The following is a 229,203-nucleotide window of genomic DNA, read 5'->3' on the forward strand; positions in this document are numbered from 1 at the left end:
CTTTCGCGATGGCACAGGTCAGGTTGCAGCAGGCTGCGGCGCACGCGTTCGGTGAGCGTGACCGGGCCGGGGTTCAGCAGCAGCATCAATGGGCTCCTTCAACGTGGGCTTCGGTCTGCGCGGCGCCGATGTGCCGCATCAGACGGGTCTTGACCTCGACCGGTGTGACGGTCGGGCGGGGCAGGCCGTCGGGCACGCCGGTGCGGATCGCCAGGCGCACGAACTGCGCACCGTCGCTCGATCCGGCCAGCGCCGTATCGAGCACGTCGAGCGTGTCGCCTTCGACCGCCGACGCGTAGCCGCATGCCGCCGCGACACCCGCGAACGACACGTGCTGCGACACCGTTGCCTGGCCGCCCGTCGATTCGTGCGCGCCGTTGTCGAGCAGCACGTGCGTGAGGTTCGCCGGGCCGTAGGTGCCGAGCGTCGCGAACGCGCCCATGCGCATCAGCGCGGCACCGTCGCCGTCGACCGCAACGACCTTCAGGTCGGGGCGTGCGAGCGCGAGGCCGAGCGCGAGCGGCGTCACGCAGCCCATCGAACCGACCATGTACAACTGGTTCGGGCGATCGTCGATTGCGTAGAGTTCGCGGCCGCAGAAGCCGGTCGATGCGAGCACGACGGTCGAATCGACCGGCGTGTGCGCGATCACGCGCTGCAGCGCGTCCTGGCGGGTCGGCCACGCGTCGGCCGACGCGGCGCGCGTCGACGATTGCGCGGCGACATGCGCGCGCGGCCTGGCCGCCGGGTTTGCCTTCAGCTCATACGGCGCGACGCTGCCTTTCTGCATCACGAGCGCGTACGGGCGGCCCGTCGCGTCCATGTGCGCGATCGCGCGGTCGAGTGCCGGGCCGACCTGTTCGGGGTCGGTCGGGAACGTCTCCCACGGGATCTCCATCGTGTCGAGCATCGCGGGCGTGATCGGGCCCATCAGCGCGTGCTGGGGCTCGTCGGATACGCCCGGCTGGCCGCGCCACGTGACGATCAGCAGCTGCGGCAGGCGGAACGTCCAGGTCAGCGACGTGAGCGGGCTCACCGCGTTGCCGAGCCCCGAGTTCTGCATCATCGCGATGCCGCGCTTGCCGCCGAGCGTCGCGCCCGCGATCAGCGCGACCGCGTCGCCTTCGTTCGCGGCCGACACGTAATTCAGCGTCGGGTCCTGCAGCACGTAATTGATGAACGGCGTCAGGTACGAGCAGGGCACCCCCGCGTACCAGTCGAAACCGCGCTCGCGCGCGGCCTCGACGAACTGTGCCGCTTCGATCATTGCGCGCCCCCGTTGCCGGTGCCCGGTTCGGACAGCGGCGTCTGGCCGTGCGCGAAGTCACCCGCGCGGCGGAAGTCTTCGAGGTCGTTCACACCGCGCCAGTGGCCGTGCACGTACTGCACCTCGATCTTCTCGCCGGCGGCGATCAGTTCGTTGAGCAGCGACGGGATGTCGAGCGTGTCGAAATCGTCGCGCGCCTGCAGCGTCGCGAGCATCGCCTTCAGGCGCTCGACACCGGCACCGCGCACGTTCAGCAGGCCGATCCAGCGGCCGTGCGGCGTGCCCGTGGCGACGTCGCTCGATACACGTTGCAGGTAGGTCTTCTGGCCGAACAGGCCGCGATCGTCGGCCGCCGAGCACAGCGCGAAATCGCGCACGCTCTGGTTGGTTTCCGTCAGCGACGAATCGACCACCACGCTGAACTCGGCCTCGCTCTCCGCGAGGTCGCGCACGATGTAGCTGCGGAACAGCAGGTCGCCGTACGAGATCACGGTGTCGCCGGTCAGGCGTTCGGCCGCGCATGCGAGCGACGCGAGTTCGCCCGTCTGCGCATGGCGCTCGTTGACGACGAGCTTGATGCCCGACGTGTCGATCGCGTCGGCGCGATAACCGCCGACCACGGTGATGTCGTTCACGCCGTGCGTCTTGAAGCCGTCGACGAGCCAGCGCAGCAGCGGCTTGCCGGCGACCGGCAGCATGACCTTCGGCTTGTCTTCGGTCACGGCTTCGAGGCCCTTGCCGCGGCTCGCGGCGAGCACGATCGCCGCGTTCGACGCGCGCGACGACGACGACAGGTAGATGCGCTCGGCCGCCGAGTATTCGTCGGCGTCCTGCAGGCGGAAGATCTCGTTGACCGATGCCACGCGGTCCTCGACGTTGATCAGCGTTTCGCTCTCGTGGATCTCGCGCGCGGTCGCCTGCATCGCGGATGCCGACGCGCGGATCAGGTGGTTCGCCCAGATCACGGTGCTGATGCCGGCCTGGCGGAACACGTCGGTCGGCGTGCTGTAGTACTTGGTCGGCACGATCACGAGCGGCGCCTTGCCGCTCCATTCGCGTGCGAACTGCAGGATCTCGTCCGGGCGCGACAGCTTGCTGTGGATCAGGATCGCGTCGGCGCCGGCTTCCGCGTACGCGTTCGCGCGACGCAGCGCCTCGTCCATCCCCCAGCCTGCGATCAGCGCTTCGACACGCGCGACGATCGAGAAGTCGGGATCGGTCTGCGAATCCTTGCCGGCCTTGATCTTGCCGCAGAATTCGTCGATTTCCGCGAGCGGCTGGCGCTCGCCGCCGATGAAGCTGTTGGTCTTCGGGAACTGCTTGTCCTCGATACAGACGCCCGCGATGCCGCGCTGTTCGAGCTTCTTCACGAGGCGGCGCACGTTGTTGAAGTTGCCGTAGCCGGTGTCGCCGTCGAGCAGGATCGGCAGGTCGCTTGCGTCGGCCATGAATTCGAGCACGTCGACGACCTGCGTCCAGCTCGCTTCGTTGTTGTCGCGCACGCCGAACTGCGCGGAGATCGCGAGGCCCGATGCCCAGATGCCCTTGAAGCCGGCCTCGCGGACGATCCGCGCGGACAGGCCGTTGTGCGCTTCCATCAGGAATTCGAGATCGCTGCTGACGAGCATTCGGCGCAGGCGGGCGCTGCGCGATTCGGTGAAGTTGGGTTCGCGTGCGTTCATCGTGCGACTCCTGCGGTGGTGCGTTGAATCAGGGGGAGGATTTCTTGGGTGGCGCGGGCGACGTCGTTCGGGAAGTCGATCTCGATCCACGGCGAGCCGGTGACGTCGGCGACGTCGAACGAATGACCGCCTTCGAGCAGCAGGTCGCGCACGGCTTCCTCGTGCGGCATGTTCGCGCGGCCGCTGTCGACGTAGCCCGCGACGATCGTCGCGAGGCGGCGCGCGGTACCTTCGGTGAAGCGGAAGAAGCCGACCGATTCGCCGATCGTGTCGTATTCGAGGTCGACCGCGAGTTGCTTGCGCAGCTCGACCGGCACGCCGTTCTTCAGGCACAGCTTGACGGGTTCGTCGCCGGCCTCGAAGTCGCGGTCGATCAACAGGCGATCGACCGCCTTGTCGGCATCGGCCACCAGCGCGTGCAGGATGTTCTCGTCATACAGCACGTCGGCGTCCATCAGCAGCACGTCGCCGCCGCGCGTCATCGCGTCGGCGACGGTATGCACGGTCAGCACGCTGCCGAGGTCGTAGCGTTCGTTGACCACGATCTCGGCCTGGCGGCCGAGGCGCTTCAATTCCTGCTCGACCTTCTCGGCCTGGAAGCCGAGCCCGAGCACGATTTCGTCGACGCCCGCGGCATCGAGCACGCGCAGATGGCGCTCGAGCAGCGACACGTCGTCGAAGCGCAGCAGGCACTTCGGGAACTGTGCCTCGGGCGGTTGTTGCAGGCGCAAGCCGAGGCCTGCCGCAAGAATGATGGCTCGCATGGGTTCTCCAACCAAAAAGCCGGCGGATCTGAACGATCAGTCGGCGAGCGGCTGCGGCGCACGGCGCCGCTGCCAGTTTCTTTCACTGAAATGCAGATAGAGCAGGCCGGGCAGGCCGAGCGCGAGTTCGCGCGCGCGCTTCGCGAGCGACAGCGCGAGCGCCGCGTCGGGCGGCAGTCCGACCAGCGGCGCGAGCAGCAGGTAGCCGCCTTCCTGCGCGCCGAGCGAGCCCGGGATCGCGAAGGCCGCGCCACGAATGGCCTGGCCGACGCTCTCGAGCAGCAGCGCGTCGAGCCAGCTCACCGGGTGCCCGAGGAAGTGCAGCGCGAGCCACACTTCCGCGGTGCCGACGATCCAGCCGACGAGACTCAGTGCGAACGTCTTTGCGACCTTCGCACGATCGCGGTACAGCGCGCCGACCGCGTCGTCGATCGCGTCGGCGCGGGTCGCCAGCGACGACCAGTCGCGCGGGCCGAGCAGCTTCGACGCGAGGCGCAGGCCGCGGCCGAACAGCCCGCGCCGCTGCGCGACGTAGAACAGCGCGGCGAGGGCGCCGAGCACGCCGGTCGCGATCAACGCGGGCGTGCGCAGGTGCGCGACCGATTCGTGCGTGGCGTACAGGCTGAACGCGGCGATGCCGATCAGCGCGAACGCCATTTGCGAGAGCGCCTGCATCGTCGTGCTGACGGTGACGGCGGCCGCCGCGTCGGCCATCCGCGTGCCGCGTTGCGCGAGGTGGCGCACCATCAGCACGGGGCCGCCGATCTGCCCGGCGGGCAGCAGGCTGTTCACCGATTCGCCGACCCAGCGCGCGCGCAGCGCATTGCCGAGTTCGGCGCCGGGCTGGCCGTGGCGGAACATCACGGAGATCGCCATCGCGTCGATCACGAGCGGCACGACGTGGAACGCCGCGACGAGCGCGAGCCCCCAGCCGGCCGCGAGGAACGTGGACGCGACCGCGCCGACGCCCTGCCAGGCCAGGAGCGCGACGAAGAGTGCGGTCCCGAGGGACAGCAGAATCAGGCCGGCGCGTGTCATGACCCGGTCGGGCGTCGCGTCGCCAGTTGCTTGAACACCTGGCGGAAGCCGAAATACGCGATCGCGTCCTTCATGTTCGAGATGAAGCGCTTCCACGGGCGCATGCCGGGGTTCGTCACGTATTCGAAGGTGAGCGACACGCGCATCTCGTTCTGGCCCAGCGGCGTGATGCGGTGGCGCAGCTTGTCGCCGTCGAACAGCACGATGCCGCCGTCGGCGATCTGGACGGAGCCCGGTTCGTCGGCCACATCCGGATTGCGCGTGTGCAGTTCGTAGTCGAGACGGCACGACGATTCGTCGATCACGCCGATCAGCAGCGTATAGCGGCGGCCGTCGTAGTACGACGTGTCGTAGTGCCAGCCGATGTGGTCGCCGGGCTTCGTGTAGTAATACAGCGCATACGCGTGCGGATCGTCGTCCGGCGACAGCATCAGCTTGTCGCCCGTGACCTTCTCCAGGAAGGAGATGAGTGCCTTCGAGCGATACAGCTCGGCGATGTACGGCGCCTGCTCGTCGATCGTATGGCGGCTGACGCTGCCGCCCTGCTTGTGGCCGGGCAGGTAATTGCGGTTCAGGCCGGCCTGCATCGCGCGGGCGGCCGCCGCGAGCTTCGCGTGCGCGTCGGCCGGCAGGAAGGCGTCGAGGTACAGGAACGAGCCCTGGCGCGTGTAGTCGCCGCGCAGGCGGTCGAGGTCGAGCGAACCGACGCAGTCGGCCACGGTGCGATCGGGATCGGCGGCGGCCGCGCGCGCAGGCGCGGGGCGTGCCGGGCTCAGCACGGAGTCGTCGCGCGTGCTAGGAGTCATTTGGAAGCCTGGATTTCAGTTGGATTCTGCGCGACGTTGCCGCGCCGGACGATGCGCCACCAGTCGATCACGACCCATGCGGCGAAGAGCGGGGCGCCGATCGACGCCGCGAGCAGGAACGGCTCGACGCCGTCGAAGAGCGTCACGAGCGGCAGCAGGTACAGCACGTCTTCGGTTTCGAAGCCGCCGGCGAACGCCTGCTTGGTGCCGGCCTTGCCGGCGATCGATTCGATCCGCATGCGCAGGAAGAAGATCAGCGCGACGGCGGCGCCGGCCACCGCGCCGAGCAGCACCGGCGACGCGGCCATCTGGCCGCCCTGGGCGACGATGCCGAGGCCCATGCTGACGAACAGCGCGATCGTGACGAGCGCGTCCGCCGCGAGGTCGTAAAAATGACCGATCTTGCTGGATTTCCCGCTGATGCGGGCGAGCTCACCGTCGGTGTGGTCGACGAAGTTCGACAGCACGATCAGGAACGCGCCTGCGTTGCTCCAGCCGAAGCCGCCGTGCGCGAGGCACCAGGCGCCGGCGAGGCCGATCAGCAGACGAACGGTGGTGAGGTGATTCGGGGTGACGGGCGTGTCGACGAGCGGTCGGACAAGCGAGCGCGCGAGCCGCGCATCCCAGGTGCGTGGCAGGGGCGGTTCGGAACGTGTGGCGGTTTTTCTTTGGTCCATCGGCGAAATATATACGGAATTGTAATTTGTTGCTTTTTATTCGATCAATGTCCTGACATGAGCGAGTGTTACCGCGTCTTGCGACGATCGGCCGACCGAAAAACGCGTGCGCGAAAGGGCGGCCGAACGGGGCTGCGGGATCCGTATTCCAGTGTGGTTCGCATGGCGTGCCTGTCAAGGACGGACGGGCCTCGGAGGCCGGTGCGGCGGTGTTTTTCGCGCATCCCGGCGGGGGATGCGCGGCGCGTGCGGGCTTGACGTGCGTCAGTCCGGCACAACCGGCATCAGGTGACAATTGGCCGCGCCGGATACGGCATCGACCATTGCCGATCGACAGGCGATGAATCGCAGTGGAAATCCGTCGATTGACGTGTGCGGATTGGTGATCGTCGACCGGTCGTTATGTCCGATGCTTTCGTGCACCTTTCATGTGCATTCGAATTGAACGGGGCGCCTGTCACAGAACGGCCGTTCGATACGCGGCAAATCCGGCAACGATCTTTTTCATACGGTGGACATTTCGCGGCGACCGCCTCTGAGATACTCCGACCATGCCTGTGGTGCCGGCCGCCCGTCGCGGCCACAAGGGCTTCATGTCGCTCAGGAGACACCCCCAGCGACGTCAACGACAGACCAGAGCATCAGAAATCCAGCCATGTCTTCATCACGCATCCTCGCTCCCGCCCTGCGTTCGCTCGTCCGCACCGCCGACGAAGCCGCCGCGCTGATCCGTCCCGGCATGACCGTCGCCATGAGCGGCTTCACGGGGTCGGGCTATCCGAAGGCCGTTCCGGCCGCGCTCGCCGCCCACATCGACGCGGCCCACGCGCGCGGCGAGGACTTCCGGATCAACGTGCTGACGGGCGCGTCGACCGCACCGGAACTCGACGGCGCGCTTGCCCGCACCAACGGCATCTCGATGCGCCTGCCGTACCAGTCCGACCCGACGCTGCGCGACAAGATCAACGGCGGCGAAGTCGACTACCAGGACGTCCACCTGAGCCACGTCGCGCAATACGCATGGTTCGGGCTGTACGGCGATCTCGATGTCGCGATCGTCGAAGTCGCGGGCATCCGCGAGGACGGCCTGCTGATTCCGTCCGCCTCGATCGGCAACAACAAGACGTGGCTCGAACGCGCGAAGCACGTGATCCTCGAAGTCAACTCGCGCCAGCCGCTCGGCCTCGACGGGATGCACGACGTCTATTACGGCACCGCGCTGCCGCCGCACCGCAAGCCGATTCCGCTGACGAAGAGCGACGACCGGATCGGCGAGCCGTATCTGCGCTGCCCGGCCGAGAAGATCGTCGCGATCGTCGAGACCGACGCACCGGATCGCAGCAACGCGTTCTCCGCGCCGGACGCGACGTCGAAGCAGATCGCGCACCAGCTGATCGATTTCCTGCGCCACGAAGTGAAGCGCGGCCGCCTGCCGGAAAACCTGCTGCCGCTGCAGTCGGGCGTCGGCAACATCACGAACGCGGTGCTCGCAGAGCTCAGCTCGGCCGGCTTCTCGAACCTGACCGCGTACACCGAGGTGATCCAGGACGGCATGCTCGACCTGCTCCAGGACGGTACGCTGAGCTTCGCGTCGGCCACCGCGCTGTCGCTGAGCCCGGCCGCCGTGCAGCGCTTCGCCGACGAAATCGCGACGTTCCGCGAGAAGATCGTGCTGCGCCCGCAGGAGATCAGCAACCATCCGGAACTCGTGCGCCGTCTCGGCTGCATCGCGATGAACGGGATGATCGAGGCCGACATCTACGGCAACGTGAACTCGACGCACGTGATGGGCACGAAGATCCAGAACGGCATCGGCGGCTCGGGCGACTTCGCGCGCAACGGCTACCTGTCGTGCTTCATGTCGGCGAGTACCGCGAAGGGCGGCGCGATCTCGCGGATCGTGCCGATGGCGAGCCACGTCGACCATACCGAGCACGACGTCGCGGTGGTCGTCACCGAGCAGGGCCTCGCCGACCTGCGCGGCCTGTCGCCGAAGCAGCGTGCACGCAAGGTCATCGCGACCTGCGCGCATCCCGACTACCGGCCGATGCTCGAGGATTACTTCGAGCGTGCGTCGCGCGAGAGCTTCGGCAAGCACACGCCGCACCTGCTCGCCGAGGCGCTGTCTTGGCACGAGCGTTACGTGCGTACCGGGACGATGAAGGCCTGACGGTTCGGCCTGCGACGGGCGCGCGCCCGTCGCATCGTCAATCCATCGCCGCGTGCGCGATCTCCACGTTCGCCGTTTTCTGCGGCGGGCGGATCAGCAGCAACAGCGGAATCATCAGCAGCGTCGCGACGAACATCAGCTTGAAGTCGTTCAGGTAGGCGATCATCGAAGCCTGCTGGTTGATCGTGCGGTCGAGCAGCGCGATGTCGAGACGGCTGCCGGCCATCGCCTGCACGGCCGGGTTGAACGGCGTGATCTGCGCGGCGAGATCGGCGTGCGACACCTGCGTGTTGCGCGTCATCAGCGTCTGCACGATCGAGATGCCGATACTGCTGCCGATGTTGCGCATCAGGCTGTAGGTGGCCGTGCCGTCCGCACGCAGGTCGGGCGGCAACGTCGAGAACGACAGCGCGCTGAGCGGCACGAACACGAGCCCCAGCCCGAAGCCCTGCACCACGCCCGGCCACACGATGTCCGCTTCGGACAGCACGACCGTGTACTGCATCATCTGCCATAGCGCGAGCGCGGAAATCGACAGCCCCGCGAGCAGCAGCATCCGCGCATCCACGTATTTCAGCAGCCTGCCGACGAACAGCATCGCGATCATCGTGCCGGCGCCGCTCGGCGCGGTGACGAGGCCCGTCGTCGCGACCGGGTAGCCCATCAGGTTCTGCAGCATCGGCGGCAGCAGCGCGCGCGTCGCGTACAGCACCGCGCCGACCACGAAGATGAACAGCGTGCCCGTCGCGAAGTTCGGGTCGCGCAGCAGTTCCGACTTGAAGAACGACGCCTTGCCGACGGTCGCGGTATGCACGAGGAAGAACGCGAAGCTGAGCGCCGCGACGATCGCCTCGATGCGGATCTCGTACGAGCCGAACCAGTCGAGCTGTTCGCCGCGGTCGAGCATCGCCTGGAACGCGCCGATCGCGAGCGCCAGCGTCGCGAAGCCGAACGCGTCGAATTTCACGTGCGGGCGCGGCGCGCGGGCGGGCAGGAAGGTCATCACGCCGGCCAGCGCAAATGCGCCGATCGGCACGTTGATGAAGAACACCCAGCGCCAGTTGTAGCTGTCGGTGAGCCAGCCGCCGAGCGTCGGGCCGAGGATCGGGCCGACCATCACGCCCATCCCCCAGATCGCCATCGCCTGGCCTTGCTTCTCGCGCGGGTTGATGTCGAGCAGGATCGACTGCGACAGCGGCACCAGCGCGGCGCCGAACACGCCCTGCAGCAGGCGGGCGCCGACGATCTGCACGAGTGTCTCGGACAGCCCGCACAGCGCGGATGCGACCGTGAAGCCCGCGATCGACACGATCAGCAGCCGCTTCACGCTGAGCCGGTCGGACAGCCAGCCGGTGAGCGGTGTCGCGATCGCCGCCGCGACGATGTAGGAGGTCAGCACCCACGTGATCTCGTCCTGCGACGCGGACAGCGTGCCTTGCATGTGCGGCAGCGCGACGTTCGCGATCGTGCTGTCGAGGGTCTGGATCAGCGTGGCGAGCATGATCGACAGGGTCAGCATCGGCCGGTTCAGGGCGGGCGAGGCGGGGGCGTCGGCGGCGGGGTTCAAGCGGGTGTCTCCGTGGGGCGGTCGCCGTGGGCGGCGATCCGGTATCGCTGGAATTATAAGCACGCTTATTATAGATCCGCTTATCGCCGGGCCGCGAGCGATGGGCGGCTGTCGGCTTGACCCTATAATCCCCGCATGGACAAGACCTACGAGAACCGGATCGGCTACCTGATTTCCGACGTGGCCCGCCTGAACGGGCGCCTGTTCGACCGGCGCGCGAAGCGCATCGGGCTGACGCGCGCGCAAAGCCGCGTGATCGCATACCTGACGTGGAAGGGGGAGATGAATCAGGCGCGGCTCGCCGAATGGCTCGAGATCGCGCCGATCTCGCTGACCCGGTTGCTCGACCGGATGGAAAGTTATGGCTGGATCGAGCGCGTCGCGAACGACGACGATCGCCGTGCATTCGTGATCCGGCTGACCGACAAGTCGCGCGAGATCTTTCCGCAGATGCTCGAGGTGGGTGACACCGTCGTCGACGACGGTTTGCGCGGCTTCACGCCCGACGAGCGCGATACGCTGGTGCGGCTGCTCGGGCGCGTGCGCCACAACCTGATCGACTGCGGCGGGGAGTGATGGGTGGCGTCATCCGGGCCGGCCGGATGCACGCTTTGACCGCAACGGGAAGACCGGGTGGCCGTGCGCAAGCGTGCCACGTTGGCCCGTATGACGGCATGGGCGTGGACATTGCCTCGCCGTTGCGCGGCGGCCCGACGCGGCCATCGCTCGGCTCGCGCGGGACAAAGCGCCCGGCACACTTCGACGAAGCGCTTGTGCGGGCGTCGACGTCGGCTCCGTGGAGCCGACGCTACCCGTCACGGCTTCGGCAAGACGGCGTGCTCAACGGGGCAGTGCTGCCAGCGTGAACGCCGCCAGGTAAAGTCCCACGCCGTACGACAGATGCGCGATGACACTGCGCCGGCGCGCGACGCCCGGGTGCGGCGTGCGTGACGCCGCGATGCCGAGGCCGAACGCGGGCTGCATCACGAAGAACGGCGCGACCACGCTGGCGAGGCCGGCGACGAGCGCGGGGAGCGGTGTCGGAGTGCCGATCCATGCGGTGCCCGCGATCGCGACGGGCAGCGCCGCGAACGCGATGCCGATCGCGTAATGCGCGATCCAGCCGAGCGTGCGTTCACCCGGCACGGGCGGCGCGGCGGCGATCGACGCGTGCCGGAACCGGCCTTGCGTCATGTGACCGATCCAGCGGCCGACCAGCGCATGGTCGAGCGACGGAATGCCGAATGCACGCCGGCGAAACAGCGCCCACAGATCCATCACGAGCGTGGCGCCCGTGCCGATCGGCAACAGGTTGAGCACGACGTCGGGCAGGCTCATCGCGGACCACCGGCGCGGAGGGTGACGGCCGCGCGGCGCAGCGGGATACAGCGTGGTTTCGGCGGTTTCATGGCAGTCAGGGCTTGTCTTTGTGGAGTCGAGCGCCTATCTTGCAACTTCAAGTTCACTTGAGGTCAAGCATGAGTCGGCTGGACATTGCGGATGTGGCGCGGCGCTCGGGATTGCCCGCGTCGACGCTGCGCTACTACGAGGAAAAGGGGCTGATCGTCCCGATCGGCCGCCACGGGCTGCGGCGGCAATACGACGAGTCGGTGCTGGAGCGGCTGGCCCTGATCGCGCTGGGCCGCGAGGCCGGTTTTTCGCTCGACGACATCCTCGCGATGGTGGACACGGACGGCCTGCCTGCGATCGATCGCGCGAAGCTCGACAGCAAGGCCGACGAACTCGACCGCACGATCCGCCGTCTCGGCGCCGTGCGCGATGCGCTGCGGCACGCGGCCGTGTGCCCGGCGGCGAACCATCTCGAATGCCCGTCGTTCCAGAAGCTGCTGCGCATTGCCGCGCATCGCAATCCGGCGCGTCGCGCGAAGGCGGACGGCGCATAGGTGTAGCGCGCCCTCGCGATGTGCGGGTGGTATCAGCAGTCCGGCGGCAGGGTGGCGGCGCCGCCATTCCCGGCCGGAATTCGAAAACGAAAGCAGGAACAACGGGGTTGACGCGTGTCGTTATTGCTTGCGCCATTGCTGGTGCTTTATGTGCTTCCGGCCGCATATGCGGCATCGAAGGTCGGGCCGCACTACGGGTTTCTCGCGGGGTGCGCGACGATGGCGGCCGTGCTGGCGGCGCAGACTGCCCTGCTGACATGGGGAAGTGCCTGGGTGAAGCGACGGCGCGGGGGCACCGGGCAGCCCGAGACGACCGCGCAGGCCGTACCGGCCGACAGTCCCGACGACGAACCGGCTGACGACGCCGAAGACGCCGGCGATGCGCCCGACGTACCGCTTCGATACGGCGAGCATGCACGATTCAAGCAAGTGCTTCCGATGGCTGGCAACACGCGGCCCGACGTCGCGCGCTATTTCTACGACAACGCGAAGCGGACGATCGAATCGTATGTGGACGTCGAGACGGGGCACGGCGATTCGGGCGCGTCGATGGTGTCGATGGCTGAACTTGCCGTCGAGGATCGCGTGCCGGCCGCGCCACCTGACCAAACGCTGACCGTGTTCGTGTCGAACGACGGCGCATGGTCGGGGTTCCGCGTGGGCGACGACAGCTTCCGCTTCCGTCACGGCGCGATCACGAGATTGCGCCTCACGCGGGTGATACCGATACGCTGGAAGGGCGGCTACACGGTGACGTTGTGGTTCGACGTGCCGAACCGGAAAAGCGGCGCCGATTACGTGTCGTATTCGACCTGGTTCGATCTCGAGGTGGAATATTCCGGTCGCCGCACACGCGCGCTCACTCATGCCTGTCGCGAGATCGCGTCCGTGCTCGGCGTGGCGTTCGACGTCGACGAAACCTCCGACGACTGACTGACTCAGCCCGCGTAGTACACGCGGCATTCCTGCTCGCGCCCGCGCACGATGCGCTTGCCGACGAGCGAGCCGACCGTTTCGGTGAAGACGGTGCGCTGGTGTTCGCGCTGCCCGGCGTCGTAGAAATAGAGCGAGACCCAGTCGGTCGGGCGGGAGGCCTCCGGCGTGCGCATCGCGGCAAGCAGGCACAGCGCCGTGAAATGCCAGCCGCCCTTGGTCATGTGCATCACGGGCGACGGCACGTAACCGTCCACGTTCAGGCGCCGGTGCGCGAGCGTCGGCAACACGCCGGCGGCGGCCTTGTTGCGGTACAGGCGGTCGATGTAGAGCAGCAGTTCGACAGGAGGCTCGGTGCCGGGGCCGGCGTCCTGCACGTGGCCCTGCCAGCGCCGGCGGCGGCTCAGCACGTCGTCGAGCGCGGTGCGGATGCCGGCTGCGCGCCGCGGGCCGACGCCCGAGATCGTTTCGAGCTGGCCGTTGCGGGCCGCGCGTTCGAGCTCCTCGAGCGTATCGATGTGAAGCAGGTCGTGAATGCGTAACGCGAGCGCGTGGCCGATACCCGGTACCGCTTCGAATGCGGAGGTGCGTACGGCGTCGCCGCACAGCCGGTCGAGCTGCCGCCAGCGCCCGGTCACCAGCAGCTCGGCAATCGCCTGGGCGACGCCCGTGCCGATCTCGGGCAACGTACCGAGCGCATCGACGCCGCCGGACTCGAACAGCGTGCGGATGTCGAGGTCGAGCGCTTCGACCGTCCCGGCCGACGCGCGGTACGCGGCGACCCGGTAAGGATTCGCACCCTGGTCAGCCAGCCGTTGCGCCGCCTCGCGCAGGCAGGCCGCGATATGCCGGTTTTCCTCGTACGTTTGGCTGGCGCTCGTCTGCATCGCGAGGGACCCGGGGAAGCACAAACGGAATGGACACGGCGAACGATGCGCCGGTCGGCGTTTCATCATTGTCGCGACACGCGTTGAAGAAAACTTGACGCACGTCAATAGCAAACGTAGCACAGGTGCGAGGCGCACGGTCGTGCCGATCGGGGCACGACCGTGCGTCGCGCGATGCGGTCACGCGTCGAGAAACGACTGCGCGTTCTCGGCCTCGGCAGCCGTGCGCAACGCGGCGAGCGCCCGTTTCTCGATCTGGCGCACGCGTTCGCGCGACATGCCGGCATCGTGCGCGATCGCATCGTAGGTATCGGGCTCGGCGCCGCCGAGGCCGAACCGCCGGCGCAGCACGTCGGCCTCGGCCGGCGTGACCGACCGGAGCAGCGACCGCACACACTCGCGCATGCGCGTGTCGGCCAGTTGCTCGAACGGGCTGGCCGACGCCTGGTCCTCGATCAGCTCCACGAGGCCGGTGTCCGCGTCGGGCAGCGGCGCATCGAGCGACACGGGCTCGGCAGGCAGCGCGAGCACCGCGCGCAGCTTGTCCTCGTCGAGGCCGGTTTCGGCCGCGAGTTCGGCCGGCGTCGCCCGGCGCCCCGTGCGCTGGTGAAAACGCAGTGCATGCCGTCGCACACGCTGGTACTGGTCGCCCACGTGCACGGGCACGCGGATCGTGCGAGCGCGATCCGCGACCGCGCGCGCGATCGCCTGGCGGATCCACCAGGTCGCATAGGTCGAGAACTTGAAGCCGCGGCGGTATTCGAATTTCTCGATCGCGCGCATCAGGCCGAGGCTGCCGTCCTGCACGAGATCGGGCAGGTCGACGCCGCGGTTCATGTACTTGCGCGCGATCGACAGCACGAGCCGCAGGTTCGCCTCGAGCATCGCGCGCGTGGCGTCGCGCACTTTCTGCTGGCCGTCGGCGAGCGCTGCGGCGAGTGCCCGCCGCGCGACCGCGTCGAAGCAGGCGGCTTCGCCTGCTTCGGTGCCGTGCGGCGCGGACGCGAGCGTGCCCACGACGCGGCTCGCGTCGTCGACCGCCGGTGCGAGCCACGCGATCGAGCCGAGCAGGGCCGCCATGCGGTTACGCGCGTCGCGGTATTCGTCCGAACGGACGCCATGCGCGTGCAACGCGCCGCGCAGGGCCGCGACGGCCGCCTGCAGTGCGTCGTAGCTGGCCGGCGCGGGCGTGTCGGGGGCGTCGCCGTCGCTGTCGGAAGACCCGGCGCCGCCGGTCGTCGCCGTCGCGCGGTGACGCGCAAGCAGCGAGTCGACCGCCGCCGGATAGCCGGCGATCGCATGCAGGATCTGGTGACGGCCCGTCTCGAGTTCGCGGGCAAGCACGATTTCGCCTTCGCGCGTGAGCAGCGGCACCGCCTGCATGCGCCGCATGTAGAGCGCGAGCGGGTCGGTCGACGCGCTCGTGCCGCGTGCGAGGTCGCCGAGCATCGCGCGGCCTTCGTCGAGCGCATCGCGATCGACGTCGACCGGCGACGAACCGGCGAACGGCGCAGGCGCGGCCGGCTCGTCGAGCACGGCGATGCCGATGTCGGCGAGTGCGGCGCGCACGACGTCGAGCGCGTCGGGGCTGTCGCTTTCGGGCGGCAGCGCGTCGACGAGGTCGGCGTGGGTCAGATAACCCTGTTCGCCGGCGAGCGCCAGCAACTGGATGATCGGATCGAGCGGCGTGTCCGCCCGGGGAGTGGGGCGTGGCGTAGTCATGTCGATGGCGGCGTGAGCCGCGCTCCTGTCTGGGCGGGCCGAAGTCCGCCGGTTTCGGGCCGCCGGTTGCTCGCGAACCCCGTCCGCGCCGGCCAGCCTGACATCGTTCAAGTTGAGGGCATTTGCGCGAACTTCAACGCGAGCGCGGCAGACTCGCCAGCACGCGGCGTGCCTGCGCGCGCATAGGGTGCCGGAAACAAACAGTAACCGATCATACCGGGCGGAAATCTGCAGGGGACGTAAGCTAGAGTCAGGCGCGCAGCCTGGCTGCGCAGCGCAGATTCCGCCGGAGCAAGAAATGACCCCGATTCCTGCCGCGAGGTGTGCGGTATTCGCGTTGACCACGCTGGCCCTCGGCGGCTGTTATTACACGAGTCCGTACGGTTATGCGCCGTATTACGCGCCGGCGCCAGCCACGCTGACGCAGCGCGAGATACCCGTCACGCCGGCTGCACCGGGTACCGCCGCACCGAGCCAGGGCTCGACGGCGGTCGCGCCGCCCGTGGCCGACCCGGCTCCCGTCTACGTCGCGCCGGCCTATCCGCCGCCGTATCCCTATCCGTATCCGTATCCGTACTATGCCCCCGCGTATTACCCGGGCTGGTACGGCTGGGGAGCGCCGGCGATCTCGGTCGGCTTCTGGGGCGGCTGGGGCGGTGGCCACTGGCGCGGACGCGGCGGGGACTGGCATCGTCCGTGGGGCGGCGGCCACTGGGGTGGCGGCTGGGGCGGGCATCGGCACTGACCGGCGCGCGGCGGCACCGCGCGGGAGAGCATCATGAGGAATACGATTGTCCGAAGTCTGTACGTCGTCCTGCTCGGCCTCGCGGCCGCGCCGGGCGTCGCCGATGCGCAGAGCAGCGCCTACACGAACTCGCCGGCCGAACTGTTTGCGGGGCCGGCGCCCGACTATCCGGTGGTGGCGCAGATTCCGCCCGATACGGCGCTGGACGTCTTCGGCTGCCTGAGCGACTACTCGTGGTGCGACGTCGCGCTGCCGGGCGTGCGCGGCTGGATCGATGCGCAGTTGCTCGAGTATCCGTACCAGGGCAGCTACGTGCCGTTGCTCGAATACGGCGCGATCATCGGGGTTCCGGTGACGGGGTTCGCGATCGCCGCGTACTGGGATCGTTATTACCGGCACCGTCCGTGGTATCACGACCGCGATCGCTGGGCGCATCGTCCGGAACCGCGGCTCGGCCCCGGAGGCATGCCGCCGGGACAAGGCCGTCCGCAACCGGGCGGGCCGATGCAGGTTGCACCGGGCGGCCCGCCGCCCGTGCACGACGCGCGGCCGTCGGCTGCACGCGGCGGCTGGAACGGCGCAATCCGCACACCGCCGCCGGCAGCACCGGCGCCTTCACCGATGCCGGGCGGGGCGGGCAACGCGCGTCCGGCCAGCCCGCCGCCGGCCGTGCTGCGCCCGCCGCCGGCGCCGGGTGGCGACGCGCGTCCGATGCCGCCGGCGGTGCACCAGGGAGGCGACGCGCGTCCGATGCCGCCGCCGGTGCGTCAGGGAGGCGGGGGCGGCGGCGGTTATGCGCGGCCGCAAGGTGGTGGAAACGGTGGCGGTAACCACGGTGGTGGCGGAGGCGGTGGCCCCGAGGATTTCCGTCACTAATGTCGCCGGCGCCGGGGATTCCCGGGCGCCGGACGAAAAAAAGCCGCTCCGGAGAGCGGCTTCCACAGCGGCGCGGGCGGATTGTCCTGCCCCCAGCCCGACCGGCTGCGCGTGGCCGGCAGCCGGCGGTGCTGCTCGCGTCAGTCGTCGAGCAACGACAGGTCGCGCACGGCACCCTTGTCGGCGGACATGACCAGCTTCGCGTAGGCCTTCAGCGCGGCGGACACCTTGCGCGGACGCGGCTGCGCAGGCTTCCAGCCCTTCGCGTTCTGCTCTTCGCGGCGGCGCGCCAGCTCTTCGTCGGACACGAGCACGTTGATCGTGCGGTTCGGGATGTCGATGCGGATCTTGTCGCCGTCGCGCACGAGGCCGATCGCGCCGCCCGCCGCGGCTTCCGGCGAGCAATGGCCGATCGACAGGCCCGACGTGCCGCCCGAGAAACGGCCGTCCGTCAGCAGCGCGCATGCCTTGCCGAGCCCCTTCGACTTGATGTAGCTGGTCGGGTAGAGCATCTCCTGCATGCCGGGGCCGCCTTTCGGGCCTTCGTAGCGGACGATCACGATATCGCCGGCCTTGACCTTGTCGTTGAGGATGTTCTCGACCGCTTCATCCTGCGATTCGGTCACGTGAGCCGAGCCTTCGAACACGTGGATGCTCTCGTCGACGCCGGCCGTCTTCACCACGCAACCGTCGAGCGCGATGTTGCCCGTCAGCACGGCGAGGCCGCCTTCCTTCGAGAACGCATGCTCGTACGAGCGGATGCAGCCTTCCGCGCGGTCGAGGTCGAGGCTCGGCCAGCGCGTGTCCTGGCTGAACGCGACCTGCGTCGGGATGCCGGCCGGGCCGGCCAGGTAGAACGTGCGGACCGCATCGTCCTGCGTGCGGACGATGTCCCACTGGTCGAGCGCATCCTTCAGCGACGGCGCGTGCACGGTCGGCACGTCGGTGTGCAGCTTGCCGGCGCGGTCGAGCTCGCCCAGGATCGCCATGATGCCGCCTGCGCGGTGCACGTCCTCAATGTGGTACTTGTTCGTGTTCGGCGCGACCTTGCACAGCTGCGGCACGACGCGCGACAGGCGGTCGATGTCCTTCATCGTGAAGTCGATGCCGGCTTCCTGCGCGATCGCCAGCAGATGCAGGATCGTGTTGGTCGAACCGCCCATCGCGATGTCGAGCGTCATGGCGTTCTCGAACGCCTTGAAACCCACCGAGCGCGGCAGCACGCGTTCGTCGTCCTGCTCGTAGTGCTGGCGGGTGAGCTCGACGATCCGGCGGCCGGCGCGCTTGAACAGCTGCTCGCGATCGGCGTGCGTGGCCACCACCGTGCCGTTGCCGGGCAGCGACAGGCCGAGCGCTTCGGTCAGGCAGTTCATCGAGTTCGCGGTGAACATGCCCGAGCACGAACCGCAGGTCGGGCAGGCCGAGCGTTCGACTTCGGCGACGTCGGCGTCCGAATACGACGGGTCGGCCGCGATCACCATCGCGTCGACGAGGTCGAGCTTCTTCAGTTCGACGGTCTTGGTGACCGGGTTCGCGAGGCGCGTCTTGCCGGCTTCCATCGGGCCGCCCGACACGAAGATCACCGGGATGTTCAGGCGCATCGCGGCCATCAGCATCCCCGGCGTGATCTTGTCGCAGTTCGAGATGCAGACCATCGCGTCCGCGCAGTGCGCGTTCACCATGTATTCGACCGAATCCGCGATGATGTCGCGGCTCGGCAGCGAATACAGCATGCCGTCATGGCCCATTGCGATGCCGTCGTCGACCGCGATCGTGTTGAATTCCTTCGCGACGCCGCCGGCAGCCTCGATCTCCCGCGCGACGAGCTGGCCGAGATCCTTCAGGTGCACGTGCCCGGGCACGAACTGGGTGAACGAGTTGACGACCGCGATGATCGGCTTCGAGAAATCGTCGTCTTTCATGCCGGTGGCGCGCCAGAGCGAGCGCGCACCCGCCATGTTGCGGCCGGCGGTGGAAGTTTTGGAACGGTAAGTGGGCATTGTCGTTGCTGAAGAAATATCGCGGGAAAAGGGTGGAGGCACGGGGAATAAGGGCCTCTCTCGCGCCCGTGCGAACAACCTCTTGAGCTGCGCCCTGGGCAAACCCGGCGATTATCCCACAGCCGCCGCGGGCGTGGCGCCCGCGGGGCCGGCAACCGGCGCCGCAGGCATGCCCGGCGCAAAACGTGCCGAAGGCCGCGGAACGGCCGCGCGACCGGGCGGGGAGGTGCCGGGCCGCGCATCGATCGGTGATCGCCGCGCGATTCGGCCCCGTGCGCGGGCGATCAGTCGAGCAGCGTCAGGATCTCGTCGTACAGCGCCTTCGGAATCCGCACGCCGTTCGCGATGCTGCGCGCGCGGGCGTCGAAGCGCCGTTGCGACGGCAGCCGCGCGCCCTGCGCGACGATCGATTCGAACATCCGCTCGCCGCGCGCGAGCCCCGTGTCGAGATCGTCGCCGAGGAACACCTTCGGGTCGAAGGCGATCACGAGTTCGCCATGGCACGGCGTCGCGCCGACGCCTTCGTCGAAGTCCATCGACTCGCGGCTCGTCATGTCGCCGATCAGCGCGCCGCCGAGCAACTCGACCATCGCCGCGAGCGCCGACCCCTTGTGACCGCCGAACGTGCGCATCGCGCCCTGCAGCGCGGCTTTCGGATCGGTGGTCGGCCGGCCATCGGCGTCGATCGCCCATTCCGGGGGGATCGCCTTGCCTTGCTTCGCATGCAGCTCGATGTCCCCGCGTGCGATCGCGCTCGTCGCGAAGTCGAACACGAACGGCACGCCGCCCGGGCGCGGCCACGCGAACGCGATCGGGTTCGTGCCGAACACGGGCTCCCTGCCGCCTTCCGGCGCGACCCAGCTATGGCTCGGATTCATCGCGATGCCGACCAGCCCCTCGGCCGCGATCGCCTCGACTTCCGGCCACAGCGCGGAGAAGTGGTAGCAATGGTTGATCGTCATCGCGGCGATGCCGTGCTGTTTCGCCATCTCGACGAGCACGGGCAGGCCCGTTTCGAAGCTCAGCAGCGAGAAGCCGCGATGCGCGTCGACCGCGACGATCGACGACGACAGCCGGCGCAGCGTCGGCACGGCTTGCGGATCGACCTTGCCCTTCTTCAACGAACGCACGCAGACGAGCAGCCGGTACACGCCGTGCGAATGGCATTCGTCGCGCTGGCCTTGCGTGATCACGTGGGCGATGGCCCGGGCATGGGCGTCGGACATGCCGTGGTGCGTCAGCACGCGCAGCGCGAGCGCGTGGACTTCATCGAGCGACAGGACGACTTCGGCGGTTTGCTCAGACATGGTTCACCTCGCGCGGCGCGGGCACGCCGTCGATGCGTTGCGGCACGTTCAGCGGATTGCCGTTGCGGATCGCGTCCGGCAGCAACGCATCCGGCAGGTCCTGATACGACACGGGGCGCAGGAAGCGCTCGATCGCACGCGCGCCGACGGACGTCGTGCGCGTGTCGGACGTCGCCGGGAACGGGCCGCCGTGCACCATCGCATGGCCGACCTCGACGCCCGTGCCGAAGCCGTTGACGAGAATGCGGCCGGCCTTGCGCTCGAGCGTCGGGCGCAGCGCGGCGAACAGCGCTGCGTCGCCATCGGCGAGATGCGCGGCGATCGTCAGCTGGCCTTCGAGCGACTTCAGCACGCGATGCAGCGTGTCGGCGTCCGGGCATCGCACGATCAGCGAAGCGGGGCCGAACACTTCTTCGCGTAGTTCGGGGCGTGCGATGAACGCGTCGGCCGAGGTCGCGAACAGTGCCGCGCGGGCCTGGTAGCGACCGCCCTCGACGCCTTCCGCCAGTAGTTCGACCGCATCGTGCCCGCGCAGCGCCGCGACGCCTTGCGCGTAGCTCGCGTGGATGTGCAGTGTCAGCATCGTTTGCGCGGCTGCCGCGCGCACGGCATCGGCCGCCGCAGCTTCGAACGCGCGCAGCGCGGGCCCGTCGACCGCGAGCACGAGGCCCGGATTCGTGCAGAACTGGCCGGCGCCGAGCGTGAGCGATGCGACGAACTGCGGCGCGATCGTGTCGTGGCGCGCGTCGAGCGCGGCGGGAAACAGCAGCACGGGATTGATCGAGCTCATTTCCGCGTAGACGGGAATCGGCTCGGGGCGCGCGGCCGCGATGTGCATCAGCGCGACGCCGCCGCGGCGCGAGCCGGTGAAACCGACGGCCTTGATGCGCGGATCGGCGACGAGCGCCTGGCCGATCTCGCGCGATGCGTCGAACAGCAGCGAGAACACGCCGGCCGGCATCCCGCATTCGCGCGCGGCCTGCTGGATCGCGCGGCCGACGAGTTCCGACGTGCCGGGGTGCGCCGAATGCGCCTTGACGATCACCGGGCAGCCGGCCGCGAGCGCCGACGCCGTATCGCCCCCGGCGACCGAGAACGCGAGCGGGAAATTCGACGCGCCGAACACGGCGACGGGCCCGACCGCGACGTTGCGCAGGCGCAGGTCGACGCGCGGCAGCGGCTTGCGCTCGGGGCGTGCCGGATCGATCCGCGCGTCGAGAAAGCCGCCGTCGCGCACGAGCGACGCGAACAGCGCGAGCTGGCCGACCGTGCGGCCGCGCTCGCCTTCGATGCGCGCGCGCGGCAGGCCCGTTTCGACGACGCAGCGCTCGATCAGGTCGTCGCCGAGCGCCATGATGTGGCGGCCGATCGCGTCGAGAAACGCGGCCCGTGCTTCGAGCGACGTTTCGCGATAGATGTCGAACGCGTCGTCGGCGAGCGCGCAGGCCGTCTCCAGGTCGTGCAGGCTCGCGCCGCCGAAGGCGGGCTCGAGCCGTTCGCCGGTGGCGGCGGCGATCGCGTGGAGGGTGCCGTTCTGTCCGGCGACGGCGGACTGGCCGATCAGGAGCTGACCTGTGAGTTGCATGGTTTTCCTCGGAAAAAAACAGGGGCCGGGCGTGGGGCGCCCGGCCGAAGGGATCATGGGAAACGGCGTGGGCGCGTCAGTCCTCGTCGTCGTCGAGCTGCAGCTTGTCGGAACGGACGCCGGTATTCGCCCCCCAGTAGTAGATGAAGAGCGCGACGGCCGCGACGACGACCGTGTCGTACGGATGGGCGAGCCGGCCCGTGCCGCCGAAGCCGCCGAGATACGACAGCACGATCATCGCGGCATAAAACGCGATCAGCCACGCGGACGAGCGCACCTGCTCGGCGAGGCTCAGGTGCGCGGTCGGCACCCAGCGGCGGCACGCGAGATAGATGACGAACATCACGATCTGCAGGCCGAGCAGCCAGGACACCGTGCTCCAGCCCGACCAGTAGACGATCAGCGCGGCGATCACGAACGATGCGGGGCCGGTGATGCCGAACGCGCTCGCGCGGAACGGCCGCGGCAGGTCGGGCGCGGTGCGGCGCAGTGCGGCAACCGAGACCGGCGCAACCGCATAACTCAGCACCAGCGCGGCGGACACGATGTTGATCAGCGCTTCCCACGACGGAAACGGCATCGTCCAGAAGATCGCGAGGCCGAACGTGAGCCACAGGCCCGCGCGCGGGATGCCCGACGCTTCGTCGACGCGCGTGAACACCTTGAAGAAGGTGCCCGTCTTCGCCCAGCCGTAGACGACGCGCGGCGTCGCGTTCATGTAGATGTTGCCGCAGCCGCTCGGCGAGATCATCGCGTCGGCGACGACCATCACCGCGAGCCAGCCGACGCCGAGTGCCAGCGCGATGTCGCGGTACGGCAGCGTGAACGCCTTGCTGATGTCGTGCCAGCCGCCGGCGAGCATCGCGGTGGGGATGCTGCCGATGAACGCGAGCTGCAGCAGCACGTAGATCAGCGTCGACAGCAGGATCGACAGGATCAGCGCGATCGGGATCGTGCGCTGCGGATTGCGCACCTCGCTCGCGACGGACACGATCGGCGTGAGCCCGAGGTACGCGAAGATGATGCCGCCGGCGGACACGGCCATCTCGATGCCCGGCATGCCGAACGGCGCGAAGCCGTGCACGGTCAGGTTCGCGGGCTTGAAGAACGTGAACAGCACGCCGATCACCGCGAGCGGCACGATGAACTTGAAGACGCTGATGATGTTGTTCGCCTTCGCGAACGTCTTCACGCTCGAATAGTTCAGGTAAAAGAAGAAGCACAGCAGCGCGGCCTGCACGAGCCAGCCGAGCGTGGTCGGGTCGCTCGATCCTTCGACCGTCAGGCCCGGAAACCACGCGGCCGCGTACTGGCGCGCGGCGACGACCTCGATCGCGATCAGGCTCGAAAAGGCGATCAACGTGATGAAGCCCATCAGGTAGCCGAGCAGCGGGCCGTGCGAGAACACCGGGTAGCGGACCACGCCGCCCGCGCGCGGCAGCGCGGCGCCGAGTTCACAGTAGACGATGCCGAGCAGCAGCACCGCGAAGCCGCCGAGCAGCCACGAGAAGATGCCGGCCGGGCCCGCGATCGTCGAGACGTGACTCGCGGCGAACAGCCACCCCGAACCGAAAATGGCGCCGAGACCGATGAACGTGAGATCGGTCAGCGACAGCTGTTTCTTGAACTTGCCGTGACCCGCGTCGGGGTGCGCGGAACGGGAAAGCGGGACAGACGGGTGTGCGTTGCCTTGGCCTGGCATGGGCTTGTCTCCTGGGGGAATGGCGGTGCAGGCGTCGAATGCGCCGCGCTCCGACGGAGCAGCGGCGCACGCCTGCCGGCCGGCGTCGCCCGGTTCGAACGACCGGGGCGGGCCGCGGGCCGTTCACGCGCGGCGCAGGCGGGCGCCGGGGCGAACGGGCCCGCAGGCCATGCCGGACCGGAGACGGCGGCGCGCAGGGGGAAAGCCTGCAAGCCGCCGCTGGGGAAGTCGATCAGAGACCGACGTCGGGCAGCGCCGGGCGCGTTTCGAGCGCCTTCGCGACGATGGCCTTCACTTCCGCGAGCGTGTCGCCCTGCAACGCGAGGCGCGGCGGGCGCGTGATCGCGCTGCCGCGGCCGACCAGCTCTTCGCACAGCTTGATGCACTGCACGAGGTCGGGGCGCGCGTCGAGGTGCAGCAGCGGCATGAACCAGCGGTACAGCGCGAGCGCTTCGTCGAAACGCTTTTGCTTGGCGAGGCGGAACAGCGTCTCGCCTTCCTTCGGGAACGCATTCGACATGCCCGACACCCAGCCTTCGGCGCCGACCGCGATGCTCTCGACCACGACGTCGTCGAGGCCCGCGAACAGCACGAAGCGATCGCCGACCGCGTTGCGCAGGTCGATGAAGCGACGCGTATCGCCCGACGAATCCTTGAAGCAGACGATGTTCTCGCAATCCTGCAGCGCGATCAGCACGTCGGGCGTCACGTCGTTCTTGTAGATCGGTGGGTTGTTGTAGACCATCACCGGCAGGTCGGTGCTCGTCGCGACCGCCCGGAAGTGCGCGGCGGTTTCGTGCGGCTTCGCCGAATAGACGAGCGCGGGCATCACCATCACGCCGTCGACGCCGACGCGCTGCGCTTCACGCACCGTGTTGCGCGCGAATTCGGTCGTGAATTCGGCGATGCCGGCGATCACCGGAATCTTGCCGCCTGCCGCGTCGCGGGCGGCCTCGATCACCTGGAGTTTCTCGCTCGTCGACAGCGACGTGTTCTCGCCGACCGTGCCGCAGACCACGAGTCCCGACACGCCGTCGTTCACCAGATTCTTCACCACGCGGTGGGTGGCGTCGATGTCGAGGGAAAAGTCCGGCTTGAACTGGGTGCTGACGGCCGGGAAAACCCCGGTCCATTGAATGGCTTTGCGGCTCACTGAAATCTCCTACGTTCGTATCGGTCGGCCGACGGGTGTGTCGGTGTGGCAACCAGTATCGCCGCGCAAATGCCCATCACGCTTGAGTCGTATCGCGGAGCAAAATGACGAAATCGGCACAGCGGCCGGCAGGGGCGCGAAGAGCGCCTCGCACTATGCCGATTTCGTCGTCGTCCTCATCGAAAAGCCACAAGCGGACGGACGCGCGACGGAGGAAGCTATGCTCCTTTCCCCACTTCGGACGGCTCATGATGAAGCGCATCCAGATCATCGATTCGCACACGGGCGGCGAACCCACTCGGCTCGTCGTGTCCGGCTTCCCCGCGCTCGGCAGCGGCACGATGGCCGAGCGCCGCGACCTGCTCGCGCGCGAGCACGACCGTTACCGCACCGCATGCATCCTCGAGCCGCGCGGCAGCGACGTGCTGGTCGGCGCGCTGCTGTGCGAGCCCGTGTCGCCCGATGCGGCGGCCGGCGTGATCTTCTTCAACAATAGCGGCTATCTCGGGATGTGCGGACACGGCACGATCGGCGTCGTGCGCACGCTCCACCATATGGGACGCATCGCGCCCGGCGTGCACCGGATCGAAACGCCGGTCGGTACCGTCGAGGCGACGCTGCACGACGACCTGTCGGTCAGCGTGCGCAACGTGCCCGCGTATCGCCATGCGAAGGGCGTCGCGCTCGACGTGCCGGGTTACGGCCCCGTGAAGGGCGACATCGCGTGGGGCGGCAACTGGTTCTTCCTGATCAGCGACCACGGGCAGCGCGTCGCCGGCGACAACGTCGCGGCGCTCACCGCGTATGCGTCGGCCGTGCGCGAAGGGCTCGAACGCGCGGGCATCACCGGCGCGAACGGCGGCGAGATCGACCACATCGAGCTGTTCGCCGACGATCCCGAGCACGACAGCCGCAGCTTCGTGCTGTGCCCGGGCCTCGCGTACGACCGTTCGCCGTGCGGCACCGGCACGAGCGCGAAGCTCGCGTGCCTCGCGGCCGACGGCAAGCTCGCGCCGGGCGTCGTGTGGCGGCAGGCGAGCGTGATCGGCAGCGTGTTCCACGCGAGCTACGAAGAAACCGACGGCGGGATCGTGCCGACGATCCGCGGCAGTGCGCACCTGAGCGCGGAAGCGACGCTCCTGATCGAGGAAGACGATCCGTTCGGCTGGGGTATCGCGCCGTGAGCGACGCGAAGACGGATGTCGTCGTGATCGGCGCCGGCATCGTCGGCGCCGCGTGCGCGCACGAACTCGCGCAGCGCGGGCTGCGCGTGCTCGTCGTCGACGACGCGAGCGGCGGGGCGACCGGCGCGGGCATGGGGCACCTCGTCGCGATGGACGACAACGCGGCCGAACTCGCGCTCAGCCATTACTCGATTGAACTATGGCGCGCGCTGAGCGGCGAGATGCCCGAAGGCTGCGCGTACCGCAACTGCGGCACGCTGTGGCTCGCGGCCGATGCGCACGAGATGGATCTCGCGCGCGCGAAGCAGGCGGCGCTCGCCGCGCACGGCGTGGCGGGCGAACTGATCGACGCGGCGGCGCTCGCGCAACTGGAGCCGATGTTGCGCGCGGGCCTCGGCGGTGCGCTGAAGATTCCAGGCGACGCGATCCTCTATGCGCCCGTCACCGCGAACTGGCTGCTGCAGCGCGCGCCGCGCATCACGCTGCGGCGCGACCGCGCCGTCGCGGTCGACGGCGCGAGCGTGACGCTCGCCAGCGGCGACACGCTGCGCGCGGAGCGGGTGGTCGTGGCGAACGGTGTTGCGGCGCGCACGCTGCTGCCCGAACTGCCGCTGCGCCCGAAAAAGGGCCATCTGCTGATTACCGACCGCTATCCGGGCCAGATGTCGCACCAGCTCGTCGAGCTGGGTTATGCGGCGAGCGCGCATGCGAGCGACGGCACGTCGGTCGCGGTCAACGTGCAGCCGCGGCCGACCGGCCAGTTGCTGATCGGCTCGTCGCGCCAGTTCGACACCGAGGACGCGCAAGTCGAGCCGCCCGTGCTCGCGCGCATGCTGCGCCGCGCGGTGGGCTATCTGCCGGACCTGGCCGACCTGAACGGCATCCGTGCATGGACGGGGTTCCGTTCCGCGAGCCCCGACGGCCTGCCGCTGCTCGGCGAGCACCCGGCACGGCCGGGCGTGTGGCTCGCGGTCGGGCACGAAGGGCTCGGCGTGACGACCGCGCCGGGCAGCGCGCGGCTCGTCGCCTCGTTGATGGCCGGCGAGCGGCCGCCCATCGATATCGAACCGTATTTGCCGGGACGCTTTCTGAGCGCGTCCCTCGTAGCTGGAGCGCTGACATGAAACGACCCCCACGCTCACTTCGTTCGCTGCCCCCAGAGGGGGGCGGTGAGCCTTCTTGGGGCGACCCGGCGGAGGCTGACATGAAACGACGACCCCCACGCTCACTTCGTTCGCTGCCCCCCGAGGGGGCCGTCAGCCTCCTTGGGGCGGCCCCGCGGAGGCCGACATGATCATTCATCTGGACGGCCGCGCGCTGACGGTGGCCGACGGCGCGACCGTCGCGGCCGCCGTCGCGGCGAGCGGCGACGACACGACCCGCGTGTCGTGCACGGGCGCGGCGCGCGCGCCGTTTTGCGGGATGGGCATCTGCCAGGAGTGCCGGATGACAATCGACGGGCGGCGCCGGCTGGCTTGCCAGACGTTGTGCCGTGAAGGGATGCAGGTGGAGCGCACGCGATGAAACAGGAACGACTGAGCGTCGACATCGCGATCGTCGGCGCGGGCCCGGCCGGGTTGTCGGCCGCGCGGGCCGCCGCACGAAGCGGTGCGACGGTGGCGATCGTCGACGACAACCCGCGCGCGGGCGGGCAGATCTGGCGACAGGGCGCAGCGGCCACGCCCGCGCCGGTCGCCACCGAGCGGCTCGCCGTATTGCGGCAGCCGAACGTCACGCATCTCGCGGCGACGCGCATCGTCGCCGAAACGCAGCCGGGCACGCTGCTGCTCGAAGACGACGAACGCGGGCTGCTGCTCGATTTCCGGACGCTGATTCTCTGCTGCGGCGCACGCGAACTGCTGCTGCCGTTTCCGGGCTGGACGCTGCCGGGCGTCACCGGTGCGGGCGGCCTGCAGGCGCTGGTCAAGTACGGCCTCGACGTGCGCGGGCAGCGCACGGTGATCGCGGGCAGCGGGCCGCTGCTGCTGGCGAGCGCGGCGACGGCCCGCCAGGCCGGTGCGCGCGTGTCGCACGTGCTCGAACAGGCAGGCTGGGGCGATGTGGCCGGCTTCGGCGCCGGGCTGTGGCGCTGGCCGTCGAAGCTCGCGCAGGCCGCGAAGCTCGTCACGGCTGCGTACCGGGCCGATGCGCACGTCGTCGAGGCGTTCGGCGACAAGCGGCTCGAGCGCGTGCGGATCCGGCACGGCGACCGCGAGTTCGACGTCGACTGCGACCGGCTCGCGTGCGGTTTCGGCCTCGTGCCGAATACGGTGCTGCCGAGCCATCTCGGTTGCCGGATCGACAACGGCGCGGTCGCGGTCGATGCGCACCAGCGTACGAGCCGCGACGGGGTGTTGGCGGCCGGCGAGTGCACGGGTGTCGGCGGCAGCGAACTGGCGATGGTCGAAGGCGAGATTGCCGGCCACGCGGCAACCGGGCAGACGGCGCCGCTGGCGGCGCTCGTCGAGCGGCGCGCGCACTGGCAGGCGTTCGCGGACGCCGTGCGCGAACGGTTTGCGATCCGCGAGCCGGTCCGCCGGCTGGCGCGGCCCGATACGCTGCTGTGTCGCTGCGAAGACGTGCGTTTCGAGGCAGTCGCGCAAGCGCCGGGCTGGACGGCCGCGAAACTGCAGTCGCGTTGCGGGATGGGCGCATGCCAGGGCCGCGTGTGCGGTGCGGCTGCGCAGGCACTGTTCGGCTGGACGCCGCCGGTACCGCGCACGCCGCTCGTGCCCGCGCGGGTCAGTACGCTGATGCTGGACGGCACGGCGTCCTGCGACGGCGCGTGACGCATCGCGGAATTACGGAATCGCAACATCGCAACATCGCAACATCGCAACATCGCGGCCCGGTTGACACCGGGCCGCGTCATTCATTCCGCCGTCACTTTCTCCCATCCGCCGACCTGCGGCGCGGCACAGGCGCGCAGGCACTCGATCGTCGCGGCCACCGCCGCGCGATTCGCACTGTCGGGGTGCCAGTACATCGACACCGCGCCCTGGCCTTCGAGCTGCATCGGCAGGATCCGGATCGCGTTCAATTGCGCGAAGCGCTGCGCGGCACGATACGACGCGACACCGAGCAGGTCGGTGTTGTTCAGCAGCGTGAGGTTGAGGATCGACGAATTCGATTCGACACAGTGGGGCGGCCGTACGCGGCCGGCGGCCGTCAGCGCGGTCTCGAGCGCGTTGTGCACGGGCGTGCCCGGCGGCCACACGATCCACGAACAGGCGAGCACGTCGTCCCAGCCGACCGACGGCGCACCGGCGAGCGCGTGACCGGGCCGCGCGACGAACACGACCGGATCGACATACAGCGCTTCGGCATGCAGCAGCGGATCGACGGATGTCGACCCCGAGCGGCCCACGACGATGTCCAGTTCGCTGCGCGCGAGCTGCGGCATCAGCTGGTTCATCGTGCTCTCGGTGAGCCGCACCTGCGCGCGCGGCATCCGTTTGAGCAGTTGCGACACCGCGAGCGGCACCGTGTCGGCCGCCGCGACGCCTGACGTGCCGATCGTCACGAGGCCGCTGCCGCCTTCCCGCAGCGCGGCCATGTCGTCGCGCGCGACGTCGAGCTGGGCTTCGACGCGGCGCGCATGCTCGATCAGCGCTTCGCCGTAGGAGGTCGGCCGCAGCCCGCGCGCATGCCGTTCGAACAGCGGCAGCCCGACGTCCTCTTCCAGTTCCTTCAGCCATTTCGACAGCGCGGGCTGCGTGGTCGCGAGCGCCACCGCCGACTGGCTCAGGTTGCCGGTGCCGGCAAGGCTCAACAGTACCTGCAGATGCCGCAGTCGCAGCCGGTGGGTCCAGTCCATCGCATGCCTCGTCGCGAGAAGGTATATCCAGAATTATATGGATTAGATGATTTGATCATTTTACCGGGTATGTCTGGGTCGAATATAAATCTGCTGACGGACTGCAGCACGGTCCCCGACCCGACATAGCGCCGACGCCGATCGGCCGACTCCAGGAGACATCATGACGACCCATCCGGACGCGTCGCGCGCCGCCTACTACGCACGGATCGCCGAGCAACGCCTGGCACCGCTGTGGGAATCGCTGCACAACCTCGTGCCGAAATCCCCGCAGCCGGCCGCGCAGGCCGCGATCTGGAAGTACGCGCAGGTGCGCGATCTCGTGATGCAGGCCGGCAGCGTGATCAGCGCGGAAGAAGCCGTGCGCCGCGTGCTGGTGCTGGAGAACCCCGGGCTGCCCGGCAAGTCGAGCATGACGCCGAGCCTGTACGCGGGGCTGCAGCTGATCCTGCCCGGCGAGATCGCGCCGAGCCACCGGCATACGCAGTCGGCGCTGCGTTTCATCGTCGAAGGGCGCGGCGCGTGGACGGCCGTGAACGGCGAGCGCACGACGATGCATCCGGGCGACTTCATCATCACGCCGTCGTGGGCGTGGCACGACCACGGCAACCCGTCGGAGGAAGCGGGCGGCGAGGCGGTCGTGTGGCTCGACGGGCTCGACATTCCGCTCGTCGCGCACCTCGACGCGGGCTTCGCGGAGAACTACCCGGAAGCCGTGCAGCCCGTGAATCGCCCGGAAGGCGACAGCCTCGCCCGCTTCGGTCACAACATGGTGCCGGTGCGGCATCGCGCGAGCGATCCGACGTCGCCGGTGTTCAGTTATCCGTACGCACGCACCCGCGAGGCGCTCGACGTGCTGTACCGGAACGGCGAACTCGATGCGTGGGACGGCGTGAAGCTGCGTTATGTGAATCCCGCGACGGGCGGCTGGCCGATGCCGACGATCGCCACCTTCATGCAGTTCCTGCCCGCCGGTTTCGACGGCCGCACGTACCGCAGCACCGACGCGACGATCTACTGCGTCGTCGAGGGCAGCGGCACCGCGTTCATCGGCGGCAACGCATTCGAATTCGAGCCGCACGACATCTTCGTCGTGCCGTCGTGGGCGCCGGTGCGGCTGTCGGCGTCGTCCGACAGCGTGCTGTTCAGCTATTCCGACCGGCCCGTGCTGTCCGCGCTGAACCTGCTGCGCGAAGCGCGTGACTGACGCCGGCAGCGTTCAAGGATTCCGTTTTCCGCGCGCCGCCGGCGCGGCGCGACCCCTTCATTCACGTTCTGGCTGGAGCCATTGATGACTTTCGTTTTTCCGCCCGAAGCGCCCCTGTCGCTCCCCGTCGCCGGCAGCGATGCCCGGTTCGCGGTACGCCGCGTCTATTGTGTCGGCCGCAACTACGCGGCCCATGCGCGTGAAATGGGCTTCGATCCCGATCGCGAGCCGCCGTTCTTCTTCTGCAAGCCGGCCGATTCGATCGTGCCGGTCGCGTACGGCGAAACGCTCGATCTCGCGTATCCGTCGCAGACGCAGAACTATCACTACGAAGCCGAACTCGTCGCGGTGATCGGCAAGGGCGGGTCGGACATTCCGCTCGAACGCGCGCTCGAACACGTGTGGGGTTACGCGGTCGGCCTCGACATGACGCGTCGCGACCTGCAGATGAAGATGCGCGAAATGGGCCGGCCGTGGGAGATCGGCAAGGCGTTCGACCGCTCGGCGCCGATCGGCCCCGTGCATCCGGCGAGCGACGTCGGCCATTTCGAACAGGGCGGCCTGTGGCTGACCGTCAACGGCACGACGAAGCAGAAAAGCGACGTGTCGCACCTGATCTGGTCGGTCGCGGAAACGGTGGCCGACCTGTCGAAGTTCTTCCGCCTCGAACCGGGCGACGTGATCTTCACGGGCACGCCGGAAGGTGTCGGCGCGGTGGTCGCGGGCGACGTGATGAAGGTCGGCGTCGAGCGGCTCGGCGAACTGGCCGTGCGCGTGGTCTGACGCATCTTCCCCAAAAGGCGACATCGTGCAACTGCATAGCTTCTTCAACAGTTCGACCTCCTACCGGGTGCGCATCGCGCTCGCGCTGAAAGGGCTGCCCTACGACACGCTGCCGGTGAACATCCGCACCGGCGAGCATCGCGACGCGGCCTACGTCGCGAACGTGAACCCGTCCGCAGCGGTGCCGGCGCTGGTCGACGGCGATTTCGGTCTCGGCCAGTCGCTCGCGATCGTCGATTACCTCGACCAGATCCAGCCGACGCCGCGACTGATTCCGCTCGAACTGCGACATCGTGCGCGCGTGCTGGAACTCGCGGCGCTGATCGCCTGCGACATTCATCCGGTCAACAACCTGCGCGTGCTGCGCTATCTCGACAGCGAGCTGAAGGTCACGCCGCAGCAGAAGACCGCTTGGTACCGGCACTGGGTCGCTGAAGGGATGGCCGGCGTCGAGCGGCTGCTCGCGCGCGCGGACGAGGGCCCGTGGTGCTTCGGCGACGCGCCGACGCTGGCCGACGTGTGCCTCGTGCCGCAGGTCGCGAACGCGCTGCGGATGGACTGCGACCTGAGCGCGTATCCCCGCAGCCTCGCGGTGTACGAATACGCACGGCACGAGCCGGCGTTCGACGCGGCGCAGCCGCAGCGGCAACCGGATTACGTCGCGTAACACGAAGCAGGAGACAAAGATGGGCGAGACACAAGACAACGGCCGGCGCGTGCTGGTGATCGGCGGCGGCATCGGCGGGCTCGCGGCAGCGCTCGCGCTCGCACGCCAGGGCATCCGCGTGAAGCTGCTCGAACAGGCGGAGCAGATCGGCGAGATCGGCGCGGGGATTCAGCTCGCGGCGAACGCGTTCAACGCGCTCGATGCGCTGGGTGTCGGCGAGGCCGCGCGCAGCCGGGCCGTGTTCACCGACTGGCTGCAACTGATGGATGCGGTCGATGCGCGCGAGGTTGCACGCATCGATACGGGCGCCGCGTACCGCGAGCGCTTCGGCAATCCGTATGCGGTGATTCATCGAGCGGACATTCACCTGTCGATCTACGAGGCGGTCAAGGACCATCCGCTGATCGTGTTCCGGACGAGCACGCAGGTGTGCGGGTTCGAGCAGGACGGCAACGGCGTGACCGTGACCGACCAGCACGGCGAACGTTATCGCGCCGATGCGGTGATCGGCTGCGACGGCGTGAAATCCGCGATCCGCCACGCGCTGATCGGCGATGCGCATCGCGTGACGGGCCACGTCGTGTATCGGGCGGTGGTCGACGTCGACAACATGCCGAAGGATCTGCAGATCAATGCGCCGGTCGTGTGGGCGGGCCCGCATTGCCATCTCGTCCACTATCCGCTGCGCGGCGGGCGGCAGTACAACCTCGTCGTCACATTCCACAGCCGCGAGCAGGAAACCTGGGGCGTGCGCGAGGGCAGCAAGGAAGAGGTGCTGTCGTACTTCGACGGCATTCATCCGCTGCCGAAGCAGATGCTCGACCGGCCGACGTCGTGGAAGCGCTGGGCGACCGCGGACCGCGATCCGGTCGAGCGCTGGAGCGAGGGCCGCGCGACGGTGCTCGGCGATGCCGCGCATCCGATGACGCAATACATTGCGCAGGGCGCGTGCCAGGCGCTCGAGGACGCGGTGACGCTCGGCGCGGCCGTTGCGCGGGCCGACGGCGATTTCCATGCCGCGTTCGCGCTGTACGAACGCGTGCGGATTCCGCGCACCGCGCGCGTGCTGTATTCGGCGCGCGAGATGGGGCGGATCTATCACGCGAAGGGCGTCGAGCGGCTGGTGCGCAACGGGCTCTGGGTCGGCCGTACGCAGGCGCAGTTCTACGACGCGCTCGACTGGCTGCACGGCTGGCGCGCGGAGGACTGCCTGACGCCGGCCGCGTGACGCAGCTCGGCGAGCCCGATTCCGGCGGCGCGCAATTCAACGACACGACGCGCGACCGCCTTCCTGGAGGAGACATCACCATGACCGATACGCTGTCCATCGACGTCAGCGAATGGATCGACCGGCATCGCGTTGCGCCGTTTCAGGCCGCGATCGTCGTCCTGTGCTTCCTGATCGTCGCGATCGACGGTTTCGATACCGCTTCGATCGGTTTCATCGCCCCCGTCATCCGCGCGGAATGGGGCCTGTCGCCCGCGCAGCTCGCCCCGGTGTTCGGCGCGGGGCTCGCGGGGCTGATGGCCGGCGCGCTCGTGTTCGGGCCGTTCGGCGACCGGTTCGGCCGCAAGCGCCTGCTGCTCGCATGCGTCGCGTGCTTCGGCATCGCGAGTGCCGCGTCGGCGAGCGCGGGCGGCCTGACCGAGCTGATCGCGTGGCGTTTCGTGACCGGGCTCGGGCTCGGCGGCGCGATGCCCAATGCGATCACGCTGACGTCCGAGTACTGCCCGGCACGGCGCCGTTCGCTGCTGGTGACGACGATGTTCTGCGGCTTCACGATCGGCTCCGCGCTCGGCGGGCTCGCGGCCGCTGCGCTGATCGAGCACCACGGCTGGCGCGCGGTGCTCGTCGTCGGCGGCGCGGCGCCGCTGCTGCTCCTGCCGGTGCTCGCGTGGCGGCTGCCGGAATCGGTGCGCTATCTCGTCAATCGGCACGCGCCTTCCGCGCGGATCGCGGCGATGCTGGGCCGCATCGCGCCGGATCCCCGGCTTGCGAACGCGTCGTTCACCGCGCCCGCCGGCAAGCCGGCCGGATCGCCGCTTGGCCGCCTGTTCGGCCCCGACCTATTGCGCGGCACGCTGCTGCTGTGGCTCACGTTCTTCATGAGCCTGCTGGTCATCTACCTGCTGGTCATCTACCTGCTGTCCAGCTGGCTGCCGACGCTGCTGCGCACGACCGGCGCGACGCTGCGGACGGCCGCGCACGTGACCGCGATGTTCCAGGTCGGCGGCACGCTCGGCGCGATCGTCCTCGGCTGGCTGATGGACCGTTTCGACCCGCATCGCGTCCTGGCCTGCAGCTACGCGGCGGCCGGCGTGTTCGTCGCCGTGATCGGCGTGGTTGCCGCGTCGCCGTGGGGCGCCGCGCTCGCCGTGTTCGCGGCCGGTTTCTGCGTGTCGGGTTCACAGGTCGGCGCGAATGCGCTGTCGGCCGCGTTCTATCCGACCGAGTGCCGCACCACCGGTGTGAGTTGGGCGAACGGGATCGGCCGTGGCGGCTCGGTCGTCGGATCGATGGCGGGCGGTGCGATGCTGGCGATGGGCGTGCCGTTGTCGACCGCGTTTGCGGTCGTCGCGGCGCCGTGCGTGATCGCGGCGATCGCGGTGCTCGCGCTCGGCGCGGTTCGTGCCGGTGCGGCGCGCGTGCCCGCCGCGAAGACGATGGCGGGCGAGCGCGCCTGAGCAAAGGAGGGCGCAAGGCCGCTCGTCGGCAGACAGGGAGATGCAACATTATATAAATCAATATAATATTGATTTTTTAATTGTCTCCCAGTGCCGATGAACGACGATCTTTCCGCCGGGTTTCCGGAACCCGACCAGATGCGCGCGGCCGCCGAATCGGCCTGCGCGCTGCTCAAGGTGCTGTCGAATCCCGACCGGTTGATGCTGCTCTGCGAGCTGTCCCAGGGTGAGCGCTGCGTGAGCGATCTCGAGGCAGCGCTGGACATCCGTCAGCCGACGCTGTCCCAGCAGCTCGGCGTGTTGCGCGACAACGCGCTGGTCCGCACGCGCCGCGACGGCAAGAACATCCACTACTCGCTCGACAGCCCCGCCGCGATCGCGGTGATGGGCGTGCTGTACGAACAGTTCTGCGGCCCGGCCGCGAAGGGGCGGCGCGATGCAGCTTGATGCGCTTCATTTCACGCCGTGGCTGTCGCTGGCCGGCGGCGTGCTGATCGGGCTCGCCGCCGCGTGGCTCGTCGCGTTCAACGGCCGGATTGCGGGCATCAGCGGCATCGTCGGCGGCTTGCTCACGGCACGCGCCGGCGAGCGCGGCTGGCGCGCCGCGTTCGTCGCCGGGCTGGTCGCGGCGCCGCTTGCGATGCGCGTCGCAGGGAACAGCCTGACGCCGCAGGTCGATGCGGGCTGGTTCGAACTGGTGGCGGCCGGGCTGCTGGTCGGAATCGGCACGCGGTACGCGGGAGGCTGCACGAGCGGCCACGGCGTGTGCGGGATGTCGCGCGGCGCGCTGCGTTCGGTGGTCGCGACGGCGGTCTTCATGGTCGCGGGCTTCGCGACCGTATTCGTGCGACGGCACGTGCTGGGAGGCTGACATGCAGGCAGGATTCGCGTTTCTGGCGGGGCTGCTGTTCGGCGTCGGCCTCATCGTGTCGGGCATGGCCAATCCGCAGAAGGTGCTCGGCTTTCTCGACCTGGCGGGCCGCTGGGATCCATCGCTCGCGTTCGTGATGGCCGGCGCGACCGGGGTGGCCGTGTTCGCGTTCGCATGGGCGAAGCGCCGGACGCGGTCATGGCTCGGCCTGCCGATGCAGTTGCCGGCCCTGCGGGCGATCACCGTGCGCCTGGTTGCCGGAAGTGCCGTGTTCGGCATCGGCTGGGGGATCGCCGGGTTCTGCCCGGGGCCCGCGATCGTGTCGATCGGCTTCGGGTCGGCGAAGGGGATCGCGTTCGTCGTCGCGATGCTGGCCGGGATGGCGATATTCGAGTGGTTCGAACGGCGCAGAAGCGTGCGGTGATGCGGTGACCGCCGCATGCGAGAGGCGCGCTGCGGCGGTTGCGCAGGTGGTCAAGGTCGGTCGATCCGCATGAGCACGGCCCTACCGGGTCGCGCCGGATTTCCATCGGCTGATGCGGCGCGGCGTGACGCTCCTCCGTGACACGACGGCAGGTTTCCATTTCACGAGTGCTCGTGTACACGATGGCCGCCGCGCATCCTCCCGGACAACCGGCGCAGGATCGCGCGCCATGCCACGAGCCAGCCGCTCCGGCTTGCCGGTTCCACGACGGCCATGCTGACCGCACCCGCGCCGCCGGCCGACAGCGCCACGTGGCCGGCTGTCTCGAGCGTCAGGCATTCCCCTTCGCCGAGCAAGCGGCGGACGTGCTGTGGCGCGTCGGGCAGCCAGTCGAGCCCGCCGTGGCGCAGCGTGACCGCAAGCGCGCCGTCCAGCACGATCACCTGACTGCCCTTGTCGAACCACGCAAAGTGGCTTTGCCCGGCGTCGAGCCGGATGTGATGCGTTCGCATGGCGATTCCCTTTCGCTATTGCGCGGCCTCGCGACGGCGAGGCGACAGCGTGCAGTCAGGTTAGGGAAACGGGCACCGGCACGACAGATTCAGGGGACGGGAATCTGTTGCGGTGCAGACGACGATTTTGCGCCGCTGTATCGGTGGGTTTCCCAGGAATCTGTATCTGGCGTGCCATCGGCCGCGCGGGCACGATCGCCTGCATGACGCCTTTCACCGATTCATCCCGCCCACCGTTGCCGATGGACGGCGAGCCGCTTTACGAACGGCTCGCCGAGCATTACCGCCGCATCATCTCGGCCGGCACGCTGTCGCCCGGCGACCGGATGCCGTCGGTGCGGGCGTTCATGGCACAGCACGGCGTGAGTCTGTCGACCGCGATTCAGGCGTTCCGGCGGCTCGAGGATACGGGCTGGTGCGAGGCGAAGCCGCGCTCCGGCTACTTCGTGCGGCGCCGCGCGGCAGTCGCGCTCGAAACGCTGCCGGAAAGCGACGGGCCGCCGCTGAGCGTCGAGCCGCCGTTCGCGGGCCTGCACGAGCGCGTGTCGCGTGTGATCGACCGCGCCAACGCGACGCCCGATGCGCTGAATCTCGGCGGCGCGTCCGCGCTGGCCACGCTGTATCCGGCCGAGCGCCTGCAGGCGCTCGCGATCCGGTTGTTGCGGCGCAAGCCCACCTTGCTGACCGATGCGGGGCCCGTCGGCGGTTCGCCCGAGTTCCGGCAGACGATGGCCAAGCGCGCGTTGTCTTATGGCGTGACGTTGACGCCGGACGACGTGATGTCGACGAGCGGCGGCGTCGATGCCGTGAATCTCGCGTTGCGTGCGGTCGCGCGCCCCGGCGACACGATCGCGATCGAATCGCCAGCGTTCTTCGGCCTGATTCAGTTGCTCGAAAGCCTCGGCTTGCGCGCACTCGAAATCCCGGCCAGCCCGACGACCGGCCTGTCGATCGAGGCGCTCGAAGTGGCGCTGACCGCGTATCCGGACATTCGCGCCGTGGTGGTCGTGCCGAACCTGCAGAACCCGCTCGGCTGCGTGATGCCCGACGGGCGCAAGGCCGCGCTCGTCTCGCTCTGTTCGCGCCACGGCGTGGCCGTGATCGAGGACGAGCCTTATCGCGAACTCGTCGAGGCGCCCCAATCGGTCAAGCCGGTCAAGGCATGGGATCGCGACGGCACGGTGATCTACTGCCCGTCGTTCAACAAGGTGCTGGCCCCCGGGATGCGGCTCGGCTGGATAAGCGCGGGGCGCTGGCACGCGCGCGTGAAGATGCTGAAATTCGCGCACAGCCGGCACAACGCCGCGTTGCTGCAGGCCGTTGCGGCCGAATTCGTCGGTTCGGGCGCGTTCGATCGCCATCTGCGCCGGTTCCGCGAACAGTTGCGCGTGCAGCGCGACGTGACGATCGACGCGATCGCACGGCATTTCCCGGCCGGAACCCGGATGAACCGGCCGCCGGGCGGGATGCTGCTGTGGATCGCGTTGCCGGACGGCGTGCGCTCCGAGGCGCTGTTCGATGCCGCACTGGCGCACGGGGTCAGGATCGCGCCCGGGGCGATCTTCTCGAATTCCGACCGCTTCGACGGCTATATCCGGCTTGCTTGCACGCGCGTGTTCGATGCAGCGCACGAAGCGGCGTTCGAAACGCTCGGCCGCCTCGTACGGGAAGCCATGGCGGCCAGATAAGCGCGGTGGCCGCCGGCCGGGCTTGCGAAACCGCAATTGCACTGGCCTTCCGGGCCATCGACGCGGCCAGCCGCCGCCATTTCATCGGCTGGCCGAGTGTGTGGCGAGGTGCTGGCGGATCAGCGACAGGTAACGATCGCCGACCGAGAAATCGCGCGCGGCGCGCGGCCGTTCGGCCTGGCGCAGCGTGGCCGGTGCGCTCATGCCCAGATAACGGCAAACGGCGGACGGGAAGGGCTTGCGCGTATGCCCGAGCTGGCGAGCCGCGCGCTCGACGCGGGCGTCGCCGACCTGGGCGCGGAGCCATGCCAGCACTTGGCGATCGGCGTCGTTGACGATGCGGACCAGATGTTCCACTTTAAACAGGGACCCTTGTTGCATAAGGCTCTCCGGGTGTTTTCGTCGATAAATCAGGTCTGGCTACCACCCTGGCTACCATGAAAGGCTGTGCTGGACCTGGAGCCACCAACCGGTGCTGTCGACGGGAGCGCCGAGCTTCTGCCGCTGCCGGAATACTGGTTGGTTGTACAGCTGGTTATCCATACAGTATTTTGGGCGAAGCGGGTTGTCAAGCGCAAAACGGCCAATGAGGGAACAAAGAAGGAAGATGAGACGGGAGGGGCGGCGCTCGGGGCTGAGCGCCAGAGGGAGGGTTAGGCGGCGTCCGGGCCGGCCATGATCGCTTCGACGCTTTCGGCGGTGATGCCGCTGGAGCGCTCGCCGATCTTGACCAGTTTCAGCTTCCCCTTGTCGACGAGGCGGTAGACGGTGGTTCGGGAGATGCTGGTCATATCCATGACCGCCTTGATGCGATACAGCTTCTTCGGAGTCCTGGTGGTTTCCATGTTTCGACCTAGTGTGGTGGTGGCCAGAGCGCGTATGTTATGGAGCGCTCTGGCGCGTCGCAACACAATCCAGGTGTCTATCGTATAGTCCGCGGCGTCAGCCGAAGAGGCCCAACGCAGGCACAGCGTAGGTGGCCAAATAGAACAACACGACGAGAAGCGTCGCAACGGCAAAGACGGTGCCCCATTTCCGATTCGACCACCGCTTATACGCGACCGCATTCAGAACGCAGAATACGATGGCGGGCCAAATCAGCAGTCCCAGCGTTACCAGGAAAAAGGCTGCGTGAGAGCCACAATGCTCAAGATCGTTGCAGCCCGTGGAATGTGAGGGAGGCGTGGGCCAGTGCATATGGCTGAATGTGTAGCCTGATGCCCATGTGACCAGCAAACCCCACACGAACCCCAACAACGCAAGCCCTGTACGCTTCATTTCACTTCCCAAAATAGGATTTCTTTCGAATTGGCCAGATCGGAGAACGCGTTGTCTCTTCGACCTCGCAACCATGACAACGGGTTCGGCATCGAGGACATCCCAACGCGGAACCGCAGGAACGATGCCCAGTTGGGAGTCAACGTGTCCTTGTTCCACAGGTCGATGTGCCCGCCTGTAAGGGTGCTGTCCGAGGAATCACCTTCTTGTCGCCAGTATCCGAAAAAGTAGATGATGCCCGTCCGACCTTTTACCTTGCTCTGCCAATCCGCGCCAGTGATGTTCTCGGGTTTGCCGAGTCCCAAGAACGGTTGCAGTTTCAACCACTCTGCAAGTTCATAAGCACGAGTTGCCGTTGGCTTGTTGTTTAGCATCAGACGGCCCAGCTCTTTCTTTCCAGGCATGGGTTTCACGACCTTCTGCGAAAACGACTTCATATCGCTTCCGATATTGTGAAAGGTGACGCTCATGCGGATGGCACACTGGTTCTCGTATTGACCTGTCTTATCGTCGTACGGGTCCTTGCTTGGATAGGCGTTCCAAAGCTCTTGAAACGTGATCGATTTCAGCTGGACCGGCTTGACTGAATCACGCGTATTGTTCGAGCGAACCGTGAGCGGTTTGTTCGGCATTGTTAAGCCTCGTTTTGCTTAGCGATTGCGTCGTCTCCCCAATAGACCGTGTAGTCGTCGGGGTTATGGCCGGTATGGATGCGCGGTAGCATGCCGCTTGCATCGAGTTTTCCCTGGAACACCCGACCATCCGTTGTTTCGACGTAGTACGGGTATCCCTCCGGACCATCAGCGGTCACCTTCACTTGCTCGTCGTAGGCCTTGGTCAAAGTTGACGCGACAGCCCCGGCAGCGGCAACGCCGGCAGCGGCGAAACCAGACGAGCTTTGCTGGCCGCTACCGCCCAAGTTATCGTCGCACCATGACTCGCCGCTAAGCGTCGCAATTATGCGCGGTGGTCGCGGGCATTTGCACATGACGATGTCGCCATCCAGGGCGATCTCCGCTACGAACTGTATGCGGTAGGGTCCCCCGGACTTAGCAATGACGCCGTTGCTCTTACATGCTGTACAAAATGCCTGACCACCAACCAGGGCGACTTGGTGGCCCATGAAGGTCATTGGCGGCCCGCCCGTTGGTAGAACGGTGCCTCCACTGGATAGAGTATCGCCCACAGACGCGATTCTTCTTTTCATTGTTTGGCCCTCTCAGAGAACCCAATCTTATTCGCGTGGCTGCGTAATTTATCTCAATTTTACCGAGGGGCGCTATATCATCCTTTTCGAGAATCGGTTGATCTTGCAGCGGGGCCAAGGAATCTCATGCAACCGAGGATATCTTCCAGACACCGGTAGTTGAGAGCTTCAGAGTGTCGCCGGCCTTCGCACCAGTCGACGTCTGCGCAATCCCCGAGTGAGAGCTGCAAGTTGCCTTGCGACCACGGGATGAATCCAGTCGGCGAAGCTGCTGCGAATGGTCCCGTGAAATTCGCGGTCCAGACCGACGCAACATCGGAACAGATGGCGGGGAAGAGCGGGAACGTGCCGCCGATGGGGTATGCGGCTCGCTTGATTGACGTGTTGAGCGAGCAAATCGCAGAGCAACGCGCCGGTAAAAAGTGGGCGGATATGGGCGCGGCCGATCGTGTTAGCGCCACGCGTGCCGCGTTTCCGACCGCGAAGCGTTACGCGGAAAAATCGGTTGGCATCGCGAAGCAAGCAGCCGACAAGGGCGCGCCCGTGACTGAAATTGCGAACGCAGAGAAAGACGAGGATGCGGCCGGTATCGTGCGCGCGTGGCTGCTCGGCATGGGCTGCACGTCGCAAGACGCGTTGTTTGCCGCGTTCGGGTTCGCTAAAGCGGCGGGTAAGCGCGAGCCGAAAGGCGCAACCGCAAAAACGCCGTCCGAAGTGACAAGCGCGACGCCTGAAGCGCCCGCGAGTGACGCGCAACCGGCACAAGCGCCCGCCGCTGAGGTGAAAGAAGCGGATAACCGCAGCGTTGCGGACGTATCGCACGAAAACGCGGCGCGTTTCGCTGAATCCGTGCGCGCCGTTATGGCGGGTATGACCGACGCGGATCGGCAGTTCTTCGCAAAAACGATTCTCGCCGATGTTCAGGCAGCAGCCTATGAGCACTGGATCGTCTCTGGCTGGCTCGCAGGAAAGCTTGAAGATCAGGGTGAGATGGTGAATCGCGACATTTGCGGTCTCATCGTGTGGGGACGCTGCACGACTGGGCAGGCCATCTACATGGATGGTGTCATTCAAGAGATAGCGCGAGACCTTCTCAACTGAGGTAGGGCATACTTCTAGTCCTTTTATAGACAGAGAGGGCGGAAGTGAACAAGGTGATTCTCTGCATTGCTCTTACGGGGTGTTTGACGGCGTGTGCGTCTAGAACTCTTCCATTTGAGCAGGCAAAGGACGTTCCTGCGGACAGGGTTTATTCGACTAAGTATGCGCAACCAGTGGAAGGTGCGCAGAAGATCACGGTTATACGCACTGGAGGCTCGTTTATCTCGGGTGGGGGTGCGCGCTACGAACTGTCGGCCGATGGTGTGAAGATCGCATCAATGGCTACCGATGAGCGCGTCGAACTATACCTTCCCGCTGGCGAGCACATGCTTTCAGCACGTAATGGCGTGTGGACCAGCGTTGAGCCACAGTCCATCGTGATCAACGTTCCAAGTCGATACAGAACATACCGCCTCGATTCAGCGAGCGGGGTGTTGTTGCAACCTGCCCTTGAATGAGCGACATCTAATCGCGAAACCATGTTCAAAGCCCACCGATCGGTGGGCTTTTTTATTTTCTCAATTCAGCACAAAAGGATCTGCACATGTTCATGTCTGATACGCAAGTTTTGCGGACGTACCTCGTAGCGGCGACTGTCGAGCAAGCACGCAAGGTGGGTTTCGAGGAATCGTTTCGTTCCCTCGTCACGCAGCGGTTTCATGACATGTCGGATGCAGACGTCCGCGCAATGGCAAGGATCATCGTTTGACGTCAATGAAATTACACCAGACCTATGAGGTCGTCACGGACGAGAGTGCTGAACAGGGTGATGCCGACGAGACGGGCTTCGACTGGCAGGACGTTTCATACACGTTCAAGGAGCTGGTTCACCTGCTCAGTTTCGAATACGCCGGTGCTGAACCGAGTGACTACAGGGATGGACAGTCCGAACTAGTTGTTCCATCACGCACCTCACTGTTCATAAATACAGTACTGTAAATATAACCAGTGTTTGGGGCGACCGCAAGCGGGTGCGTATGCGGCTGGCCGTTCGGCCAGGATCAGCGAGCCGGCGCGGCGATGCGCGTGACCCGGGCAACAGCGGCCGCAGCGGCCGCAGGGGCGACCCGGGCAGCGGACGCCGCGGCGGCGGTGCCCCCCGTATAGCGCGCGTCGGTCAGCGTGCCGAGGAACGCGACGATGTCGTCGATCTCCGCGTCGGTCAGCGCGGGCGGCGTGCCGGGCCGGCGGTTCATCGGCGTCGAGTTGACGTTGATGTTGCCGCGATAGGCGGCCGGCACATCGTCGAACGTTTCGGCCCCGTGATACCAGAAGCCCGGGTCGGTCGAGCGCGTGTTGTAGAACGCGACCGCGTCGCGCAGCGTCGTGAACACGCCGTTGTGCATGAACGTCTGCTTGAGCGCGACGTTGCGCAGCCCCGGTGTGCGCAGGTAGCCGCACCATTGCGTCGGCTCGGGCCAGCGCAGCCGCCGGGCGGTGTCGCACAGCCCGTTGTCGAAATGACGCGGATCGCGGTTCGCCGGCAGCGCGCGGTTGCGCGGCACCGCGATCGCGTCGTAGCCGAAATCGGTGAAGAGCGAACGTTCCGGTCGGCTCGACGTCTCCGACAGCGTGTGGCAGCTCATGCAGTTGCCCTTGTCCGGATTCCGGAACAGCGCGAGGCCGCGCATCTCGGCCGGCGCGAGCGGCTTGCGCGTGCGCAGGAACGCGTCGAAACGCGACGTGAACGGCGCCATCTCGTCGCTCTGCAGATAGGCCTCGACGGCCAGGCCCAGCGCCCGCACCAGTTGCCCGGGATCGCGCCGCACCGACGCGCCGAAGCGCGCGGCGAGATCGGGCGCGAGTTCGGTCGCGTCGACCTTGCGCAGCAGCGCGGCCGGCGACCGGTTGTTCATCTCGTTCGGATCGAACAGCGGCCCGCGGATCTGCTCGGCGAGCGTATCCGCGCGACCGTCGCTGAACAGGCCGCCGAACGGCGACGGTGCGGGCGCGTCGTCGTCCTGGTAGAAGTGGCGGCGCGGCACGTAACGCACATAGAGCAGCGACGGCGCGTTGCGCCGGCTGAAACGCCCGGGACGGCTGCCGTCCGGCACACCGGGCCCCGCGAGCGAGGCGGCCGACAGCGTCGGCGCAAACGCGCGGCCCGGGTCGTGGCAGCCCGCGCACGACATGCCGCGCGGCTCGGACAGCCGTGAATCGAAGAAGATCCGGCGGCCAAGCGCGACGAGTGTCGGGTCGGGGGCGAAGCGCGCGGTCGCCGCATCGATCTTGCCCGTCACCTGCGGCGTGCCGTTGCCGATCGTGTCGACGACTCGCGATGGCGGCGCACCGGGAAGCAGGACGGTTTCGGCCGGCGCGGCGTGCGCCGCGAGCGTCAGGCCCGCGAGCACGGCAGCGGCCAGCGTGCGCAGCGTTTGCCGGCCGCGCGCATGGCGGCCGTCACATCGAACTCCTTCACTCACGGCGCGATGAACCCCGTCTTGTCGCAGGCGAGCGTCGTGCCCGACTGGTTGCACGACGCGAGCAGCTTGCCGGCCGCCGAATACGCGTGGAAGACCCAGCCGGTCGCCGGGGCGGCCCGGCGTTCCATGATCAGGAAGCCGAAGCTGTTGTTGTGCGACAGCCGCTCGATCACGGCGCCCGGTGCCGGTGTCAGGCCGGCCGGGAATGGGTCGGGTAGCGCGACGTCGAGATTGTCGCCGCCGTTGCCGGACACGATCGTCGCCGGGTGCCCGGACGAGAAGTTGATCGCCTGGAAATCGTGCACGTGCCCGTGCAGCGCCACGTGCACGCCGGGCGGGTAGTACGCCTGGGCGTTGAGGCTCGCCATCACCGACTGCAGCGCGAGGTTGCCCGGCGCGGGCGTGCTGCCGGCGATCGGCGCGAACGCGAGGATCGGATGGTGGTTCGTGAAGATCGTCGTCGTCATGCCGGCCTTCGACGCGAGCGCGGCGACCGTCTGGAACTGCTTCTGGTAGATGCCGAACTGCGCGTCGGTCGTCTTGAGCGGCGTGCGGCCGACCTTCGCGGTGTCGAACACGATCACCTGCGAGCCGCCGCCGAGCGATACCGCATAGGGTTCCGAGTAGTTCGCGTTGTTGTCGTTGGCCGGATCGTCGCACGAGCGCGCGGCCGAATACGGGCGCGGATCGAGGAAGCGGAACCAGCCCTGGCCCGCGCGCGCGCATTCCTCGTGGTTGCCGCGCACGACGACCCACGGGGCCTTCGCGAGCAACGGCGCGGCCGGGCGGAACAGGTCGGCCTGCCACGTATCCCAGCCGTAGCCCCACGGGCTGTCCTTGCAGCCGGCGATGTCCGGCGGGCATGCGTTTTCGCGGTAGTGGTAGTCGCCGATGTGCATCACCAGGTCGGGCGACAGCTTCGCGACACTGGCCGCGATCGTGTCGAGCGGCCAGACCGTCGCGTCGTTGCACGCCTGCCATGCGTTGTCGGCTTTCTTCATGCGGCAGCCGGTGTCGGCGATGATCGCGATGCGTTGCGGCTGCGCCTTCGGCAGCGGCAGCGTGCGGCCCGCGACGCTCGCCGCCTGCGCACCGGCCGGCAGCGTCGCCTCGCAGACGGACACCGGAAAGCTCGACGGCTTCGAATCGGACGGATCGCTGGCGGTCGGCCGCTGGGCGATGGTCGCGGCGCCCGCGCGCAGGGACATGCGCGACAGCTTGCCGTCGACGCTCAGTTGCGGGCACAACGGATCGCCGGTGGAAGCGGGGGTGTAGTTCGTGATGACGCGCGCGATCGCCTGGTTCGTATCGCCGATCTCGACCCATGCGGCCTGGACGTTGACCGACGCACTCGCCGGATCGTCCGGCGAATCGATGTGGTTCGAGCACGCGGACAGCGCGGCGAAAGCAACAAGGGGAGCGCAGCGGACGAGCAGCGCGCGCGGGAGGAGTCGTCGCATGGGAGGCACCGTGGGAAAGTCGTCAACGATACGCAGCGCGAATGTAAGAAATGTGAAAACTACGGCGCGTAACGGGAACTCGCACGCCGGCAGGGCGTCGCCGTTGCGGCGGCAGGTCGCAGCCGGGAGGGGCTTGACTTCAAGCCGGCTTGAAGCAGCAGAGTGCGAGGCACGATCAATGAACCAGAAGGGGAATCGACGATGGAAACCAGACGGCCCAATGACGAACAATCCGCGCTTTGGAACGGCCCGTCGGGCCGCGCCTGGGTCGAGACACAGGCGCTGATCGACCGGATGTTCGAGCCGTTGGAGCGGTTGCTCGTGGAGGCGGTTGCCACGTCGTCCGCGCGCAGCGTGCTCGACGTCGGCTGCGGGACGGGCGCGGTCACGGTTGCGATCGCGCGGCGGCTCGGCGCGCATGCGCAATGCACGGGCATCGATATCTCGGCGCGGATGATCGACGCTGCGCAGGCGCGTGCCGAACGCAGCGGCGTCCACGCCCGCTTCGTGCGTGCCGATGTGCAGACGCACGCGTTCGAGCCCGCGAGTGTCGACCTGATCGTGTCGCGCCTCGGCGTGATGTTCTTCGACGATCCGGTTCGCGCGTTCGCGAATCTGCGCCATGCGGCGCGGCCGGATGCGCGGATGCGGTTCGTCGCATGGCGCAGCGCGGCAGACAATCCGTTCATGACGATCGCCGAGCGGGCCGCGGCGCCGTTGCTGCCGAACCTGCCCGCACGGCGGCCCGGCGCGCCGGGGCAGTTCGGCTTCGGCGACCGGCAGCGGATCGCGTCGGTGCTGGCGGACAGCGGTTGGGCGGACGTGGCGATCGAGCCGGTCGAACTGGAATGCGCGCTACCCGCGTCCGCGCTGGACGACTACATCACCCGGCTGGGCCCGGTCGGGCTGGCGTTGCTGGAAGTGGACGACGCAACGCGGCGGCGCGTGGTCGACACGATGCGTGCCGCGTTCGAGCCATACGTCGACGGCGCGGATGTGCGCTTCGACGCGGCTTGCTGGCTCGTGACGGCGCGTGCACCGTCCGCGTGACGCGCTGCGGCAAGGAAGCGGATCGGGGAAGGGGCGGCCGCTTCGCCCTGCGCGTCGTCGTTCGCGCGGGACGTGGCCGGGCCGCACGACATACCCGCGTCAGCGTCGCCGCGCGCGCAGCATCAGCCACGCGCAACCGCCGGCGACCAATGCGAGACCGAGCAGGACGGCCTCGACGCCGAGCGCGAACCCGGGCGGCATGTCCCCGGTGTCCGGCATCGGCGACAGGTTGATGCCCATCGCGACGGCGCCGCCGGCGAGCAGCGCCGCGCAGACGATCCAGTAGACCTTGCCGCGCGGCGCCGCGGCGCGGATCCGCCACAGCGCGATGCCGGCTCCGCCGAGATAGAGCACGGCGAGCGTGCCGAGCGCGATGACGTCGGAGGCGCGGCTTTGCAGGAGCCCGGTCATCGTGCGGCTCCGTCGGATGTGGCAGGCCGCCGCGGCGCAGTAAAGACGGCGGGCAGGTTCATTCGGCCTCCGGCGCATGCCCCGGCGCGCGGCTCAGCAGATGCGTGCGCTTGTCGGCCGCGAGCGACACGTAGCGTTCGTACTGGCGCAACACGTCGGCAATCACTTCGTCGCCGCGCAGGTATTCGACGTCGTAGCCGAGCCGCCCGTCCTCGAAGAACGTGACGATCCCGTACACGTGGGCCCGAGCCGCTTCCGGCCCGGCCCTCTCGCGCACGAGGAACGCGGCCGCGGATTTCACCGTCACGCGCACGCCGTACACGAAATCGCGGTGGTCGGCGGTCGGCACGGTGAGGCGCACGGCGTCGTCGCTGTCGCGCTGCACGTGCGCATCGACGCCGCCCGCGCGCAGCTCGTCGGCGACTTTGCGCAACGCCGGCTCGACCGTTTCGGCGACGAACTGGCGTGCTTCGGCTTCGGTCGTCTGCCGCAGGATGTGCGTCAGGCGGTGGCGCCAGTGCTGGCCGGTCCAGAAGCTCGTCGCGGGCGCGACGTCCTGCGAATAGTGCACGCGGTCGGCCGCGAGCCCGCGCCACAGCCCGTAGCAGAGCGCGATCATGATGATCGCGACCGGCAGCGCGGCGATCAGCGTCATCGCCTGCAATGCGCCGAGCCCGCCTGCGACGAGCAACACCGCGGCCGTCACGCCGAGCAGCAACGCCCAGAACAGCCGTTGCCAGACGGGCGAGTGCGCGTGGCCGCGCGTCGCGATCTGGTCGATCACGAACGCGCCCGAATCGGCGGACGTGACGAAGAACACCGCGATCAGCACGATCGCGGCGATCGACAGCAGTTGCGACAGCGGCAGGAAATCGAAGAAGCGGAACAGCAGCGCGTCGACATTGGTGGCCGTCTGCGCGAGCGCGCCGGCCGCGCCATGCGTATCGAGCCAGATCGCGCTGTTGCCGAACACGGTCATCCACACGAGGTTGAACGCGGTCGGCACGAGCAGCACGCCGATCACGAACTGGCGGATCGTGCGGCCGCGCGAGATGCGTGCGATGAACATGCCGACGAACGGCGACCACGACACCCACCATGCCCAGTAGAGGATCGTCCAGCCGCCGAACCAGCCTTCCTCGCGCGGCGACGCATACGCGTACGTGCGGAACGACAGGTCGACGAGGCTCGACAGGTACTGGCCGATGTTGTCGCCGAGCGCGCGCAACAGGAACGCCGTCGGGCCCGTGACGGCGACGAACGCGAGCAGCAGAAACGCGAGCAGCAGGTTCAGTTCGGACAGCCGACGCACACCCTTGTCGAGGCCGCTCGCGGCCGACAGCCCCGCGAGGATCACGACGAGCGCGACGAGCCCGATGCGAAACGCATTGCTGCCCGTATCCCAGCCGGCGACCGTATGCAGGCCCGCGCTGATCTGCATGACTCCGTAGCCGAGCGTCGTCGCGATGCCGGCGACCGTGCCGACCAGCGCGAACGCGTCGACCGTGTGGCCGATCCAGCCGTTGATACGCTCGCGCAGCACCGGATACAGCCCCGAGCGGAGCGTCAGCGGCAGGTTGTAGCGGAAGCCGAAGTACGCGAGCACGAGCCCCATCAGCCCGTAGATCGCCCACGCGTGGAAGCCCCAGTGGAAGAAGGTCATCAGCATCGCCTCGCGGGCAGCGGCGGGCGTGCCGGGGTCGACGGTCGGCGGCTTCAGGAAGTGCTGCATCGGCTCGCCGACGCCGAAGTACATGAGGCCGATGCCCATGCCGGCCGCGAACAGCATCGCCGTCCACGACACGAAGCTGAATTCGGGTTCGGCATCGTCGGGGCCGAGCCGGATGTTGCCGAAATCGCTCGCGGCGATCAGCACGAGAAACACGAGGAAGCCGGTGACGGCGAGCACGTAGAACCAGTCGAAGCGCGCGACGACCCATTGCTGGCCGGCGGAGAACAGCGCGCCGGCTTCGCTCGGGAGCAGCGCACACACGACGAGCAGTGCGCCGATGACTGCGAGCGCGGGCAGGACGACCTGCGGCTTGAATGTCGTGCGGGGCGAGGGGCGGGAATCTGGCATGGCTGGCATCCAGTTGTGGGCGCAACGAGGCGCGACGCCGCCCGGCGCGCGTGTCGCGCGTCGGACCCTGATACGGCGTGCGCCGAGTGTACCGCGGTGTCAGGACTGCAAGAAGGGGTATGCAGGATGGGTGAACCTGACGAATTGTAAGGTATAGAGAGGATCGAGAAAACCCGTGCAGTTTGCGCGGTGCGCGGACGGGGTGCTGAAAACGCCCCGCGGCGGCCGCGTATCGGATGCTCGGGCAGCACGCGGGGCATCGGCGAAATACGTGTCGCCCGGGGCAGGGGCAGCGCGCCGAAGGCGCTGCCGCGATGGCTCAGAACGTGACGGCGATGCCGGCCATGCCGACGAACTGGCCGTGCGTCGTCGAAGGCGTGAGCTGCTGCGAATCGCCGACGATCGGCGCCGCGTCGATCACGTGGCCGGCACCTTGCGCACCGAGCGTCCGGCCGCTCGAATGCGTGTACGCCTGCAGCGCATAGAGCGTCGTGCGCTTCGACAGGCTGTACGACTCCTTCAGCGAATACTGCTGGTAGCGGGCCGCGCTGTCGATGCCGTTCGCCTTCGACGCGAGCGTGTACGCGAACGCGCCGGCCACCGAGAATGCCGGCGTGAAACGGTATGCGGCGAGCGCGCCGTAGGTGTTGAACACGGCGGTGTCCGTGAACGCGGAGCCGTTGCCGGGCAGATACTTCACGTTCGAATAGTTGACGCCCATCGTCAGGTTGCCGAGCGTATAGTTGCCGGCCGCCGCGACCTGCTCGACGGCCTTCGCGGTCAGGTAGCCCTGGTTCAGCACGGACACCGCGAAGCTGCCCGACGCGGCGGTCGCCGGATTCAGGAAGCCTGCCGACGAGCCCGAGCTGTTGATGCGCAGGTAGCCGGCCGCGACGCCGATCGGCCCGTTCGCATAACGCAGTGCGGCGCTGAACGTGTTGCCCTTGCCGGTCGCGCCGGCAATGCCGCCGAATGCGTACATCGCGCTCGCGGTCAGTCCGGCGAAGGTCGGCGACGTATAGGTAACCGAATTGTTCACGCGGATCGTCGTGTCGAGGCCGTCGATGTCGCCCGGGTGCGCGCCCGTCGCACCGGTCAGCCAACTGCTCGATGCATACGGGCCGACGAACAGGAAGTAGGGCGTGTACTGGCGGCCGGCCGTCATCGTGCCGTAGCGATCGTTGCGCAGGCCGACGAAGGCCTGGCGATTGAATATCAGGCCGGCCGCGGATTGCGCGCCGTTGTTCAAGTTGAAACCGGACTGCAGGTCGAAGATCGCATGCGTGCCGCCGCCCAGGTCCTCGTCGCCGCGCAGCCCGAACTTCGACGCATACAGGTTGCCGTCGCGCATGTAGAGGTTCGAATGGCCCTGCTGGTTGTTCACGTACGCGAGCGAATCGTCGACGACGCCGTACAGCGTCACGCTGCTCTGCGCATGGGCAGCGGTCGCGCCGAGCGACGCGGTCGACAAAATCAGGATTGCATAGCAGTTGACGGGTGCTTTCATTGTCGATCTCCAGGTCTCTTCATCTTTTCAAGGTGGGCGGGAGGCTCGGTCGCCTCCTCTGCAGCGGACGGCGGGCCGCATGAACGGCCCGCCCGATCGGGTTTGCTTCAGTGGTCGAAGGCGACGACGATGCGGCGCCATGTACCGCTCTGCGCATCCTGTTCGACGCGTGCGCCGCGCACGGCGACCGCGCCTTGCACCGACGCGGGCAGCAGGATCTCGACGCGGTCGGCCGGGCGTGCCGGGCGGCCGTCCCAGCGCACCGACACGCCGAGCACGCCCGACGCCTCGCGGCCGGTTTCGACGCGCCACAGCCCGTATTCGCCGTCGCGCCATGCTTCCGTCTCGCCGTCGTCCTCGATGCATTCGCCGTACGCGACGCCGTCCTCGATACGCGGCGCGACGACGAAGCCGCGCGCGTCGGCACGTGCGCCGAAATGCTGTTCCGCGACGTTCAGCGGCAGCACGCGGCCCTCGCGCAGCAGCATCACCGGCGTGTCGAGCGGGGCGGGCAGCGTCACGCTCGCGCCGCCGTCGAACGACCGCGCGCTCGCACAGCACATCCAGCGCGCGCCCGACGGCAGGTAGACGGTGCGCTCCGTCAGGCCCGGATCGACGACCGGCGCGACGAGCAGCGCGTCGCCGAGCATCATGTCGTCGCATGCGTCGTAGCAGCGCGCATCGCCGGGGAAATCGGCGAAGGTCGGCCGCAGCACGGGCTCGTAGCGCGTCGTCGAAAGCCACAGCAGGTGATAGAGGTACGGCAGCAGCCGGTAGCGCTGCTTGATCAGCGAAGCGACCTGTGCGGTGATCTCCGGGTACATCCACGGTTCGTTGACGGTGCCGTCGTCGTTCCACGAATGGATGCTGAAGCGCGGCATGAAGATGCCGAACTGCACCCAGCGCAGCAGCAGTTCGGGCGACGGCGCGGGCCCGGAGAAGCCGCCGATGTCGTGGCCGATGTTCGACACGCCCGACAGCGCGAGACCGAGGCCCATCTTCAGGTTGTAGCGCAGCGTTTCCCACGACGTGTAGTTGTCGCCGGACCAGGTCTGCACATAACGCTGCATGCCGGCACCGCCGGAGCGCGACACGAGGAACGGGCGCTGCGCCGGTGCATGCGCGCGCTGCGCTTCGCGCGACGCGCGCATCATCAGCATCGTCTGCAGCACCTTCGCCTCGCGCGCGGGAAACGGCTGGCCGAAGCCGTGCGCGATCGCGTCGGGCGACCAGATCTCGTATTCGTTGTTGTCGTTCCAGGTCGACTCGATCCCGTATTCGAGCAGCGCCGACGTGACCTGCTCGCGCCACCAGCGGTACGCGTCCGGCTGCGTGAAGTCGAGATACGCGCCGACCTCGTCCCAGAACTGCACCCAGGCCGGCTCGCCGGACGCCGAGCGGATCAGCAGCCCGCGCGTTGCGGCGTCCTCGAAGGCGGGATGGTCGCGCAGCAGGCATGGCTTGATGTTCGCGCACAGGCGGATGCCGTGGTCGCGGTAATGCTGCACGAAGCCCTTCGCGTCGGGAAACTTGTCGCGGTTCCAGTTGAACACGTAGCGCTTCGCGCCGATCGACGTATAGCCCGACGACAGGTGGAACGAGTCGCACAGGATGTCGTGCGTGTCGCACTGTTCGACGAACTGGTTCATCTGCTGCTGCGCGTCCGGCGCATCGGTGTAGCTCATCGTCGAGCCCGAGTAGCCGAGCCCCCATTTCGGGCTGCGCGCGGGGCGCCCCGTGAGCCACGTGAAGCGCCGCGCGGCCGCGAGCGGCGTGTCGGGCGACGCGATGAAGTAGTAGTCGAGATCGCCATGCTCGGCGACGAAGTAGCGGTACGGGCCGTGATAGTTATCGAGCTCGCGGCCCATGTCGAACGTGCAATCCGACAGCGTGTCGTAGAACAGCCCGAACCCCTGGCACGCATCGGGCGACCACGTGATGTAGAACGGGATGTGCTTGTACAGCGGGTCCGTGCTTTTCGCGCTGTAGCCCATCGCGTCGATGTTGCGCATCTCGAAGCGCGCGCCGGTGCGGTCGAGCTCGCCCGCGCGTTCGCCGAGGCCGAATACCTTGTCGCCGCGCTCGCGGGCGACATAGTGATAGGCGCGGTCGTCCCACCAGCCGAAGTTGTACGCCTGCGTCGCGCGGTCGGCGAGTGCGACGCGCCACGCGCCGTCCGCGCCGCGCATCGACCACGTGCAGTGGCCGCCTTGCCGGCGCACGGCGAGCCGGATCTGCTCGGTTTCGATGTGCAGGCCGTCGTCGTCTTCGGTGAGCGAAAAGGCGGGCAGTGCGAAGCCATCGAGGTCGAGGCGGTCGCGCCCTTCGAGCGGCACGTCGTCGAGGCCCGGTGCGATCGTCCACGTGCGCGGGTTGCGCGCCGTCGCGTCGGGCAGCACGCGTACCCGCACGATGTCGTCCTCGAGCACGAAGATCTCGAGGGTCGCGCCCGTATCGGACGCGAGCAGCACACGGTTCGCGTGCTGGCCGGCGACGCGGAACACGGGCGGATGAAGAAGCGAAGTCATGAGTGCGATTCCTGTTAAGGGCGAAGGTCAGGCGTGCCGTGCGAGCAGGCGTTCCTGCTTCGACTGCCCGCGGATCAGCACCGCGAGCAGCGTGACGCCGATGATGTCGAACAGGCCGAGGCACGCGAACAGCGGCGCATAGCCGATCTTGTCGGCGAGCGCGCCGACCAGCAGCGAGAAACCGAGCCCGCCGATCCACGCGGCCATTCCGGCGAAGCCGCTCGCGGTGCCGACTTCCTCGGAATCGAACACGTCGGCCGACAGCGTGTTGACGAGCGCGGAGATCATCTGGTGCGCGAAGCCGCCGACGCAGAACAGCGCGATGGCCGTGTACGGCGACGACACGAGCCCGATCATCGCGGGCCCGAGCATCAGCACCGCGCCGAGCGCGACGCCGGCGACGCGCGACCACACGAGCGGCAGCCTGAACCGCTTCGCGAGATACGGCGACAGGTAACCGCCCGCGATGCCGCCGGCGTCGGCCGCGAGAAACGGCATCCACGCGAAGATCGCGATCTGCGTGAGCGGCATGTGGCGCTCGGTCGCGAGGTACAGCGGAATCCAGAAGCTGAAGGTCTGCCACGCAGGCTCGGCGAAGAAACGCGGCAGCGCGATGGCCCAGAAGCGCCGCGCGGTGACGACGTCGCGAATGCGGCGCTTCGACACGGGCGGCATCGTCGCCTGGCCGTCGCGGATCAGCGCGCGCTCCTGCGGCGTGATGCGCGGATGGTCGGCGGGCGACCGGTATTGCGTGTACCAGAGCGCCGCCCACAGGAAACCGAGCGCGCCGGTGGCCATGAACGCGGCCTGCCAGCCGAACCGCATCGACAGGAACACGACGAGCGGCGGCGCGATCGCGGCGCCGAGCGACGTGCCCGCGTTGAAATAGCCGACCGCGACGGATTTTTCGCGATCGGGAAACCATTCCGCAACCGCCTTCATCCCCGACGGAATCGCGGCGGCTTCGAACAGGCCCAGGAGGCCGCGCAGGATGCCGAGCGACAGCCAGCCCGATGCGAAGCCGTGCGCGACGCCGACCACCGACCACAGCATCGCGAACAGCGCGAACCCGAGCCGCAGGCCGATCAGGTCGACGATGAAACCGCACACGGGCTGCATGATCGTGTAACCGATCTGGAACGCGCCGACGATGTACGAATACTGCTGCGTCGAGATCGCGAACACGTGCTTCAGCTCGGGGGCGAGCACCGCGAGAGAATTCCGTGCGAGGTAGTTGAGGATCGTGCCGAGACATACGAGCACGATGATCCACCAGCGCAACGCCTTGACTGTCTTCACTGCTGTCTCCTGTCGGGCAGGGCCGGCGCGCGGCGCCGGGCCGATCCATGACGACCATCCGTTGGGGATGGCCTGTTTCGCTTTATTTGTACGATGTCCGATCTTGAGGGGCGCCAGCTTTCCCGGTTTGACGCGGAATGATGGCGTTCAAGCGAACACTTCGCCGTCATCGAAGTTCGAAGTTATCTGACGACTGATCATTTTCGAACATCCTATGTTCGAATTCGAATCCGGTCAACGCGAAATTGCATTCGAACGAACTTGCTCGGGGTTTTCCCGATGGGCGGGCGCAGGCGACGCACGCGCAGACCTGCGGCGATCACATGCCAAAGGCCCGTGCGGCGGGGCTGTGCGGGCGTCGGGCGATCGCAGGGCGCGGGAACGGGACGCGACAACGCCGATGAAAATTTATTTCTTTTCGCGACATGGATTGTGTAAATTCATTTCCATCATTCTTTCAACAACCCTTCGCATGACGTCTCTCGCTCCGCACGATGCCAGTCACGACGAACCCGCGATCGCCGAACGGATCGCGTCGGCGATGCCGTTGATGACGCCGATCCACCGGCGCATGGGCGAGTTCGTGCTCGCGAATCCGTTCCGCGCGGCGACGATGCGCATCGACGAACTCGCGCAAGCCGTGAATGCGTCGATCGCGACCGCGAACCGTTTCGCGAAGGCGCTCGGTTTCGACGGCTATCCGGCGATGCGCGCGGCGCTCGTGCGCGGCTTCGAGGCGACGCTCGGGCCGGTCGAACGACTGCGTTCCGCGCAGGAGCAGGAGTCCGGGGTACGCGGTGCCGCATGGATCGACGCGGTATTCGACCAGGCCGTCGCGAACATCGAGAACACGCGCGCGCAACTGGACGCGGCCGATGTCGAGGCCGCGGTCGAGGCGATCGTCGGCGCGCGGCGCGTGCTGATCCTCGGCGCGGGGTCGAGCGCGTTCCTCACCGGGCTGATGGAGCACGGGCTGTCCGTCTGCCACGACAACGTGCAGTCGCTCGCGCTGCTCGGCGGCCCGTCGCACGCGGCCCGGCGGCTCTATACGGCCGACTCGCGCGATCTCGTGATCGCGCTCGCGTTTCCGCGCTACGTGAAGGACACGATCGAACTGGCCCGCCGCGCGGCGGCGCGCGGCGCACGCGTGCTCGGTATCTCCGACGGTCCGCAATCGCCGCTGGCGCCGATCGCGACCCTGAACCTGTACGTCAAGGCCGAACGGCGCTTCGCGGCCACGTCGGAAGCAGCCGTGCTCACGATGATCGAGGCGCTGATCGACGCGGTCGCGCTGCGCACGCACCGGTCCGCGAAATCCGCCGCCGAGATGACCGAATTCCTGCTGCCGTGGCTCATGCAGCCGCAAGCGACGCAGCCGGCCGCCAACCCTTCTTCCCACCGTCCGAAAAAAACATGACTTCAACCGCGATCGTTGCGATTCACGGCGGCGCAGGCACGATCCTGCGCGATGCGATGGATTCCGACACCGAACGTCAGTACCGTGCCGAGCTGACCGCGATCCTGACGGCCGCCCAGCAGGTGCTGGCCGACGGCGGCAGCGCGCTCGACGCCGTCACCGTCGCGGTGCGGATGCTCGAGGACTGTCCGTTGTTCAACGCCGGGCGCGGTGCCGTCTATACGGCCGAAGGCAAGCACGAACTCGACGCGGCGGTCATGGATGGCGCGACGCTCGGCGCGGGTGCGATCTGCTGCGCGACGCGCGTGCGCAATCCGGTGCTCGCCGCGCGGCGCGTGATGGAGGCGAGCGAACACGTGCTGTTCGCCGGCGCGGGGGCCGATGCGTTCGCGGCCGCACAGGGGCTCGAACTCGCGGAGCCCGGCTATTTCGACACCGAAGCGCGTCACTCGCAGTGGGTCAAGGCGCGCACGGCAGCCGGCGCGATGCTCGACCATGACGCGGCGACGTTCGCGTTCGGCAAATCGCCGTCGCAGCCGCTGCCGGCCGAGCCGCTCGATCCGGACCGCAAGCACGGCACGGTCGGCGCGGTCGCGTGCGACCGGCACGGCCACATCGCGGCGGCGACGTCGACGGGCGGCATCACGAACAAGCAGCCGGGGCGTGTCGGCGATTCGCCGATCATCGGCGCCGGCTGCTATGCGGACGATGCGACCTGCGCGGTGTCGGCGACGGGCACCGGCGAGATGTTCATCCGGCTCGCGACCGCGCATGACGTTGCCGCGCAGATCGCGTATCGCGGCGCGTCGCTCGCCGATGCCGCGCACGACGTCGTGATGAACAAGCTGCCGCGCCTTGCGGGCCGCGGCGGGATCATCGCGGTCGACGCGCAGGGCAACGTCGCGATGCCGTTCAACACCGAAGGGATGTACCGCGGTTACGCGCGCGTCGGTGAAGCGCCGGTGGTCGGCATCTATCGCGACGACGACACGGCCTGACCCCGGCCAGCACGAAGAGGAGAGCCACGATGACTTCGAGCCGTAACCCGTCCGGCCTGGTGCTGCCCGAGCAGCGCGTGGTGGCCGTCGACGACCTGTCGGTCACGTTCCGCCGCGAAGGCGCGACGTTCGACGCGGTGCGCAACGTGTCGTTTCACGTCGATCGCGGCGAGACGCTCGCGATCGTCGGCGAATCGGGCTCGGGCAAGTCGGTCACGTCGCTCGCGCTGATGCGGCTCGTCGAACACGGCGGCGGCGCGATCACGAACGGCCGGATCGCGTTCCGCCGGCGCGGCGGCGCGCTCGTCGATCTTGCGCAGGCAAGCGGTGCGACGATGCGCGGCATTCGCGGCGCGGACATCGCGATGATCTTCCAGGAGCCGATGACGTCGCTGAACCCGGTGTTTACGGTCGGCGACCAGATCAGCGAGGCGATCGCGCTGCATCAGTCGAAGAGTGCATCGGAAGCGCGCGCGGAGACGCTGCGGCTGCTCGAACTCGTGCGCATTCCGGAGGCGCGCCGCGTGTTCGCGCGTTATCCGCACCAGTTGTCGGGCGGGATGCGGCAGCGCGTGATGATCGCGATGGCGCTGTCGTGCCGGCCCGCGCTGCTGATCGCCGACGAGCCGACGACCGCGCTCGACGTGACGATCCAGGCGCAGATCCTGCAGCTGGTGCGCGGGCTGCAGGACGAAATGAACATGGGCGTGATCTTCATCACGCACGACATGGGCGTGGTGGCCGAAGTGGCCGACCGCGTGCTCGTGATGTATCGCGGCGAGAAGGTCGAGGAGGGCGAGTCGGATCGCATCTTCGCGGCGCCCGCGCATCGCTACACGCGTGCGTTGCTCGCGGCCGTGCCGAAGCTCGGCTCGATGCAGGGCACCGACGCGCCCGAGAAATTCCCGCTGCTGAAGGTGGAGGGCGCAAACACGACAGCACCGGCGGCATCGCCGGTGCCCGCATCGGCGCCCGCACCGGCGGCGAACGACGATGCGCAGCCGGGCTTCGATCGATCCGCGTCGCCGATCCTGCGCGTGCGCGATCTCGTGACGCGCTTCCCGGTGAAGAGCGGCGTGTTCGGCCGCGTATCGCAATACGTGCATGCGGTCGAGCGTGTGAGCTTCGAGTTGCGCGCGGGCGAGACGCTCGCGCTGGTCGGCGAATCGGGCTGCGGCAAGTCGACCACCGGCCGCTCGCTGCTGCGCCTCGTCGAATCGCAGAGCGGCTCGATCGAGTTCGACGGCCGCGACATCAGTGCGCTGAAAGGCCCCGACCTGCAGGCGCTGCGCCGGAACATCCAGTTCATCTTCCAGGACCCGTTCGCATCGCTGAACCCGCGCCTGACCGTGGGTTTCTCGATCATGGAGCCGCTGCTCGTGCACGGTGTCGCGAGCGGCCGCGAGGCGCAGGCGCGGGTCGACTGGCTGCTCGACAAGGTCGGCCTGCCGCCCGAGGCCGCGCGTCGTTATCCGCATGAATTCTCGGGCGGCCAGCGCCAGCGGATCGCGATCGCGCGCGCGCTCGCGCTGAACCCGAAGGTCGTGATCGCCGACGAATCGGTGTCGGCGCTCGACGTGTCGGTGCAGGCGCAGATCGTCAACCTGATGCTCGACCTGCAGCGCGAACTCGGCGTCGCATACCTGTTCATCTCGCACGACATGGCCGTCGTCGAGCGCATCAGCCATCGCGTCGCGGTGATGTATCTCGGCCAGATCGTCGAGATCGGCCCGCGCCGCGCGGTGTTCGAGGCGCCGCAGCATCCGTACACGAAAAAGCTGATGAGCGCGGTGCCGGTGGCCGACCCCGCGCGCCGGCACGCCCCGCGCCAGCTCGCAGCGGACGAAATCCCGAGCCCGATCCGCGCGGCCGGCGACGAGCCGGTCGTCGCGCCGCTCGTCGCGGTCGGCCCCGATCACTACGTCGCGACGCACCGCGTCGGCGGCGCGTACTGAACACGCGCAGGTTGCCATGGACCGCAGCTGCGCACGAGCGAGGCAACGACGCATTTTCCCCGAGCGGGCGCCGTCCCGCCGCGACTCTCACCACGCGTTATCGAATCACCCACAGGAGCCCAGCAAGATGAACAAGCCGTATTCGTTCCCGATGTTCCGTCCACGCGCACTGCTCGCAGCGGGTGCCGGCGCGCTCGCGCTGTCGGCCGCGGTGCCCGCGTTCGCGCAGCAGACCGCGGTGATGGCGGTGGATTCGACGTTCACGACGATGGACCCGTACGACGCGAACGACACGGTGTCGCAGGCCGTCGTCAAGTCGTTCTACCAGGGGCTGTTCGGCTTCGACAAGGACATGAAGCTCGTCAACGTGCTGGCAACCGGCTACGACGCGAGCCCGGATGCGAAGACCTACACGATCAAGCTGCGCCAGGGCGTGAAGTTCCATGACGGCACCGATTTCAACGCGGCGGCCGTGAAGGCGAACTTCGACCGCGTGACCGATCCCGCGAACCACCTGAAGCGCTACAACATGTTCCGCGTGATCGAGAAGACCGAAGTGGTCGATCCGTACACGGTGAAGATCACGCTGCGCGAGCCGTTCTCCGCGCTGATCAACACGCTCGCGCACCCGTCGGCCGTGATGATCTCGCCGGCCGCGCTGAAGAAGTGGGGCCGCGACATCGCGCTGCATCCGGTCGGCACGGGGCCGTTCGAGTTCGTCGAATGGAAGCAGACCGACGACCTGAAGGTGAAGAAGTTCGCCGGCTACTGGAAGAAGGGTTACCCGAAGATCGACGCGATCGACTGGAAGCCGGTGGTCGACAACAACACGCGCGCGGCGCTGATCAAGACGGTCGAGGCCGATTTCGCGTTCCGCATTCCGTTCGAGCAGGCTGCCGACCTGAAGGGCAACCCGAAGGTCGACGTCGTGGAGCGGCCGTCGATCGTGCAGCGCTACGTGTCGCTGAACCTGCAGCAGAAACCGTTCGACAACCCGAAGGTGCGCCAGGCGCTGAACTACGCGGTGAACAAGGAAGCGCTCGCGAAGGTCGCGTTCGCCGGCTTCGCGACGCCGTCCACCGGCGTGGTGCCGCAGGGCGTCGACTACGCGACGAAGCCGGGCCCGTGGCCGTACGACCCGGCGAAGGCGCGCGCGCTGCTGAAGGAGGCCGGTTACCCGAACGGCTTCGAGACGACGCTGTGGTCCGCCTATAACAACTCGACGTCGCAGAAGGCGATCCAGTTCGTGCAGCAGCAGCTCGCGCAGGTCGGCGTGAAGGTGCAGGTGCAGGCGCTGGAAGCCGGCGAGCGCGTCGCGAAGGTCGAGAGCGCGCCGGATCCGGCGAAGGCGCCGGTGCGGATGTACTACATCGGCTGGTCGTCGTCGACCGGCGAGGCGAACTGGGCGATCACGCCGCTGCTCGCCGGCGCGTCGGCGCCGCCGAAGCTCCTGAATACCGCGTACTACAAGAACGACACGGTCGACGGCGATCTCTCGAAGGCACTGGAGACGGTCGACCGCTCGAAGAAGGCCGAGCTCTACGCCGATGCGCAGAAGCAGATCTGGGCCGATGCGCCGTGGATCTTCCTCGTGCAGGAGAAGATCGTGTATGCGCGCAGCAAGCGGCTTCAGGGTGCGTACGTGATGCCGGACGGCTCGTTCAACTTCGACGAAATCTCGCTGAAATGACAGTGGTGATGACGGCGGTTCGTCCGCCACGCGGTGCCGGCCGCGCAAGCCGCCGGCACGCTGACTCGATCGGTGCCCCATGCTGAATTTTCTCGTCAAACGCCTGTTCGGCCTGCTGCCCACGCTCGCGATCGTCGCGGTGCTGGTGTTCCTGTTCGTCCACCTGCTGCCGGGCGACCCGGCGCGGCTCGCGGCCGGGCCCGAAGCCGACGACGCGACGGTCGCGCTGGTGCGCACCGATCTCGGCCTCGACCAGCCGCTGCCCGCGCAGTTCGTGAACTTCTTCGTGAAGATCGCGCACGGCGATTTCGGCCTGTCGACCCGCAGCAAGCGGCCGGTATCGACCGAGATCGGCGAGCGCTTCATGCCGACGCTGATGCTGACGCTCGTCAGCATGGCGTGGGCGACGGCCTTCGGCATGGCGATCGGCATCGCGTCGGCGGTGTGGCGCAACCGCTGGCCGGACCGCCTCGGCATGACGCTCGCGGTGTCGGGCATCTCGTTTCCCGCGTTCGCGCTCGGCATGCTGCTGATGGAAATTTTCTCGGTGAAGCTCGGCTGGCTGCCCGTCGTGCCGGACGGTTCGTGGCGGAGCTACGTGCTGCCGTCGCTGACGCTCGGCGCCGCGGTCGCGGCCGTGATGGCGCGCTTCACGCGTGCGTCGTTCGTCGAGGTGCTGAACGAGGATTTCGTGCGCACCGCGCGCGCGAAAGGCGTGCACGAGCCGATGGTGGTGCTCAAGCACTGCCTGCGCAACGCGATGATCCCGGTCGTCACGATGATGGGGCTGCAGTTCGGCTTCCTGTTGGGCGGCTCGATCGTCGTCGAGGTCGTGTTCAACTGGCCGGGGCTCGGGCGCCTGCTCGTCGATGCCGTGACGATGCGCGACTACCCCGTGATCCAGGCGATCGTGTTGCTGTTTTCGCTCGAATTCATCCTGATCAACCTGACCGTCGACGTGCTGTACGCGGTCATCAACCCGACCATCCGGTTCAAGTGAGGCGCGCATGAACGCGACTGTCCAGACCGCGGCGCCGGCCGCACCCACCGCGATCCGCACGCCGTGGCGCGAATTCTGGCGCAAGTTTCGCAAGCAGACCGTCGCGCTCGTCGCGGGCGGCTTCGTGCTGGCGCTCGTCGTGCTGGCGTTCGTCGGCCCGCACGTCGTGCCGTTCGATCCGGAGAACTATTTCGACTACGACGCACTGAACGCGGGGCCGTCGGCCGTGCACTGGTTCGGCGTCGATTCGCTCGGCCGCGACATCTTCAGCCGGATCATCACGGGCACGCGCATCTCGCTCGCGGCCGGCTTCTTCTCCGTCGCGCTCGGCGCGGTGATCGGCACGTTCTTCGGGCTGCTCGCCGGCTACTACGAAGGCTGGTGGGACCGCATCACGATGCGCGTGGCCGACGTGCTGTTCGCGTTCCCGGGCATCCTGCTCGCGATCGGCGTGGTCGCGATCCTCGGCAACGGGATGGTCAACGTGATCTGCGCAGTCGCGATCTTCAGCATCCCGGCGTTCGCGCGGCTCGTGCGCGGCAACACGCTGATGCTCAAGCACATGACCTATGTCGAGGCCGCGCGCAGCATCGGCGCGTCGGACTGGACGATCATCATGCGGCACATCCTGCCCGGCACCGTGTCGTCGGTCGTCGTCTACTTCACGATGCGGATCGGCACGTCGATCATCACGGCCGCGAGCCTGTCGTTCCTCGGGCTCGGCGCGCAGCCGCCGACGCCGGAGTGGGGCGCGATGCTCAACGAGGCGCGCGCGGACATGGTGACGGCGCCGCACATCGCGATCTTCCCGAGCCTCGCGATCTTCCTGACCGTGCTCGCGTTCAACCTGCTCGGCGACGGGCTGCGCGACGCGCTCGATCCGAAGCTGGAGCGCCGCTGATGCGCATCGCACCGATGTGGACGGCAGCGTTGCCGGCCGGGCCGCGCGGCACGATCGCCGACGTGCCGGGCGTGACGGTCGGCCATTGCACGCTCGATGCCGGCAACGTGCAGACGGGCGTGACCGTCGTGAAGCCGCATCCGGGCGACGTGTACCGCAGCAAGGTGCCGGCCGGGGCCGCCGTGATCAACGGCTTCGGCAAGAGCGTCGGGCTTGTGCAGGTCGACGAGCTCGGCACGCTCGAGACGCCGATCGCGCTGACCAATACGTTCGGCGTCGGCGCGCTCGCGCACGCGCAGATCCGCGCGGCGATCGCGGCGAATCCGCAGATCGGCCGCGACTGGCCGACCGTCAACCCGCTCGTGTTCGAGTGCAACGACGGTTATCTGAACGATATCCAGGCGTTCGCGGTCACGGCCGCGCATTACGACGACGCGTGCCGCGCGGCGTCGCGTGACGTCGCGCGCGGCGCGGTGGGGGCCGGGCGCGGGATGTCATGCTTCGACCTGAAGGGCGGGATCGGTTCGGCGTCGCGCGTTGCGGTCGCGGCCGGCCGGCCCTATACGGTCGGCGCACTCGTGCTCGCGAATTTCGGCCGGCTGCCGATGCTGACGCTCGGCGGCGTGCCGCTCGGGCGCATCGTCGCGCAACGGCGGGCGGCCGAGGCCGCGCACGCGGCGCCACCCGAGCAGGGCTCGATCATCCTGTTGCTGGCCACCGATGCGCCGCTCGACGCGCGGCAACTGTCGCGGCTCGCGCGCCGTGCGGGCGCGGGGCTGGCCCGCACGGGTTCGGTGTACGGGCACGGCAGCGGCGACATCGCGCTCGCCTTCTCCACCGCCTACACGATCGCGCACGACGCGTCGACCATCGCGCTGCCGGCCCTCGTCGCCGATGCGGCGCTCGATCCGCTGTTCATGGCGGCCGCCGAAAGCGTCGAGCACGCCATCGTCGATGCGTTGCTGCAGGCCGTGACGGTGGCCGGGCGCGACGGTCACGTGCGGCAATCGCTGCGCGACGCGGTGCCCGATCTCGATCGCCTGTTCAACGAAGGCCACGAAGGACGTCTTATCCAGTCATGAAGATCCTGATTTCGACCGACATCGAAGGCGTCGCCGGCGTGTTCGCCACCGAGCAGACACGTGCCGGCAATCCGGAATACGAACGCGCGCGGCGCTGGATGACCGCCGAGGCGAATGCGGCGATCGAAGGCGCGTTCATGGGCGGTGCGCAGGCCGTGTGGGTCAACGATTCGCACGGCGGTTTCCGCAACCTGCTGCCCGACGGGCTCGATGCGCGTGCGCGTGTCGTGCTCGGCAAGCCGCGCACGCTCGGGATGATGGCGGGCCTCGAACAGCAGCCCGACCTCGTGTTCATGATCGGCTATCACGCGAAATCGCAGACGCGCGGCATCCTCGCGCACACGATCAACAGCTTCGCGTTCACGCAGGTGTGGCTGGACGGCGTCGAGCTCGGCGAAGCCGGGCTGTACGGCGCGCTGGCCCGCGAATACGGCGCGCACGTCGCGCTGGCCTCCGGCGACGACGTGTTCGCGGAAGAAACGCAGCCGCTGTTTCCGGATGCGCATGTCGAGACGGTCAAGACGGCCGGCGGCGCATCGAGCGGCGATACGCTCACGCCGGCCGCGTCGTGTGCGCGGATCGCAGCCGCTGCGCGCGCGACGGTCGCGCAGGCACTGTCGGCAGGCGTGCGCGCCGGTGCCCGCCGCCCCGCGCCGGCCGCCTGCACGTTGCGCGTGCAGACGGCGGCGCTGGCCGACCTGTTCTGCGTGCTGCCGTCGCTGGAGCGCGTCGATGCGGTGACGCTGCGCTTCGACGGGCCTTCGGTCGAGCACGTGGTGCGCACGTTGAACAGCCTGTCTGCGATGTCGTTCATGCTGCGGTGATGCGTGCCGCGGCGATGTCGCCGGCGTGCGACCGGTCAATGGGCGGCTGCAGGGCTCGCTGTCACGGCAAGCAGGAACGATTCCATGGCCGCGACCAGCGCGAGCGGTGTCTCGTTCATCGGATAGTGGCCCGCATTGCGCAACACGTCGACGGTGGCGAGCGGGTAGCGCCGCAGGTAAGTGCGGGCCATCAGCGCCGCGTCGAACGCCGGATCGTGCTCGCCGATCAGCACTTTCACCGGATGGGTGCCGGCGATCTCGTGGCTGAAATCCGTATCGGCCCACGCGCGGAAGTACGCGCCGAACGCCGGCGGCGACGAACGGGCTGCCGAATACGCGGCTTTCCACGCGACCCAGGCGGCGGGCAGCCGGCCGCCGGTGCTGCGATCGATGATGGTTTGGCGATCGGTGACGTGGTCGGCGGCCCGCTCGAATAGCGCGCGTTTCTCTGCGTCGAACGGCAGGCCGCCGCAAGGCACGGGCGTGACCGGCACGAGCGCGCGGACCCGGTCGGGCGCGATGACGGCGATTTTCTCGGCCGCCATCGCACCCATCGAGTGGCCGACGACGCTGAAGGTCGGGAATTCGAGTGCGTCGGCAAGCGCGAGCGCGTCGGCGGCGATCTCGTCGATCGTGTAGTCGCCGGCTGTGTCGCGCATGCGGCCGTAACCTCGGTAGTCCATGAACACATAGCTGAAACGCTCACGCGACAACCACGCTTCGACGGGTTCGAACGCGTGGGCGTCGCCGAACCAGCCGGGCAGTACAAGAACAGGGTGGGGGCCGTCCCCCACGCGATGAAACGTATTCGGCATGTCCGCTCCGATGCAGTGGTAATCCGGCCGATCAGGCCGACGGGTCTTGCGGCCGCGAGGTCGCGCAAGGGGTGGAGCGGATCGTAGATCGCGCGAAGGAGACCCGCCTTCGATATCGGGTCATTGATGATGGAATTCGGGCCGTGAGAAATACGCTGCTAGATCCCTACGAACACATTCCGCGAAGCGTGGTCGTGACCGCGAACGACTACGCGGCGGGTACGACGTTTCCGGAACACGCGCACGTGCGCGGGCAATTCGCGTTCGCGTCGCGCGGCACGATCAGCGTGTCGACGCCGCACGGGCGCTGGCTGGTGCCGCCGCAGCGCGCGTGCTGGGTGCCGGCCGGCGTGCGGCACGAAATGACGATGACCGGGCCGGTCACGATGCTCAACACGTTCGTGTCCGGCGACGCCGCGCTCGAGGCGGGCCTGCCCGAGCAATGCGGCGTCTATGGCGTATCGGCGCTGCTGCGGCAACTGATCGACGATGCGATCGACCTGCCGGCCCTGTACGACGTCGACGGGCGCGCGGGCAAGCTGATGGCGCTGCTGGTCGCGGAAATCGCGACGATGCCGCGCCTGTCGCTGCATGCGCCGCTGCCGGCCGACGCGAGGCTGGCGAAGGTGTGCCGGCACCTGCTCGCGTCGCCGTCGATCGCGGCCGATCTCGACCAGGTAGCCGCCGATGCCGGCGTGAGCCGGCGCACGTTCACGCGGCAGTTTCGCGCGCAGACGGGCGTGAGTTTTGCCGCATGGCGTCAGCAGGTGTGCATGCTCGCGGCGATCGCCCGCCTGAGCGACGGGCAGCCGGTCACGCGCGTCGCGCTCGATCTCGGGTACGCGAGCGCCAGCGCGTTCACGTCGGCGTTTCGCCGCATTCTGGGCGATACGCCGAGCCGCTATCTGGAGATTCGGCGCTGACCGGAAGGCATCCGCGGCACCACGCCGATGTGCCGGTCTCCGAAAAAAATACGCGTCTGCCAACTTCGGTCAGACGCGCTTAAAGGCACCCGGTCAGAAAAAATGCGCGCATGGCCCGGTGGGCCGATGTCGCGCATGGCATGCGTATTTATTGCCGATCCTGATTTAATTCCGTTTGAGTGTTGCGGATAACGCAGCATACGCCGCATAACGCGCAAACGATATCCTGCCGGGGCGACGATTCATGTGCAGTCGCAGCATGCGTTTCAATCGCGCGTTCGATACGGGGGCGGCAGGCCCTGACGCCGGGCATCGATGCCCGTGGCCCAGCGCGCTGCGCCGCAGCATCGAATGATGGCGCCTGAACACGAAAAACGCCGCGTGGCGCGACGCCTGTCGGTATCGGGCCACGCGGCGTTGCGGTAGCGGGCGAAGCCGGCGTGCGCCGGCCCGCGTCACACGTCGAAGAACACCGTTTCGTCGGGCCCCTGCATGCGGATGTCGAAGCGGTAGACGACCGGGCGGCCCGGTTGCGCGTCGCGTTTCGCGACGAGCGTCGCGCGACGCTCGGCGGGCACCGCGTTCAGCACCGGGTCGGCTGCGTTCGCGGCGGCTTCGTCGTCGAAATACACGCGTGTGAACGCATGGGTGAGGATCCCGCGCATCATCACGGTCACGTTGATGTGCGGCGCCTCGCCGGCGGTGAGGCGGCCCGGCTTCACCGTCTCGACGACGAAGCGCTGCTGCGCATCGGTGCCGGTGCCGACCCGCGCGAAGCCCGTGAAGCCGGATTTCGCGATGTCGTCGCGCGACGCGGGGTAGCGGCCCGCGCTGTCCACCTGCGTGAATTCGAGCACCGCGTCGCCAACGACGTTGCCGTCGCCGTCGAACACCTGGCCGACCAGCAGCACGTGCTCGCCTTCGGCGTGTGCCGCGGCGATCGTCGGCGTGAACAGGCTTTTCAGGTCGTAGCCGTATTGCTGCGGGCACAGGCCGTATGCGAAGTACGGGCCGACCGTCTGCGAAGGGGTTTGCTTCAGCGTCGTCATGGTTCAGCGCTCCATCGGGGTAGCGTCGCGGCCGCGCAGCACGATGTCGAATTCGTAGCCGAGCGCATAGCCTTCTTCGGTGATGTCCATCGAGAAGCGCGAGATCAGGCGATCGCGCGCGGCCTCGGGCGTGCCCTGGAAGATCGGGTCGTACGCGAGCAGCGGGTCGCCGGGGAAGTACATCTGCGTGACGAGACGCGAGCCGAAGTAATCGCCGAACAGCGAGAAATGGATGTGATTCGGGCGCCACGCGTTCGGATGGTTGCCCCACGGATATGCGCCGGGCTTGATCGTCAGGAAGCGGTAGCGGCCTTCGTTGTCGGTCAGGCAGCGGCCCGCGCCGAGGAAGTTCGGGTCGAGCGGCGCGTCGTGCTGGTCGACCTTGTGCACGTAGCGGCCGGCGGCGTTCGCCTGCCACACCTCGACGAGCGTGTTGCGCACGGGCTTGCCGCCTTCGTCGAGCACGCGGCCCGTGACGACCATGCGCTCACCGAGCGGCTCGCCGTTCTTCACGGCGTTCTTCGTCAGGTCGTGGTCGAGCGCGCCGAGATCCTCGGCGCCGTAGACGGGCGCGTACTGGTCGCGCAGTTTCTCCTTCAGCGGGATCAGCGGGCGGGTCGGGCCGCGCTTCACGGACGAACGGTACTCGGGGTGGATATAGGCCGGATGCGACGGCCAGTCGCGCGGCGTGAGGATCGTGGGGGAATCCATCGGGCGTCTCCTGATAGGTACTTCGCGAAGTGGATGGCAGGACTTTAGCCAATCCGGAAAGTTATGCAAAATGACCTTTTTTCGCGAATCGCATAACCGTTCGTTATGTTCGGCGCGCCAATGAAAATTCCGCCGGACAGGATGCCTGTCCGGCGGAAAAAGCGATCGGGCTTCGCGTCGTCGGTGACGACCCCGTGCACGGCCCTCCAGCCAGCCCGTCGCTGATTTTTGTGTTTTCGTTCTTGTTGTTATCTGGTCTCCCTGAGCGCGCCCTTCATGACTGGCGGCCGGGATCGAACACGATCCCGTCGAATTCGAGTGACAGCGTGCCGCCGCGCAGCAGTGCCGCCGGTGTCGCGTCCCGGTCGGCGCCGAGCACGTCGCTCACGTAGTCCGCGCAGAACGCGCGCCGCGTCCGCAGGTTGAAGCGGTTGCGGAGCAGCGCGTCGATCCGCTGTTCCGCCGTTGCATGCACCCGGCGTTGCGCGTCGGCGGTCGGTGCCGCGACGCGGCGTGCCAGCGCGATGCGCCCGCCGTCGGTACGGGCGACGAAGCGCGACAGCGGCGTGAGCTTCGTCCACGCAAACCCGGATTCGGCGATCACGGGCTCGTCGCCCGACGTATCGACGACGATGCCGAAGCGATTGGCCCACGTGCCCGTCGTGCCTGTCGTGCCCGCCGCGTCGCGCGGCGCGCTCGCCGGCACGCGGACGAACACGAGATCCCCGACGTGCGCGCTGGCGGCCAGCGTGCGGATCGTGGCGAGCGGCATCGTGCGATCCGTGTCGCGTGCATCACGCGGGGCGGTGTGGCGCGATTCGTAGGCGGCGGTTTCGGTTCGGGTGGTCATTTCGGCTCCGTCGTTCAGTGACAGCACGGAGCGGATTATGCAGACAAGTATCCGAAAGTGTTCATTTGCGTGCGCAGGTAGCCTAATATCTGACCTTGAGCATCATTTTTCGATACCAAAATGACCGAAACCGCCCAACTCATCGAAATGCTGAAGCGCCAGTTGAAGGCGCAGGGCATGACCTACCGCGACGTCGCGCGGGCGCTCGACGTCTCCGAGACGAGCGTGAAGCGGCTGTTCGCCAGCGGCCGCTTCACGCTGGAGCGTGTCGTGGAGATCGCCCAATTGCTCGGCTATACGCTCGCCGAGCTCGTGCAGGAGGCTTCCGCGTCGGCGCCGAGGCTGCGTGTGCTGACCGAGCAGCAGGAGGCGCTGCTCGTGTCGGACGACAAACTGCTGCTCGTTGCCGTCTGCGCGATCAACTACTGGACCGTGCAGGACATCGTGTCGACCTATCAGGTGACCCAGGCCGAGTGCGTGAAATACCTGCTGATGCTCGACCGGATGAACGTCGTCGCGCTGCTGCCCGGCGACCGGATTCGCGTGCGCGTCGCGCGCGATTTCGACTGGCTGCCCGGCGGCCCGATCCGCCGTTATTTCCATGCGCACGCGCTCGGCGATTTTCTCGACAGCCGCTTCGACGGCGAGGGCGAGACGATGACGTTCTCGCAGGGGATGCTGACGGAGGCCGCCGCCGCGGAGCTCGAACTGGAGTTGCGCCGGCTGCGCAGCAAGGCGGCCGCGCTGCATGCGGAATCGTCGTCCGCGCCGCTCGCGCAGAAGCACGGGACGAGCTTGCTGATCGCGAAGCGGATGTGGGAGCCGGCCGGTTTCCAGGCTCTGCGGCGTCGCGCGTGATGCGTCGTCGAACGCTTGGGGCGATCCGGAAAGTTATGCAAAATGGCGTTTCATCGTTAATCGCATAACCACTCGTTATGAATAACCGTATCGCCGACGGCCGCGTCAAGTTCCGGCACCTGCAGTGCTTTCTCGCGGTCGCGCAGTTGGGCGGCGTGCAGAAGGCGGCGGAAAGCCTGTCGATCACGCAGCCGGCCGTCTCGAAGACGATCGCCGAACTGGAGGCGATCCTCGGCGTGAAGCTGTTCGAGCGCGGCCGGCAGGGCGCGCAGCCGACCCGCGAGGCGCAGCTGTTCATGCCGCATGCGAACGCGTGCGTGCTGGCGCTGCGCCAGGGGGTCGGGCTGCTTGCGCGCGAGGGCGGAGCCGCCGCGGCGACGCTGGAAATCGGCATGCTGCCGACCGTCGCGGCGTCGCTCGCGCCTGCGTTGATGAAGGCGCTCGCCGAGCGTTGGCCGCGCGTCGTCGTGCGGATCGCGACGGCCGCGAACGCCGACCTGCTCGAGCGCCTGAAGTCGGGCGCGATCGAGTGCGCGATCGGGCGGCTGTCGGAGCCGGAGCGGATGATCGGGCTCGCGTTCGAGCAGCTGTACAACGAGCCGCTCGTCGCCGTCGTGCGTGCCGGGCATCCGCTGCTGTCAAGCGCGGCGCCGGCGGCCGAGCTCGCACGCCATCCGGTCGTGCTGCCGCCGTTCGGCACGCTGATCCGCCAGTCGGCCGAGCAGTTGCTCGGCGCCTGCGGCGCGCCGCCGCTGGATTCGTTCATCGAGGTGCTGTCGGTATCGGTCGCGCGCGCGCTGACGCTCGAAAACGATGCGGTCTGGTTCGTGCCGCTCTATGCGGCCGAATACGACCTGTCGGCCGGGGCGCTGGCACGCCTGCCGCTGCCGTCCGCGGGCACCGACGAGCCGGTCGGGCTCATCCTGCGCACCGATGCGCAGCCGTCGCCGGTCGCGCGGACGCTGATCGATGCCGTGCGCGACATCGCGCGGTCGCGGTTCGGCGATGCGCGAGCGCACCAGTCGCCACGCGCGACGCGCAAGCGGGCTCGGCGCGACGAATAACCCGGGGCGGATCGCGCGGCAAGCGCGGATCGACCATCCCCGGCTATCGAATTGGCCGTCCGGCCAGTAGCCGTCCCGGTCGTGCTTGGCATATCGTACCGATTTTGGTACGATGGGTGTCAAGACGATGACGAGACAGCAGATCCAGGTCACGCTCGGCGTGCGGTTCTTTCAGACGGCCCGTGGCAACGAGCCGGTGCGCGAATGGTTGAAGGCGCTCGGGCAAGCGGAGCGCAGGGTGATCGGCGAAGAGATCAAGACCGTTCAACTCGGCTGGCCGCTCGGCATGCCGCTGGTCCGGAAGATGGCACCGGATCTGTGGGAGATCCGCGTGGCGCTGCCGGGGCGGAGCGCCCGTGTGCTGTTTACGGTCGTCGGCGACACGATGGTCCTGCTGCACGGTTTCTTCAAGCAGTCGCGGGCCACGCCGTCGGACGATCTCGATGTCACCGTCGCGCGTCTCAAAGCGTTGACGCATGCCATCTGAATTTCCCGGTTGCGCCGGAACGCACCGTCTTCGACGGGCAGGCAGCCGGCAACGCCATGCATTGGAGTACCTCATGACGACCACGAACCATCCGCATATCGGCAGCGATTTCGATACCTTCCTCGAGGAAGACGGCAATCTCGAAGCGGCCACCGCCACCGCGATCAAGCGCGTGATCGCGTGGCAGATCGGGCAGGAAATGAAGGCGCAGCACATCACGAAAACCGCGATGGCCGCGCGGATGAAAACCAGCCGCGCCGCGCTCAACCGTCTGCTCGACGAAACCGACACGAGCCTCACGCTGGCGACGCTCGCGAGCGCGGCCGCCGCGCTCGGCAAGCGCCTCAGCTTCGCGCTGGTGCCGGCCTGACGAGCATGAAACGGCGGCATATGGCCGGGTTCGCGACCGATGCGCACGGCGCAGTGGCCGGCGCTCCGGCCAGCGGGTCGGCCATGATTCGCCGGCGTGTCGCCGCAAGCCGGCGAATGTCGGCCCGCGCGCAACTGCCGGGTTACTGGCGCGGTCCGGTCACCCGCAGATAAAGCAGCGCACCGCCCGCGAGCAGCAGCGGGCACAGGATGGCCCAGCCCGTCGTCAGGAACAGCCCGGCAACCGCGACCAGCGAAACCCACGCACAACGGTAAGCGATGCCGCCGCGCGGCAGCAACTTCAGCGCGGCGGCCGCACCGAGCCCATACACCATCACGAAACACCCGGACGTCACGAGCACGAGCGGTTTCGGTCCGACGTCCGAGATCGCCGTCGCGGCCAGCGCGACGGCCGCGAGCACGGCGATCACGCCGAGGCTGCGGCGCGGGACGCCGCCGACCTGGCTGCCTTGCGCGAGCCACGCGGGCAACGCGCCGTCGCGCCCGAGCGCCGCACCGAGCTTGGCCGCACCCGCGAAATACGCGTTCATCGTGCCGAGCGTGAGCAGCAGCGCGGCCGCGGCGGCGAGCACCTGTGCGTGACCGCCGATGCCGCCTGCGATCAGTTCGGCGAGCGGCGCGCCCGATGCGCCCGCGGAAGGCCCGAGCACCGTCACGCTCGCGGCGGCGACCGACAGATACAGGAACCCGACCACCACGACGGCGATCCCGGCCGAGCGCGGCATGTCGTGCGCGGGCCGTTGGAACTCGGCCGCGAGGTGCGTGATTGCTTCCCAGCCCGCGAAACTCCACACGAGCAACGCGGCGGCCTGGCCGACCGCGAGCCACCCGTGCGGGGCGAACGGATGCAGGTTCGCCGTGCGCGCATGCGGCGCGGAGGCGAGCACCGCCGCGAGCAGCAGCGTGACGAGCAACGCCGACAATACGAGCTGCATGCGGCCTGAAACGGTGACACCGAATGCATTCGCAGCCGATACGGTCGCGATCAGCGCGGCAGCCGTGACGACGACCGTCGTGTGCCCGCCGCCCGTGACGGCCGCGACGTACGCGCCGCCAAACATCGCGGCAGCCGGCGCGCCGGCCGGGACCGCGAAGTAGAAGCACCATCCGACGACCGCCGCGGCTTTCGGTCCGAATGCGCGCCGGGCGTAGGTCGAGACCCCGCCTGCATCGGGATAGCGCGCGCCGAGTGCAGCGAAGGTGGCCGCGAGCGGCCCGGACAACACGACCAGCGCGGCCCACGCGAGCAGCGACGCCGGGCCCGCGACCTCGGCGGCCAGCGCGGGCAGCGCGATCACGCCGGTGCCGAGCACCGCGCCGATATAGAGCGCGGCGCCCTGGAAAATGGTCAGCGAGCCCGCGTGATGAGCGGCGGGCGAGTCGGCGTGCGAGGGCATGGACAGCAGTCTCCGTAAATCTTGTTGTGCTGGAGCGCGGGCACCCGCGCGGAAAGTCGTTCGATGCTACCCGAAGGCAGGCGGTCGCGCGGCCCCGCGATCAGTAGTCGGTGTGGTGCCGCGTGTCAGCCGATGTCAGTGGCGGCGCGCGAGCCGCAGGCGCGCATCCTCGCGCGCGGCGGGCGATAGTTCGGGGGCGTAGTGGAACGCCCCCGAAACCAGCGAGGCGACGGGCACGCCGTCACGGAACAGCACGCGATTTCCAGCGAGGGCCGGCACCTTGTCGCCGGGCAGCAGCGTGCCGGCAAGATTCAGCGGATCGGCGCCCGTCACGCAAACGTACTGTCCGTCGCCCGGTTGCCGCCGCAGTTCGCGCAGGACCGGGATCGCTTCAGGCAGCGCGAACTGTTCGCCCGCGAGCCCGGCGACGAAGCGTCCGCCGCGAATCTCGCCGCGCGCTTCGAGGCGTTGCAGCACGCGCACGAGCTCGCGCCAGTTCGGCAGCCAGTCGGCTTCGCGTTCGAGCAACCGCCAGAACACGACGCCATAGCGGCGCAGCAGCGTCCAGACGATGTGTTCGAGTGCGTCGGGATCGGTCGCGGGCGCACCGCGCTTCGGTGCCGGCGTTGGCGTGTCAGCCGGTGCCGAAGCGCGTTGCACGAGCGCCCAGCGGCCGGCGTCGTCCATTCCGCCGATCAGCGCACCGCCGCGCCGCGTGCGCGGCACATAGGTCGCGCTGCGCTTGACGGCAGGCTTCAGCAGTGCGCGGAGGCCCGCGTAGCTGTCCGCATTCACGAGGCCGGCCGAAACGAGTTCACCGAGCGCCTGCTCGAGTTCGACGGGCAGCATGTGCAGGTCGTCGAGCAGCGCATCGAAGAACATCGCGCCATGCGCGGCGAGGGTGTCGCGCACCTGCGTGGCCCGTGCGGACAGCGCCGGTTGTGCGTCGGGATCGCGCAGCGCCTGCCAGGCGGAGAGGTGGCGGCGCGGCAGCAGCACGATCGGCGTCGTCTTCACCGGCGTGCCGGCCGCACGTGCCGGCGCGCCGATGCGCGTCCACACGAGCTTGCCCGAGCGGCACAGCTCGTCGAGCCCGCCCGCCGTGTAGTCGCTGAGCCGCGCGGGCAGCAGTGCGTCTTCCCATGCGCTCGCCGCGGCCTCGAAGCCTTCGAGTTGTTCGACCACGGCCGCGAGCGCGTCGCGGCCCGTGCCGCGCGTGTCGGGTGTCAGGTGTTGCCAGTGGAACAGGAAGCGCATGAAGTCGGCGCGCTCCACCGGCTCGATTTCGCGGCGCAGCCGTTTCACCGTGTAGCGATGAATGCGCGCAAGCAGATGGCGTTCGCACCATTCGTCGGTCGTCGTGCCCGGTGTGAACCGGCCGCGCATCACATAACCTTCGCGCTCCAGCGCCGCGAGCGCCGTCGCGACCGACGCCGGCGGCAGGCCGAGCGGTGTCGCGATCGCGTCGAGTGCAAGCGGGCCGAAACCGGTGAGCCGCGCGCGGATCACGTCGACGAGTGCGGCATCCGCTTCCCACGGCTGCGCGCAGGCAGCCGGTACCTTGAGCGCCGGCGCGATGCGGGCCTCGGGATGCAGCGCACGCAGGCACACGAGCCGTTCGACCGGCACCCACAGCGCGGCGCCGCCGGGCGTCACGAGTTTCGTCGCGCGGCGGCGTTCGGCAAGTTCCGCGAGCCGCTCGGGCCAGCCTTCGTGCGCGTGCGCTTCGCTGTCGGCGATGCATGCGAGCGTGAGCATCGCGTCGTGCATTTCGTCGGCGTCGCGCACGAGCGGCCAGGCTTCGTCGCGCACCGCATCGATCGCGTCGGCGTCGAGCGCGCCGAGATCGTCGGCCGATTCGGGATCGCTCCAGCGACGCGACTGCACGGCCTGCGTGCGGCGCTCTTCCAGCGGTGCGTCGTCGAGGAACGCATACGGTTTCGCGTTCAGGATCTCGGCCGCGAGCGGCGACGGCGTGGGCAGGTCGCGCGCGATCAGCTCGATCGCACCGCTCTCGATCCGGCGCAGCAGCGCGAGCCAGCCATCGGTGTCCATCGCGTCGTGCAGGCAGTCGTCGAGCGTCTGGTCGACGAGCGGGTGATGCGGTATCTCGCGTTCGCCGACGATGTTCTCGAGGCACGCGACCTGATCGGGAAACACGGTCGCGAGCAGATCCTCGCTCTTCATCCGCTGCAGTTGCGGCGCGGTGCGCTTGCCGCCGGTGAAGCGCGGCAGCGCGAGCGCCGTCGTCGCGTTCCAGCGCCAGCGCACGCCGAACATCGGCGCGTCGAGGAGTGCCTGAACGAGGACGTGTTCGGCGCTGGCCGAACGCAGGTAACGCCACACTTCGTCGAGCGCGAAGCTGTGCGCGAGCGACAGCGACAGGATGATCGCGTCGTCGGTCGCGGCCGCCTGCAGCTCGAAGTTGAAACTGCGGCAGAAGCGCTTGCGCAGTGCGAGCCCCCAGGCGCGGTTGATGCGGCTGCCGAACGGCGAATGGATCACGAGCTGCGTGCCGCCCGATTCGTCGAAGAAACGCTCCATCACGAGCGTGTCCTGCGTCGGCAGCGCGCCGAGCGCGGCGCGGGTGCGGGCGAGGTAGTCGACGATCTGGCGGGCGGCGTCGGGCGACAGGCGGAGATCGTCGACGAGCCAGCGCAACGCCGGCGCGAGGCGGCTCTCGGCGGTGGCGGCGACAACGGTGTCGTGCCGCACGTCGAGCGAGGCATCGGTATCGGCCTTGATCCCGGCCTTCGATTTCGCCTTCGCGCCCGCTTTGGCGTCGGTCCTCGGCGTGGGCTTCCCGCCAGTCCCAGTCCCTTCACCGACGCGTTCACGATTCTTGCCATGTGCGAGCCGGTCGCCTTCCGCGAACAGCCCGTCGAGCCGTGCGCGCAGCCGGCCGACCGCCGCCGACAGCTCGTCGCTGCGCCCCGGCGCCTCGCCGAGCCAGAACGGAATGCTCGGCGATTGGCCCTGCGCGTCCTCGACACGCACGCGGCCCGTTTCCACGCGAATGATCCGGTACGACTGGTTGCCGAGCTGGAACACGTCGCCCGCGAGGCTCTCGATCGCGAAATCCTCGTTGACCGTGCCGACCTGGATGCCCTGCGGTTCGAGCAGCACCGCGTAGTCGGCCATGTCGGGGATCGTGCCGCCCGACGTGGTCGCGGTCATCATCGCGTTGCGGCGCCCGCGCACGGTGCCGCCGACCACGTCGCGATGCAGATACGCGCCGCGCACGCCGCGGCGGCTCGTGAAGCCTTCGGCGAGCATCTTCATCACTTCGTCGAAGCGTTCGCGTGTCAGCCGCGCGTACGGCGCCGCGCGCGTGAAGCTCGCATACAGCGCGTCTTCCTGCCATTCCGCGCACGCCACTTCGGCGACGATCTGCTGCGCGAGCACGTCGAGCGGCGCTTCGGGAATCCGCAACGCGTCGAGCTCGCCGCGTTGCACGCAATCGAGCAGGGCCGCGCATTCGACGAGCTCGTCGCGCGACAGCGGGAACAGGCGCCCCTTCGGCACGCCGCCGACATGGTGCCCGGAACGGCCGACGCGCTGCAGGAACGGCGCGATGCCGCGCGGCGAGCCGACCTGGCAGACCAGATCGACGTCGCCGATATCGATGCCGAGTTCGAGCGATGCGGTGGCGACGAGCAGCTTCAGTTCGCCGCGCTTCAGGCGTTGTTCGGCGTCGAAGCGGTGCTCCTTCGCGAGACTGCCGTGATGCGCGGCGATCGCGTCCTTGCCGAGCCGGTCGGCGAGATGGCGCGCCATGCGCTCGGCGGTGCGCCGCGTGTTGACGAACACCAGCGTCGTGCGGTGCGCGGCCGCGAGCCCGGCGATGCGGTCGTACACCTGTTCCCACACGTCGGTGGCCATCACGGGTTCGAGCGGCACGTTCGGCAGTTCGAGCGCGAGGTCGCGCTCGCGTGTGTGGCCCGTGTCGACGATCGTGCAATCGCGCGGCGCGTCGGCCGGGCCGCCGACGAGGAAGCGCGCGACCGCGTCGATCGGTTTTTGCGTGGCGGAGAGCCCGATACGCGGCAGCGCACGGCCGGCTAGCGCGTCGAGACGTTCGAGCGACAGCGCGAGATGGCTGCCGCGCTTGGACGATGCGAGCGCGTGGATTTCGTCGACGATGACCGAGCGCACGTTCGACAGCATCTGCCGCCCCGACGTGGACGACAGCAGCACGTACAGCGACTCGGGTGTCGTGACGAGGATGTGCGGCGCGCGCTTGCGCAGCGCCGCGCGCTCGGCCTGCGTCGTGTCGCCGGTGCGCACGGCGGTGCGGATCGCCGGCACCGGCAGGCCGAGTTGCGCGAGCGATTCGGCGATGCCGGCGAGCGGCGCGTCGAGGTTCACGTGGATGTCGTTCGACAGCGCCTTCAGCGGCGACACGTACACGACGAGCGTCGCGTCGGGCAGCGTGCCGTCATGCGCGAGCGCATCGCGCACCAGATCGTCGAGCGCGCACAGGAACGCGGTGAGCGTCTTGCCGGAGCCGGTGGGCGCGGCGACGAGCGTCGAACGGCCGGCCTTGATGTGCGGCCACGCGAGCGCCTGCGCGCCGGTGGGCGCGGCGAACGTGCGCCGGAACCACGCGGCGACGGCCGGGTGGAACACGTCGAGCGCACGGGCGGCAGGGCGGGTAGCGGTGACGTCCATCGGAGCGTTGAAATAGGGTGCAAGCAGGGCGCAAAGCGTGCGCGAGGCGCGCACGAATCGAATCGCCAGTGTGCCAGACGTCGCGCGTGCGTGCCGGGTGCGCGTGTCGGCGCTCCGGACTCAAATGGGGGCCTGCACCGTACTTTCAATGGACGGAAAGTTGCGTGTGCGCCGGCGTATCGATAGCACGCCGAATCGCGTCGAATTGCGCCGAATTGCAACTAGACGCGATGCAGCCAGCCGAGCCAGTGTTCGAGCAGCGGCGCACGCGAGCACAACGATTGCGCGAGCCACAGCGTGCCGCCCCATGCGGCGCCCACGACGATCAGGTCGCAACGCCCGCTGTTCCACAGGTTGAGCGAATGACGCCGCCAGATCCACGGTACACCGAGCGGGTTCGGCCAGTCGGCGAGCAGGTGCATCACGCCGCCGCATGCGAAGCCGAACAGCGGCGCGGCCCACAGCGGATGCGGATGATGGATGAGCCCGTGCCAGCCGAGCGCGAGCAGCGCGATCCAGCCGATGCCCCAGTGCGTGATGGTTCGATGCGTGACCCACAGGCGGCGCTTGCGGCGCCACCATGCGACTTCGAGCCAGTCGGGCGCGGTACCGCCCGCGACGCCCGCCGCGAATGCGGCGAACATGCCCGAATGCCACGGGCCCGTGGCGCCGGTTTGTGCGACGAGGGCGGCGGCGGCGACACCGGCCGCGAAGCCGGACGCATGATGCGCGTTGTGTGATGCCATAGGAAGCGAGACGAAGAAACGTGAGGCGGCGCGTGAACGAACCGATGATGCGGTGCGAAAGCGGGGCGCTATCTTCGCAGATCGGATCGTGCAGCGGGACGGTCGTTTGCAGATTTTTTTTTCACGTGTCACGGGGCCTGTCGCGCAGTTCGCAACTTTCGGTTTTGTGCGCTGCGTGAGGACGTGAACCGGTGCGAACTGCGGCTGCGCGCCCGGTGCAAATTCGACCTGTCCGCATCCGTGTCGAGAAGCGGCGGCATGACGAGGCGCGCACAGCGAATGCGCTTTCATTGAATGTCACGTGTTCGACCCTTTTTGTCCCCCTATACTACGAAACCGGATATGGCCGTCGGTGCGCCGGCGGCCATGCGCGGGACAGGTGCTTTTCCTGCCTGAAGGAGATCCATATGGGGGACATGCAATGACTACGCTGAATCGCTTCAAATCATCCGCTGTCGTGCTCGCGACGGTGGCCGGCATCGGTTTCCTGCCGAACGCACCCGTCTATGCGAAGGGGCCGCAGCCGGCCGTCCTGACGAGCTCGGCAGTCGCGGTGGCCGACAAGTACAGCGCGGATGCCGCGGAGCGGATCTTCAAGGAAGGCGGCAACGCGATCGACGCAGCGGTCGCCATCGCCTTCACGCTCGCCGTCACGTATCCGGAAGCCGGCAACATCGGCGGCGGCGGCTTCATGACGATCTACAAGGACGGCAAGCCGTACTTCATCGACTACCGCGAGCGTGCGCCGCTCGCCGCGACGAAGGACATGTATCTCGACAAGGACGGCAACGTCGTCAAGGGCATGAGCCTGTACGGCCCGCGTGCGGTCGGTGTACCTGGCACGGTCGCGGGCATGTGGGAAGCGCAGAAGCGCTTCGGCAAGCTGAAGTGGAAGCAGGTGCTCGCGCCGGCGATCCACTATGCGCGCGATGGTTTCGTCGTCGACGAGCAGCTCGCGCAGCGCGGCGTCGACGCGTCGAAGGAGTTCGGCGGCAAGACCAACTTCGACAAGTATTTCTCCGGGCTGAAGGTGGGCGTGAACTTCAAGCAGCCCGATCTCGCCGACGTGCTCACGCGCATCGCGAACGGCGGCGCGGAAGGTTTCTACAAGGGCAAGACGGCCGAGCTGATCGCCGCATCGATGAAGACCGGCGACGGCAACGGGCTCATCACCACCGAGGATCTCGCACAGTACCGCGCGGTGTGGCGCCAGCCGGTGCAGGCGAAGTGGAACGGTTATGACGTGATCACCGCGCCGCCGCCGAGCTCGGGCGGCATCGGCCTCGTGCAGTTGCTGAAGATGAAGGCCGACCTCAAGCAGGACTTCGAGGGCGTGAAGCTCAACTCGCCGCAGTACATCCACCTCGTCGCGGAAATCGAGAAGCGCGTGTTCGCCGATCGGGCGCAGTATCTCGGCGATCCCGATTTCTACAAGGTGCCGATCGCGCAGCTGACCGACGACGCCTACATCGCGAAGCGGGCGGCCGAAGTCAACCCGAAGGAGCCGTCGGATACGAAGAGCGTGCAGCCGGGCCTCGGCACGACGATGCCGGAGAAGGCTGAAACGACGCACTTCTCGGTGGTCGACAAGTGGGGCAACGCGGTGTCGAACACCTACACGGTCAACGGCTATTTCGGTTCGGGCGTGATCGCCGACGGCACGGGCATCGTGCTGAACGACGAGATGGACGACTTCTCCGCGAAGCCGGGCGTGGCGAACATGTTCGGCGTGGTCGGCAGCGACGCGAACGCGATCGAACCGAAGAAGCGCCCGCTGTCGTCGATGTCGCCGACGATCATGACGAAGGACGGCAAGGTGTCGCTCGTGATCGGCACGCCGGGCGGCTCGCGCATCTTCACGTCGATCTTCCAGGTGATCAACAACATCTACGACTTCAAGATGCCGTTGAAGGAGGCCGTCGGCGCGATGCGCTTCCATCATCAGCTGCTGCCGCCGAACACGATCTTCTGGGAGCCGTACCACCCGATCGAAGGCGAACTCGCGAAGCAGATCGAGGCGCGCGGTTACACGCTGAAGGGGCAGGATTTCAGCGGCGACATCCAGGTGATCAAGATCGACGGCAAGACGCCGGAGGCGATGGCCGACCCGCGCGGGCGTGGCGTGACGCGGATCATTCGCTGACGTGAAGCGGTGCGCGCGCGGTTGCGAAGGCGGCCGCGCACGCCGTGTTCCGCAGCGGGGCGCCGGATGCCCGCTGCGGAACGCACTCAGCCGGTCGTCCGGATGAATCCGGCGATCCGCGCCGCGATGGCGTCGGGCGCATCCTCGAAACAGTAATGCCCGACACCCGCCAGCCGCTCGACGGGCGCGGACGGAAACAGCGCGGTGAAAAGCGGCAGGAAGTGTTCCGCGCCGAGCGTCCGGTCGGCGTCTCCCCAGATCGCGAGCGCGGGTTTCTCGCGTATCGCGCGCAATGCCGCTGCATTGGGCACCTCGAACCGGTGCGCGCCCTCGGCAAACCCGCGGGCCCATCCGATCGCGCCGAGACAGTCCGCCGGTTGCGCGAACGGCGCACCGTATGCGGCGATCCACGTGTCGGTGATGACTGCGTGGTTCTCGAAACCGTTCAGTTTCAGCGTGCTCAGGATGTTGAAGCCGAGCTGACCGAGCACGGTTTCGAGCGTGTCGTCGGCCGCCGCGCGCATGATCCACTGGAACCACGGCGCATCGCGACCGTTCGCGTTCAGGCGCTCGACGAGATCGGGCTGGCCGAACGGCGTCGGCCCGTTCGCGGACACGATCCGCCGGATCCGGCCGGGATGCCGCGCGGCGAGCCCCATGCCGACCGGGCCGCCGAAATCGTGCATCACGAGCGTGATGCGATCGAGGTCGAGCGCGAGCACGAAGCGCTCGAGGTTGTCGATATGGTCCTGCAGCCAGTAGCTGCGATCCTGCGGCGTCGCGCTTTTGCCGAAGCCCATGTGATCGGGCACGACGACGCGATGCGTAGGACGCAGCGCCGTCACCAGATGGCGGAACAGGTAACCCCACGTAGGTTCGCCATGCAGGCACAGAACGGTTTCGCCGTCGCGCGGGCCTTCATCCACGTAGTGCATCCGGAAGCCGGACGCATCGTCGAAATGCGGGGCGAAAGGAAAGGTGCCGTCGAACGTGGCATCGGGCCGGATCATCGAACGCTCCTTCGGTAGTCGGATAGTTTGGTTTCAAGTTGAAACTGAATCGAAGCGTAGGACATCGGGTTTCAAGTTGCAACCAGAAAGGAGGGCGGCCGCGATCGACGGATGCTTGGCCCGTAGGTGCGGGATGATGAGCCCGAACGAGGAAATGCCGGAATTTATACGCCGGATGTACGAACTGAAGTGCCAATGAGGCCCGAATCGGTCATGGCGTTCGTTGATCGCGAACAGTCGAGCCTCGCGCGATTGATCTTTCGTGTGACGAGTTTTATATTGCAACCATTCATTTCAACGAGCGTAACCGCCGTTCCAGCCGCATGCCCGGAACGGCATCGCCTCATGCATCGATGAACAGACGAACCACGCACGAAGATTCCCTTTGCGGGGTTGCCCGCCCGCTGGACGCGATCGGCGACTGGTGGTCGCTGCTGATCGTCCGCGACGCGTTCGACGGGTTGCGCCGCTTCGGCGAATTCCAGAAGAACCTCGGGCTGGCCAAGAACATCCTGGCCGCGCGTCTGCGCAACCTGGTCGCGCACGGAATCATGGACATCGTGCCGGCCGCGGACGGCGGCGCGCATCACGAATACGTGCTGACCGAGAAAGGGCGCGGCCTGTTTCCGCTGCTCGTCGCATTGCGGCAGTGGGGCGAGGATTTCTTCTTCGAACCCGACGAGGCGCACGTGCTGCTCGTCGACCGGAAGACCGGGCTGCCCGTCAGGAAGCTCGAGCTGCGTTCGCAGGACGGGCGCGTGCTCGGGCCGGAGGACACGGTCGTGTTGCCGCCGCCGGACTGACGCGCCTGACGCACCTGACGCGCGGCGATCGGCGATCGCGTCCGCGTTACCGCTTCAACAGCGCATGTGCGTGCACGATCTGCTCGGCGAGCTGGTTGATCGAGATGCGCCGCTCCATCGCCTGCGAGCGGATCTGCTGATAGGCCTCTTCCTCGCTGATCGCGTTGTGCTGCATCAGCAGCGTCTTCGCTTCCTGCAGCGTGCGCGCGGACATCACGCGCTGTTCCAGCTGCGCGATGCGGCGCCGGTATTCGTCGTGCCGCCGGCTCTGGTGACACGCGAGCGCCATCGCGCTCAACAGGCCGAACGAACGCACCGGCGTCGTCACCGCGCTCTGCGCATCGATGCGCAGCATCAGTTCGAGGATCGTCGGGCTTTCGTAGGTCGTGACGGCGATGAGCGGCGGCCGCGCATCGTCCTCGAGCCACGGGATCGACAGGTGCAGCAGGTCGGGCCGGACCGCGAGGATCACGAGGTCGACACTCTCCGGCAGCGCGGCGGGCGGCGGCCAGTGCTGCTCGCTCGGGCAACCGATGCGCGAGAGCTGCTCGACGAGCAGCAGGCCGTTGTCGTCATCCGGGTAGTACACCATCACGCGCAGCGAGCGCAGTTCGGCGAGCAGGCGCGGCGTCGAGCGGATCGGGGTGCGGGCGCGCATCGTCGGTTACGCCTTCTGTTCGTCGGGCGCGTGCACGCGGTCGCCGAGCGAATGCGTGACGAGGTACGGATCGGGATGCACGCGCCGCGTCGCTTCGCGCACGATCGTGAAATTGCCGTCGGCCGTCGCGCAGCCGATGCGCGGGTACAGGCACGTGTGCTGCGTGAGGCGGTCGATCTTCACGCGGCCCTGTGGCGCGTCGAATTCCGCGTCCGCGAGATGCTCGACGAGCCGGTCGCGCTGGTCGGTGCCGGCGCGCGCGAGCGCATTGGCGAACAGGTGTACCTGGAAATACGCGGCTTCCCACGGCGCGGAGGCGTTCGCGTCGTCGCCGAAGCGCGCCTTGAGCTGCGCGATGCAGCGCCGGTTCACGTCCGAATCGATGGTCTGGAAGTAGGGCGACGACGTGTAGTGGCCGGCCGCGGCCGCGCCCATCTGGCCCAGCTCGATCTCGGACGTCGTCAGGCTCGCGATCGGCATCCTGCGTGCATCGAGGCCGGCTTGCGCATACGCACGATAGAACGCGGCCGTGCTGTCGCCGACGAGCGTGCTGAACACGAAGTCGGGCGCTTTCGCGCGGATGTCCTCGACGACCGCCGCGAAATCCTGCTCGGACGCGACGAGCGGCATGTAGACCTCGCCGAGGATCTGGCCTTCCGGATGCTGCGTGACGAGGTCGATCATGATGCGGTTCGACTCGTACGGGTAGATGTAGTCGGACCCGACGAGATACACGCGCGCACCGAACTGCGCGGTCATGAACGCGGCGAGCTGCACGCTGTTCTGGTTCGGGGCCGCACCCGTGTAGATCACGTTCGGCGAGAACTCGAAGCCTTCGTAGAGCGTCGGGTAGAACAGCAGCTTGTCCCACTTCTCGACGATCGGAATCAGCGCCTTGCGGCTGCTCGACATGTATCCGCCGAACAGCACGTTCACGCGCTCGGTGGCGATCAGTTCCTCGGCGAGCCGCGCATAAACGGCCGGGTCCGAACAGGCATCGCGCACGACGGGCACGATCTCGCAGCCGTTCGCGCCGCCCGCTTCGTTGATCTCGGCGATCGCCTGCAGCGTGCCGCGCAACTGGCTCCGGCCAAGGTGCGACGTGCATCCGCTCTGCGAGAACAATACGCCAACCTTCACACTGTTCATTCGGTCGTTCCTGTCTCTTTCGGGTAGAGCCGTCACGCGGTCAGTCGCCCGGCCGCGTGCGCGACGACGGCCGGCAATGCGTCGCCGTTCGCCGCGTGCACGCAGCGCGGGCCGACGCCAAGTATTGTAGACAACCCGGGCGGCTCACCGAACGACAGACCGGCAATCGCGACACCTCGCCGCCGGCCCTGGCGTGCCGCGTGACGCGCATCCTCGACGAGGTAGCGCGGGTCGAACACGTCGATGTCGGCGGCTTCGCCGTCGCCGATCATCAGCACGGCGGCTCGCGCGCTCGCGGTTTCGCGGCGCAGCAAGGCCAGCGCATGCCGCAGTGCCGCGCCCGTGCGCGTGCTCATCCCGCTGTCGGCCGCGAGCAGCGCCGCGCGGCGGCCGGCGTCGAACGTTTCGCCGAAATCCTTGAAGCGCGCGTAGTACACGCGATGCCGTCCGTCCGACGTGTAGCCGTGCACGGCCCAGCGGCGCCGCTGCCGGTCGAACAGGTCGCCGAGCACGAACGCCGCGCGTTTCTCGAGCGTCGCGACCTGCGCGGCCGTCGACGCCGACAGGTCGAGCAGGATCAGCACGGGCCCGCGCGCGTCGTGCGGCACGCGGCGACGGAACACGCGCGGATCGGGCGCGTGCCCGGCGCGCCGGGCGATGCGTGCGGCGATCGCTGCGTCGACGTCGAGCGCATCGCCGTCGAGCTGGCGGCCCACGCGCCGCGGCAGCTCCGATGCGCGCGCGGCCGGCATTCGTTTTGCCGCGCGCCGGTCGGCGTCGATCAGGGCGGAAAGCGACGGCGGCGGCGCCGACGTGGCGGGCGCGCATTCGACGATCGTCGTCCAGTCGCGTCGTTCGCGCTGCGTGTGGCAATTCCACTCGGGATAGCGCGGCGCGTCGGGTGCGGACGGCGGTGCGTCGTCGCGCTCGTCGCTGTGGCCGCCGGTCGAGGCCGAGATCTCGACGCCGTCGTTGCCCGCCTGTTCGGCCGCCGCGGTGGCCGGCTGGGCCCACAGCCACGCATTGTCGTCGCGATAGGGCAGCCATGCGCCGTCGTCGGGTTCGAAGCGCACGCGCATCTGGCCGAGATCGTTCGCGAGCCTCGACGCAATAGTGCGAAATGCACGGTAATCGTCGAACGTGTCGCGCCGCTCGGCGAACAGCTGCGCGCCCTTGTCGACCCACGGGTTGCCGTCGCGATACGACGGATCGAACAGCGCTTTCGCGAGCCGCGCGCACAGGCAGCCGAACGTGAGCCCTTCGCGGCCGATCGGCGCGAACGCCGGCGCCCAGAACGTCGCGAGCCCCGGCCATTCACGGGCCAGCAGCGCCTCGACGCGCGCATCCTCGATCACGCCGGCGACGGCCGAACCGATCTGCGTCAGCGTGTCGGCCGGCTCGCCGGACGGCGAGTGGCGCCAGTGGGCCAGCGCGTGCGCGGCCGCCGCGATGCGCGCATCGGGCGGCAACGCACGGGGCACCCGCAGCGCGGCATGGCCGAGCGTCGCGCGCATCGCCGCATCGTCGAGGCGCACGTCGGTCTCGTGCGCGGTCATCCCGTGCAGGAAGCGGGCGAGTGGCAGTGCGCTCATGTCGCGAAGTGCGCGGCGGCCATCGTCTGCAACGCGACACGCGTGTCGGCATCGTCGGTCGCCGCGTCGCTGATCGCGATCCGGCAGGCATCGAGCGGCGCGAGCCCGGCGACGATCAGCCGGGCCGCGTGCACGAGCAGGCGCGTCGACGCGCCTTCGTCGAGCCCGTTGCCCGCCTGTGCCAGTGCACGCGTGCGCTGCGCGAGGTCGACGAGCCGGCGCGCGGTTTCGCGATCGGCGCCGCTTTCGCGCACGACGACGTCGGCCTCGTGCGCGGCATCCGGATAGCCGAAGTCGATTGCGATGAAACGTTGCCGCGTCGACGGCTTCAGCCGCCGGTGCTCGCCGTGATAACCGGGGTTGTACGAGATCACCAGATGGAAATCCGGATGCGCATGTACGACTTCGCCGAGCCGGTCGAGCGGCAGCACGCGCCGAGAATCGGTCAGCGGGTGGATCACGACCGCCGCGTCGGGGCGTGCCTCGACGATCTCGTCGAGATAGCAGATCGCGCCATGCCGCGCCGCGAGCGTGAGCGGCCCGTCGGCCCAGTAGGTGCCGTCGGCGTCGAGCAGGTGGCGGCCGGTCAGGTCGGCCGCCGACGTGTCGTCGTTGCACGCGACCTGGATCAGCGGCAAGCCCATGCGCCACGCCATGTATTCGACGAAACGCGTCTTGCCGCACCCGGTCGGCCCTTTCAGCAGGACCGGCAGGTGATGGCGGCAGGCCGTCTCGAACCAGTCGGCCTCGGCACCGGCCGGCTGGTAGAACGGCACTTCGGCGATGCGGTGCCCGGCGAGCGGATCGGTGGCCAGCGGCGTATCGCGTGCGCTCATTACCACCTCCCCGTCATCATCAGCATGCCGGGCAGCCAGCAGGTGCCGACGCCGATCGCGATCGTGTAGCTCGGCAGGAAGCGCACGGTCCGCTTCAGCCCGAGCGCGACGAAGAACAGGAACCACAGGCTCGACCACAGCAGCCACATCGCCCCGAAACGCGCGTCGCTCGACGTGCCCGCATAGACGAGTGCGCTGATCGCGACGAACAGGCAATACCAGCCGAGGCCGGCGCCTTGCAGCCCGCGCCACTGGACGGCGGCGAGATACAGGTACGTGAACGCGAACAGCAGCCCGCCCGCGCTCGAGAAAAACTGCGGCGGCGCCGACGCCTGCACGAGGCCGGCGAGGTTGATCAGCAGCGCGAGCAGCCCGACGAGCAGGTTCAGGCCGGCCGCGTCGCGCGGTTCGATGCGGCCGGTGAGCGCGACGCCGTTGACGACCAGCACCGCGCCGATGAAAAAGAGAGCGACACCGAGCATGATGAAGGCTCCAGAGTGAGACGGCGCCGTTCGCGCAGGCAGCGCGAACGGCCGGGCGGGGCGCGGGTTCAGCGATGCGCGGGCGCTTCGGACGGAATGCCTTCGATCGGGCATTCGGGCGTGCCGGGTGTCGCGCGTGTCAGGCGTTCGACGGCCTGGCGCGTGCCGTCCGGGTCGTTCACCCAGTTCGCATAGAACTCGAACGGGCATTGCGCGACGCCGTTCGGCGATTCGCCGGAACCGATCTTGCCCGTGTAGCCGCGGTGCAGCAGCTTGTACAAGTGGTTCTGCGACTGCATGTTGCGTCGCGCGTCGCGGATCAGGCTCACCGACAGCTCCGCGTACTGCACGCCGTTCTCTTCCTCGCCGCATTCGCCGAGCGTGCGGCCGTCGAAGCCGACGATCGCCGAGTGGCCGAAATACGAGTACACGCCGTCGAATCCGGACGCATTCGCGACTGCCACGTAGCAGTTGTTCATGAACGCCATCGCTTTCGACACGAGCACCTGCTGGTCCTTCGCCGGGTACATGTAGCCCTGGCAGCGCACGACGAGTTCTGCGCCGCGCATCACGCAGTCGCGCCAGATCTCCGGGTAGTTGCCGTCGTCGCAGATGATCAGGCTGATCTTCAGGCCCTTCGGCCCTTCGGCGACGTACGTGCAGTCGCCCGGATACCAGCCTTCGACCGGCACCCACGGCATGATCTTGCGGTACTTCTGCACGATCTCGCCCTGGTTGTTGATCAGCACGAGCGTGTTGTACGGCGCCTTGTCCGGGTGTTCCTCGTGGCGCTCGCCGGTCAGCGAGAACACGCCCCACACGTTCGCCTTGCGGCACGCGGCCGCGAAGATGTCGGTTTCCTCGCCGGGGATCGTCGATGCGGTGTCGTACATCTCCTTCGCGTCGTACATGATCCCGTGCGTCGAATACTCGGGAAACACGATGAGATCCATGCCGGGCAGGCCGCGCTTGATGCCGACCACGCGCTCCGCGATTTCGCGGGCGTTCGCGATCACGTCGGCGCGCGTGTGCAGGCGCGGCATCTTGTACTGGACGACGGCGACGCCGACGGCGTCGTTGCTGCTGGAAATATCGCCATGACGCATGGTGTGCTCCTGGTTCGGGTGAAGACGTGCGTTTTCGAAAGACAAAAAAAAGCCCTTGCCTCGACGAGCGAGGCAAGGGCTTCTTTGCCGGTCCGTTCATCCGACAACGCTGTCGGATAACGGGAATGCGGATGGGCGGCCCGAAACGGGGCCGGCGAAGCGCGGGCTAGCGGGCGCGCGCTGCGCACGATCGTGGGACGTCTTTGTCCGCCGGATCGATGGGATGCACTCTAGGCAAAGTTTTTTTTGGACGCAACATCGCGTATACCCCTGCACGCGGTGAGGGCGCGGCGTGCGTCCGGGATCGTGTATTGCGCCGCGCGATCGAGCGGGGTCGGACGCACGCTTGCGTGAACGACGGCGCGTTGTCGTGCCGCGCCGGCTTCGATGGATCGACCGGCCGGCGCGTCGGCATCGGTCATAAAGGTTGCGTGTGCAACCGTTTTGCGTGAAGCGCGATGCGCGCCGACCCACGCTCAACCACGCTTAACCACGGTCGCTCACCGCGTTGCTTTCGAGAAAGCTGTCCACCGCGATCAACGACTGTTCGTCGAGCGTGCCGAGCACGCTTTTCAGCTTCAGCTGCAGCTTCAGCGCATCGAGATAACTGTCGAACAGCTTCTGCCGGATGCCCGAGATGTCGCGCCGCAGGTTCAGCGTTTCGTACGTCGTGCTGTAGCCGACCTGGTGCGCCTTCATCGACGAATCGTATGCGAGCCGCGCGGCTTGCAGCGACTGCTGCAGCGCGCGGATGCGCTTGCCGACCGATTCGAGCGCGGACAGCGCCTCGCGATGATCGGTGCCCAGTTGCTCCTCGACTTCGCGCAGCCGGTTGCGGTACTGCTCGGTCACGTGCTCGGCTTCCACCTGCCGGTAGTACACGCTGCCGCCGGAGAAGATCGGGATCGTCACCTGCACGCCGACCGCGCTCTGATGGAAGTCGGAGCGATCGGTCAGGCCGCGCAGGTTCGGGTTGAGCCCGCGCGAATACGACGCGAACAGGTCGACGGTCGGCAAGTGCTCGGCGCTGACGCGCTTCGCGGCGAGCCGCGCGACCTGGACGTCGCGGTACGCCTGCCGGTACGCGGGGTTGTCCTGCGGCGCGTAGTCGCCCGACGGAATGCGCGGCGACGAGCCGCGCATCGCGAGCCGCGGCCAGCGCGAGAAATCGATCGTCGACCCGAGCAGCGTCTCGTAGCGCGCACGGCGCGCATCCACGTCGGTTTGCGCGAGGGCTTCGTCGGATTGCGCAAGACTGCGGCGCGCCTCGACTTCGGCCGTGTCGCCGATCGTCTTCATGCCGAGCTGTGCCATGCGTCGCGTATCGCTTTCGAGCCGGGTGAGCGCGTTCACCTCGTCGTCGGCCGACTGCAGTTTCTCGCGCGCGCTCAGCAGGTCGAAACACGCGTTCGCGACGCGCAGGATCAGGTCCTGCTTCGCGACCTCGAGCTTCTGTTTTGCCGATTCCTCGTACTCGGTCGCGCGCCGCATGTCGTACAGGTAGGGCACGTTGAACAGCGCCTGCGTGACCTGCGCGGAACCGTATGCGGCATTGCTCGATCCGCTGACGTCGATGCCGAACAGGTTCGCGTGCGTACCGTAGCGTCCCCATTCGAGCTGCGCGGCGGCCTGCGGCAACATTTGCGCGCGTGCTTCGGGGAATTTCTGGCGGGCCGCATCGTATTCGCTGCGCGCCTGCAGGTAGCGCGGATCGTGCACGACCGCGTACTGGTAGGCGGTGTCGAGGCAGAACGCATGCGCGTTCGCCGATACGCCGGCTATCGTTACAGCGAACAATGTCACGGTTGCAAGTCGGGGATTCCACCTAGTCGTAAAACTTGATAGGGAATTACCCGAATTCCGCGTCGCCGATCCGCCATTCGCGCGCCTCGTTTCAAACATGGCCGTCTCCGTCTCCTGCCCGTGCCGCAATGCATTGCGCCGGGATTTAAACGTATTGAAATTGAAATTCAAACAGCGTGAATGCCTGCCATCCGTGGCGCATCGGAAAACGCGCCTGTAAGAGTGTGTCCTCCATTGAATTCCGATGCGCCCGCATGATAGCCTGATTTCGGCTCGTAATCGCAGTGATTATTAGATTAACAAGTCGCTAGGGATTAAAAGCCGTTTGTCTTTCTATGAAGGTTCTTTGCATCATCTTTATTTTTTACGAGGAGAGAATGATGAAGGTCATGACGACGGAACAGGTCAGGAATGTGCATGGCGGCGGTGCGATCAGCTCGCTGGGTAGCCTCGCCGTTGACGCCGCGCCGGTGGTGACCGCGCTCGGCCAGTTCCTGCCGAGCCTCGGCAATTACCTGCAGAACCCGAAGACGTTCAATAACACCGGCAAGTAACCGCCGTGCGCGGGGAGGCGCCCCCCGCGCGAAATGCCGCGAAACAGAAGGAAAAGAATCGATCGCCGAAGTGGCAATAAAGCGAATCCGGAATGCATTATTTCCGGTTCGGGCGATTATCAGGAGGCGGGAGTGCCGGATTATCCCCGTAATAAAGTAAACGGCCATTGAGATTGCAATTGGCTGACGGTGGCGGGCATTCCGACAATATAAAGGCCACAACAAATGCGAGACATCACGGAAGAACAGGCCCGCCAGATTCGCGGCGGCGCGTCGCTTTACTCCAATTCGGCCGCCTATACGGTCGATCTCGTCAACCAGTCGATCGGGACCACGCTGCAGGGCCTGATGACCCAGTACCAGGCCCGCGCCGTCGAACAGTTCCGGATGTCGCTCGGCTCGTCGCGCTGAGCGGCCCGCCAGGCGGCCGGTAACACCGGTCTTCCGTCGCAGCCGGCAGCGTGCCGGCTGTGCCCTTGCGTATCGCGCACGACCCGCCACGGGCCCGCACCGGCAGGCCCGGGCGGCGTGTCGTCGCGCCCCGGGTGCCCGACCATGCTCTTCAATACGCGTAAAGTCCGTCCGGTCCTGCAGGACGAGGTGACGGAGTGCGGCCTGGCCTGCCTCGCGATGATCGCGTCGTGGCACGGGCGCGAAACGACGTTGCGCGCGCTGCGCAACCGCTATCCGGTCCGGATCGATTCCGGGCTGTCGTTCTTCGACCTGATGGAGATCTCGAACGATCTCGGCCTGCGCGCACGCGGGCTGCAGTTCGACGCGGGCGAACTCGACGCGCTCAAGACGCCGTGCATCCTGCACTGGGGGATGAACCACTATGTCGTGCTGACGAAGGTCGGCTACGGCAGCGTGCACATCGTCGATCCCGCGCTCGGCGAAACGAAGCTGCCGCTCGCGCAGGCGCTCACGCACATCACGGGCTACGCGCTCGAACTGAATCCCGATATCGGCTTCACGCGGGCGGGGCGGGCCGACCGGATCCGGCTGCGCGACTACCTCGAAGGGCTGACCGGCATTCGCAAGAGCCTCGCGATCGGCATCGCGGGCGGCGTCGCCGCGCAGCTCCTGCTGCTGCTTGGCCCGTCGTACGTGCAATTGACGATCGACGAGGCGCTGAAGAAGACCGACGTCGACATCCTGTACCTGCTGACGATCCTGTTCGCGATCGTGTTCCTGTTCGACACGCTTTATGCGAACCTCGTCGGCAACATCAAGAGCTACCTGCGCAACATCGTGTCGCAGCAGTTGTCGGCGAACATGGTCGGGCATCTCGCGCGGCTGCCGATCGGTTATTTCCTGTTCCACAACACCGGCGATTCGATCTCGCGCGTGTCGTCGGTGTCGGAGGTCGGGCGGTTTCTCGTCGACGGGCTGGTCGGCGGGCTGCTCAATGTCGTCACCTGCACGCTGACGCTCGTGCTGATGCTGTACTACAGCCCGGTGCTGGCCGGCATCAGCCTGGCCGGGATGGTGCTGTTCGCGCTCAGCCGGCTCGCGATCCAGCCGCAGCTGCAGGACGCGATGTCGCAGATCCTCACGCGCGGCGCGGAAGCCGACGCACTGCTGATCGAGAACATCCGCTCCGCGCACTCGATCAAGCTGCTGTCGGCCGAAACCGCGCGCAGCAGCCTGTGGGTCAACGCGTTCACGCAGAAGCTGCAGGCGATGCGCCAGCAGGAGCGGCTGCAACTGCTGTTCGATGCGGTGTCGAAGGGGATCGTGCACGTCGAGCAGCTCGTGATCGTCACATACGGCGCGTGGCTCGTCATGCACGGGCAGAGCACGATCGGCGTGATCTACGCGTTCATCCAGTACAAGAACCTGTTCGCGGACAAGTTCATCGATTCGATCCAGCTCTACGTGCGCCGCAAGGTGTTGCAGGTGCACATGGACCGCGTCGCCGACGTGTTGCAGACCGAGACCGAGGAACCCGCGCCGGACGCGGTCGTGCGGCCCGTCGACGGTTTCGACGGCACGCTTTCCATCCGCGCGCTGTCGTACACGCCGAAGGGCGGCAACCGCCCGATCCTGCGCGACATCGCGCTCGACGTGCCGGCCGGCAGCAAGATCGCGATCGTCGGCCGCACCGGCAGCGGCAAGACGACGCTGCTGAACCTGATCTGCGGGCTCGTGCGGCCCGAGCCCGGCACGCTGTTCGTCGGCGGCGTCGATCTCGCGGAAGTGAACCTGCGGCAGTACCGCAAGCATCTCGCGGCCGTCACGCAGTCCGACCAGCTGTTTCGCGGCACGATCCGCGACAACATCACGAACTTCGCGCCAGCACCGCGCATCGGCGCGATGTTCGACGCGGCGAAGCTCGCGTGCATCCACGACGAGATCGAGCGGCTCGACCATCGCTACGACACGCCGCTCGGCGATACGCAGAAATTCCTGTCGGCCGGGCAGATGCAGCGGCTCCTGATCGCGCGGGCGCTGTATTGCGAGCCGCGCCTGCTGATCCTCGACGAATTCTCGTCGAACCTCGATCAGGCGACGACCCACGAGATCTGCCGCAACGTGCTGACGCTGCCGTGCACGATCGTGCTCGTCACGCACGACGCGTCGATCCTGTCGATGGTCGACCGGATCTACCAGATGCACGACGGCGTATTGACCGACGCGACCGATGCGTGGCGTGCGGCCGAGGAGACACGGTGATGCTCGGGCGACTCTTCCTGCTCAATCCTTTCTCGTATGCGTTCCTGGTGCGGCGCGCGGTGCGGGCCGTCGCGCTGCGCACGTCTCCGGCGCGCGGGCTGCGGCTGATGCGCTGGTGCTCGGGCGCGTGCCTGCGCTGCTTTCCGTGCATTCGCGAGTCGATCGAGCGCGCGGTCGCATACATGCTGAGCGCGCACCTGAACGACGATCCGCGACGCGTGCGGGATGTGTCGGCGGCGATCGTGCGCGAACTGTTCGAAGCGGAATTCGCGGGGCTCAAGCTGCGCACGCACAGCCTCGAATCGATGAAGTCGATGATCGACGGGATGGCGTGCGAAGGCGACGCGCAGCTGCGGGCGGCACTCGCGCGCGGCGGCCCGCTGATGCTCGCGGGGCTGCACTTCGGCAACCTGATGCTGTTCGTCACGAAGCTGCGCTTCATGATTCCCGACGACCGCAAGCTGATGGTGATCCTGCACCGGGATGCGCCCGGTGCGTTCTTCGACGATGCGCTGCGGCTCGTCGCCGAATACGGCGCCGGCGAAGTCGAGTTCATCGACATCGAGGAGCGCGTGCACCTGCGGCGGCTGATCACGAGCCTGCGGCGCGAGGCGCCCGTGTTCCTGCTGTTCTCCGACCTGCACGGCAAGTTCGGCAAGACCAACCGCTGCCGGCTCGGCGGCCGCTGGGTGCGGATGGCCGGCGGCGGCGTGAAGCTCGCGGTCGAGCAGGGGATTCCGCTGCTCGTCGCGTATGCGACGGGCGTGCCGTTCCGCGATCGCTGCGCGGTCCATTTCACCGAGCTCGCGGACAGCCCGCTCGTGCCGATGCTCGGCGCGGACGACGACGCGTCGCCGGTGCGCGCCACGCACCAGCGCATCGTCGACCGTCTCGAACAGGCGCTCGTGCGCCAGCCCGAGCAGTGGCATTTCTGGGAACACTTCACGCCTTACCTGATGCCGACGCCGCTGCTCGATGCGGCCGCGCGGCGTCGCTCCTGACGAGCCCGCCCCATGCCGACCTGGAACTCCGCCCTTCGAGAACAGAAGCCGTCGCGCAAGCTCGCGCGCGGCACGACTTTCGGCACCGTGATCCACGGCGTCGTCGACGTGCCGGTGTCGATGCGCTTCTTCTGCTACCTGTCGCTCGCGATGTTCGCGATGTTCGTGACCGCGCTCGTCGAACTGAGCTACGCGAATACCGAGAGCGTGTCGGGGATGCTGACGCCGCGTTCGGGGCTGATCGGTGTCAGTGCGCCGCCGGGCTGGGCCGTGCGCGACGTCTACGTCGGCAAGGACCAGCACGTGAAGGCCGGACAGCGGCTGCTGGCGGTGACGCGCGACACGAGCTTCGTGAGCCAGGCGAACAACGTGCAGGGGATGCGTGCGGCGCTCGACCGGCAGCGCGTCGAGGTCACGCAGCAGATCGACGCGGCACGCCTCGAATACCGGTCGTCGGTACAGCAGATCAACCAGCAGATCGCCGCGCAGGGCGAGAGCCGCGGGCTGATCGACCGGCAGATCCAGGACCAGAAGCGCATCGTCGACGAGTACGGCGAACGGCGCGCACGCGTGAAGCAGCTGCTCGACGAACAGGTCGTGACGCTCGAGCAGTACAACCAGGTGAACACGCAGTACCTGCAGGCCGGGCAGGCGTACCAGGACCTGCTGCTGCGCCGCGCCGAGCTCGCGAAGAACGCGATGAAGCTGCGCGGCGACCTCGACACGATGCAGAGCAAGTACGACGGGGCGAACGCGGAGCTGAAGATCAAGCAGGAGGAGCTGAACGCGAAGGAATACAACATCGACGAGAACGTGAACCAGGTGCTGTACGCGCCGGCCGACGGGCAGATCGTGCGGCTCGACGTCGTGCAGGGCGGCGTGATCGACCCGCCGGGTACGCGCGTCGTCGAGATCCTGCCCGCGAAGGCGGACGGGCTGATCGCCGAGGTCTACATTCCGTCGTCGAAGGCCGGCTTCGTGAAGAAGGGGCAGGAGGTGAAGGTTGCGTACGCAAGCTATCCGGTCGAGAAGTTCGGCACCTATCGCGGCAAGGTGCTGTCGATCTCGCCCGTCGCGTTTTCCGCGAAGGAGCTGAACCTGCCGGGCGATGCCGCCACGCCGCAGACCTACTTCAAGACCTGGGTCGAGCTGGCCGACCGCACGCCGGCGTTCGAAGGGCGGCCACTGTCGCTGCGGGCCGGGATGATGCTGAAGGCCGACATCGTGCTGGAGCGGCGCAGCCTGCTCGAATGGCTGTTCGAGCCGTTGTACCGGATCCGTCAACGCCTGTTCGGCGTGCCGGCCTGAGCCGATGGCGAGCCGGGACACGTACCGCCGCCGTGCGCGGCCGGGCGCCGTGCGTCCGCTGTCGCGCTGGCTCGGCGCGACGCTGTTCGCGTGCGCGGCCGCCGCGCATGGCGCGCCGCAGCCGGACGCGGACGCCGAACCACGCTGGCAGGCCGGCGCCGACGGGATCGGCTTCTGGCCGGGCGGCGACGCGGACGGGTTCGACGCGAGCGCATGGGCGACCGATGCGGGGCCGGCACGCGACGGGCGCGGCAGTCACGGAGAAGGGGCCGATGGGCCGCAACCCGACGCCGTCCCGTTGACGGCGCGCAAGATCACGCTCGGCCAGCGAACCGGCGGGGCGGGGCGCGCATGCGCGGCAGCACCCGACGACGGCGCGGACGGCATCGGCTTCGACGACGGTGGCGCCAGTGGCTCCGGTGGCGGCTGCGATCCGGCCGCGCCGCGCGACGCGGCGGCGGGCGACATGCCGGCGCCCGGCGTCGTCCACGCCGACCGGATGCCGTACGAACTGCATCCGGTCGATCCGTCGCGGCTGCCCGATCTGCCGGCCGCCCAGGCGCCGCCGTTGCTGACGCAACTGATGGGCGACGACCGCAACATGGTCGGCCTCGGCTGGCACTTCGTCGGCACGACCGGCCGGTCGACGCCGGTCACGACGCACACGGACGCACTCGGGCTGAACAGCTTCCAGAACCAGGGGTCGCAGCTGTCGCTCGGCAACACGAACACGCTGGCGTTCACGCTGACGCATTTTTTCTCGGAGAACTGGGCGGCCGAACTCGGCGCGGGCATTCCGCCGGTGCTGACGCTGCGCGGGCACGGCAGCATCGCGCTGCCGCTCGACCGGATCTTTTCAGGCGTCCAGGGGCGCTTTCCGCTGATCGATCTCGCGAACACGCAAAGCAACCCGCTCGCGACCACGCGCGCGTGGCTCGGGTCCGTCGTATTCAAGTATTACCTCGGCGAGCGCGACGACCGTTTCCGCCCGTTCGCGGGCATCGGCGTCAGCTATACGCGCTTCACGAACACGAACCTGAATCCCGTGTTCCAGCGCAAGCTCGCGTCGCTCGGCGGGCTGCTCGCGGCGGGCGCGGACATCGGCAGCCTGCAGTCGCTGCTGCTCGACCCGGCGCTGTTCCAGCGGATCTGGGATGCCGGCGGCGACCTGCTGCTGTCGGGCAAGACCAACGTGTCGGCGAAGGTGAAGAGCGTGTGGGAGCCGGTGTTCACCGTCGGCGCGAGCTACCAGATCACGCGCCGGTTCTGGATCACCGGCATGGTGACCTATATCCCGTTACGTACGAAGATTACGCTGGATATCGACCAGCCGAACCGGCAGCTCGCGTCGAACACGTTCGACATTGCCGCGAACCCCGTGCTGGCGAGCGTGCTGCTCGCGTTCCGCTTCTGACCGGTGCGCCGGCCCATTTTCATGAATTTGACGCGCGACGCTGGGATAATGTCGGCGTTTGGCTGCGTCAACGATGGAAGGAGGCCCCATGGGCGACAACGATAACCGCACCGAGACCGACAACCGCGCCGATCTCGAATCGATGGAAGCGCGCCAGCGCCGCTTCGAGGAAGACCTGGTCGACGCTTACGACGAAGAACTCGAGATGGAGCTCGACGATCGCCGCTTCGACGACAGCGACGACCTGCTGTTTTCGCAGGAGCGGCGCGAAGCGCGCAAGCAGTATTTCCGCGAGCTGTTCCGCCTGCAGGGCGAACTCGTGAAGCTGCAGGACTGGGTCGTGAGCACGGGGCACCGGCTCGTCGTCATTTTCGAGGGGCGCGACGCGGCCGGCAAGGGCGGCGCGATCAAGCGCATCACGCAGCGACTGAACCCGCGCGTATGCCGCGTGGCGGCGCTGCCGGCGCCGAACAACCGCGAACGCACGCAGTGGTATTTCCAGCGCTATGTCGCGCATCTGCCGGCCGGCGGCGAAATCGTGCTGTTCGACCGCAGCTGGTACAACCGCGCGGGTGTCGAGCGTGTGATGAACTTCTGTACCGACGACGAATACGAGGAGTTTTTCCGTTCGGTGCCCGAGTTCGAGAAGATGCTCGTGCGCAGCGGGATCCAGATCGTCAAGTACTGGTTCTCGATCACCGACCACGAGCAGGAAGTGCGGTTCCAGAGCCGGATCGAGGATCCGCTCAAGCAATGGAAGCTGAGCCCGATGGATCTCGAGAGCCGCCGCCGCTGGGAAGCCTACACGGCCGCAAAGGAAGAGATGCTGCTTCGCACGCACATTCCGGAAGCGCCGTGGTGGGTCGTGCAGGCGGTCGACAAGAAGCGCGCGCGGCTGAACTGCATTCACCATCTGCTGCAGCAGGTGCCGTATCACGAGGTGCCGCACGCGCCGATCGACCTCCCGCCGCGCGAGCATCACGAGGACTACATCCGCCGGCCGGTGCCGGACGACATGATCGTCCCGGACACTTACTGACCGACCGACTGACCGGCGCCGGGATTCGTCCGGCCACGCGGGGAGCGCGGACGCGTTGCCCGCGCGTCACGTCGCCGGAAATCCCGAGCGCCCTTGCGTCAGGTCGAACAGTTCGGTTCTTGCCGCGGCTTCGGCGTTTTCCGGCAGCTTGATCGAGAGCTTCACCGTCATCCCGTACGCGCTGTCCACGAGCGTGTATCCGGCCTGTTCGATCCAGCGGCGCACGCGTGCCTCGTCCGGGTAGCCGATCTCGATCGCGAGCCGCGTGTAGCGGACACGTTCGACGCGCTCGGCGTCGAGCAGCGCCGATGCGATCGCATCCGTATAGGCCCGCACCAGTCCGCCCGCGCCGAGCTTCACGCCGCCGTAGTAGCGCACGACCACGCCGAGCACGCCGTCGAGATCGTGATGGCGCAGCACTTCGAGGATCGGCCGGCCCGCGGTGCCCGACGGCTCGCCGTCATCCGACATGCCCGACTGCCCACCCGCCAGCAACGCCCAGCATACGTGGGTGGCCGCAGGATGCTCGTCGCGCAGGCGCTGCAGCGCGTGCATCGCGGCGTCGCGATCGTCGACGGGGATCGCGAACCCGATGAAGCGGCTCTTGCGGATCTCGAGTTCGCGGATGCAGGTGGTGGCGAGCGAGTAACTCATGCGTCGCGAGATGAAAGGTGTAGGGAAATCAAGATGATGACGGCCGGGCGATGCGTTGGATATCGACCCGCGCAGGCCTCGGGCGGCGGCACGAGCGGGCGGGATGAAACAGGAATTTTACCGTGGCGCGCATCGACGCCTTTCGAAGCCGTCAAAACGCGATGCCGATGTGAATGCTCAGGTGCGGCCAAGCGCACCGGCTTGGCCACGCGACTCGACGTCCCGGATTCGAAGGCAGGTCCACCGGATCACGGTTGTCTTGACGTCTTGGCGCCGGCGCCGATCTGGAGCGCATACAGCTCGGCAACGTCGACCGCCCGACGGCTGCTGCGTTCGACCGATCCTTCTTTCGTCCACAGGAATGGATAGAAGCTGAAGCATTGATCCGTCGTCAGGCGCTGGACATCGGCCTGCCAGCCAGGCCAGCGCATGCTCGCGTAGAAGTCGCTCAACGTGTCGCCGAGCGACCATCGCACGAAGTCGCCGTACCCGATCCCGAGGGGCTCCCATTCCAGCGTGTCGGGTGCAAAGTAGTACACGGAGCCCGTGTCCTCCCCGAGTGCGCCGCCATTCAAGGCGAAGAATCCGCCGACGGCATCATCCGCGACCAACAGAAAGCCGGAGGAGCGTCCCTGATTCCAGCCGACGATGTCCCGGGGCAACGCGGGATGGCCCGAGCCGAGCAGACGAAGGTAGCCGCCGTCCACGAGCAGGCCGCCGGTCGAATAGGCGATGGCCCCCAGGAGCGATCGCGTGGTGACCTGAAGGGTCGACAGGATTTCGCCATTCCGGCCCGATGGCGGCAATATCTCGCAACGATCACGCGCTGCCGCCGACCACTCGATCAATGACGGCAGGGCGGATTCACGCTCGTTGACCAGTTCGTCCAGCGGACGCATGTGTCTTCTCTCCGGGTGGTTCGGTTTGGCATGGGCCGAGCCGGGACGATACGGCCTGCACCGGCTCGTGCGGCATCAACGCGCCCCGACCGACGAGCGCAGTGCCGCGCCGAGCGTGCGCAGTGCCTGCCGGGCGCGCGCATCGGTCAGGCTCGAGTGGAGCACCACGTCGCGCGTCGGCAATGGCGGCAGCCCGTATCGCGCACCGACGTCGACCGTGCCGGCGGGCGCCACGCGATGCCCGAGCGCCGCGACGGCCAGCCCCGCGGACACCGCCGCGCCGATCGTCGCGACGCCGCCGCCGACGAACACCTCCGTCCAGGCGACACCGGCCTGGTCGAGCGCGCCGATCGCCATGCGGCGCACGCTGCAGGGCTCGGCTTGCGTGGCCAGCCGCAGCGGTTGCGGCGGATGGTACTCGAAATCCGTCGCGGCCATCCAGCCGAACGACTCCGACAGGATGGTTTCGCCGTCGAGCCGCCGGCTGTCGTGCTGCAGCGCGACGGCCGCGTCGAGCTGGCCGCGGTCGAATGCATCGAGCACGTCGCGCGACGCGGCGACGCGGATCTCCAGCACGAGCGTCGGCTCCGCCTCGCTCATGCGCCGCAGCAGCATCGGGAGATCGGCGCCGACGACATGGTGGCTGACGCCGATCACCAGCCGCCGCCGGCCGGTGCCGAACGCGCCGATCGCACCGTGGTGGGCGGCCACCAGTTCGCGCGCCGGTTCCAGGAATGCGGTGCCATCGGCCGACAGGCGAACCTGCCGCGGCGTGCGTTCCAGCAGGCGGCGGCCGAGGCCGCTTTCGAGCCGCTTGATCTTCAGGCTCACCGCGGACTGCGTCGTGTCCATCGCCTCGGCGGCCCGCGTGAAGCTCTTGAGGTCGGCGGTCAGCACGAACGCCTGCACGGCTTCGATGTCGAGCGTTTTCATCGCACACTCATTCATTAAGAAATCGAATCATTGAAATATTCTGCCATCGTATTTTCAAATGATTCAAGGTCTTCTACGCTGTTCTCGAGCCATTCGGAATCTCCGTTTCCCTTCAGGAGTCGATCATGCTGACCGCGTACTACGTGCACCGCCTGCCGGCGGACTACGACCTCGACATCATCCGCCATCGCGTGCGCGAGCGCGGCAAGTTCTGGGACGACACGCCGGACCTGGTGTTCAAGGGGTTCCTGCTGCGCGAGGCGGGCCGCTACGGTGCGACGGAAAACGGCTATGCGTCGTTCTATCTGTGGCGTAACGAGCAGGCGTTCGCCGGGTTCGTCACGGGCGGCCGCTACCGGGTCGTGACGGACAGCTTCGGCCGCGCGCCGATCGACGTGCAGGTCGCGCTCGATGCGCGCAAGGGCAGTGCGTCGACGGGGCGCTTCGTTCGTCTGGAAGCCGTCGATATTCCGGCGGATGCCGACCTCGAGGCGACGCTGGCGCGGGAGGTGGCGCGCAATCGCGAAGTGGCGGCGCGGCAGGGTGTGGTGGCGGCCGCGGTCAGCCTGGACTCGCTACGCTGGCGGCTCACGCGTGCCGTCGTCACCGAACACGAGCCGGACGACGGCGGCGCAGGCACGGTGTATCAGGTGCTGCATCTGGCGAAGCCGTTGCTCGATACGCTGGAAGGGAGCGGAGCATGACGACGGGTGTCGCGTCGCGATCGCGAGCCGGGCCGCCGGGTGGGGCGAGCGGCCCGGCATCCGTGCGATTGCCGGCCGGCCTCGTGGTCGCCGCGCATCTGGCCGGGATCGCGGCGGGGATCGCCGCGATTGCCGCGCTCGCGACGCTGCTGGCGCTACTGTTCCGGTGAGGATCGCCGGTGCGGACGGCGGAAGACGGAGGAGCCGGGCGCGACACGCGCGGCTCCTCCGCTGGGTTGGCGCCGCTCAGTGCCCCTGCAACCGGATATCCCGCGACGACGCACCGACGTACACGGTGCCGCCCGGCACGAACCGCCAGCCGTTACGCGACGTATCCCACACGCTCTGCATGCGCGGCGACACGGTCACGCGTACACGCCGCGCCTCGCCCGGATTCAGCCGGATCTTCTCCCAGCCGACCAGCCGCTTCGGCGGTTCGTCCTTGTACGGCACGCCGAGATAGACCTGCGGGATCTCCGCACCGGCGACGCGCCCGTCGTTGCGTACCGTGAACGCGACGCTCAGCGACCCGTCCCACTGCTTCGACACCGACAGCCCCGAATACGCGAAGTGTGTGTACGACAGCCCGTAGCCGAACTCGAACATCGGCTTGATGTTGCGCGCGTCATACCAGCGATAGCCCATGTTCAGCTTTTCCGCGTAGACCGGGTCGTTGTCGAACGTGCCGTTTTGCCCCCAGGCCGGCGAATCCTGATCGCGCGCGGGGAAGGTGACGGGCAGTTTGCCGGACGGATTGACCGCGCCGAACAGCACGTTCGCGATCGCCTTGCCGCCGGCTTCGCCCGGATACCACGCCTCGACGATCGCCGATACGTTGTCCTTCCACGGCATCAGCACCGGATTGCCGCTCTGGACGACGACGATCGTATGCGGATTCGCGCGCGCGACGGCTTCGACGAGCGCGTCCTGGTTCGACGGGTTCGCGAGGCTCAGGCTCTGCAGGTCACCGAAATCCTCGCCGGCCGGCTGGGCCACCACGACGATCGCGACGTCCGAGCGGCCCGCGAGTGCCGCGGCCTGGTCGATTTCCTGCTGCGTATACGCACGGAACGGCGACTGCTGGTCGCTGTTGCCCGCATACGTGACCTGCGCGGCCGGCGCAAGCGCGCGGATGGCCGCGACGATCGGCACGTCGACCTTCAGCCACGGATTGCGCCACCAGCTGCACCCGGTCGACGCGCCGAACGTCAGGCCGCCGCAACCCGCGAACGAACCCGACACCGGGTCGCGCGTGTTGCCCGAGCCGCCGCCGGACAGCACGGCCGCGTCCGCATGGCCGCCGATCACGGCAATGCGCGACAGCGCCGAAGCCGCCAGCGGCAACTGATTGCCGTCGTTCTTCAGGAGCACGATCGACTGCTCGGAAGCTGCCTGAGCGAACCGGTTCGCGGCCGCGAAATCGATCGTGCCGCCGCCGGTGGCCGGATCGTCCATCACGCCGACGCGGATCATCACGGCGAGCTTGCGCCGCACCATGTCGTCGAGCCGTGCGGTCGACACCGAGCCGTTCGCGATCGCCTGCTTGACGGCCGTCGGCGTCAGGTACACGCTCGGCCCGACGTCCTCTTCCTCGTCGAGCCCGGCGTTGATCGCGGCGGCCGTGCTGTGCGTGGCGCCCCAGTCGGACTGCACCTGGCCCTGGAAGCCCCATTCGTTCTTCAGCACGTCGTTCAGCAGGTGAGTGTTTTCGCACGCGTATGTGCCGTTCAGCCGGTTGTAGCTGCACATCACGCTGCCGGGGCGACCGCGCTTCGCGGCGATCTCGAACGGCAGCAGGTAAAGCTCGCGCAGCGTGCGTTCGTCGATCTGCGTGTTGCCGCCCATCCGGCCGTGCTCCTGCTCGTTGCCCGCGTAGTGCTTGATCGTGGCGATGACCTTTTGCCGCTGCGTGGCGAGCGTGCGTTCGGCGAGCAGGTCGCCCGCGAGCAACGGATCTTCGCCGAGATACTCGAACAGCCGGCCACCGCGCGGCTCGCGCGCGAGATTGGTGCCGCCGCCGAGGCCCATGCCGAATCCTTGCGCGCGCAACTGGATCGCGACCTGCTTGCCGTAGTCGTACGACAGCCGGCGATCCCAGCTCGCGGCGACGGCGATCGTCGCGGGGAACGTCGTGCTGGCCTGCGACGTGCTGCCGGAGCCGGTCGCCGAGTCGACCATGTTGAGATCGGGAATGCCGAGCCGCGGCACGCCCTGGATATAGCCGGCGCCGCCGCCCGGCACCTTGGACATTTCGTATTGCGAATGGATGAACTGGAGTTTCTCGTCGAGTGTCATCTTGCGGACGAGCAGGTCGGCGCGTCGTTGCGCGGCGGCCGACGCGAACGCATCGGTCGCATCGCCTTGCGCGTTGAAGTCGGCATCGCCTGCGTAGGCGGTGGTGCAGAGGGTCGCTGCCAGCACGACGGCCGGCCAGAGTGTGTCCCGCATGTTGCTCTCCTGATCGTATTGCCGATTGTTCGGATGATGTCTGGAGCTGCGCTCGTCCGGTGGATTCGCACCGGACGCATTCGGCTGGCGATGCAGGGTGGTTGCGCGTCGGCATGCCAGGCCGGGCGGGGAATCGTTACGGCCGGTTGGGCTCGACCGGTCAACGCGGGCGGCGACGCGCAGGCCGCCCGGCACTGCCGAATCGGATGTAGCGATTCTCTGCAGCGACTAATGGTATGAATGTAGTTTGACTACAGCATCGGTGTTTCTACCGATACGTACGATCTTTATCGGGCAGGGCCGCGCGGCGGGGTGGAAAAGCGGTCATCGTTCCCGACGGCGTGTGTGTGATCGGGTAAGAAGTACCCGGGGCAAGCGCGTGTGCGAGTCATGCTGCGGCGCGTGTGCGCCGGTTCGTTGCGTATGCATCGAACCGGGATTCGGTCATGTCACGCACTGTTCGTCGGGTATGCCGCTTCTATTCTGGAGTAGGGGCGCACGAACGATCGTGCACGGGTGTTCCCTTCGGATTCCCCCGTTTTCTTGACGTTTTTTCATCGAGATTGAATTGCGACGATACGGAGCGCGTGAATGACAGCAGAATTTCCGGCTACATATGTTGTGGGTAATGCAACGGGCCTGACCGCCCGACCGCTTCTGCAGGAACTGGTCGATCTCCCGATGAGCGTGAGGCGGTTCGGGGTGATGGGAGACGGCGTGACCGACGATACGGCGGCACTCCAGGTTGCGCTCGACGCCGGGATCCCGCTGTACTTTCCGCCGGGAACTTACCTGTACAGCAATACGCTGACTGCAACGGCGTCGATCATGGGAGCCGGGTGGGATTCGATCCTGCAGTGCACGACACCGCAAGGCGAAAATTCGGTGATTTACTGGCGCAACGCCAGTCGTTTCAAAATCCGGGATCTGCAATTCTTTTCGAAGAATTCGACCGCGTACTATCCGGACGAGAACGCAGGTTCACTCAACCTGCTGGATTGCAGCCAGTTCGAGATTTCGGGATGCAAGTTCAACAACTCGGCCGGCGGTGGCGCGATCATGCGCAGTTGCGTCAACGGCAAGGTGTTCGGCAATACCCTGCTCGACGTCTGGCATGACGGCATCCATGTCACGAAGGCCAGTTCGGACATCACCATCACGAACAATGAAGTGATCAACGGCGGTGACGACGCGTTTGCGGTGGTGGGCTATTTCAACGAGGGTGTCCGGCCCTGCCGCGTCACGATCGCAAACAACCGGGTTGTTGGAACCAAATACGCGCGGGGCATAGCGATTGTCGGGGCGCAAGACGTCACGGTGACCGATAACCAGATCTATAACCCGATGGCAGCCGGTATTTATGTCGCGTCGGAGTTGACGAGCGTCTACCAGTCTTACGGCAACGACAATGTGACGGTCGCCAACAACGTTCTGGATACGTGCGGCGTGCAATCCAATATCGGTGCAATCGTCAATTCGCCAAACGGGCCGCTCGGTTATGGGGCATTGGTCGTGACCGCGACGGCCGGATTCAATAACTCGAACATCACGATCGTCAACAACACGATCAAGAACGCTGCGGGAACGCCGATCGGACTGTGGCAGCCGGCCGGAAGCAACATCCACGTCAACATTTCGCAGAATACGATCACAAATGCGTGGGACCCGAACAACAAGAACGGTTTTCCGTTGACGACGATCGGTGCGACGTCCGCATCGACGACGCTGAACTTTGCCAATACCCCCGGCGTCGCTGTCGGCATGATGGCCTGGTATTTCGACGGGTCGACAAGCGTACCGATCGGCACGGTCGTATCGGCAGGCGTATCGACTGTGACGCTGAACCGCAGTGCGACCGTGCCGAGTGGAGGGAGCGTGATCTTTTCCGGTGTCGGCCTGTTCGGTGCGACGATTCGGACCACCGCGGCGGCCCTGAACGGTGCGACATCGTTGACGTTCGCCACGACGACAGGTGTCGCCTGCAACGACAACTACGGTTTCGGGTCGCCCGGAAACGAAACGACAGGTGTGTCGATCGGGCAGGGTGTCAGCGGGGCCAACATCGCGGTCGGAACCTTCGTGACCGGCGTGACGGCGAATTCCGTCACGCTGAGCAAGGCGACGACCGGCACCGTGGCGAGCGGTGCTTCCATCGTCTTTACCCCGATGGTCTGCATGACGACTCAGACGATCAAGACCTCGGCCGCGGCGGCGGCTGGAACCAACACGCTGACGTTTACGCCGTACCCGTCGGCACGCGGCTGTGCCGTGGGGCAAGGTGTATCCGGAACGAATATCCCGGTCGGCACTTACGTGACGTCGGTTTCCGGTAACGGAAATGGCCCGACCGTGACACTGTCCAGCAATTTCACGGGTAGCGGAATCGCCAGTGGCGCGTCAATCACGTTCACCGGAACCGGCGGACTCAGCGCCGTTTCCGGAATCACGCTGTACAACACGCGAGGGTGCATCGTCTCGAAGAACCAATTGTCCGGCATCTCGAAGGACGGAATCTACGTGGATGGATCGTGCGCGTCGTTCACGGAGATCAGCGGCAATACTGGCGAGAATATCGGCTGCTGCAACGGCTTTGCCCGCCTCATCACGGTCGGGGCGCTCGCGGCCGGGGCGTCGCTCAAGTTGCGGGGAAACTATATGGCCCAGCCGGTCAATTATCCCCGTGCAATCGACGCGCTGATCTCGTCGAACTCGTGGGCCTACACGTCGTGGAGCGAAGACAACATCGCGCAAAACGGTTTTGTCGGTTTCGGCGTGCAGTTGATACCGGTTCCGCAGGTGGTGGGTGCGTCACCGTGGACGTTCGCGAACAGTTACCCGAGCGCGGTCAGCCTGTCGGTCACCGGCGGCACCGTGTCGTCGATCGGCGTGTCCCGAAACGGGCAAGCGTCCTATGCGTGCGGATTGACGAACGGGTTGATCGATCTCAAGCCTGGCGATGCGATGACGGTCACCTTTAGCGTGGCGCCGAGCGTCACGATGATTCCGAGACTGGGGCAGTAACGCGCGTCTTCGCGTCGAAATCCGGGCGGGGACGGCAAGCCGGGATCATGCCGATCCGACGGATCGGTGGGACGGCTTCAGGACGCGCCTGAGACAGCTTTGAGAGGTTCGAAACAAATGCGCCGCTCGGTGGGCCGCATTCAACGTTTTCGTCAACCTTCATCAAGCGTATTCATCAACCGCATGTCGAGGATCGATATGGCATTCCAGCTTCAGGATCGTGTTCAGGAAACGACGACGACCACCGGTACGGGGGCGCTCTCTCTGGCGGGTGCAATGACCGGATTCCGTTCGTTTTCGTCTGTTTGTGCAAATGCCGATACCTTCTATTACGGGTTGCAGGCCGTGACCGGTGCCGGTGCACCGAGTGGCAACTGGGAGATCGGAATCGGCACATACAACGCGAGCGGAAACACGCTGTCGCGTACCACCGTGCTGGCCTCGAGCAACGGCGGGATCGCCGTGAATCTTGCAGCAGGTACCACGCAGGTATGGATTGCTCAGCCGGCGGCACTGCCTGCCAATTTGCCGGTCAGCGCCAAATACTTTGGCGCGAAGGGAAATACGAGGATCGTCAACGATGGTGTGACGACGTCAGGGTCGACGGCGATTTCGTCGGCATCGGCCGCGTTCACGGTGTCGGACGTCGGCAAGCGTATCGATATTGCGACGACCAATGCAAGTGGCGTCGCGACGCTTGTGGTCTCCACGACGATTGCGGCATTCGTCAGCGCAACACAAGTGACGCTCGCGAAAGCAGCCGGTGCTTCCGCCACGGCGGCGAATGTGGTCTACGGCAGCGACGACGGCCCGGCCCTGACGGCTTGGTTGAACTACCTGATGACCATCTGGCCCGTCAAAGGCGATCTTCCTGCCGGGGTCTACTATTCGGGTACCGCGCTGCCCGCGATCACGAAGCCGATCGCCTTGTTCGGGCATTCGGCGCGTACCTCGATCATCCAGTTTGGCGCCGGGGTCACCGGTCAATGCCTGACAGTACTGAACGCGGGTTTCAATAACGAAGCAACGGACCTCCCGCAAACAGGCAACGTATCCTGGACATCCACCACGGCCGTCCTGGCCGGTTGCGTGCTGCGTGACTTTACCCTTCAGGGCAATCGCGCGTGCACGTCGCTTCAACATGGATTGGTATTGCAAGGCAACGTGGACTGGCTCGACGTCGCGCACGTGAACTGCCTGTATTTCCGGGGCGGCGGTGTGCTGTGGATGGATACCGGAAGCGGATCGACGCAAGCGCGCGCCAACGTACGCGAAGTCAATCTGGATACGATGAAGATCAGGCATTGCGGCGACGTGTCGACGAACACGCCCAGCCTTGGCATCTATCTTGACGACAGTCCGGCCGCCGCCGGATCCGATTCGTCGAACCTGTTCAACCTGAACAATATCGACATCATCTTCAGTTATGGCACGGCGTTCGCCGTGCAGGACCGGCGCACGTCGAATACCGGCTTTCCACTGTACGGCATCCAGGCGCGCAACATCGTGCTGCATGATCGCATGACGACGATGGGCCTGAGCGGAGGGCGCATGTTCAGCGTCATCGGACAGGTCACCAACTGCCTGTTCGACATCAACTTCCCGTTGAGTGCGCGCAACGACTATGCGGCCGAGATTCTGCCAAACCCGAATTTCAATGTTTATCCGACCGACAACGAATTCACCTTTGCATTCCCGAAGACGGTCAAGGGCGTGATTGTCGGGAACGTCGGCTATAACGCGATCAGGTTCAGGAATTACTTCGGATGTGCTGAAGCGGTCTATATCGCCACCGAGAGCCCATACAATCTGAGAATCGATTGCGAGACTGACAGCGTGTTCCAGCAGATCACCACGGCCCTGGTGCTGACCGGTACGGGTGCCGTGCCGATTCCGGGCTGGTCGTTCGGCACGACGCCGAACCTGTCGATCTTCATGCCGGTGAATGCCGTCAACGGGACCGGCGACACGACACTGGCGACGATCTTCGGGATCACCGGCACCATTACGCGTTCCGGAAGCGTGACGGCAGGAACGGACAGTTATACGTTTACGCCGTCTTCATCCAATACCTCGTATATCCCGGCCGGCGAATACTTCTCGAAGATCTGCGTCGACGCTTCGCAAGGCAACGGTGTCGCCGGTCGCTACAAATATATTCCTGAAGACCGCTACGGGCGCGCAGTCAATAGCGCATGGGCAAGCGGACGCCTTCTGCAAATGTGGCCCTGGCAGTTTCACATCGAGAATGCAACCGGGCTCGTTCGGTACAGCTATGGTGCGCCGACGGCCGACAGCGCCGGCAATGCGATGGCGGTCTGGGCCAATGGCTTCGTCGGCACCAGTTCGACGCCGAGTGTGACCGGAATCAGCAAGCTGACGGCGAACTATGCGCTGCCGACGACGCTGACGAACCTTGTCGGCGGGATTGACGGTCAGTCGATCAAGATCGTTGCGACCAACGGGAACTGCACGATTGCGAACAACGCGAACATCCAGACGGCAACCGGGACCAACGTCGTCATGGCGACCGGTCAGGTTCTGACCTTGACTTTCGACGCAACCCTGAACAAATGGTGTAGCGGCTGACAAGACCGTCATGGAGACTTCGTGACTCGGCCTTCCACGGCAACGCGCACCGATCGGTGCGCTTTTTTTTGCAACGACGGATCCGGCGACCGCGCTTGCGGTAGCCGGGCGACGGTTTCCGGTGGTGGGGTCAGCGTAGCGGGGCGTGAGCGTCTGGGGCGATCGGATGCTTGTATGAAGATTGGCTTTCGGTGAGGTTGCTCACATACACGCGGTGCCGGACAGTGTTCAATCAGGTATCAGCGCGTGAGCACCCCGGCCGGAGCACGACCGGCCAGGCGGTGTCGGCGCGTGGTGCGCGGGGTCGTATCGGGCGACGATTGACGCTGCGATGCAGGTGGCATGGGGTGCGCCGGCCGACCGGCTGCAGACGAGCGCGACAGGGTACCGCTCATGACGACCTGTACGGATCGACGTGCGATGCAAGGGCCGCGCGGCTATGCAACGCGAGTCGTGCCGGCAAGCGTAATGCGGCAATCCGTCATGTCGGCGGGTTCCAGCACAGTTTGGAAAGACGCGATGTCAACTACTACACAAACCAGATCGAGGATCGGTTCACCGCGACTGCTCGCGGCGGCGGTGACCGTGTGTGCGCTGAGCGCATGTGCATTTGCGCCCGGCATGACGTACCGCGCGCCGGCGGAACGCGACGCGAATGCACGCGTGGGCGTCGCCGCGTCGGGTGCGGGCGGCCTCGACGGCGTACAGAACGTGTCGAGCGCGGACCTGATCGAAATCACGCCGGCATTCGTCGAGCAGCAGCACGCCACGCGTTCCGCCAGCGTCGACGCCGAAGTCCGGCACCTGTTCGGCACGCCGAAGGCGTACGTCATCGGTCCCGGCGACGTGCTGAACATCGTCGTATGGGATCACCCCGAACTGAACCTGCCGACGGCCCAGGCGACGAATGGCGACAACGTCGGTACCAACTCGGTCGCGGCGGGCTACACGGTCGACGCGAGCGGTAACGTGCAATTCGCGTATGCCGGCCTCGTGCACGTCGCCGGGATGACCGAAGCGGAGGCGCGCACGGCACTGACCAGACGACTCGGCGAATATGTGCGCAAGCCGCAGATTGCACTGCGCATCCAGGCATATCGCAGCAAGCGCGTGTATCTCGACGGCGAAGTTCGTACGCCCGGGTTGCAGATCGTCAACGACATGCCGATGACGCTGCCCGAGGCGATCGATCGCGCAGGCGGATTCACGACCGCGGCCGATCGGTCGCAAGTCACGGTGACACGCAGCGGCAAGACGGTAAATGTGAGCCTGCCGGCGATGATTGCGGCCGGTGTGAATCCGTCGAACATCCTGCTGCGCGACGGCGACCTGGTGCGCGTGCGTGCGACGAGCGAAGCGAAGGTGTTCGTGCTTGGCGAGGTGTCGCGCCCGGCGACGCTGACATTGACCGACGGGCGAATGAGCCTGGGCGAAGCGCTCGGCGACACGGGCGGCGTGAGCCAATACACGTCGGACGCGCGGCAGATTTACGTGGTGCGCCGCGGGCCCGACAACCGGCCGCTGGTCTATCACCTGGACGGGAGTGCGCCGGCATCCTACGCGCTCGCCGACCAGTTCGCGCTCGAGCGTCGCGATGTCGTATTCGTCGACGCGTCATCGCTGGTGCGCTGGAGCCGTGTCGTGAACCTGCTGATTCCGTCTGCGGCGCAGGGAGCGCTGACCGCCCGCGCCGTTACACCGTGAAGCGCGTTTCGGATGCCGCTGTCGCGATGTTCCGGCCCGCTTCGAGCGCAGTGCGGCGGAACGTATTGAAAATGTAATGTGACGTACGCAATACGTCAGAAATGGATGGTCTACTACCCGTAGACATTCGAGCGGGGCCGTCTGCCCGACGCATCGAGGTCATCCGGCGTGAAAAATGGCGATATGACGGAATGCGAATGAAGGACATTCTCGGAAGCAGTCTCAACGACGAAGCGCAGGCGGATCGGGGTGGTCCGCGGCGAACGCTCGCACGTCAGGCGTGCGCGTCTCTTCGTTCAGGCGAGTAGCGATCGACCACTTGCCCCATGGCCTGCGGCAAGCACGCATTGAAATCCGGCCTGTCAGACACTTAAAACAAGGACCAAACCATGACACCCATCCAGTTCGATGGATGCGTCGGCTGGCTTCACGAGGGTAATCGATCCCATGGCATCGTGATTTGCGAACCGCTCGGCCACGAGGCGCTCTGGCTTCATAAACTGGTACGCTCACTCGCCGAGCATCTCGCGGATCGTGGCTTTCCGGTGCTGCGTTTTCACTATCCTGCAAGCGGTGATTCGCTCGGCGACGAACAGGACTCGGATCGCTTCGAGCGGATGCTCGAGGGCATCAGGCAGTCCGTTCTCACGCTGCACGAGCGCGTAGCGCCAGACAGCCTGACGCTCGTCGGCATACGCGCCGGCGCGGCGCTGGCGCTCCTCGCAGCCGAGGGTATGCCGCGGCTCACGCGTTTCGTCGCAATTGCGCCGGTCGTGCGCGGCCGCGGCTACGTACGCGAGCTTTCCCTCGTTGCACAACGTTGGCTCGATAACGTGCCGCCGACCGTACGGGATGCGGTGCGCGACGAACGGCCGTTCAATGTACTCGGTCACGCGTATCCCGACGATCTCGTCGATGCACTCCGGCGCATCGACCTGTGCCATGCTGCGGCGAACATGCGCACGTTGCCGGCACGCGCGTTGCTCGTCGATGCGCCGTATGGCGACAGTGCCGCATTGTCGGACGCGCTGCAGGCGCGCGGTGTCGCGGCGAGCGTTCATACGTGTCAGGATTGGTCGGTCGCGATGCGCGAACCGCTCTGGTCGCGGTTGCCCGATGCGCTTCCCGATACGATCGCGAACTGGATCGAGGACGGTGCGGATACGGTCGCACGCGTCCCCCGTGCGCCACGCCCGGTATCCGACGTCGTACTGGCGGGTAAGGGCAGCATCGAACACTTGATACGTGTCGGCCCGCAACAACTGGTCGGCGTGTTGAGCGAACCGGCCGGTGACAGGCTATGCATCGGTGCGCCCACACTGCTGATCGCCAATACGGCCGCCAATCCGCGCATCGCCGACGGACGGCTTGCCGTTCGGCTGGCGCGGTCGCTCGCGGCGCTGGGCATCCGCAGCCTGCGGTTCGATTCGAGCGGCATCGGCGACAGCAGTGAGCGTGCGCGTGACGACCAGACGGACATTCCGTACTCGGACCAGGCGGTTGGCGACATGGTTGCCGCTGCGCGCTGGCTGAAAGAAGCGGGACACCACAAGATCGTTGCGTTCGGGATCTGCTCCGGGGCGTACGCATCGCTTCACGCGGCCGCGCGGGCGCCCCTGGCCGGCGTGATCGCGGTCAATCTCCCGGTTTTCATCTGGCCGCGCGGGCAGACGCTCACGAATGCCGTCAATAACCAGACCAATTCGATGCGTGGCTATGCCGCATCGTTGCGCAATCTCGACAAGTGGCGCCGCCTGCTCGCCGAGGGGCGCGACCTGCGTCCCGTATTGCGCGCGCTTGTCCGCTTCGTTTCGGATGTCATGACCGTACCGGTCAGGCGCTTCATGGAGCGTGTTGGCCGGGGGGGCGGCAAGGACACGCCCCGTGGCTTGCTGCGTGACATGTCTGCGCGCGGCATCCAGACGCATCTGATCTACGGTACGTTCGACGCGGGTGTCGACGTCGTAGTCCGGAATTTCGGCTCGGCGTCCAGCGGTGCGTTCGCGCACTTGCCGAATGTATCGGTCGACACTCAGGATGCACTCGATCACTCGCTGCGCGGCACGGCTGCCGCGCAATACGTGATCGATCGATGCACTGCGTTGCTGACCGACTGGCATGCGCCGGCAGTGTCCGCCGTCAGCGCCGGCGCCGTCGCGAAACCGAAAGCGGAAACGAAGACGGAACGCGCGATCCAATAGCACGTCGGCGTGCGCCGAACCGACGCAAACGCGGTGGAGTCGGCCATTTGCGGAGGGCTGAACGTCTGGCATAGGAGCGGCGCCCGGGACGTAACACGACCCGATGCGTCGGGACGCCCGTTTGAAACCGCCCGTAAGTAATCGTGCGAACAGATCCCGGACTTCCGAAACACTATCGTGGCGGTATCCATTTCTCCTGTCGTCGCGCCTGTGAGGGGGGCGGCGCCACGAGGCCGTTCAGGAATACCGATGCAACGAAATCGCCACGAATGCCGAAACACGAGCACATGCTGCGGTCTGCAGGCCGAGCATGCAGGAGGAGGGCCTGGTACGGGCTCGCGGAAAGGGCGAACCGCGCCGCCTCCCGCGTACGCGGGCCGTGACGACGCGTCGCGTTCACGGTACGACGTCCGTTGAGGCCCGTCGTGACGCGCGTGTTGATCATCAACGACTTCGTTCGCAGGGGCGGGGCCGAAGAGGTATATCGGGTATCGGTCGACGTGCTGCGCGCCCGCGACGGCGTCGTGGTCGAAACCTTCGACGAGCACACGCTCCCCGATGTCGAAGACAGCCGGCGTTCGCGCGCGTGGTCGCCAGCCGCTGCACGTGCGCTGGTCACGCTGCTCGAGCGATTTCGTCCGCAACGGATCCTCGTGCACAACTATCACAACCTGTTGTCGAGCGCGATCCTGCCCGTGCTGGCGCGCTACAAGCGGCGGTCGGGATGTGGCTTGTACCTGACCGCGCACGACTACCATCTGTTGTTCTACAACCCGAGCCTGATGGTCTATTCCCGGGGAACGGCGCGGCCGTTGTCTCCGGACGAGCTGCGTCGCGTCCGGCGTCTTGCGCTCACGGCCAGTCCGCACGGTTTTCTTCACGACCTCGGGAAGAAGTTGCACTGGCATGCGGTCAAGGCGCTGTTCGACCCGATCAGCCTGTTCGACGAGATCCTCTGTCCGAGCCCCTTCATGCGCGACCTGATTGCGCGGTCCGGTCGAACGCCTGCCACGCTGGTGCCGAACCCGATCGACGCCACGCTGGTGCCGCGCGCGCCGAAGCCGGCGAAGGGCGATCGTCTCGATCTCGCGTTTGTCGGTCGCGTGGAACCGGACAAGGGCCTTGCGCAGTTCCTTGCACGGATGACCGAATCGGCAGGCGATGCGATTGCGTCGCTCACTGTCTACGGTGACGGATCGGAGCGCGGCAACCTGGAACAACGGTACGCGGCACTCGTCGAATCGGGGCGGTTGCGTTTCGCAGGACGTCTCGATCACGACACATTGTTCGCCGCACTGCCCATGCACGATGCGCTCGTGTTGCCGTCAATCTGGGTGGAGAACGCGCCCCTCGTCATTGTCGAAGCCGCAGTGCTCGGCCTGCCGGCGCTCGTCCACGACATCGGGAGCCTGTCGACCTTCGGCGACGAGATCGGCAACAAGATTCGCTACCGGGATACGCCTGACGGCTTCGCGCGCGCACTGGCCGAACTGCGTGCGCACCTCGACAGCGAAAAACGACGCTACGACTGGACGCGTTACTCGGTCGACTGCTATGCGTCGTCGCTGTACGCCGTACTCGGTATCGGTAGGGACAGCCCGCGCACGTGGGCACATTGACGGTCGGTGCACTGTTCATATTCAGCCCGGAAAGCACGATGACCGCCGTCCGAAAAAACTTTGCGTTGTTGTTTTCGCTGCAAATCTCGACCTATGTCATCCCTCTCGTCACGTTGCCGCTGCTGACGCGCGTGCTCGGCCCGCAACAATACGGAACGCTGTCGTTCGTGCTTGCGGTTGCAACGTACTTCATCAACCTCGCGAATTACAGTTTCGACCTGACTGCAACGCCGCGTGTTGCGCTCGCGAAGGACAGGGGGGAGCGATCACGCATCTTCTGGACGACGGTTTGCGCCCAGTGGCTGATTACCGTTGCCGGCTTCGCCGTGCTCATCGCGCTGACGATGCTGATTCCGCATTTCGCGGCGGAGCGCACGGCACTGCTCATCGGATTCGGTATGGCGATCGGTGCCGCGTTGACACCAGGCTGGTATTTCCAGGGAATCCAGCGGTTGAGCGTGTACAGCGTCACGGTAGTCGCATACCGTGCGCTCAGTGTCGCCGCCTTCTTCATGTGGGTTCGCACGCCTGACGATCTCCTGCCTGCCGTCGCGATCAACGCGGCGGTACCGTTGCTGTGCGGGATCACGTTGCTGGCCTATCTCTTCCTTCAGCGCGAGATCGAAGGGGTGCGCGTGCGGTTTGCCGATATCGTGATTGCGCTGCAAGGCGGTTTTCAGGTGTTCCTCGCGTCGACGTCGATCTCGTTCTACGCGTCGACCAATACCGTGCTGCTGAGTATCGTCTCGGGTAACGTCGCCGCCGGCTATTTCGCTGCGGGTGACAAATTGATCCGGGCAGCGGTCGGCCTGTTGCAGCCGCTGCGGGCCTCGACCTATCCACACATTACCTATCTGATGCATCACGCGCGCGACGAGGCATTCGCGTTCCTGCGCAAGCTGATCGTCGTGCAGGGTGCGCTCGTCCTGGCCATGTCGGCCGTCATCTACGCGTGCGCGCCGATCGCTGTCCGGATTCTGTACGGCAGCTCATTCGCGCCGACGATCGGCGTGCTGCATTGCCTGGCGCTCGTGCCGTTCATGGCATGCATGACGGATCTGTTCGGCGTTCAAACGATGCTGCCGCTCGGCATGAAGCGCGCCTTCAGCATCATCCTGATTTCCTCCGGCATGTTGAATGTGACGTTGCTGCCGCCGCTTGCCATGCTGTTTGCCGAGCGGGGTGCGGCTATCGCGGTGTTGATCACGGAAACGGCCGTCGCTGTCGCGCTTGCGTATGTCCTCCGTCGCGAACGGGTCGGCGTCGTCGATATATCGGTGCGTTCGGGTTGACGCGATTCGCGCCATGAATACACGACGCAGGGGGCAGGATCGTGGCGAGATCCGGTCGCGCCGCAGGCACGGAAAGTGTGAGGTGTCGAACGTTTCGCCGGATTGCGCCCGCCTATACTGGCCTGACATGAGCGCAGGCCGGCGACGCTTCGCCGCGCCTGATCGGCGCGATTCGCACGGGGCGGCTTGCGCGAACCGTGTCGCGTGCCACGCCTTCGCGTCGCTCCGCTCGAAAACAGGTGTATCCAGCATCATGAACGGAAACCGATCGATTAACCGGCTCTGGGCCGCCACTTTCATGATCGCGATCGCGAGCGAGGTCTTTTCCGGCGCGATTCGCTATTACACGTCGCTCGCCGGCATTTCGATGCTTGGTTATCTGCCCAAGGCGATGATGGTCGGCTGCATCGTGCTTGGCCTCGCGATTCGACCGCGTATCGATATGCTGCTCGTCGGAAGTTACCTGGCCGTACAACTGTGCGTTTCGCTCGCGAACGGCGTCAGTCTCGTCGCCGCGTGTTTCTGGGTCTGGACGGTCGCGCCGTTGCTGTTCGTGCTTCTCATGCCGCCCGGCACGCTTGACATGCTCGAGTCGAATTCGATCCGGTTCGCGTTCGTCGTGTTGACGACGGCATGCTGCGCCGGCGTCATGCTCAACGGGTTGGTGCACCTGCCGTGGGTGGGCGGGAGCATCGACGTCGACGGCGTCAATGTGCAGCTTGCTTCGTCCAATTACGTCGGTACCGTTCCGCGCCTTCCCGGTTTCGGTAGAAGCAGCGCGACGACCGGCCTCGTGATCGGCTTGCTGACCACGTGGCTCGTCCCGCGCCTGCGCCATGCGATGGCGGTCGTGGTGCTGCTCGCCATGTCGGCGGCCGCCATCTGGGCCACGACCAACAAGACGACACTCATTGCACTCTCGCTCGTATTGCTCTGTTTCGTCACGCTGAAAACGACAGGCCTGAGGCGCGCCTGTATCGTCCTGACCGCACTGGTGATCGTATTGCCTGTCGCGGGATGGGTGATCGCCGCGACGACCAACGTCGGTGTTCCCGATACGGGATCGCTCGCTTCGATGCAGGACCGGTTGTTGAACACCTGGCCGAAGCTGCTCGACGGCATGGCGAGCGCAAACCTGCTCTGGTTCGGTGTCGGGCCCGGCGGCTTCGGTTCGGCGACGGCGTACTATACGGCCGATTTCGGTTTCAATACCGGCTACTCCGATAATGCGGCGCTCTATGTCGTCGCGAATCTCGGTGTGGTGGGAGCCGTGCTCGTCATGCTCGTATTCGCACAGCGCGTGCTTGCAAGTCGTGCCGACGACCCGCGCGCATGGCTGATGCTGCTCTTCGTGCTGTTGAGCGGCGTGACGACCGACATCTTCGAAGCGCTTGGCTGTCTGCTTTTTACGGGCATTGCGATTCGCACGCTGACCATGCATGCCGGCCGCGAGTGTCTGACCGGTCGCGACGCGCCGGAGCGTGCGGTGAACTGGGCGGGCAGTCAATGAGCACGGCCGTTCATTCTGCACGCGCAAGGCGCTGGGCGAGGTGGTTCGCAAGCGCGCTGCTCTGGGTCGTCGTCATATCGACCGCGTCGAATTCCGCTGGCTCGGACGAACCGGCTGTCGTCCTGCCGAACGCGACACAGATGACGGCGCTGCCGTTCGTCGCCCTCCCGCGCTTTTTCGACACGCGCGCGAATTCGGGCGTAGCGATTCACGAGATCGACGATCCGGCGCTGCTCGACGCGGTACGAGATGCCGGATTCTCGTTCGTCCGTACCGACCTGTTCTGGGATTCGGTGGAAACACCGAGAGGCTGGGATTTCTCGCGCTACGATGCACTCGTCGCCAACCTGCGCGCGCGCCGGTTGGGGGCGCTGTTCATCCTCGGCTACGGACATCCGCGATACGCGCCCAAGCAGCCGCCGACGTCGCCCGCACAGATCGACGCATTCGCCGAGTATGCGACCCAGGCAGCGAGGCACTATCGCGATCAGCCCGTACGCTTCGAAGTCTGGAATGAGCAGGATCACAAGGACTACTGGCTCGCGTCGCCTTCGCCGGCCGCGTACCGAAACCTGCTGGAAGCGACCGTCCGGGCGGTCAAGGCCGCGAATCCGGATGCAGTCGTTGCGACGGGGGGCGTTCAGCAGGTGGACATGACCTTCATCCGTGCGGTCGGCGATATCGGCAGCGCATCGCAGCCCGCACCCGACGCGGTCAGCGTGCATCCGTATCGGCAGAATGCGCCGGAGACCGCGCTGGGCGACTATGCCGCGCTCGCGCGCGATCTCGCCACCTATCGCACGGTTCCCGCGATCTGGGCCACCGAGTGGTCGTATCCGACCTATGCATACAAGTACGTGTCGCACACGCGTGACGGTCACGATCCGGTTGCGCGTGAACGCCAGGCGCGCTACGCGGTGCGGCGCCTGCTGGTCGACTGGATCGCGCAGATCGGGCTCACCGCTTACTACGACATGCGCAACGATGGTCGCGATCCGAAGAACGTGGAGCACAACTTCGGCTTGCTGGACGCCGACAACACGCCGCTGCCGGCGTACGTCGCGGTTCGCCATCTGTTCTCGTTTACCGCGAACGCCCGCGCCGCACGACTGTTTCTCGATCCGGTCCGCCGCTTCGCCGTCCTGCAATTGCGTGCCGAAGGCGTCGTGAAATACGTGGTCTGGTGTTATGGAAACGACAAAGCGGTCGACGTCGACCTGTCGCAATTGCCCGTTGCCGGTACGTTCGCATCCGACCTTTATGGAGCGTCGCTCGACATCACGGGGCGTCGGCTGACACTACGCGAAGAGCAGGGCCCGGTGTTCATCGTCTCGGCGACTGGCCGATAGCCGGCAAGCAGGATCGAAAACGGTCGCCTCATTCAGAAAACAAACATGATATCCAACGCACGAAACATCCAGCCCCCGCAGCGGGCACCGGACGAATCCGGGATGACGCAGCTTTGGCAAGCCGTCAAGCAGCATCGCCGCCTGTTCTTCGCAACGATCGGCGTCACGTTCGTCGCGGGCGTGCTGTACGCGCTACTGGCCACGCCACAGTATCGCGCCGAAGCACTGCTGCGCGTCCAGACCAAACCCGGTTCGTCGATCAGTTCGCTCTCGGACGTTTCCGGAACGATCGCAGCATCGCCGTCTGCCTCCGACGAAAGCGAGATGCTGATTTCGCGCGCAGTCATCGACAGCGCAATCGATGCGACCGGTGCCGATCTGGATATCCGCAATGCAAGCCGGTTTCCGGTGATCGGCTCATTCGTTGCGTCGCGCTTCGATGCGGACGACACGCTCGCGCCGGCGCCGCTCGGGCTGACCGGTTACGCGTGGGGCGGCGAGCGGCTCGACATCGGTGAATTCTCGATTCCTGCGAACGCGCTTGGCGATCGATTCAGGATCGTCGCGGACGACGCGAACACCTGGACGCTCCAGGACGACGACAACCGTACGCTTGCGCACGGCAAGGTTGGTGAAACGGTGCCGTTCCGGCTGCCCGGCGAAAGTACGGCCGGCCGGTTGCGCGTCGACGTGCTGCGCGCGCGTCCGGGTATCGCATTCACGGTGCGCAAGCAGCCGGAGCCGCTCGTATACGAAAACGTATCGAAGCATCTGAAGACGGTCGTGCCGAACCGCGACTCGACCCTTGAGTCGCCTTCGATGATTCGGCTCAGCTACCAGGCGGATAGCGCGCGGGAAGCGAAGAACATGGTCAACGCGATCGTGCAGCAGTATCTGCAGCGTGATCTCGCGTTTCGAACCGATCGTGCGCGACGCAATCTCGACTCGCTGCGCCAGCGGCTGCCGGTCCTGAAGCAGGACTTGCAGAAGGCCGAGGACGATCTGAACCGGTACCGGACGCAGAACGGTGCGATCGACGTCGATCAGCAAGGCGCCGCGCTGATCACCCGCCTCAACACGCTGGCAGAACACCAGACCGCGTTACAGATCTCGCTGGACGACGTCAGACAGCGCTTTCTGCCAAAGAGCTTCCAGTACCAGACCGTGCAATCGCAGCTTGACCAGGTGAAGCGCGAGATCCGTGACACGAGCGCAACGGCGGCCAGGTTGCCCACGACGCAGCGCGAATTCGTGCGGTTGTCACGCCAGGTGACGATCGCGACGCAGCTCTACACGAGTGTGCTGACCAACGCGCAGCAGCTCGAGCTCACCATTTCCAGCGCGTCGCCGGGCGTGACGGCCGTCGACTGGGCGGTTGCGCCGTTCCGTCCGGTCTGGCCCAAGCGGGGCATCGTCGTGCTTGGCGCACTGCTGGCTGGCGTGTTCCTTGCACTGACGGGCGTGCATCTGCTGTCGCTGTACCGGCGTGAACTGCATTCACCGGCCGCGCTGGCGAGGTTGACCGATAGCCCCTGTCTCGCGATCGTGGCGTCGTCGCCGGCATTGGCAGCGCTGCCCGGCGGGCCGCGCCCGACCGCGTTGCCGTTGGCCGCGGCACATCCCGACGATGCGGGGATCGAATCCGTGCGTGCATTGCGAGCGAGCCTGAAGGCCGCGCTCGCGACGCATGGCGATGACAGCGAGCGTGGCAAGGTCCTGCTGCTCACGGGGGTGACGGCGGGCGTCGGCTGCAGTTTCGTGTCGTCGAATCTGGCGTATCTGTTGGCGGGAACGACCGCAAGCGTGCTGCTGATCAACGCCGACTTGCGTGTTTCGTCGATGGCCGGGGGGCCGGGCCTCGCGCAGGTGCTCGACGGCTCGGTGTCGCCCGATACCGTGACGCTGCCCGTCGCGGGCAGCCACCTGTCGATCATGCCGGCAGGTGCTCCGGTCAAGACGTCACCCGGCGAGTTGCTGGAAGGATCCGGTTTCATGACACTCATCCTGGCGATGCGCGAGCAATACGACTTCGTCGTCATCGACGGGCCGCCGCTGCTGCCGAACAACGATGCGCTCGGCATCGTCGGCGTGAAGTGCGACGCGCACGTCCTTGTGTCGCGCAGCGGCATGACACGCGCGGCCGACGTCGAGACCGCGTTGTCGCGGTTGCGGAGCATCGGTGGCGATATCACGGGGTACGTGTTCAATACATACACGGGATCGACCCGGCCGGTCGTCGAACGCGTGCGCACGCGTGGTTTTCCGGTTCCCTCGACCGAGCGCCAGCGCGTGTAATGTCGGACCCCCGGTGTCGCGGATTCTTGTTGCGGCACCGGTGTAGCGGGGGGAGGCTGGCGTTGCAACGCCGTATGGCTGATGCCGTTTGCCACGGTCGATAACGGCATCGTAGGGGCGTTGGCCCACGCGGACGAGTGCTTGCGGGCTTGCGGCGGGCGCTTGTTCGCCATGAACGTCGAAGCGATGCGGATTTGATCCGGCTCGACTCGCGCCGGCGCCAGTCCGTTCGCGTGCGCTCGACGATGCGCGTCGGCTGCCTTAAAGTCTGTCGAATATCCGGGTCATGATTTCGGCGCTCTTGCTCCAGCTGTATTGCCTGGCGTGAATGGATCCCCGGTGTTTCAGATCCTCCCGGAGTTCGGCGGAGTCGAGCAGATTGCGCAGTTTTTCCGCAATGTCGTTCGACGAGTAGGGGTCGCAATAGAGTGCGGCATCGGCGCAGACTTCAGGCAATGCCGCCGATCGTCCCACCAGGGTCGGGCAACCGTATCGCATCGCCTCGAGGGGCGGTATGCCGAACCCCTCGTAGATCGACGGATAAAGGAAGCAGGCCGCATGCTGATACAGCGCCTTCAGCTTTTCGTCGCTGATGTACCCGGCGTACTTGATGTTCGGTTCGGGCGCGGAGATATCGTCCTGCGTGCCGAACACGGCGGCATTGCGCATGCCGACGATGACGAGATCCACCGATGGGTCGTCGATTTGACGAAACGCCTCGATCAGCCGTCGGAAGTTCTTGGTGGGGTTCATGCTGCTGACCGCCAACACGAACCGGCCCGGCGTGAGCGCGTGCTCGTTCAATACGCTCGGGTCGGGTTTCAGTGCGTCGAGATGGTCTGCACCCAGTGGCACGACGCTGATCTTGTCGGTTGAAACACCACAGTGGTGCGCCAGGCGATCGCGCGAGAAGCTGGAGTTGGTCAATACGCAAACGGAAGTGCGCGCCAAAATCCAGAACATGATCCGATACCATGCCCGGAATGGGCGGGAGAAGTGCGCGGGGGTGTCGAACACCGCGGCATCGTGCATATAGATGATCTGGTTGCCAAGGAAAATGGAACCGGAATTGCTCAGGTTGACGATGCGGTCGCGGCGTGCAAAAAGCGGAAGGACCAGTTGTTCCCAGATCACGCCCTTGGCGAAACCGACCTTGACCGTCTTCGTGCCGCTCACCACGGTGTCGGTATGCGGGGGAACCAGGAGCGTGACGGAATCTTGCGGCTGCGTCCGGACAAGTGCAGAGATCAACTCGCGCGCGACGCGTTGTACCCCTGTCGTTTTCTGAGTGGCGAAACGACCGTTGTAGACGAGTTTCCGGGGTTTCCTGGGTTCTTTGGGGTTGCTCATGTCAAATCCGGTGAAATCGAGGCGCAGCCGGGCGCGTGCGCATCATGCTGAACAGCGGCGTCGGTATCGCGTTCATGGCGCGCATCGGTTCGATTGCTGAAGGCCGAGCGAGCAATATGACGAGTGCATTGCTGTCGGGGCCGACGCGCACGGTTCCCGACGTCTGCAAACCGTCAAGCCTTGACGTGCTCCGGCGCGGCATGCTCGAAATACCGGGTATCAGCGCGACGCGGGTGCACATTCAACCCGTAAAGGGAATGCCACTGCCTGAAGATGGAATTCATCGAGAACCGATGGAGCGCGAACTTTCGGGCCGATTCCCCCATTTGTTCCCGGAGCTGCCGGTCGTCGCGGAGCAGGGCGACATACCGCACCATCTCGTCGACACTTGACGCGACGTATCCGGTTACGCCGTGAATGACCACGTCGCGGTTGCCGACGACGTCCGTCACCACGGCGGGCAGGCCGGCCACCTGGGCTTCGATCAGCGCCACCGGCATGCCTTCCCATCGGGAGGTCTGGACGTAGATGTCCAGCCCGGACGTCAGCTCGAGTGCGCGCGAACGCGTCACCCAGCCGCTGCAGACGATTGCCCGACTGTCACGGGGATCCGGAATTTCGCCTGCGTCACCGCCAATCCAGAGAAACTCGACGTCGGAGTCGTGCAGTTCGGATGCCAGTTGCACGAAGGCTTGATGATTTTTCTGGAACGACGCGCGACCGCTCATTCCGATCGCAATCTTGCGATCGTCACGCGCACGGCGCGAAGGAATCTCGGCGACGTTGACGCCGTTCTCCACCAGCACTGCCGATTTCGCCCGAATTCTTCCCTTGACCTCCCTGAGCTCGCTGTCCGAGCAGGCGACAATGGTTCCGCCGAGGAGGGCTGCCGCTCGCTCGAAACTCAGGTAGGCGAACTGTTTCGCGCGGGAAACATCGCAGCGCAAAAACGAGAGACCATGCGGGGAATAGAGCACCTTTGCGGCAGGCGCGGCAATTCTTGCAGCGGCCCGCCCCAGTACACCGGCCTTCGACGAATGAAGATGGATCACCGTCGGACGGCATTCGCGCAGGCATTGGACCAGCGCGCGCAAACCGATCAGGTCGTTCCTGACACTGACTTCGCGAGCCATGCCGACGTGGACGAGTTTGACGTCGGGCCGGAAGAGCGTCTGGAAATCGGCCGGCGTTTCGGGACGAATGGAATGCAAAACGGTCACATCGACACCCGTTGCCGCTGCGTGATTGGCGAGATGGACGAGCATCGAAAGCACGCCCCCGCCAAACGCTTCGACAATATGAACGATTCTTTGGGTGGTCATCTTCTGGCCTGCCTGTTCGACCGGATACTGCGCAGTCGACCGCAAAATCGAATATCTGACGGGCCGCCACGTCGACGGCATTCAATTCGGTTGATGGAATACATCAAAAAGATATGTATAACTAAGTGACGGGATGTAATGGAACCGGTCTTTCCTTATCCGTTCCGCGTCGCTCAGGCGCGCGATATGTCGACTTTGCCGCGGGCTCGATCCGATCGATCGAGTGCCGACATGGCGAGAGCGCGAAACGCCACGTGTCTGAAGCATTGTGCTACGCACGCACGACGTGCTGGGTGCGATGCCTTACATTGGGCGAGCGAAGCGTGAGTGGCCGCGCATCGGTTTTCTACGCACGCGGTGGCGTGGTCGACACATGCTTGTCAAGCGACGTCCGGTGCAGCCGTCGGAACGTGCGTTTTCTGTGACGCAACCGGGGCCGATTGCGCCGCCCGTGCCTCGACCGCCCGCCCATACTGATCGTCGAACCGAACGATATCGTCCTCGCCGAGATAATCGCCCGATTGCACTTCGATGATTTCGAGCGGAATCCGGCCGGGATTCTCGAGGCGATGCACTTCGCCGACCGCGATGTACGTCGACTCGTTCTCGCACAGCAGGAACGTCTCGCTGCCTCGCGTCACCTTCGCGGTGCCGCGCACGACGATCCAGTGCTCGGCGCGGTGATAGTGCATCTGCAGCGACAGCCGCTTGCCAGGCTCGACGACGATCCGCTTCACCTGGAAGCGCTGGCCGAGATCGATCGAATCGTAGTGCCCCCACGGCCGCTGCACCTTGCGGTGCTCGCGCGCCTGCGGGCGCCGGTCGGTCTTCAGGCGCTCGACGATGTTCTTCACGCGCTGCACGTCATGCTTGTTCGCGACCAGCACGGCATCGGGCGTCTCGATCACGACGACGTCCTTCATCCCGACGCACGCGATCAGGCGGCCCTCCGAACGCACGAGGCTGTCCTGCGTGTCCTCGAACACGATCGGGCCGCGCGCGACGTTGCCGTGATCGTCCTTCGGCATGATTTCCCAGATCGCATCCCAGGTACCGACATCCGACCAGCCGGCCGCGAGCGGCACCACGATGCCTTCGATGCCGAGTTCGCCGTGCTCCGCGAGCCGTTCCATCACCGCGTAGTCGATCGAGTCCGACGGGCACGTGTCGAAGGCCGCCGCATCGATCCGGAAGAACGGATCCTCGGGAATGCCCGCGCGCCACGCGGTTTCGCAGGCCGCATGGATGTCCGGTGCGAGTGCGCCGATCGCCTTCAGCCAGACCGATGCGCGCGTTACGTAAATCCCGCTGTTCCACCAGTAATCGCCGGATTGCAGGTAGCGTTCGGCCAGCGTCGCATCGGGTTTTTCGACGAAGCGCCCGATCGCGTAGCCGCCCTGGCCACCGTGGCGGCCCGTGCGCGGCTCGCCGACCTGGATGTAGCCGTAGCCCGTCTCCGCGCGTCGGGGCAGCACGCCGAGCGTGACGATCGCCCCTTCCTGCGCGTAGCGCGCCGCGCGCGCGATCGCGTCCTGGAACGCGCCGACGTCGGTGATCACGTGATCGGCGGGCATCACCGCGAGCACGGGATCGTCCGCGAGCTGGCTCGCGTCGAGCGCCGCAAGCGTCAGCGCGGGCGCGGTGTTGCGCGCGGCCGGTTCGAGCAGGATGCGGGCCGGCGCCGCGCGACCGACCACCTGCGCGGCACTCATGATGCGATGCTGTTCGCCGCAGACCAGCAGCAACGTGTCGCCGAGCGACGCGTTCGCGATGCCGTTCAGGCGGCGCGCCGTCGCCGACAGCGGCGATTCGTTCGAAATCAGCTCGATCAACTGCTTCGGATACTGCTCGCGGGACAGCGGCCACAGCCGGGTGCCGGAGCCGCCGGCGAGAATCACCGGCAGGATGCGCGGCAGGTCGGGATCGGGAACCGGGCGAAGGGTGCGGGTCATCGATTGGCTCCGGTGTCGGCGGGCAGCCGGTTGTGTGTACGGCTGTCGGCACGTGCGTCGTCGTCGCGCGACCGGTGTGCCGAAACGACCCGCTGCAGCAGGCCGCGCAGCGCGCCTGCCGCGCGGTCGCTGGGCCGCACCAGGCCGACGAACGGCGCACCCTGTTCGAGATACGGGCCGTAGGCCTTGCGGAATCCGAAACGCTTGTAGAACGCCTGGCGCGGTGCCGGGACGTGCGTGCGCACCGCGGCGTCGGGCCACGCCGCCTGCGCGGCGGTGAGGGCGCGCCCGATCAGCTGCTCGAGCGTCGCGTCGTCGCGTCGGCGCTCGCTCGTCAGCACCTTGTCGATCACGGCGTCCGGGTCGATGTCGTCGCCGGGCAGGATGCGTGCATAGGCCGCGACTTCCATCGTGTCGCCGTCGCGTACGGTCGCATAGACATGCAGCGCACCGGCGTCCTTGCCGTCGATGTCGAGATGCGTGTGCGCGTCCTCGACCACCAGCACGGCGTTGCGCGCGCGCAGGATTGCGTAGAGATCGACGGCGCCCAGATGTTCGAATTCACAACAATGCCATTCCATGATGCTGTCCTCGCGTGATGCCTTCGGCACGCCGTGCCGCGCGGACGCGATCGTTCCGTGCGGTGCGGCGATTCTCATCATCCGGGTGCGCCGTGCGCCGGTCTGTTCGAAAGCGTACTCTCGCTCCGGATTCGCGCGGCCGGCGCGGCACGCATAGCTCGGCCTGCCGCGCGAGCGCCGAAAAGTGCGGTAGCACACACCGCGGCGGCCCGTGCTTTTCCATAATTGACCCATCGTCGCGGCCCGCCTCGATGCGCGGCCAGCCAACATCGAACGTCAATAAAGAACCGGGGCAGGACTTGAAGATTTCGAGCATTCACGACGGGGCGATCGTGCATGGCGGTGCCGGGCACACGCTCGCGGTCGGCTGCATCGCATGGGCAGACCGTGTCGAGCCTCGTCGAATTCCTTCCGGGTCGTGCGCGCCCGCGCGGCACACGCGTCCCTCATCCCCACGCCATTGTCTGCACGCACGCGCCACCGCGGCGATGCGTCGGCGCCTCGGCCGGCGATCAGGCGGTCTGGCGTGGCCGATTACGACAACGGGCGGCCCGCATCCTTACAGACGGATCGCAGGACACGGGCGTGACGCGACCGGGCGTCGCCATGCTGCACTGCGGGGGGCGGCGGTCGGCACGATCGGCATCGCGTCTGGCCGCGACGATTCGCCGGAGGACGACCGGCGTGCGCGGCGAGCGTTTCGCCGTGTGCCGGCACCGCGGAACGGGATGCACGACGCGGCCTGGTTGATTACGGCATGTAACGAACAAGTGCGGGACAAGTGCCGGACAAGAGCAGGACCAGTGCGGGACGAGCAGGCCGCATGCGGTCGCGATACGATGCGGCCTGCCGGCGGTGGGCCCGATTATGTGGAAAATGAAATGCGGTGCCGACCTTTCAGGGGGATTTCGATGGATATCACATGCAATCGACCGCCCCCATCTTGCGGAAAAGTAGTATTTGCCACTGATTGACTGGAATGCTCGTAGATAATCAAATCTCAGTGAACAAACACGCGCGGTGCGGTGCGACAGGTCGCGTAACCGGTTGATTCAGGATTATCTTTTGGTAACACGACCATCTCGAAACGGGGTGTAAATTCAGATGCGGATGAAATGCGGCGGTCATTCCGGAAGCGGGTTGGCAGCCATCCGGTTCGGCATCGGGCGCCACTGTCGTGTACGACGTGACGCACATGCCGGCGGCATTCCCGTCTGCCGACGCGCTCCGCCTTGACGGCGGGTCGCTTCAAAGCGGGAACGTCGTGGCTCCCGCAGCCGCGCGTTCCCTTCGAGTTGGATGACAACGAGGCCGGATGACATCCGGCTCGACCTCCGGGGGTTCTCGCCGTGTGCAGTTTCGATCTTCGCCAAAGCTGCGGAAACGCAGCGCGGAAAGGCGGCCATGCGCCGCCGGCCGCAGCGCACGCGAACGGTTCGCGGAGTGGAGAAAGTGATGGTTCGTTATGAATATGCCAATAACGCGCGATAAGAGCGCCGGCGCGGGGAGTGGTAACGGGCAGCGTCCGCTGATTTACTGGACGCAGTCGCCGTCCGTCATGCTGCGAAAGGAACTGTCGCGACGCGACTGGAAAGTGTCGATCGTCGCGCAGGCGAGCGAGCTGCGCGACACATCCGGCGAGATCACCTGCGGCATCCTCGACCTGAGCGGCGGCCACGCCGACGCGATCGGCAGCATTGCGTCGACCTGCGCGTCGATGCGCGACGTCGTCTGGGTCGCGCTCGTCGACGTCGGCCAGACGGCGTCGCCGAACGTGCGCGCGCTGTTGCGCGACTATTGCTTCGATTACGTCACGTTGCCGGCGTCGCACCAGCGGATCGCCGATACGGTCGGCCATGCGTACGGCATGGAATGCCTGTTCGCGCGCGATCGCGAACGGCTCGAATCCGAAGAGAAAGGCATCGTCGGCACCTGCAGCGCGATGCTGCGACTGTTCGATACGGTGCGGCGCTTCGCGCGCACGGACGCACCGGTGTTCGTGTTCGGCGAAACGGGAACCGGCAAGGAGTTGACGGCCGTCGCGATCCATCGCCATTCGGAGCGCCGCAACGGCCCGTTCGTCGCGGTCAACTGCGGCGCCATTCCGCCCCATCTGCTGCAATCCGAGCTGTTCGGCTACGAACGCGGCGCGTTTACCGGCGCGAACGCGCGCAAGATCGGTTATGTCGAAGCGGCGAACGGCGGCACGCTGCTACTCGACGAGATCGGCGACCTGCCGCACGAGAGCCAGGCAAGCTTGCTGCGCTTTCTGCAGGAGCGTGCAATCCATCGCCTTGGCGGCAGCGATCCGGTGCCGGTCGATGTCCGGATCGTGTCGGCGACGCACGTCGACCTGCGCGACGCGATGGCGGAGGGGCGCTTCCGGGCCGACCTGTTCCACCGGCTGTGCGTGATGCGCATCGACCAGCCGCCGCTGCGCGCGCGCGGCAAGGACATCGAGCTGCTCGCGCATCACATGCTCGAACGCTTCCGCGGCGACGCGCGCCATCGCGTACGCGGCTTCTCGACGGATGCGATCACGGCACTGTACAAGCACGACTGGCCCGGCAACGTTCGCGAACTGATCAACCGCGTGCGCCGCGCGGTCGTGATGACGGAAGGCCGCCTGATCACCGCGCAGGATCTCGAGCTCGAATACTGTCTCGATGCGGCGTCGCCGTCGGTGGCCGACATCCGCAAGTCGATCGAGCGCGAGGCAATCGAAACAGCGCTGCTGCGCACGCGCGGGCGCGTCGCGGCTTCGGCGCGCGAGCTCGGGGTGTCGCGCGCGACGCTGTACCGCTGGATGGAGGCATACGGGATCGAGCGTCCGCGCGGGACGGGCTCGTCCGACTGAGATTCGACCGGGGCGCTCGCGGCGTGCGCAGCCGCGAGCGCCGCGTCAACCGGCCTGCGTGGCGCGCACCGCGCGCGCGGCATTCACGGCGCGGATTTCCACGGCCGGCGGTTCATCCGCGGCCCCATTCTTCCCGGCTGTTCCAAGTGGAACGAGCACCACGCGCGCCGGCGTGCCGGGCGCGAGATGGAACCAGTCGTCGCGCGGCACGAATCCCGGCGCATCGATTTGCACATGGCGTGCGACGTGCCGTGTATCGATGTCGACGTGCCACGTGTCGCCGGTGCGCGACACACACGCCTCCAGCCCGAGTTCGCGGCGCGCCAGCACCGCCGGATGCGTACGGGACGGGAAATGGAATGCCTGCGACAGCAGGGTGCCATCGTCGCCGCGCAGGGTCGCGACGACGGTGTCGTGTTCGCAGGGCCCGAAGCGGTACGCGTAGGTCCAGTCGAAGAAACGGCCGAGCAGCTCGGCCGAACCGATCCGCACGGTGTCGTGCGCGGCGATCCGAACCGGGCAGCCGGCCCGTGCAACCGCCGTGCGGCCGTCGCGCAACGCGACCAGTTCGAGCGCCGCCGACAGCGGCGCGGGGCGCTCGTTGACGACATGCACGTCGAGCCCGTTCAGGCCTTCGTCGACGAGCAGCACCTGTACGGGTTGCAGCACCTGGCGCAGCGCGTGCCACGCCGATTTCGGCCGGTGCGCGGCGTCGATTACCCCCCAGCCGGCGCCCGGCATCACGTCCTGGAACTGCCAGATGAGCGCGCCGGCGCAGCGCGAGCCGGTGCGCCGCCATTCGGAAAACGTCTCGCGCATCAGGTCGGCGACCACCGCGCGCGACAGTTCGAAGTAGCGCGCCGGATCCTCGCGCCGCAGCCGGTCGGGCACGACGTCGTACAGCGTCTGCAGATAGTGGTCGCGAATGTCCTCGAAATCCCAAGACGTGCCGGGGTCGCGCGGCACGGCGGCTTTCCAGCGCGGCTCGTGCACGCCGGGCCAGCCGAGCTCGGCGAGCGTCGCGTCGCATGGCACGTTCGAGAACGCGAGGCATTCGCTCGCGAAGCGCACGTCCGCGCGGCGCGCGTCATCGAGCGGGCGCAGGTAGGCACCGACACCGTAATAGTGCGACACGCGTTCGCGCGGCATGAACGGCAGCACGCCGCCGTCGGGCGAATCGGGCACGTACGGGACGTCGGGCCGGCATGCGGCCGCATGGCCGGCCAGCCGGTCGGCGGTCAGCTCGAGGAAGCGCTGCTTCGGCCCGAGCCCGGACATCGCGGCCTGCTGCGCGATCTCGCTGCCGCCGCACAGGACGGCAAGCGACGGCGATGCGCCGTGACGCGAGAGGAACTGTCGGGCTTCGCGATCGACGTTGGCCGCGAACGCGGGATCGTCGAGCGCGTAGTCGAAGTTCGCGAACATGAAATCCTGCCAGACCAGCAGCCCGAGCCGGTCGCACCACGCGTGAAAGGCGTCGGCTTCGTAGGTCATCGTGCCGCCGACGCGGATCATGTTGAAGCCGGCGTCGCGCGCGAGCCCGAGCAGGCGGGCGTAGGTGGCGTCGTCCGCGTGCAGCGCGAGCGGCGCGGCACTGCTCCAGCACGCGCCGCGCGCGAACACGGGCACGCCGTTGACGCGCAGCCCGAAGCCCTTGCCGTCGGCACCGGGGTCGACGTCGATCGTGCGGAAGCCCGTCGCGCCGAGCGGTCGACGTTCGTCGCCGATATGCAGCGCAATGTCGTACAGCACCGGCTCGCCGTGCGTATGCGGCCACCAGCGGCACACGTTGGGCACCGCGACGCTTGCGCGCAGGCGGTCGGGGCCCGCACGTTCGAGCGTGGCGTGGTGCTGGCCGCACGACAGCCGTGCCGCGAGCGCGTCGGGCAGCGGCGCGGCGAACGTCAGGTCCGCGTCGAGCCAGCCGGTGTCGCCTTCGATGCGCGCGTGCAGGTTGCAATCGGCGAGCACGGGCCCGTCGGCCGGATCGAGCACGTCCACGGGCCGCCACGGGCCGGTCGGCACATGCGGCGGAAACCAGCCGGGCATGTGCCCGAACAGCGACGTGCGGCTCGTGCGCAGGGCCGCCGGCTCCGCGAGGCGCGTGCGCCAGCGCGCGCGGCGCGGCGCGCGCGCGTCGCGCAGGTGCGGGGCGAGCGCGCGGAAACAGAGGGTCAGCCGGTGCGACCCGTCGAGCGACACGGGCACGTCGTGCGCGACGAACATGCTGTCGGAGCGGAGGATCGGCGTGTCGTCGAGCCACGCCTGAGCGAGCGTCGCGAGGCCGTGAAAGCGCAGTACGCGCGGCCCGTGTCCGCGCAGTTCGATCCGGTACCAGTGGTCGCGCTCGTCGAGCGATACGGCTTCGTCGAGCCGGCCGGCGAGCGCGAGCGACTGGGCCACGGTACCGGGCACGGCCGCCGGAATCCAGCCGTTGCCGGCGGCCGGGAGATCGCGCGGTTCCCGTGCGGCCCCCGCGGCCGTCGCCAGCATCGACCACGCGGGTTGGGCGCGCGTGCGCGTCACCGCATGACCGGCACGGGTGCCGCCGCGTCGCTGTGCACGGGCGTCATGTGCCGCAGCGGCAAGGCGATCTGCCGTGCGCATGCGACCACGTCCGCGTAGGCGGCCTCGATCGCTTCGAGCGTCGAATCGCCGCGTTCCTCCTTGCCGCGCGCGCAGGCGCGCGCGAGCCGGAATTCCAGCACCATCGCCTCGGACGCGATGCGGTCGCACGCGGCGCGGATCTCGGCGAACGGCCCGACGCAGCCGCTGGCCTGCAGCCAGCGCGCGTAATGGCCGAACAGCTCGAAGTTCGCGCCGAGCTGCCGCACCGAGTTGAACGAGTACGCATGAAAGCGCTCGAGCGGCGAATCGGCGAGCGTCCGCGCGTCGGTCTGCAATTGCCGCCGGAACGCGGCGATCGGGTCGACCACCGGCAGGCGCCGCAGGTGGCGCTGCAGCGCGGCGAGCGACGTCTCGCACAGCGTGCGCTCGTCGAGCGGCGCAAACCGCCGTTTCGCGCATTCGACATAGGGTGGCAGCGTCATCGGCGAGCTGCCGCCGACGAGCCCGTCGTAGTCGAAATCCTCGGCCACGTAATAACCGCTGTTATGGAAGTAGCCGATCTGGCGATTCGCGCGGTCGATCGCATCGACGCCGATCGTCGTCTTCGTGTGCTGCGTGCGGTAGCTGCTGCCGCGCGTATCGGGCAGGAACCACGCGTCGACTTCGACGATCATCAGGTGACCGCGCGCGACCTGCGTCTCGATGTGGCGGTCGAGCGGTTCGTAGATCGAGTGCTCCTGCACGACGATGCCGTACAGCCGCTCCAGTTCGTCGTGCGGAAACTTGAAGAACGTGAACTGGTCGCCCTCGAAATCGAGCGCGATCGTAAACGGCAGCGCCGCGTACGGATTGAAGCCCCACCACCGGAGCACTTCGAGCCACATGTCGACGTAGCAGTTGGTCTGCTTCCAGACCATCTCCTGGCTGTGCAGCGGATGCGGCCGGTAGTGGCGCGCACGGTGGCGCACATCCTCGAACGACGCGTCTTCGCCGTCGCGGGACACGAATCTCATCGCGTGCCCCACAGCACGTCGCGGACTTCACGCGGCCATGCATCGATGTCGAAGCCGTGGTGGCGGAACAGCGCGAGCGTGAGCCGTTCGAGGCCGAAGCCGACGCAGCCCGTGTGCGCGACCTCGTCCGTCGCGGTACGGATGTTCCACAGCAGCCCGAAATGGTCCATGTGGTAATTGAAGCTCAGGCAGGCGGTCTGGCGATCGTCATGCTCGATCGGGATCAGCAGCTCGAACTTCAGGTTCTGCTCGCGCTGGCTGTTCGCGACGATCTTGCCGCCGCGCCCGAAGAACGGGTCGTTCGCGAGGTCGATCGCGTTGGGCAGGCGCAGCGCCTCGATCATTCGCGTGCCGCGCTCGATCCAGGTCTCGCGGAACGAGACGATCTGCTCGGGCGTGCCGATCCGCACGTATTCGCGCATCCGGAACAGCTGCATGCGGGTCGGATCGAGCGACGGCTCGTGGCGGAAGCAGTACGAGAATACGTCGACGATCCGGCCGTCGGCCGGCAGCGCGCCCGCGCGTGCGACGACAGGGTAGACGGGGTAGCACGCGGCCGGCGTCATCACGACGTAGGTCGGCTTCTGGTTTTCGGTCCAGTCGTCGCCGCGATCGAGACACTGCAACAGGCGCTGGTGCTGATGCTCGTCGCCGCAGAACGCGTGCACGCTGCCCGCGAGCTGCGGGAAGCTCTTCATGTATTCGCTGCGCTCGAACTCGATGCGGCTCATGGCCGGCGGGAAGCGCAGCACTTCGGCCTGCTGGTCGGCGCCGATGCGCGTGACGAACGCGTCGAGCGCTTCCACGACGCGCTCGAACCGTTCGCTGCGGCCGAACAGGCCCTGGATGCCGGTCGAGACCAGCAGGCCCGCGTCGATCAGTTCGTCGCGCAGCGGGTTGACGCCCGCGCGGTCGAGCGGTGCGTCGGCGGGAGCGGAGGCGGCGGAGGGCACGGCAAGGCGATCGTTCACGTATGTTTCTCCAGCGTCGCAGGACGCAGCGCGAGCAGCAGGTTCGAGGTATTGGTGGCAATGCGGTCGTTGCTGATCATCAGCGGCGCCGCATGCAGGTCGCGAATGTGGCGGCCGATGCTGAACGGCGTGCCTTGCTTGTAGCCGGCCATCCCGCAGATCATCATGGCCTGGTGCGCGACTTCCAGCGCGGTCGTCGACACGTAGGTCTTCAGCGTGTTGATCTCGGCGGCCCAGGCCATCCCGGCCGACCACGAGCGCGCGGTCGCATTCGCATGAAGGCGCAGCACGTTGTCGACGCGGGCCTGCATCGCCTGCATCAGCGCGAGCGATTCGGCGATGCGTCGCGACGCGGGCGACGGTGCGCCGTCGGTCTGGCGTGCCTGTGCGCGGAAGAACTGGTGCGCGCGATGGAACGCATCGCCGGCCACGCCGATCCAGACCGCGGCCCACAGGATGTGCGACACCGGCACCATCGTTTCCTCGGCGATCTTCGCGAACGGCACCGGCAGGCACTGGACGGCGGCGCCTTGCGCGTCGAGCTCGAAACCGTTGCTGCAGGTGCCGCGCATCCCGAGCGTGTCCCATTCGCCGCGGCGCGTGAGCGTGTAGCCGTCGCGCAGCAGCGTGACGAGTACCTGCTCGGAAGCCGGGGCGTCCGCATCGCGTCGTGCGGTCGCGAGGATGCCGTCCGCATAGTCGCCGTACGAGATCGTCGGCGCGGATTTGCGCAGCCGGAACTCGCCGCCGTCGGTTTCGAGCGCGCACTGGCTCGCGCGCAGGTTGCCGCCGACGCCGTTTTCCGACGTAGCCGATGCGAGCAGCCACTGGTGGCGCACGAGTTGCTGCAGGAACAGCTTGTGCCAGCCCTGGTCGACCGCGTGGTCGACGATGCAGGCGACCTGGATCTGGTGCATCGCGAACACCATGGCCGACGACGCGCAGGCCTGGCCGAGAATCGAGCAGGCCGACGCGATGTCCGCCAGCGACGCGCCAGCGCCGCCGAGATGGGTCGGCACCATTGCGCCGAGCAGGCGGCGCGCGCGCATCGCCTCGATCGCCTCGACGGGGCAGCGCGCGTCCCGGTCGACCGCGTCCGCGTGCTGCGCGGCGATCTGTGCGACGGCATGCGCGGCCTCGTCGAGCCGATGCGCATCGCTGTCGGTCGCGAGTTCGGGAAGCAGCGCGCTCATGCGGAATGCTCGGTGCGTTGCAGCGTGGCGATCGTGTCCGCGAGTGCGTCGATGCTGCGGAACAGGTTGCGGTTCAGCATCTCGTCGGGAATCTCGATGTTGAATTGCTTCTCGATCGCGAGCATCAGCTGGATCGTGTCGAGCGACGAGAGGCCCGCTTCGTAGAGGTCGTCCCCGTCGCCGATCGAATCGATCGCGGCTTCGAGGTGGGCGACGTGCTTCAGGATGGTTCTGATTTCGTTTTTCACGTGCTGCTCCGGCGTGCGTGGTGTCGTCCGCTCGGGGCAGACGCGGCATACGCGCTGACGTCCCCCCGGCAGTCCGGCATCAGTAGACCATTGGCAGGCACGGCGTTCTGTTCGCCACCCTACAAACCGCTAACCCTGCTTATCGAGGAAGCGCAGCGCCGAAGCGCCGCGCGGGCGGGTGGGGCCGGCGGGTCAGGCGCGCGAAGCGGCCGGCACACCCGAGTCGGCCGACAGGATGCGCTTCATTTCGTCACGCACGATCGCGCGGCAGCCGCACGACATTTTCTCGAGACCGTCGAGGTCTGCGAGCTCGATCGAACTCCGGTATTGCCGGATCAGGCCCAGCTTCTGGATCTCGCCGGCGGCATCGGTGACCGTTTCGCGCCGCACGCCGAGCATCTGCGCCAGCATGCTGTGCGTCACCTGGATCTCGATGCTGCGGGTCCGGTCGTACGCGAGCAGGAACCATCTGCATAACTGATGTTTGAGCACGTGATGACGGCTGCAGAACGTGATCTGCGAGACCTGCGCCATCAGCAGCCGCACGCAGACGAACACGAGATGGCGAATGACCGGCGACGCGTCGAACGCGGCGGCGAACACGCGCCGGTCGAGCCGGTAGACGAACCCGTCGCGGCAGGCCACGGCCCGGCAGGGCATCCGGCCGCTGCCGCCGATCACGTCGTCGCATGCGACGCTCTCGCTGCCGATCTCCGCGACTTCCAGCGTCATGCCGCCGGACGACACGTACTGCAGCGAAATCGCGGTCGTGACGGGCAGGTAGACCGCGGCGAGCATTTCGCCGGGCTCGCAGAGCACTTGCCCCGATTTCAGGTGGACGAGTTGAAGGTGGGGGACGAATGTCGCGAGATCGTCGCGGTCGACGGCCGCGAGAAACCGGTTCGCATCGAAGCTGTGGGACAGCTCGATCATCCCGTTCGCGTACGCGACGGTGTCAGGGGCCTGGTGAGTCACGGCGCATCCTCGTAGGGTGGCGGTCGCGCGTCGTCTCGGCGATACCCCGAAAATAGGGAATTCGCACGATCGTGCGGACTTGTGTTCGTCAGAAATGGAGTGACGATACTCGCGAAAAGGCTAACACGCCATTGAATTCGATCAATTGCACATTGCGTCATTTCACAAAGTTTGACGATTTTTGGCGGGCGGGAATGTTATCCGGATTTAATGATTCGTTTTAGCGGAATTAATCATCCGGAAATCGAATGGGACGTTCGGCATTCATTCGATGTCGAACGGGAATCAATCGAACGGTGCCGTGCTGCGTGCGAAGAAAGTCCCGGTCGGACATTGAACATTCTTTGACAATTAAAGGGTTGTCGCGAAAATATCAATAAAAATCAATGTGATGCGAGAGAAGTGTGCGTCAGGTGACAGAGCCGGAAATTAGTGTGTCGATTCAAATTTGAGACAGTTTCAAACAGCCGTGCGAGGCATGGTGCCGCAGCGAAGTGCTGCCGGGCACATCACGGAAACAATTGAAAATCGACTGTAAGTATATGAGCGACAAGCCTGGGAGCCGCGCCGTGTCTGTCTCGGTTCGATGCAGGGGAAATGATCAGTCAAATCGCTCGCGGTGTCCGGCGCCCGGAAGAGTGTCCGGAAATGAGACGCTTTTTTTGGTTTTGGGCCGGTAATTCGGGCGATCTAAATCGGGCGTGATTCATATATTAAGGATGGGCATGGTTTGGCACGTAAATCGCTTATTCGGGCTGGCGTGTCGAAACGGGACGGCCGATTCGATCCGGCGGCAACAAAGCCGACGGTCGGTCGGAATCAGGGTTGTGGGCCGCAACCACTGCCGGCGTCCGGGCGCGCATCGCGATAACGAGTTCCGTGCCCGCGGCTGCAGGCGGCGCGGACGATAAAAGGGATACAGACATGCTTCATCTTCACTCGAGCTACTCGGCGAATGCCATCCTCGATGCCCTCCCGGAGGACAGCATCCGCAACATCGCACCGCATCTCGAACTGGTCAGGATCAAGGCCGGGATGCTCGAGCGGGTCGGCGAACCGATGCGCCACGTGCATTTCCCGACGACGTCGATGATGTCGGTGCAGCACCTGATGGAAGACGGTGCGATGGTCGAGGTGGCGCAGGTCGGCCGCGAGGGAGTGGTCGGTCTGGCGACGCTGGTCGGTGGCGCCGCGGCGTCGCACCGGGTCGAGGTCCGCATCGGCGGGATGGCCTATCGTGTGCCGAGCTGCGTGATGCGCGCCGAATTCGAGCGGTCGCCGGCGACCTACCGGCTGCTGCTCAGCTACTGCCAGGCAGCGATGGCGCAGATCTCGCGCGGCGCGCTGTGCAACCGGCATCACTCGGTCAGCGAGCAGCTCAGCCGCTGGCTGCTGCTCGCGCACGACCGCATCGACGGCGACGAACTGGCGGTCACGCAGCAGACGATCGCGAACATGCTCGGCGTGCGGCGCGAAGGCGTGACGGAAGCGGCCGGCAACCTGCAGGAATCCGGGCTGATCCGGCAGCGCCGCGGCCGCATCACGGTGCTCGACCGCGACGGCCTCGAACATCACGCATGTGAATGCTACGACCTGATTCGCGCCGACTATCGCAGGTTGCTCGGCACGCGCGGGACGGCAAGGCCGACACCCGTTCGGCCCCGCATGCCGGACGAGCGTCGCGGGTTCCCCGCACATGGTGCGTGACGATGCACCCGAGGTTCGGTGGAACGAATGCGATGCGGCGTGCCGCGATCGCAGCGGCCGACGCCGTGCTCGTGCTGGCCGGCGCGCTCGCGGCGCAGGCGGCCTCGGGCCTCGCGTGGCGCGCGCTGTCCGACGCGCAGCGCGGCGCGATCGCGCTGCTGTGCGTGCTGACCGTGGCGTTGCTGCCGCGCTACCTGCGCGCCGCGCGCGGCAGCGTGGCGCCGCAAGGCGGCACGCATGCGCTGACGCAGACGATCGTGGCGCTCGTCTGCGCGAGCGTGCTGACGGTGGCGGCCGCGATGTGGATCATGAACCGAGGCGGCACGATCACGACACGCTGGATCGCGCGCACGGTGCTGGCCGGCGACGCGGCGCTGCTGCTCGGCCGTGCCGCGCTGCTGGCGCTGGCACTGACGCGCGACGACCCGCGCGCGCGGCAGCGCCGCGTCGCGGTGGTCGGTGCGACGGCGTACGGGCGTGTCGCGGTCGAGCGGATGCAGCTCGCGCCGCAGGGGCCTTTCGTGGCGGCGTGCGTATTCGATGACGACGCACCGGCTGCCGCCGGCGGCATCGGCGGCGTGCCGGTGATCGACGACTGGAACGCACTGCGCGACCTGATTCGCGGTGGCGAGATCGACGAGGTATGGCTCACGCTGCCGATGTCGCACGAGTGGCGGATCCAGCGCATCGTCCGCGAGTTGCGCGACGAGTTCGTGGAATTGCGGCTGCTGCCCGACGTGCGGCAGATGGCGATGGTCGATCGCTCGGCGACCGACGTGCTCGGCATGCCGGCGATCAATCTCGCGACCACGCCGCGTTCGGCGCCGGAGCTGTGGGCGAAGTTCGCGTTCGACCGGCTGTTCGCATTCGGTGTGCTGATTCCGCTGCTGCCGCTGTTGTCGATGCTGGCGATCGCGGTCAAGCTGTCGTCGCCGGGGCCCGTGCTGTTCAGGCAGCGCCGCAAGGGCGTCGACGGCCGGGAGTTCGATATCCTGAAGTTCCGGACGATGCGCGTGCATCGCGCACAACCGGGCGTCGTGCGGCAGGCGTCGCGCAACGATGCGCGCATCACGCGCGTCGGCGCGTTCCTGCGGCGCACGTCGCTCGACGAACTGCCGCAGTTCTTCAACGTGCTGTTCGGGCAGATGTCCGTCGTCGGCCCGCGTCCGCACGCGATCGAACACGACGACCTTTACCGGCAACTGATCGACTGCTACATGTACCGCTACCGCGTGCGGCCCGGCATCACCGGATGGGCACAGGTGAACGGCTATCGCGGTGAGACGCGCAAGGTCGAGGCGATGGAGGCGCGCGTCAAGTTCGACCTGTTCTACATGCAGAACTGGAGCTTCTGGTTCGACATGAAGATCATCCTGCTGACGGTCGTGCGCGGTTTTATCGGGCGGAATGCCTTTTGAGGATTGCGAATCGTCCGGTGAGGTAAATCACGCCGGCAAATCCGTCGGTGGATCGATGTCGAACCGAAGGACAGACGCGATCGTGCGGCGAATTGCTGCGCTGCAGCCGCGTTGACGGGGCGTTTCGGCGTGAATCTTGCATCGTGTTTTCGCGTCCGTCCCCAGTTTGCGCGAGCCTTCACGTGCATCGCGGGCACGCTGATTCCGGTCAACACACACCCGCTCAATGGGTTTATCCTGCATCGCATGCGTCCGGCGCCTGATGCGTCCGGGCGCGTATCCGTGGCGCGGCGGCGCCGGTGGAACCTTGCCCGCCGCACACCGGCGCGACACTGCGCGCGACCGTTTTCCGCGCGGAACCCGGAACAGGAGAGACGCCATGGCGCTCGACGCACAACAACGGCAGACGCTGAAACAGCGGCTGAACGAGAGCGAGCAGACGTTACGTGCGGAGATCCGCACGAGCGAAGACCAGCGCGCGTCGGAATCCTATGCAGATCTCGCCGGCGCGGCGCCGGACGAGGGCGACGAGGCGAATGCGGACCTGTTCGTCGACGTCGATCATGCATTGATCGGCATGAAACTGACCGAACTGCGCGCCGTCGGCCGCGCGCAGCAGAGGATGCGCGACGGCAGCTACGGCGAATGCATCGACTGCGACGGTTCGGTCGGCTATGAGCGCCTGCTGGCGCGCCCGACTGCCGAACGCTGCACGCATTGCCAGTCGATCTACGAGCGGCACTACGCCACGACGCCGCGCGCTACCCTCTGACGTCGGGCCGCAACGTCGCAGCACGCGACGCGCGGCCGGCGTACGATGATGAACGTGCGCCCGGCGGCGTCGGCATGCGGCACCGCGCGGGCAGACGGCGTCGCGCACGCGCGCGGCACCATCCACGTGGAAGGGAGCCACGCCGATCATGCCGATCCACAATGCCGGGTATGCGGCCGTGTTCGCCGAGATCGCCGACATGCTCGAGATCCAGGGCGCCAATCCGTTCCGGGTGCGCGCGTATCGCAACGCCGCGCGCACGATCGCGGACTACGGGCGCGATATCGCGACGATGATCGCGAACGGCGACGATCTCGGGAAGATTCCGTCGATCGGGTCCGATCTCGCGTCGAAGCTGCGCGAGATCGCCGCGACCGGCACCTGCGAATTGCAGCAAACGCTGCGTCACGCGCTGCCGGGCGCGATCGTCGAGCTGCTCGACGTGCCGGGGCTCGGCGCGAAACGCGTGAAGGCGCTGCATGAAGCGCTGCACGTCGATTCGCTCGAACAGCTTCGTGCCGAGGCGAAGAGCGGGCACGTGCGTGAATTGCCCGGCTTCGGCGCGAAAACCGAAGCCCATTTGCTCGAAGCGATCGACGACCGGCTGCAACGCGAACCCCAACGCTTCCTGCTGCCGGATGCGGCGCACTCGCTGCTGCCGCTGCTCGAACGCCTGCGCGCGATTGCCGGTGTCGGCAAGGCCGTGCCGGCCGGCAGCTTCCGCCGCCGCCGCGAGACGGTCGGCGATCTCGACATCCTCGTCACCGCACGCGATCCGCAGGCCGTCGCCGACGCGTTCGTCGGCTACGGCGAGGTGGCGCGCGTGCTGGCGCACGGCAAGACGAAGTCGAGCGTCGTGCTCGCGAACGGGTTGCAGGTCGACCTGCGCGTCGTCGATGCCGATGCATTCGGCGCGGCGCTCGTCTACTTCACCGGATCGAAGGCGCACAACATCGCGTTGCGCAGGATCGCGCAGGCCGGCGGGCTGAAGATCAACGAATATGGCGTGTTTCGCGGCGACGAGCGGATCGCCGGCGCGACCGAGGCGTCGGTTTACGCGGCGATCGGGCTGCACGAAGTCCCGCCCGAATTGCGCGAGGATCGTGGCGAGATCGACGCGGCGCGCACGGGCACGCTGCCGGCGCTGGTCGAGCGCAAGCAGGTGCATGGCGACCTGCATGCGCATACCGACGCGTCGGCCGGCCGCGACAGCTTGCGCGCGATGGCCGATGCGGCACGCGCGCGGATTCGCGTACCTGGCCATCACCGACCGGGCACCGGATGCCGGCGGCGGCCGCAACGGCTTCGACTGGCTTGCCCGGCAACTCGACGAGATCGACCGCCTGAACGCGTCATTCGACGATTTCGTGCTGCTCAAGGGAGTGGAGGCCGGCATTCTCGAGGACAGCAGCCTCGACGTGCCCGACACGTTGCTCGGCCGGCTCGATCTCGTGGTCGGTGCGGTACGTGACGGCTTCGAGTTGTCGCGCGACGCGCAGACCGCGCGCGTGCTGCGCGCGATGGACCAGCCGCATTTCACGATTCTCGCGCACCCGACGGGCCGCGTGCTCGGCGAGCGCGACGCGTGCGAACTCGACGTGGCACGCGTGATCGCACACGCCGCGGCGCGCCGCTGTTTCGTTGAACTCGATGCGCAGCCGCGGCGGCTCGACCTGCCGGACATCTGGTGCCGCGAGGCCGTGAAGGCCGGCGTGCCGGTGGCGATCGGCTCGGATGCGTGCAGCACGGACGAACTCGACAATCTCGCCTACGGCGTCGATCAGGCGCGACGCGGCTGGCTGACGCGGCCCGACGTGCTGAACACGCGCACGCTCGCGCAATTGAGGCCGCTGCTTGCACGCACGATGGGCGCGGACGGCGCGTCCAGGCGCCGCGGCTCGAAGGGCGCATGAACGCACCGGCGGGTGGGTCGCCCGCCGCGCGTGAAGGCGGTCACGTCACGCCAGCACGCCGGCCGCCGGCACGTAGGGCAGGCCGAGCGCCAGCGCGACCGCTTCGTATGTGATGTGCCCGTCGCACACGTTCAGGCCCGCGCGCAGATGCGGATCGTCGGTCATCGCCTGCTTCCAGCCCTTGTCGGCGAGTGCGAGCGCGTGCCCGAGCGTCGCGTTGTTCAGCGCGAAGGTCGACGTGCGCGCGACCGCGCCGGGCATGTTCGCGACGCAGTAGTGCACGACGCCGTCGACGACGAAGGTCGGGTCCGCGTGCGTCGTCGCGTGCGAAGTCTCGAAGCATCCGCCCTGGTCGATCGCGACGTCGACGACGACCGCCCCCGTGCGCATCGTCGCGATCATGTCGCGCGTGACGAGCCGAGGCGCCGATGCGCCCGGCACGAGCACGGCGCCGATCACGACGTCGGCATCGCGCACGGCTTCGTCGATCGTGTGCGCGTTCGAGCAGACGGTCGCGATCCGGTTGGCGAACACGAGGTCGAGCTGGCGCAGCCGGTTCACGTTGGTGTCGAGCACGGTGACGCGCGCGCCGAGGCCGACCGCCATCTGCAGCGCGCCGGTGCCCACCACGCCCGCGCCGAGCACGACGACGTGCGCGGCCGGCACGCCGGGCACACCGGCCATCAGCAGGCCGCGCCCGCCGCGCGGGCTTTCGAGGTGGGTCGCCGCGACCTGGATCGACATGCGCCCGGCCACCTCGCTCATCGGCGCGAGCAGCGGCAGGCCGCCGCCCGGGCCCGTCACGGTTTCGTAGGCGATGCAGACGGCGCCGGACTTCACGAGTGCCGCGGCCTGTCCGGGATCGGGCGCGAGATGCAGGTACGTGTAGAGGATCTGCCCGCGCCGCAACATCGCGCATTCCGCCGGCTGCGGCTCCTTGACCTTGATGATCATGTCGGCGCGCGCGAAGACTTCGTCGGCACCGTCGCAGAGCGATGCGCCCGCGGCCGTGTAGTCGTTGTCGAGCAGGCCGATCGCGGTGCCCGCGCCGCGCTGCACCAGCACGCGGTGGCCGTGCCGAGTGAGTTCGCGTGCGCCGGCCGGCGTGAGGCCGACACGGTATTCGTGGTTCTTGATCTCCTTCGGCACGCCGATCAGCATGAGTCGCCTCCATGGCCTTCGTTATCGTTGTCGTGCAGGTGCGCCGTGCGACCGATCGCGCGGATGCGTATCGACCGCGGTACTGGAATAACAGGGTAGTGGTGCGCGGAGGGAAGTCAAGCGGCCGGCCCGCGCGCACTGCGTTGCAACATCGGTCGTGGCGGGTTGCGACCGGAGGTCGCAATGCAGGGGCTGCCGGGTTTCGGTATCGTCACGGGTGTCGCGGCCCGGGGCCGCGCGCCGGCGCTTCGCCGGCAGCACGTCGAGATAACGACACAACGAGACGAGGGCATTGACCGACATGACCGGGGCGTATTTCAGCGTGCCGACGCTTTGCGCGATCGCGCTCATTCACGTGTACTGGGCGTTGGGCGGACGGCGCGGCAAGCGTGCGGCCATTCCGGAGCAGGACGGCGAGCCGCTGCTGCGGCCGACCGCCATCGGCACGCTCGCCGTCGCGGCGGCATTGCTGGGCGGCGCGTGCGTGGTTGCCGCGCGTGCCGGCTGGCTGGGGCCGAACCCGTATCCCGGCGCGATCTCGTTCGCGGTCGTTGCGCTCGCATTGATCTTCGCGGTGCGGGCCGTCGGCGATTTCCGTTACGTCGGCTTCTTCAAGCGGATTCGCGGGTCGCGTTTCGCACGGATGGACACGCTGTATTACTCGCCGCTGTGTGCGGCGCTGGCGCTGTCCATCGCGTCGATGTTCTGGCCGCGGTGAACGCGCGTTTCAGCGCTTAGGCGCTTCCCGTTCCGTAAGGTATTCCGCCGGCACGGTATCCGTCAGCCATACGCCGTTTTCGGCGACGAAGAACGTGTGGCCTTGCCGATGCATGCGCTGCGCATCGACCTCGAGAATCACGGGCACGCCGTAGCGCGTGCCGACGGCCAGCGCGGTCCGGATGTCCGGCGACAGATGCACGTGATGACGGGCACCGGGTATCAGCCCTTGCGCCCGAATCGAATCCAGGAAGCGCGTCGCGGTGCCGTGATAAAGACGCTCGGGCGGTTGCGCGGCCGGATAGTTGCGCTGCACGACGGGCGTCGAATGGCCTTGTACCGCGCGGATGCGTCGGCCGTCGTCGGAGAGGGCGAAGCGCTGCTTGTCGTTGGTCGCGCAGACGGTTTCGAGCGTCGCGCGATCGATGGGATGCCCCAGGCGGGCGATGCCGGCGATCAGTTCGTCGATGTCGGCCCAGCCTTCCGGGTCGAGCCGCAGCCCGATCGTTTGCGGCGCGTGGCGCAGCAGGTAGCTGAGGGTTCGGCTGATGCGGGTCGCGTCGGCCGCCGGCAGTTCATTCTTATGTGGTCTCATGAGACGCGGAGGCTACCAGAGCGCGATGCAAACCGGCACCCATCGGTGCGCCGCGTGGCTGGAAAGCCACAGCCTTCCGCGAAACCCGACACACGACAATCCTTTGCCTGACGCCCGCGTCAGCGGGTAATCGCGCGAATCCTTTCGCGTTCCGGCTTCCGGACTTTTCAATTGTTGCGATTTTCGATGCATTGAATTGCATTGGCGTACCTTTGAATGGAACCGGTTCCATATATAATTCGCGGCACTTGTCGCCGGGCCCGAAAGAGGGTCGTGCACGTTGCGCTTGCTGTCGGCAAACGCGACGTCTAAGTTGAATGAGGGTCATGAGCGATGAGGGGCAGATGCGGGCAGATGCCGGTATTTGTCAGACGATAAGGCTCACAAAGAAGCCGATCCGTGCAGCGCAGCCTGAACCGGCTCGACGCGCGGCCGCATGAAGGCGCTGCCGCGCATTGCATGGGCGGCGCCTGCATCGAGGTGGTTCGCAACAGACGAAAGAACAGGACGGCCAGCCGATTGCGGCGAGGCTGCCATGCCGGGCATGCCGCATGCGGAGTGCGCGCGTCCGGGCCCCGAGATCCCCAACGATCAACATCCGACCATGTCCACGTCACCTGACAAACCCAACTCGCGCCGCCGTTTCCTGCGCACGTCGGTCGCGCTCGTGCCGATCGCGTCGGTCGCCGGCTGCGACCTGCGCTCGTCGTCGCCTTCCGCGACGACCGGCAACGCGCCCGGTGCATCGGCCGGCGCCGAACGCGCCCCGTACAAGCCGACCTTCTTCGATGCGAAGGAATGGGCGTTCGTCCAGGCCGCCGTCGACCGGCTGATTCCGGCCGACGCCGAAGGCCCCGGCGCGCTCGAATCGGGCGTGCCCGAATTCATCGACCGCCAGATGGAGACGCCGTATGCGCACGGCGCGACCTGGTACATGCAGGGGCCGTTCCAGCAAGGCGTGCCCGAGCTTGGCTACCAGCTGAAGCTGGTGCCGCGCGACATCTACCGGCTCGGTATCGCGGCCGTCAACCGCTATTGCGAGAAGACCCACGGCAAGGCGTTCGCGGAGCTCGACGCGCCGACGCGCGACACCGTGCTCGGCGCGCTGGAGAAGGGCGGCGCGCAGATCGACGACGTGCCGCCCGGCGTGTTCTTCGGCCAGTTGCTGCAGAACACGCGCGAAGGCTATTTCTGCGATCCGGTGCATGGCGGCAATCACGACATGGCCGCGTGGAAGATGATCGGTTTTCCCGGCGCGCGCGCGGACTTCATGGATTTCGTCAACCAGAGCGGCAAGCCCTATCCGTACGGCCCCGTCTCGATCAACGGGGAGCGCAGCTGATGGCCGCAGAGAAAAAACCGCATGTCGATGCGGTGATCGTCGGCTTCGGCTGGACCGGCGCGATTCTCGCGAAGGAACTGACCGAAGCGGGCTTGAACGTGGTCGCGCTCGAGCGCGGCGAGTATCGCGACACCTATCCGGACGGCGCGTATCCGAACACGATCGACGAGCTGACCTACAACATCCGCAAGAAGCTGTTCCTCGACCTTTCGAAGACGACGGTGTCGATCCGCCACGGGCTGCAGGACACCGCGCTGCCGTACCGGCAGCTCGCCGCGTTCCTGCCGGGTGAAGGCGTGGGCGGCGCGGGGCTGCACTGGTCGGGCGTGCATTTCCGGATCACGCCGGAAGAGCTGCGCCTGCGCAGCCACTATGAAGAGCGCTACGGCAAGAAGTTCATCCCCGAAGGGATGACGATCCAGGACACCGGCGTGACCTACGACGAGCTCGAGCCGCATTTCGATTTCGCGGAGAAGGTGTTCGGCACGTCGGGGCAGGCGTACAAGGTCGGCGGCAAGGTGGTCGGCGACGGCAACGTGTTCGAAGCGAACCGCAGCGACAACTTCCCGCTGCCCGCGCAGCTCAACACGTATTCGGCGCAGCGCTTCTCCGATGCGGCGAAGTCGCTCGGCCTGCATCCGTACCGGCTGCCGTCGGCGAACACGTCGGGCCCGTACACGAACCCTTACGGCGTACAGATGGGCCCGTGCAACTTCTGCGGCTACTGCAGCGGTTACGCGTGCTACATGTACTCGAAGGCGTCGCCGAACCTGAACATCCTGCCCGCGCTGAAGCAGGCGCCGAACTTCGAGCTGCGCTCGAAGTGCCACGTGCTGCGCGTCGACCTCGACGACACGAAGAAGCGCGCGACGGGCGTGACCTATGTCGACCCGGCCGGGCGTGAAGTGCACCAGCCGGCCGATCTCGTGATCGTGGCCGCGTTCCAGTACCACAACGTGCACCTGCTGCTGCTGTCGGGCATCGGCAAGCCGTACGACCCGATTTCGGGCGAAGGCGTGGTGGGCCGCAATTTCGCGTACCAGAACCTGTCGACGATCAAGGCGTTCTTCGACAAGGACACCTACACGAATCCGTTCATCGGCGCGGGCGGCAACGGCGTTGCGGTGGACGATTTCAACGCGGACAACTTCGACCACGGCCCGCTCGGCTTCGTCGGCGGCTCGCCGCTGTGGGTGAACCAGGCCGGCGTGAAGCCGATCAGCGGCATCGCGACGCCGCCCGGTACGCCGCAGTGGGGCTCGGCGTGGAAGAAGGCGGTCAAGGACAACTACGCGCACACGATCTCGATGGACGCGCACGGCACCAACATGTCGTACCGCGACGTGTACCTCGACCTCGATCCGACCTATCGCGATTCGTACGGCCAGCCGCTGCTGCGGATGACCTTCGACTGGAAGGACAACGACATCAAGATGGCGCAGTACGTGACCGGGCAGATGAAGAAGATCGCGGAGGCGATGGGGCCGAAGGCGATCGGCGTGTCGACGCGCGAGTTCGGCAAGCACTTCGATTCGCGCGCATACCAGACGACCCACCTCGTCGGCGGCGCGATCATGGGCACCGACCCGAAGACGAGCGTGCTGAACCGCTACCTGCAGTGCTGGGACGTGCACAACGTGTTCGTGATGGGCGCATCGGCGCTGCCGCAGGGCATCGGCTACAACCCGACCGGGATCATCGCGGCGCTGGCCTACTGGTCGGCACGTGCGATCCGCGAGCAATACCTGAAAAATCCCGCTCCGCTGGTGACCGTATGAAGAGGACGATGAACCACAACGTCGCGCGCCGCATGTCGCGCGCGCTGGCGGCCGGCGCGGCCTGGGCCGCGCTCGGCTTCGCAGGCGCGACGGCGTTTGCGCAGCCGGCTCCGCCTGCGGCGGCTTCCGGCCCGGCGGCTGCACCCGCGGCCCGGTCCGCCGACGCGAACCTGATCAAGCGCGGCGAATACCTCGCGCGCGCGGGCGACTGTATCGCGTGCCATACCGCGAGCGGCGGCAAGCCGTTCGCGGGCGGGCTGAAATTCGACACGCCGATCGGCGGCATCTATTCGACGAACATCACGCCGGACCCGAAGACGGGCCTCGGCGGCTGGACTTACGAGGACTTCACGCGCGCGGTGCGCGAAGGCGTGCGCAAGAACGGCGACACGATGTATCCGGCCATGCCGTTCCCGTCGTACGCGCGCCTGACCGACGACGACATGAAGGCGCTGTACGCGTACTTCATGCACGGCGTCGCGCCCGTCGAGCACGAGAACCGTGCGGTCGACATCGTGTGGCCGCTGTCGATGCGCTGGCCGCTCGCGATCTGGCGCAAGATGTTCGCCCCGACGCCGAAGCCGTTCGACGCGGCGCCGTACACCGATCCGGTGGTCGCGCGCGGCGCGTATCTCGTGCAGGGTCTCGGCCACTGCGGCGCGTGCCATACGCCGCGCGCGCCGACGATGCAGGAGCGCGGGCTGACCGACGCGGACGGCCCGGACTTCCTGGCCGGCGGTGCGGCGATCGACGGCTGGGTGCCGACGAGCCTGCGCGGCGAGCCGCGCACGGGCCTCGGCACGTGGAACGAAACCGAGATCGTGCAGTTCCTGAAGACGGGCCGCACGCTGCGCACGGCTGCATTCGGCGGGATGACGGACGTGGTCGGCCACAGCATGCAGCACATGACCGACGACGACCTGAACGCAATCGCGCGCTACCTGAAGACGCTGCCGCCGCGCGTGCAGGGCGAGCAGCCGCACGTGTACGACGCGGCGGCTGCCAAGGCCCTGCAGGCCGGCGATGCGAGCAAGCCGGGCGCGGCCGTCTATCGCGACAACTGCACGGCCTGCCACCGCAGCGACGGCCATGGCTACACGCGCGTGTTCCCGGCGCTCGCCGGCAACCCCGTCGTGCAGGGCGACGATCCGACCTCGCTGATCCACGTCGTACTGGAAGGCAGTGCGCTGCAGGGCACGCGCACCGCGCCGTCGACGTTCACGATGCCGCCGTTCGGCTGGCGCCTGTCGGACCAGGAAGTCGCGGACGTGTCCAACTTCGTGCGCACGAGCTGGGGCAACACGGGGGCGCCGGTGACCGCCGCGCAGGTCGCGAAGGTGCGCAAGAGCGTGCCGTCGACCCGACCCGAACCGCCGCCGGGCGCGCGGTTCCCGCAAGCGTCGCGCTGACGGGGCGGCGGGGTGCCCGCCCCGCCTGTCCGATGTGCTTCAAGGCGCCGCGCGATCCGCGCGGCGCCTTTCGTTTCGCCGGGGTTGCACCCCGCCAAGGCGCGCCGCCGCGTGAATTTTTCGCGGCGGCGCGCCATTCTTCCGCCTCATCCCTTATCCTTTCGTTCTTGAACCTTACTAAATCGTTACAAGAACTTGGGAGGGGGGATGCCTCATGACATCAGCCTGATTGCGTTGCTCGCGGCCGGTTTCGGTCTCGCGATGGTCTTCGGTTACTTCGCGTCGCTGCTGAAAATGCCGCCGCTCGTCGGCTATCTGCTCGCCGGGATCGTGATCGGCCCCGGCACGCCCGGTTTCGTCGGCGACCTGTCGCTCGCGCAGCAGCTCGCCGAAGTCGGCGTGATGCTGCTGATGTTCGGCGTCGGCCTGCATTTCTCGCTCGGCGATCTGCTCGCGGTGCGCAAGATCGCGCTGCCGGGGGCCATCGTCCAGATCACGGTGGCCACGCTGCTCGGCGGCGGCCTCGCGCTCACCTGGGGCTGGAGCGTCGGTGCGGCGCTCGTGTTCGGGCTCGCGCTGTCGGTGGCGAGTACCGTCGTGCTGCTGCGTGCGTTGGAAGGGCGCGGGCTCGTCGAGACGGTCAACGGGCGCATCGCGGTCGGCTGGCTCGTCGTCGAGGATCTCGTGATGGTGCTCGTGCTCGTGCTGCTGCCGCCCGTCGCGGGGCTGCTCGGCGGCACGCCGCCCGGCGACGCGCACGCGGCCGGCGGCAGCGTGTGGGGCACGCTCGGCGTCACGATGCTGAAGGTCGCGGCGTTCATCGCATTGATGCTGGTGGTCGGCAAGCGCGTGTTCCCGCGCATTCTGTGGCTCGTCGCGCGCACGGGCTCGCGCGAGCTGTTCACGCTGTGCATGATCGCGGCCGCGGTCGGCATCGCGTTCGGCGCGGCGAAGCTGTTCGACGTGTCGTTCGCCCTCGGCGCGTTCTTCGCCGGGATGATGATGCGCGAGTCGGAGTTCAGCCGGCGCGCGGCCGACGAGACGCTGCCGCTGCGCGATGCGTTCTCGGTGCTGTTCTTCATTTCGGTCGGGATGCTGTTCGACCCGAAGATCCTGCTCGCGGAGCCGCTGCACGTGATCGAGGTCGCGGCGATCGTGGTGATCGGCAAGACGCTCGCGGCGGTCGCGCTCGTGATTGCGTTCCGCTATCCGCTGAATACGGCGCTGACGGTCGGCGCGGGCCTCGCGCAGATCGGCGAGTTCTCGTTCATCCTCGCGGGGCTCGGCCGTGCGCTCGGGCTGCTGTCGGCCGAGGGGCAGAGCCTGATCCTCGCGGTCGCGCTGATCTCGATCGCGATGAACACGCTGCTGTTCGCGATGATCGATCCGGCGCTTGCGTGGATCCGCAAGCATTCGGCGTTCGCGCGCAAGCTCGAGGCGCGCGACGATCCGCTCGCCGCGCTGCCGATGTCGACGCCGCAGACACATCTCACCGGGCAGGTCGTGATCGTCGGCTACGGCAAGGTCGGCACGCGCATCGCACATGCGCTCGACGAGCGTGGCATCGCGTACGTCGTCGTCGAGCAGAATCGCGAGCTCGTCGAGAAACTGCGCGCGGAAGGCGTTGCCGCCGTGTCGGGCGATGCGATCGAGCCGATCGTGCTGGTGCAGGCGCATATCGCGCGCGCCGGGATGCTGGTCGTCACGCTGCCCGACGTGTTCGACGTACGGCAGATCGTCGAAATCTCGCGCACGCTCAACCCGGCGCTCGAGGTCGTGCTGTGCACGAACAGCGGCGACGAGGCCGCGCTGCTGTCGAACGAGGGCATCGGCACCGTGTTCATGGGCGAGACCGAACTCGCGCGCGGGATGACCGAGCACGTGCTCGGCAGGATGGCGAAGCCGGTCGCGGCCGCGCATTGACGGCGCGCGGCGGCGCGGCGGCGCGGCAGCGGGCAGCGGCCGCCGGCGCCGCGGGCTTCGGTTTCAGTAGAACGTCTCGAGCGTCAGCTCCTGCGCCATCACGCGATTGCCGGCCAGCAGGCCGCCGTCGACGGGCAGCGCGACGCCCGTGATGATCCGCGCCGCCGGAGAGCACAGGAACAGCGCGGCCTGCGCGACGTCGTCCGGCGTCGCGAAATCGTCGAGCGGATACCACTTCCTCAATTGCTCGAACACCTGCGGATTGCGCTGCACGCGCGCTTCCCACGCGGGCGTCTTCACGGTGCCCGGCAGCACGATGTTCGCGCGCACGCCGTCGCGGCCGAATTCGATCGCGAGCGATTTCGTGTAGCTGATCAACCCGGCCTTCGCCGCGCTGTACGCCGGATGCCCGAGCGCATGCACGCCGTTGACCGAACCGATGATCGCGATTGCGCCGCGCCCGCGTGCGCGCATGCCGGGCAGCACGGCTTCGACGCTCATGTAGGTGGCCGTCAGGTTCGCGTCGAGATCCGTGCGCCAGGTGGCGGGCGTCGTGTCGCGCAGCGTGGTCGACGCGGCCGTGCCCGCGTTGGCGACGAGCACGTCGGCTTGCGGATGCGATTCGAGCGTCGATTGCAGCCGTTCGGCGTCGGTCAGGTCGTCGACGACCGGCGTCACGTGCGCATCGCCGAGCGTATCGATGAAGCGGTCGAGCGCCGCGCGGTCGCGATCGAGCGCGAGCACGCGATCGCCGGCCGCGAGGAAGGTGCGGCACAGCGCCTGGCCGATGCCGCCGGCGGCGCCCGTCACGAGGGTGGTGCGTGTCATGTCGGCTCCTTGTGCCGGCTCACAGGCCGAGCGCGGCGCGCGCCTGCTTTTCGTTGTCGCGCGTGATCAGCGTGCCGGACGTCAGCACGAGCGGCGGCGGCGCCTGGTTCTTCGTGATCCAGTCGTACATGTCGATGCTCGTCTGGTAGCCGTGCTGGCGCGGATTCAGCAGGATCGAGCCGTAGAAGCCCGTCGGCTTCGGCTTCGCGAATTCGTTGAGCGCGATCTGGCTGCCGTTGATGCCGACCGCGACCATCGCATCCGCGCCGATGCCGCGCCCCTCGGCGGCGCGCACCGCGCCGACCGTCGTGTCGTCGTTCGAGCCGAACGCGACCCAGCGCTTGAAATTCGCATGCTTGGTGAGCGCGATGTTCGCCGCGTTGAACGCGCCTTCGGTGTCGGCCGTCATTTCGGGTGCATCGATCACGTTCGCGGCCGGGAAACCGGCGGCCTTGAGCGCATCGACCGCGCCGGTCGTGCGTTCGCGTGCGGTCGGCAACTGGTCGTACGCGATCCGGATGATGCCGACCTCGGCCGGGTTCCAGCCGCGCCGCTTCGTCTCGTCCGCGATCGCCTGGCCGACCTGCTGGCCGATCCTGTACGCGGAGATGCCCATGTGCGGCACGCCCTGGAGCGGTGCACCGCGGCCGTCGACGAGCTGGTCGTCGACCGACATCAGCTTGATCCCCGCGCGCTTCGCCTTCGCCGCGATGCCGGGGCCGAGCTTCACGTCGGGTGCGCAGATGATCACGCCCTGTGCCTTTTGCGCGGCGAGGCTGTCGAGCGCGGTCGATACCTTTTCGCCGCTCGGCGTCGCGATCTTGATCAGCGTGAAGTGCTTTTCCTTCGCCGCCTGGTCGGCGAAGCGCCATTCGTCCTGGAACCACGGATCGTCCGGCTGTTTGACGAGGAAGCCGATTTTCACGTCGGCGGGGTCGGCGGCATGGGCGGGTACCCCGCCGACCAGCGCCGCGCTCGTAATGGCCAGTGCGAGCGTCTTCCAGTGGAATCGCATGCGTCTCTCTCCTTTTTTGTAGTCGCGCGCACGGGCAGGGCTGCCCGACACGCGGAAAAATTGTAGGAGGAGGGAGCGGGAACGCTCAAATGATGCGCGGCGTTCCTAGAAAGTGGGACGGTGCCCGGTGGCGGGGAAATGCGTGGCGGCCAGGGGCCGCCGGTGTGCCACGCGCGCCGGCGGGCGCCGTGCCGCGGGGACGTGCCGCGCTTATCCGGCCGCCGTGGCCGGCTGCACCGGTACGTTCGACGGCGCGGCAGTCTTCAGCGGCGCTACGGTTTTCGGTGCCGCAGCCGTCCTGGTTTGCGCAGCCGCTTTCGGCGCGGCCACCGTCTTCTGCGGCGCGGCGGGCTTCGCAGGCGGTGTCTTCTCGGGCTCGACCGGCGCGTCGGGCGGCACGCCGAGCAGTTGCAGCGAGCCGCTCGTGACCGACGCGAACACCGGGCCGGCCACCGTGCCGCCGTAGTAGCCCTTGCCGCGCGGCTCGTCGATCATCACCGCGACGATCAGGCGCGGGTTGCTCATCGGTGCCATCCCCGCGAACAGCGCGCGGTACTTGCCCTTCGCGTAGGTCGCGCCGACCTGCTTGCGCGCGGTACCGGTCTTGCCGCCGATCCGGTAGCCGTCGACGCGCGCGCGGCGCCCCGTGCCGCCTTCGCCGACCGCCATCTCGAGCATCGAGCGGATCGACGCGGCCGTTTGCGGCGACGTCACGCGGTGGCCGCGATGCGCGTCGATCGTCTGCTGGTCGGTGCCGTTCTTCAGCAGCGACACCGGGTGCAGCGTGCCGTCGCCGGCATAGGCCGTATAGGTTTGCGCGATCTGCAGCAGCGACATCGACAGGCCGTAGCCGTATGCCATCGTCGCCTGCTCGATCGGCCGCCAGCGCTTGTAGCCGCGCAGCCGGCCCGACGCGACGCCCGGGAACGTCAGTTCCGGCGCGCGGCCGATCCCGTATTCCTGGTACTTGTTCCAGATCGTTTCGGCGGGCAGGTTCAGCGCGAGCTTCGCGAGCGCGACGTTGCTCGACTTCTGCAGCGCCTGCGAGACCGTCAGCGAACCGTGGTTCGACGTGTCGTGGATCACGGCCGGGCCGATCTTGTAGGTGCCCGGCGACGTGTTGATGATCGTGTTCGGCGTGACCTTGCGTTCGTCGATCGACAGCGCGACGACGAGTGGCTTGATCGTCGAGCCCGGTTCGAACGTGTCGATCACCGCGCGGTTGCGCAGCTGCTGGCCGGTGAGGCGCGCGCGGTCGTTCGGGTCGAAGGTCGGGTAGTTCGCCAGCGCGAGGATCTCGCCGTTCTGCGCGTCGAGCACCACGACGCTGCCGGCCACCGCGTTGTTCTCGACCACGGCCGCCTTGAGCTGGCTGAACGCGAGCTGCTGGATGCGGCGGTCGATCGTCAGCTCGATCGTCGCGCCATGCTGCGCCGGGACGAGCGGGCGCGTGTCCGACACGATGCGGCCGAGCCGGTCGCGGATCACCTCGCGCTGCCCGGACGTGCCCGACAGGCGCGCATTCGCCGCGAGCTCGACGCCTTCCTGGCCCTTGTCCTCGACGTTCGTGAAGCCGACCACGTGCGCGGCCGATTCGCCTTCCGGGTAGAAGCGCTTCGAATCGGCGATCTGCGTGATGCCGTCGATCGCGAGCTTGTCGAGCCTGCCCGCCGTGTCGGCGTCGACCTGCCGCTTGAGCAGCACGAACGTCTTGTCGTTGCCGAGGCGCCGCTTGACCTCGACGAGCGGCATGTCGAGCAGCTTCGAGATCTGCGGGTAGTCGGTGTCGGCGACCTGCTTCGGGTTCGCCCAGATTTCATAGGTCGACAGGCTGACGGCGAGCATCGCGCCGTTGCGGTCGACGATGCGCCCTCGCATCGCGTCCAGCTCGATCGTGCGCTGGTAGCGTTTCTGGCCCTGGCCGACATAGAACTCCTTGTTCGCGACCTGCACCCAGAACGCGCGGCCGATCAGCGCAGCGAACGCGAGGAACACGATGATCACGATCAGCTTCGAGCGCCACATCGGCAGGCGCGACGCGAGCATCGGGTTCTTGGTCGCGGCCGCGTACGGATCGGCGGGGTGGGTCTTCTTTTTCACGCTCATGCAATGGCCGGGTCGGGTCGCCGGAGGGCGGCGAGTCAGTCTGAATAATGCGATTGTAATAAATGAGTAAACGCCGTGTGGGGAAAGTATGTTCCGGCCCCGTGAAAAGGCGCGAATCGGTGATTCGGCAAAGGGTGGAACAGGGCATACGAAAAGAGGGCGGAAGCGGAGCTTCACCGACGCAGCGGGTGATTGAAGGTGGCCGATTCGGTGCGTCTCGATCCGCTCACACGATCTCCTGGACAATCGGTGCCGACCGTCTCCGGCGCGCGATCAATTGCCCGGCTCGCGATTATTTATTTGCACCAGAAAATGGAAACGCCCCGAAAAGGGGCGCCGTTAATACTGAATATCGAAATGAATATCACTGAAACCGGAATAAACCCGAAAACCGCAGACGAATTACATCGATAATTTCTACCGGGTGACGGAAATGAATTCCCGGTATTCCGGCTCGCTCGTGCAGCGATCGACAGCCTGCAGTCGCCATGCGCCGGGGTGATTGCCGGCGAGTACGGCGGAGCCCTGTTCGCGCTGGGTCGCACCGAACGACAGTCCCTTCAACTGGCACACGGCATTCCCGCCGTCAGCCGCGCAGAGCGCCATCGCGCCCTCGACGTCGCGAACCTTGCCCCAGGCGGGAAGATCGATGCCCTGATGTGCCTCGCGCGACCACAGTCCTTCGTCGGTGTCGACCCACAGTACCGCGAACGAGTGTCGGGTTGCTGATTCGCTGCCATTAATCCGAATGGTGAGGCGCATTGTGATCGTCTCCAAAAAAATGAACATTCGACCGTTTTGACTTGATCAGTCTAGATAGACTGGTGTGAAACGCAAGTGATAATCCGCAATAAATCCGCATTGAGTTCATTGCGGTTTCAGATGAAACGATGTCTGACGATTCATGGTTATTCCGGCGGCGCGCGCAAACACACGCCCACCGGCGATCGCGGCGCCGATCGGGGCCCGGTCGATCCTCGAGACATGGGACGACATCGCCGAGAGGCGCGTCGATCTGTCGCGTGCAACCGGCCGCGGAAACCGGGCCGGCCGACGCGGTCCGGCCGTGCCGGAGGGAGCGCGACCGGAGGTTGAGGCGTTCCGACTGCATTGCCGGACGACAGACTCCGACAATCGCATACAAATCGGCACACTTTCACGAAACTTTCGGGACAGACTTGCCTGCGGTCGGGCCCCACACTGAGATATTCCCGATCCAGTGCCGCGGACGCCCGTCCTCGGCGGCTGCCGCCGCCTCGTGCCAGAGACGCGATCGACGCGATCGCGGGCCGCACGCCCGATCGGGACAGCCGGGGCGCGCGTCAGGCCCCGGCCCGGCCGGTGAGCCGTGCGCAGCCCGCAACCGCGGCCGCCGCGCCGCCCGGCCGATTCTTCGAAGGAGACTATCGTGCTGATCTGGAAAACCGCGTTGTCGCTCAACTGGCGGACGAGCCTCGTGTCGCCGGCCAGCGCACCGGTCGCGGCGGCGAACGTCGGGCGGCTGGTGCTGACCGGCGCAACCGGCTTCATCGGCAGTACCGTCCTGACGGCGCTCGTCAATGCGGGGCTGCTCGACCGCATCGTCTGCGTCGTGCGCGCGCAGGATCGCGGCCATGCCGTCGCGCGACTGCGCGAAGCGGCGCTGCGCGCGGGGCTGGCGCCGTACTGGGCGTCGCGCCTGACCGACGCGAACGTGATCGTCGGTGCGCTCGGCGACGTGTGGCAGGGCGCCGACGCACCGCGCCTCGCCGCCGCGACGCACGTGATTCACTGCGCCGGCCATGCGTCGCCGGCCGACGGCGCGCACCTGCGGGCCGATATCGCCGATGCGGTGCGTTTTGCCGAGCGCTTTGCACGGGCGCCGCGCCTGCTGCGCTTCGTCTACGTCGGTACGGCCTACGCGCATGCGGGTCGTGGCGGGATCGTGCAGGAGGAGGCGGCGGGCGACGCGGCGAACGACGTCGCGCGCGACGAAGAAGGCCTGCCGGGCGCGGTGCTCGCCGCGGACTACCTGCATGCGAAGGCGGAGACCGAGCAGCGCCTGCGTGCGCTCGGGCTGCCGCTCGTCGTGGTGCGGCCGTCGCATGTGGTCGGCCATACGGTACTCGGTACGCGGCCCGCGCCGAATTCGTTCTGGATGTTCCGGCTGGCGCATGCCGCACGCCGCTTCACCGCGCGACCGATGACGCGCATCGATATCGTGTCGGTCGACGACGTGGCGCGCGCGACGATGCTGCTGGCCGTCAAGCCGACGCTCGCACACGACCTGTATCACGTGTCGGCCGGCGACGAGGCGCCGCAGGTCGCGCAGATCGTGCGTGCGATGGACGAGGCGGCGGGGATGACCGGCGCACCGCGCTACGCGGCGTGTGCGCCGGCCGAATTGCCGCTCGTGGTGCGCGACGTGCTCGGGCGAACCGATCCGGCACTCGAGCGCGTGATCGGCCGGGCGTTGCAGCGCTGCGGGGAATTCGCGACGGTCGATCGCGTGTTCGACAACCGTCGCGTGCGCGACGAAATCGATTTCGAGCCGCTGCCGTTCATCGATTACGTCGAGGAATGCATGCGCACGTCGCGCGGCGTGGCGGTGACCGAGCTGATGCGCGGCGCGGTGCACTGACCGTCCGCGCCGCACCGGCCCCCGTTCCCGCGGCTGGCGGGAACGGGGGCCGTCATCACGTGTTGCCGCCGAGCTCGATGAGCCGGTCGAGCGCGCGATAGATGTCTTCGAGGCCGTCCTCGCCGAACCGCGATTCGAGCTGCCGGTACTGCTCGTCGATCCGCGGGCCGATTTCCGTGACCAGTTTCCTGCTTTGCGGTGTCAGGCTCACCAGCAGCCGGCGCTGATCTTCCTGCGCGCGCGTGCGCGTGATCAGGCCGTCGCGCTCCATCCGTTCCAGCACGCCCGTGAGGCTCGGGCTCAGGATGCAGCAGCGCCGCGCGATCTGTCCCGCTTCGAGCGCTTGCGCCGGTTCGCCGTCGAGCACGCGGATGATCCGCCATTGCTGTTCGGTCAGCGCGAATTCCTTGAGAATGGGGCGGAACAGACCCATCAGCGTTTCGCGGGCCTCGAGCAGCAGCATGGCCAGGTTGCGATGGTCGAGCGTACGGTTCATCGGGGTGAGCAGTGGACGGGGACGCATCAATCTTAACAGCCGAACGGAGTGAATTTCGCGTATCAGGGTAATCGAGGTTGCCAGCGTTCGATTGTTTACTTAAGATATTAAGTATTGACGATGCGCCGCGACGCGCGGCAGGGGAATGACGCATGGAGCTGTCTTGCATGACCGCCGCGGCGCCGCCGTTGCCGGTCGCCATCGGTACCGTCTACGGTGCGCTGCTCAACGAGCGTGCGGCGCTCGACGCACTCGGCGATGCCGTGAACGCACCGCCTTACGGCCGCCCGCCGCAGGCGCCGATCCTGTACATCAAGCCCGCCAACACGCATGCGGCCGACGGCGCGACCGTCGTCGTGCCGGCCGGCGTCGACGCCCTGGAGATCGGCGCGTCGGTGGCCGTCGTGTTCGCCCGGCGCGCGACGCGCGTGCCGGCCGCGCGGGCGCTCGACTACCTTCACGGCTTCACGCTCGCCAGCGACGTGTCGGTCCCCCATCCCGACTACTACCGTCCGGCCGTGCGCTTCAAGTGCCGCGACGGTTTCTGCCCAATGGGCCCGGCCATCGTGCCGGCCGCCGCGCTTGGCGATGTCGACACGATCGGCCTGACCGTGCGGATCGACGGCGAGGTGGCCGTGTCCGCCTCGACGTCTACGCTGATTCGCTCCGTGCGCGAACTGATCGCCGACGTGACGGCCTTCATGTCGTTCGACGCGGGCGATGTGTTGCTGCTCGGCGTCGCGGGCGGCGCACCGCGCGCCCGCGCGGGCAGCACGATCGAGATCGCCGCCGCCGGCATCGGCACGTTGCGGCACACGCTGATCGCGGAGGAAACACGATGAAGACGGCACGCGTGATCTACAACGGCGCATTGCATGTGGCCGAACCGGCCGGCGATGGCGCGATCCGTCTCGACACGGGGCGGGTCGTTGCCGAGGACGCGGTTGCGTGGCTGCCACCCGTCGCGCCGCGCACCACGTTCGCGCTCGGCCTCAACTACGCCGACCACGCGAAGGAACTCGCGTTCAAGGCGCCGAGCGAACCGCTGATCTTCCTGAAGGGGCCGAATACGTTCATCGGCCACCGTTCGCGCACGGTGCGCCCGGCGGACGCGACGCACATGCATTACGAGTGCGAGCTGGCCGTCGTGATCGGCCGGCCTGCGCGCAACGTGAGCCGCGCGCAGGCGCTCGACTACGTGGCCGGCTACACGGTCGCGAACGACTACGCGATCCGCGACTATCTCGAGAACTACTACCGTCCGAACCTGCGTGTGAAGAACCGCGACACCTGCACGCCGCTCGGGCCGTGGTTCGTCAGCCGCGACGAGATCGGCGATGCGGGCGACCTGACGCTGCGCACGACGGTGAACGGCCGGGAGACGCAGCGCGGCAGCACGCGCGACATGATCTTCGACGTGCCGGCGTTGATCGAGCACATCAGCGGCTTCATGACGCTCTCGCCGGGCGACCTGATCCTGACCGGTACGCCCGAGGGGCTGGCGGACACGAAGCCGGGCGACGAGGTCGTGACCGAAATCGAAGGGATCGGCCGGCTCGTGAACACGATCGTCGGCGAAGCAGACTACTATCGCGCCGGCTGAGCCCGTCGCCCAAGGAGAGAGCATGACCATCAAGCACTGGATCGACGGCCGCGAAGTCGAGAGCCGCGAGACGTTCACGACGCTGAATCCCGCGACGGGGGAAGTCATCACCGACGTCGCATCGGGCGGCAAGGCCGAAGTCGACGCGGCCGTGCGCGCCGCGAAGGAAGCCTTCCCGAAATGGGCGAACACGCCCGCCAGGGAGCGCGCGAAGCTGATGCGCAGGCTCGGCGAGCTGATCGAGAAGAACGTGCCGATGCTCGCGGCGCTGGAGACGCAGGACACCGGCCTGCCGATCGCGCAGACGAGCAAGCAGCTGATTCCGCGCGCGTCCGAGAACTTCAACTTCTTCGCGGAAGTGTGCGTGCAGATGAACGGCCGCACCTATCCGGTCGACGACCAGATGCTGAACTACACGCTGTACCAGCCGGTCGGCGTGTGCGCGCTGGTGTCGCCGTGGAACGTGCCGTTCATGACCGCGACGTGGAAGACGGCGCCGTGCCTCGCACTCGGCAACACGGCCGTGCTGAAGATGTCGGAGCTGTCGCCGCTGACGGCCGACCAGCTCGGCCGCCTCGCGCTCGAAGCCGGCATCCCGCCGGGCGTGCTCAACGTCGTGCAGGGTTACGGCGCGACGGCCGGCGACGCACTGGTACGCCATCCGGACGTGCGTGCGGTGTCGTTCACCGGCGGTACGGTGACCGGCAAGCGGATCATGGAGCGTGCGGGCCTGAAGAAGTATTCGATGGAACTCGGCGGCAAGTCGCCGGTGCTGATCTTCGACGACGCCGATTTCGACCGCGCGCTCGACGCGTCGCTGTTCACGATCTTCTCGATCAACGGCGAACGCTGCACGGCCGGCTCGCGGATCTTCGTGCAGCGTACGATCTACGATCGCTTCGTGCAGGAATTCGCGCGCCGCGCGAACAACCTGGTGGTCGGCGATCCGTCCGATCCGGCCACGAACCTCGGCGCGATGATCACGCGCCAGCACTGGGAAAAGGTGACGGGCTATATCCGCATCGGCGAGCAGGAAGGCGCGCGCGTGGTCGCGGGCGGCGCCGACAAGCCGGCGGGCTTGCCCGACCACCTGCGCAACGGCAACTTCGTGCGGCCGACCGTGCTGGCCGACGTCGACAACCGGATGCGCGTCGCACAGGAAGAAATCTTCGGGCCGGTCGCGTGCCTGATTCCGTTCGAGGACGAGGAAGAAGGGCTGCGGCTCGCGAACGACACGTCGTACGGCCTTGCGTCGTACATCTGGACGCAGGATGTCGGCAAGGTGCATCGCCTCGCGCGCGGCATCGAAGCCGGGATGGTGTTCGTGAACAGCCAGAACGTGCGCGACCTGCGCCAGCCGTTCGGCGGCGTGAAGGAATCGGGCACCGGGCGCGAGGGCGGCGAATACAGCTTCGAGGTGTTCGCGGAGATCAAGAACGTGTGCATCTCGATGGGTTCGCACCACATTCCGCGCTGGGGCGTGTGACGGGCGCGGGTCGTCTGCGGCACGAAAGAACCAAACGGAGACTTGAACGATGGGCAAACTGTCCCTCGCCGCGAAAATCACGCACGTGCCGTCGATGTACCTGTCGGAACTGCCCGGCAGGCATCACGGCTGCCGCGAGGCGGCGATCCGCGGCCATCAACTGATCGGCGAGCGCTGCCGCGCGCTCGGCGTCGACACGATCGTCGTGTCGGACGTGCACTGGCTCGTCAACGCCGGTTATCACGTGAACTGCAATGCGCGATTCGCGGGCACGTACACGAGCAACGAGCTGCCGCATTTCATCCGTGACATGGAGTATGCGTATCCGGGCAACCCGGCGCTCGGCCGGCTGATCGCCGAGACGGCCAGCGCGCGCGGCGTCGCGACGCGCGCGCACGAGATCGACAGCCTCGAACTCGAATACGGCACGCTCGTGCCGATGCGCTACATGAACGCCGACCAGCACTTCAAGGTCGTGTCGATCGCCGGCTGGTGCATGTGGCATCAGCTCGACGAAAGCCGGCGCTTCGGCGAGGCGCTGCTCGAGGCGATCGAAAAGAGCGATTCGAACGTCGCATTCCTCGCGAGCGGCTCGCTGTCGCACCGTTTCAACGACAACGGCAGCCCCGAGGAATCGATCCACCAGATCAGCCGCGAATTCTTCCGGCAGGTCGACCTGCGCGTGGTCGAGCTGTGGAAGCAGGGCGATTTCAAGACCTTCTGCGCGATGCTGCCCGAGTACAACACGCATTGCCACGGCGAAGGCGGGATGCACGACACCGCGATGCTGCTCGGCCTGCTCGGCTGGGATCGCTACGATAAACCCGTCGAGATCGTCACCGACTATTTCGCGAGTTCGGGTACCGGGCAGATCAATGCGATCTTTCCGGTGGCGTGAGCACCGCGCCACGCACTCGACTGGAGACCCGCCATGCCACATATCGTCGTCGAATACACCGCGAACATCCGCGACGACGCACGCATTCCCGCGCTGCTGCGCACGATCAACGCCACGCTGATCGCGCAGGGCGGCGTGTTCCCGACGGGCGGCATCCGCTCGCGCGCGATCGAACTGCAGGACTACTGCGTAGCCGACGGCACGGAAGACGATGCGTTCGTGCACGTGACGCTGAAGATCGGCTCGGGCCGCAGCGACGCGCAGAAAAAGGCCGCGTGCGACGCGCTGTTCGACGCGATCAAGGCGCATTTCGCGGAACTGTACGCGAAACGGTACCTTGCGCTGTCGATGGAACTGACCGAGTTCAGCGAAAGCGGCTCGTACAAGCACAACAACATCCATGCCCGCTACAAGCGGGCCGGCTGAACCCCATTCCCGATCCGACCATGCTCGAAACCGCCCTCATCGACCAGCTCGCGCAGCGTCTGCACGACGCCGAGCGCGAGCGCAAGCAGATCCGCCAGATCTCGCTCGACCATCCCGACATCACGATCGACGACGCGTATGCGATCCAGCGCGCGTGGGTCGCCCTCAAGCTCGCGGAAGGCCGCACGCTGAAGGGACACAAGATCGGCCTCACGTCGAAGGCGATGCAGAACACGTCGCAGATCGACGAGCCCGATTACGGCGCGCTGCTCGACGACATGTTCTTTGCCGACGGCGGCACGATCCCCACCGGGCGCTTCATCGTGCCGCGTGTCGAGGTCGAACTCGCGTTCGTGCTCGGCAAGCGGCTCACCGGCCCGGACTGCACGATCTTCGACGTGTACGACGCAGTCGACTACGTGGTGCCCGCGCTCGAGATCATCGACGCGCGCAGCCAGTCGATCGACCCCGATACGAAACGGCCGCGCAAGGTGTTCGACACGATCGCCGACAACGCGGCGAACGCGGGCGTGGTGATCGGCGGGCGGCCCGTGAAGCCGCAGGACGTCGACCTGCGGTGGGTCGCGGCGATCATGTCGCGTAACGGCGTGGTCGAGGAAACGGGCGTCGCGGCCGGCGTGCTGAACCATCCGGCGAACGGCGTCGCGTGGCTCGCCAACCGGCTGGCCCGCTTCGACGTCGCGCTGGAGCCGGGGCAGATCGTGCTCGGCGGTTCGTTCACGCGGCCGTGCGCGGCGCGGCCGGGCGACACGTTCAGCGTCGACTACGGCCCGCTCGGGACGATCCAGTGCTACTTCGAGTGAGGTGAGCGAACGATGCGGATTCCTACGAATGTCTTCAAGGCCGCGCTCGCGCGCGGCGACGCGCAGGTCGGGCTGTGGCTCGGGCTCGCCAATCCGTACAGCGCGGAAGTGGTCGCGGGCGCCGGTTTCGACTGGCTGCTGATCGACGGCGAGCATGCGCCGAACACGGTGCCGACGATCCTCGCGCAGTTGCAGGCAATCGCGCCGTATCCGTCGCATCCGGTCGTGCGCGTACCGTGGAACGATCCGGTGATCGTCAAGCAGGTGCTCGATCTCGGCGCGCAGACGCTGCTCGTGCCGATGGTGCAGAGCGCCGACGAGGCGCGTGCGGCGGTGGCCGCGACGCGTTATCCGCCGCACGGGATTCGCGGCGTGGGCAGCGCGCTGGCGCGTGCGTCGCGGTGGAATCGGGTCGGCGATTACCTGCATCGCGCGAACGACGAGATGGCCGTGCTCGTGCAGGTCGAGACACGCGCGGGGCTCGACGCAATCGATGCGATAACGCGGGTCGAGGGCGTGGACGGCGTGTTCATCGGGCCGGCGGATCTCGCGGCCGATCTCGGACATCTCGGCCATCCGGGGCACCCGGACGTGCAGGCCGCGATCGATGGTGCGATCCGCGCGATCAAGGCGGCCGGCAAGGCGCCGGGCATTCTCAGCGCGGATGAGGCGGCCGCGCGGCGTTATCTGGACGCGGGAGCGCTGTTCGTCGCGGTCGGGGTCGATACGACGTTGCTGGCGAGGAGTGCGGAGCGGTTGGCGGAGCAGTTCAAGGGGAAAGGGGGCGAGGCGGTGAAGAAGGGGGACGGGACGTATTAACCACGTGGCGGTTCATCGTCTGCGCGCTGATGACCTGAGTCGGAATTTTGTGACCAATCAAGCAGTGAGTCTCGCGTCGATATTATCGGAATTCAGCCAGGCTCGACGGACCGTGGCGGGAGGTTGATGGCGGTGCGCGCTATGAGGCCGGTGTTCGCTGTAGAACTGCCGCCAGCGTTCGATGAGCACCTTGGCCTCGGCGCGGCTGCGGAACCATTCCCGGTTCAGCAATTCGTCACGTAGCTTGCCGTTGAAGCTCTCGACGAATCCGTTTTGCCACGGACTGCCGGGCGCGATGAAGGCCGGACCGATGGCCGCATCCCGCAGCCAGCGCATGACCCTGGCAGCGGTAAATTCGGCACCGTTGTCAGACCGAACGAACGCGGGCTTGCCGTACAGGCGCATCAGTCGCGACAGCGTCAGAATCACATCCTGCGACCGCAGGCTGGCGCCGACCTCGATCGCCAGGCACTCGCGGGTGTATTCATCGATCACGCATAGCATCTTCAACGTTCGGCCATCCACCAGTTGATCGTGCACGAAGTCATAGCTCCAAACCGAATTGGGCTGCGTGGCGCCTGGCAGGCGTATGTCGTTGCCGCAACGACGTCGGCGAGGACGGCGACGCGGAATGTTGAGCTGCAGGGCTCGCCACATTTGCCGCACGCGCGATTCGCTCAACGCCAGCCAAGCCGACATCCGGCGATAGCCGAAGCGCGGCACCTCTTGCGCGGCCGCCATCAGCCACTCGCCCAGACTCCGATCCTTCTCCGGTTGCTTGAGCGTATAGGTCGCCACTCGGCGGCTCAGTCCCAGGTAGCGACATGCCTTGCGTTGCGAGAGCCCCGCCGAGTCAGGACTTCCAGCGCTTCACGCCGGCCCGTCGGGGTGATCATTTTTTTCGGCTGAACTCCTTCAGGCCGTCGATGACAAGCATCTGCTCGGCGATCAGCCGCTTGAGCCGATCGTTCTCCGATTCCAACTCTTTGAGCCGACGCGCGTCAGCCACGTCCATCCCGCCGAACTTGTTGCGCCAACGATAGAACGTCTGTTCCGAAATGTTGTGGCGCTTGCACAGATCCTTCACCGGCTCGTCCCGGCTCTCGGCCTCGCGCAAGATTCGAATGACTTGCTCGTCGGTAAATCGCTTCTTCATCGAGTTCTCCTTGCCTCTAGGATAAAAGAGAACTCACTTGCCAAATGGCTACAAGAAACGTCTCAGGTCATATGTGATTGCTTCTTTGAGTGGCACCGGCCAGTCGAGTTCGTATTGATGTTCATATGGTGGGCCCGGCCGGATTTGAACCGGCGACCAATCGATTATGAGTCGACTGCTCTGACCAACTGAGCTACGGGCCCGAGGGGAAGAGTGCTCGGCAGCATGGAGCGCAGTGTTGAGCGTGCATGATGCCAGGTAGGGTCCGCACGCACGCATGCTGGAGTGCCCCGTGGGATCGGCTTCAGGCTAACGTCGTCGCCGCGCGGGACGGCTGTTGTCGACTGCGATCGTTCGGGGCGCCAGAGAGTGGCCATTCAATCGTCGAGTGCCAGGCAGCGTCGGACTCCGACTAAATGTAGCGCATCCGGCGGCCGATCTTGGAAGGCTGGCCAGCCGCAGCCATGTAGAGTCGCTCATTACCTCGATGGGTGGAATTGCTGGCATTGAACCCGGTGAGTGTTTAGGGTAATTGCCCATTTCTGAACCATTTTTTGCTTTCTGGCATCAATAGTAATATTAGCGCGATAAGTAGTAGAAAATCCACCAATCCTAATCCGAATTTCTCGGTGTGGATGAATATTGCCAGTATTCGAAGAGCTGCGTCGATCAACAGCCAGCCGAGTGTCCATTGGCGCGCCCAATTTTTTCGGCGAATTAGGTTGATTATAAAAAATCCGCCAACTGTTGGGAGGAGAACCAGGAGGGTGAGGGAGGTCGCGGTGATTGAATATGACGCAGGTTTGCCATGAATCATTAAAATTGGGTTCTGGATGACATAAATTATGCCCTTGAGCGATCCAAGGAGAATGAGACACCACGCTGCAAAGAGCGCTAGCACTGCGCCGATTGTTGGCCTCGGTGTGATTTTAAAAAAAGATGCAAGCTGTGTTTTAATTGGATTCATATTTTCCTCTGACTTGGATTTCTATGTCGGAATTCCACTTTGAAATGCACAGGGAAATATTGCCGGTCTGATCCGCTTGGGTTTCCCGGACCAGGTCTAGAGCGACTTTTGCGGCGTTTCGGGTTCAGTCGAACCCGATGAAGGCACCAGCTGACGGGCGAATTCGGCTGGTGCCAACTCTTTGAGAGCCGAGTGAGGACGACTCTCGTTGTAATCCCGGCGCCACGCCTCGACGATCGCTTTGGCCTCGCCCAGCGTTTCGAACCAATGGAGGTTCAAGCACTCGTCGCGGAATGATCCGTTAAACGTCTCGATGTGGCAATTGTCCGTTGGCTTCCCGGGCCTGCTGAAGTCGATTTTGGCCCGATAGTGGTGCGCCCACATGTCGAGCAGGCGCCCCGAAAATTCGCTGCCGTTGTCGACGAACAGATGCCGCGGAGCGCCGCGCCGAGCGGCGATTCGATTCAGTGCAGACACCACGTGTTCGCCTTTCAGCCGTTGTCCGACTTCGATCGCCAACGCTTCCTTCGTGAAGACATCCACGATCGTCAAGGTGCGAAATTTCGAGCCATCAGCAAGCTGGTCGGCCACTAATGGTATGGTCCACCCGCTTCTTCTATCGTAGTGGCGCTACCACCCATGGAGGCTGCCATGAACTCGGTCACGTTAGGAATCGATCTCGGCAAGCGCTGGTTCCACGTCGTCGGCTGCGACGCTGCCGGCAAAGTCGTGCTGCGCGAGAAGTTGGGGCGCAATCAACTCCTGCAGCTTATGGCACAACATCCACCGTGCCTTGTCGGCATCGAAACATGCTGTGGCTCGCAGTATCTGGCCCGCAAATTTCAGGACTTCGGGCACGACGTGAAACTTCTGCCAGCACAGTACGTCAAGCCGTTCGTCAAATCGCAGAAGAATGACTTCAACGACGCGCAGGCTATTGCCGAAGCTGTCCGACTTCCGACGATGCGGTTTGTGCCGCTCAAGTCAGAGGAGCAGATGGATGTCCAGGCGCTGCATCGCGCCCGCGAACGCATGCTCCAGCAACGCCTGGCATTGACCAACCAGATTCGCGGACTGCTGCTAGATCGCGGTATTGAGATTGCACAGGGATTTTATGCCCTTCGCACTGTGTTGCCCGCTCTGCTTGAGAAGGAAGACTCCGGCCTTACTCCCATGATGCGCGATCTTGGGCGCATGCTGTTCGACATGTGGAACCGCACGGAAGCAACCATTGAACAGATGAACGAACGGCTCAAATGTCTTGCACGCGAGAGTGATCTTTGCCGGCGCCTTCAAACGATCCCAGGTGTCGGTGTCTTGCTGTCGACCGCCATCGTCTCCGCAGTCGGCAATGCATCAACGTTTAGGCGTGCACGCGATCTTGCCGCCTGGGTAGGGTTGGTACCACAGCAACATACAACCGGCGGTAAGCCCCGTTTGCTGGGCATTACAAAGCGGGGAAATAGTTATCTGCGGCGTCTGTTCGTGCAGGGTGCCCGCGCGCTATGGGTGTGGAAAGACAAGCACCCCAACGATCCGATACAGCGCTGGCTACTGCAACTCGCCGAGCGCCGGCATGCACACGTTGCTGTCTGCGCACTGGCAAACAAACTCGTACGCATTGCGTGGGCTGTCATGCGAAGTGGCGCAGAGTTTAACCTGAACTATCGCACCGGAACCGTAGCAGACCGATAGCCCTACCCCTGACCACCGTTACTTTCCGCAACTCGCGCAGCGAATCAGCATGGCGCAAACGACCATCCGTCGCTTCTCCAAACCCGTCTGGACTTCCGGCAGACATCATGCCGCGCCACTAATTGGGACGGAAGCGTGCGACTTCATCATGCAGGCCAGATCCTGATTCGATCGGATCGCTATAGGCCGGATAGATAAACGCGAGTCGTCTATCGCCACCAGTCTGCGCTTGCGGTTTGCGGGTGGACCATAGAAAAATCCATACTCCAAGCGTCGTTTGGTTTGATCGGAACGATCTTCGCCACCCGCGTCACCACCATCTTTCGTCGCTTCGGCAACTTCGAGCGCAACTGCAACTGCTCTTCGCAATACACCGGCCCAACTGCCAGCCTTCCCGGCGCAACAGCACGTGGACACGTCGATAGCCGTAGCGCACCCTCGTATGGGCAATCTCGCGCATCCTCGACCGAAGCTCTGGGCGGGGGTCTTTGATGCTTCGGTAATGCTGAACGCTGCGCGGTTGCTTCACGAGCCGACAGGCCCGCCTCATCGTCAATCCGTAGTGGCTCACCACATAATCCACCACGTCTCGTCTCAGCGCGGGCCGGGCCACTTTTTTGATGCAACATCCTGCGGAATGGCCTTGTCCAGGCTCAGTTCGGCAACCAGCTTCTTCAGCCGCGCGTTCTCCTCCTGCAGTTGCTTGAGCTCGCGCACCTGATCTGACTGCATTCCGGCATATTGCTTCTTCCACCGATAGAACGTCTGTTCCGAAATACCGACCTGCCGGATCACATCGGCCACGGGCATGCCCAGCTCGGCTTGCTTGAGCACCGCCACAATCTGTTCGATCGAAAAGCGTTTCCGTTTCATGACAAACCACCTCCTGGCTCAGGGTCAAGTTTGCCGCAAAACTCACGCTCGGATCGGTCCAGGATTCCTAAAGCGGATCAATCCGCCATATGCGCCCTAAACTGGCATGCTCGTGCTGCGACCACATTACACAAGCTGCTGTGCCGAGCCGCCCCATCGAGCGTGGCCTTGCTGGCCCGGGCTTGCTGGCCCATGTGCTGGTCTCGAAGTTCGCGGACCATCTGCCGCTGTACCGCCAGTCGGCGATCTATGCGCGCGAGGGTGTCGATCTGGACCGCTCGCTGCTTGCGAAATGGGTGGGTCATGGTGCGAGCCTGATGCAACCGCTGGTCGACACCTTACGCCGGCACGTCATGGCAGCCACCAAACTGCATGCCGACGATACGCCAGTGCCTGTGCTCGCGCCAGGCAATGGCAAGACGAAAACCGGACGGCTGTGGGTCTACGTGCGCGACGATCGGAACTCGGGCGACATGACGCCGCCGGCCGTCTGGTTCGCCTATACGGCCGACCGCAAGGACGTCCATCCGCAGCAGCATCTCGAATCGTTCAACGGCACGCTGCAGGCGGATGCCTACGGCGGATATCAGGCGATTTACGAAACCGGGCGGGTAGCCGAAGCAGCTTGCTGGGCACATGCTCGGCGACAGTTCTACGAACTGCACGCCGCACGCCCGAATGCCTTGAACACCGAGGCGCTGGAGCGTATCGGCGCGTTGTACAAGATCGAGGAAGCGATCCGGGGCAAGCCGCCCGATGAGCGACAGGCGTACCGGCAAACACATAGCAGGCCCTTGCTCGATCAGCTCCATGCGTGGCTGAGTGCCACGCTGGAGACGCTCTCGCGCAAATCCGACACGAGTCGGGCGATTCTCTATGCGCTGAACCGGTGAGAAGCGCTTACGCGCTACTGTGACGACGGGCATCTGGAAATCGATAACCTGCCAGTTGAGCGCGCGTTGCGCGGGGTGGCGATCGGGCGCCGGAACTACCTGTTCGCCGGTGCGGACTCAGGTGGCGAGCGTGCGGCGGCAATCTACAGTCTGATCGGTACGGCCAAGCTCAACGGCCTCGATCCCGAGGCGTATCTGCGCGCCGTACTCACGCGCATCGCGGACCATCCGAGCAACCGGGTCGAAGACCTGCTGCCATGGAACATGACCACCCTGGCATCGTAAGGCGATAATGCCGCTGGCTTCCCGTTCACCCGGAGATCAGATGGCGAAATCGTTCCAGCGCTTTACCCTGCACGTGCAGCTTCAACACATCGAGCCGCCCATCTGGCGCAGGATCGAGGTTGAAGGAACCGAGTCGCTGCGCAAGCTGCACCATATCCTGCAAGCGGCCTTCGGTTGGGAGGACACCCACCTGCACGACTTCCTGATCGATGGTATGACCTATGCCATGTTCGAGGTCGACGACGTGCTGGACTTCGCCGACCCGGGCACGAGCGCCGATGACCGGAAGGTTCGACTGCAGAAGGTCCTGAAACCCGGCTCGCGCTTCCTCTACCGGTACGACTTCGGAGACGGCTGGGATCACGCCATCGTCGTTGAGAAAGTGGAAACCATTGAGAGCGAACCGTGGGGCGCGGCCCAGGTCATTGATGGTGCTCGCGCGTGCCCGCCAGAGGATGTTGGCGGCCCGCATGGCTACGAAGCGTTCCTGAGCGCGCTATGCAACGATCCGAATAGCGAAGAAGCTGACTATTACCGAAACTGGGTCGGCCCCGGCTTCGACGCAGAACTGTTCGATCTGCGTGCTGCCAATGCCACGCTGCTACGCATGGCTTCCAATCGTTGGGGAAACCGGTAACTCACGCCGTCAACACGGTATCGGCTCCACGCTTACGCGCGAAGCGCCGTGCGACGGGTTGCAAGAATGCTTATAGGCGCCCACACAACGGAGATCGATCGGCTGGAGTCGCAGGCAACCTTGTGTCGGCGGACCGGCGATTTTCGACGTCCTCGCGTCATCGATCTACCGCATTTCCGGATGGCGCGCGATTGATATGCGGCGAGTTCGATGGGCGGAGTTGAGTCGACAGGCACAGGCGCTGCGAATGGGCTATGACTGACCTCCACCATTCTTGGTTTCACGCCTTGTAAGTTCCATATACTTCCCCGGCGTCGTCCCCAACGCCCGCCTGAACATGTCGATGAACGCGCTCACGTTGTCGTACCCGAGATCGAGCGCGATCGTCGTCACCGGCACGCCGTCGGCGATTTTCTCCAGCGCCCGCAGCAGCCGGGCCTGCTGACGCCACTGCGCGAACGTCAGCCCCGTCTCGGCCACGAAGCGGCGGCTCATCGTCCGCGCGCTGATTCCCGCCCATTCGGCCCATTCCTCCAGCCGCCGGTTGTCCGCGAGATCCGCGGCAAGCGCATCGGTGATCCTCGTCAGCCGCGGATCCTGCGGCCGCGCCAGCCCCAGCGCCTCGACTTCCGACGACGCGATTTCATCGAGGATCACGTCGGCGATCCGGGTTCGAGCGGCATCCAGCTCTGAACCCTCCCAACTCGCCGCGCGCTGCACGGCTTCGCGCAGCAGCGGCGTCGTGCGGATCGCGCGCGGGGTATACGGCAGCGCCGCGCAGCGCGCTTCGGCGATGAACGCCGACCAGCCGGAAATCGGCCCGAACGAATGCAACGAATGGCGGCAATGCGGTGGAATCCAGATCGCATGGATCGCCGGCACGACCCAGTCCTGGTCGTCGAGGCCGATCGTCAGCAACCCGCTCAGCGCGCCGACGAGCTGGCCGCGCGCATGCGAATGAGGTGGCGTCACGCGCGGGTCGCGTTGCGACAGCATGGCGGCAACGACGAACGGGCCGTCGTCGGACGTGACGAAGCGGGCGGGCAGGAGCGGATCGGACATGGCCGGATATCGGTATCGAATGGCCGTTATACCGGAGATCGGCCGAATTTGCACGCCTACACTGCGTCCATCGATAACAACCGGAGTACGACACGATGCGAGCCGAACAGATGCTTCCCGACCAGACCGACCGGATCACGCTCGGCGATACGACGATCCGCAAGGGGACCGTCGGTGCGTTCCTGGTCAACGCGCGGGTGCTGACCGACCCGAACGCCGCGCCCGCCGACCGGGCGCGCGCGGAAGCCGACGCGATCGATGCGTTGCCCGCGCTGCGTGCGCTCGGCCTGTTCGACGTGCTGGAAGTGCGCGATCCCGCGCTGCGCGCGTGGCTCGACGCACGCTGATGCGCACCGGAACCGTCGATCGGGATCCCCGATTCAAGGAGTCACCATGAAAGCAGCAGTCGTGACGGGCGCCGGCGTGCGGCCCGTTCATATGGAGTTCGATGCGCCGCACGCGATGCCGGGCCACAGCCTGATCGACGTGACGGCGTCCGCGCTGAGCCGGATCGCGCAGGGGCGCGCGGCCGGCACGCATTACTCGTCGGAGGGGCGTTATCCGTTCGTCGTTGGCGTCGACGGGGTTGGCCGCCGTCTCGACGACGGGCAGCGTGTCTACTTCTTCGGCGCGCCCGCACCGTTCGGCGCGATGGCCGAACGCACGATCGCGCCCGATACGCAGTGCGTGCCGCTGCCGGATACGCTCGACGACGTCACGGCGGCCGCGATCGCGATTCCCGGGATGTCGTCGTGGGCGGCGCTGACCGAACGCGCGCGGCTCGTCGCGGGCGAGACGGTGCTCGTCAACGGTGCGACAGGTACGTCGGGGCGGCTGGCGGTTCGGATCGCGAAGCATCTCGGCGCCGCGAAGGTGATCGCGACGGGCCGCAACGCGGCCGCGCTGCAGGCGTTGCTGAATGCCGGCGCGGATGCCGTCGTGTCGTTGCAGCAGGACGACGCACATCTGGCGCGCGCGCTCGAACCGTATTTCCGCGCGGGCGTGGACGTCGTGCTCGATTATCTGTGGGGCGCCAGCGCGCAGACGCTGCTGGTGGCCGCCGCGAAGGCGACGCCCGAGGGCCGCCGGCTGCGTTTCGTGCAGATCGGCTCGATCGGCGGCGCGGACGTGCTGCTGCCGGGGGCGGTGCTGCGGGCGACCGCGATCGAACTGATGGGCAGCGGCATCGGCAGCGTGTCGCTGCCGCGCTTGCTGGCGTCGGTGCGCGGTGTGTTCGACGCGGCCGGACCGGCGGGGCTGACGATCGACACGCGCACGGTGCCGCTGTCGGCGGTTGGCGAGCACTGGAGCGATACGAGCAGCCTCGTTCGCCCGGTGTTCACGATGCATGGCGAGTGACCGGCAAGGGCCGCGGATGAGGGCACGGCCGTCGTGTGCGGGAAGCTGGCCGATCGCCCGTTGTCACGCTGATGCGCGCGGCGGATGCGATGCAGGGCGGCACGCGCGCAATGAACCGCACAAGACGGGCGGCGCGATTCGAAGACCGCTCGCCGCCCGTATCGTCAAACTCAGAACCGCTGCTGAATCCCCGCAGTCACACCGACCTGCGTGGTGCCGTAGCCCACGAAATCGCGCGACACACCGACCTTCTGGTCGTGCTTCGCGATCGCGAACGCGCCGGCCGCGTACAGCACCGTACGCTTCGACAGCGCGTAGTTCGCGCGCAACGACACGAGCGTCGGGTCGGCATCGCTGCCGCCCTTGATGTTCTGGTGATAGACGGCCGCGATCAGCGAGAACGCCGGTGTGAACTGGTACGAGCCGCCGAGCCAGTACGTGTCGCTCAACTGGTTCGCCGCCGTGGTGCGGAACGTGCGCTTGTAGTTGCGATAGCCGGCCATCGTCTTCAGGTTGCCGAAGTCGTAGCTCAGGCCCGCATGGATGCCCTGGATGTAGTTGACGGTATCGGCCGGCGTGACGCTGTCGGCCGCGCCGTTCTGCCTGTCGAACGTGACCACCGCCGCGAACGGGCCTTTCTCGTAGCCGACCGCGAAATCGTATTTGGAGCTGGTCTTCACGCTGCCCGGCACGTTGCCGAAGCCGTACAGCGCGCCGAACTTGAACCCGCTGAATTCGCCGTCGTAGCGCACCGCGTTCGACGAGCGCGTGAACATGCCGTCCTTGCGGCCGCCCGTCGCCGTCGCCGCCGATGCCCACGAGTAGTTCTGCGCGTACCCCATCGGGTCGAACGGCAGCATGTAGTCGTAGGTGACGGTGTAGTTGCGGCCGAGCGTCAGTTCGCCCCATTTGCTTTTCAGGCCGACCGTCGCGCGGCGCGCGAAGATCGAATCGGGGCCGTCGTCGAGCGCGCCGTTCGCGAGGTCGATCCCGCTTTCGAGGCGGAACACGGCCTTCAGCCCGCCGCCGAGATCCTCGACGCCGCGCAGGCCCCAGCGCGACGTGTTCTTGTTGCCCGACTTCAGCTTGACCGAGCTGCCGCCCTCCGGCGCCGCGTGGTTCGTGTATTCGATGCCGGCATCCATGATCCCGTACATCGTGACCGACGACTGTGCGTGTGCGACGGATGCGGCGATGCAGGCCGCGGTGGCCGATCCCGTGAGGACTACTGTGCGAATCGAACGTTCTGCGCGTGACTTCATTGACGGTGTCTCCTTGGTTCTTGTGGGTTGGGGTGAAACGGATGCGGCGCGCAGCAGCCCACGACAGACGCCGGAAGACGTCCGCCGGAAGGCATGTCATCCCATGACGAGATGTGCGCGGTATGCGTGCGCGACGGCGAGCGTGCTGCCGCCGCGCGCAGGTCAGCCCGCTTTCGCGAACGCCCAGCAGTCGTTGGTCGGGAATTCGATCCAGTGCTTGCCCGCGGCGCGCGGCACGTGGCCGAATGCGCGAAGGCGCATCTCGCCGCAATGGAACAGGTACTCCCAGCGATCGCCGAGATACATCGACGTGACGAGGTCGGCCTGCAGCCGGTTCGCGCCCGGGCCGTCGGCGACCTGCACGCGTTCGAGGCGGATCACGGCCTGCGCGTCCTGGCCCGGCGCGAACGTGTCGCGGGCGAGGGCCTGCAGCTCCCAGCCGTCGCCGGCGAGCGTCACGCGTTCCCCGTCGATGGCCGCGACGCGCGCGTCGATCCGGTTGTTGCTGCCCATGAACTCGGCCGTGTACAGCGAGCGCGGCGCGCCGTACAGCTCGGCCGGCGTGCCTTCCTGCTCGATGCGGCCGTTGCGCAGCAGCAGGATGCGGTCGGACATCGCCATCGCCTCGGTCTGGTCGTGCGTCACGCACAGGGCCGACAGCCCGAGCGACACGATCAGCTCGCGCAGCCACGCGCGCGCTTCCTCGCGCAGTTTCGCGTCGAGGTTCGACAGCGGCTCGTCGAGCAAAATCACCGGCGGGTTGTAGACGAGCGCGCGGGCGATCGCGACACGCTGCTGCTGGCCGCCCGACAACTGATGCGGGAAGCGTTCCGCGAGATGGCCGAGGCCGAGCTGGTCGAGCGCGGTCTGCACGCGGCGCTTCTGTTCGGCCGGCGCGACGCGGCGCAGCTTCAGCCCGTAGCCGACGTTGTCGGCGACGGTGCGGTGCGGCCACAGCGCGTAGGACTGGAACACGAGGCCGAGCGAGCGCTGTTCGACGGGCAGGTCGACGCGCTGCGCGCCGTCGAAGAACACGCGGTCGTCGAGCTGGATGCGGCCGTCGGACGGCTGTTCGAGGCCGGCCACCGCGCGCAGCAGCGTGGTCTTGCCGCTGCCCGACGCGCCGAGCAGGCACACGACTTCGCCGGCCTTCAGTTCGAACGACACGCCCTTGAGGATCGGATTGGCGCCGTAGCTGAGATGCAGGTCGTCGACGATGAGCTTATCCATGAAGTTTCACTCCGAAGCGCAGGGCCACGCCGAGACCGGCGCCGACCATCGCGATGTTGATGACAGAAAGCGCGGCGACCTGGTCGACGGCGCCGGTCGCCCACAGCGACACGAGCAGCGCGCCGATCACTTCGGTGCCGGGCGACAGCAGGTAGACGGCCGTCGAGTATTCGCGCTCGAAGATCATGAAGATCAGCAACCACGCGGCGAGCAGGCCGAAGCGTACGAGCGGCAGCGTCACGTCGAGCGACACGCGGCTGCGGGTCGCGCCGACGCTGCGGCCGGCTTCCTCGAGTTCCGGGCCGACCTGCAGCAGCGCGCTCTGGATGAGCCGCATCCCGTATGCGAGCCACACGACCGTGTACGCGATCCAGATGCTCCACATCGAGTTCTTCAGCTCGCGCAGGCCGGGCACGAACAGGAAGATCCACAGGAACGCGAGACCGGCGAGCAGGCCGGGCACCGCACGCGGCAGCAGCACGAGGTAGTCGAGCAGCTTGGTCGCCCAGTCGGGGCGGCGGTGGCCGGCGAACGCGACGAGCGAGTAGAAGCCGATCGCGAGCGCGCCGCCGATCACGCCGATGCCGAGCGTGTTGACGATCGCGCGCACGAGGTTGTCCTGCTCGAACAGTTCGGTGAAGTTCGACAGCGTCAGCACCTCGGCGAGCGCGACGCCTTCGCCCCAGTTGGTCACGAACGCGCGCAGCACGATGCCCGAGATCGGGACGATCACGGTCAGCATCAGCCACAGCACGACGATCGCGAGCGCAACCCAGCGCCACACGCCGAGCGGCAGCACCGTCGTACGGCCGGCCTTGCCCTTCACGGTGACGAAGCGGTTCGCCGTCTTCAGCAGCCGGCGCTGCAGCAGCACGAGCGGGAACGTGATCGCGACGATGCACACCGCGACCGCGGCCATCAGGTGATACGACGGCACGCCGAGCTTGTTGGTCAGCTTGTACAGGTAGGTCGCGAGCACGAGGTGGCCTTCCGGGTCGCCGAGCACGAGCGGCAGCCCGAACACCTCGAAGCCGAGGAAGAACACCAGCACGCCGGCGAACAGCAGCGCGGGCATCGTCATCGGCAGGCTCACGTCGAGCGCGACGCGGAACGGGCGGGCGCCAGTGACGCGCGCGGCTTCCTCGACGTCCGAGCCGAGGTTGCGCAGCGCGGCCGACGAATACAGGTACACGTGCGGCACGTGCGTGAGGCCGACGATCACCGTGATCGCGAAGATCGAATACACGTTCCAGGGCACGTTCTGTACCCCGAACAGTTCCTTGAACCACACCGAATAGAAGCCGACCGGGCCGGCCGCGACCACGTAGCCGAACGCGAGCACCATCGGCGACACGAACACGGGCGTGAGCAGCAGCGGTTCGAGCCAGCGGCGGCCGGGCAGGTCGGTGCGCACCATCAGGAACGCGAGGATGCCGCCGAGCGGGATCGAGATGAACAGCATCCCGCCGGCGATGATGAACGAGTTCTTCACGGCCGACCAGAAGTCGGGATCGCTGAAGACGAAGCGGAAGCCCTCGATGCCGAGCGTCTTGTTCGCATCGAAGAACGGCGCGGACAGCAGGCTCTGGAACAGGATGAAGCCGAGCGGCAGCGCGACAGCGATGGTGAGTACCGCGACGACGATCCAGCGCAGCATGCCGGCGAGCGGCTGCAGGCTGTTGACCGGCAGCGCGGGAATCGCGTCGCGCGGGCCGGCGGCAGGTGGCGCGGCCGGTGCCGCGCCGCGGGTGCTGGTTGAAAGCATGAGTTCGCCCCTGCGGCCATCCGGATGGCCGCCTCAAGGAAGTCGGTAAGGGGAAGGGGCCGCCCGCGCGATGTGCGGCGGGCGGCCATGGGTCAGCCGGAGCCGATCAGCCGATCAGCGGATCAGCTCTTGATCGCCTGCTGCCATTGCTTCAGGAACGCGAGCCGCTTCGACTGGTCCAGGTAGACGAGCAGGCCGGTGCCGATCTGGATCGGCTTCAGCGAATCGCCGAGTTCCTTCGTGAGGCTCGCGGCCGACGTCTCGCCGGTCACGTCCGTGCGGATCGCGTACAGGTTCGCCTGGTTCGCGATCATGGTCTGGCCGCGCTTCGACAGCAGGTAGTCCACCCACAGCTTCGCGGCGTTCGGGTTCTTCGCCTTCTTCGAGATGGTGGCGAGGCGGCTCACGATCTGCGTGTAGTCCTTCGGGAATACGTAACCGATCGACTTGTCCTTCTTCGCCTTCGCGTACGCATACGAACCGATGATGTTGTAGCCGATCAGGTTTTCGCCCGACGAGATGCGTTCCATCATCGCGCCGGTGCTCGATTGCAGCTTCGGGCCGGTCTTGCCGATGGCCTTCACGAGTTCCCACGTGACCTTCTCGTTCAGGTGCGCGTCCTGCGTCAGCGCGTTGAAGCCGACGCCGGATTTCTCGACGTCGTAGGTCGTGAGCTTGCCCTTGAACTTGTCCGGTTGCGACGTGAGCAGCTTGATCAGGTCGGCGCGCGTTTTCGGCACTTCGTTTTCGGGGATCAGGCGCTTGTTGTAGACGATCGCGAGCGGCTCGAACGTCGTGCCGTACGCCTGCTTCTGGTATTGCGCCCATTGCGGCACGTTCGGGCCTTCCGGCGAATCGTACGACGCCATCAGGCCGTCGTTGACGAGCTTGACCTGGAGGTCCATCGCCGAGCTCCACAGCACGTCGGCGCTGGTGCTGCTTGCCGCGTTCTCGCTGATGTAGCGGTTGTACAGCTCGGTGCTGTTCATGTCGTTGTACTCGACCTTCACGCCGTACAGGCTTTCGAAGTCCTTGATCAGCGGGCGCACGAGGCCCGTGTCGGTCGTCGAGTAGACGATCAGCTTGCCTTCCTTCTTCGCGGCGTCGATCACGCCCTGGTAACTCCCCGGATACCCGGCCGGAACCTGCGCGGCGGCGCTGCCCGCGGCAGTGCCCAGAACGACCGCCAGCGCGGCGGCGAGGTGCTTCGGTGCAAACGGCATGTCTTCCTCCAGTTACGTCTAGGTGTTGTTCGAGTGACGCGGATGTTAATTGCGGCGCACTTTCAGCTCGCTTTCATTTCAGTTCACAATCGCGTCGTTCGTGTCATGGATTTCCCGAGGTCGATGCGGCGGCGATCCGACGTTTCGCGGCGCGCGGCACGATCCGGCAACGGAGGGAAGCGGGTTGCCGCGGGGCGCGGCAACGACGGCAGGGGCGCCTAGACGGGGGGCGCGAGCAGCTTCGCGAGCAGCCGGCCGCCATGCCGCGCGTGCGCGGCCGTCAGCGCCGAGTACCCGACGACGACGCCTGCCGCGCACCGCGCGCTTCGACAGAATCCGCGGACCGGCTGCAACTCGATGCCGGCCGCGCGGGCTTGCGCGACATACGTTGCGTCGTCCATCCCGGGCGGCAGCCACAGCACGAAATGAAAGCCCGCGTGTTCGCCGGACACCGTGTACCGTCCGCCGGCGTGTTTCGCCAGCTGATCGAGCACGATGTCGCGCCGCTGGCGGTACGCGTGACGCGCCGCGCGCAGGTGCTTCGCAAAATCGCCGTGCGCGATGAAGCGGGCCAGCGCCAGCTGGGGCGCCACGCCGACCGAGCGCGCGGTCGCGTGCCATACGGCCGACAGCGCCGGCCGCAGTGCCGCCGGCACGACCATGAAGCCGATGCGCAGCCCCGAGAACAGCGTCTTGTTGAACGAGCCGCAGTAGATCACGCGATCGCACGCGTCGAGCGATTTCAGCGCGGGCAGCGGGGCGGTCTGGTAGCTGAATTCGCCGTCGTAGTCGTCTTCGACGATCCACGCGCGGTTGCGCTGCGCCCAGTCGAGCAGTTCGAGCCGGCGCGACACCGACATCGTGACGCCGAGCGGCGCCTGATGGGCGGGCGTCACGTAGGCCGCGCGCGCATCGGGAAACCGGTCCAGCGACGCGGTATCGATGCCTTCCCGATCGACCGGCACGTCGATCACGGTCGCGCCCGCGATCGTGAAGATCTGCCAGGCCGACGCGTAGCCGGGGTCCTCCATCAGCACCGTCGAGCCGGGCGTGAGCAGCGTGCGCGCGACGAGATCGATCGAATGCCGGATGCCGGTCGTGATGAAGATGTCGCCGGCGTTGCACGGGATGCCGCGATATTCGCGCAGATAGGCGGCGATTTCGTCGCGCAGGCTTTCGACGCCTTGTGCCGGCGTCGCCCCGAGGTCGTTCGCCGTCGCGGCAAGCAGGCTGGCTCCGAGCGCCTTCTTCCATTGCTGCATCGGCAGCAGGCCGGGATCGGCAAGCCGCGCGACGAACGGAATGCCCGGACGCACGCCTTGTTCCGGCTCGGCGGCGTCGGTCGTGCGCGCCGGCGCGGGGCGCGCGTCGACAGGGGGCGCGCCGTTGTCGCGAGATTGCGCGGCCGCGCGCAGGTAGCTGTCCGGTACCACCGCGCATACCCGCGACCCCGACCCTTGCGCGCGGGCGATGTAGCCCTCCGAGCACAGCCGGTCGTATGCCGCCTCGACCGTCCCCCGGGCGACGCCCCAGCGCGCCGCGAGGGTGCGGCTGGACGGCAGCGGGCTGTCGCCGGGGAGCAGGCGTTTCAGGATCGCGTCGCGTAGCGCGTCGACGATGCACTCCTGCTTCGACTGCGGATTGCCCGTGGACAGCCCGGCAGGGCACGGCAGATCGAGCGGTATCGCGGCTTTGCCTCGCGCCATAGTGGTCCAGTCAGGGTCGAATTTAATGGCCCTTCAGCTTATATCACTTTGACCTTAGATTTCAGTCGACCACATCGATCCGACCGGAGGCGGGCTCACCGCATGAAAACGCGTTCATTACCCCAGTGGGGCTGGCTGTTCCTGTTGATGCTCGTCGTGTGCCTGCCGCGTGTCACGATCGATGCGTACCTGCCGTCGCTGCCGGCGATGGCGGACACGCTGCACGGCACCGACGCCCAGTTGCAGCTCACGCTGACCCTCTACATGGTCGGTTATGCGCTGTCGATGCTGGTGTCGGGGCCGTTGTCCGACCGTTACGGCCGTCGCCCCGTCCTGATCGGCGGCCTGTGCCTCTACGTGGTCGCGAGCGTCGCCTGCGCGTGCTCGACCAGCATCGCGGCGATCGTCGCCGCACGCATCTTCCAGGCATTGGGCGGCTGCTGCGGCACGGTGGTCGGGCGGGTGATCGTGCGCGAGCGCTTCCCGGCCGCGATGCAGGCCACGATGCTGGGCCGGATCTCGGCCGGCATGGCGCTGTCGCCCGTGATTGCGCCGCTGGCCGGCAGCGCGCTGGCCGAGTGGCTCGGATGGCGGGGCGTGTTCGGATCGCTGGCGGCGGGCGGGGTGGTCGCGGCGGCGATGGTGCTGCGCTACCTGCCGGAGACCCGCGAAAGCGACGCGCGGCCGGCGCCGGGCGCGGGGCTCCTGCGGACATACGCGGGCCTGCTGCGCGAGCGCCGTTTCCTGCGCTACTCGCTCGCGATCAGTTTCGCGTACTGCACGTACTACCCGTTCATCGCGGAATCGTCGACGCTGTTCCAGCGGCAGCGCGGCGTATCCGGCCCGGTGTATGCCGCGATCTTCGGCCTGACCGTGCTCGGCTACCTGATCGGCTCGCACGTGTTCGCACGGACCGGCACGCGCTGGAAGGCCGATTCGGTCATCGCGGCGGCGGCGGGCGTGAATCTGGCCGGCACCGCCGCGTTGTGGATCGGCGGAGCGGTCGCGCCGACGGCGGTGGCGGCGCTCGTCGTCCCGATGTTCTTCGTGATGATCGCCGTCGGGATCGCGATCCCGGCCTGCCAGTTCGCGGTGATGCAGCCGTACACGACGATCGCCGGGACGGCGTCCGGGCTGTTCTTCTTTATCCAGATGGCGATCACGGCCGCGTGCGGCGGCGTGCTGGCGTGGCTGTCGGACGGCACCGCGCACCCGATGATCGTCGTCACGGCCGGGGCGAGCGTCGCGTTCCTGGCGGTGGTGGTCGGCCTGCGCGAGCGGCGGCACGCAGGTGAAGGTTCGCGCTTCGCGCCGCGCGGCCGCGCCGCCGCCGCCGAGCGCTGAGGGCCAAGCGTTCGGCGACGGTCGGCGGGCCGTCCGACGCGCGGGCGGGCCCGCGGCGCAACCCGTGTTTCCGCGAGGCGTCGCGATGGAAAGGATCATGTAATGTAGCGGCCTGTCGCTGACCTTCCCGGAATCCCCATGCGTGTGCTGCTCGTCGAAGACAACCCGAACCTCGCCCAGTCGCTGAGCGACGCGCTGAGCGCGGCGCGCTTCGCTGTCGATCACATGGCGGACGGCGAGGCGGCCGACCACGTGCTGCGCACGCAGGATTACGCGCTGGTGATCCTCGATCTCGGGCTGCCGAAGCTCGACGGGCTGGAAGTGCTGCGGCGGCTGCGCGCGCGGCGCAATCCGGTGCCGGTGCTGATCCTGACCGCGCACGGGTCGGTCGAGGATCGCGTGAAGGGGCTCGATCTCGGCGCCGACGACTATCTCGCGAAGCCGTTCGAGCTGACCGAGCTGGAGGCGCGCGCCCGCGCGCTGATCCGCCGCAGCCTCGGCCACGAGCATTCGCGGGTCGAATGCGGGCCGCTTTCCTACGACAGCATCGACCGCAGCTTCCATCTCGCGGGCGAGCCGCTGTCGCTCACGCCGCGCGAGCGTTCGGTGCTCGAGGTGCTGATCCTGCGCAACGGCCGTGCGATCAACAAGGAAACGCTGTCGGAGAAGATTTTCGGGCTCGACGAATCGGTCAACGCCGATGCGATCGAGATCTACGTGTACCGGCTGCGCAAGAAGCTCGAGAACACGGGTGTCGCGATCGTCACGCTGCGCGGGCTCGGTTATCTGCTGGAGGCGAGGGCGGAGGCGGCGGAATGAGCCTCCCGCCCATCCGCGGCGGTTCGCTGCGCCCCGACGCGGCGCGTGGCGTCGTTGCGGCGGCCCGGCGGAACGCATGATGCCCCGCCCGAACCTGCGCACGCAGGTCGCGCTGTGGCTGCTGCTGCCGCTGCTCGGCCTGCTCGCGCTCGACTCGTGGCTCACGTACCAGCGCGCGATGAACGCCGCGCACGTCGCGTTCGACCGCACGCTGTCGTCGTCGCTGAAGTCGATCCGCGAAGGCGTGCGGCTCAATGACGGCGAGATCGAGGTCGACCTGCCGTATCTCGCGCTCGAAATGCTCGAATCGAGCGACGGCGGCAAGATCTACTACCTGATCCGCGAGGACAACGGCCACACGGTCACCGGCTACCCGGACCTGCCGCTGCCGCACGGGCGCGACGCGGGCGACGGTGCGCTGTTCGTCACGCGCTACTACGACGTCGTCTATCGCGGTGAACAGCTGCGGATGGCCGCGCTGCGCATCCCGGTGCACGACGTGCCGACCGCGCAGTCGCGCATCGTGTGGGTGATGGTCGGCGAGACGATCGAGGCGCGCCAGGCGCTCGCGCGCGAGATCCTGGTGGGGTCGCTGCTGCAGGAAGGGCTGCTGGTCGTGCTGGCGCTCGGCATCGTGTGGCTCGGCGTCGGGCGCGGGCTGCGGCCGCTGAACCGGCTGTCGGCGACGGTCGCCGCGCGCAGCGAGGACGATACGACGCCGCTCGATACCGGCGCGATGCCGAGCGAACTTGCGCCGCTCGTCGAGTCGATCAACCAGTACATCGGCCGCACGCAGCGGATGCAGGTCGCGCGGCGCCGCTTCTTCGCGGACGCGGCCCATCAACTGAAGACGCCGCTCGCGGCCGTGCAGGCGGGCGTCGAGCTCGCGCTGCGGCCCGACGAGCAGCCGCGTGCGAACGGGCACCTGCGGCGCGCGAACGGCGCGGTGCGGCAGGCCGCGAAGATCGTCCAGCAATTGCTGTCGCTGTCGCGGCTCGATTCGGACAGCGGCCACGCTGTTGCCCACCAGCCGGTCGCGCTGCACCGGCTCGCGCGCAGCGTGACGCTCGACTGGTCGCCGGTCGCACGTGCGCGCGACATCGATCTCGGCTTCGAGCATGAAGCCGACATCGACGTGCACGGGCAGCCCGACCTGCTCGGCGAGATGATCGGCAACCTGATCGACAACGCGATCCGTTATGCGGGCGATCGCGCGGTGATTACGGTACGCGTGTCGCGCGACGGGGCGCATGCGCGGCTCGACGTGATCGACAACGGGCCGGGCGTGCCGGCGGACGAGCGCGACGCGGTGTTCGAGCGCTTCCATCGCGGCAGCAAGACGCAGACGGTAGAGGGGACGGGGCTCGGGCTGTCGATCGTGCGGGAGATCGCGCGCGTGCATCAGGGTACGGTGACGCTGGCCGATGCGGCCGGCGGGGGGCTGGTCGTGACGATCCGGTTGCCGGCGGCGAACGACGCGGGGGCGCATGCCGCGTGATGGCGAGTTGCGAGGTGGGCAGCCGGGAGCGGTAACGGGTAAGCGGGAGGCGATTAGCAGGCGGTAGGAAGCCGCTCGGGCGGCTTCCGGGCTACGAAGACGATGTGATCGGGTGAGCGGTGCCGTGTGCGGGCCTCAATCGCCGAACCCGATCTCCGCTTCCAGCGCCTGGCCGACTTCGAGCCACCCGCCCGCGCCTTCGACGACGATCGCGTTGATGCCGAACGTCAGCTCGCCGCTGAAGTTCGGGTTCGCGCGATAGGTCTGCATCGTGTCGGTCGGCTCGTGCGGCCACGCGGGATCGGGCGCGCCGGTGACCTGGTCGATCGTCGGCATCGGGCAGCGCGTGCACGGCTTCACGAGCCGCAGCCGCACGGGCGACGCACCTTCCGTATCGAGATGCTCGACGAAATCCTCTTCGTACGCGTCGAGATCCGACACCACGATGTTCGGCCGGAAGCGGTTCATCGGAATCGCCGGTGCGCCTTTGGCGGTGAGCCGCGCGTTCAGGTCGTCGAGCGACGACTGGCCGATCACGAGCAGCGGGTAGCCGTCCGCGAACTGCGTGTGCGTAGCGATCTCGCCGGTCCATTTGCGATTGCAGCCGCGGCGCGCATCGGGCGCGAAGCGCGCGAGCTTCGCGGGCGTGCCGAGGAATTCGGTGAGCCAGGCGGCCGTTTCGGCGCCCGTGTCGATCGCATCGACGGTGTCGCGCCACACGGTCGCGGCCATTTTCGGCGTGGCGGCGGATACGTCGCCGTCGAGCGGCGTGCGGATCTCGCGCATGCCCGGCGCGCTCAGCACGAGCGCATCGTTGTTCAGTGCGGTGCGGATCAGCGCGAGGCGCGGGTGCGTGCGCTGCGTGATCATCTGTCCGGCGGGGTCGGTGATCAGCCAGTGGCGGTCGTACGCCAGGCCCGTTTCGAGCAGCTGCGCGCGCGACAGCGCGATGCCGGCGCAGGATTTGATCGGATAGACGAAGAGTTCGGCGATGGCTGGCATGACGCTGGCTGAAGGCGGATGGCGAGACTGCGATTGTGCCAGATCGCGCCGCAGCCGTTCGGACGGCTGCGCTGCGTCGCGCGGCCGGTCATGCGAGCGGGAAGCCGGGGTCGAACGTGGTACGCACGTCGAGCGGCTGGCGCAGCAGTCCCGCCTTCAGGTAGAAGTCGGCCGTGCGCTGCTGTTCGGCGATGACCGTCGCGTCGATCGGCAACCAGCGCGTGTTGCGGCGCTCGAACTGCAGCTTCGCGGCCGCCGGCGGAATGCCGATGATGCGCGCGAGCGCCGCCGAATACGCGTCGGCATGCCGGTACGACCAGGCCTGCGCGCGCACGACGCGCCGCAGGAAATCGTGCAGCACGTCGCGCTTCGACGCGATCGCCGCGTCGGTCGCCGCGATGTAGCTGAGGCCCGACCACAGCCCGCGGCCGCTGACGAGCACGCGCGCGCGCCCGCTCGTTTCCGCGAGTGCGGTATAGGGCTCCCAGGTCGCCCACGCATCGATCGAACCGGTTGCGAGCGCAAGCATCGTATCGGCCGGCGGCAGGAAGCGGAACGAGACGGCGTCGGGAGGCAGGCCGGCCGCGTCGAGCGCCTTCAGCGTGACGAAATGCCCGATCGAGCCGCGTGTGGTGCCGATGCGCTTGCCTTTGAGGTCGGCCGGCCATTTCAGCGCGGCATCGGGCCGCACGAGCACCGCCGTGCCGTATGGGTCGGAGCGGTTCGCGCCGATCACCTTGATGCGTGCGCCCGACGCGAGCGCGAAGATCACCGGCGCATCGCCGATCGGCCCGCAGTCGACGGCAGCCGCATTCAGCGCTTCGGCGAGCGGTGCGGCGGCCGGGAACTCGGTCCACGCGATGTCGTACGGCAGGCCGTTCAGTTCGCCGGCTGCTTCGAGCAGCGCGCGCAGCCCGCCTTTCTGGTCGCCGGCGCGCAGCAGCGGCCGCGTGCCCGATTGCGCGCGCACGGCGGCCGGGGCCGCGGCGATCGTGGCGAGGGCGCTCGCTTGCGCGAGGAAGTGGCGTCGGGTCGGATTCATCGTGAAGTTCGGTCGAAAGAGAAAGTCAGGAATTCAATCAATGCGGGAGCCCGGCCTGTACGTCGCGCACGGGTTCCGTGTCGACGCGCAGCAGCAGCGCGGTCAGCGCGTCGCCGTTCGCGGCCGGTACCGCCGGCCGTGCCGTGGCGTCCGAGCGGCACAGCAGGTCGGCATCCGACCAGCCCGTGCTGCCCGGCAACGCGCGCGCCCGCAGCCAGCCGCGGCGATCGGCGAGGAGTTGCGTGCCGCCGAGCGCGGCGGGCGCCACGCCGGCGATCGTCGCGAAGGCGGGCCACGCATCGGGCGTCGACGCGACGCAATCGGCTCGCGCCGTGCCGGCCATCTGCACCACGGGCATGCCGCTTGCCGTGACGAGCAAGGTTTGCCAGCGCGCGTCTTCCGGCGGGGGCGTCGCGCCCGGCGCGAGTGCGACGATGCGCACGCGCTGGCCTGCGCGCCAGCGATCGAGCGGTTGGGGCGCGGCGCTGCCGCAGCGGACGTCGAGCGCCGGCAGCGGCATGGGCACGGGCCACGCGCCTTCCGCCTGCGCGCCGCTGCCCGCGGCGAGCGCTTTCAGATAGTCGAGCACGGCCCAGGTGTCGCGGGGCCCGAGCGTCGCGGCGAAGCCGGGCATCGTCGGCACGCCGCGTTCGTCGCGCGTCCCGTGGCGCACGCGCCAGAACAGTTCGCCGTCGAGGCGGCGGGCGAGCAGGGCGCCGGCGAAGGTCGGCGGCCAGTGCGGGAGCGTGGCCGCAAGCGGCCCTTCCCCGCGTCCGTCCACGCCGTGGCACGCCACGCAGTGTTGCGCATACAAGTGCGCGCCGCGCATCACGTTCGATACCGAAAACGGCGCGGGATCGCGCTGGAAACTCGTCGGCACGGCGGGCGAAAGCCACAGCGAAGCCGGCGGCCACGGCGCGAACCACGCAACGGCGAGCGCGGCCAGCACCGCAAGCGCCGACGCCGCACGCCGCTTGCGTAACGCGAGCGCGATGCACGCGAGCACGGCGGCCAGCGTCGTCGCCGCGACGGCGAACGCGAGTTGCCGCGTGAGCCCGGCGTCGATGCGCAGCGTTTCGAGCGCGATGCGACGGGCCCACGGCCACGCAGGCTGACCGTCGGCGTCGCCCGTCAGCCCGATCGCATGCAGCACGCGCGACAGTGCGACTTGCGCGCGATACAGCCCTTGCAGAAACAGCAGCGCCCAGTCGGAGAACGTCGGTGCATTCATCGGCTACGTTCCCGCCGCACGGCGGCCCATCGTCGAACGGTACCGCGCATCTACCAGCTCGCATCGAGCCCGAGATGCCGCAACGCGTCGTGACGCAGCTCGGCGAGGCGCGGGTCGCCGCGATGGCGCGGGTAGGACAGGTCGACGCGCAATTCGGCGACGATCCGCGCGGGACGCGGCCCGAACACGATCACGCGTTGCGCGAGGAACAGCGCTTCCTCGACATCGTGCGTGACGAGCAATGCAGAGAAACCGTCGCGTTGCCACAGTGCGGTGAGTTCGGCCTGCATCGTGAGCCGGGTGAGCGAATCGAGCTTGCCGAGCGGCTCGTCGAGAATCAGCAGGCGCGGATCGTTGACGAGCGCGCGGGCCAGTGCGACCCGCTGCGCCATCCCGCCGGACAGCTGATGCGGGAACACGTTCGAGAATTCCTGCAGGCCGACACGTGCGAGCGCATCGTCGACGCGATGCTGCGACGCGCGCGCCACGCCGCGCGCCTCGAGGCCAAGCGCGACGTTCGCGCGCACCCGCCGCCACGGGTACAGCGTCGGGTCCTGGAACACGACGATGCGCGACGGATCGGGTTGCTCGATCGGCACGCCGTCCTGTGCGATTCCGCCTTGCCGTGCTGCGTCGAGGCCCGCGACGAGGCGCAGCAGCGTCGATTTCCCACAGCCGCTCGGGCCGAGCAGCGCGACGAATTCGCCGGCCGCGACCGACAACGTGACGTCGTCGAGCACGGGCAGCGGGCCGCCGGGGCCGTCGAACGCATGGCTCACGCGGCGGATGTCGATGCGCGCGCCGCGCGGCGCCGTGACGGCAGGCGACGCGGCGGGCGAAGCGGAAGCAGACGATTCGAGTACGGCGGCGCTCACCATTTGACGGTTCCTTTCTGCCAGGCGAGCACACGGTCGCGCACCGCGAACAGCAGCGCGATCAGCCCGGAAAACAGCAGCGCCATCACGATCAGCGCCGCATACATGTTCACGTACGAGGCCCAGCCCTGCGCCCAGCTCAGGTACCAGCCGAGCCCGGACTTGACGCCCATCATCTCGGCGACGACCAGCACCGTGAACGACGCGCTCAGCCCCATGAAGATGCCGACGAACACGTGCGGCAGCGCGGCCGGAATCGCGACGCGCAGCACGAGGAAGCGCGCGTTCGCGCCGAGCGTGCGCGCGACGTCGTAGTACTGCTTGTTGACGCTCGCGACGCCCGACCACGTCAGCACCGCGACCGGGAAGCCGGTGGCGAGCGCGATCAGGAACGCGGCGGCGGAATAGCTCGACGGGAAGAAGTAGAACGTGAGCGGCAACAGCGCGGTGGCCGGCACCGGGCCGAGCACGCGCAGCACCGGATGTACCCAGTAGCCGATCCGGCGCGACCAGCCGATCGACACGCCGACCGAGAAACCGACCGCGACGCCGTATGCAAAGCCGAGCGCGAGCAGCTTCAGCGTGTTGCCGGCGCTGCCGAGCAGGCGCGGCCAGTCGTCGACGTAGACCTCGATCAGTGCCTGCGGCGGCGCGAAGAACGGCGTCGGCAGCCAGCCGGTTTTTGCGGTGACGATTTCCCACGCGGCGAGCACGAGCGGCAGCGCGACGAGCCACGGGCCGGCCGGGCGCACGCGCGCGAGCCGCGTGCGCGTCGCGGCGACGAGATGGCCGAGCGTCGCCGCGGCGAGCAGCAGCGCGGCGATCGTCCACGCGGCCGTGCCGAACGTGTCCGTGTACGCCCAGTCGCTGAAACCGACGATGCGGTTCGGCCATAGCTGCGTGACGGCGCCGAGCGCGGCCCAGGCGAGCGCGGCGGCGATGCCGGTCGGCCAGGTGCGCGCGCGGCGCGCTTCGGCCGCGAGCGTCGCTTCGCAGGCCGTGCAGGCCACGCGTGCGGAGGCAGCGGAAGCACCGGAAGCACCGGAAGCACCGGAAGCACCGGAAGCACCGGAAGCAGGCGCGCCGCCGGCCGGTGACGGTGCGGTGCGCGCGGTGGAGGCGTGTTCGATCGTCGACATCGCGTCACCCGAGCACGTTCGCATAGACCTGCTGCGCGAAGCGCTGCGGGTCGGTGCTCTTCTTCAGCACGCTGATGCGGCGGAAATCGTCCGCATAGAACGCGATTTCCTGCTGCAGGTCGACGTTGGTCGGGTGGTGCGTGTAGGTGAGCGTCGCGTACAGCTTGCGCAGGTCATCGGGGCTGATCTTCGGCGAATATTTCGCGAACACCTTCGCGGCTTCGTTCGGGTTATCGTGCGTGAACTCGGTGGCCTGCACGATCGAGCGCGCGAGTGCGGCGGCGGACGGCCGGTCGTTGCGCACGAGGTCGCCGCGTGCGCCGATCACGCAGCACACCTTGCGTGCGTATTCGCCTGACAGGTTCGTGGCGAGTTCCGTGTACGCGCCGTTGCTGCGCTTTTCGAGGAGGTAGAGGTTCGGGTCGCCGTCGGCGATCGCGTGGATCTCGCCCTTGTCGACCGCGACGCCGAGCAGGTCGGCCGGATACTGCCGCCACGTGATGTCGCGCTCGGGATCGATCCCGTTCTTTGCGAGCAGGATCGAGAAGAAATGCTTGCCGGGTGCGGCCAGGTCGCTGACGCCGACCGTCTTGCCCTTCAGCGCCTGCAGCGTCGTGACGCCGGCCGCCTTCGAGCCGAGCAGCCGCACGCAGCCGCCGTGCGAGCTGCCGATGATCTTCACGTCGAAACCGGCTTCGAGCGGCTTCAGCCAGCGATGGATCATCCCGACCGCCGCATCGGCCTTGCCGGTCGCGATCGATTCGAGCAACTGGTCGGTCGAGCCGCTGTAGTTGATCAGTTCGACCTTCAGGCCGTTCTTCTCGAAGAAGCCGCGCTCCTGCGCGACGACGATCGGCGTCAGGCAGAACGCGTTCTGGTTCCACGCGAACGTGAGTTTCTTCAGCGGCGGCGCGGACCAGGCCTTGCGGCCAAGCGTGATCGCGGGCGCGGCGAGCGCGGCGGCGCCGGCCGCGCGCAGCAGCTTGCGGCGTTTGTCGTCGAGCGCGTCGTGCGTATCGTGCGTGTCGCGCGTATGGCGCGTATGGCGCGCATTGGCGGGCGCGGGTGCGGCGGTTCGGGTCATGTGGTCTGGTCTCCGGTCGTGCGGGAAGGCGCTCAGTCGAGCAGATCGGGTTCGTCGGCGACGACGCGCACGAACAGGCTGTCGAACGCATGCAGCGCACCCTCGGGGCCGCCGATCTGGCCGTGCGTGTGGCGCGCGGTGGCGTGATCGATCGGTTGCGGCGTGCCGGCCGCCTCGGCCAGCAACTGCGTGTGCGCGGCGTTGTCGAGCGCGATGTACCACCATGCGGCGGCCTCGACCGTCGGGCCGGCGGTCAGGATTCCGTGGTTCTTCAGGATCGCGCCCTTGTGCGTGGTGCCGTCCGGTTTCGCAAGCGCATCGGCGATCCGTGCGCCTTCGCTCGTGTCGACGACCATCCCCGTGAAGTCGTCGAACAGCGCGTGGTCTTCATAGAACACGCACGCGTCCTGCGTGAGCGGATCGAGCGGGCGGCCGAGCGTCGACCACGCCTTGCCGTACGTCGAATGCGTATGCGCGGCGGCGACGATGTGCGGATGCGCGTCGTGGATTGCCGCATGGATCGCGAACGCGGCCTTGTTCAGCGGGCGCGTGCCGATCGCGGTTTCGCCGCGCGCGTTGACGAGCAGCAGGTCGGACACCTTGATCTGCGAGAAATGCACGCCGAGCGGATTCACCCAGAAGTGGTCGGGCAGTTCGGGGTCGCGTGCGGTGATGTGGCCGGCGAGCCCCTGTGCGAAGCCGAAGCGAGCGAACAGGCGGAACGCGGCCGCGAGCCGCTCCTGACGGTGACGGCGCTCGGCGGCGACGTCGATGCGCGGCGCGGGCGGATCGAACCAGAAATGCTGGCGCGGCGACGCGTCGAGCGCGAGGCCCGACGCGGTGCGTTCGAGTGTGGACGGAACGGAGGACATCGTAAGGGTCTCCCGGGTTGCGTCAGGCCGCGCGGCGCGCCGCGTCGCGTGCGGCGACGGCGCTGCGCACGCGCGGAATCAGTTCGCGGCCGTAGTCGATCGCGTCTTCCAGCGGATCGAAGCCGCGGATCAGGAACGTCGTGACGCCGAGGTCGTAGTAGTCGAGCAGCGCATCGGCGACCTGTTCGGGCGTGCCGACCAGCGCCGTCGAATTCGAACGCGCGCCGGTGAGGCTGGCGATCTCGGTCCACAGCCGCTTGTCGACGCGCGAGCCGCGTTCGGCCGCGGCCAGCAGGCGGCGTGCGCCTTCGCTTTGTTGCGGGCCGCCGGCGCCGAGGCCGGCCGCTTCGCGCAGCCGGCGTGTTTCGTCGAGGATGCGATGCGCACGCGCCCACGCTTCGTCCTCGGTCGCGGCGAGGATCGGGCGGAACGACACGGAGAAACGCACCTGCCGGCCGTGCTTCGCGGCTTCGGCGCGCACCCGGGTCGTCAGGTCGCGCACCTGGTCGAGCGATTCGCCCCACAGCGCGTAGACGTCCGCATGCTTGCCGGCCACGGCGAGCGCGGCTTCCGATGCCCCGCCGAAATAGATCGGCACATGCGGCTGCTGGAACGGCTTCACTTCCGAGAACCCCTGTTTGAACCGGTAATGCGCGCCGTCGTGATCGAACGGCTGCGCTTCGGTCCAGATCCGCCGCAGGATGCCGAGGTACTCGTCGGTGCGCGCATAACGCGCGTCATGGTCGAGGAAATCGCCGTCGCGCTGCTGCTCGCTGTCCGAGCCGCCGGAGATGAAGTGCACGGCGAGCCGGCCGCGGCTGAACTGGTCGAGTGTCGCGATCTGCCGCGCGGCGAGCGTTGGCGCGGTGAAGCCCGGGCGATGCGCGAGCATGAAGTGGATGCGCTCGGTCGCGGCCGCCGCGAACGCGATCGTCAGCGTCGCCGACGGGCCGGTCGAGTGATGCGGCACGAGGATCCGGTCGAAGCCGGCCGTCTCGTGGGCGCGGGCAAAGTCGCGCACGTAGCCGGGGTCAACCACGGGGCCGGACGGCGGGTGGATTTCCGACTGCTTCTGGCTCTGGATCATGCCGATGAATTCGACGCTCATCTGGGTCTCCGGTGCGGGGATGTCCCGGCACGCGGCCGGGCAGGAATGGAGCGCAGGTTAACGCCGCGATCATGCGGAATGGAAATAATCAATCCCGATTTGAATATCAGATTTGCATGGTTTGGGCGCGTGTGCGCTACGCATACGCTGTGGGCTCACGAACGATCGGGCGCGCGGGCGCCGGCGAATCCGGGGGGACGCGTTGCGGATCGCCCGGTTCATGGGATACCGCGCCGCGCGGCGATCGATTGCCGCGGTTGCCGATCTCCGTCGCGCTTGCCGCCTGTCCGTATTACCCAGGGAATCCGTTTCGATGTCCGCCAGCCTTGCCGCTTCCTCGCCGTCGCCGCAGCCGCCCGCGCTGCGCCTCCTGCCCACCGACGATGCCGACGACGCACGCGTCGCCGCGCTGCTCGAGCGCCTCGCGCCGGAACTTGCCGCCGACGCGGCGCGCAACGACGTCGATGGGCGCTTTCCGCATGAGAACTTCGCGCGGTTGCATCGCGCGGGGCTGATCGCACAGGTCGTGCCGCGCGAGCATGGCGGTGCCGGTGCGACGCTCGCGCAGGCGAGCCGGATCGTTGCCGCCGTCGCGCGGGCCGATCCGGCCACCGCGCTGGTGCTGACGATGACCTATCTGCAACATCGCGCGCTCGGCCGGCCCGACAACCGCTGGCCCGCGCAGGTGCGGCGCGCGGTGTTCGACAGCGCGGTCACGCACGGTGCGCTGATCAACGCGTTGCGGGTCGAACCCGCGCTCGGTTCGCCGTCGCGCGGCGGCCTGCCGGAAACCGTTGCCCGGCGCGACGGCGACGGCTGGCGGCTGTCCGGCCACAAGCTGTACAGCACAGGGATCCCGGCGCTGCGCTGGCTGGCCGTGTGGGCGCGCACCGACGAACCGGCGCCGCGGGTCGGCGTGTTTCTCGTGCCGCGCGACCGCGATGCGGATGGCGATCGCATCCGCGTGATCGAAAGCTGGAATCATCTCGGCCTGCGTGCGTCGGGCAGCCACGAGGTCGTGTTCGACGACGTCCGGCTGCCGGCCGATCACGCGGTCGACGTGCGCGCACCGGACGCATGGGCCGTGTCGGCCGCGACCCACGCGGATGCCGACGCGCAGGCCGACCAGCAGGCGTGGATGGTCGCGCTGCTCGGCAGCCTGTACGACGCGGTGGCGCGTGCGTCGCGCGACTGGGTGGTCGAATTCGCGACGACGCGTGCGCCGAGCGGGCTGGGCGCGCCGCTCGCGACGCTGCCGCGCGTGCAGGAAGCGGTCGGCGAAATCGAGGGCTGGCTGCACGCGAACCGCGTGCTGCTCGATGATCACATCGCGCGCACCGACGCTGGCAGTGCGCCGCCGGTCACGACGAGCGGGCTGGTCAAGCGCACCGTGACCGAGCACGCGATCCGAGCGGTCGAGCAGGCGCTGAAGCTGTCGGGCAATCACGGGCTGAGCCGCGCCAATCCGCTCGAACGCCACTATCGCGACGTGCTGTGCAGCCGCGTGCATACGCCGCAGGACGACGCGATCGCGGTGGCGGCGGGGCGTGTGGTGCTCGACGCGGCGAGCCGGGTCGAAGCGAAGGGCGAGACGAAGGGCGAAGCGGGTGGCAAAGCGAGCGGCGAGACGGAAACGGGCGAGGCGTCGGTCAACGGGACCGAGCGCGGCCGCAGCGATGCGTGAGCGGAGCAGGGCTGGCGCGGGCATCGACCGGGCGGCGCGATGCTGCCGCCGCCCGATAAGGTCACGCAGCCTGGTCGTGCGCCTGCTCGGGCAGTGCGAATACCGCACGCGCATGCGCGGCGACGGCCGCGAGCGGCGCGCCGAAGCGGGCCGCATCGTGCCGGCGCAGCAACCACAGATCGATGTGCGGCTTGAAATCGGCGAGCGGCACGATGTCGAGCGCATCGCGCAGCGGGCTGCCTTCGACGAGCGGCAGCGGCATCAGCCCGATGCCGAAGCCGTTCGCGACGCTCTGCAGTTGCAGGTCGCGGCCGTAGGCGTCGAGCGTGACCGGCATCGGCAGGCCCTGCGCGTCGAGCGCGCGCCGCAGGCCCGCACGAAAGCCGCAACCGTCGGGATTGAGCACCCAGCCATGAGCGTGGCAATCGGCGAGCCGGTAGCTGCGGCGCGGCCAGTCACCCTTGCGGCCGACCGCGACGAGCCGCGTGGCCAGCAGCCGTTCGCCGTCGACCTGTGCCGGCAGCACCATCTCGCGCGCGAGGAACACGAGCGCCGCATCGAGTTCGCGGCGGGCGACGCGTTCGACGAGCATGCCGCCCCACGCGGTCGTGACCTGCGTCGCGAGCGCGGGCCACTGCGCGGCGAGTTCGGCGATCAGCGCGGGCAGCATCAGTTCGCCGAGGCCCTGCGTGAGCCCGATCCGGAACTCGCCGGCGGGCGGCTGCTCGCCGGCCGTCAGCTCGCGCAGCGCATCGACTTCGCGCAGGATCGCGCGACACTGCTCGAAGACCCGCCGGCCGATGTCGGTCGGGCGCGGCGGCTTCGTGTTGCGATCGAGCAGGGTCACGCCGAGCGCTTCCTCGAGATTCTGGACGCGCCGCGTGATCGCGGGCTGCGTCATCCCGAGCTCGGCCGCGGCCTGGCTCAGGGTCTGGCAGCGGACAACCGCTGCAAAAGCGTCGATATCGCTAATTTTCATGTTTGTTCTGCATGGTCTTTCGGATGCATCATGACGATCCATCATATTCGGCATCATATTCGAGGAGCCAGCCGATGAGTACGCTTTCGTTGCATCAGACGCCGCTGCGTCCGTTCGTCGACGGTCTGGGCGCGCTGCTCGCGTCCGGCGCGGACGAGGCGCGCATCCTCGACGAGGGCGGTGCGCTGCTCGCCGCGCTCGTCGAACACGACGACTGGTTGCCCGACACGTTCGCGCAGCCCGACCCCGCGCGCTATCGGCAATACCTGCTGCATCTCGACCCGGACGAGCGGTTCTCGGTCGTCAGCTTCGTGTGGGGCCCCGGCCAGACGACGCCGATCCACAACCACACGGTGTGGGGGCTGATCGGAATGCTGCGCGGCGGCGAATTCTCGCAGCCGTACCGGTTCGACGCAGCGGGCCGGCCGGTGCCGTCCGGCGAAGCCGTGCGGCTGGCGCCGGGCGAGATCGAGGCCGTGTCGCCGCGCATCGGCGACGTCCATCGCGTGACCAACGCGTTCGCCGATCAGGTGTCGATCAGCATCCACGTGTACGGCGCGAATATCGGCAAGGTCGAGCGCGCGGTGTACCTGGACGACGGCACCGTGAAGCCCTTCGTGTCGGGCTATTCGAACGCCTGATGCCACGCCCGCCGATGCGGCCGGTTGCCCGCACGCGCCGGCGGGCTCAAGATTGATCCGTTCCGCTCTCTTCACCGACTTCAACGCATTCAATTCAACACGGAGACATCGTGACGCACTCCGCCGATTCCACTTCCCGTTTTCCCGTCGCGTCGTACCAGGATGTGCGCGCGCGCCTGCTTGCCCGCGACGAGATCGCACTGATCGACGTACGCGAGGAAGACCCGTACGCGCAGGGCCACCCGCTGTGGGCCGCCAACTTTCCGCTGTCGAAACTCGAACTCGACGCGTGGACGCGGATTCCGCGCCGCGACACGCCGATCGTCGTGTTCGGCGAAGCGGGCGGCGAGGATCTCGCGCCGCGCGCGGCCGAGAAGCTCGCGCAACTCGGCTACACCGACGTGCGGCTGCTCGACGGCGGCCTCGCGGGCTGGCTCGCGGGGGGCGGCGAACTGTTCATCGACGTGAACGTGCCGAGCAAGTCGTTCGGCGAATGGGTCGAGGCCGAGCGGCATACGCCGTCGCTGTCCGCGCAGGAGGTGCAGGCGCTGATCGACGCGCAGGCCGATGTCGTGATCGTCGACGCGCGCCGTTTCGACGAATACCAGACGATGAACATCCCGACCTCGACGAGCGTACCCGGCGCGGAACTCGTGCTGCGCGTGCGCGCGCTTGCGCCGAACCCGGCGACGCAGGTCGTCGTCAACTGCGCGGGACGCACGCGCAGCATCATCGGCACGCAGTCGCTCGTCAACGCGGGGCTGCCGAATCCGGTCGCGGCGCTGCGCAACGGCACGATCGGCTGGACGCTCGCGGGCCAGACGCTCGAGCGGGGGGCCGCGCGGCGCTTTCCGGACGACATCGACGCGACGCAGCGCGACGAAGCGCGCCGCGCGGCGCGTGCGGTGGCCGAACGCGCGGGCGTGCCGCGCATCGCGCTCGCCGACGTCGCCGCGCTCGCCGAACCGGGCCGCACGCTGTACCGCTTCGACGTGCGCACGCCGGAGGAATACGAAGCCGGCCATCTGCCGGGTTTCCTGAGCACGCCGGGCGGCCAGCTCGTGCAGGAGACCGACCATCATGCGGCCGTGCGCGGCGCGCGGATCGTGCTCGCCGACGACGACGGCGTGCGCGCCGACATGACCGCGTCGTGGCTCGCGCAGATGGGCTGGGACGTGCGTGTCGTCGAGCCGGCCGGCGCGGCCGCGTTCGGCGAGCGCGGCCAGCCGCCGCGCGACGTGCCGGCGACGCCGGCCGTGGCGGAGGTATCGCCCGCGACGCTCGCGGGCTGGCTGAAGGAGGCGGCGCCCGGCGAGCTGGCGATCGTCGACGTGACGGCCAGCGCGAACTACGTGAAGCGCCATATCCCGGGCGCGTGGTTCGCCGTGCGTGCGCAGCTGCGCGACGCGCTCGCGGCGATTCCGGCCGCGAAGCGTTATGTGTTCACGTGCGGGTCGAGCCTGCTCGCGCGGTTTGCGGCGGACGACGCGCGTGCGCTGCTGCCGGCATCGGCCGAGATCCGGGTGCTCACCGGCGGCACGGCCGCATGGATCGACGCCGGGTTGCCGCTCGAAAGCGGCGAGACGCGACTGGCGTCACCGCGTGTCGACCGCTACCGGCGCCCGTACGAAGGCACCGACAACGCGGCGGCCGCGATGCAGGCGTATCTCGACTGGGAATACGGGCTGGTCGACCAGTTGAAGCGGGACGGCACGCACCACTTCAACGTGATCTGACCGATGCGATGCAACCGGGGGCAACGCGCGCGTCGCGCGCCGCGCCCGGTCGACGCGCGTCTCAGCGCTTGAACGTATCGACGGCCGTGCGGCCGACGGCCGGATCGTCGGTGAAGAAGCCGTCGATGCCCGCGCGCAGGTACGCCTGGATCTCGCGCACCGAGCCTGCCGTGTTGCGCGTGGCCGGCGTGCCGCCGTCCTTCAGCGACGCGGGCAGGAAGTTGTTCTCCGGGCGGAAGGTGTACGGATGCACGACGAGGCCGGCCTCGTGCGCGTAGCGCACGTACTGCGTCGGCTGCTGCAGCGTGCCGTCCGCGGCGACCGCGATGATCGACGTCTTGTACGGGCCGACGCCGTTCGCATAGGTCGCGACCTCGCGCATGCCGTCGCGCGTCGACAGGTCGCCGTAGGTGCGCTTGTCGTTCGCCTTCACGAAGTCGTACGGGCGCTGGTCGGCTTCGTCCATCAGCTGCACGAGCTTCCAGTTCGGCTGGCTCGACTTGATCCGGTTGCGGATCGCCTTCAGGTTCGCGACCTCGAACGACTGGATGTAGACGGTCGCGGTGCGGGCCGTGTACGAATCCTTCAGCAGCGCGTCGACCAGGCGGTCCTCGAGCGGCAGGCCGATCGACTGGAAGTAGGTCGGGTGCTTGGTTTCGGGATACAGGTGGATCGTGCGGCCGGTCTGTGCGGACATCTGCTTCGCGAGCGCGACGATTTCGTCGAACGTCGGAATCTCGAACTGGTCGTTGTACGCGGTGTTCGCGGGGCGGACCTGCGGAATGCGCTCGCGGGCGCGCAGCGTCTTCAGCTCGGCGAGCGTGAAATCCTCGGTGAACCAGCCGGTCAGCTGCGCGCCGTCGATCGTCTTGGTCGCCTTGCGGCTCGCGAACTGCGGCAGCGCGGACACGTTCGTCGTGCCCGAGATCTCGTTCTCGTGCCGCGCGACGAGCACGCCGTCGCGGGTCGACACGAGGTCGGGCTCGATCACGTCCGCGCCGTCCTCGATCGCCTTGCGGTACGACGCCAGCGTATGTTCGGGGCGCAGCGCGCTCGCGCCGCGATGGCCGACCACCTGGACCTTCGCGGAAATCGGCTGGGTGGGATCGGACGCGACGTCGTCGTCGCCGCCGCACGCGGCGAGCAGGAACGCGGCGGCACAGGCGAACGGGACGTAGCGCAGGGAGGTCGGGCGCTTGAAGAGCATGTCGATGAACCTTCGAAACGAGAGTCGGAAAGGGGCGGTCGCTCCGGCGGCGCGGCTGTCGTGCCGTGTCGCACGGAGTCGGATGGGACGCGATCGTCGCATCGAATAATTACATATGTATTACTTCGGCCTTTCCGTTTCCTGTTTTTGGGGTGCGATGTACGCGGCGGGGCGGTTGACGGCGGCCCGACGGATGACACATTCCGGCCGTCCCGGGCAGGCCGTGTGCCGGATGCACTAAACTTGCGGGAATTTTGCATCGCCGTGCCGGGCCGGACGCCCGCCTGGCGCGACGATGCGGCGACTCGCGGGCCGGCGCGGGCGCCCGGCGCCCGTGTGCGTCCGGGGCGCGCGCCGGCCGATTTTTCCCGACCCATGACGACTCGAACCGATTCCGCCTACCTGCTCGGCGACCTGCTGAAGAACGTTTCCCGCTCCTTCTACCTGACGCTGCGCGTGCTGCCCGACGGCATGCGCGACCCGGTCGGCCTCGCGTACCTGCTTGCGCGCGCGGCCGACACGATCGCCGATACGGCGCTCGTCGCGCCCGATCGCCGGGCGGCATTGCTGACCGAGCTGCGCGACGAGGTCGAGCAGCTCGGCGACGGCGTCGCGCTGTCGCGTGCGCTCGAGGACGTGACGCGGATGCAGACCGATTCGCACGAGCACGTGCTGCTCGGCTCGATGGAGCCGATGCTCGCGCTGCTGCGCGCGCAGCCGGACGCCGATCGCGCGTCGATCCGCAAGGTCGTCGCAACGCTGACGGCGGGGATGGTATTCGACCTGCGCACGTTCCCCGACGAGCAATCGGGGCGGGTCGCGTCGCTGCGAACGCGCGACGAACTCGACCGCTACACCTATCTCGTCGCCGGCTGCGTGGGCGAGTTCTGGACCGACATGACGGGCATGCACACGCCGGCCGCGCGCGGCTGGAGCCTGCCGGACATGGTCGAGAAGGGCATCCGCTTCGGCAAGGCGCTGCAGATGACCAACATCCTGCGCGACTGCGCGAAGGACCTGCGCATCGGCCGCTGCTACCTGCCCGACGATGTGCTGGGCGCGCACGGGCTGAGCGTCGCCGACCTGATGTTGCCCGATGCGTCGGCGCGTGCGCGCGGCGTGCTGGTCGACCTGCTGCGCGTGACGCTGGACCAGTATCGCGACGCGTGCCTGTATACCGTTGCGATCCCGCGCCGCTTCGTTCGGCTGCGGCTGGCATGCCTGTGGCCGATCATGATCGGCCTCGAAACGCTCGAGCTGCTGGCCGGCCATGACGCATGGCTCGATCCGGCGAAGCCGGCCAAGGTGCCGAGAAAGCGCGTCTACCGGATCATGGCGTCGTCGCTCGCGCTGGTCGGATCGAACACGGCGATTCGCGCGCGCATGACCGCGCTTTCCGATGCCGTGAGCGCGCATCTCGTGCAGCCGGTCACCCGCTGACACACACCGAACGATGCCGGCGCGACAGGTGCCGGCGTCGCCCCTCGGCCCGCGTTCGCCGGGCCGGTTCTCCCGCATCGTCTAAAAACGTTTTCATTATTTCGTTTCGCGAAACGTGGGTGTCATGAACGTCAGCGATCCTTCGCGGCGGCGTGAATCGTGGCGTCGGCCGCGGTCGCGCATTTGTAAGATGTATTTCGCCGAAGGCATCTGACAACATCCGACGGTCGTGTTGCACCCGTAAAAATGTAAAGCTAGGGTTTTCACCGGGAAATGCCGGAAAGGCCCGCTGCGTAAGCGTTTTCAGGTGTTATGTAACTGCTTGGTGAACCCGTGCGTTGCGTCGATCATACGATGACCGACTGCACATGTTGGGAAATGATTGGTAATCCGTCAGAATCGCGTCGGCATGTACTCGCACATGTGTCAGTCATAAAACCACACCAGAAAAGAAATCATTCTTTGAGGACGGAGAATCAATGAAAAAGCGCGTCGCTTTCGCCATGACGGCAGCGGGCCTTGCAGCCGCTACCGCCGCCCACGCACAGAGCAGCGTGACCCTGTACGGTATCGTCGATAACGGTATCGCATACCAAAACAACTCGTCGGCAGTCGGCGCGACCACGGGTGGTCACTCGAAGGTGCAGATGTCCACCGGCGTGTGGGCAGGCAGCCGCTTCGGCCTGAAGGGCAGCGAAGATCTCGGCGGCGGCACGAAGGCGATTTTCCAGTTGGAAGCCGGCGTCAACACGGCTAACGGTTCGTCGCAATGGACCAACGGCATCTTCACGCGTCAGGCGTGGGTTGGCCTGACCAACAATACGTACGGTACGCTGACGGCCGGTCGCCAGTACACCGCGTACTACACGCTGCTGTCGCCGTACAGCCCGACGACCTGGCTGACCGGTTACTACGGCGCGCACCCGGGCGATATCGATTCGCTGGATACCAGCTACCGCGCGAACAACTCGCTCGTCTACATGTCGCCGAAGTTCTACGGCTTCACGGTCGGCGGTTCGTACTCATTCGGCGGCGTCGCAGGCGCGACGAACCGCGGCTCGACGTGGAGCGCGGCGATCCAGTACCTGAACGGCCCGGCAGGCATCGCCGTCGGCTACCAGCGAGTCAACAACGCGACGCTCGGCGGCGGCGCGTGGGGCGCGAACTCGACGGTGCAGAACGGCCTGAACGCAGCCGGCACCAACGGTGTCGAGCCGGCAGTTTCGTCGATCAACAATGGCTACCAGTTCGCACAGTCGCAACAGCGCCTGGCCGTCACGGCTGGCTACCAGTTCTCGCCGGCGTGGGACATTTCGGCGTCGTACTCGAACGTTCAATACATTCCGGGCACGGGTTCGGGTTTCAAGAACACGGCGATCTTCAACACGGCTGGCGCCGTGCTGCACTGGAAGCCGGTCGCTCAGTGGGACTTCGCGGCAGGCTACTCGTACACGGCGGCAACGCAGTCGAATGGCATCACGAGCTCGGCCAAGTACCACCAGGTCACGGTGTCGCAGTACTACAGCCTGTCGAAGCGCACGGGCCTGTACGCAGTTGAGGCTTACCAGCACTCCAGCGGTAACACGCTGACCCCGACGGGCGGCATCATCGCCGCAACGACGTCGATCGGCGACGGCGTGGGCGCAGGTTCGAAGCAGAACCAGATCGGCGTCGGCGTCGGCATGATCCACCGCTTCTAATGTCGCGCGGCGCGCAAGCGCTGCTTGCGGCATGCGGTATGAAAACCGGCCTTCGGGCCGGTTTTTTCATGGCTGCGCAATTCGGGCGAATGTCGCGCCGCGATCGCTGCGTCAAACCCTTACCGCGCCATCATTCCGCTTCTATCGCTGCGTCGAGCCTGCATGCGCGATTGCTCTGCTTCGATCGCTGCGTCAAGCCCGCGCACCGCGCGATCACTCCGCTTCTACCGCTGCGTCGAGCCCGCATGCGTGATCGCTCCGTTTCTATCGCTGGGTCAAGCCCGCGTCGCGCGATCGCTCCGCTTCGATCGCCGCATTGAGCCTCCACCGCGCACTCACTCCGCCGCATCATCCATCCAGCTTCCCGCGAGCGCCTGAAACAGCGCCGCCGTATCGGCAAGCCGGTCGGCCTGTGCGCGGGTACGGTCGAGCGCCGTCTGCAGTGCCTGCCGCTGCGCGTCGAGCAGGTCGAACGTGCTGATTCCGCCCGCCGCGTAACGGTCGCCGGCAATCGAATTGCTGGCCGCCGCTTCCTGCGCAGCGGTGTCTCTCGCCCGCAGCTCGGCAGCATCGTGCTCGACCGCGCGCATCGCGTCGGCTACCTGCTGCAGCGCCTCGAGCACGGTTTCCCGGTAACTCGCGAACGCGGCGTCGTATGCCGCTTCGGCCGCGCGTTTCCTCGCACGCAGTTCACCGCCGTGAAAGAGTGGCTGCGTGAGACCGAGACCGACATTCCATACATTGAGCCCGCTGACGATATCCGCGATACGTGTGCGCTCCGAGCCGATCCCCGCCGAAACCGAAAAGCGCGGATACAGGTTCGCGGTGGCCACGCCGACGTTCGCGCTCGCCTGGTGCAGCACGGCTTCGGCGGCGCGGATGTCGGGCCGTTCGCGTGCGAGCGTCGACGGCAGCGCAACGGGCAGCGTGCGAGGCAGCGCGAGCGTATCCAGCGTGAGGTCGGGCAGCATCGCATCGGAGGGCGGCGCGCCGAGCAGGATCGCGAGCCGATGGCCGGACTGCGCGAGGCGGGTCGCGAGCGGCGGCAGTGACGCCTGCGTCTGCGCGAGCAACGCGCGCTGCGCATGCACATCGGCCTGCGATACGCCACCGGCAGCGAAACGCGCTTCGACGATGCGCAACTGCCGCGTCTGCGCGTCGATCAGCTGCCGCGTAAGCGCGACCTGCTGCGCGAGCGACGCGCGCAGGATCGCGGTGGCGACGACGTTACCCGCGAGCGTCAGGCGCGCGGCGTCGAGCGTATAGGCCTGATAGTCGACCTGCGCGCGCAACGCCTCGAGCGCGCGCCGGTTGCCGCCGAACACGTCGAGCACGTACGACACGCTCACCGACGCGTCATAAAGCGTGAACGGCCCCGGCTTCGGCACGCTGGCCGGCAGGCCGAACGCGGTCGTGTCGACCTGCTCGCGCGTCGCGGACACGCTCGCATCGACTTTCGGCAGCATCGTCGCGCCGGCTTCCGCCGCATGGTTCTGGCGCGCTTCGTCGAGCCGCGCGCGGGCTTCGGCAAGCGTCGGGCTGTTGCGCCAAGCGGTATCGACGAGCCGGTTCAACGGTTCGGAGCCGAACTGCGTCCACCAGTGCTGCGGAGTGTGTTCGGCCGATGCGAACGTCTGACCGTCGCCTGCCGGGCCGGCGGCGGCGGCCGTCGTCGTCGGCGGTTCGCCGCGCGTGTAGCGCTGCGTGGCGGGCGCATCCGGCGCGTGGAAATCCGGCCCGACCGCGCATCCGGCGACGAGCAGCACGGCAGCGGCCAGCGTGCAGCAGCGGGTGGCGTGGAGGGGGCGACGCGAAGCCGGTTTCATCGTGCGGTGCCTAGTCGAGCGTGCGCCGGTAGAAGCGCAACGCGATGCCCATCACGACGACGGTGAACAACGCGACCGGCCACACGGACGGCCACAGGTCGTTCCAGCCGTTCCCTTTCAGCAGGATGCCGCGCACGAGGCGGTTGAAGTAGGTGAGCGGCAGCAGGTTGCCGATGAACTGCGCCCACTTCGGCATCCCGGCGAACGGGAACATGAAACCCGACAGCAGGATGTTCGGCAGGAAGTAGAACACCGCGAGCTGCATCGCCTGCAACTGGTTCTGCGCGAGCGACGACAGCGTGATGCCGACGGTCAGGTTCGCGGCGATGAACAGCAGCGCGGACAGGTAGATCGCGAACGCGCCGCCGACGAACGGCACCTCGAACACGAAGCGGGCGGCCGCGAGAATGATCGACACCTGGATCAGCCCGATCAGCACGTACGGGACGATCTTGCCCGTCATCACCTCGAGCGGCCGCACGGGCGTCGCGAGCAGGTTCTCCATCGTGCCGCGCTCGCGTTCGCGCGTGATCGCGAGGCCCGTCATCATCACCATCGTCATCGTCAGGATCACGCCCATCAGGCCCGGCACGACGTTGTACTGCGTGATGCCCTCGGGGTTGTAGAGCCGGTGCAGCACGACGTCGAAGGCGGCCGGCCGGCCGTTCAGGTGCGCGAGCGGGCCGGTCAGGTCCTTGTCCACGACCGGCTGCACGAGGCCGGCGAGCGCGCCGATCGCCGACGCGGTCGCGACGGGATCGGTCGCGTCCGCCTCGACGAGCAGCGACGGACGTTCGCCGCGCAGCAGCCGGCGTGAGAAATCGGCCGGCACGTTCAATACGAACAGCACGTCGCCGCGCGCGAGCGCACGCTGGCCGGCCGCTTCGTCGGGCAGCGTCTCGACGATGTCGAAGTACGCGGAGTTGCGCATCGCGGCGACGAAGCTCCGCGCGAACGGGCTCGCGTCGGCGACGATCACCGCGGTCGGCAGGTGCTTCGGATCGGTGTTGATCGCGAAGCCGAACAGCGCGAGCTGGATGATCGGCACGCCGACGATCATCGCGAACGTCACGCGGTCGCGGCGCAGCTGCAGGAATTCCTTCAGCACGATGCTCCACCAGCGCGCGACCGAGAACGCGTCGCGCAAGCGTGCCCACGCGTTCATGACGACGCTCCGCCGGGCGGCGCGGATGCGCGGCCCATCATGTAGATGAACACGTCCTCGAGGCCGGTGTCGATCGGCGCGACCTGCAGCGCGGCGGGCCCGCCGGCCTGCGCCGCGACCTGCGCGAGCGTCGCGTCGAGCCGCGCGCGATCGCGGCCGCTCACGTGCAGCGCCGAACCGAACACGACCGTCTGGTCGACGCCCGGCATCGTGCGCAGTCGCGCGGACAGTTCGGCCAGGTGCCCGCCGGTGATCGCGCGGGTCGCGAGCCCCTGCGACGCGATGATCTCCGCCGACGTGCCCTGCGCGAGCAACTCGCCGTACGCGATATACGCGAGCTTGTGGCAGCGTTCGGCTTCGTCCATGTAGTGCGTGCTGACGAGCACCGAAATTCCCTGGGCGGCCAGCCGGTGCAGTTCTTCCCAGAAGTCGCGGCGCGCGGCCGGGTCGACGCCAGCCGTGGGCTCGTCGAGCAGCAGCAGGGCCGGCTCGTGCAGCATGCAGGCGGCCAGCGCGAGGCGCTGCTTCCAGCCGCCCGACAGCGCGCCCGTGAGCTGGTCGGCGCGGCTCGCGAGGCCGAGCCCGTCGAGGGCGCGCGCGACGGCCGCCTTGCGGTCGGGCATCCCGTACACGCGCGCGACGAAATCGAGGTTCTCGCGGATCGACAAGTCTTCCCAGTACGAGAAGCGTTGCGTCATGTAACCGACGCGTCGTTTGATCTGCGCGCTGTCGCGCACGATGTCGTAGCCGAGGCAGGTGCCGCTGCCCGAGTCGGGCGTGAGCAACCCGCACATCATCCGGATCGACGTGGTCTTGCCGCTGCCGTTCGGACCGAGAAAGCCGAAGATCTCGCCGCGCGCGACGCGCAGCGACACGTCCTTCACGACATGCTTGTCGCCGAAATGCTTGTTCAGGCGATCGACGTCGATCGCGTACGGGGCGGAGGGCGTGTTCACGGCACCCTCACGGCGACGGGCTGGCCCGGATGCAGCTTCGGCGCGTCGGCCACGGCCGGGCGCGCCTCGATCATGAACACGAGCTTGGTCCGGCTCTCGTTGCTGTAGATCACGGGCGGCGTGTATTCGGCCTCGCTCGACACGTAGGTGATGTGCGCGGGCACGTCGGCCGCACAGCCGTCGCAGTGGATCGCGACGGTGCGCCCCGGCGCGAGCGATGCGATGGCGGCTTCGGGGACGAAGAAGCGTACCTTCAGGTTTTGCGGCGGCAGCATCTGCACGACCGGATTGCCTGCCTGCACCCATTCGCCGACACGGTACAGCGTGTCGTACACGCGCCCGGCGGCGGGGGCGGCGACGCGCTTCTGGTCGAGCTTCCACTGCGCTTCGGCCACGGCCGCCTGCGCGGCGTCGACCTGCGCGGCCTGCGCGGCGACCTGCTGCGCGCGGCCCGGCAGGCGCGCGACGTCGACCTGTTTCTGCAGTTCGCGCATCTGCGCGGCGGTGGTTTGCGCGGACGTGCGCGAATCGTCGAGCTGCTGCTTCGACAGGCCGCCGGCCGCGTACTGGCGTTCGTCGCGCGCCAGTTGCGCGGCGGCTCGCGCGGCCTGCGCGGTGGCCTGGGCGAGCTGCGCCTGCGTGACCGCGATTTCCGGCGGGCGCTTGCCCGTCTGCAGGTCGGCAAGCTGCGCGCGGGCGGCCGCGAGCTGGTGCTGCGCCTGCGACAGCGCGGCGGTTTCGCTGACGGCCTCGAGCGAGAAGGCCGGCACGCCGGCGGCGAGGGTCTGGCCGCGCGCGACCGCCAACTGCGTCAGCGTGCCCGATTGCGACGACGACAGGTACACGAATTCGCCTTCGACGTAGCCCTGGTAAGTCGTGCCGTTGTCGGCCGGGCGTCCGCAGCCGGCGAGCACGGCGACTGCGGCGACCGCGGCAACCGTCGCCAGCGGCCATGCGCGAGGCGGGTTCATGACGGCCTCCGTGGCGAGCGGGCCCGTGCGCGACGCGCGGGGGCGGGCGGCTGCATTCCCGAACCGAGCAGCGCGCGGACGTGCCGGTGCAGCACGTCGCGGTCGATCGGCGGCATGCCGCGCGCGCTTTGCCACAGTTTCGCGGTCGCGAGCGGCAGCATCACCAGCGCGACGATCGAATGGAACAGGAACGCGGGTTCGAGCGCGGGGTTCAGCGTGCCGGCCTGCTGCGCGCCGCGGATGCGTTCGGCGAAGCGCCCGACATGATCGAGCGGAATGCGCCGGACCATCCGTTCGCGCAGCAGCCCGCCTTCGTGGACGATCTCGCGCAGCCAGATCGACGGCAGCCACGGCATGCGGTGCGTGACGTCGAAGAAGCGGTCGACGAGTTCGCTGACGAGCGCGAACGGATCGTCGTCGATCCGCGGCTCGGTCGGTCGCCACACGAACGCGATCGCCTGTGCGAGCCGTTCCTCGACGATCGCGTCGAGCAACCGCTCGCGATTCGTGAAGTAGTAGTGGACCATCGCCGACGTGACGCCTGCTGCTGCGGCGATCTGCGCGACGGTCGTCGCGGCGATGCCGCGTTCGGCGAACAGCTGCATCGCGACGTCGAGCATGTGGTCGCGCAGGTCGAAATCGTCGACCGACGGGCGGCGCCCGCGCGGCTTGGCGACGGTGGATTTCGCGTTCATGGAATCGACGCTAATTGATGAGTTAGTTAATTTCAAGGAAGGGTTTTCGACCGGGTTGATCGAGATCAGGCGAGCGTCGAACGGGGGCGCGGGCGGGCCGGGATGTGGCGCGGTGCGGCAAGCCGGTAGCGGAGTGTAGGGAGCGGCTAATGCGGAAGCGGCGGAGAAACGGCGGAGAAACGGCGGAGAAACGGCGGAGAAACGGCGGAGAAACGGCGGAGAAACGGCGGAGAAACGGCGGAGAAGCGCCGAGGGAAAACCGGCGGGGAGCGGCGGGGCTCAGTAAGCGAAACGGCGGCGAACCCGGTCGCGCAGCCGGGGCGCGTGCCTCGATAACGGCACGCGCCCCCGCAAGCGCTTACTGATCGATCGGCGACGTCAGCGGCACGTGTTCGCCGGTCAGCCCGAACACGACGAGCTGCGCGGGTTCGGTCGCGCTTGCGTTGCGCGACACCTGGTGGCGCGAGCCGGGCGCCTCGTACCAGCCTTCGCCGGCGCGGTAGCGGTGCAGCGGGCCGCCGTTCACCTGCGACAGCACTTCGCCTTTCGACACGACCGCGAACACCGAGCCGAGGTGCCGATGGGCTTCCGAAGCCTGGCCGGGCGCATAGTCGACGGTCGCGACGACCGCGAGCTTGCCGGGCGCTTCGGGCACGGCCTGCTGCATGATCGTGTGCACGTTGTCGCCGGTGTCGTGTGCATGGGCGGCGGCCGGCGGCAGCGCGGCCGCGGCCGCGAGCCATGCGCCGAAGACGGCGCGACGGAGCGTGGCGTACGTCATCGTCGTCTCCTTACTCGGGCATCTTGCGGAACGCGATCGCGAAGCGGTTCCACGTGTTGATCGTCGCGATCAGCATCGACAGGTCGAACAGTTCCTCGTCGGTGAAATGCGGCTTCACGGCCTCCCAGACGGCGTCGGGCACGTGGTTGTCGGCCACCAGCGTCAGCGCCTCGGTCCATTCCAGCGCCGCGCGTTCGCGCTCGGTGAAGAACGGCGTTTCGCGCCACACGACGACGGTCGCGAGACGGCGGTCGGTTTCGCCGTCCTTGCGTGCGTCGGTCGTGTGCATGTCGACGCAGAACGCGCAGCCGTTGATCTGCGACGCGCGCAGGCGGACGAGTTCGGCGAGCGGCTTCTCGATCGAGCTTTTCGCGATGAAGTCCTCGGCGTTGCGCATCACCTTGATGGCGTTCGGGCTGGCGGTATAGAAGTTCAGGCGCGGTTGCATGGCAGGTCCTTTTTCGGTTGGAGCGCACGGTGGCGCGACAGGACCCACTTTAGGACGCAAGCTGGCCTGCTTGAATGGCCAATTTCTGGAAAATTCAGGTAACCAGTGCCGGGCCGCCGACGCTGCCCGAACCCAGCAGGCCGGCGAGCTTCGCAAGCGCCGTGTCGATGCGCAGCGCGTCGATCCCGCCATAGCCGAACAGCAGCCCGGCACTGACCGGCACGGCGACGTGGAATGCCGAGATACCGTACAGGCCGATGTCCTGCGCGCGGGCGGCGCGGACGAGTGCCGCCTCGTCGAGCCCCGGCTTCAGGCGGGCGGCGAGGTGGATGCCGGCGGTCGGCACGATCGCGTCGAACCACGGCGCGAGTTCGCCGCGCAGATGCGCGATCAGCATCTTGCGACGCGCGTCGTAGTGCTTCTGCACGCGCTTCAGGTGCCGTGCGAAGTCGCCTTCGAGCATGAAGCGGGCGAGCGCCGCCTGCGTCAGCGTGCCGGTGTGCCAGTCGACGATCTGCTTCGCCTTGGCCAGCGCGCCGCGCAGCGCGCGCGGCGGAATCGTGTAGCCGATCCGCAGCTCCGGAAAGATCGTCTTCGAGAAGGTGCCGACATACGCGACGAGGCCCGTGCGGTCGAGGCTCTTCAGCGACTCCACCGGCCGGCCCTCGAAGCGGAACTCGCCGTCGTAATCGTCCTCGATGATCACGGCGCGGCGGCGCTGCGCCCATTCGAGCAGCGCGACGCGCCGGTCCAGCGTCATCGGCATCCCGAGCGGGAACTGATGCGACGGCGTCACGTAGACGAGGCGCGCGTCGTCAGGCAACCGTTCCGTCACGAGGCCGTGCGCGTCGACCGGCACGCCGATCACCGTCGCACCGAGCGACGCGAACGCGGCACGCGCGGGCGGGTAGCCGGGATCCTCGACCGCGACCACATCGCCGGGCCGCACGACGACGCGGGCGATCAGGTCGAGCGCCTGTTGCGCGCCTTGCGTGACGAGCACGTCGTCCCAGCTGCATGCGACCGCGCGGCTGAATCCGACGTAGCGCGCGATCGCGCCGCGCAACTGCGGATCGCCGGCCGGGTCGTGATACTGGGCGGGGCCGCGCATCTGCTGGCGCAGCGCGTGATGCAGGCAGCGCCGCCATGCGTCGAACGGGAACAGCGTTTTGTCGGTCACGCCGCCGCGGAAGTCGAAGGCGGGCGCATCCTGCGGGGCGGGCATCGCGAGCGCGTCGGGCAGGTCGTTCCACAGCGCGCGCGCATCGACCGCGTCGACGCGCGGCGTGCCGTCGACGAGCGACGGCGCCGACAGGGACGCGGCGTGCGGCACGCGCGCGAGGCCGTCGGCGACGAACGTGCCGTCGCCCGCGCGGGTATTCAGGTAGCCCTCGGCCACCAGACGCTCGAACGCGTCGAGCGTCGTCTTGCGCGAGACGCCGAGCTGTTTCGCGAGGTCGCGCGTCGACGGCAGCCGCGCGCCGCCGGCGAGGCGCCCGTCGACGATCGCGGTGCGCAGTTGCCGGAAGATCTGCCCCGTCAGGTCGTGACGGCCTTCGATGCGGATCGCGATGTCCATCGCAGTGGTTACCTCGGTTGCCGGGATTTCGAGTCAATCAGCATACCGGAAGCCGGCGGCGGTTTGGTGCGGGCTGCGTGGCGGCGTGACGCGATGCTTGCAGCGGCCGCCGGAGCGCAAGGAATCGCGCGGAGGCCGGCCGAACCGACCGGGCGGGACACGCGCGTGACCGGCACGACCGGCCCGCATCACCCGATTGGACCTTGGCCCGCCGCTGCCTTACGATCCACGACAACCCCACACCGGAGCGACCCCATGCTGTCCGAAGACGAACTTGCGCTGCTCGACGCGATCCGCGCCACCGGCAGCCTGTCGCGGGCGGCCGCGCGGCTCGGCAAGGCACCGTCGACGGTGTCGCACGCGGCGCGCCAGCTCGAAACGCGTTTCGACGCGCTGCTGTTCGACCGGCGCGGCTACCGGCTGCAGCTCACGCCGGCCGGACAGCTGCTGACCGACGAGGCGGCGCGGCTGGCGCTGGACGTCGCGCGACTGACGCAGCGTGTGCGGCAGGTCGCGAGCGGCTGGGAAGACCGGCTGTGGATCGTCAGCGACGAGGTGCTGGAGTTCGACACGCTGTTGCCCGTCGTCCACGCATTCGATGCGCTCGATTCGGGCGTGTCGTTGCGTTTCACGCACGAAGTGCTCGGTGGTACCTGGGAAGCGCTGCGCGACGGCCGTGCGGACCTGGTGGTCGGCGCGACCAACGAGCCGCCGGCGATTCCCGGCTTCAAGTGGTTCGAGCTGGGGGCGATGGAGTGGGTGTTCGCGGTATCGCCGCGCCATCCGCTGGCCGCCGTGAGCGGCGCATTGACGCGAGATGCGATCGGCGCGCACCGGGCGGTCGTCGTCGCCGATTCGTCGCGGCGCGCGGCCGGCCGTGCGTATGGCCTGCTCGGCGGGCAGGCCGTGCTGGCGGTGCCGTCGATGCGCGCGAAGATCCTCGCGCAGCGCGACGGACTGGGCGTTGGCTGGGTGCCGCGCCGGCGCGTGGCGTCGCTGCTGGCGCGCGGCGAACTCGTGGAAAGACAGACGGCCGATCCGCGCGAGCCGAACCGGCTGTATGTCGCGTGGCACGGCGACCGGGACGGCCGGGCGCTGCAATGGTGGCTCGAGCAATTGCGCGAACCGAGGCTCGCGCAACGGCTGCTCGACGGCATCGACGTGGCCGGCTGACGCGGCGCGGCACCGCGCGACCGAACCCGTCCGCGCAAACACGTTCGACGATTTCGAACGTGTTCGTCGCGCCCGTCGTACGGCAAGGCCGGGCGCGGCGCGCATCCTGTGTCCACGGTCAACTCACCGGTTCACAGGAGAACATCATGCAACGCTTCGAAGGAAAGACGGTCCTCGTCACGGGCGGCAACAGCGGCATCGGCCTGGCGGCCGCGAGGGCATTCGCGGCCGAAGGCGCGCGGGTCATCATCACCGGGCGCGATGCGCAGACGCTCGAGGCCGCGCGGCAAACGCTCGGCGCGGATGCGCTCGCGATCCGCAACGAGGCCGGCAGCGTCGCGTCGGCCCGCGCGCTGGCCGATGCGATCGCGTCGGCGGGAGCGCGGCTCGACGCCGTGTTCATCAACGCGGGCGTCGCGAAACTCGCGCCGTTCGCCGACAGCGACGAGGCCATGTGGGATCTCGTGTTCAACACCAACGTGAAGGGCGCGTATTTCCAGATCCAGTCGCTGGTGCCGCTGCTGAACCGTGGTGCGTCGATCGTGATCAACGGCTCGATCAACGCGCACATCGGGATGCCCGGCTCGTCGGTGTATGCGGCGAGCAAGGCGGCCGTCAATTCGTTCGCGAAGACACTGTCGACGGAACTGCTGCCGCACGGCGTGCGCGTGAACGTCGTGAGCCCGGGGCCCGTGCAGACGCCGCTCTACGGCAAGCTCGGGCTCGACGCGGCCACGCTCGACGAGACGGCCGACAAGATCAAGGGCCTCGTGCCGGTCGGCCGGTTCGGCACGCCGGACGAGATCGCGTCGACGGTGCTGCACCTCAGCGCGCCGGAATCCGCGTTCATCGTCGGCGCGGAGATCATCGCGTCGGGCGGGATGGGCTTGCTCTGATCGGCGAAGCCCCGGCGGGGGCTGCAACCGCCCGGCGTTGCGCCGGGCGGACAGCCTTCGTCACCGGCGGACGGATCGCGTCCGCGCGTTGCTTCTATCGTGCCGCACAGGCGCCATGCCTGTCGCCGCCGGCTTCGAGCTGCGTCACCGTGAGCCCGGAGAACGTCGCGCGGCCGTGCTCGGCGAACACGGCGACGCGGTCCGCGTCGGGCGGCGGGAAGATCAGGTCGGTGAGCGCCATGCGGCCGCCGTTCGCGAACACTTCGACCGAGCCGCGATCGACGACGATCTCGAGCCGCAACCGCCCGTGCTCGAGCGGCAGGTCCACGATGTGTTCGCGGCTGAACGTGCCGGCGAAATTCGCTTCGCCGGAGCGGGAGCGGTCGAGCGTCAGCGTGCGCTTCACGGTGTCGTACACGATCCGGGTGCCGACCGAGCCGTCCGCCGAGCGCCGGACGATCAGGCCGGCACGCGCCGCGTGCCGCGGCTCGATCGTGACGGTGATGCGCTGGACGGCGCCGCGCGTTGCGGGAGACAACTCGCGTGTCGCGGAATCGACCGTCAGGTCGCCTTCGTGCACGGCGGGCCGTCCGTCCGCCCATGCGTCGAACGCGGCGGCCGGCGCGACGACGAGCGTCGGTTCGCCGTCGATCGTTTTCAGCGAGAGTTCACGCGGCAGGGTCATCGCGCCGCGCCACGGTGTAGTTGGCACTTTCGCCGCGTAATCCCAGTTGCTCATCCACGCGATCGCGACCGGTCGTGAGCCGGGTGCGCCCGAGAAGGTGCCGGCTGCGTAGAAATCCGCGCCATGGTCGACCCAGTGGAATTGCGCGGGATCGGAACCGGCGGGGGCGACGCGATCCGGCGTAAACGTGCGGCCGTCGAAGTGGCCGACGAAATACATCGCGCCCGAGCCGCCGGCGATCGACCACGGGTTGACGTTGACGATCATGACCCACCGTGTTTGTGCGGGGTCGCCGTCGAGCGGCAGCGGCACGAGGTCGGGCATTTCCCACAGCGCGCCGTCGTGCGGCACGCCCGGCCGCGTGAAGTCGCTCAGGAAATTCCAGTGGATCAGGTCGTCCGAGCGATAGAGCTTCACGACGTGCGCATCGGCGACGACCGTCGTCATCAGCCAGTAGCCGCCCGGCGCATACCACGACACTTTCGGGTCGCGAAATTGCTTCGATTCCGGATCGAGCGTCAGCACCGGGTTGTGCGCATACGGCTGCCAGGTCGTGCCCTGATCGAGGCTGTACGCGAGCGACTGCGCCTGTATGCCGGGTGCGTGACCCGAGCCGGGTTTGTAGACACTCGTATAAAGCGCGACGAGCGGCGTGTGGCCCGGTGTGCCGAGACCGGACGTGTTCAGCGTATCGGCGACGATCGAGCCGGAGAAGATTTCCTCCGTCGCGTTCGCGCGCATCGCGACCGGCTGCTCGCGCCAGTGGACGAGATCGGTGCTCGTCGCGTGGCCCCACGACATGTTGCCCCAGTCGTTGCCGAGCGGATTGTATTGGTAGAACAGGTGATAGCGGCCGTTGTCGTAGACGAGCCCGTTCGGGTCGTTCATCCAGTTGCGCTGCGGCGTGTAATGGAGCGCGGGTCGCCATTGCGGGGTGCCGTCGTCAGCCGGCGCGTGGCAAGGCGCGGCAGCGGCCTGGGTGGCCACGCAGGCGAGCAGCAACCGGGCGATCAGGGCGGAAAAGCGAAAAGACGTCGATATCATGCGGGGTGTCGTGCTTCGCCGTGCAAGGCGGGAAAGAAGGGCGCCTGCCGCTTTCGACGGCGGTGCGCGCAATGGATGGAAGGAAAAAAGCGGAGGCGCGCACGCGACACGCGCGATATGCGCCTCCCTAACCCCGTGCCTTTATCGATGATTGTTATGGTTGGTTATCCCGACTTCACTGGCTGTTGCCGTCGTTGTGTCCGGCGCCCGTCGCGGGCAGGTTCGCCGGAATGTCGCCGTAGCCGCCGAGGCCGCCGCGGCCATACGTGCGGTCGACCGCCGTCGACGTGCCGTTGATGTTCACCTTCACCGTCGGCGCGAGCGTGCCGCCGCGACGCGGGCCGATCGCATCGATGAACGACTCGACGAGCCCGCCCGGCATCACGTAGTGCGAATACGACTGGAATTCGCGCGGGTTCTGGTTCGGATCCTGCGAATACGGTGCGCCGGCCGGTGCGGAGAAGTCGGTCGGGTTGCCGAGCACGAGGCCGCTGCCGCCGTTCAGCGGCAGGAAGTCGCTGCGGATGCCGTTGCCGACGAAACCGTACACGCCGTCCGGGCCGTCGACGCCGGCCGCCATCGTCGTGCGGTGGCTGATCGTGAACAGGTAGTACTTGCCGTCCTTCAGGTAAATCTGCGGGCGCTCGGTCTGGTCGTCGACGCAGTTCGCCGACAGGATCGGCGGCAGGAACTTCCACTCGGTCAGTTGCGGGTTCGTCGCGACCGCGAGGCCGACGTTGGCCTTTTGATACACTGCGCCCGAATTCATCACCGCGTTGAGATCTTCGCGGTTCGGATCGTTCGGTGCATAGCCGAGATCGGCCTCGGTGCAGGTGCGTGCGCCGCGCGGGCCGCCGGTGTTGCCTTCGAACACCATGTAGGTCTTGCCCGGATGCGCGGGGTCGGTGAACACGAACGGATCGCGGAACGAGAAGTAGGTGTTCTGCTGGCCGGTCTGGTAGTAGTTGCCGTCCGGTTGCAGCAACGGCTTGTGATTGTCGAAGCCGGTGAACCACACGTGCGTGTTGTCGGCGTGGATGTTGCCGTCGGCGCGCGTGATGATCGCCTGCGGCGGCGTGATGTCCGCGCCGCCGGGTGCCGAGCGGTTGAACGACGTCGCCGTGTAGTACAGGCTGACGTTGCTGCCGTTCGTGAGGCGCGCGGAGCCCGACCATTCGGCGTTGTTGGTCATCGGTGCGGTGCCGAATACCTTGGCGCTCGCGCCGTCCGGGAACAGGTGGCCGCCCCAGGTCCAGCCGCCGTTGGCGGGGCGCTGCGATGCGGGGATGCCCGCGCGGCGATAGAAGAAGCCGATGCGGGCGTGGACGTGACGGTCGTCGAACGTGTAGCCCGCGTGCGGATCGGCGGTGAGCGAGAAGATCACCTCCCAGCCCTTGTAGCTGAGCTGGTTCGCGCGCAGGTCGGCCAGCGGCCACGTGTCCCACACCCACACGTTCGAGTTGATCAGCGGGAAATCCTGCGGGATGTCCGGCATCGTCAGCGCTTGCGGCAGCGAGTTCTTGTCGGCGCCGGCGGTGTGCGACTGCGCGACGATCTGGCGGATGTCCGCACGCGTCCAGCGCATCGTGAAGTTGCCTTCGGGATCGTAGGCCTGCTGCGTATGGGGCGTGGGCACGGGCGCGCCCGTGCCGCTGGACTGCGCGTGCGCGACGGACGCGAAGGCGGCAAGTGCGCCGCCAGCGAGGAGCAAACGTTTGGTCGCGATCGGGCGGAAAAGGGGAAAGTATGTCATCTCGTCGTTGTTCCCTGGCAAGGTGAAAGTGAACGGCTGAGTGGGCATCGATGTCCAAACCGGTTTGGATGCTATTTCAAACCGGTTTGGAACGCAAAAGATATTTATTTGACGGTAATCGTTACCAATTGGAAATAATTACCCGGCCGGTGCATCCCGGTGTTCGGGCGGCCGGGCGGATCGGCGAATGCGAGGAGTGACGGTGAAGGTGAATCTGAAGGCGCTGTCGGACGCGCTCGGGCTGTCGCGGACGACGGTCAGCCGCGCGCTGAACGGTTACGACGACGTCAGCGAGGCGACGCGCGAGCGCGTGGCGCGGGCGGCACGGGAAATGGGCTACGTGGCCGATCCGACCGCGCGCCGGCTGGCGACCGGTCGGGCCGACATGATCGGGATCGTTTATCCGTTCGGCGCGGGCGACCTCGGCGATCCGCGTTTCGGCGAGGTCGTCGCGGGCATCACCGAGCGGCTCGCGGAACGCAATCTCGATTTCATCATCGCGTCGGCGCGGCCGAACGCGGAACTGGACACCTATCGGCGCATCGTCGAAGGCAAACTCGTCGACGGCCTGATCGTCGCGCGCACGCTGGTCGACGATCCGCGCATCGCGTACCTGCAGGCGAGCGCGTTTCCGTACGTGGCCTACGGCCGGACCCGGATGGCCGAGCCGTACGCGTGGTTCGACTTCGACAACGAAGCGGGCGCGCGGGACGCGGTGCGCCGGCTGACGGGTTTCGGGCACCGGCGCATTGCGATGATCAGCGCGCCGCTTGCGCTGAATTTCGCCGCGCAGCGCCGTGCAGGCTATCTGTCGGCCCTGCGCGAAGCCGGCATCGAGCCGGACCCGGCGCTGCTCGTCGAGTGCCCGTTCACGCACGACGGCGGGTTGCAGGCGGTGCGGGCGCTGCTCGCGCGCGCCGAGCGGCCGACGGCGCTGCTGGTCGACAACAATATCGCGGGCGGCGGCGCGTTTCGGGCGCTGGTGGACAGCGGGCTGCGCCTGGGCGAGGACATGTCGCTGATCGTCTACGACGGCGTGCCGCCGGGCCTCGCGCACCCGCATCGCGTGACGGCGGTCGTGCAGCCGACCGGCCACGCGTCCGGGCGCTCGCTCGCGGAACTGATGCTGCGCCTGCTGGGCGACGGCGTGCGCGAGCACCGGCTCGAGGCGCCGGCAATCGAGGCGGGCGACACCGACGGTCCGTTGCGCGACCAGCCGGCGCGATGAAGGCGAGGGGCGCGAGCACCTGCGGACACTGACGGATCGCGCCCCTCGAGAAAGCCCATGACGACGGCAGGGATGATTGGCCATTTACTAGACGACCGGTCTAATCCGCGACTATCATCCGTCCTCGTGAATGCGGCGACGTCCGGGGCGCATGCAAGCAAGGCGCGAAAATGCCATCTCGCGCTGTGGTGCTGGTAGCGCGGCGAGACGCCGTCGTTTTATTTTCGAATGTTCTAGACGACTGGTCTAATAGACGCGTACTGCATTCGGATACGCGGGTCGCACGATGATGCGTCACAACTGACTAACGGACAGGCGCGCCGCGTCGGCCGGTTTTTGGATCATGCGGCCCCGTTCCCATCAACTTTTCGAAGGAGTGTCCGATCATGAAGATTCTGGTTGTCCTGACCTCGCACGACACGCTCGGCGACACCGGCAAGAAGACCGGCTTCTGGCTCGAGGAACTGGCCGCGCCGTACTACGCGTTCAAGGATGCGGGCGTCGAGCTGACGCTCGCATCGCCGAAGGGCGGCCAGCCGCCGCTCGACCCGAAAAGCAGCGATCCGGCCGCCCAGACCGACGCGACGCGCCGCTTTGAAGCCGATGCGGCGGCCAAGGCCGAACTGGCGTCGACGCGCAAGCTGGCCGACGTGTCCGTGGACGACTACGACGCCGTGTTCTACCCGGGCGGCCATGGCCCGCTGTGGGATCTCGCCGAGGATCTGCATTCGATCGGCCTGATCGAACGCGCGCTGGCGGCCGGCAAGCCGGTGGCGGCCGTCTGCCACGCGCCGGGCGTGCTGCGTCACGTGAAGAATCCGCAGACCGGCGAATCGGTCGTGCGCGGCAAGCGCGTGACGGGCTTCACCAACAGCGAGGAAGCGGCCGTCGAACTGACGGAAGTCGTGCCGTTCCTCGTCGAGGACATGCTGAAGACCAACGGCGCGCAATTCGAACGCAGCGCCGACTGGGCGCCGCACATCGTCACCGACGGGCTGCTGATCACGGGGCAGAACCCCGCGTCGTCGGCGCCCGCCGCCGAGGCGCTGCTCGCGCAACTCGGCCACCGTTGAGCCGATGGCGCCGGCCGGGCCGGCGCCGCACCGTATCCGTCGCCGGGCGCGAGCCGTCCGGCGACGGCCCGAATCGTTCCGTCGTGCGCACCGCACGGCGCGTTTCCCGTCGTTTTGCAGAACCAAGCAAAGGAGCCGTGGATGTCTGCCCTGTTCGAACCGTTCAAACTCAAGGATGTCACGCTGCGCAACCGTATCGCGGTGCCGCCGATGTGCCAGTACGTCGCCGAGGACGGCGTCGTCAACGACTGGCATCATGTGCATCTGGCCGGCATCGCGCGCGGCGGCGCGGGCCTCGTGATCGCCGAGGCGACGGCCGTGTCGCCGGAAGGGCGCATCACGCCGGGTTGCGCGGGGCTGTGGACCGATGCGCAGGCCGAAGCATTCGCGCCGTCGGTCGCGGCGATCAAGGCAGCCGGTGCAGTGCCCGGCATCCAGATCGCGCATGCGGGCCGCAAGGCGAGCGCGAACCGCCCGTGGGAAGGCGACGACCATATCGCCGAAGGCGACCCGCGCGGCTGGCAGACCATCGCCCCGTCGGCCGTGCCGTTCGGCGCGCACCTCCCGAAAGTGCCGCGTGAAATGACGCACGACGCCATCGCCCGCGTGCAGGCCGATTTCGTCGCATCGGCGAAGCGTGCGCGCGATCTCGGCTTCGAATGGCTCGAGTTGCACTTTGCGCACGGTTATCTCGGCCAGAGCTTCTTCTCGGTGCATTCGAACCACCGCACCGACGAATATGGCGGCTCGGCCGAGAATCGCGGCCGCTTCCTCGTCGACACGCTCGCAGCCGTGCGCAAGGTCTGGCCCGAGCACCTGCCGCTGACCGCGCGCCTGGGCGTGATCGAATACGACGGCCGCGACGAAGAGACGCTCGCCGAGTCGATCGCGCTCACGCAGCGGATGAAGCGGGAAGGGCTCGACATGCTGAGCGTGTCGGTCGGTTTCTCGACGCCCGCCGCGCAGATTCCGTGGGGCCCGGCGTTCCTCGCGCCGATCGCCGAGCGCGTGCGCCGCGAGGCCGGGCTGCCGGTGTCGTCCGCATGGGGGATCGACACGCCGCAACTGGCGAACCGCGTGGTGGCGGAAGCGCAGCTCGATCTCGTGATGGTCGGGCGCGCGCATCTGGCCGATCCGCACTGGCCGTACTACGCGGCCAGGCAGCTCGGCGTCGAGCGTCCGTCGTGGACGCTGCCCGCGCCGTACGCGCACTGGCTCGAGCGCTACCGGATCGCCGACAAGGCGGCCTGAGCCGCGTTGACGGCACGGGGCGCGCATCTTGCGCGTCGCCGATCCGGCGCCGATGGATAGAATGGCGGTTCATGCAGGCCGGTTGCCTGCGCGAACCGCCATTTTTCATTTCGACAGAGGTGCCATGGGCGCACATGTCCCGTCGTCTCACGACTCCGCCGCACGGCCGCGCGCGCAGCAGATTGCCCGCGCCGTGCTGTATGCGGCGCTGCTGGTGCTCGCGCTGTGGATCATCCGCGACTTCATTCCCGCCATCGCATGGGCCTGCGTGATCGCCATCGCGATGTGGCCGCTGCTCAAATGCTTCGAATCGCACCGGCTGTTCCGTGACCGGCCGACGCTGATCGCGGCCGTCATCACGGCCGCGATCTCATTGCTCGTCGTGCTGCCGGTCGCGGTTGCGACCATCCAGGCGATCGGGCAGGCGCACGACCTGCGCGAGTGGCTGAAGTCGGTCCAGGACAGCGGCATTCCGTTGCCGGACGTCGTCAGCCGGCTGCCTTACGGCTCGGCGCAGATCACCGAATGGTGGCAGGCCAGTCTCGGCCATCCGCTGCATGCGGCCAGCGCGATGCACAGCGTCAACAGCGAGAAATTCCTCGCGTTCGGGCGGCAGTTCGGCACGAAGGTCGCGCATGTGCTGCTCGAATTCGGCTTCATGCTCGTCACGCTGTTCGTGATCCTGCGCGCGGGCCACAAGCTGTCGGGCGCATTGCTGCAGGGCGCGCGGCGCGCGTTCGGGCACAACGGCGCGGAACTGATCGACCGGATGGTCAAGGCCGTGTACGGCACGGTGACGGGGCTCGTCGTCGTCGGGCTCGGCGAGGGTGCGCTGCTCGGCATCGCGTATGCGCTGGCCGGCGTCCCGCATGCGGCGCTGCTCGGCCTCGTCACGGCGATCGCCGCGATGCTGCCGTTCTGCGCGCCGATCGTGTTCTGCGGCGCGGCGCTCTGGCTGTTCGTGCAGGGTGCGACGGTGTGGGCCGTCGTGGTGGCCGTGCTCGGTTTCGTCGTCGTGTTCGTCGCCGAGCATTTCGTGCGGCCGGTGCTGATCGGCGGCTCCACGCGGCTGCCGTTCCTGCTCGTGCTGTTCGGCATCCTCGGCGGCGCCGAGACGTTCGGCCTGATCGGGCTGTTCGTCGGCCCCGCGCTGATGACGGTGCTGACGATGCTGTGGGCCGAGTGGATCGCGTGACGATGCGCGACGTTGTGCCGATTTGACGCGTCGGCGCGGCGGGTTCGATGCGCGTACAAGCATCCGCGGGCCGCAACGACCCGGCTGGCGCGCGGGCATGACATGCAGGGATTCGTATAAAGATCTCTACATTTCTTTTCGATCCGGACCCAAAGGTCGAGTAGCATGGGGCTTTCGATCGCGCCGGCGCGGCGCAGCAGATTTCCTCAAGCATGCGATTGATTTCGATGGCCCGTCCCGCAGCGACGCTGTCCCTGGCCGCCAGCTGCCTGATGTTGCACGGCTGCGCGTGGTTCGACTCGTGGCTGCCATTTTCGTATTCACGCACGCCGCTCGCGCGGGCCGCGTCGCGGCACGGCGCGACGCGCGCCGACGTCGTCCGCGCGGCCGGCAACCCGCGCAGCGTGTGGATGGTCCGCAACGGCAGCGGCGTCTGCTACAACTACTTCATCGAGCACGGCAACGATCACCGCGAATATTTCGTCGTGTTCGACAGGGCCGGCATCGTCACGCAACACGGCTTCGATTCGTGCATGAACGCCGACCGCAAGGGCACGCTCCAGACGGGCAAGGCCGCTTCGCGCTAGTGCGCGGCGGCCCGCGGGCGCCGTCCGTTACGCGATCGTATCGACCACCCCGCCATCGACACGCAACGCGGCGCCGGTTGTCGCCGAAGCCTGCGGCGAGCACACGTAGACCACCAGGTTCGCGACTTCCTCGGGCGTCGCCGGCCGCTGGATGATCGAGCTCGAACGATGGCTGCGCACGAACTCCACGGCCACGTCGTCGACGCTGCGGCCGGATGCGTCGGCCGTTTCCTTCAGCATCGCGCGCACGCCGTCCGACATCGTCGGCCCCGGCAGCACCGAGTTGACGGTCACGCTGGTGCCGGCCGCGAGCTTCGCGAGGCCGCGTGCGATCGACAACTGCGCGGTTTTCGTGAATCCGTAATGAATCATGTCGACCGGGATGTTCAAGCCCGATTCCGACGAAATGAACACGACGCGCCCGGCATTGCGTTCGATCATCCCCTTCAGGTAATGCCGTGCGAGCCGCACGCCGGACATCACGTTCATCTGGAAGTAATGTTCCCACTCGGCGTCGTCGATCTCGAAGAACGCCTTCAGGCCGTAGATGCCCGCATTGTTGACGAGGATGTCGGCCTCCGGCGTGTGCTGCGTGATGCGCGCGACGCCGGCCGCGTCGGACAGGTCGGCGGCGACGCCCTCGAGGCTTGCGCCGGGCACTGCCGCGCGCAGGTGCGCGAGCGCGGACTGCACCGACGCGTCGCTGCGGCCGTTGACGACGACGCGCGCACCGGCGCGTGCGAGCCCTTCGGCGATCGCGAGCCCGATGCCGGCGGTGGAAGCGGTGACGAGCGCGGTCTTGCCTTTCAGATCGATGTGCATGAGCGTGACGGGAGAGGAGTGAACGAAAACCGCCGCGTGTGCCGCGGTGGCCGGAACACAAAGCTTAGGCGAAACGGCGAGATCCCGCGTCGAAGTGGATGGATCCGGTTGCGCGGCGCCGCACAGTCTTGTACGGTGAGCGTTCGCCGTCCGAACCGGGAGCCCGCCGCGTGAGCCGTACCGCCAACCGATCCATCGACCCGTCGCCGTTCTGGCGCGATGCCGCGCTGCCGTTCATCGAAGCGCGCACCGTCGACGACGGCCGCGCGATCTGCTATGCGAAGCACACGCACGACACGTTTTCGGTGGGCGCGATCGTCGGCGGCACGAGCACCTACGTGAACGGCGCGACACACGAGCATGTCGGGCGCGGCGTGCTGGTGATCATCGATCCGGAACAGGTGCATGCGTGCAATCCGTACGGCCCCGACGCGTGGGCGTACCGGATGGTCTATGTCGACGTGCCGTGGCTCGCGCGGCTGCAGCATTCGCTGGGCCGCGATCCGAACCGCGATTTTCACGGCTTTTCGCCGAAGTTGACCGAACGGCACGACCTGTTCGCGCAATTTGGCGGCTTCTATCGCACGCTCGTGTCGCCAGCGGTCGATCCGCTCGGCAAGGAGAGCGCTGCGGTCGAATTCTTCACGGCGCTGCACGGCGCGCTCGACCGCGAATTGCCCGGCCCGCGCGCCGGGGACGACAACGCCAAGCTCGCGCGCGCGGCCGATTACATCGCCGCGCATTGCCGCGAGGGCGTCACGCTCGATGAGATCTGCGCGGCCGCCGATTTGTCGTCGTCGTACCTGATCCGCGCGTTCAACGCGCGCTACGGCATGACGCCGCATGCGTTCCTGATCGACCGCCGCGTGCAGTATGGCCGCACGGAGCTGCGCCGCGGCCGGTCGATCGCCGACGTTGCACTCGACGCGGGCTTTGCCGACCAGGCCCATTTCCAGCGCGCGTTCCGGCGGATCGCGGCCGCGACGCCCGGCCAGTACCGCAGCGCGACGAGTTGAGCGGCGAGCCGGGCGGGGCGCGCCCTACGTGTCGAGCAGAAAGAGTGCGCTGCCCGCGAGCAGCAGCGCCATCAGCCGGTTGAACACGCGCATCCTCCGCGCGTTCGCGAGCCGGTGCCGCAGCGATGCGCCGGCATACCCCCAGCACGCGATCGACGCGAAACAGATCACGAGATACAGCGCGGCGAACTGCCAGACCTGCGCGCGGTCGCCGTCGGCCGCATACGCGCCCATCGCGGCCACGCACGCGAGCCATGCCTTCGGATTGAGCCACTGCATCGCGGCGCCGGACGCCGCCGACGGGCCGGCCACGTCCGTGTCGGCCGACAGCCGGCCATCGTCGAGCGCGAGCCGCAGCGCCAGGTAGAGCAGGAACGCGATCCCCGACCATTGCGTGGCCGTCGTCAGCATCGGCCAGCGCGCGAGCGCCGCGTGCAGCCCGAGGCCGATCAGCAGGAACAGCGCGACGAAGCCGAGCGTCGCGCCGGCCGCATACCGCAGGCTTGCGCCGAGACCGTGGCGCGCACCCGCGCTGAGCGCGACGATGTTGACGGGACCGGGTGTGATCGACGACGCCAGCGCGAACGCGGCCATCGAAACCAGCATGCTCATTGATTGCCTCCATGCGAATGTCAAAGTCGCATCGAGACTAAAGAAGCCGCGCGTGCCGGTATTGAAGAAAACTGCCCTCCGCGGCGCTGTCTGGATTCAGGCAACGCCGAACCGGGCACAGCGCTCAACGGTGCTCGAAAGTCGTTGGACGCAGGCGTTGCAACCGAAGGCATCGAGTCTCACGTCACGGATGAGCGGCCGCCGCGAGCGCGTCGAACGCGTCGCCTTCCGGAAGCCGATGCCACGACTCCGGGCCCGCGTCGATTTCCTCGACCGTCAGCAGGCACGCATCGAGTTCGCGACGCAAGCGGTCGTGATCAACCGACTGCCCGATGAACACGATTTCCTGCCGACAATCCCCTGCGGGCTCCTCCCATTTTTTCAGCACGCCATCGCGGCGATAATCGTCGTGGGGCCAGTCCGACTGCGGGATGAATCGCCACCATCGCCCAACGTAACCCCACTGGAACGCGCCGCCCGTCTGCACGAGCATGGCGATCTCGGCATGGCGGTGCGCAGCCCAGACATAACCCTTGCAGCGAAGCAGTCGGCCGTTGTCCCACGGACGACGCAGCCATGCGAGCAGGCGCGCCGGATGAAACGGCGCACGTTCACGATAGGTCCACGACGCGATCCCGTACGCATCCGATTCCGAGGGGCGTTCGTCGATCTGCATGCGCTGCATCCATCCCGGCGATTCGACGAGCGCCGGCAGATCGAAGCGCCGGGTATCGAGCACGTCTGACGGATCGACCTTGCCGTGCTGCATCGGCAGGATTCGCGCAGATGGATTCAGCGACGCAAGAATCGCGCGCAGCCGGTCGAAACCCGCGTGGCCGATCCGGTCGAGACGGCTCACGAGGATCACGTTCGCGTATTCGACTTGCTCGAGCAGCAGGTCCGACAGCTTGCGCGGCGGACCGGAATTGCCGTCGCTCGCGAGCGCCGCGTCGTGCGCGACCGGTTCGGCCGACGCGATCATGTCCTCGAACGTCTCGCCGTCGACGACCGTGACGAGCGTGTCCAGCCGTGCCAGCTCGCTCAGGCTGAAACCGTCTCGATCGAGAAACGCAAACGTCTCCGCGACCGGCATCGGCTCCGAGATGCCGGTCGATTCGATCAGCAGATAGTCGAAACGACGCTGCCGCGCGAGCGTGCTGATCTGCTCCAGCAGATCGGCGCGCAGCGTGCAGCAGATGCAGCCGTTGCTCATCTCGACCAGTTCGTCCTCGCCTCGCCGCAGTTCGACGTTGCGCCGCACATCGTCGGCGTCGATGTTCACTTCGCTCATGTCGTTGACGATCACGGCGACCTTCAGTCCTGCGCGATTGCGCAGGATGTGGTTCAGCAACGTCGTTTTCCCGGCGCCGAGGAAGCCGGACAGCACGGTGACCGGAATCCTCGGGCCAGGGGCGGCCGGCGCGCCTTGCTTCCCCGGCGTCGTCATGCGCTCTGCCCGGACGCGCGATCCAGGTAGCCTTCGAACAGGTCGACCACGACGTAACCGTCGTCGGCGGCGTCGCCCCACAGATCCTTCACGCGGAACTCGACATGGTAGGTCGGCTGATGGGCGGCGCCGGTGTCGCCGTGGCCGATCGCGTCAGGGAAGGGCCACGATTCGGTCGTCCGGTGCAGCACGACACCTTCCTTGCCGCGAACGTAGCCCGGCGCGCGGATGTGCCCGCTGACGTATTCGTCGCGAACGACGACACGCTCGCCGACCTCGAACCGCGTCGAGTCGGGCGGTGCCGCCCGGCCGCCGGATGTCGGCGGGTTCGCGAGCCGGAAATGCGAACCGAGCGCGCGGTCGAGTTCATCCTGCGTGAGCACGCCGGTTTCGACGAGCAATGTCGCCGTCGCGATCACGTAGCGCTCGTAGTAGCGCGTGCCGACATGCTGGCGTACGTCGATGCGTTCGACCGCGTGACGTACCTCGTCGACGCTGAATTTTTTCAGTTGGTCCACGCCCACGAACATCAGGCTGTACGCGAGATGTTCCCAGTCTTCCTTGAAGACCGGCTTGTAGCCGAGACTGTTGATCGTATGCGGCACCGGGCCGAAACCCTGGAATCCGCCGAGGTCGTGAAAGCCGTCCATATGTGATCTCCGAGATGAAGGTCGAGAGCGAAACGGGGTGGGAGTCAGCGCGCGCGCGGCAGTGCCACGCCGATCAGCACGTCCTTCGTGACGAGCGTGCGCAGTTGCTCCTCGGTCATGTGCTCGCTGCCGGCCGGCCGCACGGGCAGCACGAGATAGCGGCTTTCGGCGGTCGTATCCCAGACCTTCACGACGACGTCGTCGGGCAGGTCGGTGCCGAGCTCGCGCAGCACCGTGCGGCCCTCGCGGACGAGCCGCGCACGATATTCGAAGCCCTTGTACCACTCGGGCGGCAGCCCGAGCACCGGCCAGTTCGTGCATGAGCACAGGCTGCAGACGATCACGTTCTTCAGCGTGGGCGTGTCTTCGAGCGCGACGATGTACTCGCCCTGCGGGCCGGTGTAGCCGAACTGCGCGCACGCAGCCGTGCCGTCCTTCAGCAGCAGTTCGCGAAACGCCGGGTCGACCCACGCACGCGCGACGATGCGCGCGCCGTTGGCCGGATCCCAGGTCGTGGACATCAGCTCGGTCAGGCCTTCGATATAGCCGTCGGGGATCAGGTTCTTCTCTTTCATCACGCGAAACAGCGCCCAGGCACGTTCGCCGGGCGTCGAGGCTGTTTCCGCGGAAGGGGTCGCGCTCATCGTGGGGTTCCTTGTCGTGGTTCGGGTTGACCGCCGCCATCGCGTTGGTATTGCCGTGGCGGGGCGTGGATGCGTGGTGTCGGTCACGCTCGACGAGCAGGGTAAGAAGAGAAAAAGCGCGGTTCTTTGCCGGCACGGATCGGAAACTGTGCTGAGACGGCCCCGTGGCGCGGCATGGGGTCGACGCGCACGGATGCACGGAGATGCACGGCGATCGGCGGCAATTGGCGGGGCGCCCGGCATGAAAACAGTGGCAGCCGGCGCACGTTTTGCGACCGCGGCATGACATCGGAGGCGCAGGTCCGCCACAGCCAATTTCTTGTTCCGCCGGAAAACAGAACTGCGGATTTTGCCTTCCTATTCTCATCCTCAAGCGACGGCCGTTCGATGTCGCGAATCGCCGGCATCCTCGATGTACCGGCGGAACAACAGTCGGCCAGCATCCCGCGATTCCACCCTCCGGCGACGGTTCCCGTTCGTCGTGCGTCGAGCGTGGCGGTGTCTGCGCAACCAGGTGAGGAGCATGATGGACAACGTCAACAGAATGAAACTGAAGCGAATCGCGCGCTGGATCGGCTTGTCGCTGATCGCCGTCGCATCGCATTACGCGGGCGCGGTCGAGGTCGATCCCGGCGACTATGAGCAGTATCCGGCCGGCGCGACGATCGGCGTGCTGTACTACAACTACTCCGCGACGAACGCCTACTACGCGAACGGCCACCGGACGTCGGATTTCGACCTGCAGTCGAATGTCGGAATCGCCCGCCTGCTGCATGTGTTCCAGCTCACCGACAGGCTCACGATCGATCCGCAGGTGTTGCTGCCGTTCGGTCACATCAGCAGCTTCGGCAACGCCGGCACGCTTGGCAGTACGAACGGTGTCGGCGACGTGATCCTGACCGCACCGCTGAAATTCCGTCTGAACGAAGCGAAGGACGTCGTTGCCGCGACGGTCTACGTCTACGCGCCGACCGGGAGCTACGACCAGAACCGCGGTCTCAATCTCGGCGCCAACCGCTGGTCGCTCGATTTCCAGGCGGCCTACGTCAAGCACTTTTCGCCGCAGTGGGCACTCGATCTCGTCGGCGACGCGATCTGGTACGGCAACAACACGTCGTATGGCGCGAACGGTGCGACGCTGCATCAGCGGATGAGCTACAGCGCACAGGCGATGGTGCGTTACATGCCCGATCCGGGCACGTCGCTCGGGATCGGCATCACCCAGCTCTGGGGCGGTGAAACGAGCGTGGACGGCGCGGACAACAACGACGCGCTGCGCACGACGCGCCTGCGGATCACCGCGGCGAAGTTCGTGACGAAGGCCGACCAGGTGCAAATCCAGCTCGGCACCGACCTGAGCGTGCGCAACGGTCCGAAGAACAGTGTGCTCGCCGGCCTGCGTTACGCGCACATCTTCTGACCGCCCGCATGCGCCGGGACAAGGCCGGTGCATGTCGCTCCTTCCCCACGTCGATACCTCGACACCCGATTCCCTTTCCAGAGAGGTCATGCATGGAATCCGCCATCGACAAACACCTGGTCTGCCCGCGGACGCTGTCGCGCCGCGTCGCCGATGACTACCAGCCGCCGTTCCCGATGTACGTCGCCCGGGCCGCCGAAGACCTGAGCCAGGTCGTGATGGGCTATTTCGGCGTGCAATACAGCGGCGCCGACAAGCGCGCGGCGGCACTGGCCGCGTTGCGCGGGATCGTCGCCGATTTCGGTGTGCAGGACGGCCCGAACAACTTCGATCTGACGCAACACACCGACGACCAGGGTTACGAGAACCTGATCGCCGTCGGCTACTGGCGCGATCCGGCCGCGTATGCGCGCTGGATTGCGTCGCCAGCCCTCGTCGAATGGTGGACCTCCGACGCACGCCTCGCGGACGGCATCGGCTACTTCCGGGAAATCGTCGCGCCGCGCGCCGAGCAGTTCGAGACGCTCTACGCATTCACGAACGATTTCCCCGGTGTCGGCGCGATCATGGACGGCGTCAGCGGCGAGATCGAGGAGCACGGCTACTGGGGATCGATGCGCGACCGGTTCCCGATCTCGCAGACGGACTGGATGCGCGCGGACGGCGAGTTGCGCATCGCCGAGGGCGATCCGGCCCGCGGCGGCCGCGTGGTCGTGCTGGCGCACGACAACATCGCGCTGATTCGCTCCGGCCAGGACTGGCGCGCGGCCGAGCACGACGAGCGCCGACTGTATCTCGAGGAGATCGAGCCGACGCTGCGCAGCGGAATGGACTTCCTGCGCGACAACGGCACGGACGTCGGCTGCTACAGCAACCGCTACGTGCGCTCGATCGATCTCGACGGCAACGTGCTCGACGAGAGCTACAACATCGGCCACTGGCGCTCGCTCGACCGCCTCGAACGATGGGCCGAATCCCATCCGACGCACCTGCGGATCTTCGTTACCTTCTTCCGCGTCGTCACCGGGCTGTCGAAACTGCGGCTGTATCACGAGGTTTCCGTCTTCGACGCGAAGCATCAGGTCTACGAATACGTGAACTGCCATCCGCGCACCGGGATGATGCGCGACGCCGTCGCCATCGCCCGCTGAATCCCGCCGGCACCGCCGGGGCCGACGGTGCCGCTTACCGAACTGGAGAACGTCGATGGCCATCAAACGCCCGACCCGCGAACAACTGTCCGATATGGCAGCCGGCTTCGGCTTTCATCTCGATTCCCGGCAACTCGCCGAATACGAC

Annotated in this window: 194 protein-coding genes, 1 tRNA gene and 5 pseudogenes (2 of these 200 only partly in view); 98 read left to right on the forward strand and 102 right to left on the reverse strand. The window is 67.3% G+C overall.

All coding sequences use genetic code 11. The features are described 5' to 3' along the window. The 7 genes in view from AB3K92_RS13845 to AB3K92_RS13875 are tightly spaced (at most 36 nt apart) and all read right to left on the reverse strand, a layout consistent with a single transcriptional unit that may run on beyond the window. Window positions 1-86, reverse strand: partial view of a 2-aminoethylphosphonate aminotransferase gene (locus AB3K92_RS13845; RefSeq protein ID WP_369465267.1) — the start only. The gene continues 979 nt to the left of window position 1, outside the view; only the first 86 of its 1,065 coding nucleotides appear in the window; its start codon is at window positions 84-86; the stop codon falls past the left edge of the window. Further along, window positions 86-1,267, reverse strand: a complete 1,182-nt coding sequence (gene aepY / locus AB3K92_RS13850; RefSeq protein ID WP_369465268.1) for a phosphonopyruvate decarboxylase — start codon at window positions 1,265-1,267, stop codon at window positions 86-88. The genes AB3K92_RS13845 and aepY overlap by 1 nt, the downstream gene beginning before the upstream one ends. Continuing rightward, complete coding sequence (aepX, locus tag AB3K92_RS13855; RefSeq protein ID WP_021162084.1) at window positions 1,264-2,949, reverse strand: phosphoenolpyruvate mutase; 1,686 nt, start codon at window positions 2,947-2,949, stop codon at window positions 1,264-1,266. The genes aepY and aepX overlap by 4 nt, the downstream gene beginning before the upstream one ends. Further along, window positions 2,946-3,713: an NTP transferase domain-containing protein gene (locus AB3K92_RS13860; protein ID WP_021162083.1), complete on the reverse strand. Its 768-nt coding sequence runs from the start codon at window positions 3,711-3,713 to the stop codon at window positions 2,946-2,948. Before AB3K92_RS13860 ends, aepX begins: the two co-directional genes overlap by 4 nt. Window positions 3,714-3,749: 36 nt before the next feature. Then, window positions 3,750-4,751: a TIGR00374 family protein gene (locus AB3K92_RS13865; protein WP_021162082.1), complete on the reverse strand. Its 1,002-nt coding sequence runs from the start codon at window positions 4,749-4,751 to the stop codon at window positions 3,750-3,752. Continuing rightward, a complete protein-coding gene (locus AB3K92_RS13870) occupies window positions 4,748-5,557 on the reverse strand; it encodes a 2OG-Fe(II) oxygenase (protein ID WP_059485097.1) in 810 nt (269 codons plus the stop codon). Before AB3K92_RS13870 ends, AB3K92_RS13865 begins: the two co-directional genes overlap by 4 nt. Continuing rightward, window positions 5,554-6,234 carry a CDP-alcohol phosphatidyltransferase family protein gene (locus AB3K92_RS13875; protein WP_021162080.1) on the reverse strand — a complete coding sequence of 227 codons (681 nt, stop codon included), beginning with the start codon at window positions 6,232-6,234 and terminating at the stop codon, window positions 5,554-5,556. Before AB3K92_RS13875 ends, AB3K92_RS13870 begins: the two co-directional genes overlap by 4 nt. Before the next feature lie 655 nt (window positions 6,235-6,889). On the opposite strand from AB3K92_RS13875, the gene AB3K92_RS13880 reads away from it, so the two are divergent. Further along, window positions 6,890-8,404, forward strand: a complete 1,515-nt coding sequence (locus AB3K92_RS13880) for an acetyl-CoA hydrolase/transferase family protein (protein ID WP_021162078.1) — start codon at window positions 6,890-6,892, stop codon at window positions 8,402-8,404. A gap of 37 nt (window positions 8,405-8,441) precedes the next feature. On the opposite strand, the gene AB3K92_RS13885 is transcribed toward AB3K92_RS13880, so the two are convergent. Further along, window positions 8,442-9,971: a DHA2 family efflux MFS transporter permease subunit gene (locus AB3K92_RS13885; RefSeq protein ID WP_369465269.1), complete on the reverse strand. Its 1,530-nt coding sequence runs from the start codon at window positions 9,969-9,971 to the stop codon at window positions 8,442-8,444. Between the two features lie 135 nt (window positions 9,972-10,106). Here AB3K92_RS13885 and AB3K92_RS13890 point away from each other — a divergent pair, with 135 nt between their 5' ends. Next, window positions 10,107-10,547 (forward strand): MarR family winged helix-turn-helix transcriptional regulator, encoded by a 441-nt coding sequence (locus AB3K92_RS13890; protein WP_021162076.1) that lies wholly within the window; start codon window positions 10,107-10,109, stop codon window positions 10,545-10,547. Between the two features lie 264 nt (window positions 10,548-10,811). Here AB3K92_RS13890 and AB3K92_RS13895 read toward each other — a convergent pair whose 3' ends face one another. After that, window positions 10,812-11,309 (reverse strand): DUF2938 domain-containing protein, encoded by a 498-nt coding sequence (locus AB3K92_RS13895; protein ID WP_059677091.1) that lies wholly within the window; start codon window positions 11,307-11,309, stop codon window positions 10,812-10,814. Between the two features lie 140 nt (window positions 11,310-11,449). On the opposite strand from AB3K92_RS13895, the gene AB3K92_RS13900 reads away from it, so the two are divergent. Together AB3K92_RS13900 and AB3K92_RS13905 are read left to right on the forward strand one after the other, a co-directional pair. After that, window positions 11,450-11,875, forward strand: a complete 426-nt coding sequence (locus AB3K92_RS13900; RefSeq protein ID WP_021162074.1) for a helix-turn-helix domain-containing protein — start codon at window positions 11,450-11,452, stop codon at window positions 11,873-11,875. A 114-nt stretch (window positions 11,876-11,989) separates the two neighbouring features. Next, on the forward strand, window positions 11,990-12,808 hold the full coding sequence (locus AB3K92_RS13905) for a hypothetical protein (RefSeq protein WP_369465270.1): 819 nt from the start codon (window positions 11,990-11,992) through the stop codon (window positions 12,806-12,808). Window positions 12,809-12,813: 5 nt separating this feature from the next. Here the strand turns inward: AB3K92_RS13905 and AB3K92_RS13910 are convergent, their stop codons facing one another. Beyond that, a complete protein-coding gene (locus tag AB3K92_RS13910; protein ID WP_021162072.1) occupies window positions 12,814-13,695 on the reverse strand; it encodes a helix-hairpin-helix domain-containing protein in 882 nt (293 codons plus the stop codon). 180 nt (window positions 13,696-13,875) lie between these two features. Next, window positions 13,876-15,417, reverse strand: a complete 1,542-nt coding sequence (locus tag AB3K92_RS13915; RefSeq protein WP_369465271.1) for a sigma-70 family RNA polymerase sigma factor — start codon at window positions 15,415-15,417, stop codon at window positions 13,876-13,878. Between the two features lie 298 nt (window positions 15,418-15,715). Between AB3K92_RS13915 and AB3K92_RS13920 the strand changes: the two genes are divergently transcribed. Together AB3K92_RS13920 and AB3K92_RS13925 are read left to right on the forward strand one after the other, a co-directional pair. Next, the gene (locus AB3K92_RS13920) at window positions 15,716-16,162 is read left to right on the forward strand and encodes a hypothetical protein (RefSeq protein ID WP_060219561.1); all 447 of its coding nucleotides are present in this window, start codon (window positions 15,716-15,718) and stop codon (window positions 16,160-16,162) included. Window positions 16,163-16,195: 33 nt separating this feature from the next. Further along, window positions 16,196-17,038 (forward strand): peptide-binding protein, encoded by an 843-nt coding sequence (locus AB3K92_RS13925; protein WP_192389096.1) that lies wholly within the window; start codon window positions 16,196-16,198, stop codon window positions 17,036-17,038. Window positions 17,039-17,178: 140 nt separating this feature from the next. Here AB3K92_RS13925 and ilvD read toward each other — a convergent pair whose 3' ends face one another. The 5 genes from ilvD to AB3K92_RS13950 all read right to left on the reverse strand — a co-directional run bounded on the left by ilvD (window position 17,179) and on the right by AB3K92_RS13950 (window position 24,785). Beyond that, a complete protein-coding gene (gene ilvD, locus AB3K92_RS13930; protein WP_042972837.1) occupies window positions 17,179-19,038 on the reverse strand; it encodes a dihydroxy-acid dehydratase in 1,860 nt (619 codons plus the stop codon). 284 nt (window positions 19,039-19,322) lie between these two features. After that, window positions 19,323-20,345: an Ldh family oxidoreductase gene (locus tag AB3K92_RS13935; protein WP_060231794.1), complete on the reverse strand. Its 1,023-nt coding sequence runs from the start codon at window positions 20,343-20,345 to the stop codon at window positions 19,323-19,325. Continuing rightward, on the reverse strand, window positions 20,338-21,930 hold the full coding sequence (locus AB3K92_RS13940; protein WP_369465272.1) for an aldehyde dehydrogenase (NADP(+)): 1,593 nt from the start codon (window positions 21,928-21,930) through the stop codon (window positions 20,338-20,340). The genes AB3K92_RS13935 and AB3K92_RS13940 overlap by 8 nt, the downstream gene beginning before the upstream one ends. A gap of 76 nt (window positions 21,931-22,006) precedes the next feature. Then, window positions 22,007-23,632, reverse strand: coding sequence for an APC family permease (locus tag AB3K92_RS13945; protein WP_369465273.1), 1,626 nt, complete (start codon window positions 23,630-23,632; stop codon window positions 22,007-22,009). A gap of 232 nt (window positions 23,633-23,864) precedes the next feature. Continuing rightward, window positions 23,865-24,785, reverse strand: a complete 921-nt coding sequence (locus AB3K92_RS13950) for a dihydrodipicolinate synthase family protein (RefSeq protein ID WP_011547925.1) — start codon at window positions 24,783-24,785, stop codon at window positions 23,865-23,867. 251 nt (window positions 24,786-25,036) lie between these two features. Between AB3K92_RS13950 and AB3K92_RS13955 the strand changes: the two genes are divergently transcribed. From AB3K92_RS13955 to AB3K92_RS13970, 4 genes are all read left to right on the forward strand, one after another. Then, window positions 25,037-25,969 carry a 4-hydroxyproline epimerase gene (locus tag AB3K92_RS13955; RefSeq protein WP_124923779.1) on the forward strand — a complete coding sequence of 311 codons (933 nt, stop codon included), beginning with the start codon at window positions 25,037-25,039 and terminating at the stop codon, window positions 25,967-25,969. Continuing rightward, window positions 25,966-27,093, forward strand: coding sequence for an NAD(P)/FAD-dependent oxidoreductase (locus AB3K92_RS13960; RefSeq protein WP_369465274.1), 1,128 nt, complete (start codon window positions 25,966-25,968; stop codon window positions 27,091-27,093). The genes AB3K92_RS13955 and AB3K92_RS13960 overlap by 4 nt, the downstream gene beginning before the upstream one ends. A gap of 166 nt (window positions 27,094-27,259) precedes the next feature. Next, window positions 27,260-27,493: a 2Fe-2S iron-sulfur cluster-binding protein gene (locus tag AB3K92_RS13965; RefSeq protein ID WP_369465275.1), complete on the forward strand. Its 234-nt coding sequence runs from the start codon at window positions 27,260-27,262 to the stop codon at window positions 27,491-27,493. Beyond that, a complete protein-coding gene (locus AB3K92_RS13970; RefSeq protein ID WP_369465276.1) occupies window positions 27,490-28,758 on the forward strand; it encodes an FAD-dependent oxidoreductase in 1,269 nt (422 codons plus the stop codon). Before AB3K92_RS13965 ends, AB3K92_RS13970 begins: the two co-directional genes overlap by 4 nt. An 83-nt stretch (window positions 28,759-28,841) precedes the next feature. Here the strand turns inward: AB3K92_RS13970 and AB3K92_RS13975 are convergent, their stop codons facing one another. Then, window positions 28,842-29,786, reverse strand: a complete 945-nt coding sequence (locus tag AB3K92_RS13975; RefSeq protein ID WP_369465277.1) for a LysR family transcriptional regulator — start codon at window positions 29,784-29,786, stop codon at window positions 28,842-28,844. Window positions 29,787-29,949: 163 nt separating this feature from the next. Here AB3K92_RS13975 and gtdA point away from each other — a divergent pair, with 163 nt between their 5' ends. The 8 genes from gtdA (at window position 29,950) to AB3K92_RS14015 (ending at window position 36,423) form a co-directional block, all read left to right on the forward strand. Next, a complete protein-coding gene (gene gtdA, locus AB3K92_RS13980; RefSeq protein ID WP_369465278.1) occupies window positions 29,950-30,993 on the forward strand; it encodes a gentisate 1,2-dioxygenase in 1,044 nt (347 codons plus the stop codon). A gap of 84 nt (window positions 30,994-31,077) precedes the next feature. After that, window positions 31,078-31,776 carry a fumarylacetoacetate hydrolase family protein gene (locus tag AB3K92_RS13985; RefSeq protein WP_369465279.1) on the forward strand — a complete coding sequence of 233 codons (699 nt, stop codon included), beginning with the start codon at window positions 31,078-31,080 and terminating at the stop codon, window positions 31,774-31,776. Window positions 31,777-31,801: 25 nt separating this feature from the next. Continuing rightward, window positions 31,802-32,443 (forward strand): maleylacetoacetate isomerase, encoded by a 642-nt coding sequence (maiA, locus tag AB3K92_RS13990; RefSeq protein ID WP_048021768.1) that lies wholly within the window; start codon window positions 31,802-31,804, stop codon window positions 32,441-32,443. A gap of 19 nt (window positions 32,444-32,462) precedes the next feature. Next, window positions 32,463-33,671: a 3-hydroxybenzoate 6-monooxygenase gene (locus AB3K92_RS13995; RefSeq protein WP_369465280.1), complete on the forward strand. Its 1,209-nt coding sequence runs from the start codon at window positions 32,463-32,465 to the stop codon at window positions 33,669-33,671. 80 nt (window positions 33,672-33,751) lie between these two features. Continuing rightward, window positions 33,752-35,128, forward strand: coding sequence for an MFS transporter (locus tag AB3K92_RS14000; protein WP_369465281.1), 1,377 nt, complete (start codon window positions 33,752-33,754; stop codon window positions 35,126-35,128). Between the two features lie 96 nt (window positions 35,129-35,224). Next, window positions 35,225-35,575, forward strand: coding sequence for a helix-turn-helix transcriptional regulator (locus AB3K92_RS14005; RefSeq protein WP_027791347.1), 351 nt, complete (start codon window positions 35,225-35,227; stop codon window positions 35,573-35,575). Next, window positions 35,565-35,999, forward strand: coding sequence for a YeeE/YedE family protein (locus AB3K92_RS14010; RefSeq protein WP_021156656.1), 435 nt, complete (start codon window positions 35,565-35,567; stop codon window positions 35,997-35,999). Before AB3K92_RS14005 ends, AB3K92_RS14010 begins: the two co-directional genes overlap by 11 nt. Window position 36,000: 1 nt before the next feature. Further along, a complete protein-coding gene (locus AB3K92_RS14015) occupies window positions 36,001-36,423 on the forward strand; it encodes a DUF6691 family protein (protein WP_059861455.1) in 423 nt (140 codons plus the stop codon). 161 nt (window positions 36,424-36,584) lie between these two features. Here the strand turns inward: AB3K92_RS14015 and AB3K92_RS14020 are convergent, their stop codons facing one another. Then, entirely contained in the window at window positions 36,585-36,935 is a 351-nt protein-coding gene (locus AB3K92_RS14020; RefSeq protein WP_369465282.1) for a hypothetical protein, read from the reverse strand. Window positions 36,936-37,138: 203 nt separating this feature from the next. Here AB3K92_RS14020 and AB3K92_RS14025 point away from each other — a divergent pair, with 203 nt between their 5' ends. Then, window positions 37,139-38,623 (forward strand): PLP-dependent aminotransferase family protein, encoded by a 1,485-nt coding sequence (locus AB3K92_RS14025; protein ID WP_059552396.1) that lies wholly within the window; start codon window positions 37,139-37,141, stop codon window positions 38,621-38,623. Between the two features lie 81 nt (window positions 38,624-38,704). Here AB3K92_RS14025 and AB3K92_RS14030 read toward each other — a convergent pair whose 3' ends face one another. From AB3K92_RS14030 to AB3K92_RS14045, 4 genes are all read right to left on the reverse strand, one after another. Next, complete coding sequence (locus AB3K92_RS14030) at window positions 38,705-38,980, reverse strand: hypothetical protein (RefSeq protein ID WP_059492370.1); 276 nt, start codon at window positions 38,978-38,980, stop codon at window positions 38,705-38,707. Window positions 38,981-39,276: 296 nt separating this feature from the next. Continuing rightward, a complete protein-coding gene (locus tag AB3K92_RS14035; RefSeq protein ID WP_059492369.1) occupies window positions 39,277-39,468 on the reverse strand; it encodes an AlpA family transcriptional regulator in 192 nt (63 codons plus the stop codon). Window positions 39,469-39,897: 429 nt separating this feature from the next. Continuing rightward, the gene (locus AB3K92_RS14040) at window positions 39,898-40,533 is read right to left on the reverse strand and encodes a type VI secretion system amidase effector protein Tae4 (protein WP_081063904.1); all 636 of its coding nucleotides are present in this window, start codon (window positions 40,531-40,533) and stop codon (window positions 39,898-39,900) included. Window positions 40,534-40,535: 2 nt separating this feature from the next. Continuing rightward, window positions 40,536-41,108, reverse strand: a complete 573-nt coding sequence (locus tag AB3K92_RS14045; protein WP_369465283.1) for a PAAR domain-containing protein — start codon at window positions 41,106-41,108, stop codon at window positions 40,536-40,538. A gap of 249 nt (window positions 41,109-41,357) precedes the next feature. On the opposite strand from AB3K92_RS14045, the gene AB3K92_RS14050 reads away from it, so the two are divergent. The 3 genes from AB3K92_RS14050 (at window position 41,358) to AB3K92_RS14060 (ending at window position 43,148) form a co-directional block, all read left to right on the forward strand. Then, window positions 41,358-42,209: a hypothetical protein gene (locus tag AB3K92_RS14050; RefSeq protein ID WP_369465284.1), complete on the forward strand. Its 852-nt coding sequence runs from the start codon at window positions 41,358-41,360 to the stop codon at window positions 42,207-42,209. A gap of 44 nt (window positions 42,210-42,253) precedes the next feature. Further along, window positions 42,254-42,667, forward strand: a complete 414-nt coding sequence (locus tag AB3K92_RS14055) for a hypothetical protein (protein WP_146044998.1) — start codon at window positions 42,254-42,256, stop codon at window positions 42,665-42,667. A gap of 256 nt (window positions 42,668-42,923) precedes the next feature. Beyond that, window positions 42,924-43,148 carry a hypothetical protein gene (locus AB3K92_RS14060; RefSeq protein ID WP_369465285.1) on the forward strand — a complete coding sequence of 75 codons (225 nt, stop codon included), beginning with the start codon at window positions 42,924-42,926 and terminating at the stop codon, window positions 43,146-43,148. 62 nt (window positions 43,149-43,210) lie between these two features. Here the strand turns inward: AB3K92_RS14060 and AB3K92_RS14065 are convergent, their stop codons facing one another. Further along, window positions 43,211-44,632 (reverse strand): cytochrome-c peroxidase, encoded by a 1,422-nt coding sequence (locus AB3K92_RS14065; RefSeq protein WP_369465286.1) that lies wholly within the window; start codon window positions 44,630-44,632, stop codon window positions 43,211-43,213. After that, entirely contained in the window at window positions 44,629-46,092 is a 1,464-nt protein-coding gene (locus AB3K92_RS14070) for a metallophosphoesterase (protein ID WP_059492365.1), read from the reverse strand. Before AB3K92_RS14070 ends, AB3K92_RS14065 begins: the two co-directional genes overlap by 4 nt. A 201-nt stretch (window positions 46,093-46,293) precedes the next feature. On the opposite strand from AB3K92_RS14070, the gene AB3K92_RS14075 reads away from it, so the two are divergent. Then, window positions 46,294-47,142, forward strand: coding sequence for a class I SAM-dependent methyltransferase (locus tag AB3K92_RS14075; RefSeq protein WP_369465287.1), 849 nt, complete (start codon window positions 46,294-46,296; stop codon window positions 47,140-47,142). A gap of 99 nt (window positions 47,143-47,241) precedes the next feature. Here the strand turns inward: AB3K92_RS14075 and AB3K92_RS14080 are convergent, their stop codons facing one another. The 5 genes from AB3K92_RS14080 to AB3K92_RS14100 all read right to left on the reverse strand — a co-directional run bounded on the left by AB3K92_RS14080 (window position 47,242) and on the right by AB3K92_RS14100 (window position 54,967). After that, a complete protein-coding gene (locus AB3K92_RS14080) occupies window positions 47,242-47,553 on the reverse strand; it encodes a hypothetical protein (protein WP_021156648.1) in 312 nt (103 codons plus the stop codon). A 58-nt stretch (window positions 47,554-47,611) separates the two neighbouring features. Beyond that, window positions 47,612-49,633, reverse strand: a complete 2,022-nt coding sequence (locus tag AB3K92_RS14085) for a BCCT family transporter (protein ID WP_369465288.1) — start codon at window positions 49,631-49,633, stop codon at window positions 47,612-47,614. A 319-nt stretch (window positions 49,634-49,952) separates the two neighbouring features. Further along, window positions 49,953-51,140, reverse strand: coding sequence for a porin (locus AB3K92_RS14090; protein WP_021156646.1), 1,188 nt, complete (start codon window positions 51,138-51,140; stop codon window positions 49,953-49,955). Window positions 51,141-51,247: 107 nt separating this feature from the next. Next, window positions 51,248-53,668 carry a TIM-barrel domain-containing protein gene (locus AB3K92_RS14095; RefSeq protein WP_369465289.1) on the reverse strand — a complete coding sequence of 807 codons (2,421 nt, stop codon included), beginning with the start codon at window positions 53,666-53,668 and terminating at the stop codon, window positions 51,248-51,250. A gap of 27 nt (window positions 53,669-53,695) precedes the next feature. Continuing rightward, on the reverse strand, window positions 53,696-54,967 hold the full coding sequence (locus AB3K92_RS14100; RefSeq protein WP_021156644.1) for an MFS transporter: 1,272 nt from the start codon (window positions 54,965-54,967) through the stop codon (window positions 53,696-53,698). Window positions 54,968-55,439: 472 nt separating this feature from the next. On the opposite strand from AB3K92_RS14100, the gene AB3K92_RS14105 reads away from it, so the two are divergent. The 8 genes from AB3K92_RS14105 (at window position 55,440) to AB3K92_RS14140 (ending at window position 64,834) form a co-directional block, all read left to right on the forward strand. Continuing rightward, window positions 55,440-56,384 carry a MurR/RpiR family transcriptional regulator gene (locus AB3K92_RS14105; RefSeq protein WP_369465290.1) on the forward strand — a complete coding sequence of 315 codons (945 nt, stop codon included), beginning with the start codon at window positions 55,440-55,442 and terminating at the stop codon, window positions 56,382-56,384. Beyond that, on the forward strand, window positions 56,381-57,382 hold the full coding sequence (locus AB3K92_RS14110; RefSeq protein WP_369465291.1) for an isoaspartyl peptidase/L-asparaginase family protein: 1,002 nt from the start codon (window positions 56,381-56,383) through the stop codon (window positions 57,380-57,382). The genes AB3K92_RS14105 and AB3K92_RS14110 overlap by 4 nt, the downstream gene beginning before the upstream one ends. Before the next feature lie 29 nt (window positions 57,383-57,411). Next, window positions 57,412-59,337, forward strand: a complete 1,926-nt coding sequence (locus AB3K92_RS14115; protein ID WP_369465292.1) for a dipeptide ABC transporter ATP-binding protein — start codon at window positions 57,412-57,414, stop codon at window positions 59,335-59,337. A gap of 127 nt (window positions 59,338-59,464) precedes the next feature. Further along, on the forward strand, window positions 59,465-61,027 hold the full coding sequence (gsiB, locus tag AB3K92_RS14120) for a glutathione ABC transporter substrate-binding protein GsiB (protein ID WP_369465293.1): 1,563 nt from the start codon (window positions 59,465-59,467) through the stop codon (window positions 61,025-61,027). Between the two features lie 79 nt (window positions 61,028-61,106). Beyond that, window positions 61,107-62,027 (forward strand): glutathione ABC transporter permease GsiC, encoded by a 921-nt coding sequence (gene gsiC / locus AB3K92_RS14125; protein WP_042972832.1) that lies wholly within the window; start codon window positions 61,107-61,109, stop codon window positions 62,025-62,027. Window positions 62,028-62,034: 7 nt separating this feature from the next. Continuing rightward, window positions 62,035-62,928 carry a glutathione ABC transporter permease GsiD gene (gene gsiD / locus AB3K92_RS14130; protein WP_021156639.1) on the forward strand — a complete coding sequence of 298 codons (894 nt, stop codon included), beginning with the start codon at window positions 62,035-62,037 and terminating at the stop codon, window positions 62,926-62,928. Continuing rightward, complete coding sequence (locus tag AB3K92_RS14135) at window positions 62,928-64,010, forward strand: P1 family peptidase (RefSeq protein WP_369465294.1); 1,083 nt, start codon at window positions 62,928-62,930, stop codon at window positions 64,008-64,010. The genes gsiD and AB3K92_RS14135 overlap by 1 nt, the downstream gene beginning before the upstream one ends. Then, entirely contained in the window at window positions 64,007-64,834 is an 828-nt protein-coding gene (locus tag AB3K92_RS14140) for a M55 family metallopeptidase (protein ID WP_226202140.1), read from the forward strand. The genes AB3K92_RS14135 and AB3K92_RS14140 overlap by 4 nt, the downstream gene beginning before the upstream one ends. A 35-nt stretch (window positions 64,835-64,869) precedes the next feature. On the opposite strand, the gene AB3K92_RS14145 is transcribed toward AB3K92_RS14140, so the two are convergent. Further along, window positions 64,870-65,649, reverse strand: a complete 780-nt coding sequence (locus AB3K92_RS14145; RefSeq protein WP_226202142.1) for an alpha/beta fold hydrolase — start codon at window positions 65,647-65,649, stop codon at window positions 64,870-64,872. Between the two features lie 143 nt (window positions 65,650-65,792). Between AB3K92_RS14145 and AB3K92_RS14150 the strand changes: the two genes are divergently transcribed. Next, on the forward strand, window positions 65,793-66,572 hold the full coding sequence (locus tag AB3K92_RS14150) for a helix-turn-helix domain-containing protein (RefSeq protein WP_027791368.1): 780 nt from the start codon (window positions 65,793-65,795) through the stop codon (window positions 66,570-66,572). 455 nt (window positions 66,573-67,027) lie between these two features. Here AB3K92_RS14150 and pcaG read toward each other — a convergent pair whose 3' ends face one another. From pcaG to AB3K92_RS14165, 3 genes are all read right to left on the reverse strand, one after another. Next, window positions 67,028-67,621 (reverse strand): protocatechuate 3,4-dioxygenase subunit alpha, encoded by a 594-nt coding sequence (gene pcaG / locus AB3K92_RS14155; RefSeq protein WP_021159511.1) that lies wholly within the window; start codon window positions 67,619-67,621, stop codon window positions 67,028-67,030. A gap of 3 nt (window positions 67,622-67,624) precedes the next feature. Further along, entirely contained in the window at window positions 67,625-68,332 is a 708-nt protein-coding gene (gene pcaH / locus AB3K92_RS14160) for a protocatechuate 3,4-dioxygenase subunit beta (protein ID WP_021159510.1), read from the reverse strand. 274 nt (window positions 68,333-68,606) lie between these two features. After that, window positions 68,607-69,182: a YiiX/YebB-like N1pC/P60 family cysteine hydrolase gene (locus AB3K92_RS14165; RefSeq protein WP_369465295.1), complete on the reverse strand. Its 576-nt coding sequence runs from the start codon at window positions 69,180-69,182 to the stop codon at window positions 68,607-68,609. A 120-nt stretch (window positions 69,183-69,302) separates the two neighbouring features. Between AB3K92_RS14165 and AB3K92_RS14170 the strand changes: the two genes are divergently transcribed. The 4 genes from AB3K92_RS14170 to AB3K92_RS14185 all read left to right on the forward strand — a co-directional run bounded on the left by AB3K92_RS14170 (window position 69,303) and on the right by AB3K92_RS14185 (window position 71,961). Continuing rightward, window positions 69,303-70,040: a helix-turn-helix transcriptional regulator gene (locus AB3K92_RS14170; RefSeq protein ID WP_027791371.1), complete on the forward strand. Its 738-nt coding sequence runs from the start codon at window positions 69,303-69,305 to the stop codon at window positions 70,038-70,040. Between the two features lie 77 nt (window positions 70,041-70,117). After that, window positions 70,118-71,104: a pca operon transcription factor PcaQ gene (gene pcaQ, locus AB3K92_RS14175; RefSeq protein WP_021159506.1), complete on the forward strand. Its 987-nt coding sequence runs from the start codon at window positions 70,118-70,120 to the stop codon at window positions 71,102-71,104. 127 nt (window positions 71,105-71,231) lie between these two features. Continuing rightward, window positions 71,232-71,591, forward strand: a complete 360-nt coding sequence (locus tag AB3K92_RS14180; RefSeq protein WP_048021937.1) for a type II toxin-antitoxin system RelE/ParE family toxin — start codon at window positions 71,232-71,234, stop codon at window positions 71,589-71,591. A gap of 73 nt (window positions 71,592-71,664) precedes the next feature. Further along, a complete protein-coding gene (locus tag AB3K92_RS14185; protein ID WP_042975052.1) occupies window positions 71,665-71,961 on the forward strand; it encodes an XRE family transcriptional regulator in 297 nt (98 codons plus the stop codon). A gap of 142 nt (window positions 71,962-72,103) precedes the next feature. Here the strand turns inward: AB3K92_RS14185 and AB3K92_RS14190 are convergent, their stop codons facing one another. From AB3K92_RS14190 to AB3K92_RS14200, 3 genes are all read right to left on the reverse strand, one after another. Further along, the gene (locus AB3K92_RS14190; protein ID WP_060071640.1) at window positions 72,104-73,378 is read right to left on the reverse strand and encodes an APC family permease; all 1,275 of its coding nucleotides are present in this window, start codon (window positions 73,376-73,378) and stop codon (window positions 72,104-72,106) included. 135 nt (window positions 73,379-73,513) lie between these two features. Further along, a complete protein-coding gene (locus AB3K92_RS14195; RefSeq protein ID WP_369465296.1) occupies window positions 73,514-78,049 on the reverse strand; it encodes a DEAD/DEAH box helicase in 4,536 nt (1,511 codons plus the stop codon). A 221-nt stretch (window positions 78,050-78,270) separates the two neighbouring features. Then, window positions 78,271-78,795, reverse strand: coding sequence for a metal-dependent hydrolase (locus AB3K92_RS14200; protein ID WP_021159502.1), 525 nt, complete (start codon window positions 78,793-78,795; stop codon window positions 78,271-78,273). Window positions 78,796-79,216: 421 nt separating this feature from the next. Here AB3K92_RS14200 and ggt point away from each other — a divergent pair, with 421 nt between their 5' ends. Beyond that, window positions 79,217-80,938 (forward strand): gamma-glutamyltransferase, encoded by a 1,722-nt coding sequence (ggt, locus tag AB3K92_RS14205; protein WP_369465297.1) that lies wholly within the window; start codon window positions 79,217-79,219, stop codon window positions 80,936-80,938. An 86-nt stretch (window positions 80,939-81,024) separates the two neighbouring features. Here the strand turns inward: ggt and AB3K92_RS14210 are convergent, their stop codons facing one another. Further along, on the reverse strand, window positions 81,025-81,948 hold the full coding sequence (locus AB3K92_RS14210; protein ID WP_369465298.1) for an alpha/beta fold hydrolase: 924 nt from the start codon (window positions 81,946-81,948) through the stop codon (window positions 81,025-81,027). A 353-nt stretch (window positions 81,949-82,301) separates the two neighbouring features. On the opposite strand from AB3K92_RS14210, the gene AB3K92_RS14215 reads away from it, so the two are divergent. Further along, complete coding sequence (locus AB3K92_RS14215; RefSeq protein ID WP_027791380.1) at window positions 82,302-82,751, forward strand: helix-turn-helix domain-containing protein; 450 nt, start codon at window positions 82,302-82,304, stop codon at window positions 82,749-82,751. Window positions 82,752-82,797: 46 nt separating this feature from the next. On the opposite strand, the gene AB3K92_RS14220 is transcribed toward AB3K92_RS14215, so the two are convergent. The 7 genes from AB3K92_RS14220 to AB3K92_RS14250 form a co-directional block, all read right to left on the reverse strand. Further along, window positions 82,798-83,409, reverse strand: coding sequence for an ANTAR domain-containing response regulator (locus tag AB3K92_RS14220; protein ID WP_369465299.1), 612 nt, complete (start codon window positions 83,407-83,409; stop codon window positions 82,798-82,800). A 6-nt stretch (window positions 83,410-83,415) separates the two neighbouring features. After that, window positions 83,416-84,558, reverse strand: coding sequence for a transporter substrate-binding domain-containing protein (locus AB3K92_RS14225; RefSeq protein ID WP_059485061.1), 1,143 nt, complete (start codon window positions 84,556-84,558; stop codon window positions 83,416-83,418). Window positions 84,559-84,590: 32 nt separating this feature from the next. Continuing rightward, complete coding sequence (locus tag AB3K92_RS14230) at window positions 84,591-86,150, reverse strand: nitric oxide reductase activation protein (RefSeq protein WP_369465300.1); 1,560 nt, start codon at window positions 86,148-86,150, stop codon at window positions 84,591-84,593. Then, complete coding sequence (locus AB3K92_RS14235) at window positions 86,147-86,986, reverse strand: CbbQ/NirQ/NorQ/GpvN family protein (RefSeq protein ID WP_369465301.1); 840 nt, start codon at window positions 86,984-86,986, stop codon at window positions 86,147-86,149. The genes AB3K92_RS14230 and AB3K92_RS14235 overlap by 4 nt, the downstream gene beginning before the upstream one ends. Continuing rightward, the gene (locus AB3K92_RS14240) at window positions 86,986-87,468 is read right to left on the reverse strand and encodes an AmiS/UreI family transporter (protein WP_369465302.1); all 483 of its coding nucleotides are present in this window, start codon (window positions 87,466-87,468) and stop codon (window positions 86,986-86,988) included. The genes AB3K92_RS14235 and AB3K92_RS14240 overlap by 1 nt, the downstream gene beginning before the upstream one ends. Window positions 87,469-87,536: 68 nt before the next feature. Next, window positions 87,537-88,574 (reverse strand): aliphatic amidase, encoded by a 1,038-nt coding sequence (locus AB3K92_RS14245; protein ID WP_021159493.1) that lies wholly within the window; start codon window positions 88,572-88,574, stop codon window positions 87,537-87,539. 486 nt (window positions 88,575-89,060) lie between these two features. Beyond that, complete coding sequence (locus AB3K92_RS14250) at window positions 89,061-90,476, reverse strand: TolC family protein (protein WP_369465303.1); 1,416 nt, start codon at window positions 90,474-90,476, stop codon at window positions 89,061-89,063. A 281-nt stretch (window positions 90,477-90,757) separates the two neighbouring features. Between AB3K92_RS14250 and AB3K92_RS14255 the strand changes: the two genes are divergently transcribed. The 7 genes from AB3K92_RS14255 (at window position 90,758) to ppk2 (ending at window position 98,369) form a co-directional block, all read left to right on the forward strand. Then, a complete protein-coding gene (locus AB3K92_RS14255; RefSeq protein ID WP_006495012.1) occupies window positions 90,758-90,931 on the forward strand; it encodes a hypothetical protein in 174 nt (57 codons plus the stop codon). A 225-nt stretch (window positions 90,932-91,156) separates the two neighbouring features. Next, on the forward strand, window positions 91,157-91,342 hold the full coding sequence (locus AB3K92_RS14260; protein ID WP_021159490.1) for a hypothetical protein: 186 nt from the start codon (window positions 91,157-91,159) through the stop codon (window positions 91,340-91,342). Window positions 91,343-91,486: 144 nt separating this feature from the next. Next, window positions 91,487-93,607, forward strand: a complete 2,121-nt coding sequence (locus AB3K92_RS14265) for a peptidase domain-containing ABC transporter (RefSeq protein ID WP_059552363.1) — start codon at window positions 91,487-91,489, stop codon at window positions 93,605-93,607. Further along, window positions 93,604-94,608, forward strand: coding sequence for a hypothetical protein (locus AB3K92_RS14270; RefSeq protein WP_059552361.1), 1,005 nt, complete (start codon window positions 93,604-93,606; stop codon window positions 94,606-94,608). Before AB3K92_RS14265 ends, AB3K92_RS14270 begins: the two co-directional genes overlap by 4 nt. A gap of 12 nt (window positions 94,609-94,620) precedes the next feature. Next, complete coding sequence (locus AB3K92_RS14275) at window positions 94,621-95,916, forward strand: HlyD family secretion protein (RefSeq protein WP_027791389.1); 1,296 nt, start codon at window positions 94,621-94,623, stop codon at window positions 95,914-95,916. 4 nt (window positions 95,917-95,920) lie between these two features. Then, a complete protein-coding gene (locus AB3K92_RS14280) occupies window positions 95,921-97,330 on the forward strand; it encodes an OmpW family protein (RefSeq protein ID WP_369465304.1) in 1,410 nt (469 codons plus the stop codon). Between the two features lie 88 nt (window positions 97,331-97,418). Further along, complete coding sequence (gene ppk2 / locus AB3K92_RS14285) at window positions 97,419-98,369, forward strand: polyphosphate kinase 2 (RefSeq protein ID WP_021159485.1); 951 nt, start codon at window positions 97,419-97,421, stop codon at window positions 98,367-98,369. 66 nt (window positions 98,370-98,435) lie between these two features. Here the strand turns inward: ppk2 and AB3K92_RS14290 are convergent, their stop codons facing one another. From AB3K92_RS14290 to AB3K92_RS14300, 3 genes are all read right to left on the reverse strand, one after another. Next, window positions 98,436-99,023: a YigZ family protein gene (locus AB3K92_RS14290; RefSeq protein ID WP_369465305.1), complete on the reverse strand. Its 588-nt coding sequence runs from the start codon at window positions 99,021-99,023 to the stop codon at window positions 98,436-98,438. Between the two features lie 248 nt (window positions 99,024-99,271). After that, window positions 99,272-99,922: a DUF2625 domain-containing protein gene (locus AB3K92_RS14295; RefSeq protein WP_059591338.1), complete on the reverse strand. Its 651-nt coding sequence runs from the start codon at window positions 99,920-99,922 to the stop codon at window positions 99,272-99,274. A gap of 75 nt (window positions 99,923-99,997) precedes the next feature. Beyond that, window positions 99,998-100,855: a LysR family transcriptional regulator gene (locus AB3K92_RS14300; RefSeq protein WP_060125521.1), complete on the reverse strand. Its 858-nt coding sequence runs from the start codon at window positions 100,853-100,855 to the stop codon at window positions 99,998-100,000. A 125-nt stretch (window positions 100,856-100,980) separates the two neighbouring features. Between AB3K92_RS14300 and AB3K92_RS14305 the strand changes: the two genes are divergently transcribed. Both AB3K92_RS14305 and AB3K92_RS14310 read left to right on the forward strand, forming a co-directional pair. Next, window positions 100,981-101,559, forward strand: coding sequence for a DUF4865 family protein (locus AB3K92_RS14305; RefSeq protein WP_060231880.1), 579 nt, complete (start codon window positions 100,981-100,983; stop codon window positions 101,557-101,559). Continuing rightward, entirely contained in the window at window positions 101,556-101,729 is a 174-nt protein-coding gene (locus AB3K92_RS14310; protein WP_175850441.1) for a hypothetical protein, read from the forward strand. The genes AB3K92_RS14305 and AB3K92_RS14310 overlap by 4 nt, the downstream gene beginning before the upstream one ends. 76 nt (window positions 101,730-101,805) lie before the next feature. Here AB3K92_RS14310 and AB3K92_RS14315 read toward each other — a convergent pair whose 3' ends face one another. Next, a complete protein-coding gene (locus AB3K92_RS14315) occupies window positions 101,806-104,007 on the reverse strand; it encodes a glycoside hydrolase family 3 C-terminal domain-containing protein (RefSeq protein ID WP_059552353.1) in 2,202 nt (733 codons plus the stop codon). Between the two features lie 591 nt (window positions 104,008-104,598). On the opposite strand from AB3K92_RS14315, the gene AB3K92_RS14320 reads away from it, so the two are divergent. The 9 genes from AB3K92_RS14320 to AB3K92_RS14360 all read left to right on the forward strand — a co-directional run bounded on the left by AB3K92_RS14320 (window position 104,599) and on the right by AB3K92_RS14360 (window position 121,587). Further along, a complete protein-coding gene (locus AB3K92_RS14320; RefSeq protein WP_369465306.1) occupies window positions 104,599-107,028 on the forward strand; it encodes a right-handed parallel beta-helix repeat-containing protein in 2,430 nt (809 codons plus the stop codon). Window positions 107,029-107,145: 117 nt separating this feature from the next. Next, window positions 107,146-109,617 carry a hypothetical protein gene (locus tag AB3K92_RS14325; protein WP_369465307.1) on the forward strand — a complete coding sequence of 824 codons (2,472 nt, stop codon included), beginning with the start codon at window positions 107,146-107,148 and terminating at the stop codon, window positions 109,615-109,617. Between the two features lie 519 nt (window positions 109,618-110,136). After that, window positions 110,137-111,321, forward strand: a complete 1,185-nt coding sequence (locus AB3K92_RS14330; RefSeq protein ID WP_059623191.1) for a polysaccharide biosynthesis/export family protein — start codon at window positions 110,137-110,139, stop codon at window positions 111,319-111,321. 389 nt (window positions 111,322-111,710) lie between these two features. Continuing rightward, on the forward strand, window positions 111,711-113,522 hold the full coding sequence (locus AB3K92_RS14335; RefSeq protein WP_042975040.1) for an alpha/beta hydrolase: 1,812 nt from the start codon (window positions 111,711-111,713) through the stop codon (window positions 113,520-113,522). Window positions 113,523-113,947: 425 nt separating this feature from the next. Further along, complete coding sequence (locus AB3K92_RS14340) at window positions 113,948-115,141, forward strand: glycosyltransferase family 4 protein (protein WP_059591324.1); 1,194 nt, start codon at window positions 113,948-113,950, stop codon at window positions 115,139-115,141. Between the two features lie 38 nt (window positions 115,142-115,179). After that, window positions 115,180-116,433 (forward strand): oligosaccharide flippase family protein, encoded by a 1,254-nt coding sequence (locus AB3K92_RS14345; RefSeq protein ID WP_111997593.1) that lies wholly within the window; start codon window positions 115,180-115,182, stop codon window positions 116,431-116,433. Window positions 116,434-116,515: 82 nt separating this feature from the next. After that, window positions 116,516-117,943 (forward strand): O-antigen ligase, encoded by a 1,428-nt coding sequence (locus AB3K92_RS14350; RefSeq protein WP_244113403.1) that lies wholly within the window; start codon window positions 116,516-116,518, stop codon window positions 117,941-117,943. Continuing rightward, on the forward strand, window positions 117,940-119,292 hold the full coding sequence (locus AB3K92_RS14355) for a cellulase family glycosylhydrolase (RefSeq protein WP_369465308.1): 1,353 nt from the start codon (window positions 117,940-117,942) through the stop codon (window positions 119,290-119,292). The genes AB3K92_RS14350 and AB3K92_RS14355 overlap by 4 nt, the downstream gene beginning before the upstream one ends. A gap of 102 nt (window positions 119,293-119,394) precedes the next feature. Next, window positions 119,395-121,587, forward strand: a complete 2,193-nt coding sequence (locus AB3K92_RS14360) for a GNVR domain-containing protein (RefSeq protein WP_369465309.1) — start codon at window positions 119,395-119,397, stop codon at window positions 121,585-121,587. Window positions 121,588-121,848: 261 nt separating this feature from the next. Here AB3K92_RS14360 and AB3K92_RS14365 read toward each other — a convergent pair whose 3' ends face one another. From AB3K92_RS14365 to AB3K92_RS14385, 5 genes are all read right to left on the reverse strand, one after another. Further along, entirely contained in the window at window positions 121,849-122,937 is a 1,089-nt protein-coding gene (locus AB3K92_RS14365) for a glycosyltransferase family 1 protein (RefSeq protein WP_111997552.1), read from the reverse strand. A gap of 173 nt (window positions 122,938-123,110) precedes the next feature. Continuing rightward, a complete protein-coding gene (locus AB3K92_RS14370) occupies window positions 123,111-124,259 on the reverse strand; it encodes a glycosyltransferase (protein ID WP_042975056.1) in 1,149 nt (382 codons plus the stop codon). A gap of 380 nt (window positions 124,260-124,639) precedes the next feature. Then, on the reverse strand, window positions 124,640-126,211 hold the full coding sequence (locus AB3K92_RS14375; protein ID WP_021159467.1) for a mannose-1-phosphate guanylyltransferase/mannose-6-phosphate isomerase: 1,572 nt from the start codon (window positions 126,209-126,211) through the stop codon (window positions 124,640-124,642). Then, window positions 126,208-126,792: a GNAT family N-acetyltransferase gene (locus AB3K92_RS14380; protein WP_021159466.1), complete on the reverse strand. Its 585-nt coding sequence runs from the start codon at window positions 126,790-126,792 to the stop codon at window positions 126,208-126,210. The genes AB3K92_RS14375 and AB3K92_RS14380 overlap by 4 nt, the downstream gene beginning before the upstream one ends. Further along, window positions 126,773-127,108, reverse strand: coding sequence for a hypothetical protein (locus AB3K92_RS14385; protein WP_155630114.1), 336 nt, complete (start codon window positions 127,106-127,108; stop codon window positions 126,773-126,775). The genes AB3K92_RS14380 and AB3K92_RS14385 overlap by 20 nt, the downstream gene beginning before the upstream one ends. Window positions 127,109-128,257: 1,149 nt before the next feature. Between AB3K92_RS14385 and AB3K92_RS14390 the strand changes: the two genes are divergently transcribed. Then, window positions 128,258-129,649, forward strand: coding sequence for a sigma-54 dependent transcriptional regulator (locus AB3K92_RS14390; protein WP_042975033.1), 1,392 nt, complete (start codon window positions 128,258-128,260; stop codon window positions 129,647-129,649). Window positions 129,650-129,694: 45 nt separating this feature from the next. Here AB3K92_RS14390 and AB3K92_RS14395 read toward each other — a convergent pair whose 3' ends face one another. The 6 genes from AB3K92_RS14395 to AB3K92_RS14420 form a co-directional block, all read right to left on the reverse strand. Then, a complete protein-coding gene (locus AB3K92_RS14395) occupies window positions 129,695-132,175 on the reverse strand; it encodes a glycoside hydrolase family 2 protein (protein ID WP_369465310.1) in 2,481 nt (826 codons plus the stop codon). Next, window positions 132,172-133,230, reverse strand: a complete 1,059-nt coding sequence (locus tag AB3K92_RS14400; RefSeq protein ID WP_048021943.1) for a DUF1839 family protein — start codon at window positions 133,228-133,230, stop codon at window positions 132,172-132,174. Before AB3K92_RS14400 ends, AB3K92_RS14395 begins: the two co-directional genes overlap by 4 nt. Continuing rightward, window positions 133,227-134,201, reverse strand: coding sequence for an amino acid--[acyl-carrier-protein] ligase (locus AB3K92_RS14405; protein WP_021159461.1), 975 nt, complete (start codon window positions 134,199-134,201; stop codon window positions 133,227-133,229). Before AB3K92_RS14405 ends, AB3K92_RS14400 begins: the two co-directional genes overlap by 4 nt. Further along, complete coding sequence (locus AB3K92_RS14410) at window positions 134,198-135,394, reverse strand: acyl-CoA dehydrogenase family protein (protein WP_021159460.1); 1,197 nt, start codon at window positions 135,392-135,394, stop codon at window positions 134,198-134,200. The genes AB3K92_RS14405 and AB3K92_RS14410 overlap by 4 nt, the downstream gene beginning before the upstream one ends. Further along, window positions 135,391-135,642, reverse strand: coding sequence for an acyl carrier protein (locus AB3K92_RS14415; RefSeq protein ID WP_006490451.1), 252 nt, complete (start codon window positions 135,640-135,642; stop codon window positions 135,391-135,393). The genes AB3K92_RS14410 and AB3K92_RS14415 overlap by 4 nt, the downstream gene beginning before the upstream one ends. Before the next feature lie 192 nt (window positions 135,643-135,834). After that, window positions 135,835-136,617: a Crp/Fnr family transcriptional regulator gene (locus AB3K92_RS14420; protein ID WP_175850445.1), complete on the reverse strand. Its 783-nt coding sequence runs from the start codon at window positions 136,615-136,617 to the stop codon at window positions 135,835-135,837. Window positions 136,618-137,541: 924 nt separating this feature from the next. On the opposite strand from AB3K92_RS14420, the gene AB3K92_RS14425 reads away from it, so the two are divergent. The 4 genes and pseudogenes from AB3K92_RS14425 (at window position 137,542) to polX (ending at window position 142,427) form a co-directional block, all read left to right on the forward strand. After that, entirely contained in the window at window positions 137,542-138,324 is a 783-nt protein-coding gene (locus AB3K92_RS14425) for a Crp/Fnr family transcriptional regulator (RefSeq protein WP_021159458.1), read from the forward strand. 32 nt (window positions 138,325-138,356) lie between these two features. Next, window positions 138,357-139,742 carry an undecaprenyl-phosphate glucose phosphotransferase gene (locus tag AB3K92_RS14430; protein WP_257250598.1) on the forward strand — a complete coding sequence of 462 codons (1,386 nt, stop codon included), beginning with the start codon at window positions 138,357-138,359 and terminating at the stop codon, window positions 139,740-139,742. 379 nt (window positions 139,743-140,121) lie between these two features. Further along, window positions 140,122-140,514 (forward strand): TraR/DksA family transcriptional regulator, encoded by a 393-nt coding sequence (locus AB3K92_RS14435; protein ID WP_021160664.1) that lies wholly within the window; start codon window positions 140,122-140,124, stop codon window positions 140,512-140,514. A 148-nt stretch (window positions 140,515-140,662) separates the two neighbouring features. After that, a pseudogene (polX, locus tag AB3K92_RS14440) lies at window positions 140,663-142,427 on the forward strand (DNA polymerase/3'-5' exonuclease PolX). 45 nt (window positions 142,428-142,472) lie between these two features. Here the strand turns inward: polX and ald are convergent. Beyond that, window positions 142,473-143,588: an alanine dehydrogenase gene (gene ald / locus AB3K92_RS14445; protein ID WP_027791421.1), complete on the reverse strand. Its 1,116-nt coding sequence runs from the start codon at window positions 143,586-143,588 to the stop codon at window positions 142,473-142,475. Window positions 143,589-143,889: 301 nt separating this feature from the next. Between ald and AB3K92_RS14450 the strand changes: the two genes are divergently transcribed. Next, complete coding sequence (locus AB3K92_RS14450) at window positions 143,890-144,306, forward strand: DUF3995 domain-containing protein (protein WP_042977744.1); 417 nt, start codon at window positions 143,890-143,892, stop codon at window positions 144,304-144,306. A gap of 9 nt (window positions 144,307-144,315) precedes the next feature. On the opposite strand, the gene AB3K92_RS14455 is transcribed toward AB3K92_RS14450, so the two are convergent. Further along, complete coding sequence (locus AB3K92_RS14455; protein ID WP_059485034.1) at window positions 144,316-144,900, reverse strand: RNA 2'-phosphotransferase; 585 nt, start codon at window positions 144,898-144,900, stop codon at window positions 144,316-144,318. Window positions 144,901-145,504: 604 nt separating this feature from the next. On the opposite strand from AB3K92_RS14455, the gene AB3K92_RS14460 reads away from it, so the two are divergent. The 4 genes from AB3K92_RS14460 to AB3K92_RS14475 all read left to right on the forward strand — a co-directional run bounded on the left by AB3K92_RS14460 (window position 145,505) and on the right by AB3K92_RS14475 (window position 151,352). Further along, complete coding sequence (locus AB3K92_RS14460) at window positions 145,505-146,242, forward strand: gluconate 2-dehydrogenase subunit 3 family protein (protein ID WP_059591461.1); 738 nt, start codon at window positions 145,505-145,507, stop codon at window positions 146,240-146,242. Then, window positions 146,242-148,020: a GMC family oxidoreductase gene (locus AB3K92_RS14465; RefSeq protein ID WP_021163240.1), complete on the forward strand. Its 1,779-nt coding sequence runs from the start codon at window positions 146,242-146,244 to the stop codon at window positions 148,018-148,020. The genes AB3K92_RS14460 and AB3K92_RS14465 overlap by 1 nt, the downstream gene beginning before the upstream one ends. Next, window positions 148,017-149,429 carry a cytochrome c gene (locus tag AB3K92_RS14470; RefSeq protein WP_059623171.1) on the forward strand — a complete coding sequence of 471 codons (1,413 nt, stop codon included), beginning with the start codon at window positions 148,017-148,019 and terminating at the stop codon, window positions 149,427-149,429. The genes AB3K92_RS14465 and AB3K92_RS14470 overlap by 4 nt, the downstream gene beginning before the upstream one ends. 207 nt (window positions 149,430-149,636) lie before the next feature. Beyond that, window positions 149,637-151,352 carry a cation:proton antiporter gene (locus AB3K92_RS14475; protein ID WP_021164046.1) on the forward strand — a complete coding sequence of 572 codons (1,716 nt, stop codon included), beginning with the start codon at window positions 149,637-149,639 and terminating at the stop codon, window positions 151,350-151,352. 63 nt (window positions 151,353-151,415) lie between these two features. Here AB3K92_RS14475 and AB3K92_RS14480 read toward each other — a convergent pair whose 3' ends face one another. The 4 genes from AB3K92_RS14480 to AB3K92_RS14495 form a co-directional block, all read right to left on the reverse strand. Next, complete coding sequence (locus AB3K92_RS14480) at window positions 151,416-152,180, reverse strand: SDR family oxidoreductase (RefSeq protein WP_059485031.1); 765 nt, start codon at window positions 152,178-152,180, stop codon at window positions 151,416-151,418. 19 nt (window positions 152,181-152,199) lie between these two features. Next, entirely contained in the window at window positions 152,200-153,195 is a 996-nt protein-coding gene (locus AB3K92_RS14485) for an arabinose ABC transporter substrate-binding protein (RefSeq protein ID WP_021164048.1), read from the reverse strand. Window positions 153,196-153,405: 210 nt separating this feature from the next. Then, a complete protein-coding gene (locus AB3K92_RS14490) occupies window positions 153,406-155,301 on the reverse strand; it encodes a penicillin-binding protein 2 (RefSeq protein WP_060219307.1) in 1,896 nt (631 codons plus the stop codon). A gap of 417 nt (window positions 155,302-155,718) precedes the next feature. Beyond that, window positions 155,719-156,063: a DUF3564 family protein gene (locus AB3K92_RS14495; RefSeq protein ID WP_021164050.1), complete on the reverse strand. Its 345-nt coding sequence runs from the start codon at window positions 156,061-156,063 to the stop codon at window positions 155,719-155,721. A gap of 646 nt (window positions 156,064-156,709) precedes the next feature. Here AB3K92_RS14495 and AB3K92_RS14500 point away from each other — a divergent pair. Beyond that, entirely contained in the window at window positions 156,710-157,921 is a 1,212-nt protein-coding gene (locus AB3K92_RS14500; RefSeq protein ID WP_021164053.1) for an SDR family oxidoreductase, read from the forward strand. Between the two features lie 55 nt (window positions 157,922-157,976). Here AB3K92_RS14500 and hpaR read toward each other — a convergent pair whose 3' ends face one another. Beyond that, window positions 157,977-158,417 carry a homoprotocatechuate degradation operon regulator HpaR gene (gene hpaR / locus AB3K92_RS14505; protein WP_021164054.1) on the reverse strand — a complete coding sequence of 147 codons (441 nt, stop codon included), beginning with the start codon at window positions 158,415-158,417 and terminating at the stop codon, window positions 157,977-157,979. A gap of 152 nt (window positions 158,418-158,569) precedes the next feature. Here hpaR and AB3K92_RS14510 point away from each other — a divergent pair, with 152 nt between their 5' ends. The 7 genes from AB3K92_RS14510 to hpaI are packed head-to-tail and all read left to right on the forward strand — an operon-like array spanning window position 158,570 to window position 164,473. After that, window positions 158,570-159,259: a fumarylacetoacetate hydrolase family protein gene (locus AB3K92_RS14510; RefSeq protein WP_059591298.1), complete on the forward strand. Its 690-nt coding sequence runs from the start codon at window positions 158,570-158,572 to the stop codon at window positions 159,257-159,259. Further along, window positions 159,256-160,020 carry a fumarylacetoacetate hydrolase family protein gene (locus AB3K92_RS14515; protein WP_369465311.1) on the forward strand — a complete coding sequence of 255 codons (765 nt, stop codon included), beginning with the start codon at window positions 159,256-159,258 and terminating at the stop codon, window positions 160,018-160,020. Before AB3K92_RS14510 ends, AB3K92_RS14515 begins: the two co-directional genes overlap by 4 nt. Before the next feature lie 22 nt (window positions 160,021-160,042). After that, entirely contained in the window at window positions 160,043-161,506 is a 1,464-nt protein-coding gene (hpaE, locus tag AB3K92_RS14520; RefSeq protein ID WP_369465312.1) for a 5-carboxymethyl-2-hydroxymuconate semialdehyde dehydrogenase, read from the forward strand. A 49-nt stretch (window positions 161,507-161,555) separates the two neighbouring features. Further along, window positions 161,556-162,404 carry a 3,4-dihydroxyphenylacetate 2,3-dioxygenase gene (gene hpaD / locus AB3K92_RS14525; RefSeq protein ID WP_027791433.1) on the forward strand — a complete coding sequence of 283 codons (849 nt, stop codon included), beginning with the start codon at window positions 161,556-161,558 and terminating at the stop codon, window positions 162,402-162,404. A 33-nt stretch (window positions 162,405-162,437) separates the two neighbouring features. Continuing rightward, on the forward strand, window positions 162,438-162,830 hold the full coding sequence (locus tag AB3K92_RS14530) for a 5-carboxymethyl-2-hydroxymuconate Delta-isomerase (protein ID WP_027791434.1): 393 nt from the start codon (window positions 162,438-162,440) through the stop codon (window positions 162,828-162,830). Window positions 162,831-162,850: 20 nt separating this feature from the next. Further along, window positions 162,851-163,654 carry a 2-oxo-hept-4-ene-1,7-dioate hydratase gene (gene hpaH / locus AB3K92_RS14535; RefSeq protein WP_021164056.1) on the forward strand — a complete coding sequence of 268 codons (804 nt, stop codon included), beginning with the start codon at window positions 162,851-162,853 and terminating at the stop codon, window positions 163,652-163,654. Window positions 163,655-163,666: 12 nt separating this feature from the next. Further along, entirely contained in the window at window positions 163,667-164,473 is an 807-nt protein-coding gene (hpaI, locus tag AB3K92_RS14540; RefSeq protein ID WP_059650851.1) for a 4-hydroxy-2-oxoheptanedioate aldolase, read from the forward strand. Window positions 164,474-164,530: 57 nt separating this feature from the next. On the opposite strand, the pseudogene AB3K92_RS14545 reads toward hpaI, so the two are convergent. The 4 genes and pseudogenes from AB3K92_RS14545 to AB3K92_RS14560 all read right to left on the reverse strand — a co-directional run. Beyond that, window positions 164,531-165,629: pseudogene (locus AB3K92_RS14545) on the reverse strand (IS3 family transposase). A gap of 126 nt (window positions 165,630-165,755) precedes the next feature. Continuing rightward, a tRNA-Ile gene (locus AB3K92_RS14550) sits at window positions 165,756-165,832 on the reverse strand. A gap of 320 nt (window positions 165,833-166,152) precedes the next feature. Beyond that, window positions 166,153-166,596, reverse strand: a complete 444-nt coding sequence (locus tag AB3K92_RS14555; RefSeq protein ID WP_146107403.1) for a hypothetical protein — start codon at window positions 166,594-166,596, stop codon at window positions 166,153-166,155. A gap of 96 nt (window positions 166,597-166,692) precedes the next feature. Then, window positions 166,693-167,202: pseudogene (locus tag AB3K92_RS14560) on the reverse strand (integrase core domain-containing protein); the annotation flags it as partial. A gap of 45 nt (window positions 167,203-167,247) precedes the next feature. Between AB3K92_RS14560 and AB3K92_RS14565 the strand changes: the two are divergent. Continuing rightward, entirely contained in the window at window positions 167,248-168,291 is a 1,044-nt protein-coding gene (locus tag AB3K92_RS14565) for an IS110 family transposase (protein ID WP_369465313.1), read from the forward strand. 254 nt (window positions 168,292-168,545) lie between these two features. Here the strand turns inward: AB3K92_RS14565 and AB3K92_RS14570 are convergent. Continuing rightward, window positions 168,546-169,164, reverse strand: a pseudogene (locus tag AB3K92_RS14570) (transposase); the annotation flags it as partial. An 80-nt stretch (window positions 169,165-169,244) separates the two neighbouring features. On the opposite strand from AB3K92_RS14570, the pseudogene AB3K92_RS14575 reads away from it, so the two are divergent. After that, window positions 169,245-170,342 (forward strand): annotated as a pseudogene (locus AB3K92_RS14575) (IS66 family transposase); the annotation flags it as partial. Window positions 170,343-170,382: 40 nt separating this feature from the next. Beyond that, entirely contained in the window at window positions 170,383-170,979 is a 597-nt protein-coding gene (locus AB3K92_RS14580) for a plasmid pRiA4b ORF-3 family protein (protein ID WP_059853566.1), read from the forward strand. A gap of 252 nt (window positions 170,980-171,231) precedes the next feature. On the opposite strand, the gene AB3K92_RS14585 is transcribed toward AB3K92_RS14580, so the two are convergent. Then, the gene (locus AB3K92_RS14585) at window positions 171,232-172,041 is read right to left on the reverse strand and encodes a helix-turn-helix domain-containing protein (protein ID WP_369465314.1); all 810 of its coding nucleotides are present in this window, start codon (window positions 172,039-172,041) and stop codon (window positions 171,232-171,234) included. Between the two features lie 95 nt (window positions 172,042-172,136). Between AB3K92_RS14585 and AB3K92_RS14590 the strand changes: the two genes are divergently transcribed. Both AB3K92_RS14590 and AB3K92_RS14595 read left to right on the forward strand, forming a co-directional pair. Beyond that, on the forward strand, window positions 172,137-172,388 hold the full coding sequence (locus AB3K92_RS14590) for a hypothetical protein (RefSeq protein WP_048021897.1): 252 nt from the start codon (window positions 172,137-172,139) through the stop codon (window positions 172,386-172,388). A gap of 46 nt (window positions 172,389-172,434) precedes the next feature. After that, window positions 172,435-173,400, forward strand: coding sequence for a zinc-binding alcohol dehydrogenase family protein (locus AB3K92_RS14595; RefSeq protein WP_124587654.1), 966 nt, complete (start codon window positions 172,435-172,437; stop codon window positions 173,398-173,400). A gap of 170 nt (window positions 173,401-173,570) precedes the next feature. On the opposite strand, the gene AB3K92_RS14600 is transcribed toward AB3K92_RS14595, so the two are convergent. From AB3K92_RS14600 to AB3K92_RS14620, 5 genes are all read right to left on the reverse strand, one after another. Then, on the reverse strand, window positions 173,571-174,662 hold the full coding sequence (locus AB3K92_RS14600) for a porin (protein ID WP_059552336.1): 1,092 nt from the start codon (window positions 174,660-174,662) through the stop codon (window positions 173,571-173,573). Window positions 174,663-174,824: 162 nt separating this feature from the next. Beyond that, complete coding sequence (locus tag AB3K92_RS14605) at window positions 174,825-175,892, reverse strand: ABC transporter ATP-binding protein (protein WP_059552334.1); 1,068 nt, start codon at window positions 175,890-175,892, stop codon at window positions 174,825-174,827. Continuing rightward, a complete protein-coding gene (locus AB3K92_RS14610) occupies window positions 175,885-177,657 on the reverse strand; it encodes an iron ABC transporter permease (RefSeq protein WP_124922401.1) in 1,773 nt (590 codons plus the stop codon). Before AB3K92_RS14610 ends, AB3K92_RS14605 begins: the two co-directional genes overlap by 8 nt. A 122-nt stretch (window positions 177,658-177,779) precedes the next feature. Beyond that, the gene (locus AB3K92_RS14615) at window positions 177,780-178,880 is read right to left on the reverse strand and encodes an ABC transporter substrate-binding protein (RefSeq protein ID WP_059623146.1); all 1,101 of its coding nucleotides are present in this window, start codon (window positions 178,878-178,880) and stop codon (window positions 177,780-177,782) included. A 218-nt stretch (window positions 178,881-179,098) separates the two neighbouring features. Continuing rightward, window positions 179,099-180,586: a PLP-dependent aminotransferase family protein gene (locus AB3K92_RS14620; protein ID WP_369465315.1), complete on the reverse strand. Its 1,488-nt coding sequence runs from the start codon at window positions 180,584-180,586 to the stop codon at window positions 179,099-179,101. A gap of 102 nt (window positions 180,587-180,688) precedes the next feature. On the opposite strand from AB3K92_RS14620, the gene AB3K92_RS14625 reads away from it, so the two are divergent. From AB3K92_RS14625 to AB3K92_RS14635, 3 genes are all read left to right on the forward strand, one after another. Further along, complete coding sequence (locus AB3K92_RS14625) at window positions 180,689-181,930, forward strand: multidrug effflux MFS transporter (RefSeq protein WP_369465316.1); 1,242 nt, start codon at window positions 180,689-180,691, stop codon at window positions 181,928-181,930. Window positions 181,931-182,068: 138 nt separating this feature from the next. Further along, window positions 182,069-182,749 (forward strand): response regulator, encoded by a 681-nt coding sequence (locus AB3K92_RS14630; protein WP_021164068.1) that lies wholly within the window; start codon window positions 182,069-182,071, stop codon window positions 182,747-182,749. Window positions 182,750-182,828: 79 nt separating this feature from the next. After that, window positions 182,829-184,247 (forward strand): sensor histidine kinase, encoded by a 1,419-nt coding sequence (locus AB3K92_RS14635; protein ID WP_042978283.1) that lies wholly within the window; start codon window positions 182,829-182,831, stop codon window positions 184,245-184,247. A 135-nt stretch (window positions 184,248-184,382) separates the two neighbouring features. Here the strand turns inward: AB3K92_RS14635 and AB3K92_RS14640 are convergent, their stop codons facing one another. The 8 genes from AB3K92_RS14640 to AB3K92_RS14675 all read right to left on the reverse strand — a co-directional run bounded on the left by AB3K92_RS14640 (window position 184,383) and on the right by AB3K92_RS14675 (window position 192,600). Continuing rightward, entirely contained in the window at window positions 184,383-185,249 is an 867-nt protein-coding gene (locus tag AB3K92_RS14640; RefSeq protein ID WP_369465317.1) for an MOSC domain-containing protein, read from the reverse strand. A gap of 88 nt (window positions 185,250-185,337) precedes the next feature. Further along, the gene (locus AB3K92_RS14645; protein ID WP_369465318.1) at window positions 185,338-186,291 is read right to left on the reverse strand and encodes an ABC transporter substrate-binding protein; all 954 of its coding nucleotides are present in this window, start codon (window positions 186,289-186,291) and stop codon (window positions 185,338-185,340) included. A gap of 37 nt (window positions 186,292-186,328) precedes the next feature. Then, window positions 186,329-187,522 carry a cytochrome c gene (locus tag AB3K92_RS14650; protein ID WP_369465319.1) on the reverse strand — a complete coding sequence of 398 codons (1,194 nt, stop codon included), beginning with the start codon at window positions 187,520-187,522 and terminating at the stop codon, window positions 186,329-186,331. Window positions 187,523-187,572: 50 nt separating this feature from the next. Beyond that, window positions 187,573-188,400, reverse strand: a complete 828-nt coding sequence (locus tag AB3K92_RS14655) for an ABC transporter ATP-binding protein (RefSeq protein WP_369465320.1) — start codon at window positions 188,398-188,400, stop codon at window positions 187,573-187,575. Next, window positions 188,394-189,536 (reverse strand): ABC transporter permease, encoded by a 1,143-nt coding sequence (locus tag AB3K92_RS14660; protein WP_369465321.1) that lies wholly within the window; start codon window positions 189,534-189,536, stop codon window positions 188,394-188,396. The genes AB3K92_RS14655 and AB3K92_RS14660 overlap by 7 nt, the downstream gene beginning before the upstream one ends. 4 nt (window positions 189,537-189,540) lie before the next feature. Continuing rightward, window positions 189,541-190,620, reverse strand: a complete 1,080-nt coding sequence (locus AB3K92_RS14665; protein WP_369465322.1) for an ABC transporter substrate-binding protein — start codon at window positions 190,618-190,620, stop codon at window positions 189,541-189,543. Between the two features lie 32 nt (window positions 190,621-190,652). Continuing rightward, a complete protein-coding gene (locus AB3K92_RS14670; RefSeq protein WP_369465323.1) occupies window positions 190,653-191,492 on the reverse strand; it encodes a class II aldolase/adducin family protein in 840 nt (279 codons plus the stop codon). A 22-nt stretch (window positions 191,493-191,514) separates the two neighbouring features. Continuing rightward, window positions 191,515-192,600: an LLM class flavin-dependent oxidoreductase gene (locus AB3K92_RS14675; RefSeq protein ID WP_021163693.1), complete on the reverse strand. Its 1,086-nt coding sequence runs from the start codon at window positions 192,598-192,600 to the stop codon at window positions 191,515-191,517. 313 nt (window positions 192,601-192,913) lie between these two features. Between AB3K92_RS14675 and AB3K92_RS14680 the strand changes: the two genes are divergently transcribed. After that, on the forward strand, window positions 192,914-194,284 hold the full coding sequence (locus AB3K92_RS14680) for an acyl-CoA dehydrogenase family protein (RefSeq protein WP_369465324.1): 1,371 nt from the start codon (window positions 192,914-192,916) through the stop codon (window positions 194,282-194,284). A 61-nt stretch (window positions 194,285-194,345) separates the two neighbouring features. Here AB3K92_RS14680 and AB3K92_RS14685 read toward each other — a convergent pair whose 3' ends face one another. Then, a complete protein-coding gene (locus AB3K92_RS14685; RefSeq protein WP_369465325.1) occupies window positions 194,346-195,320 on the reverse strand; it encodes a LysR family transcriptional regulator in 975 nt (324 codons plus the stop codon). Window positions 195,321-195,337: 17 nt separating this feature from the next. Here AB3K92_RS14685 and AB3K92_RS14690 point away from each other — a divergent pair, with 17 nt between their 5' ends. Further along, entirely contained in the window at window positions 195,338-195,904 is a 567-nt protein-coding gene (locus tag AB3K92_RS14690) for a cysteine dioxygenase (RefSeq protein WP_021163696.1), read from the forward strand. A gap of 110 nt (window positions 195,905-196,014) precedes the next feature. Next, window positions 196,015-197,640: a rhodanese-related sulfurtransferase gene (locus AB3K92_RS14695; protein WP_369465326.1), complete on the forward strand. Its 1,626-nt coding sequence runs from the start codon at window positions 196,015-196,017 to the stop codon at window positions 197,638-197,640. A gap of 61 nt (window positions 197,641-197,701) precedes the next feature. Here AB3K92_RS14695 and AB3K92_RS14700 read toward each other — a convergent pair whose 3' ends face one another. Then, window positions 197,702-198,847, reverse strand: a complete 1,146-nt coding sequence (locus AB3K92_RS14700) for a glycerophosphodiester phosphodiesterase (RefSeq protein ID WP_059591244.1) — start codon at window positions 198,845-198,847, stop codon at window positions 197,702-197,704. Between the two features lie 375 nt (window positions 198,848-199,222). On the opposite strand from AB3K92_RS14700, the gene AB3K92_RS14705 reads away from it, so the two are divergent. Next, window positions 199,223-200,287 carry a squalene/phytoene synthase family protein gene (locus AB3K92_RS14705; RefSeq protein ID WP_060231969.1) on the forward strand — a complete coding sequence of 355 codons (1,065 nt, stop codon included), beginning with the start codon at window positions 199,223-199,225 and terminating at the stop codon, window positions 200,285-200,287. A gap of 479 nt (window positions 200,288-200,766) precedes the next feature. After that, window positions 200,767-201,987 (forward strand): porin, encoded by a 1,221-nt coding sequence (locus AB3K92_RS14710; protein ID WP_021159262.1) that lies wholly within the window; start codon window positions 200,767-200,769, stop codon window positions 201,985-201,987. Between the two features lie 335 nt (window positions 201,988-202,322). Here AB3K92_RS14710 and AB3K92_RS14715 read toward each other — a convergent pair whose 3' ends face one another. The 8 genes from AB3K92_RS14715 to AB3K92_RS14750 all read right to left on the reverse strand — a co-directional run bounded on the left by AB3K92_RS14715 (window position 202,323) and on the right by AB3K92_RS14750 (window position 210,408). Beyond that, window positions 202,323-203,813, reverse strand: a complete 1,491-nt coding sequence (locus AB3K92_RS14715) for an efflux transporter outer membrane subunit (protein ID WP_369465327.1) — start codon at window positions 203,811-203,813, stop codon at window positions 202,323-202,325. A gap of 10 nt (window positions 203,814-203,823) precedes the next feature. Beyond that, window positions 203,824-204,978 carry an ABC transporter permease gene (locus AB3K92_RS14720; protein WP_369465328.1) on the reverse strand — a complete coding sequence of 385 codons (1,155 nt, stop codon included), beginning with the start codon at window positions 204,976-204,978 and terminating at the stop codon, window positions 203,824-203,826. Then, window positions 204,975-205,934, reverse strand: coding sequence for an ABC transporter ATP-binding protein (locus AB3K92_RS14725; RefSeq protein WP_369465329.1), 960 nt, complete (start codon window positions 205,932-205,934; stop codon window positions 204,975-204,977). The genes AB3K92_RS14720 and AB3K92_RS14725 overlap by 4 nt, the downstream gene beginning before the upstream one ends. Then, complete coding sequence (locus tag AB3K92_RS14730; RefSeq protein WP_369465330.1) at window positions 205,931-206,905, reverse strand: HlyD family secretion protein; 975 nt, start codon at window positions 206,903-206,905, stop codon at window positions 205,931-205,933. Before AB3K92_RS14730 ends, AB3K92_RS14725 begins: the two co-directional genes overlap by 4 nt. After that, on the reverse strand, window positions 206,902-207,600 hold the full coding sequence (locus tag AB3K92_RS14735; protein WP_369465331.1) for a TetR/AcrR family transcriptional regulator: 699 nt from the start codon (window positions 207,598-207,600) through the stop codon (window positions 206,902-206,904). Before AB3K92_RS14735 ends, AB3K92_RS14730 begins: the two co-directional genes overlap by 4 nt. Before the next feature lie 358 nt (window positions 207,601-207,958). After that, window positions 207,959-208,381: a cupin domain-containing protein gene (locus tag AB3K92_RS14740; protein ID WP_060071719.1), complete on the reverse strand. Its 423-nt coding sequence runs from the start codon at window positions 208,379-208,381 to the stop codon at window positions 207,959-207,961. 10 nt (window positions 208,382-208,391) lie between these two features. Beyond that, complete coding sequence (locus tag AB3K92_RS14745; RefSeq protein WP_021159255.1) at window positions 208,392-208,829, reverse strand: carboxymuconolactone decarboxylase family protein; 438 nt, start codon at window positions 208,827-208,829, stop codon at window positions 208,392-208,394. 94 nt (window positions 208,830-208,923) lie between these two features. Then, window positions 208,924-210,408, reverse strand: a complete 1,485-nt coding sequence (locus AB3K92_RS14750; RefSeq protein ID WP_369465332.1) for a PLP-dependent aminotransferase family protein — start codon at window positions 210,406-210,408, stop codon at window positions 208,924-208,926. A 255-nt stretch (window positions 210,409-210,663) separates the two neighbouring features. Between AB3K92_RS14750 and AB3K92_RS14755 the strand changes: the two genes are divergently transcribed. Together AB3K92_RS14755 and AB3K92_RS14760 are read left to right on the forward strand one after the other, a co-directional pair. Continuing rightward, on the forward strand, window positions 210,664-211,581 hold the full coding sequence (locus tag AB3K92_RS14755) for a LysR family transcriptional regulator (protein ID WP_021159253.1): 918 nt from the start codon (window positions 210,664-210,666) through the stop codon (window positions 211,579-211,581). Between the two features lie 146 nt (window positions 211,582-211,727). Beyond that, window positions 211,728-212,477, forward strand: a complete 750-nt coding sequence (locus AB3K92_RS14760; RefSeq protein ID WP_021159252.1) for an SDR family oxidoreductase — start codon at window positions 211,728-211,730, stop codon at window positions 212,475-212,477. A 94-nt stretch (window positions 212,478-212,571) separates the two neighbouring features. Here the strand turns inward: AB3K92_RS14760 and AB3K92_RS14765 are convergent, their stop codons facing one another. Both AB3K92_RS14765 and AB3K92_RS14770 read right to left on the reverse strand, forming a co-directional pair. Next, window positions 212,572-214,206, reverse strand: a complete 1,635-nt coding sequence (locus tag AB3K92_RS14765; RefSeq protein ID WP_369465333.1) for a glycoside hydrolase family 32 protein — start codon at window positions 214,204-214,206, stop codon at window positions 212,572-212,574. Between the two features lie 175 nt (window positions 214,207-214,381). Beyond that, window positions 214,382-215,959 (reverse strand): glycoside hydrolase family 68 protein, encoded by a 1,578-nt coding sequence (locus AB3K92_RS14770; protein WP_369465334.1) that lies wholly within the window; start codon window positions 215,957-215,959, stop codon window positions 214,382-214,384. A 187-nt stretch (window positions 215,960-216,146) separates the two neighbouring features. Between AB3K92_RS14770 and AB3K92_RS14775 the strand changes: the two genes are divergently transcribed. From AB3K92_RS14775 to AB3K92_RS14795, 5 genes are all read left to right on the forward strand, one after another. Beyond that, complete coding sequence (locus AB3K92_RS14775) at window positions 216,147-217,187, forward strand: substrate-binding domain-containing protein (RefSeq protein ID WP_059492301.1); 1,041 nt, start codon at window positions 216,147-216,149, stop codon at window positions 217,185-217,187. Between the two features lie 386 nt (window positions 217,188-217,573). After that, complete coding sequence (locus AB3K92_RS14780) at window positions 217,574-218,260, forward strand: type 1 glutamine amidotransferase domain-containing protein (protein WP_048023143.1); 687 nt, start codon at window positions 217,574-217,576, stop codon at window positions 218,258-218,260. A 141-nt stretch (window positions 218,261-218,401) separates the two neighbouring features. After that, window positions 218,402-219,511 carry an NADH:flavin oxidoreductase/NADH oxidase gene (locus tag AB3K92_RS14785; protein ID WP_369465335.1) on the forward strand — a complete coding sequence of 370 codons (1,110 nt, stop codon included), beginning with the start codon at window positions 218,402-218,404 and terminating at the stop codon, window positions 219,509-219,511. A 124-nt stretch (window positions 219,512-219,635) separates the two neighbouring features. Continuing rightward, window positions 219,636-220,706: an AI-2E family transporter gene (locus AB3K92_RS14790; RefSeq protein WP_369465336.1), complete on the forward strand. Its 1,071-nt coding sequence runs from the start codon at window positions 219,636-219,638 to the stop codon at window positions 220,704-220,706. A 212-nt stretch (window positions 220,707-220,918) separates the two neighbouring features. Beyond that, window positions 220,919-221,293, forward strand: a complete 375-nt coding sequence (locus tag AB3K92_RS14795; RefSeq protein WP_059591225.1) for a hypothetical protein — start codon at window positions 220,919-220,921, stop codon at window positions 221,291-221,293. 27 nt (window positions 221,294-221,320) lie between these two features. Here AB3K92_RS14795 and AB3K92_RS14800 read toward each other — a convergent pair whose 3' ends face one another. Next, a complete protein-coding gene (locus AB3K92_RS14800) occupies window positions 221,321-222,115 on the reverse strand; it encodes an SDR family NAD(P)-dependent oxidoreductase (RefSeq protein WP_048023139.1) in 795 nt (264 codons plus the stop codon). Between the two features lie 170 nt (window positions 222,116-222,285). Here AB3K92_RS14800 and AB3K92_RS14805 point away from each other — a divergent pair, with 170 nt between their 5' ends. Then, window positions 222,286-223,131: a helix-turn-helix domain-containing protein gene (locus AB3K92_RS14805; protein ID WP_369465337.1), complete on the forward strand. Its 846-nt coding sequence runs from the start codon at window positions 222,286-222,288 to the stop codon at window positions 223,129-223,131. 24 nt (window positions 223,132-223,155) lie between these two features. Here AB3K92_RS14805 and AB3K92_RS14810 read toward each other — a convergent pair whose 3' ends face one another. From AB3K92_RS14810 to nthA, 4 genes are all read right to left on the reverse strand, one after another. After that, window positions 223,156-223,743, reverse strand: coding sequence for a LysE family translocator (locus AB3K92_RS14810; RefSeq protein WP_369465338.1), 588 nt, complete (start codon window positions 223,741-223,743; stop codon window positions 223,156-223,158). Window positions 223,744-223,927: 184 nt separating this feature from the next. After that, window positions 223,928-225,190: a GTP-binding protein gene (locus AB3K92_RS14815; protein ID WP_059853624.1), complete on the reverse strand. Its 1,263-nt coding sequence runs from the start codon at window positions 225,188-225,190 to the stop codon at window positions 223,928-223,930. Continuing rightward, window positions 225,187-225,840 (reverse strand): nitrile hydratase subunit beta, encoded by a 654-nt coding sequence (nthB, locus tag AB3K92_RS14820; protein ID WP_059853627.1) that lies wholly within the window; start codon window positions 225,838-225,840, stop codon window positions 225,187-225,189. The genes AB3K92_RS14815 and nthB overlap by 4 nt, the downstream gene beginning before the upstream one ends. Window positions 225,841-225,884: 44 nt before the next feature. Then, on the reverse strand, window positions 225,885-226,484 hold the full coding sequence (nthA, locus tag AB3K92_RS14825) for a nitrile hydratase subunit alpha (RefSeq protein ID WP_048023132.1): 600 nt from the start codon (window positions 226,482-226,484) through the stop codon (window positions 225,885-225,887). A gap of 523 nt (window positions 226,485-227,007) precedes the next feature. Between nthA and AB3K92_RS14830 the strand changes: the two genes are divergently transcribed. The 3 genes from AB3K92_RS14830 to AB3K92_RS14840 all read left to right on the forward strand — a co-directional run. Then, window positions 227,008-227,904 carry a transporter gene (locus AB3K92_RS14830; RefSeq protein WP_059484991.1) on the forward strand — a complete coding sequence of 299 codons (897 nt, stop codon included), beginning with the start codon at window positions 227,008-227,010 and terminating at the stop codon, window positions 227,902-227,904. A 92-nt stretch (window positions 227,905-227,996) separates the two neighbouring features. Beyond that, on the forward strand, window positions 227,997-229,055 hold the full coding sequence (locus AB3K92_RS14835; RefSeq protein ID WP_059853629.1) for a phenylacetaldoxime dehydratase family protein: 1,059 nt from the start codon (window positions 227,997-227,999) through the stop codon (window positions 229,053-229,055). A gap of 55 nt (window positions 229,056-229,110) precedes the next feature. Beyond that, window positions 229,111-229,203 carry the 5' portion of an amidase gene (locus tag AB3K92_RS14840; protein ID WP_059623100.1) on the forward strand. The gene runs 1,434 nt beyond the window's last position, so 93 of the gene's 1,527 nt are visible here — the first part of the coding sequence; the start codon lies at window positions 229,111-229,113; its stop codon lies off the right edge, out of view.

The sequence above is a fragment of the Burkholderia sp. Bmkn7 genome, from assembly GCF_041103175.1.
GTDB lineage: Bacteria > Pseudomonadota > Gammaproteobacteria > Burkholderiales > Burkholderiaceae > Burkholderia > Burkholderia cepacia.

What these genes read in the sequence shown, in the direction of transcription:
- aepY (WP_369465268.1), bottom strand. Translation starts at nt 1,267, where the DNA reads ATGATCGAAGCGGCACAGTTCGTCGAGGCCGCGCGCGAGCGCGGTTTC.
- aepX (WP_021162084.1), bottom strand. Translation starts at nt 2,949, where the DNA reads ATGAACGCACGCGAACCCAACTTCACCGAATCGCGCAGCGCCCGCCTG.
- AB3K92_RS13860 (WP_021162083.1), bottom strand. Translation starts at nt 3,713, where the DNA reads ATGCGAGCCATCATTCTTGCGGCAGGCCTCGGCTTGCGCCTGCAACAA.
- AB3K92_RS13865 (WP_021162082.1), bottom strand. Translation starts at nt 4,751, where the DNA reads ATGACACGCGCCGGCCTGATTCTGCTGTCCCTCGGGACCGCACTCTTC.
- AB3K92_RS13870 (WP_059485097.1), bottom strand. Translation starts at nt 5,557, where the DNA reads ATGACTCCTAGCACGCGCGACGACTCCGTGCTGAGCCCGGCACGCCCC.
- AB3K92_RS13875 (WP_021162080.1), bottom strand. Translation starts at nt 6,234, where the DNA reads ATGGACCAAAGAAAAACCGCCACACGTTCCGAACCGCCCCTGCCACGC.
- AB3K92_RS13880 (WP_021162078.1), top strand. Translation starts at nt 6,890, where the DNA reads ATGTCTTCATCACGCATCCTCGCTCCCGCCCTGCGTTCGCTCGTCCGC.
- AB3K92_RS13890 (WP_021162076.1), top strand. Translation starts at nt 10,107, where the DNA reads ATGGACAAGACCTACGAGAACCGGATCGGCTACCTGATTTCCGACGTG.
- AB3K92_RS13895 (WP_059677091.1), bottom strand. Translation starts at nt 11,309, where the DNA reads ATGAGCCTGCCCGACGTCGTGCTCAACCTGTTGCCGATCGGCACGGGC.
- AB3K92_RS13900 (WP_021162074.1), top strand. Translation starts at nt 11,450, where the DNA reads ATGAGTCGGCTGGACATTGCGGATGTGGCGCGGCGCTCGGGATTGCCC.
- AB3K92_RS13910 (WP_021162072.1), bottom strand. Translation starts at nt 13,695, where the DNA reads ATGCAGACGAGCGCCAGCCAAACGTACGAGGAAAACCGGCATATCGCG.
- AB3K92_RS13915 (WP_369465271.1), bottom strand. Translation starts at nt 15,417, where the DNA reads ATGACTACGCCACGCCCCACTCCCCGGGCGGACACGCCGCTCGATCCG.
- AB3K92_RS13920 (WP_060219561.1), top strand. Translation starts at nt 15,716, where the DNA reads ATGACCCCGATTCCTGCCGCGAGGTGTGCGGTATTCGCGTTGACCACG.
- AB3K92_RS13925 (WP_192389096.1), top strand. Translation starts at nt 16,196, where the DNA reads ATGAGGAATACGATTGTCCGAAGTCTGTACGTCGTCCTGCTCGGCCTC.
- ilvD (WP_042972837.1), bottom strand. Translation starts at nt 19,038, where the DNA reads ATGCCCACTTACCGTTCCAAAACTTCCACCGCCGGCCGCAACATGGCG.
- AB3K92_RS13935 (WP_060231794.1), bottom strand. Translation starts at nt 20,345, where the DNA reads ATGTCTGAGCAAACCGCCGAAGTCGTCCTGTCGCTCGATGAAGTCCAC.
- AB3K92_RS13940 (WP_369465272.1), bottom strand. Translation starts at nt 21,930, where the DNA reads ATGCAACTCACAGGTCAGCTCCTGATCGGCCAGTCCGCCGTCGCCGGA.
- AB3K92_RS13945 (WP_369465273.1), bottom strand. Translation starts at nt 23,632, where the DNA reads ATGCCAGGCCAAGGCAACGCACACCCGTCTGTCCCGCTTTCCCGTTCC.
- AB3K92_RS13955 (WP_124923779.1), top strand. Translation starts at nt 25,037, where the DNA reads ATGAAGCGCATCCAGATCATCGATTCGCACACGGGCGGCGAACCCACT.
- AB3K92_RS13965 (WP_369465275.1), top strand. Translation starts at nt 27,260, where the DNA reads ATGATCATTCATCTGGACGGCCGCGCGCTGACGGTGGCCGACGGCGCG.
- AB3K92_RS13970 (WP_369465276.1), top strand. Translation starts at nt 27,490, where the DNA reads ATGAAACAGGAACGACTGAGCGTCGACATCGCGATCGTCGGCGCGGGC.
- AB3K92_RS13975 (WP_369465277.1), bottom strand. Translation starts at nt 29,786, where the DNA reads ATGGACTGGACCCACCGGCTGCGACTGCGGCATCTGCAGGTACTGTTG.
- gtdA (WP_369465278.1), top strand. Translation starts at nt 29,950, where the DNA reads ATGACGACCCATCCGGACGCGTCGCGCGCCGCCTACTACGCACGGATC.
- AB3K92_RS13985 (WP_369465279.1), top strand. Translation starts at nt 31,078, where the DNA reads ATGACTTTCGTTTTTCCGCCCGAAGCGCCCCTGTCGCTCCCCGTCGCC.
- AB3K92_RS13995 (WP_369465280.1), top strand. Translation starts at nt 32,463, where the DNA reads ATGGGCGAGACACAAGACAACGGCCGGCGCGTGCTGGTGATCGGCGGC.
- AB3K92_RS14000 (WP_369465281.1), top strand. Translation starts at nt 33,752, where the DNA reads ATGACCGATACGCTGTCCATCGACGTCAGCGAATGGATCGACCGGCAT.
- AB3K92_RS14005 (WP_027791347.1), top strand. Translation starts at nt 35,225, where the DNA reads ATGAACGACGATCTTTCCGCCGGGTTTCCGGAACCCGACCAGATGCGC.
- AB3K92_RS14010 (WP_021156656.1), top strand. Translation starts at nt 35,565, where the DNA reads ATGCAGCTTGATGCGCTTCATTTCACGCCGTGGCTGTCGCTGGCCGGC.
- AB3K92_RS14015 (WP_059861455.1), top strand. Translation starts at nt 36,001, where the DNA reads ATGCAGGCAGGATTCGCGTTTCTGGCGGGGCTGCTGTTCGGCGTCGGC.
- AB3K92_RS14020 (WP_369465282.1), bottom strand. Translation starts at nt 36,935, where the DNA reads ATGCGAACGCATCACATCCGGCTCGACGCCGGGCAAAGCCACTTTGCG.
- AB3K92_RS14025 (WP_059552396.1), top strand. Translation starts at nt 37,139, where the DNA reads ATGACGCCTTTCACCGATTCATCCCGCCCACCGTTGCCGATGGACGGC.
- AB3K92_RS14035 (WP_059492369.1), bottom strand. Translation starts at nt 39,468, where the DNA reads ATGGAAACCACCAGGACTCCGAAGAAGCTGTATCGCATCAAGGCGGTC.
- AB3K92_RS14040 (WP_081063904.1), bottom strand. Translation starts at nt 40,533, where the DNA reads ATGCCGAACAAACCGCTCACGGTTCGCTCGAACAATACGCGTGATTCA.
- AB3K92_RS14045 (WP_369465283.1), bottom strand. Translation starts at nt 41,108, where the DNA reads ATGAAAAGAAGAATCGCGTCTGTGGGCGATACTCTATCCAGTGGAGGC.
- AB3K92_RS14050 (WP_369465284.1), top strand. Translation starts at nt 41,358, where the DNA reads ATGAATCCAGTCGGCGAAGCTGCTGCGAATGGTCCCGTGAAATTCGCG.
- AB3K92_RS14060 (WP_369465285.1), top strand. Translation starts at nt 42,924, where the DNA reads ATGAAATTACACCAGACCTATGAGGTCGTCACGGACGAGAGTGCTGAA.
- AB3K92_RS14070 (WP_059492365.1), bottom strand. Translation starts at nt 46,092, where the DNA reads ATGCGACGACTCCTCCCGCGCGCGCTGCTCGTCCGCTGCGCTCCCCTT.
- AB3K92_RS14075 (WP_369465287.1), top strand. Translation starts at nt 46,294, where the DNA reads ATGGAAACCAGACGGCCCAATGACGAACAATCCGCGCTTTGGAACGGC.
- AB3K92_RS14080 (WP_021156648.1), bottom strand. Translation starts at nt 47,553, where the DNA reads ATGACCGGGCTCCTGCAAAGCCGCGCCTCCGACGTCATCGCGCTCGGC.
- AB3K92_RS14085 (WP_369465288.1), bottom strand. Translation starts at nt 49,633, where the DNA reads ATGCCAGATTCCCGCCCCTCGCCCCGCACGACATTCAAGCCGCAGGTC.
- AB3K92_RS14090 (WP_021156646.1), bottom strand. Translation starts at nt 51,140, where the DNA reads ATGAAAGCACCCGTCAACTGCTATGCAATCCTGATTTTGTCGACCGCG.
- AB3K92_RS14095 (WP_369465289.1), bottom strand. Translation starts at nt 53,668, where the DNA reads ATGACTTCGCTTCTTCATCCGCCCGTGTTCCGCGTCGCCGGCCAGCAC.
- AB3K92_RS14105 (WP_369465290.1), top strand. Translation starts at nt 55,440, where the DNA reads ATGACGTCTCTCGCTCCGCACGATGCCAGTCACGACGAACCCGCGATC.
- AB3K92_RS14110 (WP_369465291.1), top strand. Translation starts at nt 56,381, where the DNA reads ATGACTTCAACCGCGATCGTTGCGATTCACGGCGGCGCAGGCACGATC.
- AB3K92_RS14115 (WP_369465292.1), top strand. Translation starts at nt 57,412, where the DNA reads ATGACTTCGAGCCGTAACCCGTCCGGCCTGGTGCTGCCCGAGCAGCGC.
- gsiB (WP_369465293.1), top strand. Translation starts at nt 59,465, where the DNA reads ATGAACAAGCCGTATTCGTTCCCGATGTTCCGTCCACGCGCACTGCTC.
- gsiC (WP_042972832.1), top strand. Translation starts at nt 61,107, where the DNA reads ATGCTGAATTTTCTCGTCAAACGCCTGTTCGGCCTGCTGCCCACGCTC.
- gsiD (WP_021156639.1), top strand. Translation starts at nt 62,035, where the DNA reads ATGAACGCGACTGTCCAGACCGCGGCGCCGGCCGCACCCACCGCGATC.
- AB3K92_RS14135 (WP_369465294.1), top strand. Translation starts at nt 62,928, where the DNA reads ATGCGCATCGCACCGATGTGGACGGCAGCGTTGCCGGCCGGGCCGCGC.
- AB3K92_RS14140 (WP_226202140.1), top strand. Translation starts at nt 64,007, where the DNA reads ATGAAGATCCTGATTTCGACCGACATCGAAGGCGTCGCCGGCGTGTTC.
- AB3K92_RS14145 (WP_226202142.1), bottom strand. Translation starts at nt 65,649, where the DNA reads ATGCCGAATACGTTTCATCGCGTGGGGGACGGCCCCCACCCTGTTCTT.
- pcaG (WP_021159511.1), bottom strand. Translation starts at nt 67,621, where the DNA reads ATGACGACGCTGAAGCAAACCCCTTCGCAGACGGTCGGCCCGTACTTC.
- pcaH (WP_021159510.1), bottom strand. Translation starts at nt 68,332, where the DNA reads ATGGATTCCCCCACGATCCTCACGCCGCGCGACTGGCCGTCGCATCCG.
- AB3K92_RS14165 (WP_369465295.1), bottom strand. Translation starts at nt 69,182, where the DNA reads ATGACCACCCGAACCGAAACCGCCGCCTACGAATCGCGCCACACCGCC.
- AB3K92_RS14170 (WP_027791371.1), top strand. Translation starts at nt 69,303, where the DNA reads ATGACCGAAACCGCCCAACTCATCGAAATGCTGAAGCGCCAGTTGAAG.
- pcaQ (WP_021159506.1), top strand. Translation starts at nt 70,118, where the DNA reads ATGAATAACCGTATCGCCGACGGCCGCGTCAAGTTCCGGCACCTGCAG.
- AB3K92_RS14180 (WP_048021937.1), top strand. Translation starts at nt 71,232, where the DNA reads ATGACGAGACAGCAGATCCAGGTCACGCTCGGCGTGCGGTTCTTTCAG.
- AB3K92_RS14185 (WP_042975052.1), top strand. Translation starts at nt 71,665, where the DNA reads ATGACGACCACGAACCATCCGCATATCGGCAGCGATTTCGATACCTTC.
- AB3K92_RS14190 (WP_060071640.1), bottom strand. Translation starts at nt 73,378, where the DNA reads ATGCCCTCGCACGCCGACTCGCCCGCCGCTCATCACGCGGGCTCGCTG.
- AB3K92_RS14195 (WP_369465296.1), bottom strand. Translation starts at nt 78,049, where the DNA reads ATGGACGTCACCGCTACCCGCCCTGCCGCCCGTGCGCTCGACGTGTTC.
- AB3K92_RS14200 (WP_021159502.1), bottom strand. Translation starts at nt 78,795, where the DNA reads ATGGCATCACACAACGCGCATCATGCGTCCGGCTTCGCGGCCGGTGTC.
- ggt (WP_369465297.1), top strand. Translation starts at nt 79,217, where the DNA reads ATGACTACGCTGAATCGCTTCAAATCATCCGCTGTCGTGCTCGCGACG.
- AB3K92_RS14210 (WP_369465298.1), bottom strand. Translation starts at nt 81,948, where the DNA reads ATGATCCGGCCCGATGCCACGTTCGACGGCACCTTTCCTTTCGCCCCG.
- AB3K92_RS14215 (WP_027791380.1), top strand. Translation starts at nt 82,302, where the DNA reads ATGAACAGACGAACCACGCACGAAGATTCCCTTTGCGGGGTTGCCCGC.
- AB3K92_RS14220 (WP_369465299.1), bottom strand. Translation starts at nt 83,409, where the DNA reads ATGCGCGCCCGCACCCCGATCCGCTCGACGCCGCGCCTGCTCGCCGAA.
- AB3K92_RS14225 (WP_059485061.1), bottom strand. Translation starts at nt 84,558, where the DNA reads ATGAACAGTGTGAAGGTTGGCGTATTGTTCTCGCAGAGCGGATGCACG.
- AB3K92_RS14230 (WP_369465300.1), bottom strand. Translation starts at nt 86,150, where the DNA reads ATGAGCGCACTGCCACTCGCCCGCTTCCTGCACGGGATGACCGCGCAC.
- AB3K92_RS14235 (WP_369465301.1), bottom strand. Translation starts at nt 86,986, where the DNA reads ATGAGCGCACGCGATACGCCGCTGGCCACCGATCCGCTCGCCGGGCAC.
- AB3K92_RS14240 (WP_369465302.1), bottom strand. Translation starts at nt 87,468, where the DNA reads ATGCTCGGTGTCGCTCTCTTTTTCATCGGCGCGGTGCTGGTCGTCAAC.
- AB3K92_RS14245 (WP_021159493.1), bottom strand. Translation starts at nt 88,574, where the DNA reads ATGCGTCATGGCGATATTTCCAGCAGCAACGACGCCGTCGGCGTCGCC.
- AB3K92_RS14250 (WP_369465303.1), bottom strand. Translation starts at nt 90,476, where the DNA reads ATGTTTGAAACGAGGCGCGCGAATGGCGGATCGGCGACGCGGAATTCG.
- AB3K92_RS14255 (WP_006495012.1), top strand. Translation starts at nt 90,758, where the DNA reads ATGAAGGTCATGACGACGGAACAGGTCAGGAATGTGCATGGCGGCGGT.
- AB3K92_RS14260 (WP_021159490.1), top strand. Translation starts at nt 91,157, where the DNA reads ATGCGAGACATCACGGAAGAACAGGCCCGCCAGATTCGCGGCGGCGCG.
- AB3K92_RS14265 (WP_059552363.1), top strand. Translation starts at nt 91,487, where the DNA reads ATGCTCTTCAATACGCGTAAAGTCCGTCCGGTCCTGCAGGACGAGGTG.
- AB3K92_RS14275 (WP_027791389.1), top strand. Translation starts at nt 94,621, where the DNA reads ATGCCGACCTGGAACTCCGCCCTTCGAGAACAGAAGCCGTCGCGCAAG.
- AB3K92_RS14280 (WP_369465304.1), top strand. Translation starts at nt 95,921, where the DNA reads ATGGCGAGCCGGGACACGTACCGCCGCCGTGCGCGGCCGGGCGCCGTG.
- ppk2 (WP_021159485.1), top strand. Translation starts at nt 97,419, where the DNA reads ATGGGCGACAACGATAACCGCACCGAGACCGACAACCGCGCCGATCTC.
- AB3K92_RS14290 (WP_369465305.1), bottom strand. Translation starts at nt 99,023, where the DNA reads ATGAGTTACTCGCTCGCCACCACCTGCATCCGCGAACTCGAGATCCGC.
- AB3K92_RS14295 (WP_059591338.1), bottom strand. Translation starts at nt 99,922, where the DNA reads ATGCGTCCGCTGGACGAACTGGTCAACGAGCGTGAATCCGCCCTGCCG.
- AB3K92_RS14300 (WP_060125521.1), bottom strand. Translation starts at nt 100,855, where the DNA reads ATGAAAACGCTCGACATCGAAGCCGTGCAGGCGTTCGTGCTGACCGCC.
- AB3K92_RS14305 (WP_060231880.1), top strand. Translation starts at nt 100,981, where the DNA reads ATGCTGACCGCGTACTACGTGCACCGCCTGCCGGCGGACTACGACCTC.
- AB3K92_RS14310 (WP_175850441.1), top strand. Translation starts at nt 101,556, where the DNA reads ATGACGACGGGTGTCGCGTCGCGATCGCGAGCCGGGCCGCCGGGTGGG.
- AB3K92_RS14315 (WP_059552353.1), bottom strand. Translation starts at nt 104,007, where the DNA reads ATGCGGGACACACTCTGGCCGGCCGTCGTGCTGGCAGCGACCCTCTGC.
- AB3K92_RS14320 (WP_369465306.1), top strand. Translation starts at nt 104,599, where the DNA reads ATGACAGCAGAATTTCCGGCTACATATGTTGTGGGTAATGCAACGGGC.
- AB3K92_RS14325 (WP_369465307.1), top strand. Translation starts at nt 107,146, where the DNA reads ATGCGCCGCTCGGTGGGCCGCATTCAACGTTTTCGTCAACCTTCATCA.
- AB3K92_RS14330 (WP_059623191.1), top strand. Translation starts at nt 110,137, where the DNA reads ATGTCAACTACTACACAAACCAGATCGAGGATCGGTTCACCGCGACTG.
- AB3K92_RS14335 (WP_042975040.1), top strand. Translation starts at nt 111,711, where the DNA reads ATGACACCCATCCAGTTCGATGGATGCGTCGGCTGGCTTCACGAGGGT.
- AB3K92_RS14345 (WP_111997593.1), top strand. Translation starts at nt 115,180, where the DNA reads ATGACCGCCGTCCGAAAAAACTTTGCGTTGTTGTTTTCGCTGCAAATC.
- AB3K92_RS14355 (WP_369465308.1), top strand. Translation starts at nt 117,940, where the DNA reads ATGAGCACGGCCGTTCATTCTGCACGCGCAAGGCGCTGGGCGAGGTGG.
- AB3K92_RS14360 (WP_369465309.1), top strand. Translation starts at nt 119,395, where the DNA reads ATGACGCAGCTTTGGCAAGCCGTCAAGCAGCATCGCCGCCTGTTCTTC.
- AB3K92_RS14365 (WP_111997552.1), bottom strand. Translation starts at nt 122,937, where the DNA reads ATGAGCAACCCCAAAGAACCCAGGAAACCCCGGAAACTCGTCTACAAC.
- AB3K92_RS14370 (WP_042975056.1), bottom strand. Translation starts at nt 124,259, where the DNA reads ATGACCACCCAAAGAATCGTTCATATTGTCGAAGCGTTTGGCGGGGGC.
- AB3K92_RS14375 (WP_021159467.1), bottom strand. Translation starts at nt 126,211, where the DNA reads ATGACCCGCACCCTTCGCCCGGTTCCCGATCCCGACCTGCCGCGCATC.
- AB3K92_RS14380 (WP_021159466.1), bottom strand. Translation starts at nt 126,792, where the DNA reads ATGGAATGGCATTGTTGTGAATTCGAACATCTGGGCGCCGTCGATCTC.
- AB3K92_RS14385 (WP_155630114.1), bottom strand. Translation starts at nt 127,108, where the DNA reads ATGCTCGAAATCTTCAAGTCCTGCCCCGGTTCTTTATTGACGTTCGAT.
- AB3K92_RS14390 (WP_042975033.1), top strand. Translation starts at nt 128,258, where the DNA reads ATGAATATGCCAATAACGCGCGATAAGAGCGCCGGCGCGGGGAGTGGT.
- AB3K92_RS14400 (WP_048021943.1), bottom strand. Translation starts at nt 133,230, where the DNA reads ATGAGATTCGTGTCCCGCGACGGCGAAGACGCGTCGTTCGAGGATGTG.
- AB3K92_RS14410 (WP_021159460.1), bottom strand. Translation starts at nt 135,394, where the DNA reads ATGAGCGCGCTGCTTCCCGAACTCGCGACCGACAGCGATGCGCATCGG.
- AB3K92_RS14425 (WP_021159458.1), top strand. Translation starts at nt 137,542, where the DNA reads ATGCTTCATCTTCACTCGAGCTACTCGGCGAATGCCATCCTCGATGCC.
- AB3K92_RS14430 (WP_257250598.1), top strand. Translation starts at nt 138,357, where the DNA reads ATGCGGCGTGCCGCGATCGCAGCGGCCGACGCCGTGCTCGTGCTGGCC.
- AB3K92_RS14435 (WP_021160664.1), top strand. Translation starts at nt 140,122, where the DNA reads ATGGCGCTCGACGCACAACAACGGCAGACGCTGAAACAGCGGCTGAAC.
- ald (WP_027791421.1), bottom strand. Translation starts at nt 143,588, where the DNA reads ATGCTGATCGGCGTGCCGAAGGAGATCAAGAACCACGAATACCGTGTC.
- AB3K92_RS14450 (WP_042977744.1), top strand. Translation starts at nt 143,890, where the DNA reads ATGACCGGGGCGTATTTCAGCGTGCCGACGCTTTGCGCGATCGCGCTC.
- AB3K92_RS14455 (WP_059485034.1), bottom strand. Translation starts at nt 144,900, where the DNA reads ATGAGACCACATAAGAATGAACTGCCGGCGGCCGACGCGACCCGCATC.
- AB3K92_RS14460 (WP_059591461.1), top strand. Translation starts at nt 145,505, where the DNA reads ATGTCCACGTCACCTGACAAACCCAACTCGCGCCGCCGTTTCCTGCGC.
- AB3K92_RS14465 (WP_021163240.1), top strand. Translation starts at nt 146,242, where the DNA reads ATGGCCGCAGAGAAAAAACCGCATGTCGATGCGGTGATCGTCGGCTTC.
- AB3K92_RS14470 (WP_059623171.1), top strand. Translation starts at nt 148,017, where the DNA reads ATGAAGAGGACGATGAACCACAACGTCGCGCGCCGCATGTCGCGCGCG.
- AB3K92_RS14475 (WP_021164046.1), top strand. Translation starts at nt 149,637, where the DNA reads ATGCCTCATGACATCAGCCTGATTGCGTTGCTCGCGGCCGGTTTCGGT.
- AB3K92_RS14480 (WP_059485031.1), bottom strand. Translation starts at nt 152,180, where the DNA reads ATGACACGCACCACCCTCGTGACGGGCGCCGCCGGCGGCATCGGCCAG.
- AB3K92_RS14485 (WP_021164048.1), bottom strand. Translation starts at nt 153,195, where the DNA reads ATGCGATTCCACTGGAAGACGCTCGCACTGGCCATTACGAGCGCGGCG.
- AB3K92_RS14490 (WP_060219307.1), bottom strand. Translation starts at nt 155,301, where the DNA reads ATGAGCGTGAAAAAGAAGACCCACCCCGCCGATCCGTACGCGGCCGCG.
- AB3K92_RS14495 (WP_021164050.1), bottom strand. Translation starts at nt 156,063, where the DNA reads ATGCGCCTCACCATTCGGATTAATGGCAGCGAATCAGCAACCCGACAC.
- hpaR (WP_021164054.1), bottom strand. Translation starts at nt 158,417, where the DNA reads ATGAACCGTACGCTCGACCATCGCAACCTGGCCATGCTGCTGCTCGAG.
- AB3K92_RS14510 (WP_059591298.1), top strand. Translation starts at nt 158,570, where the DNA reads ATGGAGCTGTCTTGCATGACCGCCGCGGCGCCGCCGTTGCCGGTCGCC.
- AB3K92_RS14515 (WP_369465311.1), top strand. Translation starts at nt 159,256, where the DNA reads ATGAAGACGGCACGCGTGATCTACAACGGCGCATTGCATGTGGCCGAA.
- hpaE (WP_369465312.1), top strand. Translation starts at nt 160,043, where the DNA reads ATGACCATCAAGCACTGGATCGACGGCCGCGAAGTCGAGAGCCGCGAG.
- hpaD (WP_027791433.1), top strand. Translation starts at nt 161,556, where the DNA reads ATGGGCAAACTGTCCCTCGCCGCGAAAATCACGCACGTGCCGTCGATG.
- AB3K92_RS14530 (WP_027791434.1), top strand. Translation starts at nt 162,438, where the DNA reads ATGCCACATATCGTCGTCGAATACACCGCGAACATCCGCGACGACGCA.
- hpaH (WP_021164056.1), top strand. Translation starts at nt 162,851, where the DNA reads ATGCTCGAAACCGCCCTCATCGACCAGCTCGCGCAGCGTCTGCACGAC.
- hpaI (WP_059650851.1), top strand. Translation starts at nt 163,667, where the DNA reads ATGCGGATTCCTACGAATGTCTTCAAGGCCGCGCTCGCGCGCGGCGAC.
- AB3K92_RS14555 (WP_146107403.1), bottom strand. Translation starts at nt 166,596, where the DNA reads ATGAATCCAATTAAAACACAGCTTGCATCTTTTTTTAAAATCACACCG.
- AB3K92_RS14565 (WP_369465313.1), top strand. Translation starts at nt 167,248, where the DNA reads ATGAACTCGGTCACGTTAGGAATCGATCTCGGCAAGCGCTGGTTCCAC.
- AB3K92_RS14580 (WP_059853566.1), top strand. Translation starts at nt 170,383, where the DNA reads ATGGCGAAATCGTTCCAGCGCTTTACCCTGCACGTGCAGCTTCAACAC.
- AB3K92_RS14585 (WP_369465314.1), bottom strand. Translation starts at nt 172,041, where the DNA reads ATGTCCGATCCGCTCCTGCCCGCCCGCTTCGTCACGTCCGACGACGGC.
- AB3K92_RS14590 (WP_048021897.1), top strand. Translation starts at nt 172,137, where the DNA reads ATGCGAGCCGAACAGATGCTTCCCGACCAGACCGACCGGATCACGCTC.
- AB3K92_RS14595 (WP_124587654.1), top strand. Translation starts at nt 172,435, where the DNA reads ATGAAAGCAGCAGTCGTGACGGGCGCCGGCGTGCGGCCCGTTCATATG.
- AB3K92_RS14600 (WP_059552336.1), bottom strand. Translation starts at nt 174,662, where the DNA reads ATGAAGTCACGCGCAGAACGTTCGATTCGCACAGTAGTCCTCACGGGA.
- AB3K92_RS14605 (WP_059552334.1), bottom strand. Translation starts at nt 175,892, where the DNA reads ATGGATAAGCTCATCGTCGACGACCTGCATCTCAGCTACGGCGCCAAT.
- AB3K92_RS14610 (WP_124922401.1), bottom strand. Translation starts at nt 177,657, where the DNA reads ATGCTTTCAACCAGCACCCGCGGCGCGGCACCGGCCGCGCCACCTGCC.
- AB3K92_RS14615 (WP_059623146.1), bottom strand. Translation starts at nt 178,880, where the DNA reads ATGCCGTTTGCACCGAAGCACCTCGCCGCCGCGCTGGCGGTCGTTCTG.
- AB3K92_RS14620 (WP_369465315.1), bottom strand. Translation starts at nt 180,586, where the DNA reads ATGGCGCGAGGCAAAGCCGCGATACCGCTCGATCTGCCGTGCCCTGCC.
- AB3K92_RS14625 (WP_369465316.1), top strand. Translation starts at nt 180,689, where the DNA reads ATGAAAACGCGTTCATTACCCCAGTGGGGCTGGCTGTTCCTGTTGATG.
- AB3K92_RS14630 (WP_021164068.1), top strand. Translation starts at nt 182,069, where the DNA reads ATGCGTGTGCTGCTCGTCGAAGACAACCCGAACCTCGCCCAGTCGCTG.
- AB3K92_RS14635 (WP_042978283.1), top strand. Translation starts at nt 182,829, where the DNA reads ATGCCCCGCCCGAACCTGCGCACGCAGGTCGCGCTGTGGCTGCTGCTG.
- AB3K92_RS14640 (WP_369465317.1), bottom strand. Translation starts at nt 185,249, where the DNA reads ATGCCAGCCATCGCCGAACTCTTCGTCTATCCGATCAAATCCTGCGCC.
- AB3K92_RS14645 (WP_369465318.1), bottom strand. Translation starts at nt 186,291, where the DNA reads ATGAATCCGACCCGACGCCACTTCCTCGCGCAAGCGAGCGCCCTCGCC.
- AB3K92_RS14650 (WP_369465319.1), bottom strand. Translation starts at nt 187,522, where the DNA reads ATGAATGCACCGACGTTCTCCGACTGGGCGCTGCTGTTTCTGCAAGGG.
- AB3K92_RS14655 (WP_369465320.1), bottom strand. Translation starts at nt 188,400, where the DNA reads ATGGTGAGCGCCGCCGTACTCGAATCGTCTGCTTCCGCTTCGCCCGCC.
- AB3K92_RS14660 (WP_369465321.1), bottom strand. Translation starts at nt 189,536, where the DNA reads ATGTCGACGATCGAACACGCCTCCACCGCGCGCACCGCACCGTCACCG.
- AB3K92_RS14665 (WP_369465322.1), bottom strand. Translation starts at nt 190,620, where the DNA reads ATGACCCGAACCGCCGCACCCGCGCCCGCCAATGCGCGCCATACGCGC.
- AB3K92_RS14670 (WP_369465323.1), bottom strand. Translation starts at nt 191,492, where the DNA reads ATGTCCTCCGTTCCGTCCACACTCGAACGCACCGCGTCGGGCCTCGCG.
- AB3K92_RS14675 (WP_021163693.1), bottom strand. Translation starts at nt 192,600, where the DNA reads ATGAGCGTCGAATTCATCGGCATGATCCAGAGCCAGAAGCAGTCGGAA.
- AB3K92_RS14680 (WP_369465324.1), top strand. Translation starts at nt 192,914, where the DNA reads ATGTCCGCCAGCCTTGCCGCTTCCTCGCCGTCGCCGCAGCCGCCCGCG.
- AB3K92_RS14685 (WP_369465325.1), bottom strand. Translation starts at nt 195,320, where the DNA reads ATGATGCCGAATATGATGGATCGTCATGATGCATCCGAAAGACCATGC.
- AB3K92_RS14690 (WP_021163696.1), top strand. Translation starts at nt 195,338, where the DNA reads ATGAGTACGCTTTCGTTGCATCAGACGCCGCTGCGTCCGTTCGTCGAC.
- AB3K92_RS14700 (WP_059591244.1), bottom strand. Translation starts at nt 198,847, where the DNA reads ATGCTCTTCAAGCGCCCGACCTCCCTGCGCTACGTCCCGTTCGCCTGT.
- AB3K92_RS14705 (WP_060231969.1), top strand. Translation starts at nt 199,223, where the DNA reads ATGACGACTCGAACCGATTCCGCCTACCTGCTCGGCGACCTGCTGAAG.
- AB3K92_RS14710 (WP_021159262.1), top strand. Translation starts at nt 200,767, where the DNA reads ATGAAAAAGCGCGTCGCTTTCGCCATGACGGCAGCGGGCCTTGCAGCC.
- AB3K92_RS14715 (WP_369465327.1), bottom strand. Translation starts at nt 203,813, where the DNA reads ATGAAACCGGCTTCGCGTCGCCCCCTCCACGCCACCCGCTGCTGCACG.
- AB3K92_RS14720 (WP_369465328.1), bottom strand. Translation starts at nt 204,978, where the DNA reads ATGAACGCGTGGGCACGCTTGCGCGACGCGTTCTCGGTCGCGCGCTGG.
- AB3K92_RS14730 (WP_369465330.1), bottom strand. Translation starts at nt 206,905, where the DNA reads ATGAACCCGCCTCGCGCATGGCCGCTGGCGACGGTTGCCGCGGTCGCC.
- AB3K92_RS14735 (WP_369465331.1), bottom strand. Translation starts at nt 207,600, where the DNA reads ATGAACGCGAAATCCACCGTCGCCAAGCCGCGCGGGCGCCGCCCGTCG.
- AB3K92_RS14740 (WP_060071719.1), bottom strand. Translation starts at nt 208,381, where the DNA reads ATGACGTACGCCACGCTCCGTCGCGCCGTCTTCGGCGCATGGCTCGCG.
- AB3K92_RS14745 (WP_021159255.1), bottom strand. Translation starts at nt 208,829, where the DNA reads ATGCAACCGCGCCTGAACTTCTATACCGCCAGCCCGAACGCCATCAAG.
- AB3K92_RS14750 (WP_369465332.1), bottom strand. Translation starts at nt 210,408, where the DNA reads ATGGACATCGCGATCCGCATCGAAGGCCGTCACGACCTGACGGGGCAG.
- AB3K92_RS14755 (WP_021159253.1), top strand. Translation starts at nt 210,664, where the DNA reads ATGCTGTCCGAAGACGAACTTGCGCTGCTCGACGCGATCCGCGCCACC.
- AB3K92_RS14760 (WP_021159252.1), top strand. Translation starts at nt 211,728, where the DNA reads ATGCAACGCTTCGAAGGAAAGACGGTCCTCGTCACGGGCGGCAACAGC.
- AB3K92_RS14765 (WP_369465333.1), bottom strand. Translation starts at nt 214,206, where the DNA reads ATGATATCGACGTCTTTTCGCTTTTCCGCCCTGATCGCCCGGTTGCTG.
- AB3K92_RS14770 (WP_369465334.1), bottom strand. Translation starts at nt 215,959, where the DNA reads ATGACATACTTTCCCCTTTTCCGCCCGATCGCGACCAAACGTTTGCTC.
- AB3K92_RS14775 (WP_059492301.1), top strand. Translation starts at nt 216,147, where the DNA reads ATGCGAGGAGTGACGGTGAAGGTGAATCTGAAGGCGCTGTCGGACGCG.
- AB3K92_RS14780 (WP_048023143.1), top strand. Translation starts at nt 217,574, where the DNA reads ATGAAGATTCTGGTTGTCCTGACCTCGCACGACACGCTCGGCGACACC.
- AB3K92_RS14785 (WP_369465335.1), top strand. Translation starts at nt 218,402, where the DNA reads ATGTCTGCCCTGTTCGAACCGTTCAAACTCAAGGATGTCACGCTGCGC.
- AB3K92_RS14790 (WP_369465336.1), top strand. Translation starts at nt 219,636, where the DNA reads ATGGGCGCACATGTCCCGTCGTCTCACGACTCCGCCGCACGGCCGCGC.
- AB3K92_RS14795 (WP_059591225.1), top strand. Translation starts at nt 220,919, where the DNA reads ATGCGATTGATTTCGATGGCCCGTCCCGCAGCGACGCTGTCCCTGGCC.
- AB3K92_RS14800 (WP_048023139.1), bottom strand. Translation starts at nt 222,115, where the DNA reads ATGCACATCGATCTGAAAGGCAAGACCGCGCTCGTCACCGCTTCCACC.
- AB3K92_RS14810 (WP_369465338.1), bottom strand. Translation starts at nt 223,743, where the DNA reads ATGAGCATGCTGGTTTCGATGGCCGCGTTCGCGCTGGCGTCGTCGATC.
- AB3K92_RS14815 (WP_059853624.1), bottom strand. Translation starts at nt 225,190, where the DNA reads ATGACGACGCCGGGGAAGCAAGGCGCGCCGGCCGCCCCTGGCCCGAGG.
- nthB (WP_059853627.1), bottom strand. Translation starts at nt 225,840, where the DNA reads ATGGACGGCTTTCACGACCTCGGCGGATTCCAGGGTTTCGGCCCGGTG.
- nthA (WP_048023132.1), bottom strand. Translation starts at nt 226,484, where the DNA reads ATGAGCGCGACCCCTTCCGCGGAAACAGCCTCGACGCCCGGCGAACGT.
- AB3K92_RS14830 (WP_059484991.1), top strand. Translation starts at nt 227,008, where the DNA reads ATGATGGACAACGTCAACAGAATGAAACTGAAGCGAATCGCGCGCTGG.
- AB3K92_RS14835 (WP_059853629.1), top strand. Translation starts at nt 227,997, where the DNA reads ATGGAATCCGCCATCGACAAACACCTGGTCTGCCCGCGGACGCTGTCG.